This is a genomic window from Streptomyces sp. DSM 120436 (assembly GCF_055778765.1).
The window spans coordinates 57,672-280,458 of the sequence record NZ_JBSKBS010000002.1; the positions used below are offsets into that span (position 1 = coordinate 57,672).

Here is a 222,787-nt window from a genome sequence, read left to right on the forward strand (position 1 = left end):
GTTGCGGGCGAACACCAAGTTGGACAGAACCCCGCCGCTGGGGTCCGCCTGGTCGCCGCCGCTGCCCTTACCGGTGTCCTCACTCACGCAGGTACGGTCCTTGAAAAGTGCCACCTTGCCCGTCCCGCAGAGATTGGCGTGGCCGGAGGAATTCCTGCCGGACAGGTTGGACAGCACTCCACCCGGTCCCGCGTCGCTGTCACCGGCATGCGCCGTAGCCATCCCTGCAGGCACCGCCCACATCATCCCCACCACCGAAGCGACCACCGCAATACGCCGCGCGCCGTTCATCCGCACCTGATTCCTTTCCATGGGCTATCCCGGCCGCGCCGACCGGTTCATCGGACGTAACGATGTTGCGGTTGATCGGTATGGGCGGAGTCACGGTGAATCATCAGCAGGGCAGTTGATCGGCTGCTCCGATTGAGTTTCACCGCCCCGGTTGCTGACAGCGGAGGTCCGCGACGCTACCAACGGGGCCGGGCGTCGTTGGCACCAAAGCGAGGACCTGGAACGACCGGTCAGAGGGTGTCGCCAGTCCGGTCGAGGCCCTGCTCTCCCGAGCTGCGACGACGTGGCGAGCAGCTCTCTGTGGCGGATCGGGGGTGTGCTTGTCAGCGGTTTCGGTCTTCTCGTCTTCCCCAGGGTGACGCTCCGCCGGGTCGGTCGTGTCGTGACGACCGGAGGGAGCGCGGAAGGCGGCAGGAGTGGGAGGGCCTGATCGAGGTCTGGACGCTGCCGGAGGAGGGCCAGGCGCGGCTGCGCAACGAGTCGAGGGCGACCCGGTGGGGGCTTACCCTGCTGCGGAAGTCCTTCGAGGTCGGGTGTGAGCGGTTGAGGTACAGGAGGTCCGGTGGGATCGATCTTGCTGGGTTTCCCCTGCTCCGCAGAGCGCCCGGACGGGCTGTGCCCAGGGCCGACGTTGTCCTCTTCGGGCTCGGCGGGGTCGGGCAGGCTGCGGTCGGCCATCACCCAGTGGTGATGGGTGGGCGGGTCGGGGTCTAGGACGAAGTCGGCGGGCGGTTTGGCCCCGGCCCAGTCATGAGCGCGCGGGCCCTTCGCCCCGTCACCGCAGGAGAGCCGCTGCCAGGCATCAGCTTCCTGAGTCCCTGGTGCACCTCGGAAGACCTCGCGTCACCCGTCGTCCCGGCAGCGGCCGGACGGTGATCGGGCGGCCGCTGCGCGCCGTGCGGCGCGCGGTGGTGAGGGGCGTCCGGGCCTGGGCTCCGGGCGTCCCTCACCACGGTCCAGGCGGGCCACGACGATCAGGTGGGGGAAGGTGAGGGCGGCCAGCAGGACCACTCCGCCGGCCGCTGTCCGGCCGTCCGTCAGGAAGGCACGGGGTAGGGCGGTGAGGGAGGCGAGGGCGGTCAGCGCGACGGCCGTGGGGGCGGCCGCTTGACGGCCGAACCTGCGCAGCACCGCTGCGGTGTGCCCGGCCCGCAGTGCCGGTGCGTTGGCGGGGTCGGCCAGGAGCAGCCGGGCGATGTGCCGTACCGAGTGCCAGGCGCCGAAGTAGGCGCCGAACGCCACCAGGGGTGGTACCAGGCCGAACAGCGCGGTGAGCAGCAACAGTTCGGCGGCCTGCCGGTGCCGTCCGTCGCGCAGTGCCGTTCCGCAGCAGACCGTCACGGCTGCTCCGGCCAGTACCGCAGTGGCCGTCCGCACCGGCGCGGCCAGCAGCCAGTCGGCGCCGGGGGCGAGCTGCCGCACCACTGGGCGCACTTGCTCGGGCCATAGCGCCAGGGGCAGTACGGCGGTGACCGTTCCGTGGGCGAGGGCGTGCACCGCCCGCGGAGCCGGATCCGTCGGACCGTCGCGCAGGGCGCAGAACCGGGCGTCGCCGTAGCCGAAGTGCAGTGCGGAGACTGCCAGGAAGACACAGAACACGCAGGCCGGCACGGTCAGGGCGACGGTGGGGACGGCCGCTGCCGCTGCGGCGTAGCCGAGCGGGACGACCGTCCGGTGCCTGGCCGCGGGCCGGGAGCCGCGCTGGAACCAGCCGGGCACCAGGTGGTCGACGGCGCCGTGCGGCAGGCCGACCACCAGACCGATCAGGAACACCGCGACCCCCCAGCGCCACCACACCTGCGGTGCCACCAGGCCAACGGCGAGCACGGCCGCCACCGCACCGGTGGAGATCCGGTCGGCCGGCACCAGGACGCGGGCCGCCGGGCCGGGAGCGGCCACCGGGTGTCACCGGGCCGTGCCGGTGCCATCGGGGCCGTGGTCCCCGCCGGTGCTGTCCCCGCCACCCTCGCGCACCGGCAGCGGGGCGGGGCGGGCGCTGTGCCCGGTCAGGGCTGCCGCCACCGGGGGCCAGGCATCGGCCCGTTTGACGTGCGAGATCCACACCTCCTCCGGGTGGGTCCCGGTGCCGCTGCGGATGTCGTCGGCGGTGCGCAGCTTGGCCACCTTGTGGATCAGCATGCCGAACCAGACCTTGGCGGCGACATCGGCCGCGCAAAAGCCGAGTTGGGTGACGAGAGCCCAGGCCACCAGGTGGGATTCGGGGCCGACGGACTGCTGGATCAGGTAGATCAGCGGGTAGGCGCCGAAGACGCTCAGCAGCAGGACGGTCGCCCGTTTCAGAACGGTGTACGCCTCCGGCGGCAGCTCGTCGCGGCCTGCCAGCACCGCGTAGCCCAGCACCGCGTACAGCACGAGGAAGAACACGGTGCTGATCGCGCCCCACACCACCAGCCACAGCACCCGGTTGCCGTTGTCGAGTACCTGGGCGCCGAGGAAACCGGCGAGGACCATCAGGAAGGATGCCATTACGGCCGTGCTGCGCAGCACGGACATCCGCCGTCCGGCGACGGCGCACACGGCGAGCAGTTCCACGGCGAGCAGCGGCACCGTGACCGACCAGTCCGCGTACCGCATCCCACCGTCGAACTCGGTGTCGGCCACCGGTACATACCGTTCCTCCCGGAGGGTGAAGGAGGTCTTCCAGCTGATGAAGAGTTCCACATAGGCGAGAAAGGCCAGCAGCTGGAGCAGGGCACTGGCGTCGCTCGCCGCCCGGTAGCGCGGGGCCGTTTCGCTCCGGGTGACGAAGGCGTGCAGGGAACCCGCCAGCAGTGCCAGAGCGGTTGCCATCAGGGCGTACTGCACCATGCGGTACTCGCCCGCCGTGTAGGTCAACGCGCCGGAGAACTCGCCCCGCACCGGGGGCGCCGCCGGCACGAAGGTGCCGCTTTTCCCCGCGGCGCCGAAAGCGGCACCCATCGTCCGTGCGAGCAGCATGACCGTCCCCTGGGCCGGAGCGGCCGGGTGGACGACGGAACCCGTCGTCCACCCGGTGCGTGTGCGCCGGCCCGGCCGGCGCACACGCTCGAGTACGCGATCACGTTAGGGAGACACTGAGCGGACGGCGACCGGAGCGGGTCCGCCGGAGCGACGTCCCGGCCGTCCGGGCCGGACGGAACCGCTGACCGCGGGGCCGCCCGAGACGGGGATCGGCCCCGACACGGCCGGGCTCCGTGCCCTGATCGACGGTGCCCCGGTAGTCGGCGCGGCGGGGTGCGCCGCCTTCAGCGCTCCAGGCGTGCTGAGCTACCAGGGCGAGTACACCGACCCGGCCACCGGCCAGGTCAACATGCACGCCCGCTGGTACGACCCGGCGACCGGCGGCTTCTCCTCCCGGGACTCCTGGACTCTCAACCCGGTGCCGTCCGTCAACGCCAACCGGTATGGATACGGCAACGGCGATCCGCTGGTGAACACGGATCCCAGCGGGCACGCGCCCTGCCTTTGGGGGGTGCATCCCCACGCGGTACATCGAGCAGGGCATCCGCCAGGCGGAGCACTACGCCAACACGGCGGGCAAGAAGGCCAAGTCCGGTGTCCGATGGCTTAAGAACCCCGGCAAGGCGACGCGCTTCCTCGGCAAGAGGGCCCTCGGGCCGATCGGCTGGGCCTGGGAGGCATACGACCTGTACCGGAGCCAATCGAGGAGTGCTTCCAGGCCGTGGCTGCGTAGGTCAGAACGAAGAGCACTTGTCGGTGGGAGCTGGGAACAGTCGGCTGCTGCTGGGCTGCCGACTGTTGATGAGAAGTAGTAGCGGTCCCGGCCACGGAAACGTGATGTCGTCAACGTGTTGACGTCCGTATCCTTCGGCGGGTGAGTCTGATCGAGGTGGGTCCCGGGCAGGTCGAGCTCGTCGTGCGGGGGCCGGGGGCGCTGGCGACCTCTGTCCGGTTGTTCGACTGGTCGCGTGCGGATGAGTACGAGACCGTCTTCGCGGTGGAGGCCGTTGCTGATGGTGTGCGTGCACGGCTCGATAACGTGACCGTCACCGTCTGGGATGACATGAGCGAGTTTTTCGACGGACTCGCGCGAGACTTCCGTGGTTGGGAGGGGGAGCGGGTCTGGACCAACAACCACCTGGTCGTGACGGCGACCTTCGGCTCGGGTGGGCATGTGTATTTGGACTGGACTCTTCGGTCCGGCTTCTTTCCCGGTGACTGGAAGTGCACGGTGACGACCGTGATCGAAGCCGGTGAAGGGATGACGGCTGTAGCTGCGGACCTGCGGGAATTCCTGGGCCAGGGGTAGGTCGCCCACGATCGCTCCGCGCAGTCACCGCGCGCCAGGTTCAGCCGACGGCTTGCTGCTCAGCGCGGGCGCGGGGGTGGCGAGACGGTAGGAGTCGGTGCCGGTCTCGATGATGTTGCCGCCGAAGGTGAGGCGGTCAACGATGGCCGCGCAGAGGCGGGGGTCGGTGAAGGTCTTGGTCCAGCCTCCGAAGGACTCGTTGGAGGCGATGGCGACGCTGTTCTTCTCCTCGCGTTCGGTCAGGACCTGGAAGAGGAGTTCGGCGCCGCGGCGGTCGAGTTCCATGTAGCCGAGTTCGTCGATGCAGAGGAGGCCGACGCGGCCGTAGCGGGCGATGGTCTTGGTCAGCTGCTTCTCGCCCGCGGCTTCGACCAGCTCGTTGACCAGCTTGGTCGCCAGGACGTACTTGACTCGGTAGCCGGCCATCGCGGCCTCGATGCCCAGTGCGATCAGCAGCTGCGACTTGCCCGTGCCGGAGTCGCCGATGAGACAGAGGGGCAGGCCCTTCTTGATCCATTCGCACTTGGCGAGGGTGTGGATCATGGCCGCGTCGATGTTGGGGTTGGCCTCGAAGCCGAACTTGCGCAGCGACTTGTCGCGGGGGAAGCCTGCCGCCTTGATGCGTCGCTCGGAGCGGCGGCGGGCCCGGTCGTCGCACTCCGCCAGGAGGAGCTCGGCGAGGAAGCCGAGGTAGGACATCTGCTCGCGGCTCGCGGTCTCGGCGAGGTCGGGGAACTGCGAACAGATGGTAGGCAGCCGGAGCATGCGGCATGCCTGGTCGACGGCGGTGGTGGCGGCCTGCTCGGTGAGTCCTCGCTGGCGGGGAAGGGACACGGCGTTCTCCTCTTTTCACGGGGTGGGGTGGTCGGGTCGGCGGAGCCGCAGGAGCTGGTCGCAGGGGCGACGGAGGGCAGAGGCCGCTTGTCGGGTGGCAGGTTGGCCCTGACGGTCGCGGGCAGCGGGGCGATGGCGGTCTGGCTGGTGGTGGAGGCCGGCTGCGGGGGTTCTTCGGGGCCGGTGTCGGCGTCGGCTGCCTTGCGGGCTTCGAGAGCCACGGCATCGGCGGTGAGCGCACCGGTCTTCAGGGCTGCGACGAGGCCGGTGACGAGGTGTTCGTGGGGCAGGTGGCGGCTGAGGAGGAGGACCTCGATCAGGGCCCGGGTGCCGTCGCGTTCACCGTGCGCTTTGACAGCGGCTTCCCACCAGGCGTCGTGCATGGGAGTGAACCGGCCGGCGGCCCGGGCCTGGTCGAGTGCGGTGGCGCCAGGCAGGGCACCAGGCTTGCGGATCAGCGCCTCCAGGTAGTGGTCGAGTTCGAGGCGGGATCCATTGCGGGCGATGAGCCGCTCGTGTCGGGCGACTTCCTCGCGGCCGTCGTAAACCACGAGCTCGGAGGCGTGGAGCATGACGCGGACGGTGCGGCCGATCAGCCGCACCGGCACCGAGTAGCGGTTCATCCGGACGCAGATCTGGCTGTAGCGGTCGACCCGCGGTGTGGACAGTCGGCCGGTCTCGAACTGCTCCTCCGGCAGTGGCGCGAGCAGCGGCTGCTCGGCCGCGAAGTACTCGCCGATCGTGCACGGGCGGGAGCGGATGCGGCGGGCGTCGTCCTCCTGGTCCCACCGGTCGATCATCGCGTTGAGCTCGGCGAGTGTGTCCACTTCAGGGACGGGGACGAGGTGGTTGCGGCGAAACCAGCCGATCTGGCCCTCGACGCCGCCCTTCTCGTGGGCGCCGCGGATGCCGGGCTGGCAGTAGAGGGCGTCGATGCCGTAGTGGGAGCGGAAGGCGGCCCAACGTTCGGCTTCCACCCGGCGACGGGAGAGGCCAAGCACCTGGGCGACTGCGGCTCTAAGTAGGTGTTGTCGTACCGAACCTGAGACCGGTGTTTTCGCTGGTCAGGCATAGGTTTGGTGCTCCCGTGGGAGGGGTGGCCTGTCGTGTCATCGTTCCTGGGAGGTCGTGGATGCCGTCGGTCGTGGGGTTGCTCGAGCAGCGCGAGCTGGGTGCTCGCCGTCGTGTGGACGAGCTGCGGGAGGAGGCCGACCGCGTCCAGGCCGAGCTGGCCGTGGCCGAGCGGGAATGGAAGGAGTGGGTCATCGCCCGCTCGCGGGTCGGCGAGGTGCTGGGTCCGGTGGACGAAACCGCAGATCACGCACGGACCGAACGGGTGATGCCGGCGCAAGGGCAGGCAGAGGAGGCATCGCCAGCGTCGACGGCAGCAAAGCCGAAGGCGCAGGTGCCGGTGTGGCGCGAGGGGCTGGACGCGACCGTGCTGTCGATGGACTACCAGCGCATCCTGCAGGCCCTCGCGGACCGGCATCGCCTCCGTCAAGGGCCGCTTACCTGCCAGGAAATGGCCGTCTTGTTCGGCCTGGACGCGGTGCCGTCGAAGGTGGAGGCGCTCAGGTCGAAGGCGAAACGCCTGGTCGCGCGGGGCTGGCTGGCCGAGCGTCAGCCGGGCCGGTTCACGCTTGCGCGGAACGTGAGCGGGTCAGACGGCGGGTCATGATCATGGTCATCGACCAGTAGACCATCGCCTCGGCGCTGGTCGTGCGGCGTTCGTAGTCGCGGACCAGGCGACGGCTTCGCATCAGATGGGCGAAGAGCCGCTCGACGATCCACCGCTTGGGCAGCACCACGAAACCGCGTATGTCGTCGCTGCGTTTGACGATCGCCAAGACCAGGGCGAACACGGCCAGGCAGTGCTCGACGAGGCTGCCGGTGTAGCCGCCGTCGGCCCAGACCAGCTCCAGCCGGTGGCGGGCGTCGGCCACCTGGGCGAGCAGCGCCTTCCCGGCGGCACGGTCTCCGATGTCCGCGCTCGTGACCATGACGCCCAGCAGCAGGCCGAGGGTGTCGACCATGACGTGCCGCTTGCGTCCGTTGATCAGCTTGCCGCCGTCGAAGCCACGGCTGTCGGCGCCGACGACGGCGTCCGCCTTGATGGACTGCGAGTCGATCACACCGGCCGTCGGCTCCACATCCCTGCCCGCCTTCTGGCGGACCCGGTCGCGCAGCCGGTCGTGGAACTCCCTGACCAGCACGTGGTCGCGCCAGCGGCGGAAGAACGCGTAGACCCGGTCCCACGGCGGGAAGTCGGCCGGCATCGCCCGCCACTTGACGCCGTTGTCCACGAGATAGCGGATCGCGTCCAGTATCGCCCGGTGGCAGTACGCCTCCGGCTGTCCGCCCCGGCCCCGCATCCAGCCCGGCACCGGCAGCAGCGGCCGGACCACAGCCCACTCCGCGTCCGCCATGTCCGAGGGATACCGCCGAACACGTTCCGGGTGATCGGCCGCATTCCCGAACCGGTGAGCGACACAATCACAGGACGGAGCAGCCGACTTGAACTCCACCGGCGTGAGCACGTACAACTGCGGCAACAGGGTCTCCTGGATCTCGGTTGGCTTCGCAACCCCGAGCTACCAAGAGGCCCTGCCTTCATGCCCACGGCCAGTCGCGATCACCCGATCGAGACTCCCGTTCGACGCCCACCCCTCAAGATCGGAACGACAACAGCTTCTAAGGTTGTCGTAGCGGACCTTCCCGGTCGGCACTCCGCCCAGCACGTTGAGAGCGTGGACGTGGCCCTCGAAGAACGCTTCCTGCCCGGCCGAGGCGAAGATGCGGTGCACGGCCTTTCCCGAGTACGACAGCCGGAACGCAAACAGGTAGCAGGTCGCCAGCTCGCCGGCCAGCCTCACTGTGACGTCGCCGAAGTCGACCTCGGCCTCCGCCCCGGGCCGGTGGGTCTGCGGGACGAACGCCTCCACCACCCCCTTGCCGGCCTGGAGACGGATCTCCTCACGGCGGGCGGCGACGTAGGCGCGGACCATCTGGTAGGAAACGTCGACAGCTTCGTGCTCGTCCAGCAGCCGGTCGTAGATCCGCTTGACCGTGTGGCGCTGCTTCCGCGGCGCGGTCAGGTCCGCCCTCAGGATGGCGTCGATCACCGGCTTGTAGGTGTCCAGGCGCGTTGCCCGTGGCCTCATCTTCTTGCGCGGCTCCGGCAGGGCCGAGGTCAGAGCCCTCTGCACGGTGTTGAAGCCGACGCCGTACTTCCACATGAGCGCGCGCGTCGACATGCCGGTCCTGGCATCACGGCGGATCGCCGCGTACAGATCGACCTTGGAGTTCGGCACCCGGGCCCCCTCGGCGTACAGAGCACAACCATGGTCCCGAGGCAAGCACCTGGGCGTTCTCGAAACTCAGCGACATCACTCTCCCGTGGAACCAGGCGTTCGCACCGCTGAGCAACAGACGTTCTCGAAACTCACTTACAAAGCCAAGGCCGCGAAGAACGAATGCGGCCTGGACCAGTACGAAGTTCGCCGCTATGTGGGCTGGTATCGGCACATCACTTTGGCCATGCTCGCGCACGCCTTCCTGGCCGCCACGGCACGCGAGTCCTGGGAAGAAGGGGCGCAACCGGTGGGGCGGCCGGGGGCCATCGAGCTCACAGTGGCGGAGGTTCGGCGACTCCTGGCAGCTTGTCGTGTCCGACCCCCGTACCTGAGCGGACACCGCGGACGACATCACGCGCTGAGCTGGTCGAACTGGCGCCGCCGACGCCAAGCAGTCGCCCGCCGCTGTCACTACCTGCGGCGTTGTCGCACGATCGAGGGGCGGTCTCCGTGAGACCTCCCCCGCACGACCGGAGTCCAGCTACACTCCAGCCGCCCGACGAAAGACCAGGTCAGACAGCAAAGTCCTGCTGGAGTACTAGTACTCCAGCAGCGGTTCGCTATCTGGCCTGGTCAGAGGCATTGTCGGGAGTGTAGTTGGCTGCTGGCACGTCAGGGGCTGTCTTGCCGGACCGCCCCTCCAACGAATGACATCGTCGTCGGTAGTGACAGTGCCGGGCCACGGCCTGACGCCTTCGCCGCCATCGCGACCAACTCAGCGCATGGATGCGAAGGGGCGGGCGGGGCCGGTGGGCGGGGTCAGTTGCCAGTAGCCGACGGACTTCTGCCACGGTGAGCGGGACCATGGTGGAACCGTTTCTGCGCCCCCCTTTGCCGCCGCCTGGGCCGCCGTGACCGCGAGAAAGGCATGCGCGAGCATGGCCAGGGTGATGTGCCTCATCCATCCGACGTAGCGGCGGACTTCGTACTGGTCCAGGCCGCACTCGTTCTTCGCAGCCTGGAAGCATTCCTCGATCGCCCACCGACGTCCGGCAACGCGCACGAGCTGGTCGACACCGGCTCCCACCGGCGCGTATGCGAGGTAGTAGGCGACCTGATCGGGTCTGCTGATGCTGCGCCGGGCCAGCGCCCAGCGGTGATGGGCGGGCCGCTCACTGTCGAAGTCCTCGATCACCGGGAGCTGGACGGCTGCCCAGTCATAGACGCGCGGGCCCTTGGCACCGTCGCCGCACGAACGTTGCTCCCATGCCTCACCCGGTGCCTGGCTGAAGAGATAGTCGATCCGGCCGAAGCGGGGCACCGGCTGGGACTTCGGGACGGCGAGCACATAGCCGACGGCGGTTTCTTCCAGTACCCGCCGAAAGCGCCACTCCTGGCCGTAGGCGGCATCCGCGGTCACCCAGGCGATCGGCAGCGGCGAGGCGAGTGCGCGCAGCACCATGGCCCTGGCCAGTTCTGGTTTGGTGGCGAAGACCCTCTCATCAGGAATCTTGGCGGCGCGGCAGCGTTCGCGGTCGTCCGTCCAGGACTTGGGCAGATACAGTTCGCGGTCCACCAGGGCGCGTCCGTGGGTGGTGGCGTAGGCGGCGAAGACACCGATCTGGCAGTTCTCGGTGCGGCCGGCGGTGCCGGAGTACTGGCGCTGGACACCTGCGGAGGTGGTGCCTTTCTTGACGAAGCCAGTGTCGTCGAGGATGAGGACTCCGTCGGCTTCGCCGAGTCGTTCAGCGACGTATGCCTGCAGGTCGTCGCGGATGTCGTCGGCGTTCCAGGTAGCTCCGTTCAGCAGCCGTTGCAGGCCGTCGGGGGTGCGGTGGCCTGCGTGTTCGGCCAGCTGCCAGCCGTTCTTGCGGCCGACCGGGCCGAGCAGGGCACGGACGTAGTCACGCATACGGCGTCGCAGGTCGGCACGGCCGAAACGGTGGCCGATGCGCAGGAAGAGGTCGTCGAGTTCACGGTCCCAGGTCGCGTCGGCAAGGTCATCGATCACGCGGGAAGACTGCCCTCGTCACAGCGCAGACAGTTTTCGATGTCATTCGTTGGAGGGGCGGTCCGGCAAGACAGCCCCTGACGTGCCAGCAGCCAACTACACTCCCGACAATGCCTCTGACCAGGCCAGATAGCGAACCGCTGCTGGAGTACTAGGAGCAGCGCGGGGCACGCCTCCGGACACGGATCGCCCCCAAGACGAGCCCACGCACACCGCTGTTTCCCGAGCAGGGCGGGTCGGCCCCGAGCCGATCGTCACATCCCTGTGGTCGGGCACCCCACAAGATCACCGCGTCTTTGATTCAGCCCTGCTGGTCCCGATGTCATGCATTTCCGGGCTACGGAGGGCGCTCCAGTCCGCAGGGAGTCCGCAGGACGCTCGTAGAAGCCCGTCGGAGGCCAACGCAACCAAACCCGGGCCGCATCGCGATCAGCCCGGCCACCGACAGGCGTCCCGAGCGTCGCCCGCTGACCGTCACGACCGGGGTGCGGCCGCGTCGGCCCCAAGTGCGCCCCCGGGGCGGCCGGCGGGTGAAGCCTGCCTCGTCCTCGAAACAGATGTATCCCCCGCAGGCCGCCCGGGCTCTTTTACCTCCGCCCAAGTTGCCTCCTTCCAAACGGTGACGGCCTGCTCGTCGCGCTCGGCGACCCGCCGTGCGGGGACCTGCGGACTGAAGCCGAGCCGGTGCATCAGCCTCGTGGCACCCGAGAGGCTGTACGAGACGTGGAACTTCCGGCCGGTCAGCGTGGCCACCCGCGCCGCCGTCCACACCTGGTCCTCCACTCAGCCGTGCGCGGCCGGACCCTGCTCGAGATGCCCGGCGAGCTTCTCCAAGCAGCACGGCGACAGACGGCAACGCGACCCGCTCGGGCCACGGGAGGCCAGAGCCTGAACACCGTCGTCCCGCCACAACTGATGCCACTGGTAGGCCGATCTCAGGCTCACTCGCAAGCGCCGTGCCACCTCCGGCGGCTTGATCTTCTGCTCGAACAGCTCGGCCGCCTGCATCCGCACCGACTCCCGGCGCCGACGCCCCTCAGCGGTCAGCCCGCTCCCATCCGCATACCTCACACACCACGGGACACAGCCACCGCTCCAGTCCCACCGGGGCCTTCGTCAAGATTCACCCTGACGAGCTGAAGTCAGTAAGGCGCCCTGCGCCCTCCTCCACCGCCGGGCAGGGCCAGACCAGACCAACCGTGGTCCTTCCCGTCGACTGCGCCTCCGCCGTGAAGCGGACCTCGTCGACTCCGCCGCCCGCCGGGGCCCGCTGGATCGGCTCCACCGCCCGCTCCCGGTCCTCCTCTGCGAAACGGGCCGTCGGCGTCCGTTCAGCGCGCTCGTACAGGCTCCATCCGTTCCGCGCTATGCAGCCGGCGGTGCGGGCGGCACGGCTGTGCGAAACACCGGCCAGGAGGCGCACCACTGCCTCCCATGCCGCGAAGTGACTGATCGGCGGCAACGGCAACAGATCATCACTCATGGGTGGACCGTAGGCGACGCCACTGACATCGGGGCGTGGGGTCGGGACCGGTCGTGGGCCGCTCCCGCCGGAGGCCCCGCTTCGTCCGGCGCGGGCTGGGCGGACACCGTACGGCGCCGGCCGCGGTGGTCGCCGGGCTCGCCCGGCGCCCCGGCCGCACAGGCCGCTCACACGACGCAGACGACGACAATGGCCTCCGCCGCTCCCTCGCTCCCGCCCCGTCCGCGGTGAGCAGTGCGCTGTGCCCGTGGTGCGGCTGCTCGGTTCGGCGTGCGGAGTGCGTCCGGCAGGGGACGTCGCGGGTGTTCACCCGAGACCAGAGGGGGCCCGGTGTCTGGAGAGGCCGGGCGCCGAACGGCGTCGTGAAAGCACTTTCGACCGACGGTGTCGAACCGGCCACCGGCCCTGGGCGCCGCAAGGGGCAATCCGCCCATACGGGGTCGGCCTCAGGGAAGCCGCCGCGAGCATTCCCGCCGTAACGCGCGCGGGACGGCGCGGCCTTCTCCCCGTCCCGGCGTCGACGACGGACGGGGACGCCGCGTGGACCCGGCCTCCCCCGTCACATCACACGACATACCGGAATGCTCTACTTGATCTTCGTGAACCGGCCATGTTTCCCGGCGACCCGACGCGGCCGCACCGCCTGCCCGGGGCCGGCGGCGACCTGAGCAGCCGCGCCGCCGTGCGGAGCCGGCGGCACCGGAGAGTTCGGTGCGCCGCGATGAATGGCGCGTTGTCCACCGGCCGCCGCACCGCCGGGACCTTGCTGGAATCCGGGACGACCGGCGGGCCGCCATCCAATGGACCGTCATATTTCCGTTGTCACCCTGCGGACGGGATCCCGCAAGAGCCCCTTCCTTGCCAACCGGCTTGCGTACCCGGGGGCTCTCGCCGGAGCGTCCGAAAGCGGCGCTTGTTGACAGGGGCATATCACGGCGAAGGTTCAACCACCGATGCGGCACCTCCAGGACGCCCGCACTGTCCGCGGGACTGCCGCAGACATGAACCAAGGACCCGGACATCCACCAGGCCCACACCCCCTCACCGGAGGACAAGTGAAGGTCAAGACGTTCCTGTCATCGGGCGCCTCTCGAAGAGCCCGTGCCGCCACCGTCGTCGCCGCCCTGGCGACCGTGTCCGCACTCGTGACCCCCACCGCCATGGCATCAGCGTCCGCGGACGCGAAGCCCACCGCGGCCCAGCTCGCCCGGGTCGGCGACGCGGTGCTCACCGCCGATGTCGGCGGCACGGCCTGGTACACCGACAAGGCGTCGGGCAAGGTCGTCGTCACCGCCGACAGCACGGTCTCGGCGGCGGAGATCAACAAGATCAGGAAGGCGGCCGGCGTGCAGTCCGGGGCGCTGCAGATCAATCGCACCCCGGGCAAGTTCAGCCGTCTGATCGCTGGCGGGGAGGCCATCACCTCCTCCGGCGCCCGCTGCTCCCTCGGCTTCAACGTCCGCAACTCCGCGGGCACGAACTTCGCGCTCACCGCCGGACACTGCACCAGCGGCCGGTCCAGCTGGAGCATCGGCACCGCGGTGCCGGGCCAGACCGTCTTCCCGACCTACGACCACGGGGTCATCCAACACTCCAACCCCGCCGCATCCGACGGCCGCGTGTACCTGTACAACGGCACGTACCGCGACATCGTCAACGCCGGCAGCCCGACCATCGGGATGCGCATCGAGCGCTCCGGCAGCACCACGGGTTACCGCACCGGCAGCGTCACCGGCCTGAACGCCACTGTCAACTACGGCAACGGCCAGCTGGTCTACAACACGATCCAGACCAACGCCTGTGCCCAGCCCGGTGACAGCGGCGGCCCGCTCTTCGCCGGCAACACCGCCTACGGCCTGCTCTCCGGCGGCAGCGGCAACTGCACCACCGGCGGCACCACGTTCTACGAGCCGGTCACCCGGCCGCTGAGCCTGTACGGCCTCAGCGTCTTCTAGCCCCGCAGCAGTACCGCGTCACAGGCAGGCCCCGGAGGCCGCCGGCCGTCGCCGGCGGCCTCCGGTCCGTGCGGGAGGCATTGTCACGTAGTTGGGTGTGTGACTGCCTGACGGCGCGTCGGGGCAGGCAAACGGTACGGTCCCCGGCACCGTCCACGAGCGTCATCGCCGCTGGTGGGCGGACGGCGCCCGGAGGGCCGTCCTTGAGGAGTTGCAGATCGAGGCGGACACCGGCAATCCGGACGGCGCGCTCGCCCGCCAGGTGTCCCGGCAGGGATGGGCCGTGAACATCTGCTCGACATCCTGCCGGGCTCATCAGCACGCGGCCGGGGCCACCCGCTGCACTGGCCGGCCTCGCCCGGTCAGCGGGGTGACAGCCCGATGTTCGCTCCGGTGCTGGACGGCTTACGGATCCGGTGCCGCAGCGCGGGCCGCCCGCGTAGTCGGCCGGACCGGGTGCGCGGCGACAAGGCGTACCCCAGCAGCGGAAACCGCGCCTGCCTGGGACAGCGCGGCATCAAGCCCCCCCATCGCCCAGCCCGAGGACCAGCGGGCCCGTCGCAAGCGCCGGGGACGGGCTGGTGGCCGGTCCCCCGCCTTCGACAAGGCGCAGTACCGTCGCCGTGACGCGGAAGACCGCGCCGACGAGCCCCAGGCGCTGCGCGAGCTGGACACGCTGGAGCAGGCCGAACCCCGCGAGGGCGACGAAGCCGTCCGGGACGAGCTCACCCGCCGCGCCGGCTCGTACGTCCAGGCCGACGTCGACGCCTGGCTCGCCCGCGCCCTGGCCGCGCACCGCGGGCACTACGCCCACCCGGCAGCCCGTGAGGCCGCCGCCGGCCTCCTGCCGCAGTCCGTCCTCGCACACGCCGTACTGCTGTCCGCGCTCGCCCGCCTGGTCCCGGCCGCCGCGCCCGGCGAACTGGCAGTCGTGGCCCGGCTCGCCGCCGCCGAATCCGAGGCCACCGCCGGCCTCGCCGCGCTCCTCACCCGCGCCACCGAGCCGGCCGACCCCGCAGGGAGCCCGGCGTGCCCCACGACCAGGAGCCGGAGGTCGTCGCCCTCTGGCACACCGTCAGCGCCGTCGGGGCACTTCGAGGAGCTGCTCGCCGACGGCACCGTCCATGCGTGGACCGAGCCGCCGCTCGGCGAGGCCTACCACCCCGGCGAGGACGACCCCGACCACAACCCCATCTGCGACTGCCCCGCCGTCCCACGCGCGTTCTGCGTGAGCTGCGCGGCCTGCGCCGCCTGTCGGCCGTGCACGTGTCCGCCCTGGGAGCACCTCACCTTCGGCAACCCGCCGGACCCGCTGTCACGCTGGCGGAGCGTGAGCGTGACACCGGTGTCACGCCCCTCGAAAAGGGTCACGCCGCCCTGCATATGGGCGCGCTTGTCCGTTCTCATGCCAGGCGGAAGGATGCCACCACCGGTGGCATCGTCATCGACACCCGCACCCGCCTCGGCCACACCGCGCCGAGTGGGTCGACGGACCAGGACCGCATCCGGCGTCTGACCGTCGCCCTGCCCCTGCAGTACGCGGCCCGCCTCTTCGACGCTCAGGAGGCCGGCGCCAGCGACGCCCGGCTCCAGGAGATCGCGGCAGAAGCGCTCAAGGAGGTGTACTTCCAGGACGGCGGCCGCCGCGTCGGCTCCCTGGAGGAGGTCCGGTTCACGGACATCGAGCACCTCGAGTTCGGCCTATGGCAGGCGTGCCCCTGAAGCAGCCCACGAGCCCCTGTGACCGAGCCCTTCGGTTGGCGGGTGAGTACTTCAGCTGGCTGGCTGGACCTTCGGCATCGATGGCGACTGCGAGTCGGTCGGCGTACTCGGTCAAGGCTGCACCGAGAAGGATGAAGCACCGCGAGGCGCCAGAGTTCGCCACGAGCCGGATCGCGACCGGCGATCGGCTTTCACGGGGATCGGAACCCTCCGTGCGTGACATTGTGACGCACATCACATAAGAAGCAGAACCTGTGCGCATCGTCGGGCGTCTGGCTGGTGTGAGATCACGCGTGAGAACACTGGACGAGCTGGACGAGGAGCACCTCGTCCGGCTGGTGGCCAGAGGTGACCGCGGGGCGTTCGACGAATTGTACCGGCGCACGTCTCCGTGGCTGGCTGTGCGTTTGCGCCGCCGCTGCGCGGATGAGCAGATCGTCGCCGAGGTCATGCAGGAGACCTATCTGGCGGTGTGGCGCGCGGCCGGTGCGTTCGCCGGGAGTGCGGTCGGCGGGACGGCCGTCGGATGGTTGTGGACGATCGCGGCGCGCCGCCTCGTCGACGCGTTCCGGCGCCGTGCCCACCATGCCGAGCCGCCCGTTGCCGCCGCCGAGCGGGCGGTGGCGCCCGCGGCGGAGGACGAGGCACTGGCCGGAACCGTCGGCGGGGACGTCGGTGACGCCCTTCGGCAGCTGGCGCCGGAACTTCGAGAGGTCCTGCAGGCCATGGTGCTGGACGGGTTCTCCGTGCGGGAGACCGCCGTCCTGCTCAGACTGCCCGAAGGCACGGTCAAGACCCGCGCCCGCCGGGCCCGGATAGCAATGCGGGAGGCGCTGAGATGAGCGGGGAACACGTGTCGATGCGGCTGCTCGACGACTACGCACGTGGTGATACGGCGGAGATGGCCGTGGACGTGGTATGGGCGGTGGAGGCCCATCTGGAGACGTGCGCGATGTGCCGGAGTCGTCTGGCGGTCTCCGTGGCCGCCGAGGTGCCCGGCATCGCCACGCTCCTCGAGACCGTCCGGGCCGGTCTGGAACCGCAGTTGGACGCAGCCGTCAGAACACCCTCGCGGCGACGCCGCCCGAGGTGGCTGTCGGCCTGGCTGACGCCGGCCATGGCCCCGTGGCTGGCCATGACCAGCGCCGTTGCCCTGATGGCGCTGCTGCTGGACTCGCTCGCCCCGCCTGCGTTCTTCGGCGACATCTCTCCCGTGGCGGCGATCGCGCCCGTGCTGCCGCTGTGTGGTGTCGCCGCATCGTGGTCGCGCGGCCTGGACCCGGCGCACGAAATGACGGCCTCGACCGCCCGAGCCGGCCTGCCCCTGCTCCTCAGGCGCACCACGGCGGTTCTCGTGGTGGTCCTGCCCGGGCTCCTGGTGGGGGGCTGGCTGACCGGAACCATGACGGCCGCGCAGTGGCTGCTGCCCTCCCTGGCCTTCACCTCCACCGCCCTGGCGCTGGGCAGCGTGGTCGGTGTGACTCGCGCCGCCACCGGGCTGACGGTCGCGTGGGGCGTCGTCGTCGTTGCACCCACGTGGATCACCGGCCACGTCCCCCTTGCCCTGCGAGGTGTTTTCCAGCCCGACCAACTGCCCGTGTGGGGGCTGCTCCTCGTGCTCGGCACCGGCGCCGTGATCACCCGCAGAAACGCGTACTCAACGCTGTGAAACCCCCGTCGACCTTCGAAAGGGACCCCCGCACGATGCCCACCACAAACGCGGCCGACACCGCGCCGAAAACCTATGCCTGGGAGATCCGGGCCAGCGGCCTGAGGGTACGCGTCGGACGCAAGAAGATGGCCGTTGACGGGCTCGACCTCTGCCTGGGCATCGGCACCCACGGCCTCCTGGGACCCAACGGAGCAGGAAAGACCACCCTGATCCGGACGCTGGCCACCGTGCTGCGCCCCACTGACGGCGAACTGGAGATGCTCGGCACCCGCGTGGGCCCGATGGCCGACCACCGGGCCCTGCGCCGCCGGATCGGCTACCTGCCACAGGCTTTCGGCTACTACAAGCGCTTCACGGTGCGTGAGTTCGTCGAGTACATGGCCTGGTTGAAGGAGGTTCCGAAGGCGGCCGTCCCCGCAGCCGTCCAGCGGGCCGTGGAACGGGTGGGCCTGGCGGACCGCGCCGACCAGCGGATGAAGACCCTGTCCGGCGGCATGGTGAGGCGGGCCGGCATCGCTCAGGCCATCGTCAACGATCCCGCGGTGCTGCTGCTGGACGAGCCGACAGTCGGCCTGGACCCGGCGCAGCGGTTGCGCTTCCGCGAGCTGTTGCAGGAACTGGGCCGCGACACGTGTGTGGTCGTCTCCACCCATCTGGTCGAGGACGTCGCGGCCGCCTGCTCCGACGTGGTGCTCTTCGCCGACGGCCGCCTCGTCTTCCAGGGCACGCCGGACGACCTGGCCGCGGCGGGCGGCCCCGAACACCCGGGCGGCAGCCCCCTGGAGCGCGGCTACTCAGCACTGCTTCAGGACTTCGAGCAGCCGGCAGGCGCCTGGTGAACGCACGAGTCCTGCGTACCGAGCTGAAGCGCTCCATCGCCCCGTGGCCCGGCATCGCCGTCCTGGCGGGCAGCCTGGCGGTCCTCCTGCTGATCGACGGGCTCTGGTGGCAGGGCGACGCGGGATGGACGGCTCAGTGGACCTCCATGGCCCTGTGGACCCGGTACCTGCTGACCTTCTGGTGGCCGCTCGTGGTGGGCCTGGGCGCGGTGTACGGGCTACGCGACTCCCGCTCGCAGATGGCCGAACTGCTGACGACCACGCCGTTGCCGGCCTGGCGCCGTGCGGCGCTGCCGGCCGGCGCAACGGCACTCGTGCTGACGTCCGGCTTCGGCCTCCTGGTCCTCGTAGGCGGAGTCCAGGTGGCCCTCGGTGCCACCGCCTACACGAGTCTCGGCTGGCTACCGATCTCGCTGGTGGCGGCGCTGTCCCTCGTCGCGGGGGCCGTGTTCGGCATGGGTGTCGCGCGGGCCGTGCCCTCTGCGCTCACCCCGCCGGCCCTGACGGTGTTCCTCTTGCTGACGGCCCTCTCCCTGCAGCAGAACAATGAGGGGGCACTGCCGTCGAGCGCCGCGCCGAACCGGCTCGCCCTGCTGTTCCCGGCGACTGCGGAGCCGCGGGAGATGCTGCTGACCCTGTCCGGCTCCGTCCACCTCGGCCAGACACTCTGGCTGCTGGGCCTGCTTGCCACCGGTTTCGCACTGCTGTCGGCCGCGAGCCTCCGGGCCCGACTGCTCGCGGTGGCCCCCGTCCTGGCCGGCGCAGCCCTGGCCCTGCTGATCCTCCCGGCCACTCCGCGCGACACCTACGTCATCGACGAGGCCGCCGCCACCCTGGTCTGCGACGGACCGGTGTGCGTGACGCAGGCGAACCGCTCACGCCTGCCTGAACTCGCACCGCGCGGCAAGGACGCGCTGCGCGTGCTGCACGACGCCCTGGGCGACAAGGCGCCGAACTCGGTGCGGGAGGACACCGGGCTGCGCGCGCTCGGCGACGAACGCCGACTCTCCGGCGACGCGGTGCTGGTCGACTTCGACGACCCGCTGATCGCCCGTGCCACAGGGACGGAACTGACCCGTCTCCTGGTCGCCCAGGGCCTGGCACCGAACTGCGCACCGCGCACCCCTTGGGAGGGCGGGGGGCAGGTCGACATTCCCGTACAGAGCATCGCCGCGAGCTGGGCACTAGGCGATCACCAGCTCAAACCGCTGCAGAAGCCGGACCCCTACGCGTACTCGCAGCGTGAATGGGCGGACGCCGACGTCGCCTGGCAACGGCTGATGGCGCTGTCACCGGCCGAGCAGCGCTCGCGGATCGCCGAGGTGCACGCCGCCGCTCTCTCCTGCACGGGCCACGACGAGCTTTCGGTGTTGGCGGGGAAGGGGTCGCAATGAGGTGGCTGATCCTGTACGCCCGTTCACGACAGGTGCCCACCTCGGCTGCAGCGGTCGCGCTCGTCGCGCTGGCGGCGTGGGCCTTCAACCAGGACGGCGCGGGCCCGATGAGCCTGGGGACCGCGGTCCTGATCCTCACCGCGAACGTGGCGGCCGCTTCCGTCGGGCTCGGTGGGCAGGACGCCGCGCTGGATCGGACGGCCGCGATCCGGTGGATGCCCCGGCGGGCGGCGCACGTGCTGCTGGCCGGCGCGGTCGCCGGGGCGGCCCTGCTGGCGGTCCAGGCAGCTGGAGCCAAGCTCGCCCCGGCCGCGCTCGTCGTCCGCGACAGCGCTGGCCTGGTCGGCCTGGCCGCGCTCGGGGCGGTGCTCTGCGGGGCCCAGTTCGCATGGACCCTACCGGTCGGCTGGCTCGCATTCACCCTCCTCGCCCCGGCTCTGCCCGGCATCGCGGGAGAGGTGAGCAACTGGATGATCATTTCCCCCGCCACGACGGCCTCCGCCGCGACCGCGTGGGCCCTGCTGGCGACCGGCACCGTGCTGTACGCCGCAGCAGGACCGAAACGGTAACGGACACGCTCCGCGCTGAGCGCTTCAATCGGCAAAACTCGCTGACTGAAGCGCTCAGCCACAGCCCCGGACCGCAGCAGGTCCGGGGCTCGTTCGTGTATCCGCGGAGGTCCGGATGTTCATGCACGCGACGCCGTGCCCAACGGACACCGTCGCGTACGGGTTACGACGCGCGCGGTGGCCTGGCGAGCCGGTGCGGAGTGCGGCACGGCATGTCCTCCTCCACGCCGATGCCCGGGCACACGAAAGGTTCGGTGTCCTTCTTCTGCACCGCGACCGCGGCCCGCGCCGCGTCTTCCTTGTCCGGATAGATCCAGAGGCTGACCCTTCCCGTGTCGCCAAAGACGGCCATGCCCAAGAAGCCCTGCCCCTCCCGGTCGGTCTTCACCTCGAAGCGGACCGCCAGCTCGAACGAGTGAGGCGCCCGCCCGTACCAGGCCCTGTACTCCCGAAGCTGCGACGAAGTGGCAAGTAGCTGAAAGCGAGACTTCAAACACCGCTTTTTTGGTGGGGCCTCCCTCTCCGAGCGCTACATCGCCGTGCCCACCGCTTACGCCCTCACCCGGGCCGGACCGCTCCCGGCTACGGTAGATGCCCATGAACGCCTACGAGCGGGCCGTACAACGCGCCCTCGCCACCACCGGCCACACCCACCTCACCGCCCGTCAGCTCGCCGCGCTTCTCGACCGCACCGAGGAAGCCACTCCGCACGCACAACACCTCCAACGCCTCCACCCCGGACACGCCACCACCCGCGACCGCCTGCACGCCGCCGGCATGACCTGCGCACAGATTGGCCTCCACGACGACGGCGACCCGGAGTTCCTCGACGCGCTGCTGCAAGAACTCGCCCACGCATATTGATCCGAAACGGTTCGGGTTTTGGGTCGTTGGGTGGGTGTGAGCGATCCGGCGGGGGACGCGCGGCATCTGTCGCCGTCGGCGCAGAAGGCCCTGCGGCTGCGGGCGGTGGCCGCGTTGGTGGCGGGGCGGGAGCGTGAGGATGCGGCGGCGGTCTTCGGGGTGTCGCTGAAGGCGGTCGACAAGTGGTGGGCGAAGTGGCAGGCGGGCGGCCGTGGTGCGCTGGTCATGCGGCTGCGGGGCAAGCCGGTCGGCGTGCACCAGGTGCCCGGGGAGGCCGAGCAGTCCGCTGTGCGGCAGGCGGTCCTCGACCACCGGCCCTGTGACGTGGGGCTGAGTGGACAATGGTGGACGCGTCGGCTGGCCGGCGAGCTGATCGCGAAGCTGTACCCGGTGCGGCGGACCGAGCCCGGAGTGGGCAAAGTACCTGAGGCGATGGGGCTGTCCTTCCAGCGTCCGGACAAGCGGGCCGTGGAACAGGACCCGGAGGCCGTGCACCGCTGGCACGAGGAGACAGGCCCGCGGTCCGGGCGAAGGCGAAGAGGGGCGGCGGCGAGATTCTGTCCGCCGACCAGGTCGGCATCCGCTCCGACCAGGTCACCGGCCGCACATGGGGCGAGAAAGGCAGGACACCTGTGGTGCGGCGGAGCGGGAACCGGTTCCCGGTGAACGCGATGTCTGCGATCAGCACCAAGGGCCGGATGCACTTCATGGTCTTCACCGAGCACTTCACCGCCGAGGTGATGTGCCGCTTCCTGGACCGGCTCGCCGGCCACTTCGACCACAAGATCCATCTCGTGGTCGACGGGCACTCCGCGCACCGCTCGAAGAAGGTCCGCGACTGGCTCGCCACCCACCCCGACGACGTCGAGCTGCACTTCCTGCCCCCGTACTCGCCCGAGCTGAACCCCGACGAGCTGGTCAATGCCGGTCTCAAGCACAGCCTGCCCAAGCAGCACCGGGCCCGGGACCAGGCCGAACTCGCCACCGAGACCCGCCGCTTCTTCCGCAGGCGTCAGCGACAACCGCACATCGTCCGCGGCTACTTCGGCGGCCCGCATGTCCGCTACATCCTGGACGAGAACCCCATGAGTTTCTGATCAATAGGTTCTGTCGTCAAATGTCACGCCCACGGAGCCTGACTCCGGATCTTGGACACCAGAGACACTTGGATCTTGAGGATCTGAGGACTGGAGTCCTGTACTGATGGCGATGAAGCACTGCCCGGCCGAGTTCAAGGCGGACGCGGTCGCGTTGTACCGGTCCCGGCCCGGAGCGACGATCAAGTCGGTCGCCGCGGATCTGGGCGTGAACACCGAGACACTGCGGAACTGGATACGCGCGGCCGACGGCCGGCGCACGGGCGGCCACACCGCGCCGCGCCCGGCCGCGCCGGTGGCGGCCGAGGAAATGGAGGCCGAGCTCGTCGCCCTGCGCAGGCGGGTGCGTGAGCTGGAAGAAGAGCGCGACATCCTGCAGAAGGCAGCGAAGTATTTCGCCGGGGCGACGCGCTGGTGAACCGCTTCCAGTGTGTCGCCGACCTGCGCGCCGAGCACGGCGTGAAGCGGTTGTGCCAGGTCCTCGGGATCGCCCGGTCGAGTTTCTACTACTGGCAGGCCACCGCGCTGGCCGGGGCCGCCCGGCAGGCGGCCGGCGAGAAGCTGACCGCCGAGATCGCCGCCGTCCACGCCGCCTCGGACGGCACCTACGGCGTCCCCGGGGTCACCGCCGAGCTCCGCGAGACGGGCGGCGAGCCGGTGAACCACAAGAAGGCCGCCCGGCTGATGAAGACCGCCAGCATCGCCGGGTTTCGGCTGCGCAGGAAGCACCGGACCACCGTCGCGGACCCGGCCGCGGCGAAGGCCCCTGACCTGATCGGCCGGTACTTCACCGCCACCGAGGTGAACACCAAGTACGTCGGGGACATCACCTATCTGCCGGTCGGCGGCGGGAAGTTCTGCTACCTCGCGACCGTGATCGACCTCGCGTCCCGGCGGCTGGCGGGCCGGGCGATCACCGACCATATGCGCGCGGAGCTGGTCGTCGACGCCCAGGCCACCGCCGAGCGGACCCGCGGCAGCCTCACGGGAGCGATCATGACACCGACCACGGGGCCCAATACACCAGCCGGGCCTTCGCCGGTGCCTGCCGACGCGCCGGCGTCCGGCAGTCCATGAGCGCCGTCGGCTCCAGCGCGGACAACGCCGCGGCGGAGAGCTGGAATGCGACCATGAAACGCGAGACCCTCCAGAACCGAAAGAGCTGGCCCAGCGAGCGCGAGGCCCACCTCGATGCGTTTGGCTGGCTCCACCGCTACAACACCCGACGCCGCCACTCCCGCCTCGGACACCGCAGCCCGATCGCTTACGAGACGGCCTCCCGAACAACATCAACTACGCTGGCACCAGCCGCATAACTCGTTTCCAGGATTCGGGGTCAAGGGCCGACACCCACACACCCAACAACGCGACAACGCCCTCACGCGGGACGCCACGCCCGGCTGCATCCCGCCACCCTCCCTCGGAGCGCGGGCAGATAGCGGGATTCGGTCAACCAGCCGGCTCAGCCCCCGCAGCCACCGAACTCGAGGGCGGTCACCGCGTTGTCGTAGGCGAACAGAAGTTCCTGCTTTGCGCCCGGCGGGATGGTGAACCAGTAGCCGTAGTAGTTGGCATCGGTCCAGATGCAGGCGTACCTGTTGCTGCGGTTCCACACCGAGCTGGCCCGATCGTTCCACGCCCAACCGACGTTGGGGACGTTCACCGGATCGAGCTGCAGGACGTCCCCAGTGAGGTTGTGGCCGTCGAAGAGGCAGACTTTGCCTTCTGGACAGCGGACCACGCCCCCGTCTTTGGGGTCGTCAGCCGATGCGGTTCCCGGAGCCCCCAGTACTGCGGTGGAGGCGAGGACTGCTCCTGCTACGGCGGTTCTGACTGTCAGTTTCATGGGTGCTCTTTCCGTCGTTGCCTGTGGAAACGCGGTCATGGTCGCCACGTCCAGCTGTCGCTTCTTGAGGGCATCCGGTGGTAAGACGGTTGCCGCGCGCATGCGGTTTACAGAGGTGATGCTGATCACAGTTTTGGGAAAGGGCGGGGCCGTGGCGTTCTCGCCGCTCACCGACCGTTTCAGCATGACGTTCGAAGCCGTAACAGGCAGGTGGTGCCGCAAGCGAGTCGGAGCAGGCCGAGGTGAAGGTCGGCACGTATCCCGTAGCGGGTCCGTAGCCGTTCGAACTGGTGGAGCCAGGCGGGGGTGTGCCCGACGACCCAGGGTCCTGCCCAGGCCAGACCCGTGAGCGGTGCCTCTGCGGGCGATCTTCGGCGCGATGCCCCGGGCCCGGATCAGGCGGCGTACGTGTCGTAGTCGTAGCCCCGGTCGGCGAACGGGCGTCCGGGCCGGTGACGGGGCGGCCACGGGTCCCGCAGAGGTGCGGAATTGCGTCCAGCAGGGGCGTCGGCTGTGTGACGTCATGACGGTTTCCGCCGGTCAGGGACACCGCGAGGGGGTTCCGTGCCGGTTGGTGATCAGGTGGTGCTTGCTTCCCGGACGGCCGTGGTCGACCGGCGAAGGTCCGGTGTGAGCCCCCTTGAGGGCCCGGACATGTGAGCCGTCGACGGTCGCGTCGTCCATCTCCAGCAGCCCTGTCTTGCGCAACTCGGCCGGCAACACCTCGTACGGACGCGGCCGGACTCCCGCCTCGGTCCAGTCCTGCAGCCGCCGCCAGGGCGTCACCCCACTACAGCCGACACGCTCGGCCGGCACATCAGCCAAGCTCACGCCCTTGCGCAACACGTAGACGATCCCGCGCAGGGCGGCCCGGTCGTCCACCGGCAGCCGCCCCGGATGCCAGCGACGACGCGGCGGACGAGGAGGGAGCAGTCAGGCGGGGCGGGCCTTGAGGTGGGCCCGCTCGCCCTGCTTGCCGAAGATGACCAACAGCTCCACCGGCTGATCGTCGTCGGCGCCCAGCCAGTGCGGCACATGGGTGTCGAATTCCGCCACTTCACCTGGTGTGAGGAGCAGGGAGCGTTCGCCGAGGAACAGGCGCAGCCGGCCGTCCAGCACGTAGATCCATTCGTAGCCCTCGTGGACCTGGAGCTCAGGCTCGCCGCTGCTGGGGCTGATGACGAGTTTGTGGGCGTGCAGCCCGCCGGGGCGGCGGCTCAGTGGCACATAGGTCATGCCGTCGCGGGTGACGGGCCGCAGATGCACGCGCGGATCGCCCGTCTCGGGCGCCCCGACCAGCTCGTCCAGGGGGACCCGGTAGACGTGGGCCAGGGGGAGCAGGAGCTCCAGGTTCGCTTTGCGGCCGCCGCTCTCCAGCCGGGAGAGCGTGCTTTCGGAAATCCCTGTGGTCTGGGAGAGGGCGGCCAGCGTGATACCGCGCTGCAGGCGCAGCGCCCGCAGTCGCGGTCCGATCGCCGTCAGGACCCGATCGATGTTCGTCATGACACCCATCTTGCCGAAAGAGCATGAAGGTTTGCTCTTCCGGCACGACCTGTTCCAACCTCCGGGCCATGCAACGGCGCACGCCGCCTTGTCGCCCTCGTTTTCGGTTCCGGAGAGATTTCCATGACCAGCCCCGCCCGCGCCCGAAAGGCGCCCGGCCCCACCACGCCGGATCCTCATCGGTGGATGACGCTCATCGTGGCGTCCATTGCAACCCTGATGGTCGTCCTCGACGTGTCCATTGTGAACATCGCCATGCCCCAGGCCCAGAGCGATCTCGGCATGAGTGACGCCAGCCGCCAGTGGATGATCACTTCCTACGCACTCACCTTCGGCGGCCTGCTCCTGCTCGGTGGCCGCATCGCCGACTTCGCCGGCCGCAAAAAGATCCTCCTGATCGGCCTGCTGGGCTTCGCCGCCGCCTCCATGCTCGGCGGCCTCGCTTCCACCCCGGGCATCCTGTTCGCAGCCCGCGCCCTGCAAGGAGCCTTCGCCGCTCTCCTCGCCCCGGCCGCCCTCGCCCTGACCACCGTCGCCTTCACCGACCCCAAGGAACGCGCAAAGGCCTTCGGTGTCTTCGGCGCGTTCCAGGGCGGGGGCGGTGCCGTAGGACTGCTGCTGGGCGGAGTGCTGACGGAATACGCGGGCTGGCGCTGGTGCATGTACATCAACGTCCCCATCGCCCTGGTCGCGGCCCTCGCCGCCCGCCCCTACATCCGTGAAAGCCGCGCCACGGGTGACCGTCACTACGACATCCCCGGAGCCGTGCTGGTGACCGGTGGACTCGTCGCCCTCGTCTACGGCTTCGCCCAGGCCGCCGACGGCGGTGGCTGGACCGCCCCGGCCACACTGCTGCTCCTGGTCGCGGCCGTACTTCTTCTGACCGCGTTCGTCGTGGTCGAGCACCGCAACGCCCACCCGCTCCTCCCGCTGCGCGTCATCCTCGACCGCTCCCGTGCCGGCGTCTTCCTGGCCAACCTCCTCATCGGTGCCGGCATGTTCGGCATGAACCTCTTCATGACCTACTTCCTGCAGGTCAACCTGGACTACACACCCCTGCAGGCCGGAATCGCCTTCCTGCCCTTCAGCATCGGCATCATCGCCACCACCACCCTCGGTTCCCCGCTGGTCACCCGCCTCGGCCCCAAGACTCTGATGGCGGCAGGAAGCACGCTGGCCACGGTGGGACTGTTCTGGCTCACCCGACTCGACACCGCGTCCGGCTATGCGGGCGAGGTCCTCCCGACCCAGGTTCTCGTCAGTGTCGGCGTCGGCCTGTTCTTCCTGGTCGGACCCAACGTGGCCCTGTCCGGCGTCGGTCCGCACGACGCCGGTGTCGCCAGCGCCGTCCTGAGTACCAGCCAGCAGATCGGCGGGGCCCTGGGCCCCGCCCTGCTCAACACCCTCTACGTCTCCGCCGTCACCGGCTACCTCACCTCCCTCAGCGAAACCCCCGGCCAGGCCCCCCGGGCCGTGCAGATGGAGGCCTACCTCCACGGCTACCGCCTTGCGTTCATCGTGGCGGGCGCCCTCCTGGCCGCTGCCGTCGTCGCACTGCTCGCCCTGGTGAAGACGCCCAAGAGCACGGTCGGCGACGCGGCCGCACCCTACACGGGCCACTGAACTCACCCGAGCCCTGGCCCCGATCCGCCCCGAAGTCACCCGGAGGAAAGGCACACACGCAATGGACGAAAGTATCCGCGAAATCCATGCCGCCAACGGAGCCGCCGGCTTCTGGGAGCAGCTCTACCGTGGCAAGGACAGCATCTGGAAGGACACCGCGAACCCTGTGCTCGCCGAAACGGCCCAGCACCTCGTACCCGGCCACGCCCTCGACCTGGGCTGCGGCGAAGGCGGAGACACCCTCTGGCTCGCCACCCACGAATGGCGCGTCACCGCAGTCGATATCGCCCCCACCGCCCTGCAGCGCACCCGCCGGCTCGCCGCCCGGAACGGCCTCGCGAACAGCGTGCGCACCGAACAGCACGACTTGGCAGAGACCTTCCCCGACGGCACTTTCGACCTCATCTCCGCCCAGTACCTGCAGACCCCCTACGCCTTCCCGCGTGCCCGCGTCCTGCGCCGCGCCGCACACGCGCTCACTCCCGGCGGAATTCTCCTGATCGTCGACCACGGCTCAGTACGCCCCTGGGCCTGGAACACCGATCCCGACACCCACTTCCCCAGCCCGGAAGACATCTACGACGAACTCGCCCTCGACACGGCGCGGTGGACACCTCAGCGCCTGGCCACCCCACAACGGGTGGCCACCGGCCCCGGCGGACAGACCGCGACCGTCACTGACACGGTCATTGCCATACGTCGCCTCGCCTGACCTTTCGCACCCTGCGCACACCGCACAACCCCGCAACCGCACTTCAGGAGTTATCTTCATGACCGACCTCTTCGCACCCGCCACGGTGGGCAAGTGGAAGCTGAACAACCGCATCGTCATGGCCCCCATGACCCGCAACCGGGCCACCTCCGACGGCGTCCCCACCAGCCTCATGGCGACCTATTACGCCCAGCGGGCCACCGCCGGACTGATCGTGACCGAAGGGGTACAGCCCAGCGCGGTCGGACAGGGCTACATGAACTCGCCCGGCCTGCACACCCCCGAACAGGTCGAAGCCTGGCGGACCGTCGCCGTCGGCGTGCACCAGGCAGGCGGCCGCATCGTGGCCCAGCTCATGCACGCCGGTCGCATCTCCCACCCGGACAACAAGCACCAGGCCGAAACCGTCGCGCCCAGCGCCATCGCCGCACCCGGCACGATGTTCACCGCCGCCGGCTCCCGGCCCCACCCCGTCCCGCGCGCCCTGACCACCGGCGAGATCCCTGAGGTCATCGACGAATTCGCCCGCGCCGCCCGCGCCGCCACCGACGCCGGCCTGGACGGCATCGAACTGCACAGCGCCAACGGCTACCTCCTGCACCAATTCCTCGCCCCCTCCACCAACCAGCGCACCGACCACTACGGCGGTTCCCCCCAGGGCCGTGCCCGCTTCGTCATCGAGGTGGCACAGGCCGTCAGCGACGCCATCGGCAGCGAACGCGTCGGCATCCGCATCTCCCCCGCCATCAACCTCCACGGCGCGCTGGAGACCGACCCCCACCTCACCGCGGCCACGTACCGCACCCTCGTCGACGCGCTGTCCGGGATGGGCCTGGCCTACCTGCACACCATCGGCGACCCCGCCTCCCCGCTGCTCACCGACCTCGCGGAACGCTTCAGCGGTTCCCACATCGTCAGCAACGGCTGGGACCCCGTCACCGACCTCACCGCCGCACAGGAACTGGTCACCACCGGACAGGCCGACCTTGTCGCGGTCGGGCGTGCCTTCATCGCCAACCCCGACCTGGTACAGCGCTGGCAGACCGGAGCCCCGCTCAACCAGCCCGACAGCACCACCTTCTACGGCGGCGACCACCGTGGCTACACCGATTACCCACATTTGGCGTAGGGTGCCGACCTCTGATCCACCTGGGATGCACGCAGTTGCTCACGCATCCTGCACCGCCGAACATCCGGCGGTGCCGGAAAACGCGCCGCAACTGTTCCTCTGCGGCGCCTATCAGGCACTGTTCGACCGCTTCCCGAGCCTCATCCTCGGGATGAACGAACGCGACATCCCGTGGGAGTACGACGAGGCCTTCATCCGACCGGCCAGCCTGCCGGTGGCATGGGACGGCGAGCCCAGTACCACTGTGGGCTGACACCCCTGCGCTCGCCGGGCCGTCCAGGGATCCGCAGCCCTGGACGGCCCGGAGGGACCAAGAGCATGCCGCGGTCCACCGCCGACGGGCGATACCTCCCAGCCGACTCCGTGAGAGCCGCCGGTACCCGTTGGTGCTCTTCCCGGAACGGGCATGGCCAGAGTTGTACGCACAGGAACTCTCACAAACGGTCCTTTGCGCGAGTAAGATCAATCACGGGCCGCCAACCCCCCGCCGATCCCGGATTCGTTCGCAGAACCCGTTCTCACTCAGAGGCGGGACTGAACTTCCCCGTGATACTGGACACTCCGTACTCACGCCGCGAGGGCATGTCCTTGCTCGTGTCGCTGCCTGATCTCCAGCGGGGTCAGGTGGCCCCAGTGCGAGTGTTTCCGCAGCCGCCTGCGGGTGTAGAAGGTCTCGATGAAGGCGAAAATCCCGGCGCGGGCGGTGGTCCGGTCGGGTCAGCGGCGGGCCCCGGTCTCCTCCTTCAGGACCGCGAAGAAGGACTCGGCGGCGGCGTCGAAACAGGACCCTGTTCCTCCCATGCTCTGCCGCAGCCCCGATCTGCGTATTTCTCTCCGTAGTTCTGCGGGTGTGTACTCACTGGATTCAACCGGTCGTTGCAACACCGGTTTGGTGGAGCAACCGTAGCTGCTCGTGGAACGCCTCGGCCGGCGTCTTCCAGCCGAGCGTCTTACGGGGTCTGGTGTTCAGAGCGTGGGCGACAGCCTCAAGCTCCTCGGCCGACCACCTCGAGAGATCCGTTCCCTTCGGGAAGTACTGGCGCAGGAACCCGTTGGTGTTTTCGTTCGTCCCGCGCTGCCACGGGCTGTGAGGATCGGCGAAGAACACGGGGATGCCGGTCTCGACTCTGAACTGCGTGGGCGCCGACAGCTCATTTCCCCGGTCCCAGGTCAGCGACCGTGCCAGTTGCCCGGGCAACGACGACATCGCACCGGCGAGGGCGTTCTTCATGGTGATCGCCCCGTAGCCGGCGAGCGCGGGGCCGTTCTTGACCGTGTGCTTGTGCCGGTAGCCCTCCTCGCGCGGGAGGTGGATCAGCATCGTGAACCGGGTGGACCGCTCGACGACGGTGCCGATCGCGGAACGCTCCAGCCCGATGATCAGGTCGCCCTCCCAGTGGCCGGGAACGGCGCGGTCCTCGACCTCGGCGGGCCGTTCGCTGATAAGCGTCTCGGGTGTGATGTGTGCCCAGGTCTTGCGGCGCGAGCGAACCCGCGGTGCGCGCAGTGCACGGCCCGTGCGAAGGCACAGGATCAGCTCGCGCTTGAGCGCTCCGCGGCCCTGGATGTAGAGCGCCTGACAGATCGCCTCGTGGCTGATGCGCATGGACTCATCATCCGGGAAGTCGGATTTGATCCGGTTCGCTGTCTGCTCCGGGCTCCATGCCTGAACCCATGCACGGTCCTTGCGGTGCGGCTTGTTCCGTCCCGTCCACTCACCGGTCGCAGGACCTGCGACCGCCCGGCCGCCGGGTGGTCTGATCTGTCCGGACAGCCGTTCCTGGACATACGCGTGCAACCGCGGATCGGCGACCAGCTTCGCCGCCTTCGGGCGGCGTACAGCCATGTCGGCCTTCCACTGCGCGACCGACGCCCGGTAGTCGAGCTTCCCGCCCCTGGTGGCCGCGTTGCGCCGCAACTCACGGGAGATCGTCCCCGGATCACGGTCGATGTCCCGGGCGATCTCACGCACGCCCTTGCCCCGGGCCTTGAGAAGCGCGATCTCCCCCCGCTCACGAAACGACAGGTACCTGCCAGAAGACGGCTTCGGATCGAACGGTCGCATGCCGCCACACTGCCGGAACCAGCGTGTGGCCACCGCCGGCGCCACACCGACGACAACCGTGGCTTCCTCGGCCAGCAGCCCTTTGGCGATCTCCACCCAGAACGCCGCTTCGACGTGCCGCTGGTACTTCGGATGCCCCGGGGACCTCAGCTTCGGACGCACCGCCCGATCCGCTGCCTGCTGACGACGAGCCATTCAACACCTCCGCAGTCACAGGGTGTTGCGACGACCAGTTGAATCCGCCGTCCCGGTGCTCGTCGATGAACGCTACGAGCGCAGGTGTGGCCGGTCGAACTCGGCCGCGAAGAAACTCGCCGCGGCCTTCAGGATCTCGTTGGCCCGCCTGACTTCGGCGATCTCCTTCTTCATCGCCTTGATCTGCTCGGACTCCTCCGTCATCGTCCCCGGACGCTGTCCGGAGTCGATCTGGTCCTGACGTACCCACTTGCGCAGCGTCTCGCGCGAGCCGATGCCCAGCTTGACCATGACCGCGTTAATTGCGGCGGACTCCGTCGGGTAGTCACCGCGGACCTCGGCGACCATGCGCACCGCGCGCTTGCGCAGCTCAGGCGGGCAGGAGGAGGGACGTGCCATGACTCTGGTCCTTACACGGAATCAAGTCCCCATTCGAACCAGAGCGGTTCACATCGGTGCATCTTCCTTGATCAGGAGTTACACCGAACGCTTCACAGTCCCTCCGTGAGTCGTTTTACGCACTGAATGCGGCAGCGGCCCGCCGGCATGGCAGGCCGCTGCCTCAACGAGTCATTGCGTTCCTCATCGTGAGGCACTCGTGATGGGAGCCACGGGCCGGCCATGATGTCGACAGCGATGCTGAACCAAATCGGCCGGTCGAACTTGCCGGATCAACTGGTCGGTCCTCGTCGGTCGGCTGTAAGTCGATGCCACAGTGCCGCGACGGGGTAGGCAAGCAGCCCGGCGACTCCTCCCCATATGACGAGCCAGACCATGCCAGCCGTGCCCCAGTCGATCTGCGGTAGTACGAAGGGGCCCGTGAGGATCAGGAGAATGATGCCAGTTACGAGCCTGGTCTGGGCCTTGCTGTCCAGCATTACGTCACTCCTCAACGCTGCGAATCATTGCAGTTCCTCATAGGTCCCTTGCACGGCACCTCCTACAGCGCCGGCGAAACCGCCGACTGTTGCGCCCGTGACGCAACCGGTGGTCAGGGACGCGATACAGCCGGTTGCTCCTCCACCGACGACGGTCGCCATGGACTTTTTTCCAACCCTCTTGACGGCGCTGTCGCGTTGGCTGAGCTGGTGGGATGATCTTCTGGTTGATCATGCGGAGGGGGTGTCCGTGGACAGTGCGTCGCCGTCGTACAAGGGCCATCGGTACCCGGTCGAGATCATCTCCCACTGCGTGTGGCTGTACTTCCGGTTTCCGCTGTCCTTCCGTGAGGCCGAGGAACTGATGCCTGGACGCGGTGTGGCCGTCTCGTACGAGACGGTCCGGCGGTGGTGCGCCAAGTCCGGGCAGGCCTATGCGAACGGACTGCGCCGCCGCCGGCCGAGGCCCGGGGACAAATGACATCTGGACGAGGTGTTCGTAAAGATCGACGGAGAGCGGAAGCACCTGTGGCGGGCCGTCGACCAGGACGGCACCGTGCTGGACCTCCTCGTGCAGAACCGGCGGAACACGGCCGCCGCCAGGCGCTTCTTCCGCAGGCTGCTGAAGAGGACCGGTGCGGTACCGCGGGGGGTCGTCACCGACAAACTGCACTCCTGCGGCGCCGCCCACCGCGAGGTCATGCCCTCGGTCGAGCACCGTTCCCACAAGGGCCTGAACAACCGGGCCGAGAACGGCCACCAGCCCACCCGGCAACGCGAACGCGCCATGAAAGACCTTCCGCACCACCGGTAGGGCGCAGCGGTCCCTGGCCGCGTTCAGCGGCATCTCACCCCACTTCAGACCCCGCCGCCACCTGCTGACAGCCTCTGCCTACCGCACCGAAATGACCGTCCGCTTCACCATCTGGGACCAGGTCACCGGCGTCGCCGGCAGGCCCGCCGCGGCCTGAGCCCGGAACCGGAACCCGGCTCCACCCCACACAACACCCCGACAGGCACTCGCACACCCAACAACATGACAGCGCCGGCGGTTCTCCACCGAGGTCAGGATGTGACGGGGTCAGCGAAGGCGTCCAGGGATTCGGGGAGGGTTTGGCCGCCGTCGACGATGAGGGACTGACCGGTGACGAAAGAGGCTTCGTCGGAGGCGAGGAAGAGCACGGCGTGTGCGACGTCGGCGGTCTCACCCAGCCGCCCCAGCGGGATGGAGCCGGCCATCCGGCGCAGGTAGTCCGGCCCGAGGTTGGTCAGCCCTTCGGTGCGAACGTTCCCGGGCAGGACGGCATTGACCGTGATGCCGTACGGGGCCAGCTCCACAGCCGCCCCGCGCAGGAAACCCAGTTGTCCTGCTTTGCTGGCCCCGTAATGGGACCACCCCGCGTAGCCCGTGGCCGGGCCGGTGATCGAGGAGGTCAGAACGATCCGGCCGCGGCCAGCCCGTTCCATCGCGGGCAGACACGCCCGCACGGACAGGATGGAACCCCGGAGGTTGACGTCCAAGACCTCGTCCACGTCCTCGGCGGTCAGCTCGCGCAGCGGACGCTCCGGGAAGATCCCGGCGTTGGCGCACAGCACATCGATCCCGCCGTACCGCCGTTCGGCCTCGGCCGCCATCCTCTCGATCTCTCCGGGCCGCCGCACGTCCACGCCCAGACCTGCGACCCGCCCGCCCGTGACCCGGGCGAGACCGTCCGCCGCTTCGCGGGCCGTCTCCTCGTGCCGGCCCGTGAGCAACACGGCGGCTCCCTGCCGGGCGAAGAGTTCGGCGATGCCGAACCCGATTCCCCGCGTTCCGCCGGTTACGATCACGGACCGGTCCTCCCAGCGTGTGAACGTCATACCGCTCGCTCCTTCACTGCCATCCCTCCACCGCCGGGAAAGCCCGGCCGCTGTCCCGGTCACGCTAGCGGCAGACCCGGACGTGGCGGCGAAGGACCGGCCGGTACGTGTATGGGGCGGGCTCAGGAGCCGACGAACTCGTCGAGCAAAGCAATGGGATTGGGGGCGCGCTGTGCGGCCCACTCGTGTGCCGGCCAGGTGGTGTGCTGCTGGGTGTCAGGGTGCGGGCGGTTGGGTGTGCTGGGTGGGGCGCCGTCGGATCAGGGTGTTGGTGAGGAGCAGGTGCAGGACATGGCGGGCGTCGGCGCGGCGGGCGGGGTCATGGGACAGGACTGCGACGGCGGTGGTCAGCAGGGGGCCGATCACGCTCAGCACGAGGGCGGCCAGGGGCAGAATGAGGAACGCGTCACGACGAGCGCCTTCCGGCAGCTGGTTGGGTGGTCGTGGTCCATTGAGGCACCTGAGGAGCGTTCGGTGGGATGTTGCGAAAGACGCCGAACGACAGCGTGCGATCTCTCGGTTGTGGACCGTGTCCTACGTGGTGAGGCGTCGTTGGTCCGTTCATGGGGCGGGGTACGTGGAGTCGGACGGTTCCGGACGGGTTGTGGGAGATCGCGAAGCCGCTGATCTCGCCGTCGAAGGTGCGGCCGCAGGGCGGAGGAACGCAAGACACGCCTGATGAGACGCTGTTCGCCGCGATCATCTACGTCCTGGTGTCCGGCTGCGCCTGGCGTGCGTTGCCGCCCTGCTTCGGGATATCGAAGTCGACCGCCCATCGGCGGTTCCTCATCTGGTCGAGAGCCGGTGTCTGGGGGCGGCTGCACGAGGCCGTGCTGCATCGGCTCGACGACGCCGGCCTCCTCGACGTCACCCGCGTCGTCCTCGACACCGCCCACGTGAGGGCGAGAAAAGGGGCGAACACACAGGTCCGAGCCCCGTGGGCCGGGGCAGGCCGGGTTCCAGGATGCACATCCTGTCGGACACGAACGGCCTGCCCCTCCTCGTCGGCGTCTCGGCCGGCAACACCCGCGACAGCGAAGGGCTGAAGCCGATGGTGGAGGGTCACCAAACGAGACACGACCCCCACCGCGGCCGGTGCTTCAAGCCCCAGCGCCTGCACGCCGACAACGCCTATGCCCGGGCTGACCTGCGCAGATGGCTGCGAGGGAAGCGGATCGGCGTGCGCATCGCCCGCAAGGGAATCGAGTCCAGCGAGCGATGGGGGCGGCGCCGCTGGGTGATCGAGCGCACCATGTCGTGGCTGTCCGGCCACCGTCGCTTGAGCCCTCGCTACGAACCCGATCCCCGCAACTACCTGGCCTTTTCCGGCCTCGCCGCCGCCCTGTGCTGCTACAAGCGACTCATCCGTCTCACCACGTAGGACACGGTCTTATGGGCACGGTCCGGCTTCGATCCGGTCATGCGCCGCCACTTACCGATCTTGCTCATCAATCGGTCGATGGATGAGCACGGGGCCTCGCGCATGAAGCAGACCGCAAAGAGTTCTTCGCGAAGAATCCTTTGCGAAGAACTCTTTGCGGTTTAGCCTGTGTGGTGTGACCGACGCGATGAAGAGGCCAGAGGGCCCGAACCTTGAAGAGGACTCCGTTGTCCTGGATGCCAAGGGGCTGCGTGCCATGGCGCATCCGGTGCGTGTGCATCTGGTGGGGCTGCTGCGGAAGTACGGCCCATCGACAGCCACCCGTCTCGCGGCGCGGCTGGGAGTGAATTCCGGGACAGCCAGCTATCACCTGCGCCAGCTCGGCGCGGCTGGCTTCGTCGAGGAGGACACTGAGCGCGGCAACGCGCGAGAGCGCTGGTGGCGCGCGGTACATCAGATGACGGAGCTCAACGACCGCGAACTGGCCGATCGAGAGCCCGAGGCCATCTTGGCCTTCTTGCAATCCGTCGCCACCACCTACACTTTGCGCACTCAGCAGACGCTGAACGAGTTGCAGACGATGCCCCGTGCGTGGCGGGACACCTTCGACATGAGCGACTGGGCCTTGCGGCTCACGCCTGAAGAGGCTGTCGCCCTGCGGCAGGAGTTGAGGGCCGTCATCTCTCGGTACCGCAGAGACACGCCCGAGGCGGCGGCAAGTGCCCCGGAGGGTGCCGAGCGGGTCGGAGTTATCACGCAGATGCTGCCCGAACTGGATGCGCCTGCCGCGCCGTCGCTCCCTTCCGGGCCTCAGGAAGAGGAAGGAAGCCCGGCGTCATGACCGACGACGCCTCGGAGGCCGGCGGCATACCCGGCAAGAGATCCTTACGGCCGCTGAGCGGGGTGCTGGCGGCCATGGCTGTGTCGCTGACCGGCACGCGGATCTCCGTTGTGGCACTGCCCTGGTTCGTCCTCGTCACGACCGGCAGCGCCACCCAGACCGGACTGGTCGCCTTCTGCGAGATGGCGCCCTACGTGGTGGTCAAGGCGTTCACCGGGCCGCTGGTGGACCGGATCGGCCCGCGTGCCGTTTCCTGGACCACCGATCTGGCCAGCGCGACCGCCGCCGCCGCGGTCCCTCTGCTCCACGCCCTGGACCTGCTGTCCTTTCCCCTTCTGCTGGTTCTGGTCGCGCTGATCGGCGCGGCCCGGGGACCCGGCGACCTGGCCAAGGAGGTGATGGTCCCGGAGGCGGCCGAGCACGGCCGAGTGCCGCTGGAGCGGGCCACCGGTCTGGCCGGTGTGATCGAGCGGCTCGCCTCCACCGTCGGCCTGGCGGTCGGCGGATCCCTGGTCGCGCTGCTCGGTCCCCTGACCGGACTCGCCGTCAACGCCGGCTGCTTCGCCCTCGGATCGATGATCATCAAACTCGCGCTGCCTCGCGGCATGGGGCACGCGGTCGAGGAGGCCCCCTCGCCGGCCGGGGGAACGGGACCGGGCTACTGGCGGCGGTTCGGCGAGGGCTTCACCTTTCTGCGCGGCGAGCCGCTGCTGCTCACCGTCATCGTCATGTGTGGCATCACCAACCTGCTGGACGCGGCGATCACCTCGGTGCTCGTACCTGTCTGGGCCAGGGAGTCCGGCAACGGGCCGACCGTGATCGGCCTGATGGGCAGCGTGATGGGGGCCGCGGCGGTCGGCGGGAGCCTGATCGCCGCGGCGGTCGCGCACCGGCTGCGGCGGCGGGTGGTGGTTCTCGCCGGGTTCCTGCTGGTCGGGGCACCGAGGTTCCTGATCCTCGCCTTCGATGCTCCGTTGTGGGCGGTGCTGGCCGTCTTCGCGGTCAGTGGCTTCGGTGGCGGCTTCGTCAACCCAGTGCTGGGGGCCGTCCTCGTCGAGCGGGTGCCACGCCGGATGCTGGGCCGGGTCAACGCGCTCGGTGACTCGCTGGCCTGGGCCGGTATCCCCCTCGGCGGGCTGCTCGCAGGGGCGGCGGTGACCGCTGTCGGACTCGTGCCGGTGCTGCTCGCCTGCGGTGCCACGTACTTCCTCACCACGAATCTGGCTGGACTGCGGCCGGAATGGCGCGAGATGGACCGTACGCGTGGGCGGGGCGTCGTGAAGCCGCATTCCAAGGAAGACGCCTCACAAGGCAGTGCGACTGTAGCGACATGACGTCCACGGGAGGGATGTGGACCATCCGGGCTTCTTCTCCCTCCCGCCGCTCCTTTTGGCCTCGCCAGCTTCACGCACGCTCAGATGACTGCTGGTCGGTGGCGTCCGTCGCAACTCGGGGGCCCGGAATTTTGACCGCAGCAAGGTCGAGGCGGTTGCCCATGTCGAGGTTGACCTCCCCGTACGGTCGCACATGGGACCAGAACAGCGGGGTCAGGCCGCGCCGATCGGCAGGCGTGAGAAGCTCGGCCCACTCCGGTTCGCCGAGGATGTCCTGGAGCATGAGGGTGTTCACGTAGACCAGGGCGGACTGGAGGATGCGCAGGCACAGCACGAACATCTCCTGCTCGTCGCGCCGGTTCGAGGTGATCTCCCCGCCCTTGCCATAAACGATCACGGAGTTGGCGCCGTTGGAGGACTCCATGACGTTCAGGCCCCCTCGATCTCCCGCTGGAGGTCCCGCGCCGCAGGTAGCGGGCCACGAAGATGGTCTTCTGAGCACGGCCGACCTCCAGCATGGCCGCGTAGGTGGGGTGGGAGGCGTTACGGGTGGAGCGCCGCAAGATCGCCTCGGTGGACGCGGTCCGGGTCCGGATCGCGGTGGCGTAGTCGTCCCCGCACCTGCGGGGGTAGCTCCCCGGACGTGGTGGACGCCCTGGAGAGCGGCACGTCGTCCCCGCACCCGCGGGGGTAGCTCGCCATGCACGACCGTACCAACCCGAGCTCAGCCGTCGTCCTCGCACTCACGGGGGTGGCCCTGTCCGCCTGGACGGTGTGGTGGGTGGGGTGGGCTGTTTTGAGGTGCACGACGGGTGTCAGGTAGCGGGCCGACTGGAAGTGCTGGTTGCGGCCTGACGGTGGCCTTGGACCTGGTTCTGGCCGCCTATGCCGGAGCGGGTCTGTGGGTGCGTGGTCGTCGGGGTTGCAGACGGGGAGGCGTTGCGGAGGTCGGCCGTTAGCCTGTCGGTATGTCGGAGCGTGTCATCCCGGGACGTGTGGGCGGTCTGATCACTCTGGGCACCGCGGACGTTTTGTGGGCCAGTTTGACGGCCGACAGCGTGGTGCCGACGGCTTCAGTGGCGCTCACCCGTCCTCCTTCCCATGCTCAGGCGGGTTACGTCCTGCTCGGTGGCTGTGTGGTGGTGACGGTGGAGGCCGGCGGCGGCCGGTGGAGTGTCCCGGAGGCTGAGGTGCGCCGGGCGGCAGCGGAACTGAACGCGGTGAAGACGGACCGCCGGGACCTGGTTCGCATCGGTCCGTTCCGTGACGGGGCGAAGCAGGGGCACCATGAGGAGACGCTGCTGCGATGGCGTCGGCGCATCGCCCGGGAACTGCAGGAACAGGACGAACCAGAGGGGGCGGGCGGTCGTCTGTGCCATCTGGCGGGGATCGACTGGCGGCGGATACTCGTGGAGCAGACCCGAGACGGAGCGCAGCGTACATGGTGGCTGCCGCGTGCTGTGGTCAGGCTCCTGGACGCGGCCGAGCACACCGAAACGCGGTGGCTGCGAGCCGCGCGGACCCGCCAGACAGGCGCAACCGTCGCCGAGCCGCCCTCCCGCCACCGGCCGGCCCGAACTGTCGACGCCCCGCAGACGACGAGTCCCGACCGTCCGGCCGCCCCGCTGCGCCCGTACAACGGGGAGCTGAAAGGCCATCTGTACTCAGTACTCAGCAGGAAACCCGGCATCTCCCGCAAGGTGGCCGGGTGGGCGTGCGCCGTCTGCCGCACCGCGCCGGCCGCCGTACTCGACCACTGCCACGAACACGGCTACGTCCGCGCCCCCCTCTGCCACTCCTGCAACACCCAGGAACGACCCGACCACCTCTACAGCAACGACATCCGCGTGGCCGACCGCTATACACGTCTCTTCCACACTGACGCCGCCGACTGGCTCCGCCACTGGCACCGCTGCCCCGGCTGCCGCGCCCGCACCACCCTGCCCCTGCCCCACCTTGCTGCATGGACCGCCCACACAGCCTGCCGGCCACTGCGTCCAACCCACCGCGACCCCGGCAGTCTCCCGCGGGCGTAAACCCTGCGGCGCGCTGCGCGTGTCCTGGACCGGCAGCCACCACGCGCCCGCCTCCTGCCGGTTCACCGTCGTCGTCGACCTGTGCCCCTCCGGCGAGCACCGCGTCCTGGCGCACGTCCCCTACCGTGAAGCCGTCGAGCGGTTTGGCATCTGGCTGGCCGAGACCGTGCCTGCCGTGGCGGCCGAGGCCGGCCCCGACCGCCTGGACGACCTCCCCACCCAGATCCGGCCCGTCATCGCGGACACCAGCAGCGAGGGCCAGGCACTTTTCTGAGCCAACAACGCCAGACCCGATACCAACGCCGGCCGGGCAATGACGAGACCACCCGGTGGCCGCCGGTACACCATTCCAGCGGATGTGACCTCAGACTGCTCATGGCCGAGGTGAGGTTCCCCCGCATCTCGGGGGAACCTCAAGGCGACAGCGTGGACGCAGTAGTAGCGATCAGCCTGATCCGCATGGCCGGTGCAGACTTGACCATGGAACCCTGGCAGCGCCCCTCGGACGCTTACCTGGTCCAGTTGGGCCTGGACGCCTGATGGCCGACATCGAGGCTCCCTCGCTTCCCCTGCTGGACGGCCTCGCGCGCGGTGAGTATCCCCGGGCCCGAGAGCTGTTCGACCTTGTGCTGGAAGAGTTGGGTCTGCTGCCGCTGACCTCGGAAAACCTTGCCAAGGCGCGATGGACCGCGGCCCAGTGGTGGGCCGGCCAGATCGTGGGATGCCAACTCGATCCCGTGCACGGAGCGAAGCTGATCTATGAGGAAGCTGCAGCCGAACTCGACTACCCCAACGCGCTGCAACCCATCGTTGATCTGGCGAGAGCGCTTGACCTGCCGAACGATCAACCTCCGGACCAGCAGCACATTCGCGACCGGATCACCTCCGCGGCGCGAGACTTTCTCGCCACAGATGAACCGCCCCGGGTTCGGTAGAGATCTCGGAGTGTCCTGAGTTTGGTGGAGTCGTGTCGCTTGGTTTTACGCTACAGGTGCTGCACGTAGTTCGTACTCGACCGGAGTGAGCATCTCCAGGGCCGGGTGCCTGCGCTGGCGGTTGTGGAAGATCTCCAGATACTCGAAGAGTGCCGTGGACAGCTCAGCCTGATCACTGCTGGTAGTGCCGGGGATCTGCCCGGTGTCGATCAGGTGCTGGCGGCGCCAGTTGTAGATCGTCTGGTCGCTGACGCCCAGGAGCTGGGCGACCTCGGCGACCTTGCGGCCGGATGCGACAAGGTCAAGAACCCGGCGGCGGAACTCGGGCGGATAGCTGCGGGGCATGGTGGCCTTCGAATACTGCTGGATCAGTCAATTCTCCAGCAACCCGACTCCATCAGACCCGGGGCAGACCAGTCCCAAGGGGGAGACGCTCCGGCTGCCCATGGGGCGCAAGGCCGTCGCCGTGACCGACAATGGCAAGGGCTGGGTCTACGAGATCAAGGAGAGCGAGGCCCTTGCCGACGGGCTCGACAAGAAGGTCAGGTACGTCCGTGTGGTGGCCCCGGCCACGAAGGGCAAGTACCAGTACCCGAACGGATACGTGATCTACATGAACGGGAGCGGCCACACGATGAACCCGATTACGGGCCAGGTCGGTATCCCCAAGAGCGACCCCTACAACCACATCCGGATCCCATGACCTCCATCGAAGACCTCTTCCGAGGCGAGCAGAACGGCACGTCGGCGGATCCCGTCGGCTGGGACCCGCTGCGGGAGGCCGACGCGTTGCAGGAGGTTGGCCTCCTCGACTGCAGGGTGTGTCCTCTCACCGGGCGGGCGGGGCTGCTCCTCGACATGCGTACGGCCCTGCAGTACCGCACGGGCGACGCCGCCCTGCTCGTGGTCCGCGGTCTGGCGTCGTTCCGGTGGAGCGAGGACCCGCTGGAGCGCGACCTGACATCCTTCGCGATCATGTCGAGCACGCCATCGGCGTCCCGGAGGGGATGGCGGATGGACCTCGGTCTCTTCCCGGACGGCCAGTTGTCCGTCGTCGGCGTGGCGGCCGAGTTCCACCTGCTCGAGGCCGCGGGGGTCCCTCCCGCTCCTCCGGACTACACGGACCGCACGCTGAGCGAGATCCGTGAGGACCTCCCGTGGTGGGACTCCGAGTGCACGGTGCTGCAGTCGGCCACCACGGGCGGTACGTGACGCACACGAGTGGTAGGTGACACCACAGTGTGACCGAAGCGGCCCGTCGGAGTTCTTCCCCGGCGGGCCGCTTCGCTGAGCCGGAAGCCGCGGCGCGCGGCAGGGGGTCTTCCACGGGACTTCGGTGAACGCGGGAGGGACGGAGCAGTCACTCCCGCCCTCTTGCACACGGTGTGCCGAAACGGCCTGCCCCTGGAACCGAGCCGTCCCCTAACGGTCCGTCACCAACGGTCGGCGGCCGGCGCGGACCAGGAGCCGACTGTGTGCACGCCCCCCACCCACTGAGCTTGGCGTTTAACTTCGCGGGTCACTCGTCCTGCTGACCTGCGGTTCTTCACGGGACAGCGGAGACGGCCGTTCTCCACGCTTCGAGATGTCGAGTCACAAAGCACGAGAGAACGGCCGCTGCCCATGAGCCTGCCTGTCGGTGTGTCTGGAATCGAGGCGTTGGATCTGTTGTCCCGCTTTCGGGTCGAGTTCTACGAGTGAAGCTTCCCCTTGATCGTGGACACCTGGAGACTGGGATCTTGAGGTTCCACAGGAAGTAGCACCAGGTGGGAAGCAAGGACACGAAGCGGTGCACCGAGGAGTTCAAGCGGGACGCGATCGCGCTCGTGGATTCCTCGGGCAAGACGGTCACCGCCGTCGCCCGGGAACTCGGCATCAGCTCCGAGTCCCTGCGCGGCTGGTACCGCCGGGCGAAGGCGGACCGGGGCGAGGGCGAGTCCGGTGAGCTGACCAGCGCCGAGCGCGAGGAGCTCAAGCGGCTGCGCAGGGAGGTCCGCGAACAGCAGCAGACGATCGAGATCCTGAAAAAAGCGACGGCCTTCTTCGTGAAGGAGAACGACCGGTGAGCGAGCTGTACCGGTTGATCCATGCGGAGAAGGCGACGTACCCGATCGTCCTGCTGTGCCGGATGCTGAAAGTCGCCCGCCCCTCCTACGACGCCTGGTGCGAGGGCGAGGGGGCCCGTCGTGCCCGGCAGGCCGCCGACGACGCGCTCGCCCATGAGATCACCGTGCTGCACATCGCTTCCCGGCACACCCACGGTGTCCCGCGCATCCACGCCGAACTGCGCCACCCGGGCCGGCGGGTGAACCACAAGCGCGTCGCCCGCGTGATGCGTGAGCGCGACATCCGCGGCGTCACCCGGCGCAGGCGACGTTCGCTGACCCGGCCTGATGCGAAGGCGAAGCCCGCCCCGGACCTGATCGGCCGCGACTTTCATGCCGAGCGCCCCGGGACCAGGCTGGTCGGCGACATCACTCACCTGCCCACTGCCGAGGGCTGGCTCTACCTCGCCTGCTGGCTGGACCTGGCCACCCACGAGGTCGTCGGCTACGCCATGGCCGGCCACCACCGCGCCGAGCTCGTCGTCGACGCTCTCGACATGGCCCACGGCCGGGGCGGACTCGAGCCCGGCTGCGTGATCCACAGAGACCGCGGCAGTGAATGCACATCGGCCCCGTTCCGGCATCGAACAGGAAAGTTGGGGCTGCGGCAGAGCTGCGGACGCACCGGATCATGCTTCGACAACGCCGCCGCGGAAAGCTCCTGGGCCCTGCTCAAGGAGGAGATCGGCACCCGTACCCGGCCCGACCGGGCCACCGCCCGCGCCGAGGTCTTCTCCTTCATCGAGAGACCCTGTTGCCCAATTGATCTCATGCTGCGAGGTCGAGGGCGGCCAGTCGCGAAGTACGGGTGCAAGCGAGTGGGATTTCGTTCCACCAGGCATCGAGGCGGATCAGGTTGACAGCGGTAGCTGTGAGTACGTGCGCGAGGTGGGTCTTGGCCAAGCCCACGTAGCGGGTCCGGTGGACTCCGGCAGTCGCGGCGGCCTGGTGGATGGTGCCTTCCACCCCTGCTCGGGCTGCGTAGCGTTGCTTCCACTCGTCCGTGGACTGCTCGGCGCGAACGCGTTCGAGCACCGCGTCCTGGTCCTGTGGGCGGACGGTCAACTGCCGTCCGTACTGGGTGGAGCGGGTGCACTGATCACGTACGGGACAGGGTGCGCAGGTGGCGGTCGCAAAGCGGATGCGGATCGCGTCCCGGCCGTTGTTGTCCACGCCTTCTGTCCAGTACCTGCTCGTGGCACCGGCCGGGCAGACGGCTTGCTTGGCCTGCCAGTTGATGGCGAAGGCGGTCTTGCCGAAGCCGCCACCCCGGACCGCCTGTCGGGTGTTGTTCGACCGCACCGGCCCAGTGACGGTGACACCATGGGAGACCGGTGCGGTCAGCAGCAGCTCGGCGGAGGTGTACCCGGCATCCAGCAGGTGCTCCGCCGGCAGGAGACCCCTACTGGCGAGACGGTCGTGGACTTCATCGACGACCATCGCGTCGTTGACCGTGGCATCGGTCGTGACGACGTGGGTGATCAGGTGCGGGCGCTGTGACTGTTTGGGGTCGTCACAGCTCTCGCTGACGTGGATCTTGTAGCCGACCCAGGCGGATCCGCGTTTCTTCGCGTACCGGGCATCGGGGTCATGGGGCGAGGCGATCAGCACTCTGCTCGGCGGGAGATCGTCCTTCCCCCGCCAGGCCACCTCCTCTTCACCGTCGGCGACCGTGCGGGTGAACTGCTGTACCCACACGGTGCGTAGGACTGTCACGGCGGGCACCTGACGCAGCCATGTCGGCGCCTTCGGCGTGAAGACGGCTTCGAGCAGGCGGTAACCGTCGGCAGCGATCTGCCGGGCGAGTTCGCGCCGCCCCCGCTCCTCCGTCGGCAACCGGTAGGCATCGACCCTGGTCCCGTACCGTTCCTGCCAGGCGGGGTCCATCGACGTGCGCATCCAGTCCGGCGCCGCGGCGGCGAGTGCTTCCAGCGCGGATCGCAGCGTCTCCCCGACGAACTCCAGGCGGTTGAGGGACCGAACTGCGGCCAGGACGTGTGTCGAGTCGGTGCGCTGCCGTCCGCCGGAGGCGACCAGTCCCATCCCGGTGAGCCGCTCCAGCAGCAGGTCCAGGATCTTCTTCTCAAGACCGTGTGCGAGGAGCCGGTCCCGGAATCCGGTCAGCACGGTGTGGTCGAAGCCGGGATCGGTCAACTCCAGGCCTAGCAGGTACTTCACGTCGATCCTGGCCCGTACCGCGTGTGCTGCCTGGCAATCGGTCAGGTTCTCGGCGAACTGCAGGATGCTGATCAGCGCCAGCTGGCCAGGCGAGACGCCAGGGCGCCCTCGGACCCCGAATGCCTTCTTGAACTCCTCGTCCGCGAACAGCGGGCCGAGGCGTTCACGGATCCTCATCGCCAGACAGCCCTTGGGGAAGGCAGCACGCGCCACGTCCCGCGTCACTGCGGGCACCTCCGCCCTTGAGTCCGGCCGCATAGACACCGCACCACCCCCAGTCCTCGCGGCCGGGCGCCCCGGTTTCACACCCTCGAACCGCTCTGCACCACACACTTCAGGAGGGGCATGTCACGCGACTGATGATTACGTCAGAGTCACCCAATTGGGCAACAGGGTCATCGACGGCTTCTACAACCGCCGCCGCCTGCGCAAGCACAAGACATTCGGCTACCTCACCCCGGCCGAGACCAGGCAACGGCATCAGCACGCCCTCGCGGCATAACGATCACGTGTCCGAGATCACGGGGAAACTTCAAGATCAGCCGACCCAGCTTGTCGTACTGCTTGGTGATGACGCCTCCGGTCGGGGAGGTCACCGTGACCGGCTGGCCGCTGGCGGGGTCGTAGGCGATGACCTTGGATGCCGCGTCCTGTCCCGTGCCACCGGGCGGCTGGGTGCCGGTGACCCTGCCTTCGGCGTCGTACGTGGTGCTGGTCACCAGATTGAGGCCGCCGGGATCCTGGATCCGCAGGGCGGGAAGGCCCTTCACCCGGTCGTACTGGTTCTTGACCAGCTGCTTCTCACCCATGACCGAGTCGTGGTCACGGACACGGACGCCGCTGATCGTGAGGGAGACCTGGTTGCTCACGACGGCGCCGCCGTCGGTGGGCCGGCCCTCGTCGTACTCCCTGACCGTCCACGCGCGTGCGGCGACGGAGGTGTTCGCCGGCACCAGGACGGTGGTGCCGTCCTTGAGGTCCTGCGTCAGATCAGCACGGTGCAGGGGGCCGAACGTCTCCGTCTCCCGCATGCCGGTCGGGTCGTACAGGGAGAGAGAGGACAGCAGGCGCGCCCGCTCCGCGGCAGAGCGTCCGTCGATGCCCAGGTCGCGCAGGGTCGCCCGCTCGGCGGCGGTGGTCCCCAGGGCGAGGGTGCGATTCGCCGGCGTCAGCTCGCGGACGGTGTTGCCGAAGCGGTCGTACTCAGTCGTGGAGATGTGACCGCCGGGGTCGGCCGAGTTCACCGCACGTCCCGACGCGTTCAGGTAGTGCGCCGTGGCGCGCTGGTACGCGGACGCGGTGAGCTGCGGCCCGGAGTGGGAGGCGGGGACGGCGTCGGACGGGAAGACGGCGGTGGCGTCGGTGGGAAGGTCGCTCTGCCCCCACGCCTTCACCTCCGCGGCACCCATCGCGTACGGGGCGGTGCCGCCGGTGAGCGGTACGCCGTAGACGACGGAGGTGACCGCCGTGCCCTGCTGCTGGTCGACGCTGCCGGGTACGAGCGCGGCCCGCGAGACCTTGAGCAGCATGCCGTCGCCGGGAACGGGGCCGGCGCCGGCATTGCCGTAGGTGAAGGTGAAGGGGAGCTGCCCGGCGGGCTGGAGCCAGGCCACCCGGCCGGCCCGGTACGCGTACTGGTGCTCACCGGCCTTGGGGAGGCGGGGGTCCCAGACCTGCCGCAGGCTGCCGTTGCTGTCGTAGCGGTAGGCCGCCACGGCGATCGCTGTGCCGGAGGCGGCACCGGGCGCGGACGCCCACAGGCGCAGCTCGCGGACCTGGCCCGCGAAGTCGCCGAACTGGTCGTCGCTCTGCGTACCGGTTGCCGTGGTGGCGGTGGCGTACACGAACTCCAGGACGCGGCAGCCCCGGGTCGCGGGGTTCGCCTCACAGGTGGCCACGGTCACGGCCGAGGTGGGCGCGATGATCCGCTTGGGCCTGGCGAGCCGCTTGCCGTCGACGGTGACGGCCTCGGACACCACGGTGGTGGTGGTCGTCAGTCCCTTGAGGAGGGTGCTGGACACCTGCCAGGTCGGCGCCGCCGGGTCAGCCTTGGTGAAGGTGGTCACAAGCGGGCTCGGTGATCATGATCCTGCGGGACTCCTCCGCAACCGCCAACGGCCGGCTCTCGGCCGGGCCCCTCCGGTATCGGCAGCTGCGCGCCAGCCCTTCACAGGTCGCAGGCATGGTGCGCGGTGGCCTCGACCGGGCCGGCCTGTTCGCGCTGGTGGCCATGCTGGTCTGACTCGGCGACCGACCCTCGAGGGCGGCGGCTGAGGAAGGACTCGCCCGGCTGTGTGCCGTTCAGGTCACCGGGCCCCCTGTGAGCGGTGCGGGATCGTAGGCGGCCTCCACGGTGAGGTCGCGCAGCCGCGAGACGGCGGTGAACAGGTCCCCGTGGCTGGTGAAGAGGGCGTTGACGCCGAAGCGGAGCAGGTCGGGCGCGCGCATGTCGGCCACGACACCGCGCCCGGCCAGGGCGACGGCCAGTCCGTGGGCGTGGGGGTGGCGCAGGGTGACCTGACTGCCGCGGCGGCCGGGGGCGGACGGGGTGACGGAGGTGAAGCCCAGGGGTGCCAGGAGTGCGTCCGCGCAGCGCAGGAGGAAGCCCGTCAGGGACAGGCTCTTGGCACGCACCTGGTGCAGGTCGACGCCGTCGAAGGCGGTGAGGGCCGCTTCGAGGGCGAGCAGGGACAGCATCGGCGGGGTGCCGATGCGGGCGCGGGCGATGCCGGGCGCGGGCGTGTAGTCCCGCGCCAGGGCGAACGGGTCGGCGTGGCCGGTCCAGCCGGGCAGTGGCGTCTCCAGCGCGGCGTGGTGACTCTGTGCCACGTAGAGGAAGGCGGGGGCGCCCGGGCCGCCGGAGAGGAACTTGTAGCCGCAGCCGACCGCCAGGTCCACGCCGAGGGCGTCGACCTCCAGGGGCAGGGCTCCGGCGGCGTGGCACAGGTCCCACAGCGCGAGGGCGCCGGCGTCGTGGGCGGCCCGGGTCAGCGCCCGCATGTCGTACAGCTCCCCGGTGCGGAAGTCGACGGGCGAGTAGCTGACGACGGCGACCCGGGGGCCCTCGGCGGCGAGGAAGCGCGGGAGGTCCGACGGCGGCACGTGCCGTACCTGAAGGCCGCGGCGGCGGGCGACCGCGTCGGCGAGGTAGCGGTCGGTGGGGAAGTGCCCGGGGTCGGTCACCAGCAGCGGGCGGTCCGGGCGGAGCGCGGCGGCGGCGTCGAGCGCGGTGAACAACTGCACACTGGTGGAGTCGCCCGCGACCGTCTGCCCCGGCGCGGCCCCGATGAGTGTGCCGATGGCGTCGCCGACGCGCAGCGGCGCCTGCCACCAGCCGGCCGCGTTCCAGGAGCCGATGAGTCCGGTGCCCCACTGACGTCGTACGACGTCGTCCAGGGCCGCCGGCACGGCGGCGGGCAGCGGGCCCAGGGAGTTGCCGTCGAGGTAGACGACGTCCGGCGGGAGCAGGAAGCGTCCGCGGACGGGGGCCAGGGGGTCGTCGGCGTCGAGCCGTGCTGCCTGCTCGCGCAGGGCGGTGGCTGCGGAGAGTGCGGTGGTCATCGGTGTGCGGCCCCCTCGCCCGCGCGGCCGGCGCCCGCCGGGGTGAAGGCGGCCGCCATGTCCCGGAGGGTGTCGGCGACCGCGTGGGCGCCGGGTGCTCCGGGTTCGATGAGGGTGTAGTGGCCGGTGCCGGGCAGGACGACCGTCCTGAGGTCCCGGTGCACGGTCGCGTAGTCGTTGAACTGGGTGAGCGGGACCTCCTCGTCGGCGGCGCCGTGCAGCAGCACGGTGGGGACACCGGTGGTGCCGGCGTCGCGCAGCAGGGTGAGGGGATCGACCTCGCCCAGCCGTGCGGTGAAGTGTTCCTCGCCGCCGAGGAGTTGCAGGGCGGCGTCGTTGCTGAGGCGGTCGCGGCGGGTGGCGGTGAGATCGGTGATCGGTGCGAGGGCGAGCACGCTCGTCGGCAGGGTGCGGGTGTGCCAGCGGGAGCCGGGCGGCAGCAGGCCGCGGGCGGCGCACCACAGGGCCAGGTGCCCGCCGGAGCAGTGGCCCGCCAGGACGTAGGGCCGGCCCTCGGGCAGCGTGTCGACGATGCGGGCGACGTCGTCGAAGGTCTCGGGATAGCCGCCCGCGCCGCCGGACCGGCGGAAGCCCGGGAGCAGCACGCTGAAGCCCTGCGAGGAGAGCCAGGCCGCGAACGGGGTCAGGTGCATCCGGTCGTAGCGCCAGTAGCCGCCGTGCAGCAGGATCACCAGCGGGGCGTCGGGGTCCTCGGACGGCCAGGCGTCGTAGGAGTGGTGGGGGTGGTCCCCGTAGCGGCCGTGCACCGGTGCCAGGACCGGCTTCAGGCTCAGGACCCGCTGCTCCTCCTCGGCCGCGAAGGCGGAGATCGTCCTAGACGTCACCGCGCACCTCCCACAGTTCGGGGAAGACCGGCCGGGCCGCCCGCCGCTCCAGCCAGGCCAGCCCGGCGGACCCGGCGCTGCCGGGTTTGGCTCCCATGGCCCGGCGGACCACCAGGACGTGGTCGGACCGCCAGCGGGTGACGAGTTCGGCGATGTCGGTGAGCAGTTCGCCGAGTGCGAGGTGGGGGTGGTGCTGCGGCCCGGCGTAGACGTGCCGCCAGGTCTCCGCCACGCCGGGGTCGGTGTCGTAGGGGCTGGTCACGTCCCGTTCGCGGACGTGGCGCGGGACGGGCAGGCCCTGGCGGTGGAGGTAGGCCAGCACCTCGTCGTACAGGGACGGTTCGCGGTAGGTCTCGGCGAGCGCCTCGTGGACGGCAGGGTCGCCGCGGTGGGCGCGCAGCAGTCCGGCGGACTTGTCACCGAGCAGGAACTCCATGTGCCGGTACATCGCCGACTGGAAGCCCGACGCCCGGCCGAACGCGGCCCGGAAGCCGTTGAACTGAGCCGGCGTCAGGGCGGCGATGGGCGCCCAGGCGCCGCCCAGGGCGGTCAGCGCGCGGCGGCTGCGCACCAGCGCGTCCATGGCGGCGGGCAGGTCGTCCTTGGCGAAGGCGACCTTGGCCGTGCGCCATTCGTGCACGATGAGGGTGAACCACAGTTCCATCACCTGGGTGGTGACGAGGAAGCCCATCTCGTCCGGGGCCTCGGTGAGCGGGTGCTGCAGTGTGTTGAGGACGGACGCGTGCACGTACGTGTCGTAGGGGCTGGCGCCCTGGAAGGGCCGGGTCAGGGGGTCGTCCGTGGCCGGCCCGTCGAGGGTGGTCGTGCGGTCGTTCATCACATCTCCTAGGGGCGCGGACGGGTCACACACCGAGGTGGGCGCCGCCGGAGGCGTCGATCCACTGGCCGGTCACCCAGCGGGCGTCGTCGCTCGCCACGAAGGAGACGACGTCCGCGATGTCCACCGGGTCGCCGAGCCGGCCGAACGTGGAGGCCTCGGAGTAGCGGCGGCGGATCTCCGGGACGGCGAGGGTGGGGTTGATCTCCGTCTCGGTGTAGCCGGGCGCGACGGCGTTGACGGTGATGCCCCGGGGGCCGAGCTCCTGGGCCACGGAGAGGGTGAGGTAGTCCAGGGCCGCCTTGGTCATGGTGTAGGAGACGATCGGCGGGAAGGCGATACGGGTCGCGACGGACGAGATGTTGATGATCCTGCCGCCGTCCCGGAGGCGGTCCAGTCCGCGCTGGATGATGAAGAACGGCGCCTTGGTGTTGAGGGCGAAGACGCGGTCGTAGTCGGCTTCGGTCACCTGGGCGATGGGGCGGGGGACGGTGATGCCCGCGTTGTTGACGAGGATGTCCAGGCCGGCCGGGGCGTCCTGTTCCGCCAGGGCCTCGTCGAAGGCGGCCCACAGGGTGTCGGCGTCGCCGGGGACGCCGAGTTCGGCGTGTACGGGGAAGGCGCGGCCGCCGTCGGCCTGGATCTCCTTGACGGTCCGCTCGGCGGCCGTCAGGTCGTGGCCGTAGTGGACCGCCACGAGGGCGCCCTCGCGGGCGAGGCGGTGGCTGATGGCTCGGCCGATGCCGCGGCTGCCTCCGGTGACCAGGGCGGTCTTTCCCGCGTGGCGGTCGGTGGCGGTCATCGTGGGTCTCCTTCGCTGGGGGTGCGTGGCGGGCGGGATCAGGCGTCGAAGTCGAGGATGAGCTCGGGGGTGCGGGGCCTCGCGCGGCAGACGAGCGTGTAGCCGGCGGCGCGGTCCCGTTCGTCCAGGGCGTGCTCGCGGTCCGCCCTCACCTGCCCGGACAGGACCTTCGCGCGGCAACTGCCGCAGACGCCCTCACGGCAGGCGTACGGCACGTCGGGGTGGCTGCGCAGCAGTGCGTCGAGCAGGGCCGGGTCGTCCGGCAGCACGGTGGCGGCCCGACGGCGCCCGTCGAGCAGGGCGGTGACCCGGTGCTCCCCCGCCCCGGGTGCCCGTCCGGCCGGCTCCGGCGGTGTCGGCTGCGTGCCGCCGGCCGTGAACAGCTCCCAGCGGACGAGTGACGGGTCGGCTCCCGAGTCGGCCAGGACGCGCCGTGCGGTGGCGACGAGGCCGGGCGGGCCGCACAGGGCGAACGTGGTGTCCGGGCCCGGGCGGGCGTCCAGGGCCGCCAGCAGCCGGTGCACCCCGGACGTGTCCAGCCGCCGGGCGAGCGGCCCGCTCCCACTCCCCCGGTCCTCCCGGGTCAGCACGTACAGGACGGTGAAGCGGTCCACGAACTCGTCCTTGACCTCGGCCAGTTCGTCGGCCAGCACGGCGTCGGCGGACGTGCGGACCGAGTGCACGAGGCTGACCCGGCAGGCCGGGTCCCGGCGCAGGGCATGGGCGGCCATCGGGGCCAGGGGGGTGATGCCGGTGCCGCCCGCGAGGAGGACGTGGTGGCCGCCCGGCACCTCCGGCAGGGCGAAGGCGCCGGTGGGCGGCGAGAGTTCCAGCCGCGCGCCCGGTGCGAGCCGGGTGGTGGCGTGGTCGCCGAAACCGCCGGGACCGGACCTCTTGATCACCAGGCGGAGTGACCCGGGTGCGTGCGGTGGCGGGCAGATCGAGTAGCTGCGGCGCAGCTCGGTACCGTCCCGGCGGTGACGGACGACGACGTGCTGGCCCGGGTGATGGGCGAAGACGTCGCGCAGTTCTGTGGGCACGTGGAGGGTGACGGCGACCGTGTCGGCGGTCAGGTGCCGGACCTCCGTGACGTCGAGTGTGTGCCGGCCGGTGCGGCGGCGCGGACCGGACGGCGCCTGGTCGCGCAGGGCGGGCGGGGTGGTGTTCACGGTGTGCCTCACAGCGCGGTCAGGTGGGGGAAGGGCTCGCGGCACGCCGTGCACCACAGCACCGACTGGCAGCGGGACGGCCCGAAGACGCTGTGCGGCCGGGTGGCCGTCGAGCCGCAGTGCGGGCAGGGCACCGCACCCAGTGCGACGGGGACCGGGCCGTCGGGCGCCGGGGACACGGGTGGGGCGATGCCGTGCGCGGCGAGGGCGCGGCGCCCTTCGGCGGTGATGCGGTCCGTCGTCCAGGCGGGCGTGAGGACGTGCCGGACCCGGCCGTCGGGGTGACCGCAGGCGGTCAGGACCTCCCGCACCGCCGCGGTGATCTCGGGCAGCGCGGGGCAGCCCAGGTAGGTGGGAGTGATCTCCACCTCCAGCACGCCGTCGGCGCCGGGAGCGACGGAGTGCATCACGCCGAGGTCGCCGAGGCCGATCACCGGCAGTTCCGGGTCCGGCAACGCGGCCACCCGCTCGCGCACCTCCTCGGCGGAGAGGCGGGCCGTGACCGGTGCGGGCCCGCTCACCAGGTGCCTCCGGGGAACTGCCGCCGTACGGATTGCAGTTCCGCGATCAGCGGGCCGAACTCCTCGGTGTGCAGGCCCGAGCGGCCGCCGGTGGCCGACCAACTGGGAGCGGGCACGGCGAGTCCCGCCCCGGTGACGACCTCGGTGACCCGGGCGAGCCAGGTGTCGTGCAGCGCTGCCGGTGAGGGCACGGTGGCGGACGCGGCCAGCCGGCGCAGGACGTCGTCCTCCTCGAAGAGTTCGCCGGTGTAGGGCCACACCCGCTCCAGGGCCCGCTGCATGCGGCGGGTGCTCTCCGGCGTGCCGCGTCCCAGCGTCGCCATCCAGCGGTCGGCGTGCAGCCGGTGGAAGGCGACCTCCTTGGCGGCCCGGACGCCGAACGCGGCGAGGCCGGGGTCGGCGCAGTGCGCCAGGGCCTCGTAGTGGAGGACGGCGTAGTGGGTGTAGGCGAGTTGCCGGGCCACGGTCACGGCGAAGTCCCCGTTGGGGAGTTCGGTCAGCAGGGCGTTGGTGAACTCGCGCTCCGAGCGGGTGTAGGCGAGGTCGTCCTCGCTGCGGCCGGTCCCGTCGAGGCGGCCGGCGCGGGAGAGGAGTGTGCGGGCGTGGCCGATGAGGTCGAGGGCGATGTTGGACAGGGCCAGGTCCTCGTCGATGGTCGGCGCGCGGGTGATCCACTGGCACAGCCGCTGTGCGAGGACGAGGGCGTCGTCGCCGAGGCGCGTCAGGTGCCGGGCCAGGTCGGGATCGGCGGCGGACGGCGGCTCGTCCGGCGGGGAGCCGGGACGCACCGTCGCGACGTCACTCGTGGTGCTCACCTGCGGGGCCTTTCTCGGTCAGCGGCGCGTAGTGCTCGGGGTAGCGGTACGGCTTGTGGCGGGCGCCGGCGAAGTACGGGTCGCGTTCGTCCGGGGAGGTCGTGTGCAGGGCGTCGGAGCGGACCACCCACAGCGACAGGGGCTCGCCCCGCCGTGTGTACAGATCGCGGGCGGCGGCCAGGGCCGCGTCCGGGCCGGCGGCGCGCACCGACCCCACGTGCTGGTGGGCCAGGCCCCTGCGGGCCCGCAGGAACACCTCCCAGGAGGCCGGCGCGCCTTCCCGTGCCGCGCTCATGCGGCCGCTCCCGCCGACTCGTCCGTCCTCGCGGCGTACGCGACGGCGGCCTCCCGGACCCAGGCGCCGTCCTCGTGCGCGGCCAGGCGGTGGGCGATGCGCTGCCGCGCCCAGTGCGTGTCGTCGCCCAGGGCGCGGCGGTAGGTGTCCCAGTCGACGGGCGTGAAGTCGTAGTGGCCGCGCTCCTCGTTCCAGCGGATCGCCGGGTCGGGCAGCGTCAGGCCGAGGCGCTCGGCCTGCGGGACGCAGGTGTCGACGAAACGCTGGCGCAGCTCGTCGTTGGTGTGACGCTTGATGCCCCAGGCCCTCGCGCGACGGGAGACGGCCGCTCCCAGCGCGGCGGTCCGCGCGTCGGCGCCGCCCGCCTCGGTGTCGGGCGGTCCGAACATCAGCGCCACGGCCGGAAGCCACCAGCGGTTCACCGCGTCCTGCGCCATCTCCTGCTGCTCCGGCGTCCCCTCGCACAGGGCGCGCATCAGGTCGTAGCCCTGCCGCACGTGGAAGGCCTCCTCCTGGCAGACGCGGCGCATCGCCCGGGCGTAGGGCCCGTAGGAGGTGCGGCACAGGGGTGCCTGGTTGATGACGGCGGCGCCGTCCGTCAGCCAGGCGATGGCGCCGGTGTCCGCCCAGGTCAGCGCGGGGTGGTTGAAGGTGGCCGAGGCGCGCTGGCGGCCGTGGTGCAGGGCGTCCAGCAGGTCGGCGCGGTCCACGCCGAGCGTCTCGGCGGCGGAGTACAGGTACAGGCCGTGGCCCGCCTCGTCCTGCACCTTGGCGAGCAGGACCGACTTGCGGTGCAGGGACGGGGCGCGGGTGAGCCAGGCGCCTTCCGGCTGCATGCCGATGATCTCGGAGTGGGCGTGCTGGGCGATCTGGCGCACCAGCATGCGGCGGTAGCCGTCGGGCATCCAGTCGCGCGGTTCGACCGTCTCGCCGTCGGCGATGAGCGCGTCGAAGTGGGCGAGCAGCGCGTCCTCGTCCGGGGCGGCCGCCGCGGCCGCGGTGGCGGGGGTGGTGGCCGGCGCGGTCACCGGACACCGCCCGGGCGTCCGGCGACCGTCGCGGCGGTGCCGGGCTGCGGGCACCGCCGCGGAGCCCGGACCCGTACCGGCTGCCTGGGCACGCGCATCACTCCTTCGGCTGGGGAACCGCCCGCCGCGGGTCGGCGGAGCGGGTTGCTTCGTTGCGGTAAGAGGCCGGGACCGGGGCCCGGCTATCCCCGCCGCGTCAGGTTCGGGCGCGTGACAAAGCTCACGGGAGAGCCCGGGGAGTGGGGGCCGGCCGCCGTCGCCTCTTAGGGGGTGACAGTCGTGGACCGCGGCGGCCGGCACGCCGGGGCGAAAGGGGAAACCATGAGCACCATCAGGGAGTTGCTGGTCGAACTCACCGGCACCGTCGAGTACGCCGACCGGATCGGCGACGACGCCGACCTGGCCGCCAGCGGCATCGACTCCGGGGACCTGGTGCGTCTCGTCCTGCTGGTCGAGCAGCGGCTCGGCGTCGAGATCACCGCCGAGGACATGGAGGAACTGCGCACGATCGGCGACTACGAGCGTTTCGTGGCCGAGCGCACGGTCGCCGGCGCGAGCGGCGGTGTGTGATGTGGCTGACGCAACTGCTGGAGCGCAACCGCCAGTGCCGGCCCGGCCGGACCGCGCTGGTGGACGAGGAACGCAGCGTCACCTGGGCCGAACTGCATGACCGTACGTTGCGGCTCGCGCGCGGGCTGGCCGACTTGGGGATCCGGCGGGGCGACCGGGTGGCCGTGCTGTCCAAGGACCGGATCGAGGTCCTGGAGAGCTACTTCGCGCTGGCCCGGCTCGGCGCGCTGTTCGTGCCGTTGAACCACAGTCTGGCCGAGCCCGAGGTCGCCGGGATCGTCGAGCGCGTCGGCGCGGTGGCCGTCCTCGGTGAGTCCGAGCTGCTGGACCGGCACACCGGGCTGCCGTCCTCGGTGCGGATCCGGGTGGCCTTCGACAAGCCCGCCTTCGCGGCGCTGGGCACGCTCGCCGCCGAGCGGGAGCTGCCGGACGTCGCCGACACGGATCCGATCGCCGTGCTGCACACCTCGGCGACCACCGGGCAGGCCAAGGGGGTGACGGTCGACAGCGCGTCGTTCCGCGCCATCGCGCTGGGCTGGCTGGTGATGGCCCGCCCCACGGACGACATCGTCATGGTCAACTGCTGCCCGCTGTACCACGGCAGCATGGTCGTCTCCCTGACCTACCTGGCGGCCGGCGCGACGGTCGTGCTGATGCCCGGGTTCACCCCGCAGCGGGCGCTGTCCGCGGTGGAGGCGCACCGCGCCACCCACATGTGGCTGGTGCCGCAGATGCTGCGCTTCATGCTCCAGGCGAAGGCGTCCCTGCGCGCCGACCTGTCCTCCCTGCGGGAGGTGCTGTACGGGGCTGCCCCGATGCCGCTCGACGTCTACGCCGACGCGGTGGAACGGCTCGGGTGCGGCTTCCGGCAGGTGTACGGCATGACCGAGGTGGGCGGCCCGTTCGTCACGCTCGGTCCCGACGAGCACCCCGCGCCCGGGGACGTCACCGCCCGCATCCCGTGCGGGCGGGTCGTGCCGGGCATGTCCGCCCGCGCCGTGGACGAGACCGGCCGGGAGCTGCCGCCCGGCGAGATCGGCGAGATCGTGGTGCGCGGGCCGGGCGTCATGCAGGGCTACTGGAACGACCCGGAGGCCACCCGGGAGATCACCCGGGACGGCTGGATCAGGACGGGCGACCTCGGATTCATGGACGAGGGGGGCCGCATCAGTTTGGTGGACCGCACCAAGGACGTGATCATCCGGGCGGGCCAGAACGTCTACCCCTCGGAGATCGAGCGCGCCCTGATGACCCACCCGGCGGTCCGGGACGCGGCGGTCGTCGGAATGCCCGACGAGGACTACGGCGAGGTGCCGCTGGCGTACGTCGCCCTGGAGGCGGGCGCGGAGCCGGGCACGGCGGAGCTGCTCGCGCATGTCGCGGGGCTGCTGGCGCCGTACAAGCGGCCGCGGCGGGTCGAGTTCATCGAGCAGGTGCCGCGCAATCCCGCCGGGAAGATCATCAAGAAGCTGCTGCGGGCATGAGCGCGTGCGGCGGCGAACGGCGATGACCGGGAGCCCGATGCGACCCGGGTCGGCCACGACGTCTCCGTCGTGGCCGACCCGGGTCGCTGCCGTACGCGAATCCGCGCGGCCGGCCCGGACCGGTGCAGAACCCACGTGGACGGCCCCGGCCGGTCCGGGACCCGAGCCGACAGCCTCGGCCGCTGCAGAGCCCCCGGGGGCGAGCCAGGCCGATGTGAAGCCCTCGAGGGCGGCCCGGGCAGGTGCGGAAGCCGTGCGGCCGGCGCAGGCCGATGAGGAAGTCGTGTGGACGGCCGCTTCGTGGGTGCGGGGCGGTGTGGAGTCCGTGGGGACAGCACCGGGTGGTGGAGAGGCGCTGTCTGCGGCCGGTGGGGGCCTGGTGGCGCTCGGGCCGCTCCTGGCCGCTGCGGGGCTCGGGCTGGGTGTGGCTGCCGTGTCGGAGCCGGGTGCGGAACCGGCCGGGCCCGCCGAGGCGGCCGCCGCTGCGGCGATGCCGCAGCGGCGCCGTCTGGAGTTCCTGGCCGGCCGGCGGGCCGCCCGGCGGGCTCTGCGTGCGGTGGGGCTGGACTGCGGGGAGATTCCCCGGTCGGGGCGCCTGCCGGTGTTCCCGCCGGGCCGGACCGCGTCGATCTCGCACAGTACGGGCATCGCCGTCGCCGTGGCCGGTGCCCCCGGCCGGGACCTGCCGGTCGGCTGCGACCTGGAGCTGCGGCCCCTCCCCCGCGAAGCGGCCCGCCTGGTGCTGCGCGAGGACGAGGAGTCCCTGCTCGCCGACGCGGGGCTGCCGCTCGGTGCGAACGCGGCCTGGTCGGTGACGGAGGTGTTCTCCGCCAAGGAGGCGGCGTGGAAGGCCCTCACCGTGATGACGGGTGAGGGCCGGGAGGGTCCGGAGGGGAGTCTTCGGGAGTTGCGGGTCTCGCCCTGCGGGAACGGTCTGCGTGTGTGCCTGCGCGCCGATCCCGCCCACGCCGTGCGGGTGCGGGTCGTGCGCGTCGGTGCGGGAGCGTTCAGCTACGTCGCCGGCCGGGCCGGCACTCGCGGCTGAGCGGACGCCGCCCGTCCCCGGCGGGGGACGGACGGCGGGTCGGTTCAGCGCTCGGGCGTGCCGCCGTCCCGGTAGGAACGTCGTGCCGCGTCGGCCGCCTTGTCGGTCTTGGCGTCGTACTTGTTGCCGGTCCGCTCGTCGACCATGCGCTCGGCGCCCGAGACGCCCTTGTCGGCCTGGTCGGGGTGACCCTTGGCCATCTGCTTGGCCTTGTTCATCATGTCGCCCAGCTTGCCCACGGGGTACCTCCGGGAACGTGCGTGTCCGTCGTACCTCACCGCAGGTACCCCTCTGGCCGGGGGTGAATCACCCGCGGTCGCCGACCCTGGCGGCCATGTTGCCCGCCGGGTGGCGGTTGTCGTGGATCAGCTGGTGAGCGAGGCCGATCTCGTCGAAATCGAAGGTGTGGGACAGGCAGGGGTCGATGATTCCCTGGTCGATCAGCCGCGTCACCTCGCGCGCCTCGCGGGCCGTGGCGACGTGCGAGCCCTGCAGACGCTTCTGCCGCATCCACAGGAACCGCAGGTCGACGTCGCCGTTGTAGCCGGTGGTGCCGCCGCACAGGACGACCATGCCGCCGTTGTCACACAGGTACAGGGAGGTGGGGATGGTGTCGGTGCCGGAGTGCTCCAGCACGATGCGCGGGCTGCGGCGCTCTCCCAGTACCTCCCAGAAGGCCCGCCCGAAGGCCCGGGCCCCGGACAGCCAGCGGCCCATGGCCTCGTCGTCGGAGGTGTCCGGCAGCCGCCCCCAGTGGTCGAACTTCCGCCGGTCGACATAGCCCTCGGCGCCCAGCTTGAGGCAGAACTCGCCGCGTTCCTCGCTGGAGACGACCGCGACGGGGATGCCGCCGACGTGCCGGACCAGCTGGATGGCGATGCAGCCCAGCCCGCCGGCGCCGCCCCAGATCAGCACCGGGTCCCCCGGGCGCACCGTGTGCGGCGGCCAGCCGAACAACTGGCGGTAGGCGGTGGCGGCGGTCGCCATGTAGCAGGCGGCCTCCGCCCACGACAGCCGGGCGGGCTTGGGGTGGCACATGTAGTCGTCGACCACCGCGAACTGGGCGAAGGAGCCGTAGTTCTCCTCGTAGCCCCACACCCGCTGGCTGGTGGACCAGGTGGGGTCGCCGCCGAGGCGGATGTCCTCGGCCTTCTCGTCCCAGCGGTTGGCGAGGACGACCACCTCGTCCCCGAGCTTCACCCCGCGCACGTCCTCGCCGACCGCCCACACGATCCCGGACAGGTCGGAGCCGCCGATGTGGAAGTCCTCGGTCGCGCCCGCCTTCTGCCGCGCGGCGATCACGTCGAGCGGCGAGCCCAGCGCCGCCCAGACGTTGTTGTAGTTGATGCCGGCCGCCATCACCTTCACCAGGACCTGGCCGCGCCCCACGGGCGGGACGTCGACCACCTCGGTGCGGAAGGCGTCGACGGGCTGTCCGTAGCGCTCACGGCGGATGAGCGAGGCGTACATCTTCTTCGGGGCGGTGCCGATCTCGGGTGCGTCACCGAGTTCGTAGAGGTGCTGGGTCGCACGCACGCTGGTTCTCCTCAACGCGGGTTCAGGGGGAAGGGGAGGTGGAGGCCCGGTCGCCGAGGCCGCGCAGGGCCTTGGCGACCGCTTCGCCGATACGGGCGATCGGTTCGGGTTCGGTCATCTCGTAGTGGCCGCAGGGCACGTGGTGGTCGTGGAGGGTTCCGTCGACGTAGGGCCGCCAGCTGTCGGCCTTGCCCGGCAGCACCGCCAGGTCCGCCGGGAAGGCGGTGGGCTGCTCCTCGGCGGCGCTGAAGAACAGCACGTCGCCGCGGTAGACGCCCGGGGCGAACTGGGGCGCGATGCGCAGGTTGTTGCGCATGACGGCGGCGATGGCGGCGGCCTCGGCGCGGGTCACGGGGACGCTCGCCGGGTCGGCCGTGACCCGGGCGTCGATCCGGTCCAGGACGGTCTCCACGGGCGCCCCGTCGACCACGAGCCCGGCCACCCTGGACAGCAGGGCCGCGACCTGGCGTTCGGCCGCCTCGGGGTCGTGGGCGGTGCCGTGCGGCTGGGGGGCGTCGAGCATGGCGAGGAGTTCGACCTGCTCCCCGTCGCGCTGGAGGGCGCAGGCCATGGCGTGGGCGACGAATCCGCCGTAGGACCAGCCCAGCAGCCGGTAGGGGCCGTGGGGTTGCACCTGGCGTACCAGGTCGAGGTAGTGGGCGACCATGGAGGCGGCGTCCGGGGCGGGCGGCCGGGTGCCGTCGAGGCCGGCCGCCTGGATGCCGTGGACGGGCTGGTCGCCGCCGAGGTGGGGCAGCAGGCCGGTGTAGCGCCAGGCGATGCCCGCGCCGGGGTGGACGCAGAACAGGGGCGCGGCGGCGCCCTCGGCGCGCAGCGGCAGCAGGGGACCGAGCGCGGTGGTGGTGCTGTCCGGCGTCTCCTCGGCCGGCTGGTCGGCCGTGGCGAGGACCCCGGCCACGGTGGGTGCGGCCAGCAGGGTCGCCGCCGGGACGTCGAGGACACCGGCCTGACGCAGCCGGCCCGCCAGCAGCACGGCGCGCATCGAGTCGCCGCCGAGGTCGAAGAAGTTGTCGTGCAGCCCGATGCCGCCGATGCCGAGAATCTCCTCCCAGAGCCGGGCGACCTCGCGTTCGCGGTCCGTGCGGGGCGGTACGTGCTCGGTCGTCAGCCGGGGCCGTGGGGCGAGGCCGGGGTCCGCGGCGGCCGGGGCGTCGTCGGACGTGGCGGGGTCCGTCCGGGCGCCCGGTGCGTCGATCCAGTGGCGCCGGCGTTCGAAGGCGTACGGGGGCAGCGGCACCCGCCGGGGCGCGCCCGGCACGCGGGGCAGTGCGCTGTCCACGCCCGCGCTCCACAGCCGTCCCAGTGCCTCGGCGAGGACGAACCCGTCGGACGCCTCGGCCTTGGCGTGCCGCATGGTGGTCACCGTGACCGGTGCCTCGTCGGTGAGCCGTCCGGCGGCGAGCTTGGTCAGGGTGTCGCCGGGCCCGATCTCCACGAGGACGGGGCGCAGCCGGTCCCACAGGGCGGTGATGCCGTCGGCGAACTGGACGGTGTCGCGGGTGTGGTCGATCCAGTGCCGCACGGAGGCGGCCTGGGCGTCGGTGACCCAGGTGCCGGTGACGTTGGTGACGTACGGGATGCGCGGCGGGCGCAGGGTGACCTGGCGCAGGTGGGTCTCGTAGGCCGGCAGGACGGGGTCCAGGACGTGGGAGTGGGCCGCGACGGGGATGCGCAGGCGGCGGAACGGGACGCCGCGGCGGGTGAGTTCGGCCTCGAAGCGGGTGACGGCGTCGAGGTGGCCGGCGACGGTGCAGGCGCTGGGGCCGTTGACGGCGGCCAGGGACAGGTCGGCGTCGAGCAGGGGCCGGATCTCCTCGGCCGGGGCGGCGACGCCGACCGTGGCTCCGCCGGCGGAGCTGATGAGCCGGATGCGCTCGGTGACCAGGGGCAGCATGTCCGCCAGGTCGATGACACCGGCCAGGCAGGCGGCCGTGTACTCGCCGAGCGAGTGGCCGATCAGCGCGTCGGGACGCACGCCCGATTCCATGAGGGTGCGGGCCAGGGCGTACTCGGTGACGACGAGTCCGAGGAACGCGGAGAGGTCGTCGGGCCGTCGCTCCTCGAAGAGGGCGGTGCGCAGGTCGGTGCCGAGGACCGGCCGCAGGATGCGGGCGCACTCGTCGACGGTGTCGCGGTAGGCGGCGTGGTCGCGGTACAGGTCCTTGCCCATGCCGGGGTACTGGGTGCCGCCGCCGGGCAGCAGGAACGCCACCCGGACCGGGTCGCCGGACAGCGGCGCGGTGGCCGGGGCGGCGGAGCGCAGCGCGTCGAGGGCCTCGGCGCGGGAGGCGGCCGAGACGGTGAGCCGGTGGCGCAGCGCGGGCCGGTCGGTGCGCAGGGAGTGGGCCACGTCCTCCAGGCGCAGCTCCGGCCGGCGCTCCAGGTGCCGGGCGAGTGCCTCGGCCTGGCCGCGCAGGGCGCCGGCGGTGCGCGCCGACAGCGGCAGCACCACGCGGTGCTCCTCCTCGGGCGGGCGCGGCGCGGCGGGTGCGATGCGGGGTGCCTCCTCCAGGACGACGTGGGCGTTGGTGCCGCCGATGCCGAAGGCACTGACGGCGGCCCGGCGGGGGTGCTCCCCCTCGGGCCAGTCCTCCAGGACGGTGGGCACGCGGAAGGGGCTCGCGTCGAAGTCGATGAGCGGGTTGGGCCGGTCGAAGTGCAGGCTCGGCGGGATCTGCCGGTGTTCCAGGGCCAGGACGGCCTTGATGAGTCCGGCGATGCCGGCGGCGGCTCCGAGGTGGCCGATGTTGGTCTTGACCGAGCCGAGCGCGCAGAATCCGGTCCGGTCCGTGCTGTGCCGGAAGGCCTCCGTCAGGGCGGACACCTCGATCGGGTCGCCGAGTCTGGTGGCGGTGCCGTGCGCCTCGACCAGACCGATGGTGCCGGCGTCGACCTCCGCCTGGGCCTGTGCGGCGAGGACGACCTCGGTCTGTCCGGCGGCGCTGGGGGCGCTGAAGCCGACCTTGCGGCGGCCGTCGTTGTTGACGGCGCTGCCGCGGATGACGGCGCGGATGCGGTCGCCGTCGGCGAGGGCGTCCTCCAGCCGCTTGAGGACGACGGCTCCCACACCGTCGCCGGAGGAGGTGCCGGCGGCGTCCGCGGCGAAGGCCCGGCAGTGCCCGTCGGGTGAGAAGGGTCCGTCGGGCACGTGGCGGTAGCCCAGGACGGCGGAGGGGTTGAGGGAGACGGCGGCGGCGAGCGCGGTGTCGCAGCGGTGGTCGAGCAGGTCCTGGCAGGCGGTGTGCACGGCGACCAGCGCGGTGGAGCAGGCCGTCTGCAGGGACACGCTGGGCCCGGTGAGGCCGAGCTCGTAGGAGACGCGGGTGGCGAGGGTGCCGAGGGAGTTGGCCGTGGCCGCGTGGACGAGGGCCACCGAGCCGGGCTGCCCGGCGAAGCGGGGGTGGACGTGGGCCGGGTAGTACCGGCTGTCGCCCGCCCCCGCGTACACGCCGAACGCCTCTCCCGCCCGGTCGGTGCCGAGGCAGCCGGCGTCCTCCAGGGCGTGGTAGGCCGTCTCCAGCAGCAGTCGCTGCTGCGGGTCGACGACGGCGGCTTCGGCGGGGCTGTAGCCGAAGAAGCCGGAGTCGAAGCGGTCGATGCCCTCGACGACCGACGCCTTGCGGATCAGTGACGGGTCGTCGAGGTCGCGCGGGTCGCCGCCCGCGGCGAGGAACTCCTCGTCGGTGACGGACCGTACGGACTCCCGGCCGGCCGCGAGGTTGTCCCAGAAGGCGTCGAGGTCGTCGGCGCCGGGGAAGCGGCCCGCCATGCCGATGACGGCTACGGCGGGGAAGTCCTCGTCGTGGGGTGCGGTGGTGTCGTGCACGGCCTGTGCCTCGTCCTCTCCCGGTTCGTTCGTGTGCGGTGTGCCGTCGGCCCGGTCACGCATGGCCGCGGTCCTTGCCCTGACGGGCGGTGCGGCGGGCGCGGGCGGCGCGTTGCCGGCGGGCTTGTTCCCGGGCGCGGTCCAGGCCGTCGCCGGTGGCCGGCCGGGACGGCGCCTCGGTGTCCGGCACCGGGCCCGCGCCGGTGGCCGACAGGTGGCGGGCCAGGTCCCGGACGGTGGGGTGCGCGAACAGGTCGACCACCGACAGTTCGCTGTCGAAGGCCCGGTTCACGGCGGTCTGGGCGGTGACCAGGAGCAGGGAGTTGCCGCCCAGGTCGAAGAAGTTGTCGTCCGGGCCCACCCGGTCGCGGCCCAGGACGTCGCACCACACCTCGGCGAGCCGGCTCTCCAGCCGCCGCAGGCCGTCTTCCGTCCCCGGCTCGTCGGGGCGAGCGCTCGTGCCCGCCGAGCGCAGCGCCCACCCGTCGTCGGACAGGCCGGCCGCACGGGCGCTGCCGGTGACGGCGCGGTACAGGGCGCCGAGGTCGGTGCCGTCCTGCAGGCCGACCCGCGCGGCCAGGCGGCGGGTCTGGCGCGCCGGGGCCACGACGTGGCTGCGCACCCAGGGGGCGGTGCGGTCGGCGCCGACCAGCAGGTGCGGTTCGTCGAGGGTGCGGGCGAGGTCGAAGGAGCGCAGCGCGGCGGGAACGTCGAGCAGCCGGTAGCCCCGGGCCTCGGTGAGCGCGGTGAGACCGTAGCCGCGGCTCATGCCGCGTTCGCGCCACATGCTCCAGGCGAGCGACTGCGCGGGCAGGCCGAGGCCGCGGCGGTACCCGGCGAGGGCGTCCAGGTAGGCGTTGGCGGCGGCGTAGGCGGCGTTCATGGCGCCGCCGAAGAAGCCGTTGACCGAGGAGAAGGTGACGAAGGAGTGGACCGGGTGGTCGGCGGTGAGCCGGTGCAGGATCCACGCGCCGCGCACCTTCGCCTCCAGCGCCCGGCGCCAGGTGGGGGCGTCCAGTTCGCGGACGGGGCGCTCCACGAGCGTCCCGGCCAGGTGCAGCACCGACGTCAGGGGCACGCCCCACGCCTCGGTGGCGGCCTCGACCGCGGCGCGGACCCGGGCTTCGTCGGTGACGTCGGCGCGGGCGTAGCGGACCTCCCCGCGTTCGCGCAGCCGCGGCAGGGCGTGGGCCTCGTCCTCCGGGGTGCGCCCGAGGACGAGCAGCCGGGTGCCCGGGGTGCGCAGCAGGTGGGCGGCGATCTCGGTGCCGACGCCGCCGAGGCCTCCGGTGAGCAGGGTGAAGCCGTCGTGCGCGGGCGGCTCGGTGCGGGGCGGGCTGTCGGGCAGGGGGGCGAGGCGGCGTTCGTAGCGCAGTCCGTCCCGGTACGCCACGTCCGCGCCGTCCGCGGTGGCGGCCGCCTCGGCCGTCAGGAGGGCCAGCGGGTCGGTGCCGTCGCCCGGTGGCAGGTCGAGGTGCCGGGTCCGCAGCCAGCCGCATTCCTCGGCCAGCGACTTGAGCAGTGCTCCGGCCAGGGCGTGGGCCGGGGAGGGGTGGTCGCCGGCGCGGACGGCCTGGGCGCCTGCGGACACGTGGACCAGGTCCACGGGGCGCTGCCGGCCGGGCCGGGCGGTCAGGGCCCGGGCGAAGGCGAGCAGCCGCTCCGCACCCGTCGTGTCGTCCGGCGCCGCCGGGGGGCCTGCCCGAAGTCCGTCGAGGTGGAGGACGGCGTCGACGGGCCGCTGGTCCTGCTCCAGCCGGTCCAGCAGCGCGGCGTAGTCGGGCTCCTCGGCGGGCCGGACGCGGTAGTGCGCGGCGTCGATCCGGGTGTACGACGGTCCTTCGGAGACCACCGTGCACAGGCCCCCGGCGGAGCGCAGCGCGTCGGCGAGCCGTTGCGCGAGTGCGCCGGCCCGCGGGTCGGCGCCCGCGAGGACGAGGGTGTGCCGCCCGGACGTCGTGGGACGGGCAGCGGGGCGTTCCGCGCGCTGCCACACCGGGCGCAGGAACCAGTCGGGGACGGTGGCCGCGGTGCCCAGCAGCAGCTGGGTCCGGCGCACCTCGTCGTCGAAGTCGCCCGCCTCGAAGCTCTTGCGGAGCCTGGTGCGCTGGATCTTGCCGATCTCCGTCTTGGGGACGGCGTCCCGCGCCACGGGGATGAGGAAGGACGGGCTCACGCCGATCTCCCGGGTGACCTTGCCGGCGATCTCGCGCAGGGCGCGGGCCGGGTCGGCGGTGGCCTCCGGGGTGAGGTGCAGGAACAGGGCGAGTTCGTCGGTGGGTGAGGACGGGTCGGTGCGCACCGCGACCGCGGCGGTGAAACTCCGCTCCGCGTAGGGCAGTTCCTCGACGCACGCCTCGATCTCGTGGCTGTAGTGGTTCACCCCGTTGACGATGATGACGTCCTTGGCCCGGCCGGTGATGTAGAGCTCGCCGTCGCGCAGGAACGCCAGGTCGCCGGTGTCGAACCAGCCGTCGTCGGTGAACGCCTCGGCGTTGGCCGCGGGGTTGTCGTGGTAGCCGCCGGTCACCGAGGTGCCGCGGACCTGGAAGCGGCCCGCCTCGCCCTCGGTGAGGACCGTGCCCTGTTCGTCGACGATCCGCATGGCGAACCCCGGGTAGGGCCGGCCGCAGCTGACGAACGTCCCTTCGCCCGGCACGGGTTCGGCGGGCAGGACGGCGTCGGTGACCACGGAGCAGGTCTCGGACATGCCCCAGCCGGGGTGCATCACGTCCTGCGGCAGGCCGAAGGGCTCGAGCGTGTGCAGGAACGCGCGGGCGGCGGAGGCGACGACGACCTCACCGGCGTTCATGACCAGCCGCATCGGCGACAGGTCCCAGGCACGGCCGGTGAAGCGGTGGGCCTGTTCGGCGAGGAGCCCGAAGGCGAAGTTGGGCGCCCAGGTGACGGTGACCCGGTGCCGGTCGGCGAGGTCCATCCAGCGCAGCGGGTCCTGCAGGATCCAGGAGGTGGGGGCGTGGACCTGGCGACAGCCGAGGTACACGTCGCGCAGGTGGAACATCACCACGCCGGTGACGTGGTCGAGCGGGATCCAGTTGAGGGAGACGTCGTCGGCGCCGAGGTCGTTCATCTGCTCGGTGGCGGCCGAGCGGGTCAGCACGTTGCGGTGGGTGAGGCGCACCGCCTTGGGCAGGCCGGTGCTGCCGGACGTCATGAGCATCAGCAGGAGGTCGTCCGGTTCGGCGGGGTGCCAGTCGTGGTCCTCGGGCGCCTCGCGCAGGGCGTCGGCGGTGGTGATGCGCGGCCCGGGCCAGTCCTGCCGGGCAGCGACCGCGCGCAGACCGGCCTCGCGGCCGGCGGAGCACACGATCCAGGGTCGGCCGAGCATCCGCCAGATGCCCTCCAGTTTGGTGAGTGCCGCGGAGGGGGTGTCGTAGGAGGCGGGGACGGTCAGCGGGACGGCGACGAAACCGCCGAGGACGCAGCCCCACAGCGCGGCGAGGAAGTCCTCGGTGACGTCGCACTGGAGGATGACCTGGTCGCCGGGGCGCAGTCCGGCCCGGCGCAGTCCGGCCAGGACGCGGGAGGCCTCGGGGATGAGGGACGCGTAGGTGCGCCGGTGCTCGCTGCCGTCGGCGTGGACGTGGACGATGTCGCCCCGGTCCCGCGCGGCGGCGCGGCGCAGGGCCTCGGCCCAGCTCGGCACGGACGGCTCGGCGAGGGCGGGGCCTTCGCTGACGGCCGGAACGCCGGAGGCTTCCGCGGTGCGGGTGGCGGGGGCGGCTTCGGCGGAGCGGTCGGGCAGTCCGGTGTGGCGGCGGTCGAGTTCCTCCGGGGCGTTCTCGACCGACACGTCGACCGTGGTGACGCCGGGCAGCCGGGCGAGCCGCTCCCGCCAGGTCCGGGCCGCGGTCGCGTCGACGGCCGGCAGGGCGCGCAGTGCCGCGCCGTCCACGGTGCCGTCCTCGGCCCGGGGCAGGGCGTTGACCGCCGTGACGCGCACGGAGCCGTGGCCCGCGCGGTCCAGGAGCTCCTCGACGCGTTCCGCGGCGTCGGACCGCCCGGGCACCACGTACAGGCGCGACGGGGCGTCGCCACCGCCGGGCAGGGCGTGGGCGCCGCGGATGCCGGGCACGGACAGGGCCGCGTCCTTCAGGACGGCGGGATCGGCCTCGGCCGGGGCGGGGGTGCGCTCGGGAAGCGCGGGCAGGTCCCCGAGGCGGGTCCCGGGGTCGGCGCTCACCGTGCTCAGGACGTCGTGCAGCGCGCGGGCGAACGCCTCGGCGGTGCCGGCGTCGTAGAGATCGGTGGCGTACTCGACGTGCAGCGTCAGGCCGTCGGGGGCGCCCTCGGGGCCGTGGCGCTCCAGGACGTCCACGAAGAGGTCGAACTTGGCGGTGCCGGTGGCGGTGGGCCGCAACTCGGTGCGGGTGCCGTCGAGTTCGAGGACGGCCGGCCTGTTGTTCTGCAGGGCGAGCATCACCTGGAACAGGGGGTGGCGGCCGGGCGTGCGGGGCGGGTTGAGGTCCTCCACCAGCCGGTCGAAGGGCAGGTCCTGGTGGTCCAGGGCGGCCAGGTCGGCGGTACGCAGCCGGGCGAGGAGGTCCCGGAAGGCGGGGTCGCCGGAGGTGTCGGCGCGCAGCACCAGGGTGTTGGCGATCAGGCCGATCAGGGGGTCGAGGCCGGATTCGGTGCGGCCCGCCACGGGGGTGCCGAGGACGATGTCCTCGCCGGCGCCGCAGCGGGTGAGCAGGGCGCTGACGGCGGCGTGCAGCACCATGAACAGGCTGGCGCCCTCACGGTCGGCGAGGCGCAGCAGAGCACGGTGCAGGGCGGGGTCGACGGCGAGTTCGACGTGCGCGCCGCCGCCGCGCGGCGTGGTGGGCCGCGGCCGGTCGCCGGGCAGGGTGCACTCCTCGGGCAGGCCGTCCAGCACGGTACGCCAGTGGGCGGTGAGCCGTTCCAGCCGGCCGGGGCCGTCCGGTCCGGGGGCCAGCAGGGCGCGCTGCCACAGTGCGTAGTCGGCGTACTGCACCGTCGGCGGGGTCCAGTCGGGTGCCCGCCCCTGACGGCGGGACGCGTAGGCGGCGGACAGGTCGGCGGCGAAGGGGCCGAGCGACCAGCCGTCGGCGGCGGCGTGGTGCAGCACGAACAGCAGGACCCGCTCGGTGCCGGTGCCCAGCAGCCAGACCGCGAGGGGGCTTTCGGCGGTCAGGTCGAAGCGGCGCCGCAGCGCGGCGGTGACATGGGCGGCGGCCTCCGCGGCCGGGCAGTCGATCCGCCGCAGCACCGGGCGCAGCTCTCCCGGCGCCAGGATGCGCTGGTAGGGCACTCCGTCGTGCTCGGCGATCACCGTGCGCAGACTCTCGTGCCGGTCGGCCAGGTCGCCGAGGGCCGCGTCGAGCGCCTCGGCATCCAGCTCCGGCCCGACGGGGACGAGGAGCGGGATGTGGTAGGTGGCCGCGCCCTCGTCGAGCCGGTGCAGGAACCACATGCGTTCCTGCGCGAAGGACAGCGGCACCCGCTGGGGGTGCGCGGCGTCGCCGAGGACCGGCCGGGGTGGGGCATCGTGCGCCCGTACGGCGACCCGACGTGCGAGCGCCGCCGGGGTCGGCGTCTCGAACAGGGCGGTGATGGGGATCTCCGCGCCGGTCTCGTGCCGCAGACGGGCCAGCAGTCTGGTGGCGAGCAGGGAGTCGCCGCCCAGGTCGAAGAAGCCGGCGTCCACCCCCACGGAGTCCCGCGGCAGCTGCAGCACGTCCTCGAACAGGGCGCACACCAGGGTTTGTTCGGGTGTGGCGGGGCGGGTGCCGGACGCGGCGGCGGTGAAGTCGGGGTCGGGCAGGGCCTGGACGTCGAGCTTGCCGTTCGCGGTCAGCGGCAGGGTCTCCACCGGGACGCAGGCGGCGGGGACCATGTGCTCGGGCAGGTGGGCGGCGGCGTGGGCGCGCAGGTCGGCGGGGCTCACGGGTGCGTCGTCGCCGGAGGGGACGGTGTAGGCGACGAGGTGCAGGGCGCCGTTGCCGGCGTGGCGGGGCACGACGGCGGCACGGGTGACGCCGGGGTGGGCGGCGAGGACGGCCTCGATCTCGCCGGGTTCGACGCGGAAGCCGCGCAGCTGAATCTGGGCGTCGGCGCGGCCGACGTAGTCGAGAGCGCCGTCGGGGCGGCGCCGGGCCAGGTCGCCCGAGCGGTACATGCGGGTGCCGGGCGGGCCGTAGGGGTCGTCGAGGAAGCGTTCGGCGGTCAGCTCGGGGCGGTTCAGGTAGCCGGTGGCGACACCGGCGCCGGAGACGTACATCTCACCGGTCGCGCCGGGCGGCACCGGGCGTCCCGCGGCGTCCAGCAGGTGGACCCGGAGGTCGGCGAGCGGAGTGCCGATGACGCCGGCGCGGCGCGGATCGTCCAGGTCGGCCGCGGTGAGCCGGTGGTGGGTGACGTGCACGGTGGTCTCGGTGATGCCGTACATGTTCACCAGCGCCGGGCGGTCCAGGCCGTGCCGTTCGGTCCAGGGGCGCAGCCGCGCCGGGCGCAGGGCCTCCCCGCCGAAGATGACGTAGCGCAACGCCCCTGCGTCACCCCCGTGTTCCGCGTCGGCGTCGACGAGCTGCTCGAACGCGGACGGCGTCTGGTTGAGGACGGTGACGCCCTCCCGGTGCAGCAGGGCCAGGAACTCACGCGGTGAGCGGCTGACGGCGTAGGGCACGACGACGAGCCGGCCGCCGTGCAGCAGGGCGCCCCAGATCTCCCACACGGAGAAGTCGAAGGCGTAGGAGTGGAACAGCGTCCACACGTCGTCGGCACGGAAGTCGAAGTGCTCGGCCGCGGCGGCGAAGAGCCGTACGACGTTGGCGTGCGGCACGGGTACGCCCTTGGGGCGGCCGGTGGAGCCGGAGGTGTGGATGATGTAGGCAGTGTCGGACGGGCCGGCCGGGCCGTGCCGTTCGGCGTCGGTCAGGTCGGCACCGGAGCGGCGGGCGAGGTCCGCGGTCACCTGCGGGTCGTCCAGCAGCACGGCGGGGACGGCGTCGTGGGCGAGGTGGGCGTGGGCCTGCTCGGTGACCAGCACCACGGGGGCCGCGTCCTCGACGACCAGCCGCAGCCGCTCGGTCGGCTGGCCGGGGTCCAGGGGCAGGTAGGCGGCGCCGGTCTTGAGGACGGCCAGCAGGGCGGGCAGCAGCCGCAGGCCGCGTTCCAGGGCGAGCGCCACGACCCGGCCGGGCCCCGCGCCGTGCGCGGTCAGCAGCCGGGCGAGCCGGTTTGCCTCGGTGTTGAGCGCGGCGTACGTGAGCCGTTCGTGCCCGTGGCTGACGGCCGTGCGCTCGGGCCCGGCCGCCACCTGTGCCTCGAAAAGTTCCGTGAGGGTCCGCTCGGCCGGGAAGGTGCGGACGGGCGTGTCGCGCGGGTGTTCACCCGGCAGCAGGACGTCCAGGTCGCCCAGCGGCGTCACCGGTTCGGCCGCGGCCAGCCGGTGCAGCACCGCGAGGAACCTCTCGCGGTGCAGGGCGAGTTCGTCCTCCTCGTACAGGGCGGGATTGGCGTCGAAGGCCAGCCACAGGCCGCCGCCACGGGGTCCGGGACGCACCGAGATCTGGAAGTCGTCGACGGCTCCGCCGGACAGGTGGTGCCAGGTGGTGGGGTGTCCGCCGAAGACCGGGGACTCGTCGAACGGGACGATGTTGAGCACCGGTCCGTACAGCCGGCGCCCGGTGCCCAGCAGGCCCAGGTCGCGGCGGAGGAACTCGCCCCGGTAGCGCTGGTGGCGACGCAGGGCCTCGAGTTCACCGGCGACGGCTCGGACCAGCTCCGCGACGGGCGTGCCGGGGGTGGCTGCCACGCGCAGCGGGAGGACGTCGGAGGCGGTGCCCGGGGTGCGCAGGGCGGCGCTGCCGAGGCGGCTCATCGTGGCCAGCCCCAGCACCAGGTCTTCGGCGCCGGTCATCCGGTGCAGGTAGACGGCGGTCGCGGCGGTGAGCAGGTCGGTGCGCCGGACTCCGAGGCGGGCCGCCGCGGCGTCGAGCGCTTCGGTCTCGGCGGGCGTCAGTTCGGCGGTGCGGCGCAGGAAGGGCGCCGTGGGGGCCGCCGTGCGGGAGGTGAACCGGGCGGGCTCGGGCAGGTCGGCCAGGCGCCGCGCCCAGTGGTCGCGGTCCTGGGCGTGCCGCTCGGAGGCGAGGTAGGCCGCCTCCTCCTCCTGGAGCCGGCTCACCGGCGCGAAGGCGCTGGGCTCCGGTTCCCGCCCCTCGGCCAGGGCGTTGTGGGTGTCGGCCAGGCGGCGCCCGAGAAGCTTGTAGCTGTAGCCGTCCAGGAGCAGGTGATGTGCCCTCAGCAGCCAGAGGTGGCGGTCGGGCGCCAGGGTCAGCAGGGTGTGCGCGAAGAGGGGGTCCTTCTCCAGGTCGACGGGGGTCGCGAGGTCGGTGCGGACGTGTTCCCACGCGGCGGCCTCGGGGTCCCCGGCGCCGCTGACGTCGACCCGGTGGAGGGGCCAGTGGTCCGCGTCCGGTGCGGGGTGGCAGCGGGGGCCGTCGTCGGTGTCGGCGAAACGCAGGGCGAAGGTGTCGGCCTCGGCGACGACGCGCCGCAGCGCGGTCTCGAACAGGGCGGTGTCGAGGGGTCCGTGGATCTCCACGGCCTCCGCGGTGTTGTACGCGGCACTGTCCGGTGCGAGCCGCCCGGCGTACCAGAGGCCCTCCTGGGCTCCGGACAGCGGTCGACGTGCGTCCTCCTGGAGTGACATAGCGCAACCCTCACGTGGCAAGCCGTAGATGTCCCGGACGGCGAAGGCCCGGCCGGATCGGACGGGTGCGGCCACCCCCGTGCCGCCCGCGCGTGTGGCTGCGCGCCGGGCCGCCGGCCCACGGGGCGGGGAAGGGACCGCACACCGAGGCCAGGGGGATCACGTCACCTGACCCGGTTTCACGGCACAGCACGGTGCTGCACCGGCACCGGCGGGGTCAAGGTGAACCGGCTCCCGGGGCGCCGGTTCAGGGGTTTCCCTGAAGTTCGGGGTGCCGGGGAGTGTGCGCCGGGACGCAACTTCTAGGGAAATCACGCGACTTCACCGCGCGCCGGGTCCTCGGCTGGATTCGGCCGCGGTCGGCCGTGCACTCTCGAAAGGCCCCCGACCTCCCCGCGGACCGCCGCGGTGGCAGCTGTGTCCCGGGGCCGTGGATTTCCGGAACGAACGACGGAAAGAAGGCTGACGGCATGCACCGTGCGCTGTGTCCGGTCGAGACGCTCTACGTGGGCCAGAGAAGCAGGGCCGTGCTGTCCTGCACCCTGCGTGGACCGGTGGACCTCGCGGCGCTGTCCGCCGCGTTCGACGCCCTGACGGAGGCGAACCCGCCGCTGCGCTCCCGCATCGAACAGGACGGCGGCGGGCACGTGTTGCGCCTTCTCGGCGCGGACGAGCGGCCCCGGCTGATCACCCGGACCGGCGACGAGGAGGAGGCCTACGCGGCAGAGCTGAACAGGCCGCTGCCGGTCGGCGGCCCGCTGAGCCGTGCCGTGCTGGTCAGCGCGCCGGACGGCCGGAGCCACCTGTTCATGCTGGTGATCGACCACACCATCACCGACGGCCACAGCAGCATCGCGGCGCACAACGCGCTGTGGGACCGCTACCGGGCGCTGGTCGAAGGCACCACCGACGGCACTGCCGCTCCGGGACTCCCGCGCTGGCCCGAGCCCGTGAGCCGGCTGCTGCCTCCGGCCGACGAGGCCGACACGGCGAAGTACCTCGACGGCCGGCTGGAGGAGATGCGGCGCCACCCGGTCGAGCTGGTCCCGTACGATGCCGCGGGCGATGGGGGTGACGACCCGGACGGACACATCGAGGTCCGCCGGCTGACCCTGGACGCGGACCTCACCTCCCGGCTGCGCGGTACGGCACGCGCCTCGGGTGTCTCCGTGCACGCCCTGATCGCCGCGACGCTGCTGGCGGCGGCCCGGCGGCGCCTGGCCGGGGACGACGGGGCACGCACGCTCGGCTGCCTCTCCCCCGTCGACCTGCGTGCGCGGCTCACCCCGCCGGTGCCCGCCTCCGACCTGGTCCCCGCGGTCACCACCCATCTGCAGACCCTGGACGTGGCCGCGCGTTCCGAGCCGCTGGAGCTGGCCCGTGCCGTGCACACCCGGCTGGGCGACTTCCTGGCCCGCGGCGACCACTTCCACGAGATGCGCATCACGCCGGAGATCCCCCGCAATCCCGCGCTGCAACTGGCCACGGTGATCGCCACGAACATGGGGGTGGTCCCCGGCCCGCGGCTGCCGGACGGGCTGCGGGCGGCCGACGTGCGCCTCGTTCCGGCCCGCGAGCACTACTTCCCGCAGGCGGGACGCAGCCCCGTCATGGCGTGCGTGGTCTCCTTCGAGGGCCGGCTCTCCATCGAGTTCCCGCACTCCACCGCCTGTTACAGCCCGTCCTTCATGCGGGCGTTCCGCGACGACGTGCGCGCCGGGCTGCTGCGTTTCACGGACGCGGTGGAACCTGGTCTCGCCCACGCCGCCGGCTGAACACCGCCCGTTCGCCCTCCGACCCCCGCCCGCCCGGCTGTGTAAGGAACTTCCGTCCGCCATGACGACCGTCAGCGAACTGCCCTCCCCCCTGACACTGCTCCCCCGGGCCCAGGCCGGCGACGAGCACGCGATGAACCACCTGCTGACCGCCATCACGCCCTACGTTGCTCGCATCTGCAGGTCCATCACCCACGACGACGGTGCCGACGCCACGCAGGAGGCACTGCTCGCCGTCTACCGCGGCCTGGGTTCCCTGCGCGAACCGGCGGCGTTCTACGGCTGGGTGCGCTCGGTGACGGTCCGCGAGGCCATCCGCACCGCCAGGCGCTACGGCGCGGAGAGCTGCTGCTCCGAGGTGGACTCGCAGGAGGAGACCAACCCCCTGGACGCGGTGTACATCAGTGACGTGCTGGAGCGGCTGTCCCAGGCGCACCGGCAGGTCCTCACCCTGCGCGCCTACGGGCTGAACGAGGAGGAGATGGCCGAGGTGCTCGCGCTGCCCGTGGGCACCGTCCGCTCGCGTCTGTTCCGGGCCCGCCGCCGGTTCCAGGAGGCGTGGCAGCCCTCGGCGGCGTGACGCCGGCGCCCCACCCCCGGGGCGGGCCGGTACTCCGGCGGCCGTGGCGGTGTGTCTCCGCCACGGCCGCCGGCGCGGGGCTCGGCAGGCCCGGCCTCCGCACTACCGCACGCGCTCCGGGAGGACCCGCGGGGGCCACTGTCCGGTGGCGAACATCCCGAGCGCGTGCGCCCGCGCCACCAGAGCGGGCCGGTTGGGGGCGTCGAAACGCCGCAGCATCTGGCCGACGCGGTATTCGATTCCCTGACGGCTCAGATAGAGACGGGAGGCCAACTGCACCGTGGATTCACCACTCGCGACACCTTCCAGCACCTGCGCGTCGAGGGCGCTGAGTACGGGTCCGCCGCCGGCCGCTTCTTCGGTCCGGCGCAGGAACACGACCAGACCAACGATCTCACCCGTGGGCTGTCCGACGGCGATCGCGGTGACCTCGGCCGGGAAATTCCGGCCCTCTTCGTCGCGACCCGTCACCCTTTCCCTGAATCTGTGGCAACGTCCCGAGGAAAGCGCGGTGAACTTTTCCCGCAATTGTCCGGGGACCGGGGAACAGAGCAGTTCGAGCAGGCCGCGCCCGCATATCTCGTCGGCGCTCAGGCTGAATTGCCGGGCGAATTCCGGTTCCGCGGCCGTGACGGCCAGCGTCCGCGGGGACACGTGGGCCGTGCAGGCGGCTTCCGGGGCGGCACCGTCCGGTGCGCCGATCGGGTCACGGCGGACCGGGACAGCCGCAACGGCGGCCTTCTTACGGGGCGAGGCGTCGGGGAAACTCGTGGTCGCCACGGACGTACCGTCCTTCTTCCTGCGCGTGGGGGCTGGGAAGGGTGTGCCGACGCGGAGCGGGCCGTGCGCTGTGCCTGGGTGTCGGCGAGCGCCCGGTGACGGCGCGCCACCTCGTCGGCGGCCCGGGCCGGGTGTCCGCGTCGTTCCGGGGCGGCGGCGGGCGCCGGGTCCCCGGAGCGGGTCGGGTGAGCGGAAGAAGCGGTGCCAAAGCGACCGTCGTCCGGGTCACCTGGATAACGTTGTCATGACCATTCAATCCCGCGGCGCGGTCCCGTCGGCGGACGACGGGGCGGTCGGGCGGGCCAACCATGAGTGCTGCCGTGAACAGAAGCCCGTTCGGGCAGTGCGCGGCACTGGAACCTCCACAGTACGGAGAGGGGGTTCGTTTGAGGGGTCGCCTTCGAGACTAAGGGGAGGCAACCCCTGAGGCAAGAGTCTGTCAGGTGAACTCGGCAACTCGTCAACTGCTCCACACCCGGGCCCATTTCGGGCACGGAGAACCCTCGGTGCAAACAATCCCGGCGGAGTGACGGCACCGCCTCCGGAATGCGCCGACGGCCACGCACCACAGCTTGTCGCCCCTTGCCGCGCTTCCTAAAGTGTTGACAACTCACGCACCCGTTCGGGCAAACGGAACCGCGGATACCGTGCCGATCGGGCCACCGAACCCGAGGAGGGAGATGTTGGATCAGCCGCAGTTCGGCCGCCGGCTAAAAAGGCTGCGTGCCGCGCGGGGCTTGAGCCAGGCCGATGTCGTCGGTGACGGGATGTCGACGGGGCATCTGTCGCGCCTGGAGTCCGGTGAGCGGCGCCCCACGGAGCGGACCGTGGCCTATCTCGCCCGGCGGCTCGGTGTCGACGCCTCCGCCCTGACCGGACCCTCGGACGGCAGGTCCCTGACCGAGGTGCTGGCCTCCGCGGCCTCGGCGCCCGCGGGGACGGACGGCACGGAGGCGCTCGGCCGCGCGGTCGAGGAGGACCCGGGTGAGGATCCCGCCGCTCGCTGGCAGGCCCTGTGGCTGCTGAGCCGAGCCGCGGGCCACGACGGCGACTACGAGCTCGAGCGCGCCCGGCTGCTGGAACTGCTGGAGCTGAGCCGCGTGCTGGAGGCACCCGACCTGCGGGCCAGGTCGCTGGTGCGGTACGCCCGCTGCACCCGTGCCCTGGGCGATGCCCGCGGCGCGGAACCGGCGGCCGCCGAGGCGCTGTCCGTCGCCCGCGCCGCGGAGCTGGGCGTGTCCGACACCCTGGCCGCCCTGACGGTGCTGATCGGCATCGAGACGGAACTCGGCAGGTGGGAGGCGGCCTCCCGGCACGTCGACGAGATGGAACGCGATCTGCTGCCCCGGGCCCCCTCCGCGCCGGCGGCCGAGGCGTTGTGGGCGGCCGCCGAGGTCAGCGACCGCCAGGGCGACGAAGCGACCGCCCTGGCCCGGCTGGACACCGCCCTGGGCCTCCTCAGGAGCGGGGACGACCTGGCCCTGTGGGCGCGGCTGCGGGCCGCCGCCACCGCGACAGCGCTGCACATGTCACCACCCCGGGTGGCAGCGGCCGAGCGCTGGCTGGCCGAGGCCGCCCCCGTCCTCGGCCTGATCGGCACGCCCGCGCAACTGCAGGAGCTGCGCATGCTCCAGGCGCACCTCGCGTTCGCGCAGGGCCGGCTGGACGACGCACGCGCGCTGAGCCGGGCCGTGCTGTCCGAGGAGAACCTGCGGCTGTCCTACCGCGACCGGGTGCGGCTGTCGGTCCTCGACGGCCGGCTCACGATCCTGGCGGGCCGCGTCGGGGAGGGTGTCACCGCCCTGGAACGGCTGGCGCGTCAGACGAGCGAGTCCGGCAACCGTGACCTCGCGGCCCACGTCTGGCAGGCCCTGGCCACCGCTCTGGCGGCCCACGTCCACTCCCCGCAGGACGGCCCGATGCCAGACGAGGCCCGGCCGGACGGGCAGGCCACGGGCCGCCGACCAGCTTGAAAGCCGCGCCGGTGGGGCAAGCGGAGCCGTCTGGGATGGGGAGGCAGCCGTGACGATGACGAAGCAGCCCGCCGGGCCGGAAGGCGAGGACCGCGTGGGCCGCGCAGCAGGACGGCCAGGCGAAGAGAACCGGCGCCGAGGAGGGCGAGCCTGCGCAGGAACGCGTCAACCGGCGCTGGAACGATGTGCTCCAGGCGGAAGGGCGCGGTGGCGAACGCTGTCGCCGTCACGGGCCCGTGACGGCGACACCTCCCGTCGCAGCCCCCCGCACGACGGCAGTCGGCTGCCCGCCGGGCAGCCTGGCTCAGGGAGTGAGTGGTCCGGCTAGCGAACTCGTGCACGGTGGACAGGGGAACGTCGAGCTCCTGATCGTCGCTCATGGTCGCGTGGTGGGGAACGCGTCTCGTGCAGCGGTCATCAGCGACCGGAGGATCACGGGCCTGTCGGCCGAGGTGATCGCTGAACTCGTGGCTGAGCTGGGCCCGTTGTGGCATGAGCGGCACCAGGCCAGGCTCGCTTCCCGGCCGCGGAAGCGTGCTGCGGGGACGGGTGCGAAGCACCGGCTGGTGTGCGTCGACCGGCTTCTGGCCACCCTTGTCCATCTCCGCCGTGGGGCCACTCATGACGTCCTGGCCTGCCGGTTCGGGGTGGACCGCTCCACCATCACCCGCGCCATCGGCGAGGTGCGGCCCCTGCTCGCCGAGCGAGGCTGCACCGTCCGCCCCGGAGTGCGGTTGCGGACCCTGGCCGAGGTCGTCGACCACCTCGGCGCCGGCGGAAAGACCGGCATCATCGACGGCGCCGAGATCCGCGTCCTGCGCCCGGCCGTCGGGCGCAAGGACCGGGACACGTTCATCTCCGGCAAGAACAAGCAGAACGCCGTCAAGGCCATGGTCGTCACCGACGAGGACGGCCGCGCGCTGTTCCGCAGCCCGACCAAGCCCGGGAGCTGCGCGGACTTCACGCATGCTCGTCAATCGGGGCTGGTCGAACTCCTGGCCGACGGGCCCGCGGTGGAGATCCTCGCCGATGCCGGCCACCAGGGCCTGGGCGCCCAGACCGGCGGACGGGTGATCACCCCACCGCACTGCAAGTTCAAGAAGAACGCTCCCGACTGGTACGAGGAAATGTACGAGCGACAGCGCAAAGCGCACTCCTCACGCCGTATCCGGGCCGGACACGGCATCGCCCATCTGAAAAACTGGCGGATTCCGGCTCGCCACCTCGGCCGCCGCGAGCACATGAGCCACACCGTCCAGGCCGTGGCCGGTCTGCTCTCGCCTCAGCAGACCGCGGACCCGACGTCAGCACGACAGATGTGAACACCAAACCCCTGCCACCCTCCTCGACCTTCCCCTGCCTGCCGCGCACGAGCTCGTCAGGGAACGGACGCCGCGAAGAAGATCGCGGGCCGGAGGAGGGGGCATTCTGACCGACACGTCGGCCTCGTCCTCGCCGTGACGGCAGCCGGCGCCGGCCTCTCCGAGAACGCCATGGGAACACGCCTCCTCGACCAGGCGAAAGAGACCTACCCGACCCTCGCGAAAAGCCGGGTCGACACCGGCTCAAAAACGCCGTCGCCGAGCACGGGGCCCGCCTCGGAATCGACGTCGAAGTCGTCAACCGCACCCCAGGAAAGCGCGGCTTCCACATCGCGAAAAGGCGCTGGGTGGTGGAGCGGAGTATCGGCTGGATCATGGTGCACCGCCGCCTCGCCCGCGACTACGAGACGCTCACGGCCAGCTCCGAGGCGATGATCCATATCGTCTCGATCGGCAACCTCGCCAAGTGCATTACGGACGAGAGCGCACCAACCTGACGAAGGGCCCATCAGGGCATACAGGGCAATACGCCTGGATCACATGCCCTTTCGGAGCGGCAGCCGCGCTTTCCGCAGGGTGAACGTGCTCAACGTACAGGATTCGTCACCATCGAATGCGGGTCAGAGCCACCAGCGGCGCTCTTGTGTCTGCTGTGGCCGGTTCAAACGTCAATGGCAAGGCTGCGTTGCAGGTCCAGGCGCAAGGTGTCGTAGGTCGGTGCCAGAGTTTTCAAGGTGTGCTGAGCGGCGCGGGTGTCGCCTGTGGCGAGGGGATGCTGCAGTGCGCCGACCAGGCGGGCTTGGCGGTCCATGGTGGCTGCCGCGGCGTTGCGTCCCATGCGGTGCAGGCAGGTGGCGGCGACCTCGGGTGTGCGTGGGCCCGGTCCGGACGGGAGAAGCCGGGCCGGGCCCGCGCGTCACCTGTCGGTCAGCTCGACATGCCGGCGAACGCGCCGGGCTCGTACGGGTGGACGCCGAAATCGGCGGCGATCTGTTCCAGCGTGACGCCGGGCTCGCGGTTGCGCGCGACCCGCACGACGTCTTGGCGGAACTCCTTCGGATATGGCTTGGGCACTGCAACATCCTTCCAGGCCGCTTCTCGGCAAGCCAGGTCAGGTGTCACCTGTTCGTACAGCAGTCCCATGATCCAAACGAGAGTTCCCAGCCCTCACCTCATTCCGACCCGCACATACGCACCAAGGGTGAATTCATAAGATGTGCGGACCATGCGGCGTCGAACGCTGTCAGCCTTCCGTTGGTGACCGTAAGACGGTGGCGGTGCCGCTGGACGATGCCTCCTCCCCTGCGGGACGGCGTCCGTCTCGACCGCTGAGAGGAGGCGGACGTGACAGTGAAGCAGTCCACAGCTGAGCCCGCTGCCCGTGCTGCCGCTGCCAAGGGCACGGCTCCGCCGAGGCCGCGTGAGGTGCCGCGTCACGTCGCGTGTGTGATGGACGGAAACGGCCGGTGGGCAGCGCAACGATCGCTTCCACGAACCTCCGGCCACCGCGCTGCGGAGACTACAGTGATCGACGTCATCGAGGCAGCGCGGGCAGCCGGAGTGGGCTGGCTGAGTCTGTTCGCGTTCTCCACCGAGAACTGGCGCCGCCCGGACACAGAGATCGAATTCCTCATGCACCTGGTGCGCCGAGTGGTACGCAAGCACGCCCCGTTGCTGCACGCGCGGGGCATCCGCTGCCGTTTCCTCGGCATGACCGATCCCCGCATCCCTCCCGGGCTGGCCCGAGACATCGCCGACTTGATGACGCTGACCGACCAGAACCGGCAGATGACGCTGACCGTCGCCTTCGATCACGGCGGCCGCAGGGACATCGTGGAGGCCGCACGGTCGCTGATCCGCAGCGGCGTGCCGTCCGAGGCCGTGACCGAGGAGAGCTTCGCCGCTCATCTGCCCTTTCCCGACACCCCTGATGTCGACCTGGTCATCCGCACCTCCGGCGAACAGCGCATCTCCAACTTCATGCTCTGGCAGGTCGCCTACGCCGAATGGGTCTTCCCGCCGGCGCTGTGGCCCGACTTCCGCGCGTCCGACTTCCTCGAGTGCCTGCACGCCTACCGGCAGCGCGAGCGCCGTTTCGGCGGCGTACTGCCGAACCAGAACGGAGAAACCCGATCGTGACGACTGCAGACCGTCCTCAGTCCCCCACCGCTGGTGCCGGCGCAGGGGGCCACGGAACGGGGGATCGCGACTTCGGAGGAGAGCCCCTGTTCGGTCCCGGCTCACAGTTCCACACGCTCTTCAACGACCCGCGTTGGGCGTTGGCCATGATTCGGGCAACCGTGCTCGAAGCCGCGCACCCGCAGATCGGTGCCGCCCTGATCGAGAACTCCACCTTCGTCGTCCATCCCTGGCGGAGACTGAGTAACACCTTCATGAGCCTGCGGCGGATGTTCGGTGCCGACGACCACGTACGGCAGAGGGAGGCGACCCGGCTCAACCGCATGCACGCACGGCTGCACGGCACCGACGCACGGGACCGGCCTTACGACGCGATGGACCCGGGTGTGCGTGCCTGGGTGGTGGCGACCATGTTCGAAAGCGCCGTCACCATGTGCCGGCTCAGCGGACAGCCCCTTGAGCAGAAGACCATGGAGCAGCTGTACGCCGAGTTCCAGGCCTTCCTGGCCGCGATGGGCGACGAAGCCGGCCATCTGCCGCCCACCCTGGACGAGTTCTGGCCCTACTACGACCGGGTGGTCGCTGAGGAGCTGGAGAACACCGAGGCGATGCGGATCATCCTCTACAAGCTCTTCGACCACCTTCCCGCACCACCCGTACTGAACGGCTTTCCTGCCCTGTGGGCGACCGGCCGGGCCGTCGCCGGCCCGGTCATCGGAGCGATCACCGTGGCGTCCCTGCCGGAGCCGTTCCGGCGGCGAGCCGGTCTGCCCGAGATCGCGGGGGTGCAGACCCTGATGCAGGGTGTGTACCTGGCGGCCGGTCTGGCCCGGTTCCTGCCCGAAGGGTGGATCCAGGCCGAAAGCATCGCCGAACTGCTGTCACTCTCCCCCGACAGCGACGATCCCCGCGCGAGGACGATCGCCGCCCTGCGTGATCGGATGAAGCGGGCCGGCGCCCTTATTCGCCTCATCGCCCCGCTGCCCCCGGAACCGGAACCCGCCGCGACCACCACGACGCAGCGCAGCGCGGAGGAGTTCTTCACGGACGTCCTCGACCAGACCGGGGACGGATACCTGGACTGGCCCGACCTCGCCGCCATGGCCCGCGAGCTTTCCAGTCGGCTCGACCTGGACGAGCCCGAGGAGACCCGGCTCTACAACGCCTACGCGGACTGGTGGCGGGAACTGCAGGCCGCCCTCGACGCCGACGGCGACGGCCGCGTCAGCGCCCACGAGTACGCCTCCGCCGTCCCGTCGCTCGCCGGTCCCGCACTGATCAGGGTCGCCGAAGTCCTCTTCGACGTGACCGACAAGAACGGTGACCAGAGCATCGACGCGGACGAGTACCGGTCCCTGTTCCGGACCGCGTTCCACCGCGACCCTACTGGGACCGGTGAGACATACAGCCGCAGCGCGTTCATCAACGACTTCCTGTCCTTCATGTCCGCACGCCGGCGCACCACCCCCTACGATCCCCTCCTCGCCGAAGCATGACCGCCCGGACGGGTAACCAGCCTAAGACGGCACCTCCTGGCACGAGCACGGCCGCTGGCACAGCGGTCGTGCCCTACGACCGGCCCTCTGTGAAGGCGGTTGCGCAAGGTGCCGCTTTCCGCGGTCAGGTGAGCTTCTGAAGTCCTGCGACGGCGTACCAGGAGGAGGGAACAGGAACCCTTCGAAGGTGTCCAGCACGAGCATTACGCCCAGGAGCACCCGGGGACGAACAGCGTCAGGACCGCCGTGCCATCTCCTGGTGGCGCCGCCGGGACGGGTCAAAGAGACAGGCCCTGGCCGACTGCCCCTTCGACCGGCCCTCCGGCGGCGAGCGCCGACGCGTCCTCATCGCGCACGCCCTCGCCTATCGAGTTTTTCGTTAGTTCTGTGGTGTTTGGAGCTTCGGCAGTGTGAGCAGGGTGGTGTGTCTTCCAAGCCGCGGGATGCTGTTGCTGATGTCTCCGTTCCGCCGTTGACGCGGCCGCAGTTGGCCGAGGCCCGTCGCATGCGCGCGGCCGAGTTGTTCGAGCGGATACGTCCTTCGTCCGAGGTTGCCCGGGCAGGGGGTGCATCCCGAGAGTGTGCGCCGGTGGAAACGGCTGTGGGAGCAGGGCGGGGTTCAAGCGCTGCGGCGGCGTCCGGCCATCGGTCAGCCGCCCAAGCTGGATGACGCCCAGGTCGAAGCGGTGCGAACTGCGCTGGAGCAGGGCGCTCAGGCGCACGGGTTCGGGGCGGATCTGTGGACGCTGGAACGGGTCGGCGTGGTGGTTGAGCGGGTGACCGGGGTGACGTTGGCCCGGGCCTCGGTACGGCGCCTGCTGACCGGGCGGCGGGGGTGGAGTCTGCGGCGGCCCACGTCAGGCCCTCGGCGGGACGAGTGTGAGATCGCCCGATGGGTCGCCCGCGAGTGGCCGCGCGTCAAAAAGGGGCGGTGAAGACACGTGCCCGGATCGTGTTCCTCGACGAATCAGGCGTATCGCTGCCGCCCCAGCTGCGTCGCACCTACGCGCCCCGCGGCTGTGCTTCCGCCTCGAGCCGGGCAGCTACGACACCACTTCCCTGATCGAGGTGCTGGAACAGATCAAGACCTTCTACGCCGGTGAGCCGGTGGTGCGGGTATGGGACGGACTGTCCGCCCACTGGAGCCGGGGCATGCGGGCCTGGGCGGCCGAGCGGGACTGGCTCACCCTCGAGCGGCCGCCGCCCTGCGACCCGACCTCAACCCGGTGGAACTGCTGTGGTCGGCCATCAGGACCCGCGAGCTGGCCAACCTCGCCGGTGACCACCTCGCCGATGTCGCCGACGCAGCCGCACGCGGCATCCACCACGCCTGCTCCAGCGAGCAACTCCCGTGACCCTTCCTCACCCACACCGGCCTGACCATTCACCCCCGAACACCACAGGACCAACGAAGAACTCAGCAACCTCGGCCTTTCAGGATTCACCATCACGCGTTGCTGCCTCCCACCGGCACAATCAGCAGGGGGATGCGGCGGGAGGGCGGTGGCCGCCGGGTGGCAGGGGGGCCGGCACCACCCCCGTCCGGGCAGCCAGCTGGATGGTCCGCGGCTCCGGCCCCCCGTAGCGTTCCGTTCATGGAGATCACGAAGAGTGCACGGTGGGGCCGGTCCGGACGGTGGCGTGCGGGGCTGGCCGTGGCCGGGGCCGCCGCAATCGGGACCGCATCGCTTCTCGGGCCGGGCACCGCGGCCGAGGCCATGGGCGCCGGCGGCGGGGACGCGCGGTCGCGGTTGCAGCGGGACGCGGACGCGGTACGGGACACGGGAGCCACCGGACTGACGGTGCTCGCCCGGGACGCGACCGGGCGCGAGACGCAGGCCCGGTCCGGCACCGCAAGCCTGAAGGACGGGGGCCGGGTGCCCTTCGACGCCTACTACCGCATCGGCAGCGACACCAAGACCTTCACGGCCGTGGCCGCGCTCCAGCTCGTCGGCGAGGGCACGCTGAGCCTGGACGACACCGTCGAGCAGTGGCTGCCCGGGGTGGTCGCCGGCAACGGCAACGACGGCAGCCGCATCACCCTGCGCAACCTGCTCCAGCACACCAGCGGCCTGGCCAATTACACGGACATCGCCTTCGAGGACCCGGCGGAGCTGACGCCCGAGCGCTTCCACGCACAGCGGTTCCGCTCGCGGACCCCCGAGGAGCAGGTCGCCGTGGCGATGGAGCGCGCCCCCGGCTGGCTCCCGGACGCGGACGATCCGGGCGCCGAGACGCAGTGGGCGTACTCCAACACCAACTACGTGCTGCTCGGGATGGTCATCGAGAAGGCCACCGGCAACCCCTGGGCGCAGGAGGTGCACGACCGGATCATCGAGCCGCTGGGGCTGCGCCGCACGCTGATACCGGACACCTCGCCGTACGTGCCGATGCCGACGGCCGCCGGGTACACGCAGTTCCCCGGCCGGGACGACCTCACCGACACCACGCTGGCCGTGGGCGGCGGCGCGGACGGCGGCATCATCAGCACCACCCGCGACATGAACACCTTCCTGCGCGCCCTGATGGGCGGCCGGCTGCTGCCGCCGGAGCAGCTGGAGCAGATGCGCACCACCGTCCCGGCACCCGGCTACGCCACCGACGGCAGGGCCCGCTACGGGCTCGGCCTCGCCTGGCGCCCGGCCGGGGGCTGCGGGGGCGGGATCTGGTACCACGGCGGCACGTCCTTCGGCACCGCCTCCGAGACCGCCGTCACGCCCGACGGCCGGGTGTCGGCCGCGGCCGCTGTCTTCACCACGCGCTTCGGTGACGAAAAGCGCTTCCTGAAGCAGGCGGAGGCCGCGGTCCGCCTGCTGGACCGGGCGGTGTGCGGCGACCGGAAGCGCGGGTGACCAGGGGCGCACACCCGCAGAAGACACCGCTTGATTTCTTCGACAGGAGTCGCGTGGTCGGGAGCGTGGGCCCGCAACAGGTCCACTCGATCGGTTTTCAGACGTCGCAGGCTCGCCTCCAGCGATTCGCGTACTGCGGCGCGGAGGGCGGTCACGGTCCGTGTCCCGCCGGCTCCGAGGGGAAGTCACTGGCGGCAATCCGTTCGGCTCGGACCGAAGCACGTGAGCGGGTCTGGCGGTTGGCCCGGTTCCACAAGAGCTACCCCGTGCAAGGCGTCGCCGCGCTGCTCAAGCGGCACGGCCGGACCTGCCAGGTCCCCGCCCGCCGCGCGATCGAGCGTGACGAGGCGACGGTGGCCGGCTGGGTGAAGGAGACCTGGCCGAGCGTGGAAGAACCGTGGCGGCGCTCGACGCCTGGCTCGTCTTCGAGGACGAGGCCGGCTTCTCGATGACGCCTCCGACCACCCGCACCTGGTCCCACCGCGGCCGCACCCCCGTGATCCGCATGCGGGGCCGCTCCCGCCGCCGCTTGCCCGTCCCCCTGGTCTGCTACAAGGCCGGCGAACCCTCCCGGCTGGTCTACCGGCCCTGCCCGGACGCCCGCCCCGACGGACGCAAAAGCTTCTCCTGGCAGGACCACCGCGATCTGATCCAGACCGCGCACCAGCAACTCGGCGGCCCGATCGTGCTGGTCCGGGACAATCCCAACGCCCACCTGGCCGTCGGCATGCGCCGCTACATCGCCGACCGCGACCGGCTCACCGTTTTCCAGCTGCCGCCCCATGCACCCGACCTCAACCCGGTCGAGGGCATCTGGTCCGTGCTGCGACGCACCACCACGGCCAATCGCGCCTTCGCCGACCCCGACGACCTGATCACCACGGTCCGACGCGGTCTACGCCGACCCCAGTACCGCCCCGACGCCCTCGACGGCTGCCTCACCGGCACGGGCCTCCAACGCAAGCCGCCATGACGACACCACGCTTTGAAGGCCAGCGACGGCACAAGCTCTCACCCCACCCCGCAGCGTAACCACCCGCTGTCCACGCTCAGGGGGGAACTTCACCATGACGACGTCCCTGCCCTGGGAACAGGTGCCGTGGCGGGCAGGGACGTTCGCGACGTGCAGGCCAGTCAGATCGTGTAGAGGTTGAACTCTTCCCACGACCCGGAGACGTCGGTCGAGCGGGCGCGCAGGGCGTACTGGAGCGTGCCGGCGTAGCTGTTCTCCATGGCGACGAACAGGCCGTTCAGCTCGGACTGGATGGCGAAGCGGTCCAGCGTCTCGTTGTAGTAGAGGACGAACCGCTCCCAGCCGGCCGCGCTCGTGGAACGGGCACGCAGCAGGTTCTGCGAGGCACCCGTGTAGTTCTTCTCGACGGCCACGTAGAGGCCGTTGGCCTGGGACTTCATGGCGAAGGTGCTCTCCTCCCCGATCCATTCGAAGGTGAAGCCCTCCCAGGAGCCGCCGTAGGCGTCGGAACGGGCCCGCAGGGCACCGGTGTTCGGGGCGGCGTACGTCTTCTCGGTGGAGACGAACTTGTTGTTCCTGGCCGATTCCACGGCCAGCGCGGTGGGCTCCGGGGCGGCGGCTGCGCGCGCGGTCTGCGCGTCACCCGACTTCTCGGCTATCCGCGCCAGTTCGGCGGCGTCGTCGATCTTCTCCCAGCCGGCCGGCACCGCGGCCGGGGCGACCTGCGGGACGGCCCCCACGGCGGGCGCGCCCAGCACCGAGGTCGCCGCCAGGGCGCTGAGGGACAGAAGGACAGTGGTCATGCGTCGCATAGTTGGTTCCCCACCATTCGTGAAAACGGACGTGGCGCGGCGGCCCTCGCTCCCGCCTGCCGCTCCCGCCCATGACAATCGCCGCCAAGCCCCTCCCCGGGGCGGCGGCTACGTCAGAGTAACGGGCGTGACACAAATGACGACAGGGGTTAATGGGGTTACGACCAGGGCCTTTTACGGAAAACATGCGGCATTCCCTATTCCTCAACCCTGCGTTAACGCGCATAAAATTCGATGTTCTCGGTCGTATCCGGAACCGAGCCGTGCGGTGTCCGGAACCGGCCTCACCGACGCCGAAGCCTGGCTCGCCGCACGGCCGTGGACGACGAATTGATCCGGCGCAACCCGTGCCGCATCAAGGGCGCGGACCGCTACGACGTGCCCGAGCGGCCGGTCCTCACGGTCGCGGGCGCCGAGGAGTGTCATGAGCCTCAGGGCTTGTCGGCTGACGAGGCTCTGTGAGACGCAGGCCAATTGTCCGATCTCACAGAAAGACAACCCCTGCGCCACCAGGCGAAGAATGTCGACGTCCAGCCGGGACAGCGGGGGATGCGACGAGTTCCCCACGGTTCCGGATTGCTCAGTCACGACGTTGCTTCCTTCTGTCAGGGGCCGAGACCATCGTCCGCCAGCACGGCCGACGCCGCGTTGAGAAACGACACGATGTGATGGTGAACGGCCAACAACGCATCCTCTGCCGCACGCTCGTGCTCCTCCGTGGCGGTTCCTTGCCGCAGAACCCGAACCCAGCGGTACACCTCGGCCCGTGAAACCAGCAGTGCGCCTTCCGCCTCGAAAGCGGCCGCCGTAAGGGCAGGTGGCCCTTCCACCGTCACTGCCGACTGCCGTAGCTGAAGTTCTCCGTGCAGCCGTTCACCGGCCCGCGCGTAAGCCTCGTCGGCGGCATCCAGCAGTCTGCTTCGGTCCGGTTCCTCGGCCTCCGTCACCTCGGACGCGTACTTCACTGCCTCCGAATGGAGGGCGTGCACTTCCTGGAAGCATTGGGCGAACGCGACATATGCAGACCGCCGCGGCTCCCGCAGCAACCGCACGTGCTCGGCGCGGAGCTGTGTCCGAGCCTGTCCACGGCCCAACAACCCGGTCGCCAGAGCGGCACCACCGGTGCCCAGCGCCCCTACGGCCGCGCCGAGCAGCGCAGCAAGTCCCGCATCCATGACCCGGCAGCTTAGGGCCTGCTACGACGACGGCGCGGCGCGATCGTCCTCCCCGCAGAACCAGGGCCACACCGGCCAGGACAAGCAGAACGAACGAAATGAACACGGACCGACGATCCTCAGGATCGTCCGCCGCCACGGCTGCACGCACCGGACCTAGGGCAGCGACGCAGGTCCCTGTGCCCGCAGAGCACGCGGCCCGCCCTCCTCCCACGCCTGCCGCCACCGCTGTACCGAGCGGACACTGACCCGCGGGTCCTTGGCGATCGCCGAGCTCGCCTCACCCTGGGCAAACCTTTCCCGGTGGTACCGCACCTGCGACAAGCCGTCAGCCCCTATGACTCCACGAGTTCAACGTCAGTAGTACTGCAGCCGCAGTTGCGGGAGTCGGTGGCCACGGTCACCGGGTATGCGCCCAGCAAGTGGCCGGCGGGGCCCCCGGGTCACTGGTTCTCCTTCGCCAGCTCTGGTGCTTTGCCAGGCCAGATGGTGGTCACTATGGGCCAAATCAAGCTGTACATAAGGACCTTGGTGAGGGGGTTGAGCCACACGAGTAGCGGAGCGCCCTTGTCGAGGGTGCCGACCAGCACTACCAAGCCGAAGATCAGGCCGACGCTGATCGCATAGGCCAGCAGGAACCTGAACCAGGACTTCCAGGCAGCAGCGACAGCCGCGCGGCCGTAGGGCGCCGGGCGCCGTGGGAGGGCGGCTCCGTCGAAGCGGCGGGCAAACTTCGCATCGGCCCAGCGGACGGTGCTGTGGCCGTAGACCACGGTGATTCCGAGGTAGGCCGCCGACAGGCCGTGCCAGACCGTCGGCTCGGCGCCGTCCCGGATACTGAGCACGGTGGCCCCCAGCAGTACGACGTCGATCAGCGGGACGCACAGCAACAGCGCGCCGCCGAGGGCCCGCCAGCCAGCGGCATAGCGCGCGGTCAAGCCGCCGACGAGGAAGACCCAGAAGAGCACATCGCAAGCGAGAATCAAGTAAAGGATGACGCAGCCCTCCAGCGCACAGCGTGACCACTATTGTCCCGGGCGGGGGACTGAAACGTTCGGTGTAACTCCTGATCAAGGAAGATGCACCGGTGACCAGCGAGGACGTGACCGAGCCCGAGACCGAGGCGGCCGTGCTGCAGCCGTCGAAGTCCGCGGACGACCAACTGATCGACGAGCTGGTGGGCCGGGCCCAGGCCGAGGGCCTGCGGCTGACCGGCGAGGGCGGGCTGTCGCAGCAACGGACGAAGCGGCTGCTGGGGTCCGCCCTGGAGGGCGAGATCACCGGCCACCTCGGCTATGGCAAGCACGACCCGGCTGGCAAGAACGGGGGCGACCCCCGCAACGGCACCCGCGGCAGGACCGTGCTCACCGAGGTCGGGCCGGCCGGGGCATCGGTGCCCCGCGACCGGGACGGCACCTTCGAGCCGAAGATCGTGCGCAAGCGGCCAAAGCGCCTGTCCGGTGTCGAGGAAATGGTGATCTCGCTGTCCGCGGAGGGTCTGACGACCGGCGAGGTCCAGGCCCATCTGGCCGAGGTCCACGGCGCCGGCGTCTCCCGCCGGACCATCTCCACGATCACCGACAAGGTCATGGACAGCATGGCCGAGTGGCAGAACCGGCCCCTCGACGCCGCCTGTCCGGTGATCTCCACCGACGCCATCCACGTGAAGATCCGCGACGGAGCCGTCGCGAACCGGCCGGTCCACGTGGCACTCGCCGTTACCGTCGAGGGCCGGCGGGACCTCCCGGGCCTGTGGGCAGGCGACGGCGGAGAGGGCGTCAAGCACTGGAGGCACATCCTCACCGGGATCAAGAACCGCGGTGTGAACGGCGTCCTCAAGCCCGTCTGCACCGCGCCGACCGAAGAGGCCGCGCTCGAGCGGTTCGCCGAGTTCGCCGGTGCCTGGGGCGAGAAGTACCCGGCGTTCGTCCGGCTCTGGGAGAACACACGGGTGGGGGCGCCCCCGGACGGGGTCTGGGGGCGAGTTCACCCCGTTCCTCCGCTTCGACACCGAGATCCGCCGCATCGTCCGCACCACGAACGCGACCGAGTCCGTGAACGCCAGGATCCGGCGGGCGGTCAAGGCCCGGGGCCGCTTCCCGAACGAGACCGCCGCCCTGAAGTGCGTCCACGTGGCCATCATGAGCCTGGACCCCACCGGCGAGGGCCAGGCCCGCTGGACCATGCGCTGGAAGACCGCTCCGAACACCTTCGACATCGCCTTCGACGGCCGACTTTCCGCAGCCCGTCAGTCATCCCAACCACCCTGGCCACACCGTTCGTTTGACGGACCCGCGGCTCACGGGACGAGCGCACGCGCAACGGCTGGTATTACTGGTGCATGCAGGAAGAGATTGCACGCTCCGCGATCGACACGTTCATCTCCGCGTTCAACGCCTCGGACGACAGCTATGTGACTGCCCTGCTCTCCCAGGCTCTGACCTCAGACGTGGTCTTCTGGGGGCCGTTGGGTCGCAGCGAAGGAATCGCGGCGGTCGAGCGGTTCGTGCTGGACATCCGGCGCCACCCGGCGGGGACCGGCACGATGGTGCGCTGCTCGGCGGTGGACATGCCGGACGAGTGGGCCCGGTACCAGTGGGTCTTCACCACGCCGGACGGAGGTCCCCGCCTGGCGGGAACGGACGTCGTCCATCTGCGACGGAGCCTCATCGACCAGGTCATCGTCTTTGCGGGGGAGATCGAACCGTCCGCCTCCTGAGCCATCCTTCCGTCGCTGTCCTTCTCCTGAACTTGCCCTTTCGGCGCTCGGGGGCTGCGGTTCGCGGTTGGCCGGACTGCGGTGCTGAAGGGGCGTCCGCCCCGGCGGATGCCCTTCTCGCTGCGGACGCGGGCGCGTTCCTTGCGTGGGGCGGCGAGTACGTCGGGGTGGCGGGCGTTGGTATTGCGCCGGCGCAGGCAGCGGTGCAGTGCCTGGGTTTGCGCGGGGTGGCTGCGGCGGTGGGAGTTGGCCAGGGTGAACTGCCGCAGCGGGCCGAAGTGGGCCTCGATCGGATTGGCCCAGGAAGCGCGGGCCGGGGTGAAGCACAGCTCGCCCTTGTTCTTCGCCCAGCGGCGGATGTCCGCGCCGATGTGGGCGGAGAGGCTGTCCGGGATGATGGAGATCGGGGCGCCGTCGGATCGGGCGGCGCGGACCGACTTGAGCGCGGCCAGGGTGCTGGCGGTGCCCTTGCGCCGTCGGTTGACGCCCCGCAGCCGGTCGTCGCCCACGGAGCAGCAGCCGTGGAAGCAGGTGATGCCGTGAGTGCGGCGGTAGGTCGCCGGCAGCCGGTTTGGCTTGCCCTGCTTCGCCCCCCCAGGAGCCCGCGGTGGGTCGGATCCCCAGGGGTCCGAACCCGTCGAAGGCGAAGACCCGGTCCGGGAAGCAGTCCGGCACCTGCTCAATCCGGTCGAGCTTGGCGTCGCGATCAGGATCGGGCGACTCCTTCCAGGTCTTGGTGCGCTGGAAGGCGATGCCGCGGCGCCGGAGCAGGCGCCGTAAGGCTTCACGGCCGATGCGGATGACGCGGCCGTGTACTTTCCGCAGGTAGGCGGCGAGTGTGCGGATCGACCAGCGGGTGAAGGGCTGGCCGAGCCTGGTGGGGCGAGTGCGCTCCCACCTGCCACGGCTACCGAGGCACCAGCCCCGTCCGACCACGGCCACACCCGTCAGAACACCCGCTCCTCATACCGCTGGGTGCTGTCTCTTCGGTCGGCGTCGGCTCCGGATGAGGATGGCCCTCCGAGGAGTTCCGGAACCTCCCTCTTGCCGCTCAGGACCCCGCACACGTTCACTGCTCGTACGGGGGGAGGCGGCTGCGGGAGGAGCGAGGGGACGCACGTGTACGCGGCGGCACGGAAGTACGGGTTCCATTTCGACGGGCCCCACGCGACCGAAGAAATGTGAGGAGCTACCGGAATACCGCCTCGTGTTCCCGGGCGGCGGAGCGCACCTGTCACCGTCCGGATCGAGAGGAGCGAGGGGTTGCGGTGTCGAGTCGTGCCTGGGCCGTCTCCAGGAGTTCCCGGTACGTGTCCTGAGGGCTCGGGTCCAAGAGGGCACGCACAGCACGAACGGTTTCCTTCATGTCCCGCAGCAGCGGCTGCTCTTCCATGGCCAGGACCGCGCGGGCTCCCACTTCAAGCGCTCCGCACCACAGGACGGCCAGGCCCGGCGGCCGGCGCGCGGACCCCTCCGCGTGGCGCACCACCGCTTGGCACATCAGGTGTGTCTCGGCCGCGACGCGCCACGACTGCGCAATTTCGCCCTCGCGCACCAAGAGGTCGGCGAGGGTCGTCAGGTGGGCCGCTCGGGCGGGAAACGCGGACGGGTGAACGGTGAGGCGGGACGACGCCGAGTACGACTCATGGGCCGTCAGCGCCTCGCGCAGCAGTCCGACGCCCTGAAGGGGGACGACCGGCTGCGGTTGCTGGCGCACGAGGGATTCGGCCGTGGTGAGGGCTTCTGCGAGGGTGGGCGGAAGTGCGAGGGCGGCGGTCTCCTCCTCGCGGGCGACGGACCCCGGGGACTCCTGTTCCGCCCGGGCGAGAAGCGGTTCGGCTTCGCGTGGGCGGCCGGCCAGGCGCAGGTGCAGGCCTTGGCGGGCGAGGGCCGCGCCGAGGGAGCCCCAGCCCCGCTCCGCCGCCTGCAGGACGAGTGCGTCCACGCTCAAGGCCGCGTTCCAGTTGCCGCGGAACGCCTCCAGGCGGGTGGCTGTGTCGCCGGCCATGCCGATGGCGTAGCCGATGTGGTCGGCGGGGAGGTGGCCTTGCGCGGCCATGAGATCGCGGTAGCGGGCGAGGGACTGCTGGGCACAGGCCAGAGCTTGGTCCCTGTCGCCGCTGTTGAGGTGGACGGTGGAGGCGAGGGCCAGGACACGTGCGAAGTCGGCGAGCCGAGGGTGGGGGGAGGCGAACGCGCCCTCCCGCACGTAGGCGGTGACGGCGGTATCGACATCGGCGAGTGCCGACAACGCGTTTCCGTCCTCGCTGTGGGCACGGGCGCGGCGTACAGCGGCGTCGGCGGCGAGGACGCTGCTGTCGGGGTGCCCGCTGCGCCGGTACGCTTCCTCGCACCGGTTCAACGATGCGATCGCCTCACCGCGTCGGCCCGCGGCCAGTTGTGAGGATGCCTCGGAGTACAGCAGCGCGCCGCGCATGTGCCACAGTTCGCGGTCCTCGGGACGCCGCTCGAAGAGTTGCTCGAGACTCCGGTGGGCCTCGCCGAACGCTTCGAGCGCGCGGAGCGCGGACTCCTCGCCGGGCTTCCGCTGGTGCGCGATCCCTCTCTCGTACGCCTCGGCCGTCTGCCGCCTGAGCAACTCCGTGCGCATGCGTCCGAACGGTGCCACCAGCGCCTCCCCCTGAGCGTCTTCGCTGCCGGAATCATCATGGCGCAGACGCATCGCGCTGCCCAGAGGCTCGTTGGGTGCCCGGCGCACTTCCTCCTCCGCAGCGGCACCTGCGGACGGTGAGCCTCCGCTGCTTCCGCATGGGCCCCGGGCCCGGCCGGTGCTGCCGGGGCCGGGCCGGATGTGCGGCCGGGGCAGTGAGTCCCGGGCCGCGATGCCCTCCCCGCCGATCTCCGGCGGCACGGCAGCCGACCGGACCGCCGACGCGCTCGGCACCCCGAACCGGACCCTTCACGGTGAGAAGGCGAGCGCGACGGCGCTCGTGGTGCGCCGGTCCGTCGACCGCGGCCTCCCGGCCGGCCCGAGCGCGAACCCGGGCGCAACGCTGCACCACCGGCCAGATCGCGGAGGTCTGCCGGCTCGAGGACCTGGCGGACCTGGTCGCCGCCGACACCCCGCTGGGGCCCGGGTAGGCCGCCGCCCGCCTTGGGGTTTGCCGCGTGGGCTTCGACCACACGGTCCGGCTCGGACGGGTCCGCTCCCCGCAGCCGGTCGGGGTCCGCTTCGGCACCAGCCGGGCCGGGGCCGCCGACGCCGCGCTCTGCACCACGGCCTTTGCCGACGCGGCCGTCCCCGCCCACCCGGCGGCCGACTGGGAGCAGCTGCGCACGGAGGAGAAGGGCCGGGGCCCCGCTCGCCGCGCCGGCGAAGCAGGCCACCCCGGCCTGACCCGAGCCCCTGCTCGTCGACGCCGCCCCTCCCCCGCACCCGGCAGGAAGGGGCGGCGACTGCTACGGCATCCCCCCCCCCCCCCCACACACACGGAGCGCACGTGCGTTTTTCCATGTTCCACCTGTTCACGTTCAAGGACGGGAAGATCATCGAGAAGCGGGCCCACTACAACCGGGCCGACATCATGGACCAGCTCACGGCCGGCTCCGCCGCCTGACGACACGGGCCTCGACAGCGACGCGATCTGATCGTGCACGGAGTGTCACCCGCCAATCATCAGTGGCCAACCGCCAACCATCGCTGGCCGCCGCGGATCTGAAGGGGGGAGACTTCTCCCCCGTCGGCGCCGGACTCCGTCCACAGGACCGCGATCCGAGCATCGGGTTCGAGGCCGCCGCGATCAGCGGAGCGGCCCGTACGCTGAGGAGCCGACATGCCCGGCACCACGCCGCTCGCCCGATGACCCCGCACGCGGCCATCAGCGCCTTCGGCCACCTCCGGGCCGTCCAGGCCGACGACACCGGTGCCGCCCGCGAATTCGGCGGCGCCGAACCTCGGATGCCCGAGCTGCTCGTCGACGTCGCCGAACGCATCGTCGTCCCGGTCACCGCGCTGCCCGGCCCGGCCGCAGGCGAGCCGTGCGCGGCCGCCTCCGCCCTGGAGGCCCTCGGGCGCATCTTCGTAACCTCGCTGCGGATCTGGGCACAGACCGGACCGGACACGGCGGAGGACACCGCCCGCGCCGTCATCGGCGGCCGCAAGGCGCTGTGGCAAGGAGGAACGGGCCGGATAGCAGAGCCGGACAAGGGGGCGCGCGAACCCGGCGCACCTGGAGGAGGGGCGCCGGTGCGCGCACCAGGACTTCACGGGCTGAGAGCAGCGGTGTCCCACACGAGGAGCAGGTGTGCGTTGTCCTGGGTCATCAAGTGCTTGCCGTCCGGTGTGAGGCGGCAGTCGAGGATGGTGTGGGTGTGGACGTCGAGGCTGCTCAGCAGCGCCCCGTCGAGGGTGGACCGCATCTGTATCCGCTGTCCGTCGGGTACGGCGAGCCAGTCGGTGTGGGTGGCGAAGCGGGTGCTGCCGGTGTTGCCGCCCGGCCTCAGAGTGAAGCGTTCTCGGCAACCGGGGAGTTCCAGCACACGGATTTCGTCCAGGTCGCCGATGACGATCCAGGATCCGTCGCGGGCCAGACCGAGCCGGTGGATCTCACGCGGCTGCTTGGGCAGTCGGGCGCGGAGTACGCCGGTGCCCGGGTCCCACAGGGAGACCTCGCCTCTGGGAGAGGCCATGGCGAGGAGATTTCCGTCGGCGCTCAGTGCCATCTGCGTCAGCAGCGTCGTCGGGGGCTGCGTCGGGGTGTGCCGGCCGGTGAGCACGTGTCCGAGAGTGCCGGTCCGCAAGTCATAAGAGATCCACGTGCCGTCCGGGCTCTGGACGGTTTTCCACACCTCGCCTATCCGCAGATCGTCTTTCTCCTCCCCGCTGGCCGCGTCCCACGCCCGGGCTTGCTCGCCGACTGCTCCGGCTATGAGGAAGCTGCCGTCGGGAGCGACGGCGCAGTGGCTCAGCTGGTCGTACGGGCTGTGGATCACCCGCCGCACGGTCCGGGTCGCCAGGTCGTAAAGGCGGATGAGTCCGTCCCTGCCGGCAGCCGCCAGCCAGGTGCCGTCCGGTGACAGCGCAAAGTCACGGGTGAAAGGCGGCACGTGCAGCACGGCGCGGACCGCCGACCTCGGCCAAGGTGTGGATGGCTCGGGCAGGCCGAGATTCCGCAGCAATCCTCGGGCCTGTTCGTGCACATCGGATGCGCGGCGGGACGCCTGACGGCCCATTACGGCGTTGATGCGCGATGCGATGGCTCCGGATTCCGCGGAGCCGACCAGGTCCAGGTCCTTGAGTAGCCCTGGTACCTCGAGCCGCTGGATGCGGGCGGCCTGCCACGGGGGCTGAGCCACCAGTTCGGCGGCGGCAGCTGGGTCACTGTGCCGAAGGTGCCACACCAGGTGCTGCCACCAGTACCCGGCCTCGACGGGCAGGTCCCACCACTGGCCACCAGGACGCACCAGGGCGCGAGCGTGGTCGAGGAGCCGGTCATGCCACCTGCTGGCCTCTTCCGGCGTCCAGCGCGACATCAGGCGTTCATGCAGTTCTTCCGGGACGGTGAGCAGCGACCAGCCGTCATCACCCGTGGTGATGCTCACCAGTCCCGCGCGCTCCAGACGCTGCAGCTCGCTCAGAACGAGGGCGTTCAGCCTGGCGTCACCGGCTCCCTGCCACACCTGCTTGACGTCGCGCACGTACAGGGCAGCACCGGGAGGGATGGCCGCAAGGCGGCGGGCGTCCACCGTGCTTCCGATACTGAGGTCAAGCCCCGCCAGCGCCGCGCCGAGACCGTCGTCACCCCAGTGGGGATGACCTGTCCGCTCCCCGAACTCCCGGGCTTTGCGCTCGTCGGCCCGTTGCCTGTACCGGCGCAGCCGCCAGTCGCCGTAGATCGCCCAAGGTGTCTTCATCCTCCGGCCCTCCCCCTACCGCTCGGTCCGCTGTTCAGTTAAGCAGTCCGAGCCATGCGGTGACGAGCGCCGCGGCCGCCGTCTGAGGCCCTCAGACAGGGGGCGTGGGAGACGACGAGGCGGCGTACGGCGGCCGGGCCCGACGGGCAGGTGCGCGTCCGCGCGGACCTCCGGGATCATGGCCAGGATCGCTGCGGCGTCCGTCGTAGTCAGGAGGAGGACGGGAGAGGCCGCTGACCATGGTGTGACCGACGATGGCAGGGAGCGCGCCGGCCGGGGCGTGGAACCGCCGCGCGGGTGCGCTGCCGGTGCGCGCGCCTTCTGCCGCCATGCGGCCGCCGCTGCCGTCTTCGCCGCAGCCGCGACAGTGACCGTGGCGCCAGGTCGGGGCGCGGATACGCGCGGGAGCTCCGCGGCCATGATCATCTGGTCCGGGCCGGCGGCGGGGACCGGTCCTGGGTTCCGTGCCGGGGCGCTGCAGCAAGTGGTCAGGAGCCCGGTATCGATGGAGTGGGCAGTGCGCGCGGCGTCGTCATCTCCCTGGCCGGGCGCGGTTCTCGGGCACAGCGAGCGGTGCCCCGGACCGGCTGGGAGCGGCGCCGGACGGGCGGCGGCTTCGGCGACAAGTACAGCGCCGCGCCCAGCCGGTCCGCGTCGGCGAGCTGCCCCAGGCACTCGCGCTGCTCCGGTGAGAGGTGCGACGATGGCACATGGCCGCCCGTCAGCGCGGCCGACGGAGGAAGTCCAGGAGAGCGGCGGTGAGTTCGGCGGGGGCGTCCTCCTGGACCAGGTGACCGGCCCCGGCGGTCAACTCCAGTCGCGCGCCGGGGATCCGGGTGGCCAGTTCCCGTCCCCGCGCCACGGGGATCCAGGTGTCCTCCTCGCCCCAGCAGACCAGCACCGGGATGCCGAGCTCGCCGTACCGGTCCTGTATCTCGTCGGTGGGGCGCTGGTCGGCCTGGTCCATCTGACGGTAGAAGGCTGCCTGACCGGGCTCATCCAGCCAGGGCTGGACAAGCCGTTCCAGGACGGCGGGACGAAGGCCGACGCTGCTGGCCGAGCCCACATACGCGCGCAGCAGAGCACGGTGCGGCTCGGACGGCAGCCGCTGGAAAACCTCGCTGTGCCGGCCCGCGAGCCAGAAGAACGGAGAACCCCATGGGCCCAGCGCAACCGTGTCGACCAGGGCCAGTGCGGAGGTGGACACCCCGATCAGGTCCTTGCCGGCAATCGTTCCGCGGGGAAGGCTCAGCCCGTGGTGCTCGCCCATCAGACGGTACACATCCCGGACGTCCGGGACATACAACCCCACTCGTCCGGCTCGTCGGGGAAGTCGGGGACCGGGAGGCGCCTCGGCCGGGGTCGAACCGGCCGCGGACGAGGGCCCCTCGTGAAGGGGATCCCGCTCGCACGCACACGCCGTGCACGCGCGCGTCATCCGGTCGGCGCCGGGGCGGGGAGGTACTCGAGCCAGTCGAAGGCGACCGTGCCCTCGGTGGCGTACATGCCGATGACGCGGCCGGTGAAGCCGCAGGCGACCTCGGTGGACAGGTAGCGCCCGTCCAGTTCGGCGAGCGGGCGGGCGCCCGGGGCGGTGGGATCACCCAGCCAGAAGGCGAGGGTGTCGGGGCCCGTGGTCCCGCCGTCGGTGAGTTCGGGTGACGCGGGCACGAGGCCGGCCGTCCGGACCGTGACGGTGAGGGACAGCGGTCCCGCCGGGACCGGCCGTCGGGCCACGGTCCGGCGCAGCGGCCCGATCCGGGCGACGACGCGGACCTCCCCGTCCCCGGCCTCGATCTCGTAGTGATGGGCCTCGTCCAGGCGCACGCACAGTCCGCCGCGTCCCGTGCCCGGGTCGATCAGGGTGGTGACGCGGCAGTCGTGGTGCTGCTGGCGGCGGCCGACGAAGGTGTGGCCGGGGCGGTCGAGGGTGGGGCCGGTGGCGTGCAGGACCAGGTGGCCGGGGCGCTCGGTGAGCGACCAGGCGCCCTCCGGGCGGGCGAACGGCGAGATCCAGTGCGGTGCGAGAGCCGGCCCGTCGAAGTCGTCGCGGGCGGGCGGGGCCGGGACGGGATGCCAGGCACCGCCCGGCGCGGGGTGCCGTTCGGGAACGGGCGCGACGACGGGCCAGCCGTCCTCGTCCCACTCCACGGGGGTCAGGAACGTCTCGCGGCCGAGGACGTGCACGTCGGGTGTGAAGCCGCGGGGGCGGACGCCGAGCAGCACCATCCACCAGCCGCCGTCGGGAGCCTCCACCAGGTCGGCGTGGCCGGTGTTCTGGATGGAGCGGGCGCTGCCGCTGTGGGACAGCAGGGGGTTGCCGGGTGCGCCCTCCCAGGGACCGCGCGGCGAGCGGCTGCGGGCCACGGACACGCTGTGGCCGCGTTCCGTGCCGCCCTCCGCGATGAGCAGGTACCACCAGTCGCCGATGCGGTACAGGTGGGGTGCCTCGGGATACTTGAGGCCGCTGCCGGACCAGGTGGGGAAGGGCTCCTCCAGCACCTTTCCCTCGGCAGGGTCGATCCTGGCCATGTTGATGCCCCCCGCGGGGCCGGAGAAGGCACACCAGCAGGTGCCGTCCTCCTCCCACGCCAGGTCGGGGTCGATCCCGGTCAGGCCGATCCACACCGGGTCGCTCCACGGTCCCTCGGGCCGCTCGGCCGTGACGACGAAGTTTCCGCCGCCGTCGATGTTGGTGCTGATCACCCAGTAACGGCCGTCGTGGTGGCGGAGCGTGGGGGCGTAGAGGCCCCCGGACGCCTTGGCGCCGGGGAGGGGCAGCGGCAGTTGTGCGGGGCGGTCCAGCACGTTGCCGATCTGCTCCCAGTGCACGAGGTCCTTGCTGTGGAAGAGCGGCAGTCCGGGAACGTACTCGAAGCTGGAGCACACCAGGTAGTAGTCGTCGCCGACCCGGCACACACTCGGATCGGGGTGGAACCCGCTGATCACCGGGTTGTCGTACATGTGCACGGAAAACGTGTTCCCTTCGGGCTGCCGGGCACCGCTCGCTCCGGCACGGCGGTCCGGTCGGTGAGGGCCGCCGCCTCGACGGTGGCGGCCCTCACGCGCCTCAGTGGTGCCCTCGCGCAGGGCGTGTCAGGCGCGGGTCCAGCGCTGGTTGCTGCCGTTCGAGCAGGAGTAGAGCTGGATCTGGGTGCCGTTGGCGGTGCCGGCGCCGACGGCGTCGAGGCAGCGGCCTGACTGGACGCCGACGATGGTGCCGTCGGAGTTCAGGCGCCACTTCTGGTTGTCGCCGCCCCAGCAGCTGTAGATCTGGACCTTGGCGCCGTTGCCGGTGCCGGCGGCGTCCAGGCACTTGTTGCCGTAGACCCTGAGCTCACCGGAGCTGGTCAGCGTCCACTGCTGGTTGGTGCGGTTGTTGCAGTCGTAGAGCTGGACCTGCGTGCCGTCGGTGGTGCTGGCGTTGGGCACGTCCAGGCAGCGGCCCGAGCCGACGCCCCTGATGGAGGTGCCGTCACCGGGCTCCGGGTCCGGGTCCGGGTCCGGGTTGCCGCCGCCCGCGTTGAGGGCGTTCAGCACGGCGTTGTACGCCTGCTTCTTGCTGCCGTCGTTGTTGAACAGCAGCGGCGTGTGCTCCGGACGCCAGGAGTCGCTGTCGCGGACGCCCCAGACGGTGACGCCGAGGCAGCGGGAGACTGCCAGGCAGTCGTTGACCACGGCGGCGTAGGTCGTCGGCGAGGCCCCCTGGATGTCGAGCTCGGTGACGGCCACGTCGACGCCGAGCGCGGCGAACTGCTGCAGGGTGGTGCGGAAGTTGCTGTCGTAGGGGCTGCCGCTGTTGAAGTGCGACTGGAAGCCGACGCAGTCGATCGGCACGCCGCGCTGCTTGAAGTCCCGGACCATGCGGTACATGGCCTGGGTCTTGGCCCAGTTCCAGTTCTCGACGTTGTAGTCGTTGTAGCAGAGCTTGGCGGACGGGTCGGCGGCCCGCGCGGTGCGGAAGGCGACCTCGATCCAGTCGCTGCCGGTGCGCTCCAGGTTGGAGTCGCGCCGGGCGCCCGAACTGCCGTCCGCGAAGGCCTCGTTCACCACGTCCCACTGCGTGATCTTGCCCTTGTAGTGGTTCATCACGCCGTTGATGTGGTCGATCATCGCCTGGCGCAGCGCGCCGCCGCTGAGGCTCTGCATCCAGCCGGGCTGCTGGGAGTGCCAGGCCAGCGTGTGGCCGCGCACCTCCTTGCCGTTCTGCACCGCCCAGTTGTAGACGCGGTCGGCGTTGGTGAAGTTGAACTGGCCCCGCTGCGGCTGGGTGGCGTCGATCTTCATCTCGTTCTCGGCCGTCACCGAGTTGAACTCGCGGGCCGCGATGGACGCGTAGGTCGAGTCGTTCAGCCGGTTCGCGGCGATGGCCACGCCGAAGTAGCGGCCGCTCTGCGCGGCGGCGGCGCCGAGGGTCGATTCCGCGGCCTGGGCGGCCGGCGGCGGTGCGGCCAGTACGCCGACCGCACCGAGGGCGCCGACGAGCAGCGTGGGGAGCAGAACGCGGAACTTCCGCCGGAGGGCGGCTCTGGGGAGGGCATAAGAGCCCATTGCTGTGCCTCCAAGGTAGGTATGACGGAGCGCCCGGCCGGCAGCGCGGGTCCAGGGGATCCGCAGGGGCTGCCTGCGGTACGTGGATCATCCGTCGTGCAGCGGTGCGCGGCTCTGTGGTGCGGCATGTCCACACGGGACAGTTGGTTCGACATTTCGAACTGCGGTCGCGTTGCCAGACAGATGATTGAGGGTTGCTGAGTACGCGTCAACCCTCACAACGGAAAAACTTTCTGTTCCGATTTCGAAATTTTCGCATCCACGTCCAGGTACTCGCCGAGCCCGGAACTAGCGGTTGTTTACGACCAGATCGGTGACAGGCCTTGACCGGAGGCCCTCCGCTTTCTACCTTGTGGCGTCACAGAGCCAGGATCACTTCGAAACATTCGAACCTTTTTCATCCTGCTCGGTCGCCGCTCCGCCGGTCGCCGGCGTCATCTCCCCCCACTTCGAGGAGGCCCTCCGATGTGGCTTCGCCCCGCACTTCCGGTCCGTCCCAGACGTCTGCTCGGTGTCCTCGCCCCCCTGCTGCTGTTGGCCACCTTCCTCGGGGCCCGGCCCGCCGAGGCCGCGACCGTCGATCCCAACGCCTCGTACGTGCTGGTCAACCGCAACAGCGGCAAGGCACTGGACGTCCACAACCTGGCCACGAACGACGGCGCCCGGATCACCCAGTGGACGAGGAACGACCAGGCCCAGCAGCAGTGGCAGTTCGTCGACTCCGGCAACGGCTGGTACCGCCTCAAGTCCCGTCATTCGGGCAAGGTGCTGGACGTCCACAACTGGTCCACCGCGAACGGCGGTTCGATCGTCCAGTGGTCCGACCTGAACGCCGCCAACCAGCAGTGGCGGCTGGCCGACAGCTCGGACGGCCACGTACGCCTCATCTCACGCCACAGCGGCAAGGCCCTCGAGGTGCAGGGTGGGTCCACCGCCGACAACGCGAACGTCGTCCAGTACGACGACTGGGGCGGGACCAATCAGCAGTGGCGGCTCGTCAAGGTCGGTTCGGACACCGGCAACCCCGGCGACCCCGGCTCCTGTGACCTGCCGTCGAGCTACCGCTGGAGCTCGACCGGCGCCCTGGCGCAGCCCCGGCAGGGATGGGTGTCCCTCAAGGACTTCACCGTCGCCCCCTACAACGGCAAGCAGCTCGTCTACGCGACCACGCACGACACCGGGACGCGTTGGGGTTCGATGAACTTCGGCCTGTTCGGGGCCTGGTCGGAGATGGGCTCGGCGAGCCAGAACGCGATGAACAGCTCCACGGTCGCGCCCAGTCTCTTCTACTTCGCGCCGAAGAACATCTGGGTGCTGGCCTACCAGTGGGGCGGCACCGCCTTCTCCTACCGGACGTCGACCGATCCGACCAACCCCAACGGCTGGTCGTCCGAGCAGGTGCTGTTCTCCGGGAGCATCTCCGGCTCCGGGACGGGACCCATCGACCAGGCGCTCATCGGTGACGGCACGAACATGTACCTGTTCTTCGCCGGCGACAACGGCAAGATCTACCGGGCGAGCATGCCGATCGGGAACTTCCCCGGCAGCTTCGGCTCGACCTCGACCGTGGTCATGAGCGACACGACGAACAACCTGTTCGAAGCCCCGCAGGTCTACAAGCTGCAGGGCCAGAACCGCTACCTCATGATCGTCGAGGCGATCGGCTCGCAGGGCCGGTACTTCCGCTCGTTCACGGCGACCAGCCTCAACGGCAACTGGACGCCCCAGGCCGCGACCGAGAGCAACCCCTTCGCCGGCAAGGCCAACAGCGGTGCCACCTGGACCAACGACATCAGTCACGGCGAGCTGCTCCGTACCAGCGCCGACCAGACGATGACCGTCGACCCCTGCAACCTGCAGCTGCTGTACCAGGGGCGCAGCCCCAACTCGGGAGGTGACTACGGCCTGCTGCCCTACCGTCCGGGTCTGCTGACCCTGCGGCGCTGAGAAGCCCTGCTCCGAGGGGGAGTCGGTGCGGCGGGTCCGGTGTCATGCCGGACCCGCCGCACCGCCGGCTCAGCCCTGCTGTGCGGGAGCCCCGGCGGACGCGTCCTCCCGGGACCGTCCGGTGCCGTCGGCCCGGCCGCGGCGGGCACTCCGGACCGCGAGGGGGCGAGCAGCAGGGCCAGGACGAGCAGACCGATCGGGCCGCCGGTGCTCAGCAGCCACAGCAGGCGCGCGGTGGTGGCGGCGTCGTCGGCCTGCTGCTCCACGGACGTCTTCGCTCCCCGGACCTCGACGTCGGTCACGGGGAACAGTGTCACCGGCCCGCCCTCGTCCGCCGTCTGAGCGACCACCGTCTGGTGCAGGTCGCCGTTGAGGGACAGGCCGGTGTCCGCGTCGCTCCAGGCCCCCCGCTCGTCTGCGCATGGCCTCTCCTCGGTGCGGTGTCCGTGCCTGAGGGCTCGCCCTTGCCCAGCGAGCGTCAGGTCAACGCAGGAGGGATGAAGAAGGGCGTCAACGCCGCCGATGCAAGTGGATTGGCGATCCATCAGACGAGTGATCAAAGATCGGAGGAGTCCGGAGAGCGTCGCCCGAACGACCTCCCGGGCTGTCTCGCAGCTCGCGAACAGCTTGCTCCGGCGATCGCTGGAACAACGGGGAACGGACGCTCGACGCAGCCCGACCGCGTCGAGTGAGGTCTCACCGGCACCGAACACGCTCTGGCAGGCGGAACCGGACGCGGTTCGCGCCGTCGAGCGGGCCGACGGCGCCGATGACGACCTCGGACCGTTCTTCGCCGGCACCGCCCTGGCCCGGCCGTTCACGGGAAGCGGTGGCGGGAGCCGGTCAGGGACGCAGTTCCAGGGTGATGTGCGGGGACAGGGCGCGGAGGAAGTCGGGCGCGTCGAAGATCTCCCCCGCGGAGACGACGCCGAACGCCTCGGTCCGTCCGGTGAGGACGCGGTCGACCGCTTCCGTCACGAGGGGTGCGGTGACGGCGTAGATGTCACGGCCGCGGGCCACGGCGCGCCGTTCGACGCCGCCCGAGCGCACGACGACGTCGACGAGGAAGGTCTGGTCGGAGCGGCCGCGTTCGTCGGCCGCGGCCGGCGTCGGGGTGTCCGGGTCCGCGATGTCCCGGGCCGCCTCGACCGTCATGTAGGTGCGCACCTCGGGGACCGGAAGGTGGCTGGGGACGGTCACGACGTCGGCCATCGTGAATTCCCCGATGACGGGCCGGGGGCCCATCGGGTCGGGGAAGGACCACTCCAGGGTCGGCGGGGCGTCGTGCCGGTACTCCAGCCGCCCGCCGGTGTAGCGGACGCGCCGGCCGTTCCGCCGCTGCCGGGAGACCGCGCCCGCGGCACGCGTCCCGGCGGTGGGGTGCCAGCTGTTCAGCCCGTACGCGACGTGCGCCTCGTCGGCCGCCGTCCAGTCGCCCATCGCCGCGGTGACCAGCAGGTCGCCGAAGCCGCCGAAGAAGGCCATCGCCGGGACGATCACCGCTCCGGCCTCCCGCGCCCGGTCGGCGAAGTGCGCGAAGGTGTCGAGGTTGGCCTCGATCTCGGCCGCCACGTCCAGGTACGGGATCCCGGCGCGCAGGGCGGCCTCGATCACGGGGGCGGCCGTCGTGGCGAAGGGCCCGGCGCAGTTGACCACGGCCGCCGCGCCGGCCAGCGCGTGGTCGAGCGAGACCGGATCGTCGGCCGACGCCGGGCGGGCGTCCAGCCCGGTCTCGTACGCGAGCGCCTCCAGCTTGTCGGCGTCGCGGCCGGAGAGCACCGGGAGGAAGCCTCGCTCCCTCAGCTCCGCCACCACGAACCGCCCGGTGTGCCCGTACGCACCGAACACCGCCACCGTCTGACCCGGTCCCATGGGTCCTCCCCCGCACTCGAACGATCCGCTGCGATCTGTCAGGTACATCCTGGCGAGGACCGTCACCCGAGCACGACTGTCCGGAACGACACACCCCGTACAGTTCCGGACATGGCTACTGTCGCGCTGGCCGTCACCGACGGCATGCTGCACTTCGAACTGGCCCTGGCGTGCGAGGTCTTCGGAGCCGGACCGGCCGGCGTGCCGAAGCCCTGGTACCGCCTCTCGCTCTGCGGTCCGGGCGCCGTGCGGGCCGGCCGCTTCCGGCTGGAGCCCGACCACGGACTCGACCGCCTCCCGGGCGCCGACACCGTGATCGTTCCGGGCTGGGCCGACATCGACCAGGATCCGCCGGACGAGCTGATCGACGCGGTGCGCGCGGCCCACGAGGCGGGCGCACGCGTGGCCTCCCTCTGCACGGGCGCCTTCGTGCTGGCCGCCGCCGGTCTGCTGGACGGCAGGCGTGCGACCACGCACTGGGCGCACACCCGCGAGCTGGCCGAGCGCCACCCCCGGGTGACGGTGGACCCGGACGTGCTCTACGTGGACGACGGCAGCGTGCTCACCTCCGCCGGCAAGGCCGCCGCCATGGACCTGTGCCTGCACCTGGTCCGTCTCGACCACGGCTCGTCGGTCGCCAACACGCTCGCCCGCCGTCTGGTGGTGCCGCCGCACCGGGACGGCGGCCAGGCCCAGTTCGTCACCACCCCGGTCCCCGCCCCGGGCAACCATCCGCTCGCCGAGCTCCTCCCCTGGGCGGTCCAGCGGCTGGACCGCCCGCTCACCGTGGAGGACCTGGCCCGCCGGGCGCGGATGAGCTCGCGCAATCTGAGCCGCCACTTCAAGGCGGTGACCGGCACCACTCCGCTGCAGTGGCTGCTCACCCAACGGATCCGCCACGCCCAGGAGTTGCTGGAGACCACCGACGACACCGTCGACACCATCGCGGCGGCCACCGGCATGGGCACCGCCACGACGCTGCGCCGGCACTTCAACCGGACGGTCGGTGTGCCGCCGGACGCCTACCGCCGTACCTTCCGCTCCCGGACCCGCACCGGCCCCGACGACGGCGGGCGGCACCACAGGCATCCCGGGCTCTGAGGAACGGGAAGCGGACGGCCGCCGCCGACAGGTCCCGGAGTCCGCCCGGGACCCGCGCGGCGGGGCGCCGGCGGTGCGCCGCCCGGGTCCGGGCCCCTTTCGCAGCATTCCTGGACCACCGTCCGGACAGTCGGCTCGGCGGCCACCGCCCGGCTGGTCAATTCCTGGGCGCTGACCTGCGACGGACCAGTATGATCTCCTCGCTGCTCGCACATCTGTGCCTATCGGGGCGCCGTTGCGGGCGTTCAGAGGGAGGGATCACTTGACCATGTCCTTCGGCACGGGACCACGTACGGTTCTCGCCTCTTTAGGGGCCCTTGGCCTGACACTGGCCGGCGCAGCAACCCCGGCGAACGCGGTCGACGGGACGCTCACCCCACCGACTCACCTGTTCAACGGGTACAGGCACTGCTCGACCGACGCGGACCGGCCATCGTACCGGTGGGCCCGCGAAGGTCTGGTCGTCGAAGGCATCCCCGGGGTCCCGGAGGACACGGGAGGCTCCCGCGTCAGCGTGCGGTACCAGGTCTGGCCGGTGGACGATCCCTCGGAGATCACCACGGTCACCCGCGACCACGCCATCCCCGGATTCGAGGCTCCCGCCACTCTGCCGGCCGGCGCGCTCGCCGACGGGCAGAGCTACGCGTGGCAGGCGCAGACGGTGGCCGGCAACGCGGTCTCGGACTGGTCGGCACCCTGCTATGTCACCATCGACAACAGCAGGCCGGCGAATGCCCCCACCATCACCTCGTCGAACTACGCTCCCGAGACGTGGAACGAAGGCGGCGAGCCGGTCGAGTTCACGCTGAGCGCGAACGGCGTCACCGACGTCGAGGGCTTCGTGTTCTCCTGGCAGCAGGACTTTCCGGCGATCGGTACGGAGATCGGTGAGTACGGCATTCCGCAGCCCGTCGACCCGTACGCCGACACGACATACTTCAAACGCGCTGACACGCTCGGTGGTTCGACCACACTCAGTCTGGTGCCGCCGACCGGTTCTGGTCCGATGACGCTGTGGGTGCGCAGCCTGGACCGCGCCTACAACGGGTCACAGACCGCCCGGTACGACTTCAACGTCAGCTCCACGGCGCCCAGCATCTCACCGGCGGTCCCGGAACCCGAGTTCGGTCAGCCGACCGAGTTCACGCTCCGTCCCGGTCCCGAGCTGCAGGCGAAGAGTCCTGTCGTGAGCTACTCCGTCGAGACCGTCGGCGGTCAGAACGACAGGACCTTCGACGTCACGGCGCGATCGGACGGCACAGCGACCGTGGAACTCACGCTGGACGGTCCCTACGGCGAGAGCCTCCGGGTGGCCAGCAAGAGTGCCAACGGCTGGGTCAGCGACAAGGCGTGGTGGGGGGTCAGTTACGACACCGCACCCGCCGTTTCCTCGGACATCTATCCGGAGAACGGCTCAGGCGGCGGCGTCGGCGTGCCGGGCACCTTCACCTTCACGCCCAAGGTGAAGGATGTCGTGAGCTACACGTACACCTTCAACAACGGTGACCCGGAGGTGACGGTCCCGGCGGACACCGATGGCACCGCGAGCATCGACTGGACCCCGACCACGGATGGCTGGCACGACCTCACGGTCTACGCGACGACCAAGCTCGGGCCTTCAGGTGGCGCCCTATGACTACTTCTTCGCCGTGAACTGAACCGGTTCACCGGAAGGCGCCGGTCCCGGCTCCCCGCAGCGGAACCGGGACCGGACGCGTCTTTTCGTGCCGGTCGGACATCGGTGTCCCTTCTGCGACGCCGAGTGGTGATCACCGCGCCCGCGCCGGGAATTCGCTGCCGAGCCGGGAGACGGCGGTGGCGAAGCGTTCCATGTGCAGGCGGGTGGCATCCCGCAGGGTCCCCTCCTCGTCGACGCGTTGGCGCCGGTGGGCCACGATCGGAGTCATCAGCGACCTGAGTCGGGGATTCGTCGGCAGCAGGTGGCTGCTTCGCCGATGATGTCGCCGGTGCTCCTCGCCCGGACGAACGGTCTCGGGTCGTCGTTCCAGCCGACGATCCAGGAACGGATGTCGTGTTCGAGGGCCTGGACGCAGCGGTGGACGCCGCGCTTGAGCTTCTTCTGTGAGTCCGGCGAACCACCGCTGGGCGAGGAACTCTCGGAGCAACAGCAGGAGGCCGGTACGGCTGTCAGCCGGTGACCGGTTGGCCGGCCGAGCGACACCGGCAGCGCCGGCGTGGCCCGGGGCCCCCGCACGGGCGACCTCGCAGGACGTGGATGCTGCTTGGCTGGCACGACGCCGCAGGTGCCGGACCACCGCCCTCGTCCGTACTCAGGCCCTGCGACAGCCGGCCCGGGGCTGCTCGCTGCGGGGCGGGGCTGGCATCCACGGACGCGTCGGCCGTTCGCAGCGTGAGGCGGGCGGGGCGCTGCGCCCCGTACGCGCCCTGTGTTCCCGGCTCACTCCATCAGGTCTGACCTGGCGTTTTCCCTGTCCCTGGGCTCTCCGCTCTTCCAGGACCGGTCTGCGGCAGACACGGCAGGCGGCACCTTCCTTCCGCTTGTGGTGCCTGCCGCGTGGATGGAGCGACGAACAGGAGCGGGGGGCGGCGTACATCTGACCCCGCATGAGCAGGAGCGTCTGAACGGTCCACGTGGCGGCCGACATCGCCCGGCGGCGTGAGCGCGGTCTGCTGGTGAACTATCCCGAAGTCATGGCGCTGTTGACGGCGCATGTCCACGAGGGGGCGCGGGCCGCACGACGTCGTCGACCTGCTCGCCGAGTGCCTGACCGTGACGGAGTGATCTGGTCGACAACCGCGGTTCCGGGCCGCGGACCGGGGCGACGCATCCTGACCGGACGTTGCCGTGTCCTCACAGGTCGGGCCACGGGTATCCCTCCGAGTAGACGTGCCAGCCCCGGAAGAACCAGCCGGCCAGATCGCTGATCCGCTCCAGGCAGTCCTTGTAGTAAGCCTCGGGAGTCGGCCTGGGGAAGTTCGCATGTGAGGTCCACATCGGCACCCACGTCGCGACCTCATGGAACCCCTCAGCGAGCCACCGATCGAGTTTCTCGTCGTCCTGGCAGTGCTCGCACACCGTCCGCATGGCCCTCTCAAGACGGGTGAAGGCAGCCCGGTCCCACACCAGATCCCCGCGCAGGCGCAGCAGGAAGCTTCCTTCCTCTGCGTCGAACTCCCGTCTAAGAACCTCGATGGCCTCGTCCACGAACGAGATCATGGCAGGCCCTGAGGGAAACCTCGGCACGGCCCCGACCGGCACCGAGTGGTACACCACATCCGCACTCGGCGGAGCGCTCAGCGGAGTGCGCCGACAGCTGGGCTCCCCCGGGCCCGGCATCCAGCTCGCCGCCCGGATTCCGGTCGGAATCGGGGACGACCGCACCCGCTTCCCGACGGAGGGCCTGACTGACCTCGCTCATGCGCGCCAGATCAGACACTGGAACCTGCAGCGGCGGGCTCCAGGGCCGGCCCCTGTGCCCCGGGTCCGCACCCTCACGCCGCAGAGCGGTGATCAGCTTGCCGGACCGGCAGGGGCTCAGTCCGGTGGACAAGGGCTGTCCAGGACGGCCCCGACGCCGTGATCACACCGGACACGACAAGATCATCTCAACCGTGACCAGCAGTTACGGGACAGCCCTCAGGCACCGCTCAAGGTGGATCGGCCATCCATGTTCGTCGTTCCGCGGCGCCGGAACGCCCGGGCGGTCAGCGGCCGGCTTCCGCCTGCTCGACGATGCGGCGGAGTTCGGCGATGTGTCCGGCGAGGGCCTGCCGGCCTTGGGGAGTGAGCGCGAGCCAGGTGCGCCGGTGAACCTTCGCGACCGAGACGTAGTGCGCCAGCTGGAGAACCTTGACGTGTTTGCTCAGCACCGAGTCGCTGACGTCCAGCGCCTCGCGGACGACGGAGAACTCCATGCTGTCGACGGCGGCGAGCATGCTGCAGATCTGCAGCCGGTTCGGCGCGTGGATCACCTCGTCGAAGACGGCACGCGTCATCGCCCGGCCCGGATGTCACGTCGGGCGATCGCGTCGAGGCGGAACTCCACGGCCACGGTGAGCACGCCGATGACGCCGCCGGCCACGGCGATGGCCCAGTGCACGCCCGCGCCCCACTCCAGGTACATGCCGACGGCGGCCAACAGGACGAGGGCCAGGACGTATCCGCCGTACACCCTGATCGCGCCGGGCGTGGAGGTGTAGCGCTCGTAGGAGACGCCCGTCGCGCGCCGGAGCGCGTATCCGAGGCCGAACACCACGAGGACGAGTACCGCGCCCGCCCAGGAGGCCACCCGAAGGCTCATGGCGAGGAAGACGAGCGCGAGCGTGGCGCCCAGGCTCACGTGGTACCACCACGGGGCGGCGACGTGGGTGGCCGCACGGGCCCGGGAATCGGCGAGGGAGTCCAGGGCCGAACGGGCCGAATCCGGAGTCACGCGCCCGGAGTTGTCCGAGTTGGTTTCCATGACGGAAAGTAATACAGATCACTTGCCACCGTGGCAAGTGACGTTCTCGCGTCCCTGCGCAGCTCCGGATCCCCGCGGACGGCAGCGCTCGTGCCGCATGAACCTCACCCTCGGAGTCCGTCAACACCGGCTTGCCCAGCCGGCCGCCCGATCTCCCGGAGGGAGCCGCAGAACACGTCAAGTCGTTCCTGGCCCCGCAACTCCCGCAGGTTGACGTCGAAATCGACGCCGTCCGCGAACGCGAGGGGCTGCGCTCCTCCGATCGCGAGCAGACCGCAGTCGTCGAGCCGGTTCGGCCGAAGGCGTCGTGCGTGGCGCGACACAGCGCGGGCAGCGCCCACGAAGGTGCTCGGATGCCCGACAGCGTCCGTGCACCGAAGCCGTCCGTCAGTCCCTGCCGATGACGACCACTTCGTCCTCGGCCGTCCAGCGGCGCCGCTCGTGTTTGGGGGGATTGATGCGCACGCCGTAACCGGGACCCGTCGACGACTCGTCGTGGCTCCGGTAGCCGATGGCACAGTCGCCGCGATGACGCGCCGCGGCCACTACCGTGGCGAATGACGTCTCGTGTCCGGGCAGTACGTAGTCGGTGGCCGGCCGCATGCGGACCCCGGCGCCGTCTGCGGAGAACAGTTCCTCGAACACCGCTGCCAGGTGCCGGTTCTGGGAGATCTGGGCCATGAGCAGACCGATCAGCTTGCCACTGATGATCACGTCGGCTCCGGGACCGACGGGAGCCAGCGTCCGGTTGCGGTCGTCGATCAGTTCGGTGACGACCGGCAGCTCGCGCCCGGTGGTTTCCTCCAGTTGGCGCAGCAGCAGGAGGGTGACGAGCGTGCGGTTGTCGGGGTCGTCCGGCGACTGCCCGGGGACGGGGTCCCGGCCGAGCACGATCACGCTGTCGTAGGAGTGGACGTCCAGACGTCGCAGAGTCTCAGGACGGGTGACGTCCCCGTGGTGCAGTGTCAGGCTCAGACCGGTACCGCTGTTCACGTCCGCCTCGTTCACCTGCCGTGCCGTCGCCTCACCCTGGTCCGCCACCACGTCGACGGCTGATCCGGACCGCGCGCGGCGTCGCAGCTGGTCGATTATGAGCGGTGCGCGGCGATTCCATCCCAGCAGAAGGACCCGCTCCGCTCGTGTGGGCGCCGGAGGACCGGAAGCCATCACCGTCTCCTCGACCCATTCCGCACAGTCACCCGGCCAGGCCGTGTCGTCGTCACGGGCGATGACGACGAGCAGGTCGTCCGGAGCGATGGGCGTCTTCGGTGGCGGATTGAGCAGGGGGGTGCCTCCTCGTACCATCCCGACGACACTCGACGTCGGGTAGGACAGCAGAGCGTCGCCGAACGGGCGGCCGACCAGGGCCGGCTCGGTGATCAGGTAGAACTCGTCACCGGCGAAGTCGAGGAGTTCCTGGTGCACCAGGGAGAGCCCGGGGCGGCGGGCGGCCTGGACGATCAGCCGGGCGGTGACGGTGTCACTCTCCAGGACGACGCCGCCCGGTCCTGCGGCGAGACAGGCGGCCAGGCGGTACCGGTCGTCCCGGACGGCGGCGACGACGGGCGGGCGGTTCCTCCGCCCGGCCAGGGCCGCCCTGAGCGCCAGCAGTGTCTTGACCACCTCGGCATCGGCGTCGGGCCCGTCGTGCGGCAGGATCAGCACGACACCGGCCGTGGCCGGGCTCACCAGGGGGAGCACGGCCGGGTCGGTGGTGGGACCGCTGCGGCAGATCAGCCGCGTACGTCCGGCAGAGCCCACCTTCGTGCTCAGCGCCTCCTCCATGAGGGTCTTGTCCCGGTCGGCCAGCACCGCCACCGCGGCCCGTCGCTGGTTGGCGTTGGCGGCCACCAGCTCGCTCACCACCGTGAAGACCTGCTCCGACCATCCCAGGACCACGGCGTGCCCCTGTTCGAGCACGGTGGAACGGCCCCGCCGCAACGCGGTGAGCCGCTCCGTGAGCGCCGTCGTGATCAGACCGACGAGCGTCGAGACGTACAGCAGAGTGACCAGGGCGAGCAGCACCGACGTCACCACCCGCAGCGGCGTGCCCGTCGCGCCGCCCAGCCGTAGCGCCTCCCCGGTGAGGCGCCACACCTCCGCCAGCCGGTCCGTCAGGGACGCCGGCGCGTCGGGGTCGGTCCACACCAGCACCGCACTGGCCGGGACGACGACGGCCAGGCACAGCAGTGCCATCCAGCCGACGAGAGCGGCGGCACCGCGGGCCAGCGTGCTGTCGAACCAGTAACGGGCCCTGTCACCGAACGGAGTGCGCCGCTGCCCCACCCTTCCCCCCTCCCTCTCCTGACGCTCTCGCAAGGCCACGTGGATGCCGCGTGCGCGATGCGCCGCGCGGGTCTGCCGGAGAGCACGGATGTGGATCCGCACGTCGCAGTGTGGGGGAGCGATCACCGCGGCGGACGGACTTCGCGCAGCGTTCATCCCATCGGGTTTCCCGGGCCGTCCACGGCGGCGGACCCGTGGTGACGTCAAGGTTCGCCACCGCTTAGCTCCTTCGGGTCACCACCGGGGCGAAGGACGGGCGCCCGGTCACGGCCGCCGGTACAAAGGCCGCCATGACTGAAGATCACACGGTGGTGCGCCCGGACGGCGGTTTCTCCCGGAGAGGTTTCGCGGCGGTGGCCGGTACCGCCACGGTGGCCACCGCCCTGACCGGCGGTGCCGCCGCGGCTCTGCCCGCACCGGCCGCACCGGCCGCACCGGGCGACAACCGTGACACCGACTTCGACCGGTGCCTGGCCGTCGCTCGCGCACTGCTCGTCCTGGACTCCGACGACCGCCCCCTCGTCCCGCGTTACCAGAGCGTCCTCCGGAAGGGGCTACCGGCTCAGCGACGGACACGGCCCAAGAACGTCCTGGTCATCGGTGCCGGCCCGGCCGGTCTGGTGGCCGCCTGGCTGTTGAAGCGGGCAGGCCACCGGGTGACGGTACTGGAGGCCAACGGCAACCGGGCGGGCGGACGCATCAAGACCTTCCGGAGCGGCGGCCACGAACGCGCCGAGCAGCCCTTCGCCGATCCCCGCCAGTACGCCGAGGCGGGCGCGATGCGCATCCCGGGCAGTCATCCCCTGGTGATGGAGCTGATCGACCAGTTCGACCTGAAGAAGCGGCGTTTCCACTACGTCGACGTCGACGGCGAGGGGCGTCCTGCCAACCGCACCTGGATCCATGTCAACGGTATCCGCGTGCGGCGCGCCGACTACGCCCGCGCGCCCCGGCGCGTGAACCGGTCGTTCGGTGTCCCCCGGGCCCACTGGGACACCCCCGCCGCCGCCATCCTGCGCTCCGCGCTGGACCCGGTGCGCGACGAGTTCAGCCGCGTCGGCCGCGACGGCAAGCGGGTCGACAAGCCGCTCCCGGAGCGGCTGCGGGGCTGGGCCCGGGTGGTGCAGCGTTTCGGTGACTGGTCGATGTTCCGCTTCCTCACCGAGCACGCCGGACTCGACGAACGGACCATCGACCTGATCGGCACGCTGGAGAACCTCACCTCCCGCCTCCCGCTGTCCTTCATCCACAGTTTCATCGGCTCCTCCCTCATCAGTCCCGACACACCCTTCTACGAGCTGGAGGGCGGCACGGCCGTACTGCCGGACGCCCTGCTGGAACGCGTGCGCAAGGACGTGCGGTTCGACCGCCGGGTCACGCGCATCCAGTACCACCATCCCGACCGCCCTTCGCCGGACGCCGGGCACGTCCGGAGCAAGGGTCCGCACGTGTGGGTCGACACCGTGTCGGAGGGCCGCGGCGGCCCCGTCGTACGCGAGCAGTTCACCGCGGACGTCGCCGTGGTCACGGTGCCGTTCTCCGGACTGCGCCACGTGCAGATCGCCCCGCCCCTGTCGTACGGCAAGCGCCGGGCGGTCTGCGAACTGCACTACGACAGCGCGACCAAGGTGCTGCTCGAGTTCAGCCGCCGCTGGTGGGAGTTCGACGAGGCGGATTGGAAACGGGAGCTCCGCACCGTCGACCCGGGTCTGTACGACGCCTACCGCACCGGTCGCGCCGCCACGGACGGCAGCCTGCTCGGCGCCCACCCCTCCGTGCCCGCCGGGTACATCACGGCGGCTCAGCGCACTCACTACGCCGCCAACCGCTCGATCGCGCGCGACCAGCCGGAGGCGGTCGACGTCGTGGGCGGCGGCTCGGTGTCGGACAACGCCAACCGCTTCATGTTCCACCCCTCCCATCCGGTTCCGGACAGCGCGGGGGGTGTGGTCCTGGCCTCCTACAGCTGGGCGGACGACGCTCTGCGCTGGGACTCCCTGGACGACGACGCACGGTACCCGCACGCTCTGTGCGGTCTCCAGCAGGTCTACGGCCAGCGCATCGAGGTCTTCTACACCGGCGCGGGCCGCACGCAGAGCTGGCTGCGCGACCCCTACGCCTACGGGGAGGCGTCCGTGCTCCTGCCCGGGCAGCACACGGAGCTGCTGCCCGCCATCCCCGTACGCGAAGGGCCGTTGCACTTCGCCGGGGACCACACGTCCGTCAAACCGGCGTGGATCGAGGGAGCCGTGGAGTCCGCCGTGCGTACCGCATGGGAGATCCACACCGCATGAACCGCGCGGTCCGCTCGGCCGGGGTCCCCCCCTCGGGACGCCGGCTGCGCGGCCGCCTTCCCGGCTGCCGTGGCCAGGCCTTTCCACGCATGAAGCGCCAGGACTCGCGCCGGGCGAAGGCCCGCGCCGGCGCCGCCCGGGTGACCCGGTCGATCGTCTTCACCGCCGTCGCGGGACGGGCCGGCGGCCTCCACGTGGTCTCCCCGTGGATCTCGGTGCCGAGGTCCGCCGGATCGGCTTCCGCGACGCGGTCCCGCTCGGACCCGGCGATCACTGTGCACACCTCGAACCCGGCGACGACCTGGTCAGCGGCGGCCCCGGGAGGGACACCGTCGAGGGCGGCCCGGGCTGCGACGTCGCCCTCCGGCAGGTGTCCAACCGGAGCCGGAGGTGCTGCCACAAGCCGCACAGCAGGAACGAAGAACACGATCCACAGCCATGAAGTGACGAACCAGCCATTTTCGGCCCTCTCCCAAGGGAGCAGGGGGCGAGGGACGGAGAGGGGGCAGACGGGTAGACATGAATGGCACACGACTCCGACAGAACGAGCAGAGCACACAGGAAGCCCGTGCTCGGGGGACCATGCGGATCTGGCGGTGGGCCAGATGGCCGGCACTTCTCCTCGCGATCGGCTGGGCGGTCAGCTGGGTCGGCAGTCTCGTCCGAGGTGAACAGGGATGGGATCTGTGGTGGCCTCTGGTGAGCGCCGTCATCTGGACGGGGGTGACCGTGAACGGTTTTGTGACCTATCGCCGCATAAGGTCGACGACGCTGCCCGCCCTCACCGGCCGGCCGTCTTCCTGACCGTCCAGGCCCCGCCCCCGGGTCGGCCCGCTTCCTGTCCTCGCGCACCCTTCGGCACCCGGACTGGACCCCCTTCGCGAGCGGGAGCCCGCACAGGCGGACGGGTCCTGAGAAGGGGCCCGTGGCGCGGGTGCCGCACCTTCCTGTTGATCCTGGCCGAGACGGCCGACGGCCGACAACCACCGGTTCTGGTCCGTACCAACCTCTTGCCCTCGCTCCCGTCACGCCGCAAGCTCCCCTCATGGAGCTGGAGTTGCGGCATCTGAAGACGATCAGGGCGATCGCGGACGCGGGCAGTCTCACCAGGGCTGCGACCGATCTGGGTCTGGCGCAGCCCGCGTTGAGCGCACAGCTCAAGCGGATCGAACGGGCCCTGGGCGGAACGCTGTTCGAGCGCGGGCGGCATGGGGTACGGGTCACGGCGCTCGGTGAACTCGTCCTGGAACGCACCCGTATCGTGCTGCCCGCGGTGACCGAACTGCAGCAGGAGGCGGCACGGTTCGCCCGCACCCCGCGTGCGACCGCCTGCTTCCGGCTGGGCGGTACCCACGGTCCGCTGCTGGGCGCGTTGGTGGACCGGCTGGCCGATGCGGTACCCGATGCCCGGGTCACCACCTGCACCTCCTGGTCCGAGCGTGAACTGGCCGGGTTGCTGGCCGAGGGGCGGCTGGACTTCGCGCTCGCCGGGACCTGCGGTTCGGCTCCTCCGCCCGGCGCCGAGGACCTGGTGTGGCGGGAGGTCGCGGTCGACCCGGTGTTCGTGATGCTCGCGGCCGGTCACCCGCTCGCCCGCCGCGCGGAGTTGGACCTGGCGGAGCTGGCCGGCGAGGAGTGGGCCTGCGTGCCCGGCGACGGCTGCTTCGGCGACTGCTTCACCGCTGCCTGCGTCCGCTCCGGGTTCACGCCCCGGCGGATGTACGAGACGGACACCGCGGCCCTGGTGCACCTCGTCCAGGTGGGCCGGGCGGTCGGGGTGTGCCGGGCCACCTTCCCCGACACACCGGGAGTGGTCACCCGGCCGCTCGTGGGGACTCCTCTGACCTGGCGACACCTGCTGGGCTGGCACGCGGGGACTCAGCGGGACAGTACCGCCGCGACCGTGCTGGCCCGGGCCCGGATGGCGCACGCCGGGGTGGCGGTGGGCAACAACAGCTACACCACCTGGTCGTCGGCCCACCGCAGCCCGGCGCCCCCGGCCCTTCCATAACACCGGGCAGAGGGTCGACCGACGTCTTACGGGGACCTGCCGGCCCTTCCTACGGTTTCGGCACCTTCCCCTCCGGAACCGAGGAGATGCCCCATGTCCTCCCTGCTCCAACGACACACCCGAGCCCGGGCCAGAACCCGGGCCGGTGCCGTGGGCGCCGCGCTGGCGGCGACGGCCGCGCTGCTCGTGGCCGGGCTCAGCGGCTCCGCGAGCGCGGGCACGACCCCCGATGACGCATCCGGCGGCGCCCCGTCGGCCGCCGACACCCTCCGCACCGACGCCGCCCCGCCCGCCCTGCTGAAGTCCATGGAACGTGACCTCGGCCTCGACCGGAAGCAGGCGGAGCGGCGGCTGGCGAACGAGGCCGAGGCCGGAGCCACCGCGGGCCGTCTGCGCGCCGCGCTCGGCTCCGACTTCGCGGGCGCCTGGGTGGCCGGCGCCGAGTCCGGCACCCTGAGGGTGGCGACGACGGACGCCCGGGACGTACCGGTCATCGAGGCGCAGGGCGCCGAGGCCACCGTCGTACGCCACTCCCTCACCGAACTGGACGCCGCCAAGGCCCGTCTGGACCGGGCGGCTGCCAGCCGCGACATCACCGACGCGCCCGTCTGGTACGTCGACATCCGCACCAACCAGATCGTCGTGCAGGCCGCACGTCCGTCCGCGGCCCGCGCCCTGCTGTCGGCGGCCGGGGTCGGCACGTCCCTCGCCCGCGTCGAGAAGTCGGCCGAGCAGCCCCGCCCGTTCTACGACCTGCGCGGCGGCGAGGCGTACTACATCAACAACAGCGGCCGCTGCTCGATCGGCTTCCCCGTCACCAAGGGCACCCAGACCGGCTACGCCACCGCCGGGCACTGCGGCCGGACCGGGAACAGCACCAGCGGCCACAACCGGGTCGCCCAGGGCACCTTCCAGGGCTCGACCTTCCCGGGCCGCGACATGGCCTGGGTCGCCACCAACTCCAACTGGACGGCCACACCGTACGTGAAGGGCGCGGGCGGCCAGAACGTCCAGGTCACCGGCTCCACCCAGGCCCCGGTCGGCTCCTCCGTCTGCCGCTCCGGCTCCACCACGGGCTGGCACTGCGGAGTCGTCCAGCAGCTGAACACCAGCGTGACCTATCCCGAGGGCACCATCAGCGGCGTCACCCGCACCTCGGTCTGTGCCGAGCCCGGCGACTCCGGCGGCTCGTACATCTCCGGCAGCCAGGCGCAGGGCGTCACCTCGGGCGGCTCGGGCAACTGCAGCAGTGGTGGCACGACGTACTTCCAGCCGATCAACCCGCTCCTCCAGACCTACGGCCTCACCTTGAGGACGACCGGCGGCGACGAGGAACCGCCCGGGGAGGAACCGGGCGGCACCTGGACGGTCGGCAGCGTCTACCAGGCGGGCGACACGGTCACTTACGGCGGCGCCGCCTACCGCTGCCTCCAGGCCCACCAGGCCCAGACGGGCTGGGAGCCCCCGAACGTGCCGGCGCTGTGGCAGCGCATGTGAGCCACGGCTGACCTGCCCGACGGGGGACGGACCGGCCCCGGGCGCGCCCCGGCGGCGGCCCGGGGCCCGGGCCGCCGTTCGTCCTGTGCCCGTGACCAGCAGGGCCACCCCGCCCTCCGTGCGGACAGCTCCCGGGCACCGCCCTCGCAGTTCATCCGGTACGCCCCACGAGGGCCGCTCCGTTCCCAGGGCCGGCCCGGGATCCCCCGAGCGAGCTACCTGGTCTGTCCTCCCCGGGGTGACGCGCGCCACCGGTGGTCCCTTGTTGACTCGCATCGTCAACACGACGGCCGGACAAGGCCGACCAGCCCAGTAGCTGAGGACAACACCATGACCACGACACGCAGTTCCACGCAGCACGGTTTCCCCAGAGGCCGCCGAATCGCCGCAGCTCTGCTGGTTTCCACGCTGGCTGGAACCGCACTGACCGCGTGTGACGCCGACGCCGAGGGCTCGCAACCGGCCAGGAGCTCCGGCAGGAACGTCGGCGAAGCCGCGGGCGACGCCACGATCACTTGGGGCAAGTGCCCGGCCCAGGCCGGGGGACAGACCCGTGACCCCCACCTGGCCTGCGGAACGTTGGAGGTGCCGCTCGACTACCGGAACCCGAGCGGCATGAAGATCGACGTGGCGGTCTCCCGGCTGTCCACCGCACAGCCCGGAAAGCGGCGCGGCGTCCTGCTGCTGAACCCCGGCGGGCCGGCCCTGGGCGGTCTCGGCATGCCCGAGACGATGGCGTCCACACTGCCGAAGTCCGTGCTGGACCGCTACGACCTGATCGGTTTCGACCCGCGCGGCGTCGCGCACAGCACCCCACGGAGTTGCGGTCTGCAGGACCCCGGCGTACCCGGCCTCTTCCCCTACCCTGCCGCGGACGGCTCGATCAGCGAGAACGTGGCCCTGGCCAAAGCCGTCGCCAAGCAGTGCGCCGACGCGGCAGGCAAGAGCCTGCGGCACTACAACACCGCCAACACCGCCCGCGACATGGACCGCATCCGCCAGGCGCTCGGTGAGAAGAGGATCTCCTACTGGGGCCGGTCCTACGGCACCTACCTCGGCGCGGTCTACCGCTCCCTCTTCCAGGACCGCACCGACCGGATGATCCTGGAAGGCAACGTCGACCCCACCAAGGTGTGGGCCGACCAGGTGGCGGGCACCTGGGGCAGGGGCATGGCCGACCGGTTCCCCGATGCCGCCCGCGTCGCCGCGGCGCAGGCCGGAACCCTCGAGCTGGGCACGGACGTCGCGCAGGTGACCCGCGCCTACCTCACCCTCGCCGACCGGCTCGACCGCACGCCCGCAGCGCTTCCCGGCGCGTCGGTGCCGCTGGACGGGGCGCTGCTGCGGAACATGACCTACGCCCTGCTTCTGCAGAACAACACCCTTCCCGTGCTCGCCAAGTTCTGGAAGGCCGCCGACAACCTGGCCCACGGCAACACCACGGCCGCCGACACCGCGGTCCTCAAGGAGGTGTTCGCCGAGACACCGACGTCCCCGGGCGTCCCCGCGGACAACCAGGCCACCATGTTCCTGGCTCTCACCTGCGGCGACGCCGAGTGGCCGCACGACGTCGACGGTTATGCCGCCCGTACCGCCGCCGACCGCGAGAAGTGGCCGCTCACCGCGGGCATGCCCGCCAACATCTGGGCATGCGCCTACTGGGACAAGCCGGCTGAGGCGACTGCCAAGATCGTGAAGGGCGGCCCGCGCAACACCCTGATCCTGCAGAACCGGCGGGACAACGCCACCCCGTGGGAAAGCGGCGTCGGGCTGCGCAGGTCCCTCGGCGACGGCTCCGTCTTCGTCGGCGTCGACAACGGCGGGCACTACGTCCACGGCGAAGGCTTCGCCTGCGCCGACAAGGCCACCGTCGGCTTCCTGGTGACCGGCCACCTGCCGGACAAGGACGTCTACTGCACCGACGTCACCCGGAAGTGACCCGCCGGAACGCAGTGCTTCCCTGTCCGGCCGGGACGGTGAGGCGTGCGGGTCTGTTCCGTAGTCGGTGGTGACGGTGAGTGCTCGCCCGTGACCATTGAGCGTGCATGACGCGAACGAGCTTGAAGGAACGGCGTTCTCGGGATCCCCGGCGTCGGTCGTCGAGGATGTGGCGGACGGTGGCGAGACAGTCCGGGCCACGGCTCGGACCCGGGATGTTCCCGTTCCCCCGGCCGAGGGGAGAGAGGCCGCCACCACACGCGAGCGCCGACAACGGGTCCACGCCCTGCGCGAGCGCGGAGCCGGCCTGCTGGAATGCGCACGGCGCCTGAACCCCGCCTTGAACACCGTCAAGCGCTACGACCGTGTCACCGAGCCCGAGCACCTCGTCCGTGCTCCCGAGCACCGGCCCGCCCTCGTGGGTCCCTACCGCGCTCGCCTGCGCAAGCGCCGACTGGAGAACCCGGCCGTCCCCGTCACCCATCTCCTCCAGGAAACCGGGGAGCCGGGCTGCACCGGCAACTCGAACCTGCTGGTCCGCTGCATCAGCCAGGGGCGTGCCGAGGCCGACCGGCCCGCCCTCTCGCCCCGTCCGCCGTCGGCGTGGCCTCCTCCGCGTCCGTGGTCGGCGTGCGGAGTGCGCCGGCGGCCGGAACGGTGGGGTCGAAGACGATCTTGATGGCACCGTCCTGCTTCTTCTGGAAGGTCTCGTACGCCTCCGGCCCGTCCTCCAGGGAAAGCCGGTGGGTGCGCAGGTCCAGCACGCCGAGCGGGTCGGCCGGGTCGCTCACCAGGGGCATGAGGTCGTCGGTCCAGCGGCGTACGTTGGCCTGTCCCATGCGGAGGGTGATCTGCTTGTCGAACAGCTCCAGCATCGGCATGGGGTCGACGACGCCGCCGTAGATGCCGGACAGGGAAATGGTTCCGCCGCGACGGACGGTGGAGACGGCCAGGTGCAGGGCGCCGAGGCGGTCCACGCCGAGGTTCTTGATCAACGGGCGGGCCAGCGCGTCGGGCAGCAGGTTGGCGCCCTTCTGGATCACCTCGGCGGCCTTCGAACCGAGCGAGCCGTGGGCCTCCATCCCGACCGCGTCGATGACGCTGTCCGGGCCCCGGCCGCCGGTGAGGTCGCGGACCGCCGCGGGCAGGTCGTCGACGTCGCGCAGGTCGAGGGCGGTGACGCCGTGGCGGCGGGCCATCGCCAGCCGCTCGGGCACGAGGTCGACCGCGATGACCTGGTCCGCGCCGCGGTGGCGGGCGATGCGGGCGGACATCTGCCCGATCGGCCCCAGCCCCAGGACGACGACGGAACCGCCCTCGGGGATGTCGGCGTACTGCACCGCCTGCCACGCGGTGGGCACGACGTCGGAGAGGTAGAGGTACCGCTCGTCCGGCTCACCGTCGTCAGGGACGGGGATGGCTCCGTAGTGCGCCTGGGGGACGCGGAGGTACTCCGCCTGGCCGCCGGGGACGTCGCCGTAGAGCTTGCCGAAGCCGAGCAGCGAGGCCCCCGTGTTCTGCTCGCGCACCTGAGTGGTCTCGCACTGGCTCTGCAGCCCGCGCGCGCACATCCAGCAGCTGCCGCAGGAGATGTTGAACGGGATGACGACCCGGTCGCCGGGCTTGACGCGGGTGACGTCGGAGCCGACTTCCTGGACGATGCCCATCGGCTCGTGGCCGAGTACGTAACCGGGGTCGACGAACGCCCCCAGCGGGCTGTAAAGGTGCAGGTCGGAGCCGCAGAGGGCGGTGGAGGTGACCTTGATGACGACGTCGGTCGGCTCGATGATCGCCGGGTCCGGGACGTCCTCGACGCGGACCTTCTCCCTGCCCTGCCAGGTCAGTGCACGCACTGCGTCCTCCCTTCGTCATGGCGCCGCCGACCGTGCGGGGACCCGCGGGCACAGCGCTGTGTTCAGGCACGACGGAGCTGGCCCTCGTCGGGCCTTCCCGCCCCCGCCTCCACACTGCGAGGGCCGGTGGACGACGGGCCTCGTGGAAGGTCACGGCCCCGGGGGTCGCAGTCCGGGCCGAAGGGGGAAGGGGTCCCACGCCGGTTCCCGCTCATGCCTCCACCATGTCAACGGTCCCGGGCCGCCGCACCCGGTGGCACCGGCCGCACTCACAGCCGCGATCACCTGGGACGGGTGCTCCGCAGCGGCCCGGTCGCCGGTCCCGAGGGCGTGGCGGAGCCGGCCGCCGACCGGCACACCTCCGGGCGCTCACGGCCGCCATGTCCGCGGCGCCCCTCACCGCCGTCACGCGGCATGACCGGACACCCCGGCCTTCCGGGCGGAGACTCCCCCGCCGTCGCGCCGCGGAAAGCGACCCCGCCGTACGAGATCCGGAGCGAAGAGACCGATCACATCGCCCTGCACGGGGGAAGCACACTGGAGGAGAGCTGACGCCGCCGGCTTTCGCGCCTGCCCACCTGGGCAGTTCCTCGCAGGCCGGGGAGCGACGTGACCCCCGACAGCGTGACACGGAGATGTGATGGCGAACCGCGTGTACACCATCGGGCATTCGACCCGCACCTTCGATGACGTGCTGTCCATGCTGCAGAAGAACGAGATCACCCACCTGGTGGACGTCCGTTCCTACCCGGCATCGCGCAGGTTTCCGCAGTGGAATCAGGACGCGATCGTCGATGCTCTCCCTCCAGCCGTCCAGTACCGGTGGATCCGAGAGCTGGGCGGCAGGCGGCACACCCCCAAGGGCGTCGAGAGCGTCAACACCGCGTGGCGGGTGAAGGCATTCCGGGACTATGCCGATCACATGATGAGCAGCGAGTTCGTGAGAGGGCTGGATGAACTGCTCGACCTCGCCGCGCACGGCCGGCCGGTGATCATGTGCAGTGAGGCCGTGCCGTGGCGCTGCCACCGCAGGCTCATCACTGACGCACTGCTCGTCGCCGGTGCGGAGGTCACGCACATCATGTCCGCCACCGTGACGAAACCGGCGTTCCTGAACGAGTGCGCGCACGTGCACAACGGTCGCATCACCTACCCTGCGCCCTGTGGTGAGTGAGATGAGCACGGACATCGTCGCAGAGGTCCGCGAGGCAGTGGCAGCCATCCCAGCGGGCAGCGTCGCTTCCTACGGAGACATCGCTGAGTGGATCGGAACGGGGCCTCGGCAGGTGGGGCGCGCGATGGGCCTCCTCGACGGAGGCGTGCCCTGGTGGCGCGTGGTCCACGCGGACGGCGCACCCGCGACGTGCCACCAGGGTCAGGCCCCTCGGCTGCTGGCCGAAGAAGGGACACCGATGCGCGGCGCACGGGTGGACATGCGACGGGCGCGGCACCGCGGACGGACGCCTGTCCCGCCATCGCCGTGATCGCGAGGCGGCCTCGTTGCTGAGCCAGGGGCGCCGTGGTGCGGTCGGGGGCCGTTCCGGCCGCCTGCGCCTGCTCGGTCCGTCGCCGGCCTATTCGTGCTCCGCCTGCGGCTCCGTGGTGCTGTCCGGGGGCGTTTCGGGTTTCGTGCGGAGGATCTCGCGGGCCTGTTCCGCGGCGCGCGCGGTGCTCTCGGAGACGAAGTCGAGGAAGCGGGCGATGTTCTCCAGGCGGGTGGCGGCCGGGGTGCCCGGGACGAGGACGTGGACGCCCTGCCGTGCGGTCTCGACGATCCGGGCGATGGAGCGGGCGCTGGCCATCATCGACTGGTACCAGACGTCGTCGTCCACGACATAGCGCTCGCGGCGGCCCTCGCCCTGCTCCCGGCGGACGAGGTCCTGGCTCTCGAGGAACGCGATCGCCTTGGAGACGGACGCCGGGCTGACCTGGAGGCGCTGGACGAGTTCGGCAGCGGTGAGGCTGCCCGCGTCGGAGAGGGTGAGGCAGGCCATCACCCGAGCCGTCATCGTGGACATGCCCGAAGCCATCATGACGGTGGTGAGCGTCTCCTCGTACTCGCGCACCGCCTCGGCGTCGCGCCCGTAGGCCTGCTCGGGCGCTCCGCTCCGCCGGGACGCGGCCTGCCGGCGGCGGTGGGCACGACGTTCGGTGGCGCGTTGGGCCAGGTCGGCGCGGTAGGCGGCGGGGCCGCCGTTGCGCATCACCTCGCGCGTGATCGTCGAGGTCGGGCGCCCCAGACGCCTGGCGATCTCCGCATAGGCGAGGCCTTCGGCCAGTCCCAAAGCGATCTGCTGACGTTCCTGCTGGGTGAGTCTGCCTCCCGGCATCACGGTCTCCTTCGTGCTCTGCGACGGTCCTCAGCTTCTCGATCGTAGCGTCCGACCTCATACCATTGCAACGGACTCGATGACTCGCATTGCCTTACCTTTCAAATCGTTGCAACGATTTCATGCACGCTAGCTGGGTATACGGCATCCTCAAGCAACAAGTATGTTGCTTATTCAGTGAACGCAACGTAGCTTTTCCTGTGCCGGAAAAACGAGTCACAGGAGATCACGATGCAGAAGTTCGACACCCCCACCCCCGTCTCCGCCGTCCTGGACGTCCAGGCCGGGCGGGTTCAGGTCATCGCCGCCGACCGGACCGACACCCTGGTCGAGATCCAGCCCGCCGACCCCTCCAGGAGCCGGGACGTGAAGCTCGCCGGGCAGACCACGGTCGAGTACGCCGACGGCATCCTGCGGATCACGGCCGCGGCGGCGACGAAGAGCCGGCTCCTGGGCCCGTCCGGCTCCGTCGAGGTGACCGTGCGCCTGCCCGCCGGCTCCCGCGTCGAGGCCAGGGTGGCCGACGCCGAGTTCCGGGGCGTCGGACGGCTCGGCGAGGTCGCCGTCGACGGATCCCGCGGCCGGGTCAAGCTCGACGAGGCCGCCGACGCCCGCCTGACCGTCCTGGCCGGGGACGTCACCGTCGGCCGGCTCACCGGCCCCGCGCAGATCAGCACCCAGCAGGGCGACATCCGCATCGACGAGGCCGTCCGCGGCACGGTCACGCTGCGCGCCCAGCAGGGCCGGATCTCGGTGGGAGCCGCCCGTGGCACCTCCGCCACCCTCGACGCCGGCACCTCCTACGGCCGCATCCGCAACACCCTCCACAACGCCGAGGGCGCCACGGCCGGCCTGACCATCCACGCCACCACCGCCCACGGCGACATCACCGCCCACAGCCTGTGACCCGCGCCCGGACCACGCGGCACTCCCCTGGCCGGCTCGTCCGTCGCGGCGAACGGGCTGCGCACGGCGTACCTGGAGAAGGCCGTCCGCGACGGCGTCGGCCTGTCCGTGCCGGAGGGCACGAACCGCATTCGCTTTCGAGCCGGACCGCTTTGCGGCGCCGCGCGACGAAGATGCGGGGCGCCGGGACACGGGCGATCATCTGAGAGAGGCGGTTCCGAGTCGTCCGCCGACCGCCGCCCATGCCGCCTTCGTGCGCCTCCCTGACCGCGATCCGGGACGGAGTTCTCCATGCCCAGGAACGGCGGGGCACAGCCTGCCCGCACGAACTGCCGGCCGTCCTTACGACCGCTCCTGCGAGGTCCCGCGGCGGGAGGACGGCCGGCGTCTCCCGCCCCGGAATCGTCCCGCCGAGCGGCGGAGCCGACCGGGTGGCCTCCCGGCAAGGGGCGCACGGGAGTCCGGTGCTCCCGTGCGGACCGCCTCGGGAGCGTCGGCGAGGTCGAAACCCGCGAAGGCGATGACGTCGGTGGCGACCGTACGGAGGCTGCAGGCCGGGGAAGTACGCTCGGAGTCGGCTGCCCCAGCCGCCTCTGTGGTGATCCCCGTCGCGAGTTCCAGCGAGTGGTCGGCGGCGCGTCGGCGTGTACCGCGGTCGTCGAGCCCGTCGACCAGCGAGGCGATGACGTCCCTCAGGCCGTGCGACGGCTGCTGGAGCCATCCCCGGGTCTCCGCGTCGGCCGAGGCGAGGAGACGCGCCAGCATGAGACAGCCGGCGCCCAGCAGGTCGAGGTGCTCCGCGTCCTCCTACCGCACGACGGCCTTCGCCCGCCCCGTCAGCACCCGCCGGGTGACGCGTGTGTCGGTCCGCTCGGCGCGGCGCAGTTCCATGCCGAAGGGCCGACCCGGTCCGATGCGTGGGGCGGCCTGCGGCGGCTGGACGTGCTGGCGGGCGACGTGCTGTCGCTGGCCGCGGACGCGACGGCCGCACGACGGCACGTCGACACCGTCGTCGCCGCGGTCCGGCCCCGGCGAGGAGGGCGCGCCGTGATCGGCGCCGCCCGCGGCTTCGCCCTCGAGGAAGTGGACGGAACGGTGACTTTCCTGGATCCCCTGTGGAGTGACGAGCGCGTACGCATGAACAACGAGGGGGGCTGCGCCCCGGACGGCCGCTTCTCCTGCGGTTCGACGTTCCACTGCGGTTCGACGTCCTACGACGGCAGGGAGGGGGCCGTCTCCCTGTACCGCCTGGACCCGGACGGCGCGACGACGGCCGTCCTCGACGCTGTGACGGTCTCCCACGGTCTCGAGCGGAGCCCTGACGGGGACCGCGCGTACCACGCCGACACGGCGGCGGGCCGCGTCGGCGTCTTCGACCACGACCGCGGGCACGAGCTGGGCGGACGGCGCCCGTTCGTCACCGTGCCGGAGGGCGACCGCGGCCCGGACGGGCTGACGGTCGACGCGGAGGGCGGCGTGTGGGTCGCCCTGTACGGCGGCGGCGCGGTGCACCGGTACACCCCGGACGGCGCACTCGACGAAGTCGTGGAGCTTCCGGTCGCCGAGGTCACCGCGTGCGCCTTCGGCGGACCCCGGCTCGGCCGGCTGTTCATCACCACCTCGCGCGAGCACCTGGGCCCCGGCGCCGAGCCGGCGGCGGGCGCGCTGTTCGCCTGCGCGCCCGGGTCGCCGGGGACGCCGGTGAGGGAGTCCGCCGGATGAGCGCCGCCGGCGCCCCGGCGGGGCCGCACGGCGAGCGGTCCCGGACGCTGCTCGTTCTCGGCGCCCGCGGCGACCTCACGGAAAGGCTGCTCCTGCCCGGTCTGGGCAGCCTCGTCGCGGCGTCCGGGCTGACCGGTCTCCATCTGGTCGGCAGCGACCGGGGCGAGGGCAGCGACGAGGAATGGCGGGCACTCGTCGCGCGGGCGTTCTCCGAGGGCGGCGCGAGCGGTGCGGCCGTCGACGCAGTCGTCCGCGACACGCGCTACGTGGCCGCGGACGCCACTGGCGCGGACGACCTGCGCGGTCTGCTGGCGTCCTGCGGCGGCCGCCTCACGCTGTACTTCGCGCTGCCGCCGGCGGTCACCGTCGAAGCGTGCCGGGCGCTGGCCCGGATCGGTGTGCCCGAGGGGACGCGCCTGGTGCTGGAGAAGCCCTTCGGCACCGACGCGGCCAGTGCCACGGTGCTGAACGAACTGCTGCACGGCTTCGTGCCCGAGGACCATGTGCATCGCGTCGACCACTTCCTCGGCATGTCGACGGTGTTGAACATCCTGGGCGTCCGGTTCGCCAACCGGGTCATCGAACCTCTGCTGACCTCGGAACACGTCGAAGCGGTCGACATCGTGTTCGACGAGACGCTCGGTCTGGAGGGCCGGGCCGGCTTCTACGACACGACGGGCGCCCTGCGGGACATGATCCAGAGCCATCTGCTTCAGGTGCTGGCGCTGGTGGCGATGCCCGCGCCGAGCGCGTTGGAGCCGGTCGACGTACGGGACGCCAAGGCGCACGTCCTGCGCGCCACCCACGTCTGGGGCGACCGTCCCGAGCGGTTCAGCCGGCGCGCCCGCTACACCGCCGGCACGGTCGGCGGGCGCTCGCTCCCCTCGTACGCCGACGAGCCGGGTATCGATCCGGCCCGGGAGACCGAGACCCTCGCCGAGGTCATGTTCGCGGTCGACACCTGGCAGTGGGCCGGCGTGCCCTTCCGGGTCCGCTCGGGCAAGGCGATCGGCACGCCCCGGCAGGAGGTCGCCTTCTGGTTCAAGGCTCCCCGGCACGTGCCGGACGGACTCACCGGCGCGGTGCCCAACAACCGGCTGCGCCTCGGCATCGGCCCCCACCGCCTGCAACTGGACCTCAATGTCAACGGGGCGGGCGATCCGTCCACCATCTCCCCGGTCACCCTGGACACCTCTTTCGCCCCGGGCGAGCTGCTCGAGTACGGGGAGGTGCTCCGGGGCGTGCTGGAGGACGAGAAGCCCTTGTCGGTGCGCGACGACATGTCGGTCGAGTCGTGGCGCATCGTCGAACCGGTGCTGGACGCCTGGCGCGACGGGCGCGTCCCCCTCGACGCGTACCCGGCCGGCAGCGCCGGCCCCGGGAGCTGGGAGGACCAGAGGCCGTGAACGGACCCACGGACACCCGGCCGACGGACCGGAATCGGTTCGTCCAGCTGACGCCGAAAGGGATCGGGATCGTCCGCCGCTGGGCAATGGGCCCTCACCACCGGCAGCTTCCTGTTCGGCTTCGACACCGGAACCATCTCCGGCGCGCTGCTGTTCATCCGCGACGACTTCGGACTGAACTCCTTCGAGCAGAGCTCGGTGGTCGGCGTCCTCCTGCTCGGCGCGGTCGCCGGTGCGCCGGCCGGCGGGAAGATCCCGGACCGCTACGGGCGGCGGCCGTTCCTGGCCGGCCTGGGGGTGCTGTCCTTCCTCGGTGTCGTCGTCGCCGCCGTGGCCACCGGTTACCGAACGCTGCTGCTCGGCTCCCTCGCCGGAACGGCCGTCTCCATCGCGCTGCTGGGCGTCGCGTCCGCCGCGGAGCTGAGTCCGCTGCTCATGCCCGTCTTCGTGATGCTGTACATCGTGGCGTTCGGGATCGGCCTGGGCCCGGTGTTCTGGGTTCTGCTCGGCGAGGTCTTTCCTCCGGTTCAGCGCGCCGAGGGGCCGGGCGCGGGCGCGACCGTGAACTGGCTCTCGAACTTCGTGGTGAGCCTGCTGTTCCTGCCCGTGATCTCGGGCGTCGGGGAGGGACCGACGTTCTGGATCTTCGCCGTGATCTGTGTGCTCGGCGCGGTGTTCGCCGCCGAGCGGGTCCCCGAGACGCGCGGAAGGCACATCGACGAGGTGGGGGAAGACCTCCGCCGGCGGTGGACGTCCGGGCACGGTGACCCCCTCCCCCGGACCGGGGGACGGCGCGGAGGGCGGCGCCGTTCTTGGGCCTTGTCCTGGGACTGCCGAAGGACATCGGGCAGATGCGCGGATCCGACGCCCGTGAACCGCCGCGGGAGCGAGGGCTCCTACTGTCCGGCGGAGGAACGCCCCAGCTCGCGCAGCGCTTCCACGACGCGGTCGGTGATCTCCTCGGGAGCACCGGACACGTCGACCGTCACTCCCGCCTCGTCCGGCTCCAGCGGCTGGAGTACGGCGAGCTGGGAGGCGAGCAGTTCCGTGGGCATGAAGTGCCCCTGTCGGCGGGCCAGCCGCTCCTCGACGAGGGCGCGGTCGCCGGTGAGGTGCACGAACACGACGCCAGGAGCCGTGGCCCGCACACGGTCGCGATAGACCCTCCGGAGCGCCGAGCCGCTGATCACCCCGCCGCTCCCCGCCCGATCGCGCGCCCATGCACCGAGGGCGTCCAGCCAGGGCCCGCGGTCCTCGTCGGTGAGCGGGGTGCCGGCCGACATCTTGGCGATGTTGCCCTGCGGGTGAAAGTCGTCTCCCTCGGCGAACGGAACGCCGAACCGGGCCGCGAGCAGGACACCGATGGTGGTCTTGCCCGTACCGGTGACCCCCATGACCACCACGACCTGGGGAGTGCTCATGACGTCCTCCTCGCTCCGGTGGGGGCGGGAGCCGGGATCTGACAAGGGGGCGAAGGCGCCATGACCCGATCGTCTCAGGGAACTGGAATTCCGGCAGGCCCGGCGCCGCGCGTCGGGTTTCCCCGGGGGCCGGTGCTCCTCGTTCGCCGTGCCCGATGACGCAAGGCCGCTCGGACCCGACTCGGGCCGACCGTCGCCGGCTTCGCCCCTCCTCCGGCACCCTGCGGGACGTACGGCTCTGTGTCGTGCGTCGCGGCGACCGAGCAGGGTACGGCGGGGCTCGCCCGTCCCCTGCTCGTGAACGTCTCCCCAGGGCGCGGAAGGCGGGAAAGGTCGGACGGGTGGCATGGAGAAACCCTCGGCGGCGTTTCGTGCAGGGGTGGTCGCCGGGAACATGGCATTGACGACCGCCCCGGCTCCGGCATGAGGAGCGGGGCCGCGGTGGCCGTGGTCAGCCTCCGTGGACGGTGAGCCGGTAGCCCTCGGGAGACCATCGGCGGCTGGGCGGCCGGCAGCAGAGCACCTGCGGCCGGTCCGAGGCGTCGGCCCCGGACCGCGAGGCTGTGGATGCGGCCCGGTACGCCCGGCCACCCCGGCGCTCCCCGACCGCATTGTCAGTTCGGCGCACTAGGGTCTCCGATCACAGTCGTCGTGTGGACGGCTGCTCTGTCGACCGGGCATCAGAAGCTGGTGGAACCATGGGGTTCGGGGCAACGTACGCGGACTTCTCCGTCGACCCGGCCCGAGTGGCCAACGCCGACGTCAGGCTGCACAGGGCCCGATCCGCCGGGTCGCACCTGGCGCTGAGTGCGGGTGGGAGCGTGGCGCTGGAGTTCGAGGTGGCCGACCCGGAGGACGTTCCGCAGGTGACCCTCACCGTCACCGCGCTCGTCTCCAAGGCCGGGAGATCGCTGGGGTACGCCCCGATGGACGTGCTTCTGCAGGGTGAGCCGGTGGCCGTGGATCTGACCGTGCCCGGAGGCGGGGACCTTCCGCAGGACAACGTCTTCGCCGTCCCCGGGCCTCTGCTGAAGCCGGGCGCCAACACCCTGGAGATACGTTCCTCGGCCGAGGCGAGCACCATGCTCTGGCTCTACCGGGTCACCCTGGACCCCGTCTGGGAGCGCGGCCGTTCGGAGCGTGCCCGGACGGCGGCGGCCGCCCGTGACTCGGTGTTCGCCTACCGTACGGAACTCCGGCCCGCCCACTCCTCCTCCGCCCACTGGCGGCCGGCGCCGCGGCTGCTGTTCCACCTCGACCGGGGCGAGCACTCGCTGCCCGCACAGCTCGGCTGGCGCGGCACCGACGGCGCCGAGACCGCCATCAGCTTCCAGTCGAACATGTCCGACTTCCACGGCTGCCGCCGTGACGCGAACGGCACGGTCCACGAGTACCGCGGCCGTCTCACCGGCCGCTGGGCACACCCGGAGGGCGTCGGGCAGATACCGGCGGAGTCCCTGCACCGTTTCCACACCGAGGAGGGGTGGGGCGGCGGCTGGCACCGCGCCCACGAGTTGCGGCTGCTGGTGGACGACGGCGGGTCCGCACTGGAGCGGGTGACCTGGCGGGACCAACGGGGCGGCTCCGGCGTGGTCGTCCTGCACGCGCTCGAGACCGAGGCCGAGGTGACCGCGGTCGAGGCGAGCGGCGAGCACTACGTGGCGGGCGAGGTCGCCCGCCACCTCCTCGACGACTCCCGCGGCAAGTGGCTGGTGGGCCACGACACCGCGCTGCTCGACTTCACACTGGCCCGCCCCGCCGCCGTCACCTCGTACGTCCTCGTGTCGGCGAACGACTACCCCGACCGCGACCCCCAGGACTGGACCCTCCACGGATCCCATGACGGCCGCGCCTGGACACCGCTGGACTCACGCACGGGTGAGATGTTCGACCGGCGTCACCTGACACGGGAGTTCCTCCTGCACGGCACGCCCAAGGCCCACCGCCACCACCGCCTGGAGATCACCCGCAACGCCGGCGCGCGCGAGACCCGGCTCGCCCGGGTCCGCTTCCTCGAGGGCCCTGCCGGTCAGGGCTTCACCGGCTACTACCAGCGCCCCAACGAAGGCCCCATCGGCTATCGCGGCACCTCCGTCGCCGTCGCGTCCCCCACCCGCCCTCCCGCCGCCGCTTCCCGCGTCGCCTCGGAGCTGGAGACCGCCGTGGCGAGCCTCACCGAGACGGCGCACGCCTTGGCCGGCCTGGCGGCGCGCCTCCGCGAGCGCTGACACCGGGCCCGCCGGGGGGGGACGGATCGTCCGGGGCGGGGCGCCGGCTCCACCGGGGACACGCGGACACCGTGCCGCGGGCCGGCGCGACGGCGCCCGACAGCCGCTCCCCCGCCTCGTACACCATGTACGGCACGCCGCCGTCGGGGCAGCTCCCCGGACCAGGCGGAAGTCCCTGGCCGGCGACGCCCCGGCAGCGGCGGTGCCGATGGCGGTCGGTCGCTGGTTCCGGAGGGCCCGTCTATGTCCCACGGCCTAGCCGGCACTCCTCATGGCGGACGACGCCGCAGGGCGTGCCGGGCGACATGATCGTTCACATGACTTTGTTCGAGCACGATTTCGTCGCAGCGGGTTCCGCCGAACGTCCCGTGGGGGTCACGGGCCGGATGCTTCAGATGATCACCGGTTACTGGGTCACCCAAGTGGTGCGCACCGCGGCCGAGTTGCGTATCGCCGACCATGTGGGGGAAACCGGTGCCACCGCGGCCGAGGTGGCCGCGGCGGAGTCCCTCGATCCCGACGCGGCCTTCCGCTTCCTGCGGGCCTGTGCCTCCCTCGGTCTGGTCGTCCCGGCCGACGGCGAGCGCTTCACCGGTACGCCCCTGCTCGACACCCTGCGCTCCGACGCGCCCGACTCCCTGCGGGACCTGGCCCTGTGGGGCGGCGCCCGGTCCCACTGGCTGCCCTGGGGGCGGCTGGCGGACGCCGTGCGCACCGGCGTCCCGCCGACCGAGGCGACCCTCGGTGCGCCCGTCTTCGACTGGCTCGCCGGCGAACCGGCGGAGGCCGAGGTCTTCACCAACGCGATGACCGCCATGACCCGCGGCCTGGCCCACAAGCTGGCCGACGTGATCGACCTGGCGGATGCCCGGGTCGCCGTGGACGTCGGCGGCGCCGGCGGGAACCTCGTCCAGACCCTCATGCGGCGGCACCCCGGCCTGACCGGTGTGGTCCTCGACCTTCCGCACGTGGCCGCCGAGGCCCGCGCCTCCGCGGACGCCATGGGTGTCGCGGACCGGTTCGACTTCGTCGGCGGCGACTTCTTCGAGGAGGTGCCGTCCGGGGACGTGCACCTGCTGAAGTTCGTCCTGCACGACTGGGACGACGACTCCTGTGTCCGCATCCTGCGCAACTGCCGGGAAGCCCTGCGCCCCGGTGGGCGGGTGCTGGTGATGGAGCTCCTCGTCGACCAGGCCGGCGCGCCCGGCCTGGAGCCGCTGATGGACCTCAACATGATGGCGCTGTCGACCGGACGGGAGCGCAGCCTCGACGAGTTCGGGCGGCTCTTCGAGCGGGCCGGGCTGGTACCGGTCCGGACGACTCCGTCCGCGTCCCGGGTCGTCGTGCTGGAACTCGTCCCGGCCTGAACCGGTCCGGCGTTCCGCACCCACCGGGCTCACCCGGCTCCCGAGCCGTCCTGGAGTCCAGTTCGCGCCCTGACCGGAGCTGGAGCGGCCGGGGAGGTTCCCGGCAGGGACGCAGGCCGCCTCCGGGGCGTCCGTCAGGAGGAGGCGAGGGTTCCCGAGGGGCGGATCAGGCCGCTCTCGTAGGCGAAGATCGTGGCCTGCACGCGGTCCCTGAGGCTCAACTTGCCGAGCACGGCGCTCACATGCACCTTCACCGTGCCCACCGCCAGCCCCAGCCGCTCCCCGATCTCCGCGTTGGTCAGGCCCGTGGCGACCAGTGTCAGCGTCTCCCGTTCGCGGGGGGTGAGGCTGTCCACGGCGGCCGTGGTCCGCGCGGGGACCGGGGCACCCTGGGCGAAGGCGGCTATCAGACGTCCCGTGACCGCCGGCGCGAGGACGCCGTCGCCGGCGGCGACGACCCGGATGGCGTTCAGCAGCTCGTCCGGGTCGGAGTCCTTGAGCAGATAACCGGAGGACCCGGCCCGCAGGGCGTCGTAGACGTAGGCGTCGAGGTCGAAGGTGGTGAGCACGAGGACCCGGACGGGGCTGCCGTTCTGGGTGATCAGACGGGTGGCCGCCAGCCCGTCCATGCCCGGCATGCGGATGTCCATCAGCACCAGATCGGGCTGGAGTTCGGCGGCCAGGGCGACGGCCGTGCCTCCGTCGGCCGCCTCACCGACCACGGTGATGTCGGGTTCGGCCGCGAGGATCGCCGTGAACCCCGCACGTATCATCGCCTGATCGTCCGCGACCAGCACACGGATGCTGATGGCCTCTCTCCTTCCCTCGCCCACGAGGGGCCGTTCACACGGGCCATTCTCCTACACGCGCGGGGAGCCGGCTGCCGTGCCCGCGGGGTGCGGCGCCTGCGGTGCCTTGCCGGCGTCGAGGCTGCCCAGGAGACCGCGCATCGCGGCCAGGGTCGCCCGGGTGGCGGCGGCGACGTCGTCCAGACTGCCCGCCTCCGCGGCGGAGACGACCCGGTCGGTCTCCCGGAGCACCGTCTCCCGCAGGCCGTCCGCCACCCGCCGGCGCTCGTCGTGGACCAGGCCCTCCGTGCTCGACAGCAGGGCCGAGAGCTCCGCGTGCCGGCGGTCCAGCTCCCGTCGTCGGCGCCTGTGCGTCAGCCATCCCGCCAGCCACACGACGGCGCATCCCGCGGCGAGGACGCACAGCAGCGGGACGAGGAGGAACACGACGCCGAACGGGTCGACGGGATCCCCGAGGAGCCGGCCGTCGGCGGCGAAGGAGGCCATGACGGCACTCGCGAGGGACAGGACGGCGGCGGGGACCGCGAGGAACGTCAGCCGGGGGCGGGGCGGGTACGCCGTCCCCGTCGGCGAGGGCCCGGCGTGCGGCGGGGTGCGCAGGACGCGGCCGTACGCGGCGACGGCGTAGACGGCGGCCAGTTCTGCGCAGCCGCCCCAGAGGAGACAGCTCGCGGCGGCCGGTGGCAGCATCCCGCCGTGGAGCGCCGCCGGCCACAGCAGGGCGGTGGCGCAGGTCGCCGCGAGCACCGCCCAGGGAGCGCTGCGACGGCCGAGCAGGGGCAGGGCGTGCACGGTCAGCAGCAGCGCGAGCAGCAGGCGGACCGACGCGTCGAGGTGGGAGTTGTCCGCCGCCTCCAGGGCGGCGCCCACCGAGGCCGCGGTGACGAAGCCGAACACCGCCGCGTCCGCGATCCGCTGCTCGCGGGTGAAGTTGCGCCGTCTGCCGGTGGGCACACCGCGGGCGGAGGACGGTTCGGGAAGCACGGCGTGCACGCGCCAGCCCCCGTCGGGCCGGGGTCCCGCGGTCAGTCGCCCGCCCAGGTCGGTGGCGCGCCGCCGCATTCCTGCCACACCGCGGCCGGAGCCGATGCCCAGCCGGTCGCCCGCGGCGCCGGGGGGCCTGCCGTTGTCGACCGTCAGCAGCAGGGCGCCGTCGGCCCGTTCCGCCCGGACGGCGGCCGGGGCGCCCGGTGCGTAGCGCAGGGCGTTGGTCAGGGCCTCGCGGACGATGCCGTGGGCCGCCTCGGCCGCGGGGCCTGCGAGATCGGCGGGCAGGGACACCGCGATGGGACGGCCCACCTTGCCGAACCCCGCGACGAGTTCCTCGATCGCCGCGGTCATCGGCCGGTCGGCCGGCGCGTCGTCCGCCCGCATGACGGTCACCAGCCGGTCGAGGGCGGACCGGGTCTCCTCAGCGGTGCGGCGCGCGAAGGCGAGGGCGTCCGTGACCAGTTCGGGCCTGCTGCCACCGAGCCGGCGGGCCGCCTCCACGGACACCACGACGGAGGTGAGGTGGTGGGCGCTGATGTCGTGCAACTCCTGGGCAAGCCGGTCTCGTTCGGCGCCCGCCGCCCGCTTCTTTCCCCGCTCGGCGCGGACCAGCCGCAGCATCGACACCCGTCGTTCGCCGCGCCAGTGCCGACGGCCCGCACCGAGGGCGGCCGCCACCGAGCAGAAGCCGACGGTGACGAACCAGTCGGGCAGGAGAGCGCCGCCGAACCCGTGCTCCGCGGCGCTCGACAGGAAGTGGACGGCGCAGGTGACGGCGGTCGCGCTCAGTCCCCTGGCCCAGTCGCTCAGAGCGGTGACGGAGAAGAGCGCCATGAGGACCGCCACCACGGTGACCAGGTTCAACGTGTCGGGGGGCAGGGCGAGCCGGGCCAGGACGGACACCGTGAGGGTTCCGGCGAGGGCGGCGAGCGGCGCCCGCCTGCGCTGTCCGAGCGCGAGCACGCAGGCTGCCGTGGCGGCGAAGGCGGTGATCCACGCGGCGGCTCCCGGAGCCGGTTCCGTCGTGCGGGCCGCGGCGCACCACAAGGCCAGTTGGGCGGCCGCCAGGAGAAGGGGCAGGAGCCAGCACCGGGTTCGGACCATTGACGCAAGTGTAGTGCCGGGGACAGGAGCGCCCGGTTCCGGGGCGTGGGCTTCTCGCCGGAGCCGGAGCCGGAGCCGGAGCCGGAGCCCAGGCCGGCGCGGGCGAGGCGCTGGGTACGTCGCGCGATCCAGGCGGCGTTCCTCCTGGTGATCGATGCCGCGGCCGGTCTGCCGACGGCACCATTGACGCATGCACCGAATCGATGTCATCGCCGCGCCGGTCGCGTTCCTGGCCCTGGCGGCCGTGGCGTGGCTCGATCCGCTGAAGCACCTGCCGTTCTGGGGCCTCATCCTCCTGAGCTGTGTCACCTGTCTCCCGGCCACGGCGGTGTTCTCGGCCCTCGAACGGAGTGCGAGCCCCGCCGGGACACGGGCCGACCGGGTCTTCACGCCCAGTGTGGTCCTGCTCCTCGACGTGCTCCTCGCCCGGGCCTGCAGCGGGCTGAAGGCCCGCGGGGAGACACGCGCCGCCGGCCGCCCCGCACCGGCGTCGGCGCCGCCGGCCGGACCGTGAACCGCGTCGGCCGCACGGCCTCTTCGCCGTCTCGCCCACGTGCCCGACGGGACGGTTCCCGAGACGGCGCGACGCGCCCGGGGCCGCCGCCTTGCTCCTCGTCCCGCCTTGCTCCCCGTCCCGGGCGGGAGCAGGCCCCGTTACGCTCACGGGGTGACGCAGCAACCCATGTCCGACGCACGGAGGCCCGCGAGCGGGGGCCCCAAGGCCGCTGCCCGCAACCGGGCGGCTCTCATCGCCGCCGCCCGGGAGATCTACGCGGAACACGGGCTGGACGCCCCGCTGTCGGCGATCGCTCGGCGGGCCGGGGTCGGGCAGGGGGTGCTGTACCGGCATTTCCCCGGCCGGTCCGCTCTGGCGGCCGCGGTCCTGGAGGAGAACGTCCGGCAGATCGAGAGGGCGGCTCAGGAGACGGATCTGGCCGGACTCCTCGGTGTCATCACCTGGCAGCTGACGGAGTCGGCGGCCTTCATCAGCATCCTGCACACCGACAGCACGGACGTCGTCCCCGCGTACGCCGTGGCGCTGTCCCGGCGGGTCGAGCGGGCTCTGCGCACGCTGCTGCCCCAGGACCATCCGCTCGCTTCGGAGCCCGACGACCTGATGATCGCCGTCGCCATGGTCTCCGGGGCCGTCGCCGGGCCCACCCGCGAGGACCGGGAGCGCCGGGCGCGGGCGGCCTGGAGACTGCTCGGTGTCGAGGTGGGACCGGCACGGTCCGTCGAGGGGTGAGAGCGGACGGCGGCCGTCAGCCGCCGTTGGACTGCCGTACCCCCTCGGCCGGCGCGTCGAAGGCGTACAGGTAGCCGCCGGCGGGTCCGCTGACGGTCATGTAGGCCCGGGTCCCGCCGGGGGTGATGGCCACGTTGGTCGCCGACTCCAGTCCGTCGGCGGCTCTGGCCGGGACTTCGACGGTCGCCAGCCGTTCGCCGTGCTTGCTGTAGACCGCCATCGCCGGCCGCCCGTGCAGGCCCTGGTAGAGGTTGCCGGCCGCGTCCACCGCGATCGAGTCGGTCTGCGCGATCCCGCCGTCGACCCGGATGGCGGTGTGCCGTGAGGACACCGAGCCCTCCGCGTCGAGGAGGAGGTAGGAGACGCGGTTCTGTGTCAGTTCGCTGAACCACAGCCCGCGGTGGTCCGCGTCGAAGGAGATGCCGTTCGGCGCGGCGAGGCCGTCGGCCAGGACGGTGGCGTCACGGCCGGTGCGGTCGATCCGCACCACGCGTCCCTTCGCCTCGCCCTCGGACATGCCCCGCGAGTCGCTGACGTACAGGTTGCCCTCCCGGTCGAAGGCCAGGTCGTCGGGGTTCATCGGCGCGCCGTCGACGTCGCCGGAGAAGAAGGTCCGCGGGTCACCGCCGTCCGGGTCGAGGCTCACGATCTCGCCGTGCGCGAAGTCGGTCAGGTAGATCCGCCCGTCGTAGGGGCTGAACTGGGCCGAGGTGTAGACGCCGCGGTCGTCGGTGTGGACCTGCCGGGACGTCTTCTTCCGGACATCGACGCGCAGCACCTTCGGCTCGCCGGGCGGGGCGGTGACGTCGACGACGAGCAGTGTGCCGTCCTCGTCGAAGACCGGCCCCTCCAGCAGGGTCATCCCGGTCTGCTCGTGCACCTCCGTCAGGCGCATCACCTGCTGTGCGCGGATGGTCCGGCCCTCTCCGGCGCCACCCGGCTCCCTCGGGGCGCCGGCCGTCTGCGTGCCGCACCCCGTCAGGGCCAGTCCGAGCGCGGCCAGTCCGGCGAGCGGCCGGAGCGGGAGTCGTCGCATGGGGGTCCCTCTTCCTGTCCGAAAGTATGCGGAAGCAACCTTCCATCAACCGGACAGCACTGTCCGGTTCTTGTACCGTACGGCATGGCCGCTCAAGTCCTCAGGCGACGCGTTGAGTTGCGGACACAGTGGCTTCCTGGCAGATGACCGGAAGGAACAGGGCCCTCAGATGGATCATTCACAGACGCTGACGCCCGAGGCACTCGCGGAACTGAGGGAGCGCTACCGGATCGAACGGGAACGCCGGGTGCGCCCCGACGGGCTCCGGCAGTACGTGAGCGCCGACGCCGAGTTCGGCTACTACGCCGCCGACCCCTACACGGAGCCGGTCGAGCGCGAAGCGGTGCGGGACCGGGTGGACGTCGCGATCGTCGGCGGCGGATTCGGCGGCATCCTCGCGGGGGCGCGCCTGCGCCAACAGGGCATCGGACGCATCCGTGTGATCGACAGGGGCGGCGACTTCGGGGGCACGTGGTACTGGAACCGCTACCCGGGCGTCCACTGCGACATCGAGTCGCACGTGTATCTGCCGATGCTCGACGAGACCGGTTACGTGCCCGAGTGGAAGTACGCGCCGGGTGAGGAGATCCGCCGGCACGCGATGCGGATGGCGGAGAAGTCCGACCTCTACGCCGACGCCCTGTTCTCGACGTCGGTCACCTCGCTGGTCTGGGACGAGGCGTCGGAGGCGTGGACCGTCTCGACCGACCGGGGCGACGAGTTCCGGGCGACGTACGTCGTCACCGCCACCGGCACGCTGACCGAGCTGAAGCTTCCCGGCATCCCCGGCATCGAGACGTTCCGGGGGCACACCTTCCACACCTCACGGTGGGACTACGGCTACACCGGCGGCACCCCGGACGGCGGTCTGACCGGTCTCGCGGACAAACGCGTGGGCGTCGTCGGCACCGGCGCCACCGGCGTCCAGGTCGTCCCGATGCTGGCCGAGGACGCGGGACACCTCTACGTCTTCCAGCGCACTCCCTCCACCGTGGACGTGCGCGCCAACCGCCGCACCACCGCCGGTGACGTCGGCGCCGACCGTCCCGGCTGGGCCCGCGAGCGACGCGACAACTTCCTGCGCGTCGTCTCCGGCGAGAGCGTCGGGGAGGACCTCGTCGCGGACCGGTGGACGTCGTCCGCAGAGCTCCTGGAGAAACTGCTGCCGAGCTTCCGCCGCCAGGGCGACCGGGCCGCGTTCGAGGCCGCCTACGAGGTCGCGGACGCCGCCAGGATGAACGAGATCCGCGACCGCGTCGACGCGGTCGTCACCGACCCGGACACGGCGGAGAAGCTCAAGCCCTGGTACCGCTACGCCTGCAAGCGCCCCACCTTCTCCGACCTCTACCTCGAGGCCTTCAACCGCGACAACGTCACCCTCGTCGACACCGCCGACACCCACGGCATCGAGTGCATGACCGAACGCGGCGTCGTGGTCGGCGACACCGCGTACGAACTCGACTGCCTGATCTTCGCCACGGGTTTCTCCGCCGGGGTCTCCGGCATCCTCTCCGGCCGGCTGCCCGTGCACGGCCGGGGCGGCGCCCGGCTGCAGGACGCGTGGGCCGCGCGGGGGCCACGCACCCTGCACGGCTTCACCAGCAACGGGTTCCCCAACCTGATCCAGCTGGGCGGGGTGCAGAGCGCCCCCAGCGTCAACTTCACCCACGTCCTGGACGAACACGCCGTCCACGCCGCCGCGCTCGTCGCGGCCGCGGAGGCGAAGGGCGCCCTGATCGAACCGTCCCGCGAGGCCGAGGACGCCTGGATCGCCCTCCTGGCGGAGGACGCCCCCGACCACGCGTGGTTCCACGCCGAGTGCACCCCCGGCTACTACAACGCCGAGGGACGCGGCCGGCCGAACGGGCCCGGCGCCTATCCGCACGGCGCGTTCGCCTTCCACGGACTGCTCGCGCGGTGGCGCGAGGAGTCCATGGACACGGTCCTCCAGTCGGCACGTCCGGCCCGGTAGGGGCTGCACCGGGCTCCGGTCCGCCGGCGGCGGGGCCGGCCGCGGCACCGGGGAACCGGACGCCGGACCGCGGCGACGTGGCGTCAGACGGCGGACCACCCGTCGTCGACGGGCAGGATCGCGCCGTTGATGTTGCTCGCGGCGTCGGAGGCGAGGAACAGGATCGCCGCCGCCTGTTCCTCCGGCTGCGACACCCGGCCGAGGTTGGCGAAGTGGGGGCCGAGCGCGGCGGGACCGTGGGCGGCCGGGTCGGCGTTCACGCTGATGGCGGTCGCGGTCCCGCCGGGGCACACGGCGTTCGTCCGGATGCCGTTCTTCCGGTACATCACCGCGAGGGACTTCGTCAGCCCGACCACGCCGTGCTTGGAGGCCGTGTACGCGGCCCCCGCCGCGCTGCCGCGCAGGGCGGCCTCGGAGGCGGTGTTGACGACGACACCGCGGCCCGCGGCCAGCATGTGCGGCAGCACGGCACGGGTGAGGAGGAAGGGCGCCGTCAGGTTGACGCGAAGGACCCGGTCCCACTCGGCGTCGCTCACGTCGGCGAGGGCCGACATGCTGTCCATGATCCCGGCGTTGTTCACCAGGACGTCCACACCGCCGAACCGCTCCACGGCCGTCGCCGCCACCCGGTCCACGACGGCCCGCTCGCTCAGGTCGCCCGTGACGGCCACGGCGGTGCCGCCCGCCGCCTCGATCTCCGCGACGACCGCGCCGGCCCCCTCCGCGTTGAGGTCGGCGACCACGACGCGGTCGCCCTGCGCGGCGAAGGCGAGCGCGGCCGCACGGCCTATGCCCGATCCCGCCCCGGTGACGATCACGCTGCGTCCGTTCACACCGTCGGTCATCCAGTACTCCGTCCATGAAGGGCCGGCGCGACGGACTCCGCTCGCGCCGTGCCGATGGCTCCATCACTTTATGTCTCTCAGTGACATAAAGTGGTGCGCCAGAATACCGGGGACAGCACCGACCGTCGCCGGAGGGGAGGCACGGATGACCGCGACCCGCGGACGGACGGGACGGCCACCGCTGACCGAGGAGCGCAAGGCCGCCGTCCGGCTGGAGATCGCCCGTGCCGCGGTCGGCCTGTTCCTCGCCCAGGGCGTCGACGCCACGACGGGCGAACAGATCGGGCAGGCCGTGGGCGTCTCGGCACGCACGGTCTGGCGCTACTTCCCGTCCAAGGAGAGCTGCGTACGGCCGCTGCTCGCGACCGGGATCGACGCGATCGCCGACGCGCTACGGCACTGGCCCGCCGGCCGGCCCCTCGAGGAGGCGCTCGACCGGCTGTGGGCCGGCGCCGATGTCCTGCCCGGCCCTGACATCGGCGCCCTGCTGCGGCTGACCCGGACCGAGCCCGGCCTGCGCGCGGTCTGGCTCCAGACCCACGACGAGGCGGAGCCCGTCTTCGCCCGCGCCCTCGCCGAACGGGCCGGCCTCCCCGCCGACGACCTGCGGCCGAGCGTCCAGGCCGCCATGCTCAACGCCGCCCTGCGCGCGGCCGTGGAGCACCACGCCTGGCACACGGCCGACCCCGCGACCGCCCGGACGGATCTGGAGGCCGCCCTGCGCGCCGCCCTGGCGGTCGCGGCGACGGGGCTCACCTGAAGGCTCCCGCCCAGGGAGGCGCCGGGACACGTCACGCGTCTGACGCGCCCCGACGCGTGTGCCTCACTTCCGCGCGTAGGTGAGGCAGTCGACCTGCTCGTGCTCATGGCCGACGGTGATGGCCGGGGCGTGGCACTCCAGCCCGGAGTTGTGCCGGCAGTCGGCCATCTTGCACGCGCCGACCCTGCCGGTGGTCGACGGATCACCACCGTCCAGGTCGGCGCCCGTGAACGTGTCGCAGACGGGACCGTCGAGGTCCCCCACGGTGATCGCCGCGGCGCGGCACGTGTGATCGTGGTTGTAGGCGCAGCCCTCGGCCGCGCACTCGCTGATGACGGGCAGGTGCATGACGGGCGTGGCTGCCATGGCGGTTCGCCCCTCTCGTGGGCTCGTGCGGAGCGGTCACCGCGGTGGCAACCGGCTCGGGGCCGCGCCTGTCACCCGTCGGCAGCGGATGGGGCGGACGGCCCCGCAGGGCCCGCCCGGGCCGGCCGCTCGCGGAACGCTCCTCTCCTGTCCTCCACTGTCCGCGACGGCGGGGGACTGCGCACTTCCGCGGGCGGAATCGGCTGTGCGGGGCGTCGGCGGTGTCGACTGCCCGGTGGTCTCGTACGGGCAGGCCGCGAGTCGCGGCCACCGGTGGCCGTGGCCGCCGGGTTGCCCGCGGGGACGGTGGGTTGCACGGAAACCCGTGGTGAAGGGTGCCCCATAGGGCAGTCGCCCCTGTCCTTACGACCGGTGCCGCGGCGATCACGGGTCACATACCGTTGCGTGTGAACCGGCGTCTCCCGCCGTAGCTGAGGACAGGGAAGGCACGGCGTACCCCGCAGGCCGGGGCGCCGAGAGTGAGACCATGCAGAACGTGCCCGAGGGTGACGACGCGCAGCAGCCCCCGTCGCAGGCTTCCACCACCGCGCCGCGTCGGCGCCGCGGCCCGGGCGCCTGCCTGCTGATCGTGCTGCCGGGCGTGGTGACGCTCGGCGGCGTCTTCGCGTTCGTCTCGTTGATCGGCGGTGAGACGGCCGTACCGCAGGACGGGACGCCGGGCCGGCCGGAGTCCGCCGTCAGCAATGTGGACGGTTCCTACGTCCCTTGGCTGCGCAGGGCGACGGCCGACTGCGTGGGCGTCACCCCCGCGCTGCTCGCCGCGCACATCGACCAGCTCTCCGGATGGCAGAGCGACAGCGCCGGCCTGTCCGCGCTGGGCATCGCCCGTTTCACGGACGCCGACTGGAAGAAGTGGGGCCGGGACGACGACGGCAACGGCAGGTCCTCGCCACACGACACGGTGGACGCGATCATGGCGCTGGGGCGGCAGGACTGCTCCCTGTCGAAGCGGATGACCGGGCTGCGCACCCAGGGCACCGTGAACGGAGATCTCGCCGAGCTGACGCTCGCCGCGTACGCGGTCGGGGCGGACGAGGTCGCCAGGGACGGCACCGTCCCGTCGTCGGCCCGCTTGTTCGTCGCCGAGGTGAAGAAGCGGCTGCCGCAGTACAGCGCGCTGGTCGAGCGTAACCCCGAGCAGGGAAGCGGCCAGGCCGCCGACGCGCGGATGCAAGCGCCCGTCGCCACGCTGTACGTCACCTCACCGTTCGGCTCGCGCGCGCACCCGCTGACGGGAGTGACGAAGCTGCACACGGGCGTCGACTTCGACGCGCCGCAGGGGGCTCAGGTGTCCGCGGCCTGGGGTGGTGTGGTGGAGTTCGCCGGCATGACCCCGGCGTACGGATACCGGGTGGTGATCGACCACGGCACGGTGGACGGGAAGCGGCTGCAGACCACCTACAGTCATCTGTCGGCGCTCCAGGTGAGCCCCGGTCAGGTCCTGTCGGTGGGGCAGGCGGTGGGACTGGCCGGTTCAACGGGGTTGTCCACCGGCCCGCATCTCCACTTCGAGGTGCTTCTCGACGGCCAGTACACGGACCCGACGGCCTGGCTCGCGAACGGCGGCTGAGCGGGACCCGGTGAGGGCCCGCGCGTTGACGGGCCGCGCTCAGTTGTCCGCGGCGGCCGGTTCGGGGTGCGATGACGTGCCGGGACGTCCGCTCGGCAGGAGCGTCAGCCCGCACAGGCCGCCGGCCGACCAGCCGGCCGTGTGCCACGGCCCCCAGCCGAAACCCAAGGTCACGAAGAACGCGACAAGCGATCCGGTGGGACCGGCGGCCGCGCCGCACCACAGGTCCAGGAGACCGGTGAAGAACAGCGCGTTCCTCCTTCGCCGCGGGCCTGCCCGTGCCCGGCGCACGATGTGCCAGCTCCGCCCGCTTCCGGCGTGCCGGTTCCCGGCGAGGTGAGGGCCCGCACGATGCCGTACGGACCACCAGGCACAACGGGCGCTTTCACACTGCCTCGATGACCTCGAAGCGGCCGCTCCTCGGTGCATGATTCTGCTCATTTAGCGCCGCATTCGAGCTGAAAAATACAAAACTGCTGAACCAATCTGCATTTCACTCCTAGCATAAGACGTCATATGTCTGATCGGTCGACCGAACCCTGACTGAGGTGGTCATGCGCATGAGGCAACCCGTCCGTCGTCTTCTGACGGTCGTACTCCTGACCGCGGGATTCCTGCCCCTGGGGGCCGCGGGGACCGCCTCCGCCGACGCCGACAACCCCGCCCCCGCCGTGCATCCCGCCCTGCGCGCATGGCAGGGCGGCGAGGGCGCGTTCCGCTTGAAGCCCGGCTCGCGAATCGTCGTCGATCCCGCCGGGAGCTCTGCCCTCGGTGACACCGCCCGTACGTTCGCATCCGACCTCGGGATCATCACCGGCCGTGTCCTCCCCGTCGTCACGGGAGGCTCAGCCCGTCCCGGCGACATCACTCTGCGCATCGGCCAGGACGATCCCGGGCTCGGGTCCCAGGGCTACACCCTGGACGTCGGAGAGGCGCTGAGCGTGACCGCCGCCGGTGACAGGGGGGTGTTCCACGCCACCCAGACCATCGAGCAGGCCTTCACACTCGACGCACACCGCAGCTCGATCCCCCGGGGCACTGCCCGTGACTGGCCGGACGTCGAGCAGCGCGCGCAGATGCTCGACGTCGGCCGCAAGTTCTTCCCCCTGGACGAACTCAAGGCCCAGATCCGTGAGATGGCCTGGCAGAAGCTCACCACGTTCCATCTGCACCTCACCGACTGGAACGGCTTCCGCATCCGCCTCGACGAGTTCCCCGGTCTCGCTTCCGAGGACGCCTACACCCCCGCCCAGCTCCGGGAACTGCAGGACTACGCCGCCAAGTACCACATCGACATCGTCCCCGAGATCGACCTGCCGGCCCACGCCACCGCCATCACCTCCTACGACCCGTCGCTGCGCTTCACCTGCGCCTCGATGGACTACGGCACCTGGCCCGGCGGTGAGAACGGCGGTTGGACCCTGGACATCACCAAGGAACACACCCGTGCCTTCGTGCACGATCTCTTGGAGGCCGTGATCCCGTTGTTCGACGGTGAGTACGTCCATGTGGGCGGTGACGAGATCGGTCTGGACGACCGCAAGGCCGCCTGCCCGGAGCTGGTCGCCCACCAGCGGGAGCGCGGCTTCGCGCACCCGGGTGACGTCTTCGTGGACTTCCTCAACACGCTGAACGACCAGGTTCGTTCGCACGGCAAGACCACGCAGGCCTGGGAGTGGTGGGACCAGTACGGCCAGAGGTCGTCGATCGAGCCGGACCGGACGATCGTCTTCGACGACTACATCGACCGCGACCCGACGCCGCTGGTCTCCAAGGGCTACACCGTGGTCGCCGCCCCGGAGGACGTGCTGTACGTGAGCCCCGGACTCGGCAAGAAGCTCGGTCAGTACGGCTACGTCGACGTCCGCGACGTGTACGAGAACTACGGCTTCCCCACCCCCGAGCAGGGCGGAGGGCGCGTCCTCGGCTACAAGGTGGCCCGCTGGGCCGACAGCGCGGAGACGCAGAGCACCGCCTTCTTCGACCACTTCGCGCGCCGCCCCCTGCAGGTGCTGGCCGAACGCGCCTGGGGCTCGCCGCGGTCCTCCTCCGTGTGGGACTTCCTGGCCCGGGTGGACGCCGTCGGCGGCCCTCCGGGTTCCCCCGCCGGTCACCTCACGGCACTGCCCAAGGCGGACATCACCGTCACCGCCGACAGCCAGGAGACCTCCGGGGAGAACGGACGCGCGGCCCACCTCGTCGACGACAACCCGTACACGGTCTGGCACACCGCCTACACTCCCGCCACGACCCCGCTGCCGCACCACGTCACCCTCGACCTGGACGTCCAGCGCCGGCTCGCCGGACTCCGCTACCTGCCGCGGCAGGACGGCGGGACCAACGGCCGCATCGGGGCGTACACCTTCGACGTCAGTTCCGACGGCGTCTCCTGGCGGACGGTCGCCCGGGGCGCCTTCGCCGACGACCGGACCGAGAAGGAGATCACCTTCGCGCAGACGGAGGCCCGGCACGTGAGACTCACCGCGCTCTCCGCCGCGAACGGCCTCCCCCACGCGGGCGCCGCCGAACTCACCCTGCTGCAGCCCGCTTCGGTCCCGGCGCCCGGCAGTGACTTCCTCCTGCTGAACGCGCGGTCCGGCAAGGCCGTCGACGTCCCGGCCTCGAGTACGGAGCCCGGCACCCGGCTGGTCACCTGGGCGCCGCACGGCGGCGGCAACCAGACCTTCACGGCGGCCGCCGAAGCCGACGGAAGCTACACGATCAGGAACACGGCGAACGGTTTGTGCCTCGACCTGCGCGGAGGCGCGTCGGCGGCCGGCACCGAGATCCTCCAATGGACCTGCACCGGCGGGGAGAACCAGCGCTGGTCCGTCACCGCCGCTGCGGAGGGCGGCTTCACCGTGAAGTCGAGGAAGAGCGGACTCGTGCTGACCGCGGGCGGCACCGGTGACGGTGCTCCGCTGGTCCAGCACGCCGACACCGGGGCGGCCGACCGGCGCTGGTCGTTCGGCTGACCCCACGGGAACCCGGCGGCCGCGGCGTTCCCCGCCCGGGGAGGAACGCCGCGGCCGCAGTACCCTCGATCCGGTTCGCGCCCGTCCGGTCACCGGGCCGCGCCGGGACCTCAGCATCGCCCTGTTCGCCTGTTCCTGATCAGAGATCGACCTCCTCGAACACCTGACGACACGTCGAGGGTCCCACCGGCCAGGACTTCACCGGCTGCCGCCGGCGCCACAGCGGAGGTTCCATCGGCTGTCGCGGCGCCTCCGCCGCACCGCCCCCTCCCCCGCCGGTCTTCCCGCCGCCGCTTGCCGCGTCGCCTCGGAGCCGGAGAGCACCGTGACCGCCTCGCCGGGACAGCGCGGACCTCGGCCGTCCTGGCGGCGCGCCTCCGCAAGCACCGACACCGGGCCCTGCGAGGACCTGAGGGCTTCGGTGGGCCCGGCCGTCCAGGCGGCGGCCATGTGCGGGCCGGTCGCGGCGAGTCCCCCGGGGGGAGGAGTGTGCCGCAGGCAGGCCGTCCCGCCGGCTTCACGTTGCGCGGCACCCCGCCCAACCCCGGTCGTCGTCCGCACCGCCGGATCGCGGGTCCCGTTGGAGAGCCGGCAGGATCAGCTTCCACCAGTCGGAGAGGCGGCCGGTGAGCGCGGTGGGGCCTTCCAGCGCCTCCGTGAGCGTGCAGAACCCGTAGAAGGCCCGGACCAGGGTGCGGGCAGCGGCGGCCGGGCGGACACCGGCGGCCAGGCACCCCCCGGCCCGGGCCTCGGCGAGCAGACGTGTGACCGCGGCCGTCCAGAGAACGAAGGGGTCGGGGAGATCCGCGTTGATGGTGTGGCGCTCGGCCCACAGCCGGGCACCGGCGCGCGTCAGGGAGTCCTCCGCGAGCGCGCGGGCGATCTCGTGGCTCAGCGCGACGAGGCGCTCCAGGGGCGGCACGCTCGGATCGTCGTACCGGGGGACGAGGCTGGGCCAGGTCGCAAATCCGTCCCGGACGACCGCCTGGGCGATGCCCTCCTTGCTGGCGTAGTGGAAGTAGACGGATCCGCTGGTCCGTCCCGACCGGGCGCTTATGTCGTTGACGCTCGTACCGGCGTAGCCGTGCTGGGCGAAGAGGCAGGCGGCTGCCTCCAGAAGTGATCTGCGGGTTGCTCTGGCCCGTTCCTGCAAGATCTCGCGCACCTCGTTCGGCTCCGTAGTGAACGGCCCAAAATGTAGTGCGCCCGCGTACGCCTGGAGCAAATAACCGTCAGCCTCGCGCAGCAATTGCGGCATTTCTTTCGAATCTGAACACCCAGGAGTGGAAATTGGCTTCCGAGGTGCCGCTCCTGGTTCACCGTCCTCCTTTCCCGTCGCACGCCGACGCGTGATCGCTCGCCGAGCACACGCGTCGCGACTCACGCCGTCAACTGCGGGTATGACGCTGCGTCAGCGGACCGGAGGCGGCGGACCGCGGCAAACGCTTACACCCTGATCACCCGCGGGGGGAGCCCTCGAAATGGTGATTGCCCCGTTTTTCCGGGACTAAATATCGTAGCTGTTGCAATGTTTTCCTTTTGCGGCTGACCCCGACATACGAGTCGTCTCCGTCGGCGGGCCGCCGAAGAACGCCGGCCCTCCCCGCGCTCCGTCGTCGCGGGCCCCGCCGCCTTCAGCCCCGCAGTCCCGCGACTCGTGTGACCACTTCCGCCCTCTCCCCAGGAGGTCACCATGACGTCGTCACTCCGAGCCCTGTCGAACTGGTCGCCCGAGGCCGTCGTCTTCGACTGCGACGGCACGCTGATGGACACCGAACGTCATTGGCAGGACGCGCGGACCCGGGCCTTCCGTGAGTTCGGTCTGCTGCCTCCGCCGGGCTTCGCCGATCGCGCCAAGGGCGTGCACTACGTCGACTGCGGCCGTCTGATGGCCGAGGAGACGAACAAGCCCGAGCTGGCCGCGGAGCTGACCGCGGCGCTCCTGGCGCACTTCCTGTCCCTCGTGGCGGAGGACCCGCTGACGATGCCGGGAGCTTGCGAGACGGTACGTCTCCTCTCCGGGCGGCTGCCGCTGGCCGTGGCCAGCAACTGCCCGCTGGAAGTGGTGGAGGAGAGTCTCGGCCGCGCGGGGCTGCGCCGCCACTTCCGCCACATCGTCGTCCCCACGATGTCTCCGGGGGACACCGCCGGGCCGAGGCCCGGGAGGGACGACGAACGGCCACAGGCGGTACGGCCGAAGCCGTGGCCGGACGTGTACACCACGGCGGCACGGCTGTGCGGAGTCCGCCCGGGAAGCGCGCTGGCCGTCGAGGACTCCCTCACCGGCGTCGAGTCGGCGTGGCGTGCCGGTCTGCGGGTCCTCGGCGTGGGCCCGCTGCCCGCCGACGGGAACACCGGGCGTGCCGATGCCTGGGTGACGGCTCTGGACCGTCCGGAGGTGCTGGAATGGGTGCGGGGCCGGGCGCGAGCCTCGTCACCGGGCGCCGGGCAGGGGCACGAGCCCCACGGTTCGCCCTGACCGGTCGAGCCGGACAGCGTCACGCCGGAGAGCGCCCCCGCCCGAACGCCGGCCGCCCCTCCGCACTTCTGGCGGTCGGCCGAGTCGCGCGTCGCACACGGGTATGAGGCTGTCGGGACCTGCCGCCGGCCCGGAGCGGCTAGGGTGGGCTGCGACGCGATGAGGGGGGAGCACCGTGGCCAAGGTCAGCATCAGTCTCGACGCCGAGCTCGTGGTCGAAGTGATGGTCCTGGCGGGGATCGGCTCGCCGCAGGACGCCGTCGAGGCGGTCGTGCGGGACTACGTCGCCCGCGGGCACCGCACCGAGGCCCGTACGGGACTCAAGGAGCAGGGCCTGCGCGAGGTCGACGTGAAGCCGCAGGAACCGCAGGGCTGAGACGCCCCCCGAGGCGTGACGACAGTGCGCCTCACCGCGCATCCCCGCCCCCGCAGCGGGCACCCGGCCGGAACCACACCGGTCAGGGCCTGGAAGGGGCGTACGCGATGGATGAGCAGGAGCGGGACGCCGAGTTGCGTCGCGTCGCCCGTGAGCGGTTCGGCTGGAGCGATCTGGGGGCGGAGCAGGCCGAGGCGATGCGGGCGCTGCTGGACGGCCGTGACGTCCTGGTCGTCATGCCCACCGGCTCCGGCAAGTCGGCGATCTACCAGGTGCCGACCGTGCTGCTGGACGGCCCCACCGTCGTCGTGTCGCCGCTGATCGCCCTGCAGCGCGACCAGGTGACCGGCCTGCGGGACAGCGAGGCTCCGGACGCCGTGGCCGTGAACTCCGCGCAGTCGCGGTCGACGACCGACGAGGGGTGGCAGGCGGTCGAGGACGGCGACGCCGAGTACCTGTTCCTCTCGCCCGAGCAGCTGGCCAGGAAGGACGTCCTGGAACGGCTGCGTGACCTGCGGCCCTCGCTGTTCGTCGTCGACGAGGCCCACTGCGTGTCCGCCTGGGGACACGACTTCCGCCCCGACTACCTCACCCTGGGTGAGGCCGCCGACCGGCTGGGCCGTCCGCCGGTTCTGGCGCTGACGGCGACCGCGGCGGCCCCCGTCCGGGAGGACATCGTCGAGCACCTGCACATGCGCGATCCCCGGCTCGTGACGGCCGGCACGGACCGGCCCGCCATCCGGCTGACCGTGCACACGTACACCGACGACCCTTCCAAGCGCGAAGCCGTCTCCCGCTGGACGGCCGCGGCGCGCACTCCGGGCATCCTCTACACCGCCACCCGCAAGGACGCCGAGGCGTACGCGGAGCGTCTCCGGCAGGACGGGGTGGACGCCGAGGCGTACCACGCGGGTCTGAAGGCGGCCGACCGCCGGCGGATCCAGGACGGCTTCATGGGGGGTGCCCCCGCCGTGGTCGTCGCCACCTCGGCGTTCGGGATGGGCATCGACAAGCCCGACGTACGGTTCGTCGCGCACGCGTCCGTGCCCGAGTCGCTGGACTCCTACTACCAGGAGGTGGGGCGGGCCGGCCGGGACGGCGAACCCGCCGACGCCGTGCTGTTCTACCGGCCCGAGGACCTGGGGCTGCAGAAGTTCCTCACCGCCCGGTCCCTGGACGCCGGGGCGCTCCACCGGATCATGACCACGCTGCTCGACCAGGACGCGCCGCGGAGCCGCAGTCGCACGGCGGAGCTGTGCGGGCTGTCCCGCCGGAAGGCCGGCGATCTGCTGAACCTGCTGGAGGAGGCGGGAGCCGTGGCCGTCGAGGGGCGGCGCCGTGCGGTTCGGGCCGTGCCCGGCCGGTCGGCGGCGGAGGCCGCAAAGGCGGCGGAGGAGGTGTTCGAGCGGCGGCGCCGCATCGACCGCTCGCGCATCGAGATGATGCGCGGCTACGCGGAGACGCCGAGCTGTCGCCGTCAGTACCTGCTCGGCTACTTCGGTGAGCAGCTCGACGCTCCGTGCGGGCACTGCGACATGTGCGACCGCCTGGACGAGGAGCCCGGCGCCCCGGACGCAGGGCGTTCGAACGCCGCTCCCCCGCCCGGAAAGACCGGAGACGCCGGGCCTTATGAGCCGAACGAGCGCGTGCGGCACGCGGATTGGGGCGCGGGCACGGTGATGCGCACGGAGGAGGACCGGGTCGTCGTGCTCTTCGAGCAGGTCGGCTACAAGACGCTGTCGCTGTCGGCCGTGGAGGAGGGTGACCTGCTGACCGGCGCCTGAGGGGCCGGGGGGGGGGAGCGGGCCCGGCCGCCGTACGGTTGCGCGGTCGGGCCCGCGGTCGCCTCACGGGCGCGGGCGGACCCGGACCCAGCGGGGGCGTGCGTCGCTGCCGCGGCGTCCGGCCACCGACGCGCAGCGCGGGCACACCCGCTGCACCCTGTCGGCCGCGCCGCCCGACTCCGGGAACGTGTCGGGCCAGCTGACGTGCGAGAAGCGTGCGAGGCGCGAGCGGCTGAGGGACAGGCCGCAGACGGTCTCGTTGCGGCCCGGCTCCCAGGCGTGGACCTCCCCGGCGGGCAGCCTGCGACGACCCTCCTCCTCGTCGGTCCACTGCCCGGAGGCGGCGACGGCGTACCGCTTGCCGCGCTTCATGACGCGCGCCCGGTCGCGGTGGGGCTGTTCCCGGTCATGTCTGCACCGTCCTTACCCTCGGCGGCTGTCCCTGCGCGGTCGCGGCGCCTCAGCGGAGGCCGGCCCTGCCCGCATCCGACGAGTGCCACGCGGGCCGCCGTCCCATTCCCGGCGCCTCACTCGCAGCCGGTGCCGTCACCGTCGCGGTCGAGGTGTCTGCCGTAGCCGGGGTCGCCGGCGTGAACCGGGGCCGCGCCCGCGGCGCGCGCGGCGGCGCAGTTGTCGTAGTGGACGCTGCCCCCGCCTCCCCCTCCACCGCTGTGGTCCTCCTCGACGGGTTCCGCGGTCACGGTCTTGGTGACCTTCACCTTGACCTCGGCCGTCCCCGTCTCCGTGACCGTCACGGTCGGGGCGGGTTCCGGCTCCGCGGTGGGCGCGGCGGTCGTCGTGGCGGTGACGGTCGCCGTCGGCCGGGCTTCGGCCGCCAGGGGCTTGGCGTCGCCCTTCGTGCTGCCGTCCTCGGGGGCGCCCGCCCCGATGCCGATGAGGAAGGCGAAGCCGAGCGCGGGCAGGACGTACCGCTTGCGCGCCCACTTCGGCGCGGTGCGGCCTCCCGACGTGTACGGATCGGTCATGACGCCCCCCGGGGTGCTAGTTGAAGCACGAACTGTAGCGGTTGTGTGAAGAAGACGTGAAGCTTTGAGGTGAGCCCGCGTCAGTGACCTGCTGTGGGCAGGCAGTCCAGGCCGGCGTCGCGCATGAGGCGCTCCACGGTTTCGGGCAGGGCGCTGTCCGCGGGGACGACGGTTTCGACGCCGGGCAGGAGGCCCCGCGGGCGGTACCACTCGCGCAGGCGGCTCTCGTCCACGCCGTGAGCCGAGGCGGCCGAGACCGCGGCGGTCGGCGCGGGCGGAAAATGGGATGCGCCGGGGCGGTCAGGTCGCCAGAATCACGCGCATGACGGCCGAGATCACGCGCATCAATCCGCCTCAGCTCCATGCGACTCCGGGGTACCACCACATCACCGTCGTGGAGGCGGGCCGGACGGCTCATCTGGCGGGTCAATGTCCGCTCGACCCCACGGGGGAGCTCGTGGGCCCGGGTGATCTGGACGCCCAGATCGACCAAGTTGCGGCCAATGCCGCCACGGCTCTGAACGCGGTGGGCGCCGGACCGGAACACGTCGTCCGCTCGCTGATCTACGTGGTCAGCGACGACGTCGCGGTCCTGGGTGACGCCTGGCGACGCCTGACCGCATCGGTCATCGGACCGGCGTTCACCACTGCGAGCACGCTCCTGGGCGTCGCCCGGCTCGGCTTCCCCGGCCAACTGGTCGAGGTCGACCTGACAGCGGCGCTGCCGGACTGAGAGGCAGCACCCGAGCCGAGATCGCCTACGCCCGGCCGCTGCGCGAACCCGTGCGGTTCACGCACCCCGAGGTCGGCCCCGACGCCTGCCGCCCGCCCCTGCCTGCCGGCCGGGGGCATCGGGTTCTCCGAGACGTTCTTCCGACTGTCGCAGTTGCCGTACGACTTCGGCGTGAACAGCCGGCTGCTGGTCGAGACGGACAAGGGCTTCAGCACCGGCAGCATGCGGAACGCCCGCTCCCCCGACGTGACGTGCGCGCGGGAGCTGATCGTGGACCGGCTCGCCGCGAGGACGGGCAAGGACCCGTATGCGTTCCGCCGTCGTCTCCTGCGTGACGAGCGCGCCCGGGCCGTGCTGGACAGGACGGCCGAGGCGGGTGGCCGGGGCCGGACGCTGCCGGAGGGCGTGGCGCGGGGCACGGCCCTCCGCACCGAGCACCACTCGGTCAACGCGGTACTGGTGGAGATCGACTGCCGGCCCGAGACGGTCGGCCGCAGGGTCCGCGACGGCGTGACCGGTCCGCGCGTCACCAAGGCGGTCGTCGTGGTGGGCGTCGGCCTGACGGTCGACCCGCGAGGACTCAGGGCGCAGATGACGGGCTGCCTCATGGACGGCATCGCCCAGACCCTGACGTCCGGACTCCACCTGCGCGACGGGTACTTCCTCGAGGCGAACTGGGACCACTACTTCCCCACCCGGCAGCGGAGCACCCCGCTGGAGCTGGGACCACCGTCGTGCCGGACGCCACCGGCGGGGCGGGCGGGGCGGGTGAGCTGGGCGTCGCCGCGTCGGTGGCGGCGGTGGCCTGTGCGTACGGCCGCGCGACCGGCACCGTGCCCACCACCTTCCCCGTCAACCACGGCGCCCTCTCCCTCACGCCGAACCGACCGTCCCGCCCGTCCCCGCCTCCCCCACCGACGGCCCGGACCACGTCCGCTGAACCCCCTGGACCTCACGTGCCGAAGCACACTTTCCGCCTCAACGGCGAAGAGGTCACCGTCGACGTGCGGGACGACGAGCGGCTGTTGCGGGCGCTGCGCGGCGTCCTGGGCCTGACGGGACCGAAGTACGGGTACGGCGTCAACGTCTGCAAGGCGGGCACGAGCCGTCTCGACGGCCGTGCGGTGGCCCCCTGCGCGGTCCCCGTCGGCGCGCTGAAGCCGACTGACGGGATGATCACCACCGTCGAAGGGCTCGCCGGCACGGTGGACGCCGGACTGCATCCGATGCAGCAGGCGTGGCCGGACCAGGACGCGGCGCAGTGCGGTTGCTGCCGGCCGGGGCGGATCATGGCCGCGGTCGCCCTGGTCCGCCGTGTCGCGGAGGAGGGCGGCGAGGTCACGGACGACGACCTGGACGGCATCCGCAACATCTGCCGCTGCGGCGCCGTACCCGCCCATCCGCGAGGCGATCAGGGCGGCGGCCGGGAAGACGTGAGGGGCGGTGCGCGGACGGCCCCCGGCGGGATCAGGAGGTCCGGGGAGTCAGCACCTCCTGGAGGAGGGCGCCGTACCGGGACACCAGCTCCGTGCGGTCCATGCGGAGCAGGCCCTGGTCCCCGGCCACCCACAGGGCGTAGAGAAGCCCTCCCGCGACGGCGGCCGCCATCCGCGCGCGGACGTCGGCGTCGGGTCCGGTCAGGCGGCGGCGCACGGGCTCGACGAAGAGATGCTCGTGCGTGTCCCTCAGCCGGTCGTGGATGTGCGGTTCGTTGCTGCCGTGAACCAGGGCGAGGAAGACGCCCCGTGCGGAACCGCCGAGGTCGAGGAGGAGTTCGGCGAGCCGTTCCCCCAGATGCTCCAGTGGCACGTCGAGCAGGGGTTCGTCGTCGAGCGTCAGGTGCATCGTCTCCAGGAACAGAAGCTCCTTGCTCTTGAAGTGACGGATCACCAGTGCGGGATCCGTGCCGGCCTCGGCCGCGATCTGGCGGACGGTGGTCCTCGAGAAGCCCCTGCTCCGGAAGAGCCGGGCGGCGGCCGAGTGGATGGACTCGCGGGTCGACGCGCTGGAGCCGGTCTGCAGCATGCCGGTCAGGATAGGCGGCCGGGCGCTTCGCACCTGCGCGTTCACCGCTTCACAGCGGCCGCTCCCAGATCGCGTGCGTGTTTCAAGAAGTTCGGTCAACAATGTTGACTCCGACTCGGGACGGCTGCACATTACTTGACGGTAGAACCACCCGGTAACCGCTCGGCCAGGCACCCTCCCCCGCCCTCGACCGCCCTGCCCTCTCTGCCGGCAGACCCTGCCGCCCGCCGCACCCGCAGCCCCACCCCCCTCCGGAAAGGGATCACATGCAGAAGCACGTCTCGCGCCGTAATGTCATGGTCACATCATTTGCGCTCGCCGGCGCGCTCGCCCTGAGCGTCACGGCCGGCGGCACAGCCCAGGCCTCCGACCCGCTGAAGTACGTCGCCCTCGGCGACAGTTACAGCGCCGGCTCGGGTGTGCTGCCCGTGGACACGAGCAACCTGCTGTGCCTGCGCTCCACGGCGAACTACCCGAAGGTGATCGCGGACCGGACGGGCGCCGAGCTGAAGGACGTGACCTGCGGCGCCGCCCAGACGAAGGACTTCACCTCGTCGCAGTACCCCGGCGTCCCGCCCCAGGTGAACGCCCTCGGCGCGGACACCGACCTGGTGACGCTGACGATCGGCGGCAACGACAACGGCACCTTCATCAACGCCATCACCTCCTGCGGCAGCGCGGGCCTCCTCACCGTGGGCAGGGGCAGCCCCTGCAAGGACAAGTACGGCACGACCTTCACCGACCAGATCGAGAAGAACACCTACCCCGCGCTGAAGAGCGCCCTGCAGGCCGTACGCGCCAAGGCACCCAACGCCCGTGTGGCGGTGCTGGGTTACCCCTGGATCACGCCGGAGAAGGCCGACCCGTCGTGCTACCTGAAGCTGCCGATCGCCTCCGGCGACGTGCCCTACCTGCGTGACGTGCAGACCCGTCTGAACGCGGCGGTCGAGCGCGCCAGCAACGAGACCGGCGCGACCTTCGTGGACTTCTCCCGGGTCTCGGACGGCCACGACGCGTGCAAGCCCGGCGGAACCCGCTGGATCGAGCCGCTGCTCTTCGGCACCAGCGTCGTGCCGGTCCATCCCAACGCACTCGGCGAGCGGCGGATGGCGGAGCACACCATGGAGGTTCTCGGGTTGCGGTGAGGCCGGCGCGTGGTGCCCGGTCCGCGGCGGCCGGGCGCCACGTATGTCACGGCGACCACGTCTATCTGCCGGTCGAGCGGGGGACGGAGGACCGCACCTACCGGTTGTCCCGGGTGCCGGCGGCCGAGGAACTCGACGAACCGGCACAGCGGATCGGACACCGTCGACCTGGACCACGCCTGGCGCGAGCGCGAGGTGTGGTTCCGCACGGGCGGTGACACCACGGAGGTGCTGGTGCGCGTGGATCCGGCGCGCCGGGAGCGGTTGGTCTCCACGGCCCTGGCGGTGCGCGGCGAGGGGACCGATGCGGACGGCCGGCTGCGGCCGGCCGTCGTGTTCCAGGACCCACGGCACGCGGAGTGGACGCTGTGGGAGCCACGCGCCCGGAGCGGAGGTGCTGGCTCCGGAGTGGCTGCACGCAGGGCTGGGTGAGCGTGCGAGGGCGGTGGCGGCTCTGTACGACCGCCTGGCCGGGGAGCCGGAGTCGAACGCGCCCCGTACCGGCCGCATGAGCGGTTCGGGTGACGGCGGCACGTCACCCGGGTTGAAAACGGCTGTCGGCCCGGTACGGCGCCGTGCCATGATTCACGCATGGCGATGCGGTACCCCTCTCCCCTGCGTCCCGGTGACCGTGTCGGTGTGACCGCTCCGTCGAGCGGAGTCCCGGAGGCACTGCGCGCACGGCTGGAGGTGGCCCTCGGCGACGTGCGGGCACGTGGGTACGAGGTCGTCGTCGGGGAGTGCATGGACGGTTCGGGGCACGTCAGCGCCCCGGCCGCCGAGCGTGCGGGCGAACTGATGTCGATGCTCACCGATCCCACCATCAAGGCGATCGTGCCGCCGTGGGGCGGAGAGACCGCGATCGACCTGATCCCGCTGCTCGACTGGGACCGGCTGCGCGAGGCGGATCCGACCTGGGTCGTCGGGTACTCCGACATGTCGACCCTCATGACACCGCTCACCCTGCTCACCGGTACGGCGACTCTCCACGGCAACAACCTCATGGACACGCCGTACCGGGTGGCGGAGGGTCTGCTGTCGTGGTTCGACATCGTGACCGCGCCGTCGGGCCACCGCTTCACGCAGACGCCTCCCGGACGCCACCGGACCGCGGGCTTCGACGACTTCGCCGCCTTCCCTGACGTGCGCGAGTACACACTGGACGCGCGGGGCGGCTGGACCCGGCTGGACGGCGGAGGCGACGTGGAGGCCGAGGGCAGACTGATCGGCGGCTGCGTCGAGGTGCTGTGCAATCTCGCGGGGACGCCCTGGCTCGACGTCTCGGCGTTCGCCCGCGCCGTGTCGCCCGAAGGGCTGCTCGTGTACGTGGAGGCGGGGGAAAGTGACGCGTTCACCATCTGCCGCCACCTGCACGGCATGAAGCTCGCCGGGTTCTTCGACGGCGCGAACGCGGTCCTGGTCGGCCGGACCCTGGCTCCGGACAGCCCGTCCCTCACCCAGCACGAGGCCGTCCTCGACGCGCTCGGCTCCCTCGGCGTCCCGGTCATCGCCGACGTCGAGTGCGGCCACGTCCCGCCGCACATGCCGATCGTCAACGGCGCGTACGGGCGTGTGGTGCACTCGGCGGCACGGAGTGAGCTGACGCAGACGCTGCGGTGACGAGCGGCAGGCGGCGGGCCGGGCGCCTCCGGCGCTCGGGAGGGTACGGTGGTGCACCGTTTCGCTCCGTGAACGGGAGGCATGTGTGGAGCACCGTGACATGTCCCGCGGTGCTCGCCTGGCGGCCCACGGTGCCGTGTCCGCGTCGCTGGCGCTGTGCAGTGACCGCGAGCTGCGCGAACTCGTGGATGGCGGGAGGCCGTTCGGTTCCGGCATCGGTGGGCAGACCGTGCTGTTGGACGTCGCCGGTACGCCGGTGTTCGTGAAACGGATACGCCTGACCGGTCTGGAGCGGCGACCGGAGAACCTGCACTCCACGGCGAACCTGTTCGAACTGCCGCTCTTCTGTCACTACGGAGTCGGCACGATCGGCGGCCCGGGCTTCGGCGCCTGGCGGGAGCTGGCCGTGCACCACATGACGACGAACTGGGTGATCGAGGGGGAGTACGAAGGCTTTCCGTTGATGCACCACTGGCGCGTGCTGCCGGACCACGGCCACCCGCTCCCCGAGGAACTGGCCGATGTCGAGCGCGCCGTCGCCTACTGGGGAGGCGGGGCCGAGGTGCGCCGGCGCATCGAGTCTCTGCAGCGGTCCTCGGCCGGTCTCCTCCTGTTCATGGAGTACATACCGCGGAACCTGCACGACTGGCTGAGTGAGCGGATGGGCGCCGGCGTGGAGGCCGCCGAGCGAGCGTGCGCCATGGTGGACGACGGGTTGAGAGCCGGCATCTCGTTCATGAAGGCCAACGGGCTGCTGCATTTCGACGCGCACTTCGAGAACATCCTCACCGACGGCCGGAGGCTCTTCTTCACCGACTTCGGCCTCGCGTTCTCCTCCCGTTTCGAACTCGCGCAGGCCGAGGCCGACTTCCACGAACGGCACCGCGCGTACGACCGGTACTACGCCGTCACCCATCTCGTGAACTGGCTGGCCGGGGCTCTGCTGGGGTGCCACGCGGAAGAGCGAAGGGCGTTCGTGCGGGCCTGCGCGGAAGGGGCCCGCCCCCGGCAGATGCCGGCCGCGGTCGCCGACCTGGTGGCCCGGTACGCTCCGGTGGCCGACGTGATGGGGGATTTCTTTCGCCGGTTCCAGGTGGAGAGCCGGACGACTCCTTTCCCGGTCGAGATGCTCCGGCGGGTCGGGGATCCGCCGTTCCCGGCAGGGACTTGAGCTGCGTGGTCAGGGAAGGCCAGAGGGCTCCATGGATTCGTTCGGGTACGCGCCCGCCGAGGATGCGCTCTTCGGTGCGGTGGAGACCGATCAGGCTCGGCCATGAGAGGGCCCACGCCTTCGTGCTGGACACGGTGGTGGCCCGGCGGAGCAGGTCCGAAGGCGTGGGGTCCGCGCTGGTGCGCGTCGCTGCCGAGGGAAGCCGTGCGGCCGGGTGTCAATGGCTGCATGTCGACTTCGAGGAGCATCTGCGGGCGTTCTGCTTCGACGCCTGCGGGTTCAGGGACACGGCCGCCGGGCTCATCGCGCTCTGGTCACCTGCCGCTCCCCGGCCCCTGGGCAAGGAGCCCAGGGGCCGGGGAGCGCGCGGAGCTACGGGCGGCCGGTCTGCGGCGGCATGCCGTCCGGGTGCTGGTCGGTGCCCCGGGAGGCGTCCGTGGACGAGGGCTCCACGCGGCCCGGGATCGTCTCGCCCTGGACGACCCGCGGCGGCGTGTCCGTCGCCCGCTCCTCCTCCTGCTTCATGGCGCGCGCCTCGGCCTTGAGGATGCGGGCCGACTTGCCCGCGTTGCGGGCCAGTTCGGGGCCCTTCTTGGCCAGGACGAGCGCGATGACGACGATGAGGATGATGGCCAGTTCGCTCAGTCCGAACATGGTTTCCCGCTCCCTCCGTCTTCCCGGGTCAGACGTTCACGCCGAAATCGGCGGCGATCCCGGCCAGGCCGGAAGCGTAACCCTGCCCGACGGCGCGGAACTTCCAATCGGCCCCGTGACGGTAGAGCTCGCCGAAGACCATCGCGGTCTCGGTGGAGGCGTCCTCGGACAGGTCGTAGCGGGCGATCTCGGCGCCGCCGCTCTGGTTGACGACGCGGATGAAGGCGTTGCGGACCTGGCCGAAGCTCTGGCCGCGGTTCTCGGCGTCGTGGATGGAGACGGGGAACACGATCCGGTCGACCTCGGCGGGCACGGCCGCGAGGTTCACCTTGACGCTCTCGTCGTCGCCCTCGCCCTCACCGGTGAGGTTGTCACCGGTGTGCTCCACCGAGCCGTCGGGGCTCGTGAGGTTGTTGTAGAAGACGAAGTGCCGGTCCGACGGCACCTTGCCGGAGGCGTCGAGGAGGAGGGCGGAGGCGTCGAGGTCGTAGTCGGTGCCGGTGGTCGTACGGACGTCCCAGCCGAGACCGACCAGGACGGCGGTCAGGCCCGGCGCCTCCTTGCTGAGCGAGACGTTGCCGCCCTTGGACAGGGAAACTCCCACGGTGTGCTCCTTCTCGGCGGGTGGGTCGGGCCCGCGGCTCGGGTCCGGAGCTATGAATCTACATCACTGTAGAGATCACAGGGCAGGGCGTGCGACCGTACGTCGCGTGCGCCACTCGGCATGCGACCGCACTCGGCGCGGGGCCGGGCGAGGTGCGGGCGTCTATACGATGGCCGCGCGGGAAACGCACGGCGGCAGAGGGGAGACAGGACGTGGGCGGGCAGCGGCAGCGTCCCCGGCGGGGACAGGGCGAGCTGGAGGCTCTGGTCCTGTCGGCGCTCAAGGAGGCGGACGGACCGGCCACCGCCGGCTGGGTGCAGGAGCGGCTGGGCGGCGACCTCGCGTACACGACCGTGATCACCATCCTGACCCGGCTGCTGGCCAAGGGCGCCGTCACGCGGGAGCGGGCGGGCCGGTCGTTCGCCTGGACGTGCGCGCTGGACCAGGCGGGGCTGGCCGCCCGGCGGATGCGCAAGGTGCTGGACTCGGAGAGCGACCGCGAGGCCGTGCTGGCCAGCTTCGTGACCGGCCTGGGGCCTGACGACGAGCGGCTGCTGCGGGAGCTGCTGCGTCCGGCGGGGCGCGACGGGGAAGACTGAGGCCTCATGGGGGTCTTCGTCTTTCTGCCGCTGGTGCTGCCGCTGACGGCGTGGCCGATCGCGCGCCTGGCCGAGCAGCATCTGCATCCGCGGACCGCGACGCGGCTGCTGACCGGGGTGGCCGCGGTGATGGCGGCGTGCAGCACGCTCTGTCTGGCGCTGGTGATGGTGGTCGGCACCGCCCAGCTTCCCGGCAACCCACTGCCCGACGGCTGGTCGGACCCCGAGGTGCGGGCGGCGGTGCCGTACGACGAGGTGGTGGGCAAGGCGGCGATCCCCGCGCTGTTCGCCGTGCTGGTCGCGTGCGGCCGGACCTGGTGGCGGCACGTCCGGGTGCGCCGTCGCACCCATCGGGCGCTGGCGGGACTGCGGGACACGGAGGTGGCCGTCCTGCCGGACAGCGCGCCGTACGCGTACGCCCTGCCGGGCGGCGGCCGACGGGGCCGTGTGGTGGTCACCACGGCCCTGCTGGACTGCCTGGAACCGGCCGAGCGGCGGGCGTTGTTCGCCCACGAGCGAGCCCATCTGGCGGCCCGTCACCACCGTTTCCTCCTCACGGTGCGACTGGCCGCCCAGGCCAATCCGTTCCTGCGGCCGCTGCGCACGGCGGTGGCGTACTCGACGGAGCGGTGGGCGGACGAGGAGGCGGCGCAGACGGTCGGCAGCCGCCGCACCGTGGCACGCGCCATCGGCAGGGCGGCACTGGTGTCCCGGGGCACTCCGGCGGCCACGCTGGCCGGTCTGGCCGCGGCGGGACCGGTACCGCGCCGGGTGGCGGCCCTGCTCGGGCCCGCGCCGGCGGTGCGCACCTGGCCCTCCCTGTTCACGGCGGTGGGCGTCGCGGCGTGGGGCGCGGCCACGGGAGCCGTCGTGTCGGCGATGTCGTCCGCGAACTCCGCGGTGACGATGGTGCTCATCCTGTACGCGGCCACGCCGCTGTGACCGCGACCGCGCGGGCTGCGCGAAGGGCCGGAACCGTGACGGTTCCGGCCTTTCGCGCGTCAAGGTCGCGGTCAGAGGTCGAACTCGTGCGGCGGCAGGTCCAGCGCGAAGCACGCCTCGCGGACCACGGCCTGCTCGTCCTTGTCGAAGTCGCCGTCGGCGCCGCCGATGACGATGCCGATCTGGATCACGGCCCGTGCCTCGGCGGGCTTCTTCTTCGCCTTGGCGATCTCCTGGATGACGCTCACCTTGCCGAACGCGAAGTCGGTGGTGAGCTTGTCGAGGTTGTCCTCGAAGCGGCGGCGCAGGTCGTCGGCGGGGAAGTTCCGCAGCACCTCGTTGGTGGCGATGAGCTGGGCGACGCGCTGCCGCTCGGCGGGGTCGACGGTGCCGTCGGCGGCGGCGACGAGCGCGCACATCGCCATGCTGGCGTCACGGAAGGCGCCGCTTGTCAGATCGTTCTTCTTCGCCATGAGCTGGGTCTGCATCGATGACGCGGACTCCTTGAGGCGGTCCCACAGGGCCATGAGAGCTCCGTACGTGTCGGGCGGGAGCCCGGACGGAAGGGGGGTGTCCGGGCTCCCTTTATTTCTACAGTGATGTAGAAGATATCAGCAGGGGCGGGGTGAGATCAGCGATCAGCCGTCTCGCTGCCGGTGACCCCGAGGCGGGTCGCCGTCAGCCCTCGTCCCCCTCGTCGCCTTCGTCGCCCTCGAAGAAGTCGCCGATCTCGTCGACGACTTCGGCCGCGACCATGCCGCCCACGACACCGACGGCGAGACCCGCGGCGCCCGCCGCGACGGCGGTGCCCATGCCGGGGCCGCTCCGGCGGTGGCCGTCGTGGCCGTGATGGCCGTGGTCGTCGTGAACGCCGTAGGGGGCGCCGTGGCCGTAGGCGCCGTGGTGGCCGGGTGCCGCACGGTGCTCGACCAACTGGCGGACCCAGGCGTCCACTTCGGCGTTCCAGTCGCGGGAGTCGTGGTGGCCGACGGTGAAGCGGGTCAGCGCGTCGTGGCCGCCGGAGAAAAGACCGCCGCGCTTGTCGGCCTCGAGGACCACCTCGAGGCCGCCCGGATCGGCCAGGAAGGTCACCTCGATCTCGTTGACCCGGTGCGCGTACTGGGGCGCCGGGGTGAGTTCGATCTCCTGGTAGAAGGGCAGTCGCTGGCCGGTGCCGGCGATGCGCCCGTACTCGAGGTCGGCGGACCTGAAGCCGAAGCCGAGCTGCCCGAACGCCTCCAGGATCGCTTCCTGGGCGGGCAGCGGGGCGATGCTCAGCGGGTCCAGGTCGCCCTTGTCCCGGGCGCCGGCCACCGCGAGTTCGGTGCGCACGCCGAGGACGATGCCGAGGTGCTGGCCGTGCAGTTCGGTGACCGGCGTCTCCCACGGCAGCGTCAGCGTGAAGGGGACGCTGTGCCGCTGACCCGCGGCGAGCCGGAAACCGCCGCCGACGGTGAACCGTTCGAAGGCGACGACGCCCTCGCTCTCACCCTCGTCGTGCTCGGCCTCGACCCGGGCCACCAGCTCCAGGGTGATGTGCTCGATGTCGAAGTCGCCCTGACCGCCTTCGAGGTGGACCCGGCCGGTCAGCGCTCCACCGGGCCGGGCCGCTCCCGGGTCGAGGACCGTGTCGACCGTGGGGCCGCCCACGCCGAGGGATCCGAGCAGTCTTTTGAACACCATGATGGCGTCCACTCCTTTTGCGTGCGTGTGTTTCCTGGGGTGCGGTGCCGTACGGCCGGGCAGGCGCGGACGCACCGCGGAGGCGACGGTGGCGGGTCACCCGGCCGGGGCGGCCGGCACCCCTCGCGAAGGTCCGCCCCGCGCGTGCGGGCGCGCCCTTCCCGATGTCGTGCTCAACGCCCCGACCGGGTCGCTCGCAGCCATCCGTGCCCTCCTGAGCATGTGTCAGGCCCACCGCCCGACGGGCCTTTCTACAGACGCGTAGAAGCATAAGGCGCGGTCGGCCCGTGAGCCGCACGTCGGGAAGCGCTCGCCGGAAACGGCCGAAAACGGGTCGCCCGCAGGGGGGAGGCAGCGGCGGGTCGGCCACGTCGCGGCGCGGGGGCGAGCCGGAAGGAATCGGCGCGGCAGTTCGCGCTCCGGGCGGATCGGCGAGTCCGACGACACCGGCAGGGCCGTCGCCGTGCCCGTGTCCGAGGAAGGCCGCTGGATCACCGCCCGGACCGGCGAGGTCCCGGGCGGCCACCACCCCCGACGCCGGCCCTTCCGGCACGGTCCGCGCCCCGACCGCGAGCAAGACGCGGGGCGGCGTGCTCGTACGCCCACGCACGCGAAGGAGCCCACCGCGGTGACGAGCGACAGCCGGGCCGGACCGCCCCTGTCCGGCGGCGAGCGCGAGATGCCGCGCGCCTCCCCCCGACCACCACCGGGCGACGCTCGCCATGAAGTGCCAGGGCCTCGCCGACGAGGAGCCGCGGAAGCGGTGGATGCCGCCGTCCACGCTGTCGCCGCTCGGGCTGGTGCGGCACATGGCCCGGCTGGAGCGGGCCTGGTTCCGCCGGTGTTCCAGGACGACGACGCCCCCGCGGTCCGGTCGGACACGGCCGGCTTCCAGGCCCCGTGCGACGCCGATGCGTCGACCCGGCGGGAGGCGTTCACGGCGTGGGAGGCGGAGGACGCGCGCCGGGCGGAGCGGGAGGCGTCCTCCCTCGACGAGGCGGGGCACCAGCCGAGACGGGGCACCCGCCGAGACGGGCAAGGACGTGTCGCTGCGGATGGTGATGCTGCACGTCCTGCTCGAGGACGCCCGCCACCACGGGCACGTCGGCTTCCCGCGCGAGGGCGTCGACGGGGCCGTGGGCGTCCGAAGGGCGCGTCCGGTCCCGCGGCGACGGTCAGCCGCGCTGCGGCGCGTCCTCGTCCGCGCCCCTGCGTGCGTCCTTCTCCGGATTCTCCCCCGCACCCTCCTCGGCGTGATCGTCCGCGCGCCTGGAGCGCCGGGCGGCGCTGATCGCGGCCAGCACCATGCCGACCGCCACGATCGCCAGGCCGCGCAGCCACACCGCGGCCTCGATCTGCGTGGCGAGCACGACGCACGACGCGATGCCCAGCACCGGCAGGACGACCGGCGCACGGAAGTGGTCGGCCGTCCCCGGGTCGCGGCGCAGCACCAGGACCGCGGTGTTGACCATGAGGAAGACGATGAGGAGCAGCAGGACCAGGGTGGACGCGAGGGTGGCGACGCTGCCGGTGAGGGCGAGGAGCATCGCCAGGCCGGTGGTGACCGCGATGGCGGCCCACGGGGTGCGGCGGCCCGGCAGCACCTTGGTCAGCGCGCCCGGCAGCAGCCCGTCCTTCGCCATGCCGTAGGCCAGGCGGGAGGACATGATGCCGGTGAGCAGGGCGCCGTTGGCCACGGCGACGAGGGCGATGGCGCTGAACAGCCTGGGCGGCACACCGCCCGCCTCCTTCACGACCTCGAGCAGCGGCCCGCTGGAGGCGGCCAGCTCGGCGGTCGGCACGGCGGCGGACGCGGCGAGGCCGACCAGCACGTACACGGCGCCCGCGGTGGCCAGCGCGCCGAACAGAGCGCGGGGGTAGGAGCGGCGCGGGTCGCGGGTCTCCTCGGCCACGTTCACCGAGGTCTCGAACCCGACGAACGAGTAGTACGCCAGCACGGAGCCGCTCAGCACGGCGGCCGCCGCGCCCTTCTCCGGCGTGCCGAGCTCGGTGAGCCGGCCGGGGTCGCCGTCGCCGCGCAGCAGCAGCCACGCGCCGAGGACGACGATGACGGCCAGGCCGCCCACCTCGACGACGGTGGCGACGACGTTGGCGCGGGTGGACTCCTTGATGCCGCGCGCGTTGACGAGCGCGAGCAGGCCCAGGAAGACCACGGCGACGAGTCCCACGGGCAGGGTCACGAAGGCCGACAGGTAGTCGCCCCCGAAGCCGCGGGCGAGGGCCGCCACGGACACGATGCCGGCGGCGAGCATGCAGAAGCCCGCGACGAAGCCGGCGAACGGTCCGAAGGCGCGGGTCGCGTAGTGGGAGGCGCCGCCGGCCCGGGGATACTTCGTCGCCAGTTCGGCGTACGAGGCGGCGGTGAGCATCGCCAGCAGCAGCGCGACGACGAGCGGTACCCACACCGCTCCCCCGGAGTCGGCGGCGACCTGTCCGACCAGGACGTACACACCGGCGCCGAGCACGTCGCCCAGGATGAAGAAGTACAGCAGCGGGGTCGTCAGCGCGCGCTTGAGGGCCGTCGGCCCCTGTGCCGTGCCCTGCGTCCGCGTCACTGCCCTATGACCGACTCGTCTTGCCATACCGCACCGTGTCCCCCGTGCCGGCGAAAACACGCTCGCGCGTGTGCCGGTGCGGAAACGGGCCGCGTCACACCGGTCTCGGGAGGCGGGAGGCGGTTGCGAGGGCGGGACCGCTCCGCCCGGCCGGACACGGGCGCGGGCGGCCGCGACGATCGCGTTCGTCGCAAGGGACGAGTTCCGGGACGTTCCCGCTCGGTTCGCTGTTCGGCCGCCTCCTCACGGAGGTCCGGAGGACGGGCGCGGCTCTGGCGGTGGCGACCGCGGGGACGCCGGTGTCGCCGGCGGCGAGCGCGGTGTCGGAGAGGCCGGCGCTGTTCATCGGCTCGCCCGGGGTCGCCGTGGCCGGTCCGGCTTCCGTCGTGGTGGGTCTCGGTCCCCGCCCCCTTCGTCAGTACGGGGCCGGGTGCGGGGGCACCGCGTGACAGGCGCCGCCGGGTCCCACGGCTGAGTAGGGTCCTTCCAGGCCGAGCGAGGAGGACGCCGTGCAGCTGCGGAATGTCGTGCCGGACGACGTGGACGCGTACATCCGTATGCGGTGCGACCCGGTGATGATGGCCCACCTGGGCGGCCCGCTGCCTCGGGAGGGCATGCCCGGCAAGGTGCGCCGGGACGCGCGCGACGCGGCCGCCGACGTCTCGTGGATCAAGATGATCGTGCCCGATCCGGCCGTGCCGGACGTGGTGGCCGGAACGGTGACCCTGTGGTCGCACGGCACGGACGACGGGCCGGTCTCGGAGATCGGATGGATGATCCTGCCGGAGTTCCAGGGCCGCGGCCTGGGCAGGCGCGCCGCCCGCACCCTGCTCGAACGGGCCCGCGACGAGAACCGCTGGGGCGTCGTGCACGCGTTCCCCGCCGCGGACAATCCCGCCTCGAACGGCATCTGCCGCTCCCTCGGCTTCCGCTTCGTCGCGGAGCGGGAGGTCACGTTCGCGGACCGGGTCCTGCGGAGCAATCACTGGACGATCGACCCACGCACCGGTCTCACGCCGTCCTGACCCTCCGTCGGCCCGGCTGTCAGGCGGCCGGGATGCCGGTGGCCGCGGCGGACTCCTTCTGCCTCCCGACGTGGGCGAGGCGTTCGGCCGGGGCGTCGCGGACGAAGGCGAACGCGCCACTGCACAGCACCAGCCGCGGCGGCACGGGCTGCTGTGCGGCCGACGCGATGACCGCGGCGGCCGTCTTCGCCGGTCGCCGGGCGACGTTCCGTGGGCCGACGGCAGGCTTCTGCGAGGTCACCGGTCCGCACACCGGTGACCGGCCGGTGCGCCCCGGAGGGTTCTCCCGGGAATCGGGAGTACTCAGACCGGCGGGACGGGGCATTCGGTAGTCGCCAAGTCCGCTCACACGTAAGGAGTGCAGTCCCATGCCCGAGACATCGGACGTCGTCGAGCTCATCCTCCAGGACCACCGGCGCATGGAGGACCTGTTCCGCCGGATGCGCAGCGTCGAGGACGACCGGGGCGCCGCGCTGCGCGAGTTCTCGGACCTCCTGATCGCCCACGCGCTGGCCGAGGAGTCCAAGGTGTACCCCGCGCTGAAGCGCTACAAGAAGATCGACGACGACGAGGTCGAGCACGGCGAGGAGGAGCACGACGAGGGCAACCAGGCCCTGCTGGCCCTGCTCGAGGTCGAGGAGATCGGCGGCGACGAGTGGGACGAGAAGCTGGAGGAGCTCGTCGAGGCCGTCACGCACCACGCCGACGAGGAGGAGCGCACGATCCTCAACGGCGCCCGGGAGAACGTGGCGATGGAGCGGCGTGAGGAACTGGGCAAGGCGTTCTGGGAGGAGCGGGAGCGCCAGCTGAAGTCCGGCTGCGGCTCCGTGGACAACGTGCGCAAGATCGTCGAGTCCTGACGCACGGCCGGTGGTACGGCCCGGGGAAGGCCGGCCCTCCCTCATCCGGGAAGGGCCGGCCTCCGTGTGTCTCCGGTGGCCGGGTGTCAGTGGCCGGCGGCCGGGTCCTCAGGGCGGATACGGCCGTGCCAGCCGCCGCCGCTGCCGCCCTTCTCGACGTACTCCTTGAAGCGGTGCAGGTCGCCCTTGACCCGGCGGTCGATGATGCCCAGGGCGTCCGCGCCCTTCTCGGCCATGCCGGTGGGCTCGACGTCCATGGTGAGTTCCACGCGGGTGTGCGTGTCGTCCAGCGGTTCGAACCGCACCGACCCGCGCTGCTTCGTGTCACCGTCGATGGTCCGCCAGGTGACCCGGTCGTCGACGAGCTGGTCCACGATCTCCGTGTCGAACTCGCGCTTCACCCCACCGATCTTGGTGGTCCAGTGGTTGTGGCGGTCGTCGAGCTGTGTCACTTCCTCGACGCCCTCCATGAAGCGCGGGAAGTCCTCGAACTGCGTCCACTGGTCGTAGGCCCGGCGGACGGGGACGTTCACATCGACCGTTTCCTTGACCGTGCTCATGGATCCTCCTGGGTTCTCTGCACGAAGGGCCGGCGGCGTGCCGGGCGCTCCGGCCCTTCGCCCTGTACGGGTCGTCCGGAGCGGCGAGTACCCGGCAGGCGGCGTCTGAAATATCCGGGTGCCGTCCGCGCTCAGCCGGGGAGCGCGTCCAGTACGTCGGCGGCCAGCCGGCCGGCGTCGTCGATCGCGGCCGTGAGGCGCTCCGGGGACGCGTCGAGCGTGCCGAAGAGGGCGTGGGCGCGGGCGGTGAAGTCGGCGGGGGCGGACGGGAGCGCGCCCGCCGAGCGGACCGCGTCCTTCTCGTTGAGCACCCAGGCGCCGGCGTCGGCGTGCAGGGCGTGGACGAGGAGGCCGACCGCGCGGTGGAGACAGCCGGCCACATGGAAGGCGTCGCCGCGCGGGACGCCCTTGCGAGCGGCGGCCAGGATGAACGGCGCCTCCCAGCGCGCCTGTCCCACCAGCGCGTTCCGCAGGGGCCGGGGATATCCGGAGCGGATCTCCGTCTGCAGCGCGGTGAGCTCGCCGGTGGGGTCGGTGAGGACGCGGGCCAGGGCCACCTCCCCGGAGTACGTGTGGGAGGAGAAGCCGTACGGGTGGCCGGCCTGGACGCCGGTCTCGACGTGTCCGTCGCGGCACCGCTGCCAGACCCGGTGGACACGGTCCAGGTCGCGGTAGATCCAGTCGACGGGGGTGCCGTCGACGGTCAGCCAGGCACCGCCGTCGACCCACGGGCCCCAGCCGCCGGGCTCGGAGACCTCCGCCGTGTCTCCGGACAGTGCGGCGGCCAGCCGGCGCAACGCCGCCGTGTCGAGGGGAGCCCGGTAGTACAGCCCCAGGTCGACGTCCGAGTCGGGGCGGTGCGTGCCGCGGGCACGGCTGCCGCCGAGGGTGACCGCGACGACGCCGTCGACCTCGTGCAGCCGGTCCGCGACGCGGGAGATCTCGTCCATCGGACCGAGTGTGCCGAACGGGGCCCGGCGCCGCGACCGCGTTTTCCGTTCCGTCGCGGGGGTCAGCGCCCCCAGACGCCGGCCACCCCGGCGGCGCCCCTACGGACCCGTGCGTGCCCGGCCCGCGCCGCCGGACCGCTCGGGGAGGTCGTCGGGGGCGGGCGCGGTTCCGGCCGCGTCCGGCACGCCCGTCTCCAGGCGGTAGTGGACCGTGACGTCGTGGTAGTCCACGCCCGGTTCGACCCGGTCCGGGAGGTGGGTGCGGTCGCTGTGGCTGACCGACGGGCGGTCGCCCGTGCCCGGGAAGCGGACCGCGGTGCGGGGAGCGTCGGCGAAGCGGAGGCGGTCGGCGCGGACCGTCGCGTGGAAGACGATGTCCCTCGGGTCGTCGTCCTGGGTCCCGGGCGTTCAGGGCGGCTCTCCCGGCTCCCCCACGGTGGGGCGGCGGGCGCGCCTCGGGAGCGGTTTGCCGTCCTCGCCGCGTACCCGGCGCTTGGCGGTGCCGCCCTCGGCCGCCGTCCGTTTCTTCGCGGCCGACCGGGTCGCCTTGCGAGCGGGGGCCGGGGCGCCGCCCGCCGCGTCCGCGGCCTCCGGCCCGGCCGAGGCCGCCCCGGCGGCGGTCTCCCCCGCCCCCTCGGCGACCTGCCCCGCCCCCGAGCCGACGTCCTCGACGGTGCGCCCCGCTCCCCCGCCCAGTTCCTCCACCGCCGCTCCCGCGCCGCGTCCCACGTCCTCCGCGACCTCGCCGACCCCGCCCCCGACGTCCTGGACGGCCTCCCCGGCCCCCGCGCCGACGTCCCGCACCGCGCCCCCGGCGCCCCGGCCGACCTCTTCGACGGCTCCTCCCGCGCCGCGTCCGACGTCCCGGACCGCTCCTCCCGCGCCGCGTCCGACGTCCCGGACCGCTCCTCCCGCGCCGCGTCCGACGTCCTGGACGGCCTGTCCCGCGCCCGTGCCCACCGCGCCGACCGCTTCCCGGGCCCCGCCGCCGACGTCCCGCACGGCGGCGCTCACGCCCCGGGCCAGTTCGGTGAGGATCTCCGGGTTGCGGTCCACGGTGGTGAGCACGCGGTTGACGATCACGGCCACGTTGTCGAGGCGCACCTTGAGCTGGGCCCGGGCCTCCACACCCGAGATGCCCAGGTGCACCCGGCCGAGGGAGACGTCCGCGCCGACGCTCAGTTTCAGCAGGTCGAGCACCTCGGCCTGGAGCGAGACATGGGCGCGCAGATCCTCGACGTCCAGGTCGATCTCGTCGACCTTGAGCAGCGGGACGTCGAGGAAGACGTCCGTGTCCGCGGGGGTGGCCGGAGGCCGGGCGACGGCTTCCTCGTCCCCGCCCTCGTCGGCGTCGTAGGCGTCGTAGGCCTCCGTCTCCTCGATCTCCGCCGCGTCGTTCTCGGTGTCGTCGGCGTTGTCACCCATCACCGCACCTCTCGGTCGTCGGCCCCCTCGTTCCATCTTGCGGCGGGCGGCGGACCGGTGCTCGGTCGGCCGGTCAGCGGCGGACGCGGTGGACCAGGTGCATGGCCCGGCGCCCGGGATCACGACGTGCGGGTCCTCCAGCAGGTGCTTGCCGCTGCCCGTCCACCGGCCCGAAGCATCGCTCGCCGCGTCCGGGGACCACCGGCACGACGTCCATGGCGGCCTCGCCGACGCGTCCCTCCGCGAGGCACTGCCGACGCCCCGCTCCCCGGGAGGTCCTGCGCCGTGTCGATCGCCTCGCGCGCCCGCCGGCGAAGGGGGCGGGCGCCCCGGGATGCCGGCCCTCGGGGCGCGACCGGCGGGAGACCACGACGACGTGGTCGCCCCGTACCGGGCACCACACGGTGACCGCGCGCACGTGCCGGAGGGGTGGACGCCCCGGCCGCCGTCCTCCTCAGCCGGGGACCGGTGCCGCAGCCGGCCGGGGCGCGGGCTCCAGCCGGACGACGACGCTCTTGGAGGCGGGCTGGTTGCTGCCGTCGGCGACGCTGTCCAGGGGGACCAGGACGTTGGTCTCCGGGTAGTAGGCGGCCGCCGTCCCGGCCTTCGTGGGGTACGCGACGACCGTGAAGCCGTCGGCGCGCCGCTCCGTGCCGTCCGTCCACACGCCGACCAGGTCGACGCGGTCCCCGTCGGCGAGACCCAGTTCGGTGAGGTCGCGCGGGTTGACGAGGACGACGCGCCGGCTGCCGTGGATGCCCCGGTAGCGGTCGCTGTCCGTGTAGGGCACGGTGTTCCACTGGTCGTGGGAGCGCAGCGTCTGCAGCAGCAGGTGGCCGTCGGGGACGCTGGGCGCCTCGTGGTCGTTGCGGGTGAACCGGGCCTTGCCGCCCTCGGTGTGGAACACGCCCTCGTTGACCGCGTTGGGCAGCCGGATGCCGCCGGGGCGCACCACGCGCCGGTCGAAGTCGTGCAGTCCCGGCACGATGCGGGAGATGCGGTCCCGGATCTCGCCGTAGTCGGACTCGAACGCCGTCCAGGGGATGTCGGGGCCGCGTCCGGCGAGGGTGCGGCGGGCGAGGCGGCAGAGGATGGCGACCTCGCTGAGCAGCAGCGGGGAGGCCGGCTGGAGGCGCCCGCGGGAGGTGTGCACCTCGCTCATCGAGTTCTCCACGGTGACGAACTGCTCGCCGCCGGACTGCACGTCCCGTTCGGTGCGGCCGAGGGTCGGCAGGATCAGCGCGGTACGGCCGCAGACGGTGTGCGTCCGGTTGAGCTTGGTGGAGATGTGGGCGGTCAGCCGGCAGGCGCGCATGGCCTCCTCGGTGACCATGCTGTCGGGTGCGGCGCGGACGAAGTTGCCGGCGAGGGAGAGGAAGAACGTGACGCGCCCCTCGAGCATCGCGCGGATCGCGTTCACCGAGTCGAGTCCGTGGTGGCGCGGCGGGTCGAAGCCGAACTCCTGCTGCAGGGAGTCGAGGAAGGAGTCCGGCATCTTCTCCCAGATGCCCATCGTCCGGTCGCCCTGCACGTTGCTGTGGCCGCGCACGGGGCAGGCTCCGGCGCCCGCACGGCCCAGGTTGCCGCGCAGCATGAGGAAGTTGACGAACTCACGGATGGTGGGCACCGCGTGCTTGTGCTGGGTGATGCCCATCGCCCAGCAGACGATGACCCGTTCGGAGCGCAGTACGTCGTCGCGGACCTGCTCGATCTCCTCGCGGGTGAGGCCGGTCGCGGTGAGGACGTCGTCCCAGTCGACGGCGCGGACGTGCCGGGCGAACTCCTCGAACCCCTCGGTGTTGGTGCGGATGAAGTCGTGGTCGAGCACCGTGCCGGGGCGGGCGTCCTCGGCCTCCAGGAGGAGCCGGTTGAGGCCCTGGAACAGCGCGAGGTCGCCGCCGACGCGGATCTGCAGGAACCGGTCGGCGATCGGGGTGCCGTGGCCGATCAGTCCGCGCGCCTTCTGCGGGTTCTTGAAGCGCAGCAGTCCGGCCTCGGGGAGCGGGTTGACCGCGATGATGCGGGCGCCGTTGCGTTTGGCCGTCTCCAGCGCGGAGAGCTGGCGGGGGTGGTTGGAACCGGGGTTCTGCCCCACGACGAAGATCAGGTCGGCGTGGTGCATGTCCTCCAGGCTGACCGTGCCCTTGCCGGTGCCGAGGGTCTCGTGCAGGGCGTAGCCGCTGGACTCGTGGCACAGGTTGCTGCAGTCGGGCAGGTTGTTGGTGCCGAAGGCGCGGGCGAACAGCTGGAGCACGAAGGCGGCCTCGTTGCTGGCGCGGCCGGAGGTGTAGAAGACGGCCTCGTCGGGCGAGTCGAGGGAGGTGAGTTCACCGGCGAGCAGTCCGAAGGCGTCGTGCCAGCTGATCGGCTCGTAGTGGTCGGAGTCGGGCCGCTTGACCATCGGTTCGGTGAGCCGGCCCTGGTCGTTGAGCCACTTGTCCGAGCGTCGGGCGAGGTCGGACACCGTGTGCTCGCGGAAGAAGTCGCGGCTGATGCGCCGGGTGGTCGCCTCGTCGTTGATGTGCTTGGCGCCGTTCTCGCAGTACTCGTTGCGGTGCCGCTGCCCCGGGGCCGGGTCGGCCCAGGCGCAGCCGGGACAGTCGATGCCGTCGACCTGGTTCATGGTCAGCAGCGTCTGCCCCGCGCGCAGGGGGGAGGTCTGCTCGAGGGAGTACTCCAGCGCGTGCTTCACCGCGGGTGCTCCCGTGGCCCATTTCTTGGGCGGTGTCACGGTGAGCCGCTCCTGGGAACCGTCGTCGGGCCGCTCGGGCATGGACTCTCCTTCACCGGACACGCGGTCGTCTCCCAGTCTCACGCTCCCGCGGGGGGACGGCCACATGATCTTCCGCCGATGGGGTTGCCCCGGCCGTGCTGCGGCCGGGGGGAAGCGCGGCCCCCGGGTTCCCCCTCGGCGCCCGGGGGAACATCACGGTCTCCGCTCGTGTTGTCGCGCGTATGACAAACATCGCGTCGCGGCCCGAGGTGCTGCGTTACACCGCCTTCTCCAGCGACCCCGCGGGCGGGAACCCCGCCGGGGTGGTGCTGGACGCCGGTGCGCTGGACGACGGGGACATGCTGGCCGTCGCCGCCGGACTCGGGTACTCGGAGTCCGCGTTCCTGACCGCCCCGCCGGAGGGTCTGGACGGGCCGGAGGGACGGACGTACCGCATCCGGTACTTCAGTCCGAAGGCCGAGGTGCCGTTCTGCGGGCACGCGACCGTCGCGGCCGCCGTCGCGCTCGCCGAGCGTCGGGGCCCGGGGCCGCTGCTGTTCGCGACGCAGGCCGGCCCGGTGCCGGTGGACGTGACGGAGGAGGACGGCGCGGTCCGGGCCACGCTCACCAGCGTCGAGCCGTACGTCGAGGACGTGACGGACGCCGATCTGGCGGAGGCGCTGGCCGCGCTGGACTGGCCCGCCGCCGACCTGGCCCCGGCCTTCCCTCCGCGCGTGGCGTACGCCGGCGCCCGCCACCTGGTGCTGGCGGCGGCCACCCGCGCCCGTCTGGCCGATCTGGCCTACGACTTCGCGCGCCTCGAAGCGCTGATGCACCGCCTGGACCTCACCACCGTGCAGCTGGTGTGGCGGGAGTCGGCGACGCTGTTCCACGTCCGTGACCCGTTCCCCGTCGGCGGTGTCGTCGAGGACCCGGCGACCGGGGCGGCGGCCGCCGCGTTCGGCGGGTACGCCCGTGAGCTGGGCCTGGTCGCCGAGGACGCCGTCCTCACGTTGCGGCAGGGCGAGGACCTGGGCCGTCCCGGCGAGCTCACGGTGACCCTGCGCGCGGGCGATCCCCGTGTCCGCGTCACCGGGGCGGGCGTGCGCATCGGCTGACGGCGTGGGCGGGGGCGACCGGGCGGGGACGCGTGGTAGCGGTGCGGCATGCGGGGCACACTGGGGAAGAGAACCCGAACGACAGGTGGGGCCATGCCTGCAGCAGCCGCGCAGTCCGTCGAAGAGGCGATCGAGGTCGCCGTTCCCGTGCACACCGCCTACAACCAGTGGACCCAGTTCAAGACCTTCCCCCGCTTCATGCGCTGGGTGAAGGGGGTCGAGCAGCTCCGTCCGAACCTCACCCGGTGGGAGATCGGCACCGGCTGGGCGACCCGGACGTACACGGCGGAGATCGTCGAACAGCACCCCGACGAGCTGATCGCGTGGCAGGGCCTCGGCCGCTGGGCCGGGCACCGGGGCGAGGTGCGGTTCCGCGCCCTGGCCCCGAACCGCACCGAGATCGTGGTGAGCCTGCGGTCCGCGACCCGGCCGAAGAAGCGGCACCTGGCGCACCGGACGCCGGTGACACCGCGGCTGGTGCGGGCCGAGCTGGACCGCTTCAAGCAGTTCATCGAAGGGGTGGGCCAGGAGTGCGGCGCCTGGCGCGGCGTCATCCGCAAGGGGCAGGTGCGGCCCCTGGAGGCGGAGCCCCCGCGAAGCCGCGTGGCGGGCTGGCCGGTCGGCTGACCCACGGGAGCGACAGCCGGTCCGCGGACGCGCAAGCCGGTCCACGGGCGCGGGACGGGACGGAAGCGCGCGAGAAAAACCCGGTTCGGCTGCGAGGTCCGGTCCTTCCGGGGAACCCGGCGCTCGGAACCGACCCGAGGAGCGACCATGAGCACCCCCGACGACAAGGACCTCACCCATCCGCTGGAGCAGGAGACGGGCGAGAAGGACGTCCACCCCGAGGAGGACGAGTCCCGGGACCAGGAGGCGCCCGGCGGCGCGGACGCCCAGGACTCCGGTGACACGTCCGGAGGGCGGCCGTGACCGCACCCGCCGTGTCGGTCTCCGGACAGGACGCCGACGCGCTCGGCGGGGACGACAGCATCCTGATGCGGCAGCGCCGGGACCACGCACGGCTCGACGCGATGATGAACCGCTACCGGTCCGCGGACCTCCCGCCCGGTGAACGCGACAGGCTGTGGCTGGACATCGTCCAGCTGGTGTTCAGCCACGCCTTCGCCGAGGAGACCGTGCTGTGGCCGCTGCTGCGGCGCGTCGCCCCGGACGGGGAGGCGCTGACCCGCCGGGTCGAGGAGGAGCACCAGGCGATCAACGAACTGACCGCCCGGATCGAACGCTCCCCCGGCGATCCCCGGCGCGCGGAGTGGATCCAGGAGGCGTTCGCGCTCATCCGGGAGGACATCCGCGACGAGGAGGACGAGCTGCTGCCGCACCTGCGGACCGCGTTCGACGACCGCAAGCTGCGGCGCATCGGCGCCGCCTGGGAGGCCGTACGGGTGACCGCCCCGACCCGGCCGCATCCGGGCGTGCCCCGTCGTCCGCCCGGGAACGCGCTGCGGGGTGTCCCGCTCAGCGCCTTCGACCGGCTGCGGGACCTGGCGCCGGGCAGTGGTCCGGCCGCCCGCCGTGCCTCCCTCGCGGCGGCGGGAGCGGTCGTGGCCGCGGGCGCGGTCGCCCTGGCGGTGCGTGCCGCCCGCCGGCACGGCTGAGAGGACACAACGAGGCACAGCGAGGAGGTCATGCGGCGCCGCGTCCGTGGCGGGAGCCCGCGTACGCGGCGTCGCGCAGCCGGTTGAGGCGTCCGGCCGGCCGCAGGCCGGGCAGGCTGTGCCCGACGGGGTCGTACGACACCGTGGTGCGCGCGGGAGCGGGGTGCACCGCTTCGAGGGTGAGGGACGCGAACGGGCTCCAGGGCTCACCGGCCGCGGCGGCGCACAGCCGGAACCGCACCGGACGGCAGGCGAGTTCCTGCCACAGCGTCGGCCGCGGTGTGTGCGGCGGATCGAGCAGCGGGAACGCGGCGAGCACCCGCTCGCACTCCCCCGTCCGGTACGCCAGCAGGGTGGAGTACGCCCCGGTGAGGGCGTCGGGGCGCGGCAGCGGCAGGTGACGGCCGAGGCGGCCCGTGCCGCTGGACGTGAACAGCAGGTCGAGCGGCCGGTCCGGGCCGCCGGCGTCCTCGACGCGGACGGCCAGGCCGAGCGCGTCCGGCAGCCGCCGGGGCGTGCCCAGGGCGTGGGACCAGCGCACGGTCGCCGGGTACGAGGCGTGCCGGTCCAGCCAGGGCTCGCCCCACGGGCGGTCGCCGCGCCCGGTGACGTGCAGCGTGCCGGAGCACAGCACCCCGGTGGGGTGCACGGCGGGCGCGCCCCGCCACCGGGCCACCCGTGCGGCGGCCCGGTGGGCGGTCTCCAGCACGCCTGCCACGGACGGCCCCTCAGAGCCCGGGACGGATGACCGCGCGGACGCAGCCGTCGGTCTTGTGCTTGAACATGTCGTACGCCGTGGGGGCGTCGTCGAGGGAGACCGAGTGGGTGGCCAGGTGGGCGGTGGAGATCTCCCCGGCGGCGATCCGGTCGAGGAGCATCGGGACGTAGCGCTGCCCGTGCATCTGCGCGCCGCGCACGGTGAGCCCCTTGTTGACCACGGCGCCGAGCGGGAACTTGTCGACGGCGCCCGCGAACACGCCCAGGACGAACACGGTGCCCCCCTTGCGGCAGGCGTGGATGGCCTGGCGTACGGCGGTGGGGCGGTCCGTCTGGAGCCGGAGCTGCTGCTTGGCCTGGTCGTACAGGTGCATGGGCCCGTCGCTGTGGGCCTCCATGCCGACCGCCTCGATGCACACGTCGGGGCCGCGGCCGCCGGTGCGTTCGCGCAGTTCCGCCGCCACGTCGGTGGTGGTGTAGTCGATGGTCTCGGCGCCGATGTACCGCTCGGTCATCTCCAGCCGCTCGGGGATGCGGTCGATGCAGATGACGCGTTCCGCGCCGAGCAGCATCGCCGCCCGCGCCGTCATCTGCCCGATGGCGCCGCACCCCCAGACGGCCACCACGTCGCCGGGCTTCACCCCGCCGAGGTCCGCCCCCATCCATCCGGTGGGCACGGAGTCGGACACGAACAGGGCGCTGGTGTCGTCGATGCCCTCGGGCACGGTGAAGGCGCCGTAGTCGGCGAAGGGGACCCGCACGTACTCGGCGTGGCTGCCGCGCAGGCCGCCCATGGCGTGCGAGTAGCCGAAGATGCCGGCGGTCTCGTAGCCGAACAGGGCCTGTCCGACACCGGGGTTGGTGTTGGTGTTGTCGCACAGCGACCACAGGTCGTTGGCGCAGTACCAGCAGCGGCCGCAGCCGACGAACGAGCAGACGACGACCCGGTCGCCCACCTTGTGGCGGCGCACCGCGGACCCGGTCTCGACGACCTCGCCGACGAACTCGTGGCCGATGACGTCCCCGGCGCGCATCGCGGGGATGTAGCCGCCGATGAGGTGCAGGTCGGAGCCGCAGGTGGTGCCCGCGACGAGCCGCACGATGATGTCCTGGTCGTTGCGCAGCTCCGGGTCGGGGACCTGCTCGACCGACAGCTTGTTGACGCCTTCCCAGCACAGGGCCTTCACAGCACTCCCTCCCCGCCGGAGCGGCGGCTGAACAGTCCGACGAGCCGGCCGCCCGGTGTGGGCCGGGTCGTCGGCGGCGAGTCGGGGAGCATGACCTCCCCCGCCTCCAGTACGGCCTTGGCCTCGCGCAGCGCGTGCCGTACCTCCTGGCGCGGGTCCTGCCCGGCCAGACGCGAGGGCACGGAGGTCGCGGCGGGCGGCACCGGTTCCTTGAGCCGGGCGGCCAGCTCCGTGCCGCGGTCGCCCGGTGCGGGCTGTGTCCGCACCTCGACGCGGTCGGCGAGCCGCTCGAGGGGCTCGGGCAGCCTGCCGTCCCGCCGGACGTCCTCCACGGGGCGGTTCACCGTCACCGTGAGCCACCGGTCGCCCGCCCGGTCGTCGCCGCCGCGCGCCGCCGTCCCGGCCTTGCGTGCCGCCGCGACCCCGGCCGCGGCGACCGGAACCATCCACAACGCCTTCTTCATCCACTGCCTCCCATTCGTCACCGGCCGTCACCGTGGGGCGCCGGGTTTCCGCGCCGGGCGCGGCGAAACGGCCGGCTTCCGGCGCACCGCGCGTGCGTCACCGCGGGGGCCGGTGCCCGTCGGCGGAGGTCGCCGCGAACGTCCCGCTGCCGTACGGCGTCTCGGGCACGTCGTGCTGGGGCAGCCGCACCTCCACGTGGCCGTCGGTCACGCGCGTGTCGAAGGCGGGCTGGGGCGCGGTGGCGGGGCCCTCGACGTTCCAGCCGTCGGAGAGCCGGAAGACGCTGCCGTGCCAGGGGCAGCGGACGCATCCGTCGGCGACCGTGCCCTCGGACAGCGGTCCCGCCAGATGGCTGCAGCGTTCGGCGAGCGCGTGGACCTCCCCGCCGGTCTCCCGCACCACCAGGACCGGCACGTCGTCCACGACGCACCGTACGGGCTCGCCCACCGGGAAGTCGTCGACGCCGCCGACGCGGTGCCAGCCGTCGCGCACGACGTGCGGCACCTCCTCGGCGTGGTTGACGCCGGCCGCCTGCCGGTACGCCAGGTGGCCGCCGAGCAGTCCGCCGGCGCCGACCGCGGTCAGCCCGAGGTACCCGAGGGCACGTCCGGCCGTGCCCCGGCCGGTGAGGCGCAGCACGAGGGAGGCGCCGTAGAGGCCGACGGCGGCCGTGTTGGCCATGGCGTGCACCAGGCCCACCCGCTGTTGTTCGCGGCGGAGTTCCGCCCAGTCGGTCAGGCCCGTCGCGGCGGTGGGGACGGCCCCGGCCAGCCCGAGGGCGACCAGGAGGTCGGCCTGCCGGGACCGGCCGGGTTTGAGGTCCAGCACGGCGGCCGACATCCAGCTGCCGATGGGCAGGTGGATCGTCATCGGGTGCAGGGGGTGGCCGAGCCACTTGCCGTGGAGTACGTTCCGGACGCGCCCGAGCGGCAGCGCGCGTACGCGTGCGCCGAGCGCGTCGATCAGCTGGTCACGGCCGGGATCGCGCTCCAGCGCGTCCAGCAGCCGCAGCATCCGGTTCTGTCCGAGAGGGCGGCGTCCAGGCTTCTTGCTCATGGGCGCTGAGTTTCCCCGCCGGCGGCGGGCAAACAACGGGAGGCGGTCCGCGCGGCCGGGGGAGGCGGTCAGCGGACGCGCAGGCGTACGCGGGGCCAGGCGTTGTTGACATAGCCCTTGGGGTTCCACAGCGAGGCCGGGGACTCCGGCATGCCCGCGCCGGAGGAGTCCCAGGCCCGGGCCAGGACGTGCGCGTCGCCGGCCGGCAGGTCGAGGGTGGTGCGCCACCGCTGCCACGCCTCCGGCCCGTCCGGCTCGTCCAGCGCGGCGCGGGACCAGGCGCGGCCGCCGTCCGTGGACACCTCGACCCGGGCGACGGCGCGCCCTTCGCCTGCGAGCGCGTATCCGGTGACCTCGACCGGGCCGCGCGGCAGGACGGCGCCGTCGTCCGGGGTGAGGACGGCGCAGTTGAGCGGGACGGGACCGAGGGTGACGCCCTCGGTGTCACGCCCGGTCGGGGGGAGGCGGTAGGCGGTGGCCTGGAAGTAGCCGTCGGAGGGGGTGGTGCGCGCGGTGACGCGGGTGAGCCACTTGACGCTGCGGGCGCCGATCCAGCCCGGCACGACCACCCGCAGGGGCGCGCCGTGGACGGCGGGCAGCGGGGCGCCGTTCATCGTCCAGGCCAGCAGCACGTCCGGGGCCAGCGCCCGGTCGCGCGGGACGGACACCTCGTACGGCTGGGGCGGGTCGGCGGACGGGGAGACGTCGGGGGCGTGGAAGGCGATGTGGGCGGCCTCCGGTGCGACTCCGGCGTGGGCGAGGACGTCGGCGAGGCGCACCCCGCCGAACCGGGCGGTCGACAGGGCGCCCGGACCCCAGGGCGTCTCCCCGGGGACGGCGCGGACGGCGGTCAGGTCGGCGCGCCGGTTGCCCGCGCACTGGAGGGTGACGGTCGCCCCGGTCGCGTCGAAGCGGGACCGCAGGTCGTCCAGGGAGAGCAGCAGCGGGCGCGTCACCAGGCCGTCCACCACGAGCCGCCAGTCCGCCGGGTCGAGGCGGGGCACCGGGCCGTGGTTGCGGCTGTAGAAGGCGTCGACGGGCGTGACCGCCGCGCCGGCCAGCACGGCCCCGGGCGGCTCCGCGTTGAACGGCTCCCGTCCGTGGACCACCATGTCGTCCCGCTTGCCCCACATGCCCATGACCGTGATTGTCCGCCTGTCCCCGGGTACGTGCTCGGTCGAGCGGGGCCGGGCGGGGAGGTGGCCGGTCGGACACGACCGGGGGGAGGGGGCCGGCGAGCGGCCTTCTCACGGCGTGCCGGGTGTGCGCCGGGCCCGGTCGGGGAACATGTCCGGCCTGTTCGGGCCGTGCGAGAGGACTGCATGTGACAGCGTCGGCGTCAGGGGCGGGTGACCGGCAGCCCGGTGCCCAGGGGGACGCGTACGAGCCGGATCCGCGCCGGTGGCGAGCCCTGTGGGTGACGCTGGTGGCCGGTTTCATGAGCCTGCTGGACGTCACGATCGTGGCGGTCGCGCTGCCCACCGTGCAGAAGGACCTGGGGGCCTCCCCCGCCGAGGTGCAGTGGGTGGTGTCCGGCTACGCGCTGACCTTCGCCCTGGCCCTCGTCACCGCGGGCCGGCTCGGGGACGCGCTCGACCGGCGGAAGATCTTCCTGATCGCCCTGTGCGGCTTCGTGCTGTGCAGCGCGGCCTGCGGCGCCGCCCCCGACATCACCCTGCTGGTCGTGGCGCGTCTCGCGCAGGGTCTTGCGGCCGGTTTCATGGCGCCGCAGAACTCGGCGCTGATCCAGCAGATGTTCCGCGGCGCCGAACGCGGCCGGGCGTTCGGCTACTTCGGCGCGACCGTCGGCATCTCCTCCGCCTCCGGGCCCGTCGTCGGCGGCGCGATCCTCGCCCTGGCCGACGGTGCGCAGGGCTGGCGCTGGATCTTCTACGTCAACGTGCCCATCGGCGTCCTCGCCGTGCTGCTGGGCCGCCGCCTGCTGCCGCGGACCCGGAAGTCGGGACGGGGCCACGTGGACGTGCCCGGCGTGCTGCTGCTCGGTCTGGGCGTGCTGGCGTTCATGTTCCCGCTGGTGCGGGCGGAGGCGGGCGGGCTGAGTCGGCTGTGGTGGCTGTTCCCGGCCGGCACGGCGGTCCTCGCCGTGTTCGTCCGGCGGCAGCGGCGGCTGCTCGCCCGGGGGACGACGCCGCTGCTCGACCCGCGCCTGTTCTCCACCGTGCGCGGCTACGCCGTCGGCGCGGGCGTCGGCACCCTGTACTTCGTCGGCTTCAGCGGCGTCTGGCTGGTCTTCGCGCTGTTCTACCAGGAGGGACTGGACTACTCGCCGCTGGAGTCGGGCCTCGCCGTGACCCCGTTCGCCATCGGCTCGGCGGGGGCGGCGGTGGTGTCCGGGCGGCTGGTCGACCGGTTCGGGCGGCTGCTCACCGTGTGGGGCCTCACGGGTGTGGTCGTGGGCCTCGGCACGACCGCCCTGCTGCTGCGTTTCGCGCCGCTGGACCACGCGCCCTGGCTCGCCGCGCCGGCGCTGTTCATCGGCGGCATCGGCGGCGGGTTCGTCGTCTCGCCCAACATCACCCTGACCCTGCGGGACGTGCCGGTGCGGATGGCGGGCGCGGCGGGCGGCGCCCTGCAGACGGGGCAGCGGCTCGGCGCGGCGGTCGGCACCGCCGCCCTGCCGGGCCTGTTCTACCTGCTGCTCGGCCGGAGCGACGACTTCCGGACGGCCCTCTTCCTCGCGCTGGGCGCGGCCCTCACGGCGATGCTGGCGTCGCTCGCCCTGGCGGCGTACGACTGGACGCGCGACCGGCGCAGGCGCGCGGCGCACGGGGAGTGCCCGGAGGAGGCCGCCAACAGTCCGGTGCACTCCCGGCAGACCTGACGCCGGCCGGTCAGCGCGCCGGCGGCGCCCCGGGACGCAGGGCGATCCTCCCCACGCGCCTCCCGCGGGCCAGTTCCTCCCGCGCCCGCGCCGCCTGGTCCAGCGGGTGCGCCGCGGCGACGACCGGCTCGACGGCGGCCCGCCGGGCCAGGTCCGTGAGCAGGCCGAAGTGCGCCGGCTGTGCGGCGCCGAGCCGATCACCTGGGCGTTGTGCAGGTAGGGACGGCGTACGTCCGGGGTCACCCCGTAGCCGCCGGGCGTCCCGGCGGTCCCCCACCGTCCGCCCTCGCGCAGCAGCGGCGCCCCCGCTCACCAGGTCCCCGGCGACGACGTCCAGCGCGACGTCGACGCCCTCGGGCGCGGCGGCGCCGATCCCCGCGACGACGTCCCCCGACCGGTCGACGACGGCATGCGCGCCCGCCTCGCGCACGGCGTCGGTCCTCGGGCCGCTGCTGACGGCGACCGCCCGGGCGCCCGGGCGCGGGCGATCTGCACCAGTGCGAGACCGACTCCCCCGGACGCGCCCGTCACCAGCACCGTCTCGCCCTCGCGCACCCGGCTGCGCGTCCCGCACGAGGGCGCGGCGGCCGCCCGCCCCCTGTCCCTCGGGACGGTCGCGGCGGCCGCGGCCCTGGCCCGGGAACTGGTGCGCACCGCGGCGCGGGGGTGAGCCGGTCCGCTCACTCCCCCTCGCCGATACCGGTGACCGTGTCCTCCCGGACCACGACGACCGGGCAGGCCGCGTGCTGCACGCAGTGCTGGGCGACGGAGCCGAGCAGCAGGCCGGCGAAGCCGCCCAGGCCCCGGCTGCCGACCACGAGCAGGGACGCGTCCCGGGCCGCGCGCAGCAGCACACTGGCCGGTGTGCCGTACCGGACCTCCGTGCGGACGTCCACCGACGGCCGCGCGCCCAGCGTCTCCTCGACGCACCGGGTCAGGTCCTCGCGCGCCCTGGCCTCCAGGGCCTCCTCGTCGCCGCTCGACGGGGGCAGCCAGCCCAGCGCGCCGTGGTACTGGGGGTAGTCCCAGGAGGTCAGCGCCCACACGGTCCCTCCGGTGAGCGCGGCCTGGCGGGCCGCCCAGCGCAGCGCCTGCCGCGACGACGGCGAGCCGTCCACCCCGGCCACGATGCGGTCCTGCTCGTCCACGCTCTCTCCTCACGCTCGGCCCGGGGCGGCCGGCGTGCGCCCCGTCCGGTGCCCAGCCTCCGGCGGACGGCGCCGGATGCCGAGCCCAGCGGGTCCGTACGGGGCAGCGGGGCCCCGCGGCGGACTGATCCGCCGCGAGGCCGCTCACCCGAGAGGCGCCTCGTCGGTTCCCGCGCGAAGTGCGGCCCCGGAGTCGTCCGGCCGTTGCCGCGCGCCCCGTGCCGGGTGTCGCTGCCGGTGCGGTGAGGGTGTGCCGGAAGCGCGTACGCCGGGCCGTCCGTCCACCAGGCGTCCGGGATCACGCCCGGACCGCGTTCACCGGCGGACGGCCGGGTCGCCGAACCGCAGCCGCAGCGCGGGCCGGCGTCGGTGGTCGAGGCCCTGGGCGGCGGTGACGGCCGCCGTCCGCCGGGCCGGGCAGCAGGGCCGGGGACGGTCCCCGGTGACGGCCGGCCTCCCCGGGGTCACCCGTACGGCTCCCCGCCGTCCGCCCTCCTGCCTGCCGACTTCGTCCCCGCGCCGCCGGACGGCGCGCGGTACCGGGCGCGTGAGGTGAGGATCGGGGACAGGAGCCGGTGTCACATCGACCGTGCGGAGGGATGACCGTGGACGGGCAGGGCCAAGGGAGCGGCGCGGGACCGCACTGCCTGGTCACCGGGGCGTCGGGCTACATCGGCGGACGCCTGGTCCCCGAGCTCCTCGAGGCCGGCCACCGGATCCGGTGCCTGGCCCGCTCCCCCGACAAGCTGCGCGACCACCCGTGGGCGCCGGACGTGGAGACGGTGCGCGGTGACGTCACCGACGCCTCGTCCGTCGCCGCGGCGATGGAGGGCGTCGACGTGGCGTACTACCTGGTCCACGCGCTCGGCACCGGTGCGGACTTCGAGGACACCGACCGCCGGGCGGCCCGCACCTTCGCCGAGCAGGCGCACGCCGCGGGGGTGCGCCGGATCGTCTACCTCGGCGGACTCACCCCGTACGGGGTGCCCGAGCACACCCTCTCGCCGCATCTGCGGTCCCGCGCCGAGGTGGGGCGGATCTTCCTCGACTCACCGGTGCCCGCGGCCGTGCTGCGGGCCGCCGTCGTCATCGGCTCGGGGTCGGCGTCGTTCGAGATGCTGCGCTATCTGACCGAGCGGCTGCCCGTGATGGTCACCCCCAGTTGGGTGCACACCCGCACCCAGCCCGTGGCGGTGCGCGACGTGTTGCGCTACCTGGTCGCCTCGGCGACGATGCCGCCCGACGTCGACCGGGCCTTCGACATCGGCGGCCCGGACGTGCTGACCTACCGGGACATGATGCGCCGCTACGCCGCGGTCGCCGGGCTGCGACGGCGGGTCATCCTGCCCGTGCCGGTGCTCACACCCGGTCTGTCCAGCCACTGGGTCGGGCTGGTCACCCCGGTGCCCGCCGCGATCGCCCGGCCGCTCACCGAGTCGCTGCGCCACGAGGTGGTGTGCCGCGAGCACGACATCGCGCGGTACGTGCCCGACGCCCCCGGCCGGCCCCTGCCCTTCGACGAGGCGCTGCGGCTGGCGCTGGCGCGGGTGCGGGAGGCGCGGGTCGCCACCCGCTGGTCGTCCGCCTCCGTGCCGGGCGCGCCGAGCGATCCGCTGCCCACCGACCCCGACTGGGCCGGCGGCAGCCTCTACCGCGACGAACGGGACCAGGTGGTGCCCGCGTCGCCGGAGGCGCTGTGGAAGGTGATCGAGGGCATCGGCGGCGAGCACGGCTGGTACTCCTTCCCGCTGGCGTGGGCGGTGCGCGGGCGGCTGGACCGGATCGTCGGCGGGGTGGGGCTGCGCCGTGGACGGCGCGACCCGCACCGGCTGCGGGCGGGCGACTCCCTGGACTTCTGGCGGGTGGAGGAGATCGAACCGGGGCGGCTGCTGCGACTGCGCGCCGAGATGCGGCTGCCGGGCCTGGCGTGGCTGGAGTTGCGCGTGGAGACGGACGGTGCGGGCCGCACCCGGTACCGGCAGCGCGCCCTGTTCCATCCGCGGGGCCTGCTGGGCCACGCGTACTGGTGGTCGGTGTCGCCCTTCCACGCCCTCGTGTTCGGCGGCATGGCCCGCAACATCGCCCTCGCGGCGGCCGAGGGCGCGGACGGACCGGCCAGCCGGCGGACCCGCCGGCGACGGACAGGCGTCCGCCGCTGATGTCCGGTCCGGTACCTCGGGGACCACGCGGGCGCTCCGGCGCGGCGGTCCGGGCCGCCGCGCGCACCGGAGAAGGTCGACGGGCCCTTTCCCGGGTACTCGGTGGCGAGCGCGAGCGGGCGGGCGACGGACGACGAAAAGGGGCTGTGCATGCGTGAACTGCGGTCGGCGACGGAGGAACCGGCGGACCTGGCCGGTGGCCCGTTCACCGCCGACGCCGCCACCGGGGCCGTGGGGCGGGCCCTGGGCGAGGTGCTGGACGAGCGGATGTCCGAGGCCTATGACCTCGACGCGGTGTTCGCCCGTGACGTGGCGGGCCGGGTCTCCGCGTTCGCCCGGCGCGGCGGGAAGCGGCTGCGCACGGCGTTCGCCTGGTGCGGCTGGCGGGCCGCGGGCGGCGCGGGCGACCCCGGCCCGCTGCTGCGGACGGGCGTGGCGCTCGAACTGGTGCAGACGTGCGCGCTCGTGCACGACGACGTGATGGACGGGTCCCACCTGCGGCGCGGGGCGCCCTCGATGCACGTGGACCTGGCGCGGATGCACCGCGCGGAGGGCATGACGGGCGGCGCCGAGTCGTTCGGGCACTCGGTGGCGGTCCTGGCCGGCGACCTGGCGCTGGCCTGGGCGGACGACCTGATGACGGACATCGCGCTCGCCTCCCCGAACGGGCCCCGGGTGTACCGGGAGTGGCGGGCGATGCGCGAGGAGATGGTGGCCGGGCAGTACCGCGACCTCCAGGCGCAGGCGGCCGGTGCGTCCGGCGTCGAGGAGGCGCTGACCATCGCGACGCTGAAGAGCGCCCTCTACACGGTCGAGCGGCCGCTGGCCCTGGGCGCGTCGCTGGCGGGGGCGGACGAGGCGGTGACGGCGGCGCTGCGCGCGGCCGGCCGGTGCGCGGGGCTCGCCTTCCAGTTGCGGGACGACCTGCTGGGCGCCTTCGGCGATCCGGCGCTGACCGGGAAGCCGGTGGGTGACGACCTGCGGAGCCGCAAGCTCACCTATCTGCTGGCCGTCGCCCTGGAACTCGGCAGGGCGACCGGGGACGAGGAGGCCGTGGCGCTCCTCTCCCCCGGCGCACCCGCGCTGCCGGAACGCGCCGTGGAGGGCGTACGGGCGGCGCTGGAGCGGACGGGCGCCCGGGCCGTGGTGGAGGAGAAGATCGCGGAGCTGGCGGACTCCGCTCTGCGGCACTTCGGCGGGACGGACGCGGACGACGCGGTACGGCGGGAGTTCGCCGCGCTGGTCGCCCGCGCGTCGGGCGTCACGGCCCCGCAGGTGCGGGAAGCGGTGTGAGGCCCGGGCCCGCCGCGGTCCGGGCCGGATCGTGGCGGGCCGTCGGCGTGAGGCCGCCGGTCAGGGCTGGCGGCGGGCCTGCTCCGCGGCCTGGCCGGCGGCGCCGGTCTCGGTGGTGGCGCCGCGCGTGCTGAGCTTGCCGCCGCTGGACTCGAGGTGGGCGCGGACGAACCACTGGAACAGCTCCAGGCCGCGCAGCTGCTCGATGAGGATGTCCTGGGTGACCGGGTCCGCCTCCTCGGTCTCCCGCATCGCCTCCCGGTGGTCCTCGATGATGTTCGTGTACACCAGGTCCAGCGCGCCCAGGTGCTCGATCGCCTCGGCCCGGCCGATGGAGTAGTCGTTCCAGGTGCGTGCGCCGACCAGCGCGCCGGGCGTGCCGTTCGGCTCGCCGCCGAGCGTGGAGATCCGCTCGGCGAGGTCGTCGGTCATGTCCCGCACCTTGTCGACCTGGGGGTCGATCATCTCGTGCACGGCGATGAAGTGCGGGCCGACCACGTTCCAGTGGATGTGTTTCAGGGTCAGGTGCAGGTCGTTGAGGGAGTGGAGTCGCATCTGCAACAGCTCGATGATCCGTCCGCTGTCCTGGGTGCGCAGGCCCGGCACGGTGTACGAGGGTTCGGCAGGCGGTGACGACACGATGGGCTCCTTGCGATCGTCCGATGCTCGAACATCCAGATAAGCGGTTCGTCGGCCGTTTGCGGCGTTCACCGCTGCGCACCCCCGCGCATCTCACCGGTCTGGAGCAGCGGACCACGGTCTTGACGGCCCCCTCGCATATTCCCTTTGCCGGGCGGGGCGGCGCGTGGTTGGCTCCGGCTCATGACCTGGCTTCCGCGTGACTTCGTCCACCCCCTGCACGTCGACATCCCCGGCGGCGCGGGCCACCGGCTGCGCCCGATCAGCGGTGCCGACGCGCCGCTGGACTACCCGGCGGTGATGGGGTCGCGCGAGCGGCTGTGGTCGGTCTTCGGTCCCGCCTGGGGCTGGCCCCCGGCCACCATGACGTACGAGGCGAACCTCGCCGACCTGGAGCGGCACGCCGCCGAGATCGAGGCGCACGAGTCGTTCAACTACACGATCGAGAACCCGGACCGCACGGCGCTGCGCGGCTGCGTCTACATCGACCCGCCGGAGAAGGAGGGCGCGGACGCGGAGATCTCCTGGTGGGTGGTGGACGACGAGGCGGGCGGCCCCCTGGAGCGGGCGCTGGACGCGTTCGTCCCGCGGTGGATCGCCGAGGACTGGCCGTTCGAACGGCCCCGCTTCATCGGCCGGGACCTCACCTGGGAGGAGTGGCTGAAGCTGCCGGACCTCGGTTAGGGATCAGGACGTCGCCGCCGTGGAGGTGTGCGCGGTCTCGCGGCGGCGGGCCGCGAGCGAGCGCTGCGCCGTCCGCCTCCTCCTGCGGTCCCCTCCGCCCCGGATGCCGTCCGCGTCGTCGGGGCCGGACCAGCGAGGAGGAGCACGAGCGGTTGCCGGCGACGGGGCCATCCGGCCCTCGTGCCCCGCATCGCCGGACTGCCGGCCGGCGGTGCCCCTTCGCACCGGCTGCGTCCTGGTGCGCGGCGGGGCCCCCTCGGGCCCGGCGCCGTGCGGAAGCCCGCTTCCCCGGAAGGCACCTCACTGTGGGCGGGCGGACGCCACGGGTTCGACGCGTGGTGCCCGCGGGCGGGGTCGCCGGTCACGGCCCGCGGACGCGCCCCGGCCGGCTCGGCCGGGTGTTGCGGCGGGCCGCGTCTAGCGGGTGAACAGCCAGAGCGCCGCGTTGATCCCGGTGCCGCAGGCCAGCAGACCGGACGCCCAGGCCACGTGACGTCTCAGGAGCGCCCCGCGCAGTTCGGCGTACCGGGCCTCGTACTCGCGGCGCAGTTCCTCGGCGCGGCGGACCGTCGTGCGGAGCATCTGCCGGGTGAGGTCGATGCGCCGGCCGACGTAGTGCCGGGTGAGGTCCTCGGCCTGAGCGGTGGTCAGCCACGGCAGGTCGGCGCAGAGTGCCTCCGCCTCGCGGCGGGCCTCGGCGATGTGGGACCGCGCCATCACGATGCCCTCCGCCTCGGCCATGACGGCCGAGGCGTCGTGCGCGAGGGCGCGACGGGACCGGGCCCGCGCCATCAGCGGTCGCCCTTGTGGCCGCCGGGGTCGATCACGTCGCGCTGGCCGGTGTTCTCCGCCTGGTCGACGCCGGCCAGGGCCGGGTGGCGCAGGTCGAAGGCGGGCGACTCGGAGCGGATGCGGGGCAGGGTGACGAAGTTGTGCCGGGGCGGCGGGCAGGAGGTGGCCCATTCCAGCGAACGCCCGTACCCCCAGGGGTCGTCGACCTCGACCTTCTCGCCCTTCTGCGCGGTCTTCCAGACGTTGTACAGGAACGGCAGCGTCGACAGGCCGAGCAGGAAGGCGCCGATGGAGGAGACCGTGTTGAGGCCGGTGAACCCGTCGGCGGCGAGGTAGTCGGCGTAGCGGCGGGGCATGCCCTGGGCGCCCAGCCAGTGCTGGAGCAGGAAGGTGGCGTGGAAGCCGACGAACAGCGTCCAGAAGTGCACCTTCTCCAGCCTCGGGTCGAGCATGGTGCCGGTCATCTTCGGCCACCAGAAGCTGAACCCGGCGAACATGGCGAACACGATCGTGCCGAACAGCACGTAGTGGAAGTGGGCGACGACGAAGTAGCTGTCGTGGACGTGGAAGTCAATCGGCGGGGACGCCAGGAGAACACCCGTCAGACCGCCGAACAGGAAGGTGACGAGGAAGCCGGCCGCCCACAGCATCGGTGGTTCGAAGGACAGGCTGCCCTTCCACATGGTGCCGATCCAGTTGAAGAACTTCACTCCCGTCGGCACGGCGATGAGGAAGCTCATGAAGGAGAAGAACGGCAGCAGCACCGCGCCGGTGGCGAACATGTGGTGGGCCCACACCGTGGCGGAGAGGCCGGTGATGGCGATGGTCGCTCCGACGAGCCCCATGTAGCCGAAGATCGGCTTGCGGGAGAACACCGGGATGATCTCACTCACGACGCCGAAGAACGGCAGGGCCAGGATGTAGACCTCGGGGTGGCCGAAGAACCAGAAGAGGTGCTGCCACAGCAGCGCGCCGCCGTTCTCCGGGTCGAAGATCCGCGCGCCGAACCGGCGGTCCGCCTCCAGCGCGAACAGCGCCGCCGCCAGCACCGGGAACGCCAGCAGGACCAGCACGGACGTGAGCAGCACGTTCCAGGTGAAGATCGGCATCCGGAACATGGTCATGCCGGGGGCGCGCATGCAGATGATCGTGGTGATGAAGTTGACGGCGCCGAGGATCGTCCCGAAGCCGGACAGCCCCAGGCCCATGATCCACAGGTCGCCGCCCACGTGCGGGGTGCGCTCCCCGCCGCTGAGCGGCGGGTACGCCGTCCATCCGAAGTCCGCCGCGCCCTGGGGCGTGAGGAAGCTGCTCAGCACGATGAGGCCGCCGAGGGCGAACAGCCAGTACGACAGCATGTTCAGCCGGGGGAACGCCACGTCCGGGGCGCCGATCTGCAGCGGCATGATGGCGTTGGCGAACCCGGCGAACGTGGGCGTCGCGAACAGCAGCAGCATGATCGTGCCGTGCATCGTGAACGACTGGTTGTACTGCTCCTCCGACACGATCTGCATCCCGGGGCGGGCCAGTTCCGCGCGGATCACCATGGCGAGCAGACCGCCCACCAGGAAGAAGGCGAACGAGGTGATCAGGTAGAGGTGCCCGATCTTCTTGTGGTCCGTCGTCGTCAGCCAGGAGACGACCACTCGCCCCTTCCCTCGTCGTCCCTCCGCCGCCGGCACCGGGGAAAGGGGTTCAGTCGTGTGTGTCGCCATCGAGGTCCTTCGGGTCACAACGCGGAGATCGGCCGGGAGGGCACGCACGCCGTCACGGGCGCGATCGGCACGGGTGTGCCGGATCGACGCTATGTCAGGTAACCCGGCGTCGGGTTCTCACACCCGCCGAGCGGACGGCGACTTCACCCGTGCGAGTGGCGTCGTTCCATGAACGTCTCGTGGACGGTCCCGGGTCCTCCCCGGCCCCGGGTCGTCCCCGTCCTCCTTGCCCGGTCCCGGCAACATCGGCCCGGGGTCCGTGTCCGGGGGCGTGCAGTGTGGAGCGGCCGGAGGCCCGGTAAGGATGCGGGGCATGACCGGACGGACGAACGCGCGGCGGGAGGGACGCTCCCTGCCGTCCCGCGACCCCTCGCACAAGGACTCACCGCCTCCCGATGCCGTGGCCGACGTGGTCACCCGTTTCGAGGCGTACGCGCGGGCCCGTGCGGCCCGGGACAGCCTGCTGCCGACGGCGCGCACCAGCCCGCGGCGCGAGCAGCAGGCCTTCGACGACCTCCAGGCGGCCGTCGCCCGGCTCCGCGACGGCATGCGCTGACCGGCGGACGGGCCCTTCGCTCGCCCGGGCGGGTCAGCCGTGTCCGGGGCGGGTGCCGACGCGCACGGCGAGGAGGGCGACGTCGTCGTCGTTGTCGGCGGGACGCGCCCTGCGCAGCAGTTCGTCGGTGAACGCCTCGACCGTGCGGTGGGCGAGCACGGCGGCGTGCCGGCGCAGCCGCTCCAGCCCCTCGTCGATGGAGTGGGTGGGGGACTCGACGAGCCCGTCCGTGTAGAGGACGAGGGTGGACCCCGGCGGCAGGACCGTCGATCCGTCGCCGCGCGGGCGGTCGGCGCCGGTGCCCAGCAGCATGCCGCCGCCGTCCGTGAGGTAGCCGGCCACGCCCTCGCGGGTGACCAGGAGCGGGGGCGGGTGGCCGGCGTTGGTCCAGCGCAGGGTCCACCGCCCCTCCTCGTCCGTCCCCAGAACGGCGAGCACCAGGGTGGCCATGGAGACGTCGGTGATGCGCAGCACGGCGCGGTCCACCCGCTCGACGACGCGGCCGGGCGGCTCGTTCTGGGACCAGGCGTAGGAGCGCAGCACGTTGCGGAGCTGGGCCATGCCCGCGGCGGCTTCCAGGTCGTGCCCGGAGACGTCGCCGATGACCAGCGCGGTGTCGCCGTCCCCGAGGGTGAAGGCGTCGTACCAGTCGCCGCCGACGTAGGAGGCGTCGGGGGCGGGCAGGTAGCGGGAGGTCATCTCCAGGCCGGTGACGCGGGGCAGCTGGGGCAGCAGGTAGCGCTGCATGGTCTCGGCGACCTTGCGCTGCCGCTGGTAGAGGCGGGCGTTGTCCAGGGCCAGTCCGGCGCGGCGGGTGATGTCCTCGAGCAGGGTGAGGTCGGCGGGGGTGAACGCCTCGGCCTGCTCGGACCGGCCGAGGGTCAGGGCGCCGAGCACCTCGCGCAGACCGCGGATGGGGGCGATGGCCGCCGAGTGCATGCCCGTGGCCTCGAACAGCCGGCGCTGCTCGACGGCGATGCCCGAGTCGGGGGACCGCTCGTAGGTCTCGGGGCCGGCGATGGTCGAGGAGACGCCCCGCAGGGCCCGGGACAGCGGCATGGGGGACTCGGCGGGGACGGGCGCCATCGGTCCTTCCAGGTCATGGCGGGAGACCGGGACGCCGTCCTCGAGGTGCACCACCTTGGTGCGCCACACTTCGTCGTGTTCGCTGATCAGGTCGACGACCGCCCAGTCCGCGAGGCGCGGCAGCACCAGTGACACGAGACGGCGCAGCGCCTCGTCGACGGAGAGGGTGGACGTCAGCTGGGTGGTCGTCTCCGCCAGCAGGGCGAGCCGCTCCAGTTCGTCGAGCGTCCCTTCGCGGGCCGTGGCGAGGCCGTGCGCCCCGGTGGCGGCCTCGCGGGGGTGGAACAGGACGAGGACCAGGGTGTCGTAGGCCCCGGCGGCACAGGGGACGATGCTCCAGGCGACGGGGAGCAGCGTGCCGTCGCCCTTCTCGTACCACTCGTCGTCGTCCTGGGCCGGGCGGCCGGCGAGGAAGGCGGGCCGCATGCGGCACTGCGAGGTCGGCATGGACTCGCCGCGGGCGTTGCGGTGCAGCAGGTCGTGCGCGTCGGCGCCGACGAGTTCGGCGGCGGGCCGGTCCAGCAGCCGCTCGGCGACGGCGTTGACGGCGACGATCGTCCCTCGTCCGTCCACGGCGTAGGCGCCGGTGCCGATCAGGGCGAGCGTCTCGCCGATCGCCTCGCCGGGGACCGTTCCGGTGTCCTCACCGCCGGGCCCTGCCCCTTCGGCCGCCGTGTCCATGTCCCCTCCTCGCCGACTGTCGCCCAGGGAACCGGTCGCGGTTCCCGCGTTCCGAGTGCTCGGCCGGACCGTGGCGGGGAACCGGGAAGCACGACGTGACCCTCCAGATCATCACACGTCCCTCACGCGTGCGGGCCGTCCGCCCCTGATCCGCGGACCGCCGCAGGGTCCGGTACCGGGCCGGTACGGGCCCGGGCGGGTACGGGAAGCGTCGAGTGCCGGGGCGTGCGCGAGTCACCGGTCGGCACTTCGTAGGATGAACCGGCCGGCCGGGCACCACGGGATGGGCGGAGGTCGGGATCACCCCGTATGCGCCGAAAACCCCGCCGAGGAGACTCCGTGTCCGTACCGGACGAGACGTTCACCGTGACCCCCCGCCCCAGCGTCACGGGCCCGTACGTCCTGGAGGTGGCCGGTGAGCTCGACCATCACACGGCCCCGCTGCTGACGGAAGCCGTCAACGAGGCGCCGTTCGGTCCGTACGGCGTGGTGCTGGACCTGTCCGGGCTGACCTTCTGCGACTCGTCGGGGATCACCGTGTTCGTGACGGCCTACCGGCGGTCCCAGGGCAAGGGGTCGCGGCTCAGCCTGGCCGGGGTCGCTCCCGCCCAGATGCGGGTGCTGCGCATGGTGGGGCTGGACGAGGTGTTCACCTTCCACTCCGGTGTCGCCGAGGCGTTCCGCGCCGCCCGGCCGCCCTCGCCCTGACCGGGCCCGCCCCACGGGCGGAGCCGCGGGACGGTTCTCGTCGGGCGGTCCGGGGCGGCTCCCGTGCACCCGTCGGCTCCGCGAGGCCCGCCGAGGTCAGCCGGATGGTCCTGGACCACCTCGCGGGGGGGCGAGGTCGAGACGATGATGCCGGTGCTGCGCGCCGGGGCCTGTGGGCCGTCCGCTCCAGGCGGCAGCGCCTGACCCGTGCCGCCCCGGCGCTGGATGCCTCCGATCCGGTTTCGGCGTAGTGTCCCGGTATGGGAGAAGTTCGGGTGACGCCGGTCGACGGACCCGTCTCGTCCCCGCCGGGCGGCCGGGCGGGTGGCTGATGGACACCGCGCTCACCGAACTCGTGCGGGCGGCCGGAGCCTCCAGCGCCCTGCTCTACGTCCTCACCCCCGACCGCCGTGCCCTCTGGCTGACCCTGGTGTCCGGCGCCTCGCGCGAGATGGTCGCGCCGTGGAGCAGAGTGGCGGTGAGCGACCCGGTACCGGTGGCCGACGCGGTGCGCGAGGAGCGCCTGGTGTGGGTGAACAGCCAGGTGGAGATGGCGCGCCGTTACCCGCGGCCGGCGGTGGTGCTCCCCTACGACTTCGCCCTGGCGGCCGTACCGGTCGCGTCGGACAAGGGAATCCGGGGAGGGCTGGTGCTGCTCTGGCCGAGCGGGCACCCGCCGCAGCTCAGCCGCGCCGAGCACGACGCCGTCCGCGCGGGCTCCCGTCGCCTCGGCCACCTCTTCGAGCAGGCCGCCCGGCGCGGCGAGCCGCTCCTCTCCACCGGCCGGCCGCGCATCCTGCCGCCGGAGCCGGGGCGCACTCCGACGGCTGCCGAGGCGTGGGCCGGCACGGCGCTCCTCGACCGGCTGCCGGGCGGGTACGTCGCCCTCGACCTGCACGGCCGGATCACCCTCGTCACCCCGGCCGCCGCCGAACTCGTCGGCGCCGCCCCGGACCGCCTGCTGGGCGCCCTGCCGTGGGAGGTCCTGCCGTGGATGGACGTCCCCCACGTCGAGGACCGCTACCGCGCGGCGGTGATCAGCCGGGCCCCGCAGGAGTTCCGGGTGCTGCGGCCTCCCGGCACCTGGCTGTCGTTCGAGCTGTACCCGGACCCCTCCGGCATCAGCGTGCGCGTCGACCGCGCCACCGATCAGCAGGACGCGGATCCGGTCGCGGAGACGGCGCGGGGTCCCGGCCGGGCCACGGTGCTGTACCACCTGATGCACCTGGCGACCACGCTGACCGAGGCCGTCGGGGTGCAGGACGTCGTGGACCAGACCGCCGACCAGCTGCTGCCCGCCCTCGGCGCCCAGGCCATGGTGCTCATGACGGCCGAGGACGGCCGGCTGAGGATACTGGGCCACCGCGGCTACAGCACCGAGCTGCTCGCCCGGTTCGACGGCGTGCCGCTGAGCCGGGAGATTCCGGGGGCGGCGGTCCTGGCCACCGGGGAGCCCGCCTTCTTCCCGGCCTTCGAGCAGATGGCGGCCGCGTACCCGAAGGTGGCGCACGAGGACGGGATGGCCGCGTGGGCGGTCCTGCCGCTGATCTCCTCCGGCCGCCCGATCGGCTCCCTGCTGCTCTCCTACGACCGGCCGCAGGGCTTCCCGCCCAGCGAACGCGCCGTCCTCACCTCCCTGGCCGGTCTGGTCGGCCAGGCCCTCGACCGGGCCCGCCTCTACGACAGCAAGGACCGCCTCGCCCACCGGCTCCAGTCGGCGCTGCTCCCCCACAGCCTGCCCCGCGTCCCCGGACTGCGGGTCGCCGCCCGCTACCTGCCGGCCGCCCGCGGCCTGGGCATCGGCGGCGACTTCTACGACCTGATCCACCTCGACGAGAACACCGCGGCGGCCGCCATCGGGGACGTGCAGGGGCACAACGTGGACGCGGCGGCGCTCATGGGGCAGGTCCGCACCGCCGTGCACGCCCACGCCACCGTCGGCGCGCCCCCGGACCACGTCCTGCGCGGCGCCAACCGGCTCCTCACCGACCTGGACCCCGGGCTGTTCACCAGCTGTCTGTACGCGCACCTGGATCTCGGCCGCGGACGGGCCTGCCTGGCCACCGCGGGGCATCCGCCGCCCCTGGTGCGGCACGGCGACGGGCGCACCGAGCTGCTGGACATCCCGCCCGGTCTGCTTCTCGGCATCGACCCGACGGCCCGCTACCCGTCGCTGGAGTTCGCCCTGCCGCCCGGCTGTGTGCTGGTGCTCTACACCGACGGGCTGGTCGAGGCGCCGGGGGTGGACCCCGACGACGCGATCGCCGCCCTCGCCGGTCTGGTGGAGCAGTCCGACCCCTGCGACCTGGACGCCATGGCCGACACGCTCGTCCGGCACGCCCCCACGCCCGGCGACGACATCGCCCTGCTGCTCCTCAGTCCCGATCCGGACCGCGGGTGACCGCCCGCCGGCTCACCCGAGGGCCTGGACCGCCGCGGCGAACAGCCGGGGCAGGCGCGCGGCCACGGGGACGATGTGCGGGGCGAGCGCGGGCTGCCGGCGCGTCCTGACCAGCGCTTCCGTCAGGACGCGGTGGCGGCGGGTGGCGCGGGCCCAGTCGGCGTCGTAGCGGCCGGGCGTGCCGTCGCGGAGGTTGGCGACGAGGGCGCGGGCGCCGGTGAGAGCGAGGCAGACGCCCTCACCGGTCAGCGCGTCGACGTATCCGGCGGCGTCGCCGACGAACAGGACCCTGCCGTGCACGCGGGTGCGGGAGCGGCGGCGCAGGGGGCCGGCGCCGCGGACCGGGGTGACGGCCGTGTGCGGCGGGAGGCGGGCGGCCAGCTCGGGGAAGCCGGCCAGCTGGACGTCGTAGGGGGCCCGGCGCGTGGTCAGCAGGGCCACGCCGACCAGTTCCGGGCCGAGGGGGGTGACGTAGGCCTCGGCGTCCGGTCCCCAGTGCACCTCGACGTGGGACGACCAGGGCGGTACGGCGTAGTGCCGGCGCAGTCCGTAGCGGGGTGCGGTTCGGGCCGGGCGGTCCAGGCCGAGGAAGCGGCGCACGGGTGAGTGCAGGCCGTCGGCGGCGACGAGCCACCGGGCGCGCAGCCCCGCCCCGGGGACGGTCACGCCGTCCGCGTCCTGCCGTACGCCGTCCACGCGCAGCGGGAGGACGGGCACGCCCGCGTCGAGGACCGCCCGGTGCAGGACGGTGTGCAGGTCGGTGCGGCGGACGCCGAGGCCCCGCTCCTGGCGGAACGCGGCCTCGACGCGGCAGGGCCCCTGCACGTAGCGGATGCCGGTGAGGGGGTGGCCGGGGGCGTGCAGGCCGAGGGCGGTGAGGGCGCGGACGGCGCCGGGCATCAAGCCCTCGCCGCACGCCTTGTCGACCGGGGCCGGGCGGGGTTCCGCGACGACGGTGTCCAGGCCGGCGCGGGCGGCGTGCAGGGCGGTGGCCAGGCCCGCCGGTCCGCCGCCGACGACGAGGAGGTCGGGGCGTCTCACGCGGGCACCGCGCGGGTGAGGGCGGCGTTCTCGCAGCGGACGCGCACGGTCAGCAGCACCGCGTTGGCCAGGGTGAACACGGTCGCCGTGATCCACGCCGAGTGCACCAGGGGCAGGGCGGCGCCCTCGACGACGACGGCGGCGTAGTTGGGGTGGCGGAGGAAGCGGTAGGGGCCGCCGCCGACGAGGCGGGCGCCGGGGACGACGATGACCCGGGTGTTCCAGTACGGGCCCAGCGTGACGACGCACCACCAGCGCAGCGCCTGGGCGAGCAGGGCGAGCACCAGCGCGGGCCAGCCGAGGGCGGGCAGGAACGGGCGGCCGGCGAGGAGGGGTTCGAGCAGGCAGCCCACGAGCAGGCCGGTGTGCAGGACGACCATGACGGGGTAGTGGCCGCGGCCGTGCTCCACCCCGGCCCGTGCGCGGGTCCACGCCGCGTTGCGGCGGGCCGTGCCGAGTTCGGCGAGGCGTTCGACGGCCACGGCGAGGACGAGCAGCGTGTACCAGGTCATGACGGGCACCTCACCAGCGCAGCAGGACGAGTTCGGAACAGAAGCCCGGGCCCATCGCCATCAGCAGTCCCCAGGTGCCCGGCGCGGGCCGGTGGACCTCCGTGAAGCCCTGGAGGATGTGCAGGACCGAGGCGGAGGACAGGTTGCCGACGGCGGCGAGCGAGCGCCGCGACGGGGCGAGGGCGTCGTCGGGCAGGGCGAGCGCGTCGGCCACGGCCTCCAGCACCCTGGGGCCGCCCGGATGGCACACCCAGGCGCCGATGTCCGCGATGCCCAGGCCGTGTCCGGCGAGGAAGCCGCGGACCTGCGCGCCCAGGTCGCGGCGGACCAGTGCGGGGACGGCGGGGTCGATGACGACGCGGAAGCCGCCGGCGCCGACGTCCCAGCCGAGGAGGTGCTCGGTGCCCGGGTAGAGGTGGCTGCGGGTGGCGACGACCACGGGTCCGGCGGCCGGTTCCGGTCCCGCCCGGCCGGTCGCGGCGGCGCGGGCGACGAGGGCCGCCGCTCCGTCGCCGAACAGGGCTCCGGCGACCAGGTTGGCGCGGGAGCCGTCGCCCTTCTGCAGGGTCAGCGAGCACAGTTCGACGGTGAGCAGCACGGCGGTCCCGCCGGGGTGCCCGCGCAGGTAGTCGTGGACGCGGGCCAGGCCGGCGGCGCCCGCGACGCAGCCCAGGCCGAACACCGGGAGCCGCTTGACGTCGGGCCGCAGGCCGATCCGTCCGGCCAGCCGGGCGTCGAGGGACGGGGCGGCGACGCCGGTGATGGAGGCGCACACCAGCAGGTCGACGTCGGCCGGGGCGAGCCCGGCCCGGGCCAGCGCGGTGGTGAGCGCCCGTTCGGCCAGGTCGAGGCCCGCCGTCAGCCACGCCGCGTTGCTCTCGCGGAAGTCGCGGAGCGCCGCGTACCGCTCGATGGGCAGGGCGAGATGACGGGTGCGCACACCGGCGGACGCGTGCAGGCGGCGCAGCACGGCGCGGTCGGCGCCCGGGGCCAGGCACAGGTCGCCGATGGGCTCGGTGAGCCGGTCCTGGGGGTAGCGGTGGGGCGGCAGCACGGTGTGCACGGCGGCGACGGTGGTGGTCGCCGCGGCGGCGTCCGGAGGCGGAGGGGCGGCGGGCGCCGGGTCGGCGATGAGAGGGACACGCATGTCGGTCATGCCTTCCTCGCCGTCGCCGCCCGGCTACCGTGCACCCGTGTCCCACCACCCGACCGGGGTTCTTCCGCGTACGCCGCCGCGCCGTCTCCCGGCGTTGCTGCGCTGTTGTCATCCGGAGCCGGCGCTGGCCGTCACGGTGTTCGTGACCTCGCTGGCGGTGGCGGCGGGGCACGGCCTCGTGGGGGCTGCGGCGGTGGGGGCGGCGGTGCTGGCCGGTCAGCTGTCGGTGGGCTGGTGCAACGACGCGGCCGACGCGCGCCGCGACACGGCCTGCGGGCGGACGGACAAGCCGGTGGCGCAGGGGCGGCTGTCCGCGCGGGCGGTGGCGGGGGCGGCGTGGACGGCCCTGGTGCTGTGCGTGCCGCTGTCGCTGCTCGGCGGGCCGGGCGCGGCGGCGGCGCATCTGACGGGGGTGGCGGCGGGCTGGTGCTACAACCTGCGGCTGAAGCACACGGTGCTGTCGCCGCTGCCGTACGCCGTGGGGTTCGGCGCGCTCCCGGTGTTCGTCACGCTGGGGCTGTCGCGGCCCGCCTGGCCCGCGTGGTGGGCCGTGGCGGCGGGGGCGCTGCTGGGAGTGGGGGCGCATCTGGTGAACGTGCTGCCGGACATCGAGGACGACCTGGCGACGGGCGTGCGGGGGCTGCCGCAGCGGCTGGGCCGCACGGTCTGCCGGTGGCTGGCCCCGCTGGTGATGCTGGCGGCCGTGGGCGTGGTCGTCGCGGGTCCGCCCGGCGCGGCGGGTCCGGGCGGGCTGTGCCTGGCCGTCGCGGCGGGCGCGGTGGCCGTGGCGGGCACGGCCCTGGCGGCGGGGCCGCGCAGCCGGTGGCCGTTCCGGGCGGCGATGGCGGTGGCGGGGCTGGCGGTGACGCGGCTGCTGTGGTCCGGGGCGGAACTGGCCGGGGGCGGGGGCGCGTAGGGGGTGGGGCGCGCAGGGGGCGTTCCGCGCCTCACTCCCCCGTCGGGGCGGGCGGGGCCCCTGTGCGCAGCATGCTCAGCACGGCCCGCTCGGCGACGCCCTGGGTGGCGGGGATGCCGAACGCGGCCTCGTTCCCCAGGTGCGGCAGGGCGGGCGCCACGGTGACGCCCTCCTCGTACAGCTCGATCACGCGCGGGTTGATGTAGGAGGCGCGGCAGACGGCGGGGGTGTTGCCGAGGTATCCGGCGACTTCGCGCGCGGCGCGGGCGATGGCGCGGCGGCGGGCGGTCTCGCTGCGGGCGACCGGCTCCGAGACGGCCAGGGCGACGGCGGCCATGACGGTGGCGTGCCAGGTGCGGAAGTCCTTGGCGGTGACCTCGAGACCGGCCAGTTCCTTGAGGTACGCGTTGACGTCGGCGTTGCTCACGTCGTGCCAGGCGCGTCCCTCCCAGTACGCCAGGAGCCGGTCGCCGCCGCCGCGGCGGCGCAGCAGCGCGGTGAGGCTGCGGCAGACGGCGGGGTCGGCCACGGTCTGGACGATCTCCTTGCCGTGCTTGCCGGTGTAGCTGAACCGCACCGCGCCCGCCCGGCAGCTCGAGTGCTCCCGCAGCAGGGTGGTGAGGCCGTAGCTGTTGTTGAGCTCGGCGTACCGGTCGCTGCCGATGCGGAAGAAGCCGAGGTCGAGCAGGCGGACGGCAGTGGCGAGGACGCGGGAGCGGGTCAGGCCCCGGTCGCCGAGGTGTCCCTCGACGGTCTCCCGCAGCGCGGGCAGCGCCTCGGCGACGTCGAGGACGTGCTCGTGCTTGGCGGCCTCCTGCTCGGCGCGGAACCGCGGGTGGTAGAGGTACTGCCGGCGTCCGGCGGTGTCGGTGCCCACGGCCTGGAGGTGGCCGTTGGCGCGGGCGCAGATCCACACGTCCGTCCAGGCCGGCGGGATGACCAGCGCGCGGACGCGGGCCAGCTCCTCGGGGTCGCGCAGGGGCTCGCCCCGGGTGTCGAGGTAGCGGAAGCCGCGCCCGTGCCGCAGCCTGCGGTACCCGGCGTCGGTGGGACGACTGTGGCGGAGACGCAACCGGACCTCCCGGCGTGCAACCCGTCCGTCGCGCGCGGCGGGGCGCGCGGCCGGGGGGTGGAGAACTGGGACCACCGGCGCGGGTACCCGCGATCCCGCGTCCGGCACCCGGGCGGCTTCCGCCGGGTGTAGGACGGCCGCGCGGGAGCACCCGGGTCGTGCTCGGGACGCCGGAGATGGCGGAGGGAGTTCGCCGTGCAGCACACACCGCCCACGGGCACCGTCGAGGTGCAGTTCATCGGCAACGCCACCCTGCTGATCCGCTACGGGGACCTGACCCTGCTGACCGATCCGAACTTCCTGCACCGGGGACAGCTGGCGCACCTCGGCTACGGCCTCGTCTCGCGCCGGCTGACCGAGCCCGCCGTCGACGTCACCGATCTCCCGCACGCCGACCTGGACGCGGTGGTGCTGTCCCATCTGCACGGCGACCACTTCGACCGGGTGGCCCGGCGCCATCTGGACCGGGGTCTGCCGTTCCTGACGACCCCGCACGCCTCCCGTGTCCTGCAAGGGGTGTTCGGGTTCCACCGCGCCGTGGGCCTGCGCACCTGGCAGAGCCACACCCTGCTGCGCGGCAAGTCGCTGGTCCGCGTGACCGCGCTGCCCGGGCGGCACGCGCCGGCTCCGGTCCGCCGTCTGCTGCCGCCGGTGATGGGGAGCCTGCTGGAGTTCGGCGACCGCTCCGGCCGTATCCGCCTGGTCCTCTACGTCTCCGGCGACACGCTGATGTTCGACGGGCTGCGCGAGATCGCCCGACGGCACCCCGACATCCACCTGGCGGTGCTGCACCTGGGCGGGACCACGCTGCCCGGCGGGCTGGTCGTCACCATGGACGCCGGACAGGGCGTCGACCTGCTCGACGTGATCCGTCCGCACCGGGCGCTGCCCGTCCACCACGACGACTACGGCGTCTTTCGCTCGCCGCTGTCGGACTTCCTCGCCGAGGCCGCCCGGCGCGGCCACGGCGGCCGCATCCTGCGCTGCCGGCCGGGCGAACGGGTCACGGTCGGCGGGGACACCCGCCACTGAGCCCCGCCGCGCCCCGCCGGACGGCCGTCACGGGCGGTTGTCCAGCGGGACCGGACGGGCCGGGCGAAGTGGCGGGCCCCGTCGCGGTCGCCGGATGATGGGCGCGGGGAGCGGAGCGGGTGCCGCGCGGCGCCCCGGCCCGCCCTCGGCGTGGCACGAGACGCTCCGGTCCCGCCGCGGGTCACTTCGCGGCGCGTGCCCGGGCAGGCGAAGGAGGGGCACCGTGAGGCGGTACCTCGGCGTGCTCCAGAACAGCTGGAGGTGGCTGGGCGCCCACGCCCTGATGGCGCGGGGCCGTGAGCTGGAGCTGATGCACCGGGCCATGGGCTTCGCCACCCTCGCGCTGGTGACCCTGGCGCCGCTGCTGATCGTCGTGGCCGCCGCGGACCCGCTGGGCCGGGGCGGCTTCGCGACCTGGCTGGCGGACGGCATGGGACTCACCGGCCGGTCCGCGCGGGTGCTCACGGAGATCATCAGCCCGCCGCGCAAGGTGGTGGGCACCACCAGCGTCTGGGGCGGTCTGGTCCTCGCCCTGTTCGGCATCGCCCTGGGCGGCAGCGTCCAGAACGGCTACGAACGGGTGTGGCGGCTGCCGCACGGCCCCTGGCACCGGGTGTGGCGGCAGGCGCTGTGGCTCGTCGTGCTGACCGCGTACCTGTACCAGGAGGTGCGCACGCGCACGCTGCTGCACGGGCCCGAGCGGATCACCCTGACGGCGGCGACCGGGGTGCTGTTCTTCTGGTGGGGCCAGCGTTTCCTGCTGGGCAGCCAGATCCGCTGGCGGGACCTGCTCCCCGGCGCGGTCGCCACCATGGCGGGCCTGATCGGCCTGCGCGTCTTCTCCTCCTACGTCTTCACCCCGCTGATCGTGGACAACGCCGTCAGCTACGGCACGGTCGGCGTGGTCCTGGTCGTGGAGTCCTGGCTGATCGGGGTGGGCTTCGTCGTGTACGGCGGCGCCCTGTTCGGGCACTGGCTGCTCACCCACCACGGCCTCTTCCACCTCGGTCACCGGCACCGGCACCGGCACGAGGAGCGGCAGCGGGTCGGCGCCGAGTGACGGGGGCCGCCGTCACCGCGGGCCGCGGGCCGCCGCGGCGGACCGGTCGGCCAGGGCGGTGGCGCGCTCCAGGACGTCGGCGCGGAAGACCGCACGCCCGCGTGCCGCCCGCCGCCGGCGTGCGTCGGGGCCCTCCGTGGTCAGCCGCCGCAGGACGTCCAGCAGGGCGGGGCCGTCGGCGGCCGTCTCGGAGAGACCGAGTTCCGCCATCCGGCGGACCCCGTCGGCGCCGTGTCCGGGCAACGGGCGGTGGCCGACCACCGGGAGTCCGGCGGCCAGGGCCTGCACGGCGGTCTGGCCGGCGGCGTTGTCGACCAGCACGCGCACCGCGTGCAGCAGGCCCGGCATGTCGGTCACCCAGTCCTGGGCGAGCGCGCCCGGCACACGGGCGGTGCGGGACCGCAGCGCCTGGTTGCGGCCGCACAGCACCACGGGGAGGTAACCGGCGCCGGCCAGCAGCCGGGCGGTCCCGTCGAGGCCCGCGGCGGCTCCCCAGGCGCCCGCGGACAGCAGCACGGGCGGCCGTCCCGGGGCGTACCGCTCGAACCGCTTCCGCCACGCGTCGGCGCCGTGGGCGGGGGCGGAGAAGCCGGGCGCCACGACCGGGCCCGTGGTCTCGACGTGCGTGCCGGGCAGGGCCGCGCGTACGTCGGCGGCGGCCTGGCCGGTGAGGCAGAGGCAGGCGTCGTTGCCCGGGTGCAGCCACTGCCGGTGCACGGCGAAGTCGAGGACGAACACGGCGCTGGGGACGCGCAGTCGGCCCAGTGCCCTGAGGTGGCCGGTGAGCTGCGCGGCGAGGTGGAAGACGGGCACGACCACGTCCGCGCCGGTCCGTTCCACGAGCCGGACCAGCCCGTCGGAGGCGAGCCGGGCGAGCGGGACGCCGCTGGGGCGGGTGTGGTCGCCGGGGCGCAGGAATGCCCGGTAGAGGCCGTCGTACACCCAGGGCGCGTGGCGCACCGACGTCCGGTAGAAGGCGCGCAGCCCGGAGCCCGTGCCGTACGGCAGCAGCCGCATCAGGTCGACCGTGTCCGCCTCGCAGCCCCGCGCGCGGGCGCGGCGGACGAGTTCACGGGCCACCGTGTCGTGGCCGGCGCCCATGCTCGCGCTGATCACCAGCACCCGGCGGGCGCCGGCCCGCCGGGCGGCGCCCCGGTGTGCGGCCGGGGAGGACGGAAGCACGTCCGCCGAGTCACCTCCGGCGCTCCGGTGAAACGCCCGCCGGGCGTTTCGGGCGTCCCTGACCTGGATACTCCGGGCTCACCCCCTCCCGGACGACGGGAGTGGTCACAGCCGGCCGCTTCCGGTGTCCGCCCAGCAGCCGAGGTCAGCCCATGCCCCACGCACCCTCCCGCGCCGGTACGGCCGGCGCCTCCGACACCCGGACACCGGCGGTGTTCGCCGACGACGTACGGGAGCGTCCCGGAGCGGCGGCGCGGCGCCCGGGCACGGCGCTGGTGACCGGCGCGTCCTCCGGCATCGGCGCCGCCGTGGCGCGCAGGCTGTCCGCGGAGGGGTGGCGTCTGGTGCTCAACGGCCGGGACGCGCGGCGTCTGGCCGAGACCGCCGCGCGGGCCTCCGCCGCGGTGTTCCCCGAGGACCTCACCCGGCCGGCCGCCGAGCGGCGGCTGACCCGGTTCGCGCTGGACGCGGTGGGGCGGCTGGACCTGCTGGTGGCGTGTGCCGGGGTCGGCTGGGCCGGTGACTTCACCACGATGACCCGCCGCGCCTTCGACGAGGTGATGGAGGTCAATCTGCTGACCACGCTGCGGCTGGTGCGGCAGGTGGTCCCCCCCATGGTGGAGGCGGGCTCCGGCCGCGTGGTGCTCGTCGGGTCGCTGGCGGGGGCCGTCGGGGTGCGGGGCGAGGCGGTCTACTCGGCGTCGAAGGCGGCGGTGGCGGTCTTCGCCGACGCCCTGCGGTACGAGCTGCGCGGCACCGGCGTGGGCGTGAGCCTCGTCGTGCCGGGGGTGGTGGACACGCCGTTCTTCGACCGGCGCGGCACACCCTACGCGCGGACCCGGCCCCGGCCGGTGCCGCCCGAGCGGGTGGCCGACGCCGTGTGGCGTGCCGTCGTCCGGGGGCGGAACGAGGTCTACGTCCCCGGATGGCTGCGCCTGCCGGCCAGGGTGCGCGGCGCGGCGCCGGGGCTGTACCGGCGGCTGGCCGCCACGTTCGGATGAGCGGCGCCGCGGCGTGCTGACCGTGGTCCTGGCGCTCCTCGCGGCGTTGGCGAACGCCGCGGCCTCCGTGCTGCAGCGGCGGGCCGCCGCCGACGAGCCGGAGAGCGGCCAGGGGCCGCGGCAGGCGCTGCGCTGGCTCGGGCGCGTGCTGCGGCGGCCGCACTGGCTGGCGGGCGCGGGGATGCTCGCCCTGTCGACGGTGTTCCAGGCGGCCGCGCTCGGGGTGGGAAGTCTCGCGCTGGTGCAGCCGCTGATGGCGGCCGAGCTGCTGTTCACCCTGGCGGTGGGGAGCCTGGTCTTCCACCGCCGCCCGGATCTGAGAACCTGGCTGGCCTTCGTCGCCCTCGCGGCGGGCCTGTCCCTCTTCCTGACCGCGGCCGCGCCGACGCCCGGGCGGTCCACGGCCGTCCCCGGACACTGGTGGCCGGCGGGATCGGCCCTGCTGGCGGTGGTGGTGTCGCTGGTGGCGGTGTCCCGCACGGTGCGGGGCGCGCCGCGCGCCGCGCTGCTGGGGCTGGCGTCCGCCGTGTCGTTCTCGGCGACCGCCGCACTGCTCAAGGAGGTCACCGGTCTGATCCAGGACGGCCCGGCCGCCGTCCTGTCGACCTGGCCGCTGTACGCCACCGTCCTGGTGGGGGTGGTCGCGTTCCTGCTGCTGCAGGCCGCGTTCCGGGCGGGCACGCTGGCCGCGTCCCAGCCCGCCCTGACCCTCGGCGACGCGCTCACCAGCGTGGCTCTCGGCTGGGCGCTGTTCGGGGAGCAGATCAGCCTCGGCGCGCGGGTGGCGCCGGAGGTGATCGGCATCGCGCTGATGGGCGCGGGCAGCGTCGGCCTGGCACGCGCCCCGTCGGTCGGGGGCGGCTGGGACCGGGCCAGGGCGCGGGACGACCCGGGCCCGGAGGCGCAGCAACGGGTGTCCCACCCGCCGTGAGCCGCCCCGTGATCAGGAGGCCCCGCCATGACCGATCCGCTCCCCCGGACCGCCGCGCGGCGCGCCGCGGCCGCGGGGCTGCCGCTCGCCGCGGCCGCACTGGCGCACATCGGCCCCGCGGCCACCTGGCTGCCCGTGGTCCGCGAACGCCTGTCCCCCCGACTCGCCGGCGTCGGACACCCCCGTCACGTCGCCCTGACCTTCGACGACGGACCCGACCCCGCGTCCACGCCCCGCTTCCTCGACACGCTGGACGGCCTCGGCGTGCGGGCGACCTTCTTCGTCCTCGGCGACGGGGTCGTACGGCATCCGGCGGTGGTGCGGGAGGCGGTGCGGCGGGGGCACGAGGTGGCCGTGCACGGCTGGAGCCACGACCGGCCGTGGCTGCCGGCGCGCGACGCCCGCGCCCTGCGCCGCGCCGTCGAGGCCGTGCGGGACGTCACGGGGCTGACCCCGCTGTGGTACCGGCCGCCGTACGGCGTCCTCACCTCCGGACGCTGGGCCGCCGCCCGCGCGGCGGGGCTGCGTCCGGTGCTGTGGACGGCCTGGGGACGGGACTGGACGGCCTCGGCCACCCCCGCTTCGGTGTGCGCCACGGTCGAGGCGGACCTGCGCGGCGGCGGCACGGTCCTGCTGCACGACACGGACCGCACGGCGGCGCCGGGATGCTGGCGGGCCACGCTGGGCGCGCTGCCCGGCCTGGTGGCCGGGTGCCGCGCCGCGGGTCTGACCGTCGGCCCGCTCGCCGAGCACGGCACGGCGCAGGCGCACGCCACCGCTCCCCCGGCGCCGGGCGGGCGGGACGCCGTCCCGCGCCCGTCGGCGCCCGGCCGGTCGTGGCGCGCGTGAGAGGGCCGTCAGTCCTCCGCGACCACGGTGGTGACGGGCGTGCCGAGCTCCACGGTGCGGCTGACGGTGCACAGGCGGTCGTGGGACGTCCGCACCGCGCGCGGCAGGATCGCGCGGGCCCGCTCGGCGCCGTCCTCGTCCGGGAACGCGACGTGGAAGGTCACCCGCAGGCCGGTCAGGCGGTTGCCCCGCTCGTCACTGATCTTGTCGCCGCTCACCTCCACGGTGAACGCGGCCGGCTCGGCGTGCCGGCTGGTGGCGACGTCGACGTCGGCCGCCGAGCAGCCCCCGATGGCGGCGAGCAGCAGTTCGACGGGGGTGAAGGCGTCACCCCCGTCGGTGCTGAACCGGATGGTCCCGCCCCGCGGGTTGGTGGCGGTGAACCGGCTGCCGCTCGTCCGCTCGACGACGACGGAACGCTTGGACGCTTCGCTCATGCGCCGACAGTAGTCCGCCGCCCGGCGGTCCCGGTGCGCACCGGCCGGTGACGCGTCACCGGAGGGGGGAACGGCATGCGGGAGGGGGTCCCGTCCGGGTCGACGGTCGCGGTGAGCGGCCGGACGAAGGCGAGGGGCGGGTGGCACGGGCGGGGCGGCGCCCTGCCGCCGGGGGCGGTCGCCGTCCCGGGCGGTGAGGCCGGCGTCCGGCATGTCGGCGACCCGCCCGGGCACACGGACGGGGCAAGCGCGACTGACAACCCCTCAGACCGAAGGACTCACCGATGACTTCGACGCACGGGCACCACGGGACGGGCTATCCGCGGCAGGCGGGCACGGGTGAACGGCGCAACGGCTTCGGCATCGCAGCACTGGTCCTGGGCATCGTGGGCGCCCTGCTGTTCTGGACCGCGATCGGCGGCATCGTGCTGGGCCTGCTGGCCGTGGTCTTCGGCGTGCTCGGCTTCCGGCGCGGCAAACGGGGCGTGGCGACGAACGGGACGATGGCCGTCATCGGCGCGGTGCTGGGCGCGCTGGCCCTCGTGGTGTCGTCGGTGCTGCTGGCGCTGGGCGTGGCCGTGATCAACAGCGACGAGTTCAAGGACTACCAGGACTGCGTCGAGCACGCGAACAGCCGGAGCGACCGGCAGGAGTGCGCGCGGGACTTCGACCGGCAGGTCGACGACCGGTAAGGGATCGCGCGATCGGGGTGGGACGCGGCGTGGGTGCCGCGTCCCTGTCGTGGACCGCCCGATCAGGGGTAAAGGAGGTCCACCGAACTGGGACCGCACGCTCTCGCAGGAGGAAACCGACGATGACCGACGACGCCTATGTCGTGCTGTTCGACGACCCCGCCGTGTCGCTGGGGGTGCCGCTCGCCGCCGTGGAGGACGCGGCCTTCCTGGACACTCCTGCCGTGCGGGCGTGGCTGGAGGCTCAGGGGGTCACCGTGACGTCGCCCGGGCTGCGGCTGTTGCCGCCGGAGGAGACCTCGGCCGTTCCGGAGGGCGCCGAGCGGCTGCCCGTCCCCCTCGGCGACGAGGAGCTGAGCCGCGTGCGGCAGCTCAACGCCCCTCACGACGTCGCGCGGGTGGAGGAGGAACTGCTCGCCTACCGCTCGTGCACGGAGGGCCGTGAGGCGCTGCTCGCCCGTGCCGTGGCGGCCGGGGTGCCCGCCCACCGGATCGCGGAGCTGACCGGCGAGGACCTGACGACCGTCAAGGCGCTCGCCCGCTGAGTCCCCGGCACACGCCCGGTCAGGGCCGCGCGGCCGTGCTCCCGGGCATGGCGAGGTGGGCCAGGTCCCCGGGCGGGGGGCTGCTCACCGGCCACAGGGGCGCGGGCGCGCCGTCGGCGACCGCCGCGGGCGCGTCGGTCAGGTTCATCCGCTCGCGCAGCCGCCCGTAGAAGTCCATCGGGCCGAGGCGTACGGCGCGCAGCCTGCGGGGGGCCGCGTACACGCCGATCCAGTCGCCCGGGCCGATGACGCCCCGGACCTGGCCGTCGACGCTGACGGCCGCCCGCCCGGACCGCTCCAGGATCCGCAGTCCGACGGGTTCGTCCGGCGCGGCCATGACCGAGCGGTCGAACGTCATGTGCGGCGCGACCGGCGTGAACACCAGCACCTCCGCGCGCGGCGAGACGACCGGACCGCCGGCGGCGAAGCTGTACGCCGTCGAGCCGGTCGGGGTCGCCACCAGCAGCGCGTCCGCGGAGTACGAGGCGAGCAGGCGGCCGGAGAGGTAGACGCCGGCGGAGACCTGCCGGTCCCGGGCGAGCTTCTCCAGGACCACGTCGTTGAGGGCGGTCACGTCCAGCGGGACGCCCCACTCGCCGCCCGTCTCGCAGTCGGGGCGCACGCTGGTCGGCGGCAGCAGCGGGCCGCGTCCGTACCGCATGAGCGCCTCGATGTCCGCGGGGATCTCCAGGCGCCGGGAGGCGCGCATGGTCAGCAGCATCCGCTCCTCGACCGCCAGGCGGCCCTCGTGGACGGCGTCCAGCGCGGTGCGCACCCCGGTCATCGGCACCTCCGTCAGGAAGCCCACCCTGCCGAGGTCGACGCCGAGGACCAGGGCGTCCGCGGCGGCGGCCAGCCGGGCGCCGCGCAGGAACGTGCCGTCGCCGCCGAGGGTGACGACCAGGTCGGGGTCGCCCGCGGCGGCCACCTCCTGGCGGGCGCTGCGCCGGCCGCCGTCGGCCCACACGTCGACGTCCTCGCAAGCGACGCCGTGCTCCTCGCACCAGTCACGGACCGTGCCGGCGGCCTCGACCGCCTCGGGGCGTCCGCCGTGCACGACCAGGCCGACCCGGTTCACCGTCATCTCCGCCTCCCGGCTGCCGTCCGCCCCGTCGCGCCAGGCGTCACCCGCCCGGTCCCGCGACGTCCTTCCATCCTGGCCGCGCGGCGGGTGCGCCGCACCGGGAGGCGGCCGCCGGGCGGCGCGGGGAACACGCCGACGGCCCGGCACCGCGGAGTGCGGTGCCGGGCCGTGCGGACGTCGTGGGGGGCCTGCGGCTCGTCAGCCCTGGCGGGCCTTGGAGCGCGGGTCCTTCTTGTTGATCACGAAGGTCACGCCCCGGCGGCGCACCACCTGGGCGCCGGGCCCGGCCTTCAGCGAGCGCAGGGACTTGCGTACCTTCATCACGTACTCCTGTGGGGGCCCGGGGTGCCCGGGAAAGGGCCGGGTCCCGGTCAGCGGCGGGCCGGAGCGGTGCCGTGGCGCCGCTCGAAGCGCTCCACGCGTCCCGCGGTGTCGAGGACGCGCGCGGTGCCGGTGCGGAACGGGTGGCTCGCCGACGAGATCTCGGCGTCGACGACCGGACGGGTCGTGCCGTCCTCCCCCTCGGCCGTCCCGTCGGAGTCGGGGGTGGAGCGGGTCAGGAACGGGAACCCTGCCGCGCGGTCGCGGAAGACGACCGGGCGGGAGGCGGGGCGGATGCCGTGCCCCACGGGTGTCCTTTCCCGCGGCCTCCGCCGCCGGAAGCGGCGGAGACGGGGTGGGTCAGCGTTCCTCGCGGAAGAGGACGTGCTGTCCGGCGACCGCGTCGTACTTCCGCAGGACCAGGCGGTCCGGGTCGTTCAGACGGTTCTTGCGCGTCACGTAGGTGACGCCCGTGCCGGCCGTGGACTTCAGTTTGACGAGGGGGCGTGCCGTGCTGCGTGCCATGAGGTGCTCCTTCCGCCGTCACCGCCCGAGTCGAATGACTCGCGCATGTCAGGCAGCAGGTGTAACAGCGGCCTCCGGTCACCTATTCCGCCACCCGCGCCGGTGTCGTCCGGCTCGGTCCGGTGACCTTCGGGACGGGCGGGCGGCCTGCCCTCGACGTGCCCCTCCGCGGAGGGCCCCGACGGCGCCGCACCGGGCTTCGAGAACCGGGGTCCCCGGCCCGGGCGGCGCGTGGTGCTCCTCGCCGGCGTCCGCGTCAGAACTTCGGGGACGGCGCCTGCGCCTGCACGATCTCCGCGGCCTCCTCCTCGGTCTGCACCGAGGGCGGAGACCCCTCCAGGGGCTGCTGCGCCGTCTCCTTCATGCAGGCCACCGCGATCACACCGACCAGGGCGGCCGCCATCGCGTAGTACGCGGGCATCATGTCCGAGCCGGTCACGCCGATCAGCGCGGTGATCACCAGCGGGGTGGTGCCGCCGAACAGCGAGGCCGACAGGTTGTAGCCGACCGACAGGGAGCCGTAGCGCACGGGCGTCGGGAACATGGCGGGCAGCGCGGCCGACATGGTGCCGAGCAGGCAGACCAGGGACAGGCCGAGCATCAGCATGCCGGCCGACACCGCGAGCAGGCTGCCCTCCTGCACGAGCAGGAACGCCGGCGCGGACAGGAACAGGAAGCCCAGCATGCCGGCCATCAGCAGCGGCTTGCGCCCGAAGCGGTCGTTGAGCCGGCCGACCTGGTTGATGATCAGCATCAGCAGCACCATGGTGGCGACCAGGATCAGCAGTCCGTGCGACTCGGAGTAGCCCAGCTCGTCGGACAGGTACGTCGGCATGTACGACAGCAGCATGTAGTCGGTGATGTTGTACGCGCCGACCAGGGTGATGCACAGCACCAGGACCCGCCAGTGCTGCCGGAAGATCTTGGCGAGGTCGCCGCGGGCGGTGGTCTCCACCTGGTTCGCGGCGTCGGAGACGTGGACGTTGCCCTCCCCCAGCTTGAGGTAGGCGGGGGTGTCGTCCAGCTTCAGCCGCAGGTAGATGCCGACGATGCCGAGCGGACCGGCGATCAGGAAGGGGATGCGCCAGCCCCAGGCGTCCATGGTGTCGGAGCCGAGCCAGGCGGTGAGCCCCACGACCAGAGTCGCCGCGCCGGTGTAGCCGGCCAGCGTGCCCAGTTCCAGGAAGCTGCCGAAGTAACCGCGCCGCCGGTCGGGGGCGTACTCGGCGATGAAGGTGGAGGCGCCGCCGTACTCGCCGCCGGTGGAGAAGCCCTGGAGCAGCCGGAAGAGGATCAGCAGCAGCGGGGCCCAGAAGCCGACCGCCGCGTACGTCGGCAGCATGCCGATCGCGGCCGTGCCGATCGCCATCAGGATCATCGTCAGGGCGAGGACCTTCTTGCGGCCGATCTTGTCGCCCATCGGTCCGAAGACCATGCCGCCCAGCGGGCGCACCAGGAAGGCCACCGCGAAGGTGGCGAAGGAGGACAGCAGCTGCGCCGTCTCGTTCCCCGAGGGGAAGAAGACCCTGCCGATGGTGCCGGCCAGGTACGCGTAGATCCCGAAGTCGAACCATTCCATGGCGTTGCCGAGCGAGGCGGCCTTCACCGCGCGCTTGACCGCCCGCTCGTCCGTCACCGTGATGTCCGACCGCCGCAGCGGCGGATTCCGCCGACGACGGATGGCACGGAACAGCGTCGGATGGCGCCTGGCCGCCTCGGGGGACGGAGTCGGGCCGTTGTCGGTGGGGGACGTGGCTTCTTTCCTTTCCGGGACATAGCGGTGCAACGGGAACGTATCAGCGTTCCCGCGCAGGCGCCGTGGGGGGGCGCCCGTCGGAGTCGTCGCGGCCGCCGGGCCGGTACGCGTCCGGCCGGAGCCACGGGCCCGTGTTCCCGGCGCCCTCACCTGTATGCCTCCGCTGCGCTGGTCGCACGGGCGGAGCGGTGGTGCGGTGGGAGGTCAGGGGGGCAAGCGTGTCCGGTGCGGGGAGGCGCCGGGCGACCGTCCGTCCCACAGGAGGCACACGTGACCACCCCTCGTCCGCTCACCCGGCCGGTCCGCGCCCTGGCCACCGCCCTGGCCGTCGGCACGCTGTTCGCCGCGGCGGCCTGTTCCGGTTCGGACGGCAGCGTGTCGCCCGGGGCGGACACCTCGTCCACGGCCGCCGAGCGGGGCCTCGCCGCGCAGACCACGTCGCCCGCGGCCTCCACGCCCGCCGGCGAATCGCCCTCCGGTTCGGCGTCACCGTCGGACCTCGGCGAGGAGGGCGCCCGGAACGCGCTGATCACCCCGGCGGACCTGGAGGACGACTGGACGCAGGTGCGGGACCCGCGCGAGTGGCGGGACTCGCTGCTGGTGGGCAGCGTCGACGTGGCCGCGTTCGTCGACGGCACGAGCGGCACGGCGGACTGCCGGCGGCTGGTCGACGCGCTGTTCGACGAGACGCTGCTGGGCACACCCACCGGCGCCTCCGCGCTCACCGGCTTCCAGGAGGGCGACTCGCGGCTGCTGTACCAGGTCGCCGCGTACGACAAGGCGGAGCTGGACGACTCCCTGCAGTGGCTGAGCCGGCTGCCCGACACCTGTGACCAGTTCACGCTGACCGGCGGCGACGCCGGGGAGCGCACGGTCCAGGTCATCGAGACGTCGCTGCCGCAGGTCGGCGACGCCCGGCAGGGGCTGACCGTGACGGTGAAGGGCGAGAGCAACGGCGTCCCCGCCACCCTGAGCCTGGACGTCGCCGCCGTGCGGATCGGCGCGGACGCGATCACGGTCACCAACGGCGGGCTGGAGGGCGCCGACCACGACACCACGTCGGCCGCGGTGGAGCAGGGCACGCAGCGGCTGCAGGAAGTGCTCGCGGGGCGCACGCCGTCGCCGACGCCGAGCGGGATCGACTGACCGGGGTGGCCGGGTGACGGGTCCGGCGGCTCCCTCGGGCGGCGGGCCCGACGGTGGGGGCACGCCCGGCGGTGGCGGTGGGTCCGGGGCCGGCGACGGTGTGGGACCGGCGACGGTGTGGGACTGCCGGGATCAGCGGCCGGTGGATGATGCCGTGCCCCCTGCCGCTGCCGCGAGGAGCCGGTCCGCGGGGAGGGCGGGGACGGTGCGTCCGGCGTAGCCCGTGGTCGTGGTGGCGGCGAGGAGGGAGTTGAGGACCGCCTCCTCCACCGCGTCGAGGACCGCCTCGAAGAGGGGGCTCAGGTCGGCGTCGGCGAGCGGGGGCGCGGCGCCGGACCGGGTGGTGGTGAAGGCCACGGCGTAGTCACCGCTGCCGTGACTGTAGGCCGCGCCCGTGCGGGCGAGGGCGAAGACGGCGCGGCGTGCGACGCGGGTGAGCTGCCGGGCGTCGAGCGGGGCGTCCGTGACGACCACGATCATGCAGGACCCGGTCTCCGCGGGCGGCCCGGCGTCCTCCAGCCCCGGCGAGCGGGGCGTGACGGTCCGTCCGAGGACGCGCAGGGCGCCGCCGAAGTTGGCCTGCACGAGGGCGCCCACGGTGACACGGCGGCCCCTCACCTCCGGTGTGCGGGAGGACGTCCCGACACCGGCCTTGAACCCGAGAGCGACGGTGCCGGTCCCCGCGCCGACACACCCTTCGGCGACCGTCCCCGCCGACGCCCCGTCCAACGCGGCGCGGACGTGCTCCTCGCGCACGGGCCGGCGGCGGATGTCGGACAGGAAACCGTCGTTGCACTCCCCCACGACGGGGTTGAGGCTCACCACGTCCTCGCATCCGGGCTGTTCGAGCATCCACCCGACGAGGGCATCGGCGGCCCGGAACGCGGACAACGTGGAGGTGAGCAGCACGGGAGTCTCCAGCTCGCCGAGTTCGGCGAGCTGGGTGGTGCCCATGAGCTTGCCGTACCCGTTGCCGGTGAACACGCCGGCGGGGAGCGGGGCTCCGGGACGTACGCCGTCGGGGACGACGGCGGTGACGCCGCTGTGCACGTCGGGGCGGGGCCGGAGGGTGGTGTGTCCGACGCGGACTCCCGGCACGTCGGTGAGGGCGTCGAGCGGTCCGGTGGGGGTGGGTCCGATGACGATGCCCAGGTCACGGGCGCGGGGGCGGGGGCCGGGGGCGGGGGCGGGGGCGGGGGACGGTGGGGTCATGGGGCGGGACCTTACACAGCGTCCTCCGTAGGGCCGCCGGCGAGCCGCGTGGTCACAGCCAGGGCGCCCCTCCTGGCCGCCCGTGACCTCGCGTGAGATCCGGCGTCAGCAGTCATGCGCCGGCGGCGGCTCCCGCTGCGCGCCGTGGCGGCAGGGCCGTCGCGGCGGCCGGCGCGGCCTGCTCGGACCGGGGCACGGAGGGTCTCGGCCCGCCGGCGGAACGGTTCACGAAAGGGCTCCTCATAAGCGTGTGGGGGGATGGCGGGGCGTCAGTCGTCGAGCAACGCGCGCAGGTGCGGGGCACCCGGAACGACGTTCCCCTCAGGGCGTCCCCTCCCCCTCGCTCGCCAGCGCCCGCGCCAACGGCAGGCGGGACAGCGCCAGCACGCCGGCCACGATCAGGGCGGCGCCCAGGAGCTGTGGGACCAGCCACCATCCCGTGCGGACGTACTCCGCGTAGACCGTGATGCCGAGGGCCAGGCTCACGCACGCGTCCCCCAGCGTGAGGGCCGGCTGGGAGGCGACCAGGGGGCCGGACTGCATCGCGTTCTCGAGGAGGAACAGCGCGCAGACCCCGAACAGGGCGAAGCCGTACGTCTGCCAGGTGGTGAGGAAGGCGGTGACGCCTCCGTCGTCGAGGGTGTGCATCGACGTCTTCATCAGCGCGGCCGTCATGGCGTACGAGACCGCCGCGGCCAGTCCGAAGCAGGCGGCGCGTGCGCGGCCCTCAGGGCGGCCGAGAGCGACGACGACGAGGGCGGCGACGACGGCGACGCACACGGCGAGGGCCGGGATCCAGTGGGTCATCGGCACCTGGGTGCGGTTCCCGGCGGGCGACGCGGCGAACAGCAGGACGGCGAGCCCCGCCACCACCGTGCAGACGGCCAGCCAGCCGGTGCGGGACAGCCGCCCCTGGAGCAGTGCCGTGGCGATGACGAGGGCGAGCGGGAGTTCCAGGACGAACAGGGGCTGCACGACGGTGATCGGTCCGGTCGCGAGCGCCACGGCCTGGCAGACGCCGGCGGTGATCACGGCCGCGAAGCCGGCCAGCCAGACGGGGCGGTGCAGCAGGTCGAGGACGAGTCCGACGCGCAGGCCGTCGGACTTGGGCACGGTCAGGGCGGCCTTGCGCTGGAGCACGGTCGCGAGGGCGTTGCTGAGCGCGGCGCCCAGCGCGAACAGGACCGGCACCCACATGTCCAGCCTCCGCGACGACGAGTCGGCCCGCCCCCGGTCCCTGCCATGGTGACCGCCCGGCGGGCGGCGCGCGAACGCGGGCGCCGGGGCGGCCCGCCCGTTTCACCCGGCGGGGCCCGCCGGGCTCGGCTCCCCGCGGCGCGGGGCGACCCAGCGGTCGTACGCCTCCCGGGCGTCCGGAACGAACGCCGTGTTCCGTACCAGCTCCGCGAGCTGCGGCTCCGTCAGCCAGTCGTGCCACGCGATCTCGTGCGGGTCGGGGGCGACGGGCCCGGTCACCACCGTCTCGTGCAGCCCGAGCCAGTACGGGCTGATCACGCCCGCGCACCGGAACGTGAGGACGAGGCGGGGGCGGGCCCGCACGCCCAGTTCCTCCGTCAGTTCCCGTGCGGCGGCCTCCTCGTAGGTCTCGCCCGGCTCCACCGCTCCCCCGAGCATCCAGTTGACGCCGCCCGGGAAGCGGGACACTCCGGGCGGTCGGCGGTGCACCAGGATCCTCCCCCGCGTGTCCCGGCAGACGACCGTCGCGACGCGGTGCAGCCACCGCCTGCGTATCGCCTCGTCTCTCCTGACGAGGCCGATCACCCGATCGTCGTCGTCCACCCGTTCGACCAGTTCCGCCATGACCACATCATGCCCGCAGCGGCACGGCCCCGTCAGTCGCGGGCGGCGGTCCAGGCGTCCGGGCCGCCGCCGCGCCACTCGACGAGCGGGGACCGCCGCATCCAGTCGTCGTCGACGTCCTCCATCCCGGCCAGCCGCAGGAACTCCACGACGTCCAGCAGGGTGTAGGCCATGCCCAGGAAGCGCGGGCCGGCCCGGACCCGGCGGCCGCCGTCGCCGGCGGGCGGATAGATCACGATGGGACGGTCGCTCGCCATGGATCCAGCGTGCACGGGGCGGCAGGGGCGCGCATGCGGCGCGGACCCTCCGCGACACCGGGGTCAGCCGCTCGCCAGGCGCGGCCGGGGGGCGGGCTGATCGGGGAAGGAGCGGTCGCCGAAGAGGATCCGGGCCGCCGCCGCCCGGCCGGGCGGGGTGCGCAACAGGGTGAACGCCGCGGCGGTCGCGGCGGGCGTCCGGATGTGCGCGAGTCCGGTGCGCAGTGCCAGCCGGCCGCGGAAACGGGACCGCAGGGTGGCGCCGCTGTAGTGGGTCAGTGCGTGCGGGGCGCCGGTCCGCAGGGCGTCGTCGAGGACCTGGGCGGCCAGGTCGGACAGGCGCAGGCAGGGGTCGAGGCCGCCGGCGGTGAGCGGGGACACCGCGCCGGCCGCGTCCCCGACGAGCAGTCCGTCCGCGCAGCCGATCCGGCGCAGCACCCCGCCGACGGGTATCGGCCCGCCGCGCCGCTCCACCGCCTCGGGGCGCCGTACGCCCCCGAGCCCGGGTGCGCGGGCGCTGAAGCGTTCCATGGCCCGGCGCAGTCCGCCGGGGAAGCGGTCGGCGTACCCGGCGACGCCGACGTGGGCGTGCTCGCCGTCGTCGACCGCCCACGCCAGGTATCCGGGGGCGATCCGGGGGTCGAGGACGCAGTGGAAGGTGGGCGGTCCGCCGTCCGGGGTCACCGGGAAGACCTCCTCGGCCCCGACCAGGAGGCGGCGGTTGCGGTCGAGGCCGAGGTCGCGGGCGACGCTCGACCGGGCGCCGTCCGCGCCGACGACGTACCGGGCGCGGACCCGGAAGGGCCCCTCGCGGCCGGTCAGGTGGTACGCGCCGTCGTGCCGGCCGGCGTAGCGGGTGCCCAGTGCGAGGCGTACGCCCGCGTCGACGGCGACGGCGGCCGACGTCTCGTACAGCCCGGCCATGTCGCCGACGCGGAACTCGTCCCGGTCGCTGACCAGGGCGACGGGGCGGCTCAGACTCGGTGGGTAGAGCAGCATGCGCCGGATCGGCGGGCCCAGGTGCCGCTCGGGCAGCGGGAAGTCGTCGAGCGTCTTGCGCACGAAGATCCCGGTGGTGCGGATCGCGCCGGCCAGGGTGGTGCGCCGGTCCACCAGGAGTACGTCGTGTCCCTGCCGGGCGAGCCGCGTGGCGACGTGCAGCCCGGCCAGTCCGGCCCCCACGACCAGGACGTCGGCACGGGTCGTGCCCCCGGACGGCGGACGGGCGGCGGGCGCGGGCGCGAGGGCACGGGCGGGTGAGGGCATCGGGCACTCCAGGGCACGGGACAGGGGGCACGGGACAGAGGGCGCGGGACGAAGGCAGAGGACACGGGGCGCGTGGGTCACGGGACACCCACCGCGTACCGATCGAATGACGATGGGAAACTATCGAAATTCGATAGGTGCGGCAAGTGCGTGTCCCGTCCGCGCTGGGCCGACAGGGTGGCTCCGGCCCGTATCGGGCACCCGTCCCGCGAGGGCGCCGGCCCTCCTGGGCCGAGCGGCGCCTTCCCGAGCGAGCAAGGAGTACGGCATGTCCACGGACTCGGTCGAGCGTTTCCTCACGGCCCTGGACCCGGAGCACCGGGAGGCCGTCAGCGCGAAACCCCACGAGGAGCAGCAGCGGCTCGCCGACGCCTGGGAGCGGGAGCTGGCGGGCGACACGGAGCTGGGCACGCTGGACGAACTCTCCCCGCCGGCCGCGGAGGCCGAGGCGGCCCGCCGTGTCCTCCGCCTCGAGACGGGTTAGCGGTCCGCCCCCACGATCCGGGGTCGCTCGGTCCCGGGGTCCGCTCGGTCCCGGGGTCCGCTCGAGCGCCGACGCGGAGCACCCGCAGGGTCCGGCCGGCCCGGCCGAGCGGCTGACCGCGTCCGGCACGGCTGTCCGCGGCACCTGGCCGCGGGGCGACCGGGACGCCGTGCGGTCCTCCGGGCCGGTGGGCAGCTCACACCTCCTCCGAGGCGGTCACGCGGACGGCGCACCGCGCCCCGGGCCGTGCCGGAGGCACGACAGGACGACGACGAAAGGCCACAGCGACTGCACGGCCGTCACCACGCGTTCGGCGACGCCCGCCATGCCGTGCCGGTCCGTCTCGACCAGGAACCACACCGCCCCGGCGACCATCACCGCGGTCGCCGCGGAGGACGGCAGCGGCCGCAGCGCCCACGGTGTGCCGCGGCCGCCGCTCGCGGCGAGGACCGGCCACAGGGCGAGCAGCGTGAACCCGGCGGCCGCCACCGACCCGTGCCCCAGCGATCCTCCGCTGCTCGGTACGGGGACCATCGCCACGGCCAGCGCGGCCACTCCCCCGCCGGCCAGCGCCACCCGCCCGGCCGCCGCGGCCGCCCGCAGTCCCCACGCGGTGAGCAGGTGGCAGACGCCCAGCGCGAGGAACGCCCCGGTCATCACCCAGGAGCCCGGGGCGCCGTAGGCCGCCAGGACGCTGATCGTCTGCGTCACCGGGTCGTAGGCGGACCCCTCCAGCGCCGCCGCGGTCGCCCACCCCGCGATCAGCAGCACCGGCGCGCACCCCGACGAGAGCAGCACCCATCTGGGAACGAGCAGCATCGGATCACCATAAGCGGGCCGACGGCCCGATTCCGGCCTCGACGGGGCTGAGGCGAACCCTCCCGGGAGGGGCCGTTCGTCGCTTCGGCGTAAAGCGGTGGCCGTGCATCCGGCCACGGACGCGCTGGACGCCCCGCCTTCGACACGCACCGGCAGCACACGGCGCCGCCGGCCTCCGCCGCTCGGCAGCCCGGGTGGAACGCGAGGGGTTGTCTGCCCCCCATGAGAGGGCGCGGGCGCCGGCGGGGGCGCAGGGTGGAGGTGTTCCGCACGGTCCGACCCGTTGGAGGCAGTCATGAGCGAGAAGATCGCCGGTGTCGCGATTCCCGACAGCGCGCTGGCGCGGGACGCCACCGAACTGATCCGCGACACGACCCCGCCGCTGATCTACCACCATTCCCGCCGGGTGTTCCTGTTCGGCAGCCTTCAGGCCGCCGCGCGCGGGCTGCTCCCCGACCCCGAACTGCTGTACGTGGCCGCCCTGTTCCACGACACCGGGCTGGTGGAGCCGTATCGCTCCGACGACCAGCGGTTCGAGATGGACGGGGCCGACCAGGCCCGGGCGTTCCTGCTGCGCCACGGGGTGTCCGAGGGGGACGCCGGCACGGTGTGGACGGCCGTCGCCCTGCACACCACCCCGGAGGTGCCGTACAGGATGGCTCCCGAGATCGCGGCGACGACGGCGGGTGTGGAGACCGACGTGCTGGGCCTGCGCCTGGACGATCTCACCCGCGCGCACATCGACGAGGTCACCGCCGCGCACCCGCGGCCGGACTTCAAGCGCCAGATCCTCCAGGCGTTCGCCGACGGCTTCAGGCACCGGCCCGACACCACCTTCGGCACCGTCAACGCCGACGTCCTGGAGCACTTCGTGCCGGGCTTCCGCCGTGTCGACTTCGTCGACGTCATCCAGAACTCGGCCTGGCCCGAGTAGCCGGCCGCCGGCCGGCGGCGCCGCCCGCGGGGTTCCCTCCGGTCACCTGCCGTACGCCTCGCCGCGGGGCAGCGGCCCGACGCCGGAACGGCGGCCGGGGCGCAGGGCGGCATGGCGCTGACCGGGCCCGGGACCGGTGCTCCGCCGGGCGAGGGCGTCGGCGACCGCCCCGGTGACGAAGGCGTAGACGGTCTTGTGCAGGACGTCGACGACGAGTTCCTTGCGCGGCCAGGTGGGCGGCGGGGCGCCGACACCGGTGGCGTTCTCGAGGATCTGGTCGTTGGTGAGGCGCACGACGGTGAACTTCGCCGAGGCGACCGGTCCGCGCAGTCCCGCCTGGGCCATGGCCGAGCGCACCACGCCGAGCAGGGCGGCCTGCCCGAAGTGCATGGCCCAGTTCACCGGCAGCGGCTGCTTGCCCGGGTGTTCGGGCAGGCCGGTCAGGCGTTGCAGGACCCGGGCGGGTACGTGGGAGTCGGGCCGCTCGGTGACGGCCTGCTCGAGTTTCTCGCCGAGGGTCATCACGACGCCTCCGGCGGTGCCGGCGATCAGTCCCTGCCACAGTGCGCGCTTGAACATGCCGTGCGGGTACCCACCGGACGGCGCCTCGACCCGGCCGGCTCGGCGTCTTCCCCCGGGTTCCGGTCCGAGCGGCCGGCGGGCGGTGAGAAGGCCGGGTCCCGCCACGTCGAGCGGCCACCGCACGCGTCGTACGCGCGTCGACGGCGCCCCGCGAGGACGCCCCGGCGGGCGGATGACCGCTGCCGGGCGCGTCAGCCCGCATCCACGTCCGGGTCCGGGGCGGGGGCTTGCGGCAGGCGCAGCTCGAAGCACGCTCCCAGGGTGCGCGGGGCGAGGGTGCCTCCGTGCCGCTGGGCCAGGTCACGGGCGATGGCGAGGCCCAGACCGGCTGGTGCCGCTGGTGCTCCGCAGTGCGGCGCAGTCGGAGCAGGTGGCGTGGATCGAGGGGCCGGTGCGGCTTCCCGGTTTCGTGACGGTGGCGGTCCTGGGGCTGGTGTGCGCGCCGGCGCCCACGGGGATGCGCGGCCGGCCGGTGCGGCTGCCCGTGCTGGCCGTGCCGCTGGTGGTCCTCCCCTGCCTGCTGCGGCTCGCCGCCCCGCTGTCCAAGCCGCTGTTCGTCGACCGGTACGTGCTCTACGGCCACGTCGGGATCGCGCTGTTGACGGGCTCGGGCGCGGATCACGTCCGCCGGCTGCGGAGGTCGTCCGGCGGACCGTGGATCACGGTGGGCGTGGGAGTGGCCGCGGTCGCCGCGCCGGCGGCGCTCGTGCCGGCGAGCCTCGCGCTCAGGACCCCCGACAGCCGGAGCAACGACGCCACCGCCGTGGGCGCCGCCTTGCGCGAGTCGGGCCGCCCGGGGGACGGACTGCTCTGCCTTCCGGCCCAGCACCGGCACTGGACCGAGCCGTACCCCGAGGACACGCGCGCGTTGACGGACCTGGCGCTGGCGGAGAGCCCGGCGGCGTCGCACACGCTGGCCGGTGTCGAGCTGCCCGCGGCGGACATGGCGGCGCGCATGCTGCGGTTCGACCGGATCGTCGTGGTTCACGGCCGGGCGGGCGGCCATGTGACGGGCGACCCGCGGGAGCGGGCCAAGACCCGCACCCTGCGGCAGCACTTCCGGAAGCGGGCGACGA

Annotated in this window: 200 protein-coding genes and 26 pseudogenes (2 of these 226 only partly in view); 110 read left to right on the plus strand and 116 right to left on the minus strand. The window is 72.4% G+C overall.

Translation table 11 applies throughout. The features are described from left to right. The 4 genes and pseudogenes from ACWH4W_RS21985 to ACWH4W_RS22000 form a co-directional block, all read right to left on the minus strand. On the minus strand, window positions 1-312 hold the 5' portion of the coding sequence (locus ACWH4W_RS21985; RefSeq protein WP_473077596.1) for a hypothetical protein. The gene continues 90 nt to the left of window position 1, outside the view; 312 of the gene's 402 nt are visible here — the first part of the coding sequence; its start codon is at window positions 310-312; its stop codon lies beyond the left edge, outside the window. A gap of 624 nt (window positions 313-936) precedes the next feature. Continuing rightward, window positions 937-1,095 (minus strand): annotated as a pseudogene (locus ACWH4W_RS21990) (IS701 family transposase); the annotation flags it as partial. A gap of 39 nt (window positions 1,096-1,134) precedes the next feature. Then, the gene (locus ACWH4W_RS21995; protein ID WP_473077597.1) at window positions 1,135-2,190 is read right to left on the minus strand and encodes a Brp/Blh family beta-carotene 15,15'-dioxygenase; all 1,056 of its coding nucleotides are present in this window, start codon (window positions 2,188-2,190) and stop codon (window positions 1,135-1,137) included. Between the two features lie 6 nt (window positions 2,191-2,196). Then, window positions 2,197-3,249 carry a bacteriorhodopsin gene (locus ACWH4W_RS22000; protein WP_473077598.1) on the minus strand — a complete coding sequence of 351 codons (1,053 nt, stop codon included), beginning with the start codon at window positions 3,247-3,249 and terminating at the stop codon, window positions 2,197-2,199. Window positions 3,250-3,550: 301 nt separating this feature from the next. Between ACWH4W_RS22000 and ACWH4W_RS22005 the strand changes: the two genes are divergently transcribed. Then, window positions 3,551-3,862, plus strand: coding sequence for an RHS repeat-associated core domain-containing protein (locus ACWH4W_RS22005; protein WP_473077599.1), 312 nt, complete (start codon window positions 3,551-3,553; stop codon window positions 3,860-3,862). A 264-nt stretch (window positions 3,863-4,126) separates the two neighbouring features. Further along, entirely contained in the window at window positions 4,127-4,561 is a 435-nt protein-coding gene (locus tag ACWH4W_RS22010) for a DUF6228 family protein (protein ID WP_473077600.1), read from the plus strand. Window positions 4,562-4,601: 40 nt separating this feature from the next. On the opposite strand, the pseudogene istB reads toward ACWH4W_RS22010, so the two are convergent. Beyond that, window positions 4,602-5,395 (minus strand): annotated as a pseudogene (istB, locus tag ACWH4W_RS22015) (IS21-like element helper ATPase IstB). Window positions 5,396-5,943: 548 nt separating this feature from the next. Further along, a pseudogene (locus tag ACWH4W_RS22020) lies at window positions 5,944-6,195 on the minus strand (Mu transposase domain-containing protein); the annotation flags it as partial. 332 nt (window positions 6,196-6,527) lie between these two features. Between ACWH4W_RS22020 and ACWH4W_RS22025 the strand changes: the two are divergent. Further along, window positions 6,528-7,073, plus strand: coding sequence for a hypothetical protein (locus tag ACWH4W_RS22025; protein ID WP_473074983.1), 546 nt, complete (start codon window positions 6,528-6,530; stop codon window positions 7,071-7,073). Here ACWH4W_RS22025 and ACWH4W_RS22030 read toward each other — a convergent pair. After that, the gene (locus tag ACWH4W_RS22030) at window positions 7,030-7,821 is read right to left on the minus strand and encodes an IS5 family transposase (protein WP_473074984.1); all 792 of its coding nucleotides are present in this window, start codon (window positions 7,819-7,821) and stop codon (window positions 7,030-7,032) included. The genes ACWH4W_RS22025 and ACWH4W_RS22030 overlap by 44 nt on opposite strands. Window positions 7,822-8,420: 599 nt before the next feature. Continuing rightward, window positions 8,421-8,649: pseudogene (locus tag ACWH4W_RS22035) on the minus strand (IS21 family transposase); the annotation flags it as partial. A 208-nt stretch (window positions 8,650-8,857) separates the two neighbouring features. On the opposite strand from ACWH4W_RS22035, the pseudogene ACWH4W_RS22040 reads away from it, so the two are divergent. Next, window positions 8,858-9,080, plus strand: a pseudogene (locus ACWH4W_RS22040) (IS701 family transposase); the annotation flags it as partial. Between the two features lie 383 nt (window positions 9,081-9,463). On the opposite strand, the gene ACWH4W_RS22045 reads toward ACWH4W_RS22040, so the two are convergent. The 3 genes and pseudogenes from ACWH4W_RS22045 to ACWH4W_RS22055 form a co-directional block, all read right to left on the minus strand. Further along, window positions 9,464-10,699: an IS701 family transposase gene (locus ACWH4W_RS22045; RefSeq protein WP_473077601.1), complete on the minus strand. Its 1,236-nt coding sequence runs from the start codon at window positions 10,697-10,699 to the stop codon at window positions 9,464-9,466. A 412-nt stretch (window positions 10,700-11,111) separates the two neighbouring features. Continuing rightward, window positions 11,112-11,770: pseudogene (locus tag ACWH4W_RS22050) on the minus strand (helix-turn-helix domain-containing protein); the annotation flags it as partial. 52 nt (window positions 11,771-11,822) lie between these two features. Further along, entirely contained in the window at window positions 11,823-12,182 is a 360-nt protein-coding gene (locus ACWH4W_RS22055; protein ID WP_473077602.1) for a hypothetical protein, read from the minus strand. Between the two features lie 1,055 nt (window positions 12,183-13,237). On the opposite strand from ACWH4W_RS22055, the gene ACWH4W_RS22060 reads away from it, so the two are divergent. Then, window positions 13,238-14,137, plus strand: a complete 900-nt coding sequence (locus ACWH4W_RS22060) for a S1 family peptidase (RefSeq protein ID WP_473077603.1) — start codon at window positions 13,238-13,240, stop codon at window positions 14,135-14,137. Between the two features lie 517 nt (window positions 14,138-14,654). Here the strand turns inward: ACWH4W_RS22060 and ACWH4W_RS22065 are convergent. Next, the gene (locus tag ACWH4W_RS22065; protein ID WP_473077604.1) at window positions 14,655-15,005 is read right to left on the minus strand and encodes a hypothetical protein; all 351 of its coding nucleotides are present in this window, start codon (window positions 15,003-15,005) and stop codon (window positions 14,655-14,657) included. Between the two features lie 530 nt (window positions 15,006-15,535). Here ACWH4W_RS22065 and tpg point away from each other — a divergent pair. From tpg to ACWH4W_RS22095, 6 genes and pseudogenes are all read left to right on the plus strand, one after another. Beyond that, window positions 15,536-15,859: pseudogene (tpg, locus tag ACWH4W_RS22070) on the plus strand (telomere-protecting terminal protein Tpg); the annotation flags it as partial. Window positions 15,860-16,152: 293 nt separating this feature from the next. Continuing rightward, complete coding sequence (locus ACWH4W_RS22075) at window positions 16,153-16,701, plus strand: RNA polymerase sigma factor (RefSeq protein ID WP_473077605.1); 549 nt, start codon at window positions 16,153-16,155, stop codon at window positions 16,699-16,701. Next, complete coding sequence (locus ACWH4W_RS22080; protein ID WP_473077606.1) at window positions 16,698-17,528, plus strand: zf-HC2 domain-containing protein; 831 nt, start codon at window positions 16,698-16,700, stop codon at window positions 17,526-17,528. Before ACWH4W_RS22075 ends, ACWH4W_RS22080 begins: the two co-directional genes overlap by 4 nt. A gap of 35 nt (window positions 17,529-17,563) precedes the next feature. Continuing rightward, window positions 17,564-18,370, plus strand: a complete 807-nt coding sequence (locus ACWH4W_RS22085) for an ABC transporter ATP-binding protein (RefSeq protein ID WP_473077607.1) — start codon at window positions 17,564-17,566, stop codon at window positions 18,368-18,370. Beyond that, entirely contained in the window at window positions 18,367-19,764 is a 1,398-nt protein-coding gene (locus ACWH4W_RS22090) for a hypothetical protein (RefSeq protein ID WP_473077608.1), read from the plus strand. The genes ACWH4W_RS22085 and ACWH4W_RS22090 overlap by 4 nt, the downstream gene beginning before the upstream one ends. Then, window positions 19,761-20,333 carry a hypothetical protein gene (locus ACWH4W_RS22095; RefSeq protein ID WP_473077609.1) on the plus strand — a complete coding sequence of 191 codons (573 nt, stop codon included), beginning with the start codon at window positions 19,761-19,763 and terminating at the stop codon, window positions 20,331-20,333. Before ACWH4W_RS22090 ends, ACWH4W_RS22095 begins: the two co-directional genes overlap by 4 nt. A 163-nt stretch (window positions 20,334-20,496) precedes the next feature. Here ACWH4W_RS22095 and ACWH4W_RS22100 read toward each other — a convergent pair whose 3' ends face one another. Continuing rightward, the gene (locus ACWH4W_RS22100; RefSeq protein ID WP_473077610.1) at window positions 20,497-20,721 is read right to left on the minus strand and encodes a hypothetical protein; all 225 of its coding nucleotides are present in this window, start codon (window positions 20,719-20,721) and stop codon (window positions 20,497-20,499) included. A 209-nt stretch (window positions 20,722-20,930) separates the two neighbouring features. On the opposite strand from ACWH4W_RS22100, the gene ACWH4W_RS22105 reads away from it, so the two are divergent. The 4 genes and pseudogenes from ACWH4W_RS22105 to ACWH4W_RS22120 all read left to right on the plus strand — a co-directional run bounded on the left by ACWH4W_RS22105 (window position 20,931) and on the right by ACWH4W_RS22120 (window position 23,610). Further along, on the plus strand, window positions 20,931-21,197 hold the full coding sequence (locus tag ACWH4W_RS22105) for a hypothetical protein (RefSeq protein WP_473077611.1): 267 nt from the start codon (window positions 20,931-20,933) through the stop codon (window positions 21,195-21,197). Between the two features lie 36 nt (window positions 21,198-21,233). Next, complete coding sequence (locus tag ACWH4W_RS22110; RefSeq protein WP_473077612.1) at window positions 21,234-21,863, plus strand: winged helix-turn-helix domain-containing protein; 630 nt, start codon at window positions 21,234-21,236, stop codon at window positions 21,861-21,863. Further along, window positions 21,776-22,294, plus strand: coding sequence for an IS630 family transposase (locus tag ACWH4W_RS22115; protein WP_473079228.1), 519 nt, complete (start codon window positions 21,776-21,778; stop codon window positions 22,292-22,294). Before ACWH4W_RS22110 ends, ACWH4W_RS22115 begins: the two co-directional genes overlap by 88 nt. 106 nt (window positions 22,295-22,400) lie before the next feature. Next, window positions 22,401-23,610: pseudogene (locus ACWH4W_RS22120) on the plus strand (IS3 family transposase). Window positions 23,611-23,756: 146 nt separating this feature from the next. On the opposite strand, the gene ACWH4W_RS22125 reads toward ACWH4W_RS22120, so the two are convergent. The 3 genes and pseudogenes from ACWH4W_RS22125 to ACWH4W_RS22135 form a co-directional block, all read right to left on the minus strand. After that, the gene (locus ACWH4W_RS22125; protein ID WP_473077613.1) at window positions 23,757-24,311 is read right to left on the minus strand and encodes a peptidase inhibitor family I36 protein; all 555 of its coding nucleotides are present in this window, start codon (window positions 24,309-24,311) and stop codon (window positions 23,757-23,759) included. A gap of 8 nt (window positions 24,312-24,319) precedes the next feature. Then, window positions 24,320-25,073, minus strand: a pseudogene (locus ACWH4W_RS22130) (IS5 family transposase). Then, window positions 25,074-25,643 carry a helix-turn-helix domain-containing protein gene (locus ACWH4W_RS22135; protein ID WP_471590185.1) on the minus strand — a complete coding sequence of 190 codons (570 nt, stop codon included), beginning with the start codon at window positions 25,641-25,643 and terminating at the stop codon, window positions 25,074-25,076. It abuts the pseudogene before it with no gap. A gap of 186 nt (window positions 25,644-25,829) precedes the next feature. Here ACWH4W_RS22135 and ACWH4W_RS22140 point away from each other — a divergent pair, with 186 nt between their 5' ends. The 4 genes from ACWH4W_RS22140 (at window position 25,830) to ACWH4W_RS22155 (ending at window position 29,360) form a co-directional block, all read left to right on the plus strand. Then, window positions 25,830-27,266 (plus strand): MFS transporter, encoded by a 1,437-nt coding sequence (locus tag ACWH4W_RS22140; protein WP_473077614.1) that lies wholly within the window; start codon window positions 25,830-25,832, stop codon window positions 27,264-27,266. 61 nt (window positions 27,267-27,327) lie between these two features. Continuing rightward, on the plus strand, window positions 27,328-27,978 hold the full coding sequence (locus ACWH4W_RS22145) for an SAM-dependent methyltransferase (RefSeq protein ID WP_473077615.1): 651 nt from the start codon (window positions 27,328-27,330) through the stop codon (window positions 27,976-27,978). Window positions 27,979-28,036: 58 nt separating this feature from the next. Continuing rightward, window positions 28,037-29,107, plus strand: a complete 1,071-nt coding sequence (locus tag ACWH4W_RS22150; protein ID WP_473077616.1) for an alkene reductase — start codon at window positions 28,037-28,039, stop codon at window positions 29,105-29,107. A 70-nt stretch (window positions 29,108-29,177) separates the two neighbouring features. Next, complete coding sequence (locus ACWH4W_RS22155; protein WP_473077617.1) at window positions 29,178-29,360, plus strand: hypothetical protein; 183 nt, start codon at window positions 29,178-29,180, stop codon at window positions 29,358-29,360. Window positions 29,361-29,972: 612 nt separating this feature from the next. Here ACWH4W_RS22155 and ACWH4W_RS22160 read toward each other — a convergent pair. Then, complete coding sequence (locus ACWH4W_RS22160; protein WP_473077618.1) at window positions 29,973-31,367, minus strand: IS30 family transposase; 1,395 nt, start codon at window positions 31,365-31,367, stop codon at window positions 29,973-29,975. Window positions 31,368-31,454: 87 nt separating this feature from the next. After that, window positions 31,455-31,766 (minus strand): annotated as a pseudogene (locus ACWH4W_RS22165) (transposase); the annotation flags it as partial. Window positions 31,767-32,495: 729 nt separating this feature from the next. On the opposite strand from ACWH4W_RS22165, the pseudogene ACWH4W_RS22170 reads away from it, so the two are divergent. Beyond that, window positions 32,496-33,216 (plus strand): annotated as a pseudogene (locus tag ACWH4W_RS22170) (IS6 family transposase). A gap of 94 nt (window positions 33,217-33,310) precedes the next feature. Here ACWH4W_RS22170 and fabG read toward each other — a convergent pair. Further along, the gene (gene fabG, locus ACWH4W_RS22175) at window positions 33,311-34,105 is read right to left on the minus strand and encodes a 3-oxoacyl-ACP reductase FabG (protein WP_471591307.1); all 795 of its coding nucleotides are present in this window, start codon (window positions 34,103-34,105) and stop codon (window positions 33,311-33,313) included. A 216-nt stretch (window positions 34,106-34,321) separates the two neighbouring features. Further along, entirely contained in the window at window positions 34,322-34,480 is a 159-nt protein-coding gene (locus tag ACWH4W_RS22180; protein WP_473077619.1) for a hypothetical protein, read from the minus strand. 188 nt (window positions 34,481-34,668) lie between these two features. Here ACWH4W_RS22180 and ACWH4W_RS22185 point away from each other — a divergent pair. The 3 genes from ACWH4W_RS22185 (at window position 34,669) to ACWH4W_RS22195 (ending at window position 37,661) form a co-directional block, all read left to right on the plus strand. After that, a protein-coding gene (locus ACWH4W_RS22185; RefSeq protein WP_473077620.1) for an IS5 family transposase occupies window positions 34,669-35,486 on the plus strand; the annotation gives its coding sequence in 2 pieces (ribosomal slippage) (window positions 34,669-35,017 and window positions 35,017-35,486; 819 coding nt in all). Between the two features lie 187 nt (window positions 35,487-35,673). Then, window positions 35,674-36,327, plus strand: a complete 654-nt coding sequence (locus ACWH4W_RS22190) for a helix-turn-helix domain-containing protein (protein WP_473079229.1) — start codon at window positions 35,674-35,676, stop codon at window positions 36,325-36,327. Continuing rightward, the gene (locus tag ACWH4W_RS22195) at window positions 36,324-37,661 is read left to right on the plus strand and encodes an MFS transporter (RefSeq protein WP_473077621.1); all 1,338 of its coding nucleotides are present in this window, start codon (window positions 36,324-36,326) and stop codon (window positions 37,659-37,661) included. Before ACWH4W_RS22190 ends, ACWH4W_RS22195 begins: the two co-directional genes overlap by 4 nt. A gap of 70 nt (window positions 37,662-37,731) precedes the next feature. Here ACWH4W_RS22195 and ACWH4W_RS22200 read toward each other — a convergent pair whose 3' ends face one another. Next, complete coding sequence (locus tag ACWH4W_RS22200; protein ID WP_473077622.1) at window positions 37,732-38,085, minus strand: Tn3 family transposase; 354 nt, start codon at window positions 38,083-38,085, stop codon at window positions 37,732-37,734. A gap of 49 nt (window positions 38,086-38,134) precedes the next feature. Then, window positions 38,135-38,404, minus strand: a pseudogene (locus ACWH4W_RS22205) (Tn3 family transposase); the annotation flags it as partial. Window positions 38,405-38,881: 477 nt separating this feature from the next. On the opposite strand from ACWH4W_RS22205, the gene ACWH4W_RS22210 reads away from it, so the two are divergent. The 3 genes from ACWH4W_RS22210 (at window position 38,882) to ACWH4W_RS22220 (ending at window position 40,632) form a co-directional block, all read left to right on the plus strand. Further along, the gene (locus tag ACWH4W_RS22210; RefSeq protein ID WP_473077623.1) at window positions 38,882-39,697 is read left to right on the plus strand and encodes an endonuclease domain-containing protein; all 816 of its coding nucleotides are present in this window, start codon (window positions 38,882-38,884) and stop codon (window positions 39,695-39,697) included. 19 nt (window positions 39,698-39,716) lie between these two features. Then, window positions 39,717-39,971 (plus strand): hypothetical protein, encoded by a 255-nt coding sequence (locus ACWH4W_RS22215; RefSeq protein ID WP_473077624.1) that lies wholly within the window; start codon window positions 39,717-39,719, stop codon window positions 39,969-39,971. 265 nt (window positions 39,972-40,236) lie between these two features. Then, window positions 40,237-40,632, plus strand: coding sequence for a hypothetical protein (locus tag ACWH4W_RS22220; protein ID WP_473077625.1), 396 nt, complete (start codon window positions 40,237-40,239; stop codon window positions 40,630-40,632). A gap of 45 nt (window positions 40,633-40,677) precedes the next feature. On the opposite strand, the gene ACWH4W_RS22225 is transcribed toward ACWH4W_RS22220, so the two are convergent. Next, window positions 40,678-40,977 carry a transposase gene (locus ACWH4W_RS22225; RefSeq protein WP_473077626.1) on the minus strand — a complete coding sequence of 100 codons (300 nt, stop codon included), beginning with the start codon at window positions 40,975-40,977 and terminating at the stop codon, window positions 40,678-40,680. On the opposite strand from ACWH4W_RS22225, the gene ACWH4W_RS22230 reads away from it, so the two are divergent. The 4 genes from ACWH4W_RS22230 to ACWH4W_RS22245 all read left to right on the plus strand — a co-directional run bounded on the left by ACWH4W_RS22230 (window position 40,976) and on the right by ACWH4W_RS22245 (window position 43,597). Beyond that, window positions 40,976-41,335, plus strand: coding sequence for a hypothetical protein (locus ACWH4W_RS22230; RefSeq protein WP_473077627.1), 360 nt, complete (start codon window positions 40,976-40,978; stop codon window positions 41,333-41,335). The genes ACWH4W_RS22225 and ACWH4W_RS22230 overlap by 2 nt on opposite strands. Continuing rightward, on the plus strand, window positions 41,332-41,844 hold the full coding sequence (locus tag ACWH4W_RS22235; RefSeq protein WP_473077628.1) for a hypothetical protein: 513 nt from the start codon (window positions 41,332-41,334) through the stop codon (window positions 41,842-41,844). Before ACWH4W_RS22230 ends, ACWH4W_RS22235 begins: the two co-directional genes overlap by 4 nt. 554 nt (window positions 41,845-42,398) lie before the next feature. Next, on the plus strand, window positions 42,399-42,698 hold the full coding sequence (locus tag ACWH4W_RS22240) for a transposase (RefSeq protein ID WP_473077629.1): 300 nt from the start codon (window positions 42,399-42,401) through the stop codon (window positions 42,696-42,698). Beyond that, window positions 42,695-43,597, plus strand: coding sequence for an IS3 family transposase (locus ACWH4W_RS22245; protein WP_473077630.1), 903 nt, complete (start codon window positions 42,695-42,697; stop codon window positions 43,595-43,597). Before ACWH4W_RS22240 ends, ACWH4W_RS22245 begins: the two co-directional genes overlap by 4 nt. On the opposite strand, the gene ACWH4W_RS22250 is transcribed toward ACWH4W_RS22245, so the two are convergent. Both ACWH4W_RS22250 and ACWH4W_RS22255 read right to left on the minus strand, forming a co-directional pair. Next, window positions 43,506-45,173 (minus strand): IS1182 family transposase, encoded by a 1,668-nt coding sequence (locus tag ACWH4W_RS22250; RefSeq protein WP_473079230.1) that lies wholly within the window; start codon window positions 45,171-45,173, stop codon window positions 43,506-43,508. The two genes, ACWH4W_RS22245 and ACWH4W_RS22250, sit on opposite strands and share 92 nt — an antisense overlap. 350 nt (window positions 45,174-45,523) lie before the next feature. Next, a pseudogene (locus ACWH4W_RS22255) lies at window positions 45,524-46,981 on the minus strand (sugar-binding protein); the annotation flags it as partial. Window positions 46,982-46,992: 11 nt separating this feature from the next. Here ACWH4W_RS22255 and ACWH4W_RS22260 point away from each other — a divergent pair. Further along, entirely contained in the window at window positions 46,993-47,157 is a 165-nt protein-coding gene (locus tag ACWH4W_RS22260; protein WP_473077631.1) for a hypothetical protein, read from the plus strand. A gap of 59 nt (window positions 47,158-47,216) precedes the next feature. Here ACWH4W_RS22260 and ACWH4W_RS22265 read toward each other — a convergent pair whose 3' ends face one another. Genes ACWH4W_RS22265 through paaA form a run of 9 tightly spaced genes read right to left on the minus strand, consistent with a single transcriptional unit; the run spans window position 47,217 to window position 54,789 of the window. Further along, entirely contained in the window at window positions 47,217-48,476 is a 1,260-nt protein-coding gene (locus ACWH4W_RS22265) for a kynureninase (RefSeq protein ID WP_473077632.1), read from the minus strand. After that, window positions 48,473-49,321: an alpha/beta hydrolase family protein gene (locus ACWH4W_RS22270; protein ID WP_473077633.1), complete on the minus strand. Its 849-nt coding sequence runs from the start codon at window positions 49,319-49,321 to the stop codon at window positions 48,473-48,475. The genes ACWH4W_RS22265 and ACWH4W_RS22270 overlap by 4 nt, the downstream gene beginning before the upstream one ends. Further along, a complete protein-coding gene (locus tag ACWH4W_RS22275; protein WP_473077634.1) occupies window positions 49,311-50,159 on the minus strand; it encodes a tryptophan 2,3-dioxygenase in 849 nt (282 codons plus the stop codon). The genes ACWH4W_RS22270 and ACWH4W_RS22275 overlap by 11 nt, the downstream gene beginning before the upstream one ends. A 25-nt stretch (window positions 50,160-50,184) precedes the next feature. Next, window positions 50,185-50,961 (minus strand): SDR family oxidoreductase, encoded by a 777-nt coding sequence (locus tag ACWH4W_RS22280; protein ID WP_473077635.1) that lies wholly within the window; start codon window positions 50,959-50,961, stop codon window positions 50,185-50,187. 38 nt (window positions 50,962-50,999) lie between these two features. Then, window positions 51,000-52,130 carry a 2Fe-2S iron-sulfur cluster-binding protein gene (locus ACWH4W_RS22285; protein WP_473077636.1) on the minus strand — a complete coding sequence of 377 codons (1,131 nt, stop codon included), beginning with the start codon at window positions 52,128-52,130 and terminating at the stop codon, window positions 51,000-51,002. Between the two features lie 8 nt (window positions 52,131-52,138). Continuing rightward, a complete protein-coding gene (gene paaD / locus ACWH4W_RS22290; protein WP_473077637.1) occupies window positions 52,139-52,651 on the minus strand; it encodes a 1,2-phenylacetyl-CoA epoxidase subunit PaaD in 513 nt (170 codons plus the stop codon). Beyond that, window positions 52,648-53,439: a 1,2-phenylacetyl-CoA epoxidase subunit PaaC gene (gene paaC / locus ACWH4W_RS22295; protein WP_473079231.1), complete on the minus strand. Its 792-nt coding sequence runs from the start codon at window positions 53,437-53,439 to the stop codon at window positions 52,648-52,650. Before paaC ends, paaD begins: the two co-directional genes overlap by 4 nt. A 10-nt stretch (window positions 53,440-53,449) precedes the next feature. Continuing rightward, window positions 53,450-53,761: a 1,2-phenylacetyl-CoA epoxidase subunit PaaB gene (gene paaB / locus ACWH4W_RS22300; RefSeq protein WP_473077638.1), complete on the minus strand. Its 312-nt coding sequence runs from the start codon at window positions 53,759-53,761 to the stop codon at window positions 53,450-53,452. Next, complete coding sequence (paaA, locus tag ACWH4W_RS22305) at window positions 53,758-54,789, minus strand: 1,2-phenylacetyl-CoA epoxidase subunit PaaA (RefSeq protein ID WP_473077639.1); 1,032 nt, start codon at window positions 54,787-54,789, stop codon at window positions 53,758-53,760. Before paaA ends, paaB begins: the two co-directional genes overlap by 4 nt. Window positions 54,790-55,110: 321 nt before the next feature. Here paaA and ACWH4W_RS22310 point away from each other — a divergent pair, with 321 nt between their 5' ends. The 3 genes from ACWH4W_RS22310 to ACWH4W_RS22320 all read left to right on the plus strand — a co-directional run bounded on the left by ACWH4W_RS22310 (window position 55,111) and on the right by ACWH4W_RS22320 (window position 57,888). Next, the gene (locus ACWH4W_RS22310; RefSeq protein ID WP_290003626.1) at window positions 55,111-55,359 is read left to right on the plus strand and encodes an acyl carrier protein; all 249 of its coding nucleotides are present in this window, start codon (window positions 55,111-55,113) and stop codon (window positions 55,357-55,359) included. Continuing rightward, complete coding sequence (locus ACWH4W_RS22315) at window positions 55,359-56,843, plus strand: class I adenylate-forming enzyme family protein (protein WP_473077640.1); 1,485 nt, start codon at window positions 55,359-55,361, stop codon at window positions 56,841-56,843. The genes ACWH4W_RS22310 and ACWH4W_RS22315 overlap by 1 nt, the downstream gene beginning before the upstream one ends. Before the next feature lie 325 nt (window positions 56,844-57,168). Continuing rightward, on the plus strand, window positions 57,169-57,888 hold the full coding sequence (locus ACWH4W_RS22320; RefSeq protein WP_473077641.1) for a 4'-phosphopantetheinyl transferase: 720 nt from the start codon (window positions 57,169-57,171) through the stop codon (window positions 57,886-57,888). A gap of 44 nt (window positions 57,889-57,932) precedes the next feature. On the opposite strand, the gene ACWH4W_RS22325 is transcribed toward ACWH4W_RS22320, so the two are convergent. From ACWH4W_RS22325 to ACWH4W_RS22340, 4 genes are all read right to left on the minus strand, one after another. Then, window positions 57,933-58,127, minus strand: a complete 195-nt coding sequence (locus ACWH4W_RS22325; protein WP_309063817.1) for an antitoxin — start codon at window positions 58,125-58,127, stop codon at window positions 57,933-57,935. Between the two features lie 67 nt (window positions 58,128-58,194). After that, the gene (gene ccrA, locus ACWH4W_RS22330) at window positions 58,195-59,424 is read right to left on the minus strand and encodes a crotonyl-CoA carboxylase/reductase (protein ID WP_473077642.1); all 1,230 of its coding nucleotides are present in this window, start codon (window positions 59,422-59,424) and stop codon (window positions 58,195-58,197) included. 22 nt (window positions 59,425-59,446) lie between these two features. Continuing rightward, a complete protein-coding gene (locus ACWH4W_RS22335) occupies window positions 59,447-63,334 on the minus strand; it encodes a type I polyketide synthase (RefSeq protein ID WP_473077643.1) in 3,888 nt (1,295 codons plus the stop codon). After that, window positions 63,327-71,966 (minus strand): amino acid adenylation domain-containing protein, encoded by an 8,640-nt coding sequence (locus ACWH4W_RS22340; RefSeq protein ID WP_473077644.1) that lies wholly within the window; start codon window positions 71,964-71,966, stop codon window positions 63,327-63,329. Before ACWH4W_RS22340 ends, ACWH4W_RS22335 begins: the two co-directional genes overlap by 8 nt. A gap of 470 nt (window positions 71,967-72,436) precedes the next feature. Here ACWH4W_RS22340 and ACWH4W_RS22345 point away from each other — a divergent pair, with 470 nt between their 5' ends. Next, window positions 72,437-73,741 carry a phthiocerol/phthiodiolone dimycocerosyl transferase family protein gene (locus tag ACWH4W_RS22345; protein WP_473077645.1) on the plus strand — a complete coding sequence of 435 codons (1,305 nt, stop codon included), beginning with the start codon at window positions 72,437-72,439 and terminating at the stop codon, window positions 73,739-73,741. Window positions 73,742-73,802: 61 nt separating this feature from the next. After that, on the plus strand, window positions 73,803-74,321 hold the full coding sequence (locus ACWH4W_RS22350) for an RNA polymerase sigma factor (protein ID WP_190003486.1): 519 nt from the start codon (window positions 73,803-73,805) through the stop codon (window positions 74,319-74,321). A gap of 102 nt (window positions 74,322-74,423) precedes the next feature. Here ACWH4W_RS22350 and ACWH4W_RS22355 read toward each other — a convergent pair whose 3' ends face one another. Then, window positions 74,424-75,101 carry a PAS domain-containing protein gene (locus ACWH4W_RS22355; RefSeq protein ID WP_473077646.1) on the minus strand — a complete coding sequence of 226 codons (678 nt, stop codon included), beginning with the start codon at window positions 75,099-75,101 and terminating at the stop codon, window positions 74,424-74,426. A 680-nt stretch (window positions 75,102-75,781) separates the two neighbouring features. Between ACWH4W_RS22355 and ACWH4W_RS22360 the strand changes: the two genes are divergently transcribed. From ACWH4W_RS22360 to ACWH4W_RS22370, 3 genes and pseudogenes are all read left to right on the plus strand, one after another. Next, entirely contained in the window at window positions 75,782-77,074 is a 1,293-nt protein-coding gene (locus ACWH4W_RS22360) for a helix-turn-helix domain-containing protein (RefSeq protein WP_473077647.1), read from the plus strand. A gap of 467 nt (window positions 77,075-77,541) precedes the next feature. Next, on the plus strand, window positions 77,542-78,396 hold the full coding sequence (locus ACWH4W_RS22365) for a transposase family protein (RefSeq protein WP_473077648.1): 855 nt from the start codon (window positions 77,542-77,544) through the stop codon (window positions 78,394-78,396). 57 nt (window positions 78,397-78,453) lie between these two features. Next, window positions 78,454-78,893 (plus strand): annotated as a pseudogene (locus tag ACWH4W_RS22370) (transposase); the annotation flags it as partial. 164 nt (window positions 78,894-79,057) lie between these two features. Here ACWH4W_RS22370 and ACWH4W_RS22375 read toward each other — a convergent pair. Next, window positions 79,058-79,234 (minus strand): hypothetical protein, encoded by a 177-nt coding sequence (locus ACWH4W_RS22375; protein WP_473077649.1) that lies wholly within the window; start codon window positions 79,232-79,234, stop codon window positions 79,058-79,060. Between the two features lie 89 nt (window positions 79,235-79,323). After that, window positions 79,324-79,539 carry a transposase gene (locus ACWH4W_RS22380; RefSeq protein ID WP_473077650.1) on the minus strand — a complete coding sequence of 72 codons (216 nt, stop codon included), beginning with the start codon at window positions 79,537-79,539 and terminating at the stop codon, window positions 79,324-79,326. A gap of 282 nt (window positions 79,540-79,821) precedes the next feature. On the opposite strand from ACWH4W_RS22380, the gene uppS reads away from it, so the two are divergent. The 5 genes from uppS to ACWH4W_RS22405 all read left to right on the plus strand — a co-directional run bounded on the left by uppS (window position 79,822) and on the right by ACWH4W_RS22405 (window position 84,883). Then, window positions 79,822-80,535 carry a polyprenyl diphosphate synthase gene (uppS, locus tag ACWH4W_RS22385; protein WP_473079232.1) on the plus strand — a complete coding sequence of 238 codons (714 nt, stop codon included), beginning with the start codon at window positions 79,822-79,824 and terminating at the stop codon, window positions 80,533-80,535. A gap of 146 nt (window positions 80,536-80,681) precedes the next feature. Further along, window positions 80,682-82,031 carry an oxygenase MpaB family protein gene (locus ACWH4W_RS22390; protein WP_473077651.1) on the plus strand — a complete coding sequence of 450 codons (1,350 nt, stop codon included), beginning with the start codon at window positions 80,682-80,684 and terminating at the stop codon, window positions 82,029-82,031. Between the two features lie 566 nt (window positions 82,032-82,597). Further along, window positions 82,598-82,966 carry a helix-turn-helix domain-containing protein gene (locus tag ACWH4W_RS22395; RefSeq protein ID WP_473077652.1) on the plus strand — a complete coding sequence of 123 codons (369 nt, stop codon included), beginning with the start codon at window positions 82,598-82,600 and terminating at the stop codon, window positions 82,964-82,966. Between the two features lie 183 nt (window positions 82,967-83,149). Then, on the plus strand, window positions 83,150-83,386 hold the full coding sequence (locus tag ACWH4W_RS22400) for a hypothetical protein (RefSeq protein WP_473077653.1): 237 nt from the start codon (window positions 83,150-83,152) through the stop codon (window positions 83,384-83,386). A 240-nt stretch (window positions 83,387-83,626) separates the two neighbouring features. Further along, window positions 83,627-84,883: a serine hydrolase domain-containing protein gene (locus ACWH4W_RS22405; protein ID WP_473077654.1), complete on the plus strand. Its 1,257-nt coding sequence runs from the start codon at window positions 83,627-83,629 to the stop codon at window positions 84,881-84,883. 32 nt (window positions 84,884-84,915) lie between these two features. On the opposite strand, the pseudogene ACWH4W_RS22410 reads toward ACWH4W_RS22405, so the two are convergent. Further along, window positions 84,916-85,038 (minus strand): annotated as a pseudogene (locus ACWH4W_RS22410) (aldo/keto reductase); the annotation flags it as partial. Window positions 85,039-85,149: 111 nt separating this feature from the next. On the opposite strand from ACWH4W_RS22410, the gene ACWH4W_RS22415 reads away from it, so the two are divergent. Beyond that, on the plus strand, window positions 85,150-85,335 hold the full coding sequence (locus tag ACWH4W_RS22415) for a winged helix-turn-helix domain-containing protein (protein WP_473077655.1): 186 nt from the start codon (window positions 85,150-85,152) through the stop codon (window positions 85,333-85,335). Next, complete coding sequence (locus ACWH4W_RS22420; RefSeq protein ID WP_473077656.1) at window positions 85,281-85,856, plus strand: transposase; 576 nt, start codon at window positions 85,281-85,283, stop codon at window positions 85,854-85,856. The genes ACWH4W_RS22415 and ACWH4W_RS22420 overlap by 55 nt, the downstream gene beginning before the upstream one ends. A 161-nt stretch (window positions 85,857-86,017) precedes the next feature. Here ACWH4W_RS22420 and ACWH4W_RS22425 read toward each other — a convergent pair whose 3' ends face one another. The 3 genes from ACWH4W_RS22425 to ACWH4W_RS22435 all read right to left on the minus strand — a co-directional run bounded on the left by ACWH4W_RS22425 (window position 86,018) and on the right by ACWH4W_RS22435 (window position 87,843). Further along, window positions 86,018-86,659 carry a fascin domain-containing protein gene (locus tag ACWH4W_RS22425; RefSeq protein ID WP_473077657.1) on the minus strand — a complete coding sequence of 214 codons (642 nt, stop codon included), beginning with the start codon at window positions 86,657-86,659 and terminating at the stop codon, window positions 86,018-86,020. A 213-nt stretch (window positions 86,660-86,872) separates the two neighbouring features. Next, entirely contained in the window at window positions 86,873-87,256 is a 384-nt protein-coding gene (locus tag ACWH4W_RS22430; RefSeq protein ID WP_473079302.1) for a hypothetical protein, read from the minus strand. A gap of 17 nt (window positions 87,257-87,273) precedes the next feature. Next, a complete protein-coding gene (locus tag ACWH4W_RS22435) occupies window positions 87,274-87,843 on the minus strand; it encodes a hypothetical protein (RefSeq protein ID WP_473077658.1) in 570 nt (189 codons plus the stop codon). Here ACWH4W_RS22435 and ACWH4W_RS22440 point away from each other — a divergent pair. Next, entirely contained in the window at window positions 87,842-88,003 is a 162-nt protein-coding gene (locus ACWH4W_RS22440; protein WP_473077659.1) for a hypothetical protein, read from the plus strand. The genes ACWH4W_RS22435 and ACWH4W_RS22440 overlap by 2 nt on opposite strands. Here ACWH4W_RS22440 and ACWH4W_RS22445 read toward each other — a convergent pair. Then, window positions 88,003-88,143: pseudogene (locus ACWH4W_RS22445) on the minus strand (helix-turn-helix domain-containing protein); the annotation flags it as partial. The gene ACWH4W_RS22440 and the pseudogene ACWH4W_RS22445 overlap by 1 nt on opposite strands. 143 nt (window positions 88,144-88,286) lie before the next feature. Further along, on the minus strand, window positions 88,287-88,811 hold the full coding sequence (locus tag ACWH4W_RS22450) for a hypothetical protein (protein ID WP_473077660.1): 525 nt from the start codon (window positions 88,809-88,811) through the stop codon (window positions 88,287-88,289). A gap of 119 nt (window positions 88,812-88,930) precedes the next feature. Between ACWH4W_RS22450 and ACWH4W_RS22455 the strand changes: the two are divergent. Beyond that, a pseudogene (locus ACWH4W_RS22455) lies at window positions 88,931-90,083 on the plus strand (IS256 family transposase); the annotation flags it as partial. 101 nt (window positions 90,084-90,184) lie between these two features. Next, the gene (locus ACWH4W_RS22460) at window positions 90,185-90,562 is read left to right on the plus strand and encodes a hypothetical protein (RefSeq protein ID WP_030825962.1); all 378 of its coding nucleotides are present in this window, start codon (window positions 90,185-90,187) and stop codon (window positions 90,560-90,562) included. A 77-nt stretch (window positions 90,563-90,639) separates the two neighbouring features. Here the strand turns inward: ACWH4W_RS22460 and ACWH4W_RS22465 are convergent. The 7 genes and pseudogenes from ACWH4W_RS22465 to ACWH4W_RS22495 form a co-directional block, all read right to left on the minus strand. Beyond that, window positions 90,640-91,450, minus strand: a pseudogene (locus ACWH4W_RS22465) (transposase); the annotation flags it as partial. 346 nt (window positions 91,451-91,796) lie between these two features. Continuing rightward, window positions 91,797-93,191 carry a hypothetical protein gene (locus tag ACWH4W_RS22470; RefSeq protein WP_473077661.1) on the minus strand — a complete coding sequence of 465 codons (1,395 nt, stop codon included), beginning with the start codon at window positions 93,189-93,191 and terminating at the stop codon, window positions 91,797-91,799. Between the two features lie 1,008 nt (window positions 93,192-94,199). Then, window positions 94,200-94,697 carry a hypothetical protein gene (locus ACWH4W_RS22475; protein WP_473077662.1) on the minus strand — a complete coding sequence of 166 codons (498 nt, stop codon included), beginning with the start codon at window positions 94,695-94,697 and terminating at the stop codon, window positions 94,200-94,202. 89 nt (window positions 94,698-94,786) lie between these two features. Further along, window positions 94,787-96,436, minus strand: coding sequence for a WD40 repeat domain-containing protein (locus ACWH4W_RS22480; RefSeq protein WP_473077663.1), 1,650 nt, complete (start codon window positions 96,434-96,436; stop codon window positions 94,787-94,789). Window positions 96,437-97,157: 721 nt separating this feature from the next. Further along, a pseudogene (locus ACWH4W_RS22485) lies at window positions 97,158-97,637 on the minus strand (alpha/beta fold hydrolase); the annotation flags it as partial. Window positions 97,638-97,870: 233 nt separating this feature from the next. Further along, entirely contained in the window at window positions 97,871-99,400 is a 1,530-nt protein-coding gene (locus ACWH4W_RS22490) for a glycoside hydrolase family 43 protein (protein ID WP_473079233.1), read from the minus strand. 132 nt (window positions 99,401-99,532) lie between these two features. Further along, window positions 99,533-100,987: an endo-1,4-beta-xylanase gene (locus tag ACWH4W_RS22495; protein WP_473077664.1), complete on the minus strand. Its 1,455-nt coding sequence runs from the start codon at window positions 100,985-100,987 to the stop codon at window positions 99,533-99,535. A 465-nt stretch (window positions 100,988-101,452) separates the two neighbouring features. Here ACWH4W_RS22495 and ACWH4W_RS22500 point away from each other — a divergent pair, with 465 nt between their 5' ends. Next, complete coding sequence (locus ACWH4W_RS22500; RefSeq protein ID WP_473077665.1) at window positions 101,453-102,934, plus strand: non-reducing end alpha-L-arabinofuranosidase family hydrolase; 1,482 nt, start codon at window positions 101,453-101,455, stop codon at window positions 102,932-102,934. Here the strand turns inward: ACWH4W_RS22500 and ACWH4W_RS22505 are convergent. After that, the gene (locus ACWH4W_RS22505; RefSeq protein ID WP_473077666.1) at window positions 102,901-103,479 is read right to left on the minus strand and encodes a porin PorA family protein; all 579 of its coding nucleotides are present in this window, start codon (window positions 103,477-103,479) and stop codon (window positions 102,901-102,903) included. The genes ACWH4W_RS22500 and ACWH4W_RS22505 overlap by 34 nt on opposite strands. A 298-nt stretch (window positions 103,480-103,777) precedes the next feature. Then, window positions 103,778-104,806, minus strand: coding sequence for a saccharopine dehydrogenase family protein (locus ACWH4W_RS22510; protein WP_473077667.1), 1,029 nt, complete (start codon window positions 104,804-104,806; stop codon window positions 103,778-103,780). A gap of 111 nt (window positions 104,807-104,917) precedes the next feature. Between ACWH4W_RS22510 and ACWH4W_RS22515 the strand changes: the two genes are divergently transcribed. Next, window positions 104,918-105,907, plus strand: coding sequence for a helix-turn-helix domain-containing protein (locus ACWH4W_RS22515; protein ID WP_473077668.1), 990 nt, complete (start codon window positions 104,918-104,920; stop codon window positions 105,905-105,907). 262 nt (window positions 105,908-106,169) lie between these two features. Beyond that, window positions 106,170-107,543, plus strand: coding sequence for a hypothetical protein (locus ACWH4W_RS22520; protein WP_473077669.1), 1,374 nt, complete (start codon window positions 106,170-106,172; stop codon window positions 107,541-107,543). A 133-nt stretch (window positions 107,544-107,676) separates the two neighbouring features. Here ACWH4W_RS22520 and ACWH4W_RS22525 read toward each other — a convergent pair whose 3' ends face one another. Further along, a complete protein-coding gene (locus ACWH4W_RS22525; RefSeq protein ID WP_473077670.1) occupies window positions 107,677-107,814 on the minus strand; it encodes a hypothetical protein in 138 nt (45 codons plus the stop codon). Window positions 107,815-108,447: 633 nt separating this feature from the next. On the opposite strand from ACWH4W_RS22525, the pseudogene ACWH4W_RS22530 reads away from it, so the two are divergent. Next, a pseudogene (locus tag ACWH4W_RS22530) lies at window positions 108,448-108,628 on the plus strand (urease subunit gamma); the annotation flags it as partial. A 112-nt stretch (window positions 108,629-108,740) separates the two neighbouring features. Here the strand turns inward: ACWH4W_RS22530 and ACWH4W_RS22535 are convergent. The 5 genes and pseudogenes from ACWH4W_RS22535 to ACWH4W_RS22555 all read right to left on the minus strand — a co-directional run bounded on the left by ACWH4W_RS22535 (window position 108,741) and on the right by ACWH4W_RS22555 (window position 112,638). Next, complete coding sequence (locus tag ACWH4W_RS22535) at window positions 108,741-109,094, minus strand: hypothetical protein (protein ID WP_473077671.1); 354 nt, start codon at window positions 109,092-109,094, stop codon at window positions 108,741-108,743. A gap of 238 nt (window positions 109,095-109,332) precedes the next feature. Continuing rightward, window positions 109,333-109,483 (minus strand): annotated as a pseudogene (locus ACWH4W_RS22540) (IS5/IS1182 family transposase); the annotation flags it as partial. Window positions 109,484-109,594: 111 nt separating this feature from the next. Beyond that, a complete protein-coding gene (locus ACWH4W_RS22545) occupies window positions 109,595-109,885 on the minus strand; it encodes a transcriptional regulator (RefSeq protein WP_473077672.1) in 291 nt (96 codons plus the stop codon). Continuing rightward, window positions 109,882-110,352: a hypothetical protein gene (locus ACWH4W_RS22550; protein WP_473077673.1), complete on the minus strand. Its 471-nt coding sequence runs from the start codon at window positions 110,350-110,352 to the stop codon at window positions 109,882-109,884. The genes ACWH4W_RS22545 and ACWH4W_RS22550 overlap by 4 nt, the downstream gene beginning before the upstream one ends. A gap of 387 nt (window positions 110,353-110,739) precedes the next feature. Beyond that, window positions 110,740-112,638: a CASTOR/POLLUX-related putative ion channel gene (locus ACWH4W_RS22555; RefSeq protein WP_473077674.1), complete on the minus strand. Its 1,899-nt coding sequence runs from the start codon at window positions 112,636-112,638 to the stop codon at window positions 110,740-110,742. Window positions 112,639-112,928: 290 nt separating this feature from the next. Between ACWH4W_RS22555 and ACWH4W_RS22560 the strand changes: the two genes are divergently transcribed. The 4 genes from ACWH4W_RS22560 to ACWH4W_RS22575 all read left to right on the plus strand — a co-directional run bounded on the left by ACWH4W_RS22560 (window position 112,929) and on the right by ACWH4W_RS22575 (window position 120,378). Further along, window positions 112,929-114,932, plus strand: a complete 2,004-nt coding sequence (locus tag ACWH4W_RS22560; RefSeq protein ID WP_473077675.1) for a flavin monoamine oxidase family protein — start codon at window positions 112,929-112,931, stop codon at window positions 114,930-114,932. A 1,045-nt stretch (window positions 114,933-115,977) separates the two neighbouring features. Next, a complete protein-coding gene (locus tag ACWH4W_RS22565) occupies window positions 115,978-116,943 on the plus strand; it encodes a LysR family transcriptional regulator (protein WP_473077676.1) in 966 nt (321 codons plus the stop codon). Between the two features lie 93 nt (window positions 116,944-117,036). Then, window positions 117,037-118,440, plus strand: a complete 1,404-nt coding sequence (locus ACWH4W_RS22570; protein ID WP_473077677.1) for an alpha-lytic protease prodomain-containing protein — start codon at window positions 117,037-117,039, stop codon at window positions 118,438-118,440. A 330-nt stretch (window positions 118,441-118,770) separates the two neighbouring features. Further along, entirely contained in the window at window positions 118,771-120,378 is a 1,608-nt protein-coding gene (locus tag ACWH4W_RS22575; protein ID WP_473077678.1) for an alpha/beta fold hydrolase, read from the plus strand. A gap of 545 nt (window positions 120,379-120,923) precedes the next feature. On the opposite strand, the gene ACWH4W_RS22580 is transcribed toward ACWH4W_RS22575, so the two are convergent. Continuing rightward, the gene (locus ACWH4W_RS22580; RefSeq protein WP_473077679.1) at window positions 120,924-122,231 is read right to left on the minus strand and encodes a zinc-dependent alcohol dehydrogenase; all 1,308 of its coding nucleotides are present in this window, start codon (window positions 122,229-122,231) and stop codon (window positions 120,924-120,926) included. A 640-nt stretch (window positions 122,232-122,871) separates the two neighbouring features. On the opposite strand from ACWH4W_RS22580, the gene ACWH4W_RS22585 reads away from it, so the two are divergent. Together ACWH4W_RS22585 and ACWH4W_RS22590 are read left to right on the plus strand one after the other, a co-directional pair. Next, window positions 122,872-123,405, plus strand: a complete 534-nt coding sequence (locus ACWH4W_RS22585) for a DUF488 domain-containing protein (protein ID WP_473077680.1) — start codon at window positions 122,872-122,874, stop codon at window positions 123,403-123,405. Between the two features lies 1 nt (window position 123,406). Then, complete coding sequence (locus tag ACWH4W_RS22590) at window positions 123,407-123,715, plus strand: MGMT family protein (RefSeq protein ID WP_473077681.1); 309 nt, start codon at window positions 123,407-123,409, stop codon at window positions 123,713-123,715. A 90-nt stretch (window positions 123,716-123,805) separates the two neighbouring features. Here ACWH4W_RS22590 and ACWH4W_RS22595 read toward each other — a convergent pair whose 3' ends face one another. Next, window positions 123,806-124,561 (minus strand): GbsR/MarR family transcriptional regulator, encoded by a 756-nt coding sequence (locus ACWH4W_RS22595; RefSeq protein ID WP_473077682.1) that lies wholly within the window; start codon window positions 124,559-124,561, stop codon window positions 123,806-123,808. 231 nt (window positions 124,562-124,792) lie between these two features. On the opposite strand from ACWH4W_RS22595, the gene ACWH4W_RS22600 reads away from it, so the two are divergent. The 4 genes and pseudogenes from ACWH4W_RS22600 to ACWH4W_RS22615 all read left to right on the plus strand — a co-directional run. Beyond that, window positions 124,793-125,467, plus strand: a complete 675-nt coding sequence (locus ACWH4W_RS22600) for a DUF4097 family beta strand repeat-containing protein (protein WP_473077683.1) — start codon at window positions 124,793-124,795, stop codon at window positions 125,465-125,467. 291 nt (window positions 125,468-125,758) lie between these two features. Next, a complete protein-coding gene (locus tag ACWH4W_RS22605; RefSeq protein ID WP_473077684.1) occupies window positions 125,759-127,189 on the plus strand; it encodes an SMP-30/gluconolactonase/LRE family protein in 1,431 nt (476 codons plus the stop codon). Next, complete coding sequence (locus ACWH4W_RS22610; RefSeq protein ID WP_473077685.1) at window positions 127,186-128,595, plus strand: glucose-6-phosphate dehydrogenase; 1,410 nt, start codon at window positions 127,186-127,188, stop codon at window positions 128,593-128,595. Before ACWH4W_RS22605 ends, ACWH4W_RS22610 begins: the two co-directional genes overlap by 4 nt. Before the next feature lie 156 nt (window positions 128,596-128,751). Beyond that, window positions 128,752-129,270, plus strand: a pseudogene (locus ACWH4W_RS22615) (MFS transporter); the annotation flags it as partial. A 221-nt stretch (window positions 129,271-129,491) separates the two neighbouring features. Here ACWH4W_RS22615 and ACWH4W_RS22620 read toward each other — a convergent pair. Next, on the minus strand, window positions 129,492-130,016 hold the full coding sequence (locus ACWH4W_RS22620) for a gluconokinase (protein WP_473077686.1): 525 nt from the start codon (window positions 130,014-130,016) through the stop codon (window positions 129,492-129,494). Window positions 130,017-130,714: 698 nt separating this feature from the next. Between ACWH4W_RS22620 and ACWH4W_RS22625 the strand changes: the two genes are divergently transcribed. Continuing rightward, window positions 130,715-132,244, plus strand: a complete 1,530-nt coding sequence (locus ACWH4W_RS22625) for an alpha-1,2-mannosidase (protein ID WP_473077687.1) — start codon at window positions 130,715-130,717, stop codon at window positions 132,242-132,244. Between the two features lie 317 nt (window positions 132,245-132,561). Beyond that, window positions 132,562-133,611 (plus strand): methyltransferase, encoded by a 1,050-nt coding sequence (locus ACWH4W_RS22630; protein ID WP_473077688.1) that lies wholly within the window; start codon window positions 132,562-132,564, stop codon window positions 133,609-133,611. Between the two features lie 134 nt (window positions 133,612-133,745). On the opposite strand, the gene ACWH4W_RS22635 is transcribed toward ACWH4W_RS22630, so the two are convergent. Together ACWH4W_RS22635 and ACWH4W_RS22640 are read right to left on the minus strand one after the other, a co-directional pair. Next, window positions 133,746-134,420 (minus strand): response regulator, encoded by a 675-nt coding sequence (locus ACWH4W_RS22635; protein WP_473079234.1) that lies wholly within the window; start codon window positions 134,418-134,420, stop codon window positions 133,746-133,748. Between the two features lie 51 nt (window positions 134,421-134,471). Next, complete coding sequence (locus ACWH4W_RS22640) at window positions 134,472-136,514, minus strand: sensor histidine kinase (protein WP_473077689.1); 2,043 nt, start codon at window positions 136,512-136,514, stop codon at window positions 134,472-134,474. Between the two features lie 190 nt (window positions 136,515-136,704). On the opposite strand from ACWH4W_RS22640, the gene ACWH4W_RS22645 reads away from it, so the two are divergent. Both ACWH4W_RS22645 and ACWH4W_RS22650 read left to right on the plus strand, forming a co-directional pair. Next, window positions 136,705-137,028 carry a hypothetical protein gene (locus ACWH4W_RS22645; protein ID WP_473077690.1) on the plus strand — a complete coding sequence of 108 codons (324 nt, stop codon included), beginning with the start codon at window positions 136,705-136,707 and terminating at the stop codon, window positions 137,026-137,028. 153 nt (window positions 137,029-137,181) lie between these two features. Next, the gene (locus ACWH4W_RS22650; protein ID WP_473077691.1) at window positions 137,182-137,760 is read left to right on the plus strand and encodes a TetR family transcriptional regulator; all 579 of its coding nucleotides are present in this window, start codon (window positions 137,182-137,184) and stop codon (window positions 137,758-137,760) included. Between the two features lie 16 nt (window positions 137,761-137,776). Here the strand turns inward: ACWH4W_RS22650 and ACWH4W_RS22655 are convergent, their stop codons facing one another. After that, window positions 137,777-138,796, minus strand: coding sequence for an SMP-30/gluconolactonase/LRE family protein (locus ACWH4W_RS22655; protein WP_473077692.1), 1,020 nt, complete (start codon window positions 138,794-138,796; stop codon window positions 137,777-137,779). A 169-nt stretch (window positions 138,797-138,965) separates the two neighbouring features. Here ACWH4W_RS22655 and ACWH4W_RS22660 point away from each other — a divergent pair, with 169 nt between their 5' ends. Continuing rightward, window positions 138,966-140,768 (plus strand): flavin-containing monooxygenase, encoded by a 1,803-nt coding sequence (locus ACWH4W_RS22660; RefSeq protein ID WP_473077693.1) that lies wholly within the window; start codon window positions 138,966-138,968, stop codon window positions 140,766-140,768. Window positions 140,769-140,851: 83 nt separating this feature from the next. On the opposite strand, the gene ACWH4W_RS22665 is transcribed toward ACWH4W_RS22660, so the two are convergent. Beyond that, a complete protein-coding gene (locus ACWH4W_RS22665) occupies window positions 140,852-141,613 on the minus strand; it encodes an SDR family NAD(P)-dependent oxidoreductase (protein WP_473077694.1) in 762 nt (253 codons plus the stop codon). Between the two features lie 145 nt (window positions 141,614-141,758). Here ACWH4W_RS22665 and ACWH4W_RS22670 point away from each other — a divergent pair, with 145 nt between their 5' ends. Beyond that, on the plus strand, window positions 141,759-142,373 hold the full coding sequence (locus tag ACWH4W_RS22670; RefSeq protein WP_473077695.1) for a TetR/AcrR family transcriptional regulator: 615 nt from the start codon (window positions 141,759-141,761) through the stop codon (window positions 142,371-142,373). A 63-nt stretch (window positions 142,374-142,436) separates the two neighbouring features. Here ACWH4W_RS22670 and ACWH4W_RS22675 read toward each other — a convergent pair whose 3' ends face one another. After that, a complete protein-coding gene (locus ACWH4W_RS22675; RefSeq protein ID WP_473077696.1) occupies window positions 142,437-142,739 on the minus strand; it encodes a DUF1540 domain-containing protein in 303 nt (100 codons plus the stop codon). Window positions 142,740-143,226: 487 nt separating this feature from the next. On the opposite strand from ACWH4W_RS22675, the gene ACWH4W_RS22680 reads away from it, so the two are divergent. Continuing rightward, window positions 143,227-144,330 carry a M23 family metallopeptidase gene (locus tag ACWH4W_RS22680; RefSeq protein ID WP_473077697.1) on the plus strand — a complete coding sequence of 368 codons (1,104 nt, stop codon included), beginning with the start codon at window positions 143,227-143,229 and terminating at the stop codon, window positions 144,328-144,330. 560 nt (window positions 144,331-144,890) lie between these two features. Next, complete coding sequence (locus ACWH4W_RS22685; protein ID WP_473077698.1) at window positions 144,891-147,305, plus strand: family 20 glycosylhydrolase; 2,415 nt, start codon at window positions 144,891-144,893, stop codon at window positions 147,303-147,305. 517 nt (window positions 147,306-147,822) lie between these two features. Here the strand turns inward: ACWH4W_RS22685 and ACWH4W_RS22690 are convergent. After that, window positions 147,823-148,470, minus strand: a complete 648-nt coding sequence (locus tag ACWH4W_RS22690; RefSeq protein ID WP_473077699.1) for a ScbR family autoregulator-binding transcription factor — start codon at window positions 148,468-148,470, stop codon at window positions 147,823-147,825. A gap of 528 nt (window positions 148,471-148,998) precedes the next feature. On the opposite strand from ACWH4W_RS22690, the gene ACWH4W_RS22695 reads away from it, so the two are divergent. The 3 genes from ACWH4W_RS22695 (at window position 148,999) to ACWH4W_RS22705 (ending at window position 151,944) form a co-directional block, all read left to right on the plus strand. After that, the gene (locus ACWH4W_RS22695) at window positions 148,999-149,784 is read left to right on the plus strand and encodes an HAD family hydrolase (RefSeq protein WP_473077700.1); all 786 of its coding nucleotides are present in this window, start codon (window positions 148,999-149,001) and stop codon (window positions 149,782-149,784) included. 175 nt (window positions 149,785-149,959) lie between these two features. Further along, complete coding sequence (locus ACWH4W_RS22700) at window positions 149,960-150,160, plus strand: DUF2191 domain-containing protein (RefSeq protein WP_473077701.1); 201 nt, start codon at window positions 149,960-149,962, stop codon at window positions 150,158-150,160. A 107-nt stretch (window positions 150,161-150,267) separates the two neighbouring features. Then, entirely contained in the window at window positions 150,268-151,944 is a 1,677-nt protein-coding gene (locus ACWH4W_RS22705) for a RecQ family ATP-dependent DNA helicase (protein ID WP_473077702.1), read from the plus strand. Window positions 151,945-152,007: 63 nt separating this feature from the next. Here ACWH4W_RS22705 and ACWH4W_RS22710 read toward each other — a convergent pair whose 3' ends face one another. The 3 genes from ACWH4W_RS22710 to ACWH4W_RS22720 form a co-directional block, all read right to left on the minus strand. Beyond that, window positions 152,008-152,316 (minus strand): hypothetical protein, encoded by a 309-nt coding sequence (locus ACWH4W_RS22710; protein WP_473077703.1) that lies wholly within the window; start codon window positions 152,314-152,316, stop codon window positions 152,008-152,010. 155 nt (window positions 152,317-152,471) lie between these two features. Continuing rightward, window positions 152,472-152,930 (minus strand): excalibur calcium-binding domain-containing protein, encoded by a 459-nt coding sequence (locus tag ACWH4W_RS22715; RefSeq protein ID WP_473077704.1) that lies wholly within the window; start codon window positions 152,928-152,930, stop codon window positions 152,472-152,474. An 80-nt stretch (window positions 152,931-153,010) separates the two neighbouring features. Beyond that, the gene (locus tag ACWH4W_RS22720; RefSeq protein ID WP_473077705.1) at window positions 153,011-153,163 is read right to left on the minus strand and encodes a hypothetical protein; all 153 of its coding nucleotides are present in this window, start codon (window positions 153,161-153,163) and stop codon (window positions 153,011-153,013) included. A gap of 89 nt (window positions 153,164-153,252) precedes the next feature. On the opposite strand from ACWH4W_RS22720, the gene ACWH4W_RS22725 reads away from it, so the two are divergent. From ACWH4W_RS22725 to ACWH4W_RS22735, 3 genes and pseudogenes are all read left to right on the plus strand, one after another. Next, on the plus strand, window positions 153,253-153,663 hold the full coding sequence (locus ACWH4W_RS22725) for a RidA family protein (protein ID WP_473077706.1): 411 nt from the start codon (window positions 153,253-153,255) through the stop codon (window positions 153,661-153,663). 102 nt (window positions 153,664-153,765) lie between these two features. After that, a pseudogene (locus ACWH4W_RS22730) lies at window positions 153,766-154,603 on the plus strand (xanthine dehydrogenase family protein molybdopterin-binding subunit); the annotation flags it as partial. A 16-nt stretch (window positions 154,604-154,619) separates the two neighbouring features. Next, window positions 154,620-155,100 (plus strand): annotated as a pseudogene (locus ACWH4W_RS22735) ((2Fe-2S)-binding protein). A gap of 30 nt (window positions 155,101-155,130) precedes the next feature. Here ACWH4W_RS22735 and ACWH4W_RS22740 read toward each other — a convergent pair. After that, complete coding sequence (locus ACWH4W_RS22740) at window positions 155,131-155,688, minus strand: TetR/AcrR family transcriptional regulator (RefSeq protein WP_473077707.1); 558 nt, start codon at window positions 155,686-155,688, stop codon at window positions 155,131-155,133. A gap of 266 nt (window positions 155,689-155,954) precedes the next feature. Between ACWH4W_RS22740 and ACWH4W_RS22745 the strand changes: the two genes are divergently transcribed. The 4 genes and pseudogenes from ACWH4W_RS22745 to ACWH4W_RS22760 all read left to right on the plus strand — a co-directional run. Then, window positions 155,955-156,833, plus strand: coding sequence for an SGNH/GDSL hydrolase family protein (locus ACWH4W_RS22745; protein WP_473077708.1), 879 nt, complete (start codon window positions 155,955-155,957; stop codon window positions 156,831-156,833). Window positions 156,834-157,424: 591 nt separating this feature from the next. Next, the gene (locus ACWH4W_RS22750; RefSeq protein WP_473077709.1) at window positions 157,425-158,453 is read left to right on the plus strand and encodes a S66 family peptidase; all 1,029 of its coding nucleotides are present in this window, start codon (window positions 157,425-157,427) and stop codon (window positions 158,451-158,453) included. 100 nt (window positions 158,454-158,553) lie between these two features. Then, window positions 158,554-159,624, plus strand: coding sequence for a BUD32 family EKC/KEOPS complex subunit (locus tag ACWH4W_RS22755; RefSeq protein ID WP_473077710.1), 1,071 nt, complete (start codon window positions 158,554-158,556; stop codon window positions 159,622-159,624). Beyond that, a pseudogene (locus ACWH4W_RS22760) lies at window positions 159,621-159,935 on the plus strand (GNAT family N-acetyltransferase); the annotation flags it as partial. The gene ACWH4W_RS22755 and the pseudogene ACWH4W_RS22760, both read left to right, overlap by 4 nt. Window positions 159,936-159,996: 61 nt before the next feature. Here the strand turns inward: ACWH4W_RS22760 and ACWH4W_RS22765 are convergent. Together ACWH4W_RS22765 and ACWH4W_RS22770 are read right to left on the minus strand one after the other, a co-directional pair. Beyond that, window positions 159,997-160,278 (minus strand): twin-arginine translocase TatA/TatE family subunit, encoded by a 282-nt coding sequence (locus ACWH4W_RS22765; protein ID WP_473077711.1) that lies wholly within the window; start codon window positions 160,276-160,278, stop codon window positions 159,997-159,999. A gap of 28 nt (window positions 160,279-160,306) precedes the next feature. Next, a complete protein-coding gene (locus ACWH4W_RS22770) occupies window positions 160,307-160,882 on the minus strand; it encodes a TerD family protein (RefSeq protein ID WP_473077712.1) in 576 nt (191 codons plus the stop codon). A 212-nt stretch (window positions 160,883-161,094) separates the two neighbouring features. On the opposite strand from ACWH4W_RS22770, the gene ACWH4W_RS22775 reads away from it, so the two are divergent. Next, a complete protein-coding gene (locus ACWH4W_RS22775) occupies window positions 161,095-161,481 on the plus strand; it encodes a BlaI/MecI/CopY family transcriptional regulator (protein ID WP_473077713.1) in 387 nt (128 codons plus the stop codon). Window positions 161,482-161,487: 6 nt separating this feature from the next. After that, window positions 161,488-162,423, plus strand: coding sequence for a M56 family metallopeptidase (locus tag ACWH4W_RS22780; RefSeq protein ID WP_473077714.1), 936 nt, complete (start codon window positions 161,488-161,490; stop codon window positions 162,421-162,423). Window positions 162,424-162,494: 71 nt separating this feature from the next. Here ACWH4W_RS22780 and ACWH4W_RS22785 read toward each other — a convergent pair whose 3' ends face one another. Next, complete coding sequence (locus tag ACWH4W_RS22785) at window positions 162,495-162,950, minus strand: tellurite resistance TerB family protein (RefSeq protein ID WP_473077715.1); 456 nt, start codon at window positions 162,948-162,950, stop codon at window positions 162,495-162,497. A gap of 151 nt (window positions 162,951-163,101) precedes the next feature. Beyond that, window positions 163,102-164,106, minus strand: a complete 1,005-nt coding sequence (locus ACWH4W_RS22790; RefSeq protein ID WP_473077716.1) for a sporulation protein — start codon at window positions 164,104-164,106, stop codon at window positions 163,102-163,104. A 722-nt stretch (window positions 164,107-164,828) separates the two neighbouring features. Here ACWH4W_RS22790 and ACWH4W_RS22795 point away from each other — a divergent pair. After that, window positions 164,829-165,179 (plus strand): annotated as a pseudogene (locus ACWH4W_RS22795) (mycothiol transferase); the annotation flags it as partial. A gap of 102 nt (window positions 165,180-165,281) precedes the next feature. Here the strand turns inward: ACWH4W_RS22795 and ACWH4W_RS22800 are convergent. Next, the gene (locus tag ACWH4W_RS22800) at window positions 165,282-166,709 is read right to left on the minus strand and encodes an APC family permease (RefSeq protein WP_473077717.1); all 1,428 of its coding nucleotides are present in this window, start codon (window positions 166,707-166,709) and stop codon (window positions 165,282-165,284) included. A gap of 482 nt (window positions 166,710-167,191) precedes the next feature. Here ACWH4W_RS22800 and ACWH4W_RS22805 point away from each other — a divergent pair, with 482 nt between their 5' ends. Continuing rightward, window positions 167,192-167,707 carry a GNAT family N-acetyltransferase gene (locus ACWH4W_RS22805; protein WP_473077718.1) on the plus strand — a complete coding sequence of 172 codons (516 nt, stop codon included), beginning with the start codon at window positions 167,192-167,194 and terminating at the stop codon, window positions 167,705-167,707. A gap of 19 nt (window positions 167,708-167,726) precedes the next feature. On the opposite strand, the gene ACWH4W_RS22810 is transcribed toward ACWH4W_RS22805, so the two are convergent. Further along, window positions 167,727-167,948: a Rossmann-fold NAD(P)-binding domain-containing protein gene (locus ACWH4W_RS22810; protein ID WP_473077719.1), complete on the minus strand. Its 222-nt coding sequence runs from the start codon at window positions 167,946-167,948 to the stop codon at window positions 167,727-167,729. A 127-nt stretch (window positions 167,949-168,075) separates the two neighbouring features. Here ACWH4W_RS22810 and ACWH4W_RS22815 point away from each other — a divergent pair, with 127 nt between their 5' ends. Further along, complete coding sequence (locus ACWH4W_RS22815; protein WP_473077720.1) at window positions 168,076-168,567, plus strand: hemerythrin domain-containing protein; 492 nt, start codon at window positions 168,076-168,078, stop codon at window positions 168,565-168,567. 86 nt (window positions 168,568-168,653) lie between these two features. Here the strand turns inward: ACWH4W_RS22815 and ACWH4W_RS22820 are convergent, their stop codons facing one another. The 5 genes from ACWH4W_RS22820 to ACWH4W_RS22840 all read right to left on the minus strand — a co-directional run bounded on the left by ACWH4W_RS22820 (window position 168,654) and on the right by ACWH4W_RS22840 (window position 174,275). Then, window positions 168,654-169,127: an SRPBCC family protein gene (locus tag ACWH4W_RS22820; RefSeq protein WP_473077721.1), complete on the minus strand. Its 474-nt coding sequence runs from the start codon at window positions 169,125-169,127 to the stop codon at window positions 168,654-168,656. A gap of 131 nt (window positions 169,128-169,258) precedes the next feature. Then, window positions 169,259-170,077: a nucleotidyltransferase domain-containing protein gene (locus tag ACWH4W_RS22825; protein ID WP_473077722.1), complete on the minus strand. Its 819-nt coding sequence runs from the start codon at window positions 170,075-170,077 to the stop codon at window positions 169,259-169,261. A gap of 99 nt (window positions 170,078-170,176) precedes the next feature. Further along, the gene (locus ACWH4W_RS22830) at window positions 170,177-170,308 is read right to left on the minus strand and encodes a hypothetical protein (protein WP_473077723.1); all 132 of its coding nucleotides are present in this window, start codon (window positions 170,306-170,308) and stop codon (window positions 170,177-170,179) included. A 177-nt stretch (window positions 170,309-170,485) separates the two neighbouring features. Next, window positions 170,486-171,502, minus strand: a complete 1,017-nt coding sequence (locus ACWH4W_RS22835) for a TrbL/VirB6 family protein (protein WP_473077724.1) — start codon at window positions 171,500-171,502, stop codon at window positions 170,486-170,488. A 454-nt stretch (window positions 171,503-171,956) separates the two neighbouring features. Then, window positions 171,957-174,275, minus strand: a complete 2,319-nt coding sequence (locus tag ACWH4W_RS22840; RefSeq protein WP_473077725.1) for an FdhF/YdeP family oxidoreductase — start codon at window positions 174,273-174,275, stop codon at window positions 171,957-171,959. A 182-nt stretch (window positions 174,276-174,457) separates the two neighbouring features. Here ACWH4W_RS22840 and ACWH4W_RS22845 point away from each other — a divergent pair, with 182 nt between their 5' ends. The 4 genes from ACWH4W_RS22845 to ACWH4W_RS22860 all read left to right on the plus strand — a co-directional run bounded on the left by ACWH4W_RS22845 (window position 174,458) and on the right by ACWH4W_RS22860 (window position 176,949). After that, window positions 174,458-175,333 carry a PhzF family phenazine biosynthesis isomerase gene (locus ACWH4W_RS22845; RefSeq protein WP_473077726.1) on the plus strand — a complete coding sequence of 292 codons (876 nt, stop codon included), beginning with the start codon at window positions 174,458-174,460 and terminating at the stop codon, window positions 175,331-175,333. Window positions 175,334-175,426: 93 nt separating this feature from the next. Beyond that, window positions 175,427-175,960, plus strand: a complete 534-nt coding sequence (locus tag ACWH4W_RS22850; protein WP_473077727.1) for an SRPBCC family protein — start codon at window positions 175,427-175,429, stop codon at window positions 175,958-175,960. 147 nt (window positions 175,961-176,107) lie between these two features. Continuing rightward, window positions 176,108-176,263: a hypothetical protein gene (locus ACWH4W_RS22855; RefSeq protein ID WP_157951299.1), complete on the plus strand. Its 156-nt coding sequence runs from the start codon at window positions 176,108-176,110 to the stop codon at window positions 176,261-176,263. After that, on the plus strand, window positions 176,260-176,949 hold the full coding sequence (locus ACWH4W_RS22860) for a hemerythrin domain-containing protein (RefSeq protein ID WP_473077728.1): 690 nt from the start codon (window positions 176,260-176,262) through the stop codon (window positions 176,947-176,949). The genes ACWH4W_RS22855 and ACWH4W_RS22860 overlap by 4 nt, the downstream gene beginning before the upstream one ends. A gap of 28 nt (window positions 176,950-176,977) precedes the next feature. Here the strand turns inward: ACWH4W_RS22860 and ACWH4W_RS22865 are convergent, their stop codons facing one another. From ACWH4W_RS22865 to ACWH4W_RS22885, 5 genes are all read right to left on the minus strand, one after another. Next, entirely contained in the window at window positions 176,978-177,667 is a 690-nt protein-coding gene (locus ACWH4W_RS22865) for a phosphodiesterase (protein WP_473077729.1), read from the minus strand. Between the two features lie 10 nt (window positions 177,668-177,677). After that, the gene (locus tag ACWH4W_RS22870) at window positions 177,678-178,853 is read right to left on the minus strand and encodes a zinc-dependent alcohol dehydrogenase (protein WP_473077730.1); all 1,176 of its coding nucleotides are present in this window, start codon (window positions 178,851-178,853) and stop codon (window positions 177,678-177,680) included. Continuing rightward, the gene (locus ACWH4W_RS22875) at window positions 178,850-179,317 is read right to left on the minus strand and encodes a hypothetical protein (RefSeq protein ID WP_473077731.1); all 468 of its coding nucleotides are present in this window, start codon (window positions 179,315-179,317) and stop codon (window positions 178,850-178,852) included. Before ACWH4W_RS22875 ends, ACWH4W_RS22870 begins: the two co-directional genes overlap by 4 nt. 97 nt (window positions 179,318-179,414) lie before the next feature. Further along, the gene (locus ACWH4W_RS22880) at window positions 179,415-180,374 is read right to left on the minus strand and encodes a Rieske (2Fe-2S) protein (protein ID WP_473077732.1); all 960 of its coding nucleotides are present in this window, start codon (window positions 180,372-180,374) and stop codon (window positions 179,415-179,417) included. Window positions 180,375-180,442: 68 nt separating this feature from the next. Next, window positions 180,443-181,513: a sulfite oxidase gene (locus tag ACWH4W_RS22885; protein ID WP_473077733.1), complete on the minus strand. Its 1,071-nt coding sequence runs from the start codon at window positions 181,511-181,513 to the stop codon at window positions 180,443-180,445. Between the two features lie 185 nt (window positions 181,514-181,698). Between ACWH4W_RS22885 and ACWH4W_RS22890 the strand changes: the two genes are divergently transcribed. Further along, the gene (locus tag ACWH4W_RS22890; protein WP_473077734.1) at window positions 181,699-183,216 is read left to right on the plus strand and encodes an MFS transporter; all 1,518 of its coding nucleotides are present in this window, start codon (window positions 181,699-181,701) and stop codon (window positions 183,214-183,216) included. Window positions 183,217-183,226: 10 nt separating this feature from the next. Here the strand turns inward: ACWH4W_RS22890 and ACWH4W_RS22895 are convergent, their stop codons facing one another. Next, window positions 183,227-183,646, minus strand: coding sequence for a zinc-binding dehydrogenase (locus tag ACWH4W_RS22895; RefSeq protein WP_473077735.1), 420 nt, complete (start codon window positions 183,644-183,646; stop codon window positions 183,227-183,229). On the opposite strand from ACWH4W_RS22895, the gene ACWH4W_RS22900 reads away from it, so the two are divergent. Next, entirely contained in the window at window positions 183,626-183,886 is a 261-nt protein-coding gene (locus tag ACWH4W_RS22900; protein ID WP_473077736.1) for a hypothetical protein, read from the plus strand. The genes ACWH4W_RS22895 and ACWH4W_RS22900 overlap by 21 nt on opposite strands. 10 nt (window positions 183,887-183,896) lie before the next feature. Here ACWH4W_RS22900 and ACWH4W_RS22905 read toward each other — a convergent pair whose 3' ends face one another. Together ACWH4W_RS22905 and ACWH4W_RS22910 are read right to left on the minus strand one after the other, a co-directional pair. Then, window positions 183,897-184,364 (minus strand): universal stress protein, encoded by a 468-nt coding sequence (locus tag ACWH4W_RS22905; protein ID WP_473077737.1) that lies wholly within the window; start codon window positions 184,362-184,364, stop codon window positions 183,897-183,899. A 315-nt stretch (window positions 184,365-184,679) separates the two neighbouring features. Continuing rightward, window positions 184,680-184,832: a hypothetical protein gene (locus ACWH4W_RS22910; RefSeq protein ID WP_473077738.1), complete on the minus strand. Its 153-nt coding sequence runs from the start codon at window positions 184,830-184,832 to the stop codon at window positions 184,680-184,682. 131 nt (window positions 184,833-184,963) lie between these two features. On the opposite strand from ACWH4W_RS22910, the gene ACWH4W_RS22915 reads away from it, so the two are divergent. Beyond that, the gene (locus ACWH4W_RS22915) at window positions 184,964-186,523 is read left to right on the plus strand and encodes an SDR family oxidoreductase (RefSeq protein WP_473077739.1); all 1,560 of its coding nucleotides are present in this window, start codon (window positions 184,964-184,966) and stop codon (window positions 186,521-186,523) included. Window positions 186,524-186,673: 150 nt separating this feature from the next. After that, window positions 186,674-187,816 carry a polyprenyl synthetase family protein gene (locus ACWH4W_RS22920; RefSeq protein ID WP_473077740.1) on the plus strand — a complete coding sequence of 381 codons (1,143 nt, stop codon included), beginning with the start codon at window positions 186,674-186,676 and terminating at the stop codon, window positions 187,814-187,816. A gap of 60 nt (window positions 187,817-187,876) precedes the next feature. Here ACWH4W_RS22920 and ACWH4W_RS22925 read toward each other — a convergent pair whose 3' ends face one another. Continuing rightward, the gene (locus ACWH4W_RS22925) at window positions 187,877-188,455 is read right to left on the minus strand and encodes a Dps family protein (protein ID WP_473077741.1); all 579 of its coding nucleotides are present in this window, start codon (window positions 188,453-188,455) and stop codon (window positions 187,877-187,879) included. Window positions 188,456-188,638: 183 nt separating this feature from the next. Here ACWH4W_RS22925 and ACWH4W_RS22930 point away from each other — a divergent pair, with 183 nt between their 5' ends. Further along, a complete protein-coding gene (locus ACWH4W_RS22930) occupies window positions 188,639-189,139 on the plus strand; it encodes an N-acetyltransferase (RefSeq protein WP_473077742.1) in 501 nt (166 codons plus the stop codon). A gap of 417 nt (window positions 189,140-189,556) precedes the next feature. Here the strand turns inward: ACWH4W_RS22930 and ACWH4W_RS22935 are convergent, their stop codons facing one another. Both ACWH4W_RS22935 and ctaD read right to left on the minus strand, forming a co-directional pair. Next, window positions 189,557-189,931, minus strand: a complete 375-nt coding sequence (locus tag ACWH4W_RS22935; protein ID WP_106415824.1) for a hypothetical protein — start codon at window positions 189,929-189,931, stop codon at window positions 189,557-189,559. Further along, window positions 189,931-191,646, minus strand: coding sequence for an aa3-type cytochrome oxidase subunit I (gene ctaD, locus ACWH4W_RS22940; RefSeq protein WP_473077743.1), 1,716 nt, complete (start codon window positions 191,644-191,646; stop codon window positions 189,931-189,933). Before ctaD ends, ACWH4W_RS22935 begins: the two co-directional genes overlap by 1 nt. A 313-nt stretch (window positions 191,647-191,959) precedes the next feature. Here ctaD and ACWH4W_RS22945 point away from each other — a divergent pair, with 313 nt between their 5' ends. Further along, window positions 191,960-192,202, plus strand: coding sequence for a hypothetical protein (locus tag ACWH4W_RS22945; protein ID WP_106415822.1), 243 nt, complete (start codon window positions 191,960-191,962; stop codon window positions 192,200-192,202). A gap of 33 nt (window positions 192,203-192,235) precedes the next feature. Here ACWH4W_RS22945 and ACWH4W_RS22950 read toward each other — a convergent pair whose 3' ends face one another. Further along, a complete protein-coding gene (locus ACWH4W_RS22950) occupies window positions 192,236-193,969 on the minus strand; it encodes a PP2C family protein-serine/threonine phosphatase (protein WP_473077744.1) in 1,734 nt (577 codons plus the stop codon). Between the two features lie 339 nt (window positions 193,970-194,308). Between ACWH4W_RS22950 and ACWH4W_RS22955 the strand changes: the two genes are divergently transcribed. Next, a complete protein-coding gene (locus ACWH4W_RS22955) occupies window positions 194,309-194,677 on the plus strand; it encodes an STAS domain-containing protein (protein ID WP_473077745.1) in 369 nt (122 codons plus the stop codon). 331 nt (window positions 194,678-195,008) lie between these two features. Then, window positions 195,009-197,078, plus strand: a complete 2,070-nt coding sequence (locus ACWH4W_RS22960) for a SpoIIE family protein phosphatase (RefSeq protein ID WP_473077746.1) — start codon at window positions 195,009-195,011, stop codon at window positions 197,076-197,078. Between the two features lie 12 nt (window positions 197,079-197,090). Here ACWH4W_RS22960 and ACWH4W_RS22965 read toward each other — a convergent pair whose 3' ends face one another. The 3 genes from ACWH4W_RS22965 to ACWH4W_RS22975 are packed head-to-tail and all read right to left on the minus strand — an operon-like array spanning window position 197,091 to window position 199,778. After that, window positions 197,091-198,119 (minus strand): NAD(P)/FAD-dependent oxidoreductase, encoded by a 1,029-nt coding sequence (locus ACWH4W_RS22965; RefSeq protein ID WP_473077747.1) that lies wholly within the window; start codon window positions 198,117-198,119, stop codon window positions 197,091-197,093. Beyond that, window positions 198,116-198,631, minus strand: coding sequence for an isoprenylcysteine carboxyl methyltransferase family protein (locus ACWH4W_RS22970; protein WP_473077748.1), 516 nt, complete (start codon window positions 198,629-198,631; stop codon window positions 198,116-198,118). The genes ACWH4W_RS22965 and ACWH4W_RS22970 overlap by 4 nt, the downstream gene beginning before the upstream one ends. A gap of 10 nt (window positions 198,632-198,641) precedes the next feature. Beyond that, the gene (locus tag ACWH4W_RS22975) at window positions 198,642-199,778 is read right to left on the minus strand and encodes a type III polyketide synthase (protein ID WP_473079235.1); all 1,137 of its coding nucleotides are present in this window, start codon (window positions 199,776-199,778) and stop codon (window positions 198,642-198,644) included. Window positions 199,779-199,785: 7 nt separating this feature from the next. Here ACWH4W_RS22975 and ACWH4W_RS22980 point away from each other — a divergent pair, with 7 nt between their 5' ends. After that, complete coding sequence (locus ACWH4W_RS22980; protein ID WP_473079236.1) at window positions 199,786-200,703, plus strand: UbiA family prenyltransferase; 918 nt, start codon at window positions 199,786-199,788, stop codon at window positions 200,701-200,703. 31 nt (window positions 200,704-200,734) lie between these two features. Here the strand turns inward: ACWH4W_RS22980 and ACWH4W_RS22985 are convergent, their stop codons facing one another. Next, window positions 200,735-201,775 (minus strand): DNA topoisomerase IB, encoded by a 1,041-nt coding sequence (locus ACWH4W_RS22985; protein ID WP_473077749.1) that lies wholly within the window; start codon window positions 201,773-201,775, stop codon window positions 200,735-200,737. Window positions 201,776-201,970: 195 nt separating this feature from the next. Here ACWH4W_RS22985 and ACWH4W_RS22990 point away from each other — a divergent pair, with 195 nt between their 5' ends. Together ACWH4W_RS22990 and ACWH4W_RS22995 are read left to right on the plus strand one after the other, a co-directional pair. Then, window positions 201,971-202,807, plus strand: coding sequence for an MBL fold metallo-hydrolase (locus ACWH4W_RS22990; protein ID WP_473077750.1), 837 nt, complete (start codon window positions 201,971-201,973; stop codon window positions 202,805-202,807). Between the two features lie 283 nt (window positions 202,808-203,090). Then, window positions 203,091-203,867 carry a ribonuclease BN gene (locus ACWH4W_RS22995; RefSeq protein WP_473079237.1) on the plus strand — a complete coding sequence of 259 codons (777 nt, stop codon included), beginning with the start codon at window positions 203,091-203,093 and terminating at the stop codon, window positions 203,865-203,867. Between the two features lie 12 nt (window positions 203,868-203,879). Here the strand turns inward: ACWH4W_RS22995 and ACWH4W_RS23000 are convergent, their stop codons facing one another. Continuing rightward, window positions 203,880-205,049 (minus strand): MGDG synthase family glycosyltransferase, encoded by a 1,170-nt coding sequence (locus ACWH4W_RS23000; RefSeq protein WP_473077751.1) that lies wholly within the window; start codon window positions 205,047-205,049, stop codon window positions 203,880-203,882. A gap of 152 nt (window positions 205,050-205,201) precedes the next feature. Here ACWH4W_RS23000 and ACWH4W_RS23005 point away from each other — a divergent pair, with 152 nt between their 5' ends. Genes ACWH4W_RS23005 through ACWH4W_RS23015 form a run of 3 tightly spaced genes read left to right on the plus strand, consistent with a single transcriptional unit; the run spans window position 205,202 to window position 207,830 of the window. After that, window positions 205,202-206,050 carry an SDR family NAD(P)-dependent oxidoreductase gene (locus tag ACWH4W_RS23005; RefSeq protein ID WP_473077752.1) on the plus strand — a complete coding sequence of 283 codons (849 nt, stop codon included), beginning with the start codon at window positions 205,202-205,204 and terminating at the stop codon, window positions 206,048-206,050. Between the two features lie 13 nt (window positions 206,051-206,063). Further along, window positions 206,064-206,981, plus strand: a complete 918-nt coding sequence (locus ACWH4W_RS23010) for a DMT family transporter (protein ID WP_473077753.1) — start codon at window positions 206,064-206,066, stop codon at window positions 206,979-206,981. Between the two features lie 27 nt (window positions 206,982-207,008). Continuing rightward, window positions 207,009-207,830, plus strand: coding sequence for a polysaccharide deacetylase family protein (locus ACWH4W_RS23015; RefSeq protein ID WP_473077754.1), 822 nt, complete (start codon window positions 207,009-207,011; stop codon window positions 207,828-207,830). 8 nt (window positions 207,831-207,838) lie between these two features. Here ACWH4W_RS23015 and ACWH4W_RS23020 read toward each other — a convergent pair whose 3' ends face one another. Further along, window positions 207,839-208,267, minus strand: coding sequence for an OsmC family protein (locus ACWH4W_RS23020; protein WP_473077755.1), 429 nt, complete (start codon window positions 208,265-208,267; stop codon window positions 207,839-207,841). A gap of 284 nt (window positions 208,268-208,551) precedes the next feature. Between ACWH4W_RS23020 and ACWH4W_RS23025 the strand changes: the two genes are divergently transcribed. Both ACWH4W_RS23025 and ACWH4W_RS23030 read left to right on the plus strand, forming a co-directional pair. Beyond that, window positions 208,552-208,959 (plus strand): DUF4190 domain-containing protein, encoded by a 408-nt coding sequence (locus tag ACWH4W_RS23025; RefSeq protein ID WP_473077756.1) that lies wholly within the window; start codon window positions 208,552-208,554, stop codon window positions 208,957-208,959. Window positions 208,960-209,081: 122 nt separating this feature from the next. Next, the gene (locus ACWH4W_RS23030) at window positions 209,082-209,504 is read left to right on the plus strand and encodes a DUF6003 family protein (protein WP_473077757.1); all 423 of its coding nucleotides are present in this window, start codon (window positions 209,082-209,084) and stop codon (window positions 209,502-209,504) included. 19 nt (window positions 209,505-209,523) lie between these two features. Here ACWH4W_RS23030 and ACWH4W_RS23035 read toward each other — a convergent pair whose 3' ends face one another. The 5 genes from ACWH4W_RS23035 to ACWH4W_RS23055 form a co-directional block, all read right to left on the minus strand. Next, the gene (locus ACWH4W_RS23035) at window positions 209,524-210,588 is read right to left on the minus strand and encodes an NAD(+)/NADH kinase (RefSeq protein ID WP_473077758.1); all 1,065 of its coding nucleotides are present in this window, start codon (window positions 210,586-210,588) and stop codon (window positions 209,524-209,526) included. Between the two features lie 198 nt (window positions 210,589-210,786). Then, window positions 210,787-210,909 (minus strand): ribosomal protein bL36, encoded by a 123-nt coding sequence (locus ACWH4W_RS23040; RefSeq protein WP_473077759.1) that lies wholly within the window; start codon window positions 210,907-210,909, stop codon window positions 210,787-210,789. Between the two features lie 50 nt (window positions 210,910-210,959). Further along, window positions 210,960-211,217 (minus strand): type B 50S ribosomal protein L31, encoded by a 258-nt coding sequence (locus ACWH4W_RS23045; protein ID WP_473077760.1) that lies wholly within the window; start codon window positions 211,215-211,217, stop codon window positions 210,960-210,962. A 52-nt stretch (window positions 211,218-211,269) separates the two neighbouring features. Beyond that, window positions 211,270-211,434 (minus strand): 50S ribosomal protein L33, encoded by a 165-nt coding sequence (gene rpmG, locus ACWH4W_RS23050; protein ID WP_290009300.1) that lies wholly within the window; start codon window positions 211,432-211,434, stop codon window positions 211,270-211,272. A 256-nt stretch (window positions 211,435-211,690) separates the two neighbouring features. Next, window positions 211,691-213,220, minus strand: a complete 1,530-nt coding sequence (locus tag ACWH4W_RS23055) for an MFS transporter (RefSeq protein WP_473077761.1) — start codon at window positions 213,218-213,220, stop codon at window positions 211,691-211,693. 240 nt (window positions 213,221-213,460) lie between these two features. Between ACWH4W_RS23055 and ACWH4W_RS23060 the strand changes: the two genes are divergently transcribed. Further along, window positions 213,461-214,336 (plus strand): hypothetical protein, encoded by an 876-nt coding sequence (locus ACWH4W_RS23060; RefSeq protein ID WP_473077762.1) that lies wholly within the window; start codon window positions 213,461-213,463, stop codon window positions 214,334-214,336. Between the two features lie 132 nt (window positions 214,337-214,468). On the opposite strand, the gene ACWH4W_RS23065 is transcribed toward ACWH4W_RS23060, so the two are convergent. The 5 genes from ACWH4W_RS23065 to ACWH4W_RS23085 all read right to left on the minus strand — a co-directional run bounded on the left by ACWH4W_RS23065 (window position 214,469) and on the right by ACWH4W_RS23085 (window position 218,892). Beyond that, window positions 214,469-215,548: a P1 family peptidase gene (locus tag ACWH4W_RS23065; protein ID WP_473077763.1), complete on the minus strand. Its 1,080-nt coding sequence runs from the start codon at window positions 215,546-215,548 to the stop codon at window positions 214,469-214,471. A 321-nt stretch (window positions 215,549-215,869) separates the two neighbouring features. Beyond that, window positions 215,870-216,745, minus strand: coding sequence for a DMT family transporter (locus ACWH4W_RS23070; RefSeq protein ID WP_473077764.1), 876 nt, complete (start codon window positions 216,743-216,745; stop codon window positions 215,870-215,872). Between the two features lie 102 nt (window positions 216,746-216,847). Beyond that, on the minus strand, window positions 216,848-217,369 hold the full coding sequence (locus ACWH4W_RS23075) for an NUDIX hydrolase (protein WP_473077765.1): 522 nt from the start codon (window positions 217,367-217,369) through the stop codon (window positions 216,848-216,850). A 32-nt stretch (window positions 217,370-217,401) separates the two neighbouring features. Then, complete coding sequence (locus ACWH4W_RS23080; RefSeq protein ID WP_473077766.1) at window positions 217,402-217,626, minus strand: hypothetical protein; 225 nt, start codon at window positions 217,624-217,626, stop codon at window positions 217,402-217,404. A 63-nt stretch (window positions 217,627-217,689) separates the two neighbouring features. Beyond that, window positions 217,690-218,892 carry an FAD-dependent oxidoreductase gene (locus tag ACWH4W_RS23085; RefSeq protein ID WP_473077767.1) on the minus strand — a complete coding sequence of 401 codons (1,203 nt, stop codon included), beginning with the start codon at window positions 218,890-218,892 and terminating at the stop codon, window positions 217,690-217,692. A gap of 268 nt (window positions 218,893-219,160) precedes the next feature. On the opposite strand from ACWH4W_RS23085, the gene ACWH4W_RS23090 reads away from it, so the two are divergent. Then, complete coding sequence (locus tag ACWH4W_RS23090; protein ID WP_473077768.1) at window positions 219,161-219,376, plus strand: hypothetical protein; 216 nt, start codon at window positions 219,161-219,163, stop codon at window positions 219,374-219,376. A 216-nt stretch (window positions 219,377-219,592) separates the two neighbouring features. On the opposite strand, the gene ACWH4W_RS23095 is transcribed toward ACWH4W_RS23090, so the two are convergent. Further along, window positions 219,593-220,195 carry a DUF998 domain-containing protein gene (locus ACWH4W_RS23095; protein ID WP_473077769.1) on the minus strand — a complete coding sequence of 201 codons (603 nt, stop codon included), beginning with the start codon at window positions 220,193-220,195 and terminating at the stop codon, window positions 219,593-219,595. 295 nt (window positions 220,196-220,490) lie between these two features. On the opposite strand from ACWH4W_RS23095, the gene ACWH4W_RS23100 reads away from it, so the two are divergent. After that, window positions 220,491-221,129: an HD domain-containing protein gene (locus ACWH4W_RS23100; protein WP_473077770.1), complete on the plus strand. Its 639-nt coding sequence runs from the start codon at window positions 220,491-220,493 to the stop codon at window positions 221,127-221,129. A 42-nt stretch (window positions 221,130-221,171) separates the two neighbouring features. Here the strand turns inward: ACWH4W_RS23100 and ACWH4W_RS23105 are convergent, their stop codons facing one another. Next, entirely contained in the window at window positions 221,172-221,708 is a 537-nt protein-coding gene (locus ACWH4W_RS23105) for a hypothetical protein (protein WP_473077771.1), read from the minus strand. Window positions 221,709-222,051: 343 nt separating this feature from the next. On the opposite strand from ACWH4W_RS23105, the gene ACWH4W_RS23110 reads away from it, so the two are divergent. After that, window positions 222,052-222,787, plus strand: the 5' portion of a protein-coding gene (locus ACWH4W_RS23110; RefSeq protein ID WP_473077772.1) for a hypothetical protein. It continues 47 nt past the right edge of the window; only the first 736 of its 783 coding nucleotides appear in the window; its start codon is at window positions 222,052-222,054; its stop codon lies off the right edge, out of view.

What these genes read in the sequence shown, in the direction of transcription:
- ACWH4W_RS22645 (WP_473077690.1), top strand. Translation starts at nt 136,705, where the DNA reads ATGCACCGAATCGATGTCATCGCCGCGCCGGTCGCGTTCCTGGCCCTG.
- ACWH4W_RS22390 (WP_473077651.1), top strand. Translation starts at nt 80,682, where the DNA reads ATGATTCGGGCAACCGTGCTCGAAGCCGCGCACCCGCAGATCGGTGCC.
- ACWH4W_RS22560 (WP_473077675.1), top strand. Translation starts at nt 112,929, where the DNA reads ATGACTGAAGATCACACGGTGGTGCGCCCGGACGGCGGTTTCTCCCGG.
- ACWH4W_RS23075 (WP_473077765.1), bottom strand. Translation starts at nt 217,369, where the DNA reads ATGGCGGAACTGGTCGAACGGGTGGACGACGACGATCGGGTGATCGGC.
- ACWH4W_RS22840 (WP_473077725.1), bottom strand. Translation starts at nt 174,275, where the DNA reads ATGCCCGAGCGGCCCGACGACGGTTCCCAGGAGCGGCTCACCGTGACA.
- ACWH4W_RS22595 (WP_473077682.1), bottom strand. Translation starts at nt 124,561, where the DNA reads ATGCCGGGAGGCAGACTCACCCAGCAGGAACGTCAGCAGATCGCTTTG.
- ACWH4W_RS22570 (WP_473077677.1), top strand. Translation starts at nt 117,037, where the DNA reads ATGTCCTCCCTGCTCCAACGACACACCCGAGCCCGGGCCAGAACCCGG.
- ACWH4W_RS22755 (WP_473077710.1), top strand. Translation starts at nt 158,554, where the DNA reads ATGTCCCGCGGTGCTCGCCTGGCGGCCCACGGTGCCGTGTCCGCGTCG.
- ACWH4W_RS22825 (WP_473077722.1), bottom strand. Translation starts at nt 170,077, where the DNA reads ATGGACGAGATCTCCCGCGTCGCGGACCGGCTGCACGAGGTCGACGGC.
- ACWH4W_RS22310 (WP_290003626.1), top strand. Translation starts at nt 55,111, where the DNA reads ATGAGCACCATCAGGGAGTTGCTGGTCGAACTCACCGGCACCGTCGAG.
- ACWH4W_RS22630 (WP_473077688.1), top strand. Translation starts at nt 132,562, where the DNA reads ATGACTTTGTTCGAGCACGATTTCGTCGCAGCGGGTTCCGCCGAACGT.
- ACWH4W_RS22055 (WP_473077602.1), bottom strand. Translation starts at nt 12,182, where the DNA reads ATGAGTGATGATCTGTTGCCGTTGCCGCCGATCAGTCACTTCGCGGCA.
- ctaD (WP_473077743.1), bottom strand. Translation starts at nt 191,646, where the DNA reads ATGGCGACACACACGACTGAACCCCTTTCCCCGGTGCCGGCGGCGGAG.
- ACWH4W_RS22350 (WP_190003486.1), top strand. Translation starts at nt 73,803, where the DNA reads ATGACGACCGTCAGCGAACTGCCCTCCCCCCTGACACTGCTCCCCCGG.
- ACWH4W_RS22315 (WP_473077640.1), top strand. Translation starts at nt 55,359, where the DNA reads ATGTGGCTGACGCAACTGCTGGAGCGCAACCGCCAGTGCCGGCCCGGC.
- ACWH4W_RS22625 (WP_473077687.1), top strand. Translation starts at nt 130,715, where the DNA reads ATGGGGTTCGGGGCAACGTACGCGGACTTCTCCGTCGACCCGGCCCGA.
- ACWH4W_RS22855 (WP_157951299.1), top strand. Translation starts at nt 176,108, where the DNA reads ATGAGCACCCCCGACGACAAGGACCTCACCCATCCGCTGGAGCAGGAG.
- ACWH4W_RS22935 (WP_106415824.1), bottom strand. Translation starts at nt 189,931, where the DNA reads ATGGCGCGGGCCCGGTCCCGTCGCGCCCTCGCGCACGACGCCTCGGCC.
- ACWH4W_RS22335 (WP_473077643.1), bottom strand. Translation starts at nt 63,334, where the DNA reads ATGCGTGACCGGGCCGACGGCACACCGCACACGAACGAACCGGGAGAG.
- ACWH4W_RS23105 (WP_473077771.1), bottom strand. Translation starts at nt 221,708, where the DNA reads ATGTTCAAGCGCGCACTGTGGCAGGGACTGATCGCCGGCACCGCCGGA.
- ACWH4W_RS22435 (WP_473077658.1), bottom strand. Translation starts at nt 87,843, where the DNA reads ATGGATGCGGGACTTGCTGCGCTGCTCGGCGCGGCCGTAGGGGCGCTG.
- ACWH4W_RS22915 (WP_473077739.1), top strand. Translation starts at nt 184,964, where the DNA reads ATGACCGTGGACGGGCAGGGCCAAGGGAGCGGCGCGGGACCGCACTGC.
- ACWH4W_RS22480 (WP_473077663.1), bottom strand. Translation starts at nt 96,436, where the DNA reads ATGAAGACACCTTGGGCGATCTACGGCGACTGGCGGCTGCGCCGGTAC.
- ACWH4W_RS22000 (WP_473077598.1), bottom strand. Translation starts at nt 3,249, where the DNA reads ATGCTGCTCGCACGGACGATGGGTGCCGCTTTCGGCGCCGCGGGGAAA.
- ACWH4W_RS22425 (WP_473077657.1), bottom strand. Translation starts at nt 86,659, where the DNA reads ATGACCACTGTCCTTCTGTCCCTCAGCGCCCTGGCGGCGACCTCGGTG.
- ACWH4W_RS22850 (WP_473077727.1), top strand. Translation starts at nt 175,427, where the DNA reads ATGCCTGCAGCAGCCGCGCAGTCCGTCGAAGAGGCGATCGAGGTCGCC.
- ACWH4W_RS22525 (WP_473077670.1), bottom strand. Translation starts at nt 107,814, where the DNA reads ATGACTCCGATCGTGGCCCACCGGCGCCAACGCGTCGACGAGGAGGGG.
- ACWH4W_RS22820 (WP_473077721.1), bottom strand. Translation starts at nt 169,127, where the DNA reads ATGAGCACGGTCAAGGAAACGGTCGATGTGAACGTCCCCGTCCGCCGG.
- ACWH4W_RS22230 (WP_473077627.1), top strand. Translation starts at nt 40,976, where the DNA reads ATGGTGGCCTTCGAATACTGCTGGATCAGTCAATTCTCCAGCAACCCG.
- ACWH4W_RS22715 (WP_473077704.1), bottom strand. Translation starts at nt 152,930, where the DNA reads ATGACCGATCCGTACACGTCGGGAGGCCGCACCGCGCCGAAGTGGGCG.
- ACWH4W_RS22960 (WP_473077746.1), top strand. Translation starts at nt 195,009, where the DNA reads ATGGACACCGCGCTCACCGAACTCGTGCGGGCGGCCGGAGCCTCCAGC.
- ACWH4W_RS22665 (WP_473077694.1), bottom strand. Translation starts at nt 141,613, where the DNA reads ATGACCGACGGTGTGAACGGACGCAGCGTGATCGTCACCGGGGCGGGA.
- ACWH4W_RS22280 (WP_473077635.1), bottom strand. Translation starts at nt 50,961, where the DNA reads ATGACCGCCACCGACCGCCACGCGGGAAAGACCGCCCTGGTCACCGGA.
- ACWH4W_RS23020 (WP_473077755.1), bottom strand. Translation starts at nt 208,267, where the DNA reads ATGAGCGAAGCGTCCAAGCGTTCCGTCGTCGTCGAGCGGACGAGCGGC.
- ACWH4W_RS22995 (WP_473079237.1), top strand. Translation starts at nt 203,091, where the DNA reads ATGGCGCGGGGCCGTGAGCTGGAGCTGATGCACCGGGCCATGGGCTTC.
- ACWH4W_RS22640 (WP_473077689.1), bottom strand. Translation starts at nt 136,514, where the DNA reads ATGGTCCGAACCCGGTGCTGGCTCCTGCCCCTTCTCCTGGCGGCCGCC.
- ACWH4W_RS22945 (WP_106415822.1), top strand. Translation starts at nt 191,960, where the DNA reads ATGACCGGACGGACGAACGCGCGGCGGGAGGGACGCTCCCTGCCGTCC.
- ACWH4W_RS22845 (WP_473077726.1), top strand. Translation starts at nt 174,458, where the DNA reads ATGACAAACATCGCGTCGCGGCCCGAGGTGCTGCGTTACACCGCCTTC.
- ACWH4W_RS22750 (WP_473077709.1), top strand. Translation starts at nt 157,425, where the DNA reads ATGGCGATGCGGTACCCCTCTCCCCTGCGTCCCGGTGACCGTGTCGGT.
- ACWH4W_RS22785 (WP_473077715.1), bottom strand. Translation starts at nt 162,950, where the DNA reads ATGGCCCTGTGGGACCGCCTCAAGGAGTCCGCGTCATCGATGCAGACC.
- ACWH4W_RS22585 (WP_473077680.1), top strand. Translation starts at nt 122,872, where the DNA reads ATGGCGAACCGCGTGTACACCATCGGGCATTCGACCCGCACCTTCGAT.
- ACWH4W_RS22575 (WP_473077678.1), top strand. Translation starts at nt 118,771, where the DNA reads ATGACCACGACACGCAGTTCCACGCAGCACGGTTTCCCCAGAGGCCGC.
- ACWH4W_RS22220 (WP_473077625.1), top strand. Translation starts at nt 40,237, where the DNA reads ATGGCCGACATCGAGGCTCCCTCGCTTCCCCTGCTGGACGGCCTCGCG.
- ACWH4W_RS22140 (WP_473077614.1), top strand. Translation starts at nt 25,830, where the DNA reads ATGACGCTCATCGTGGCGTCCATTGCAACCCTGATGGTCGTCCTCGAC.
- ACWH4W_RS22600 (WP_473077683.1), top strand. Translation starts at nt 124,793, where the DNA reads ATGCAGAAGTTCGACACCCCCACCCCCGTCTCCGCCGTCCTGGACGTC.
- ACWH4W_RS22085 (WP_473077607.1), top strand. Translation starts at nt 17,564, where the DNA reads ATGCCCACCACAAACGCGGCCGACACCGCGCCGAAAACCTATGCCTGG.
- ACWH4W_RS22360 (WP_473077647.1), top strand. Translation starts at nt 75,782, where the DNA reads ATGTTGGATCAGCCGCAGTTCGGCCGCCGGCTAAAAAGGCTGCGTGCC.
- ACWH4W_RS22135 (WP_471590185.1), bottom strand. Translation starts at nt 25,643, where the DNA reads ATGACGAACATCGATCGGGTCCTGACGGCGATCGGACCGCGACTGCGG.
- ACWH4W_RS22515 (WP_473077668.1), top strand. Translation starts at nt 104,918, where the DNA reads ATGGCTACTGTCGCGCTGGCCGTCACCGACGGCATGCTGCACTTCGAA.
- ACWH4W_RS22740 (WP_473077707.1), bottom strand. Translation starts at nt 155,688, where the DNA reads ATGCTGCAGACCGGCTCCAGCGCGTCGACCCGCGAGTCCATCCACTCG.
- ACWH4W_RS22680 (WP_473077697.1), top strand. Translation starts at nt 143,227, where the DNA reads ATGCAGAACGTGCCCGAGGGTGACGACGCGCAGCAGCCCCCGTCGCAG.
- ACWH4W_RS22900 (WP_473077736.1), top strand. Translation starts at nt 183,626, where the DNA reads ATGCGCGCCCGCCTCGCGCACGGCGTCGGTCCTCGGGCCGCTGCTGAC.
- ACWH4W_RS22375 (WP_473077649.1), bottom strand. Translation starts at nt 79,234, where the DNA reads ATGGGACGCAACGCCGCGGCAGCCACCATGGACCGCCAAGCCCGCCTG.
- ACWH4W_RS22725 (WP_473077706.1), top strand. Translation starts at nt 153,253, where the DNA reads ATGACGGCCGAGATCACGCGCATCAATCCGCCTCAGCTCCATGCGACT.
- ACWH4W_RS22095 (WP_473077609.1), top strand. Translation starts at nt 19,761, where the DNA reads ATGAGGTGGCTGATCCTGTACGCCCGTTCACGACAGGTGCCCACCTCG.
- ACWH4W_RS23005 (WP_473077752.1), top strand. Translation starts at nt 205,202, where the DNA reads ATGCCCCACGCACCCTCCCGCGCCGGTACGGCCGGCGCCTCCGACACC.
- ACWH4W_RS22250 (WP_473079230.1), bottom strand. Translation starts at nt 45,173, where the DNA reads ATGCGGCCGGACTCAAGGGCGGAGGTGCCCGCAGTGACGCGGGACGTG.
- ACWH4W_RS22670 (WP_473077695.1), top strand. Translation starts at nt 141,759, where the DNA reads ATGACCGCGACCCGCGGACGGACGGGACGGCCACCGCTGACCGAGGAG.
- ACWH4W_RS22080 (WP_473077606.1), top strand. Translation starts at nt 16,698, where the DNA reads ATGAGCGGGGAACACGTGTCGATGCGGCTGCTCGACGACTACGCACGT.
- ACWH4W_RS23065 (WP_473077763.1), bottom strand. Translation starts at nt 215,548, where the DNA reads ATGACCCCACCGTCCCCCGCCCCCGCCCCCGCCCCCGGCCCCCGCCCC.
- ACWH4W_RS22745 (WP_473077708.1), top strand. Translation starts at nt 155,955, where the DNA reads ATGCAGAAGCACGTCTCGCGCCGTAATGTCATGGTCACATCATTTGCG.
- ACWH4W_RS22400 (WP_473077653.1), top strand. Translation starts at nt 83,150, where the DNA reads ATGGGACGGACTGTCCGCCCACTGGAGCCGGGGCATGCGGGCCTGGGC.
- ACWH4W_RS22705 (WP_473077702.1), top strand. Translation starts at nt 150,268, where the DNA reads ATGGATGAGCAGGAGCGGGACGCCGAGTTGCGTCGCGTCGCCCGTGAG.
- ACWH4W_RS22790 (WP_473077716.1), bottom strand. Translation starts at nt 164,106, where the DNA reads ATGGTGTTCAAAAGACTGCTCGGATCCCTCGGCGTGGGCGGCCCCACG.
- ACWH4W_RS22970 (WP_473077748.1), bottom strand. Translation starts at nt 198,631, where the DNA reads ATGACCTGGTACACGCTGCTCGTCCTCGCCGTGGCCGTCGAACGCCTC.
- ACWH4W_RS22235 (WP_473077628.1), top strand. Translation starts at nt 41,332, where the DNA reads ATGACCTCCATCGAAGACCTCTTCCGAGGCGAGCAGAACGGCACGTCG.
- ACWH4W_RS22145 (WP_473077615.1), top strand. Translation starts at nt 27,328, where the DNA reads ATGGACGAAAGTATCCGCGAAATCCATGCCGCCAACGGAGCCGCCGGC.
- ACWH4W_RS22815 (WP_473077720.1), top strand. Translation starts at nt 168,076, where the DNA reads ATGCCCGAGACATCGGACGTCGTCGAGCTCATCCTCCAGGACCACCGG.
- paaB (WP_473077638.1), bottom strand. Translation starts at nt 53,761, where the DNA reads ATGAGCGCGGCACGGGAAGGCGCGCCGGCCTCCTGGGAGGTGTTCCTG.
- ACWH4W_RS22685 (WP_473077698.1), top strand. Translation starts at nt 144,891, where the DNA reads ATGAGGCAACCCGTCCGTCGTCTTCTGACGGTCGTACTCCTGACCGCG.
- ACWH4W_RS23085 (WP_473077767.1), bottom strand. Translation starts at nt 218,892, where the DNA reads ATGCCCTCACCCGCCCGTGCCCTCGCGCCCGCGCCCGCCGCCCGTCCG.
- ACWH4W_RS22675 (WP_473077696.1), bottom strand. Translation starts at nt 142,739, where the DNA reads ATGGCAGCCACGCCCGTCATGCACCTGCCCGTCATCAGCGAGTGCGCG.
- ACWH4W_RS22980 (WP_473079236.1), top strand. Translation starts at nt 199,786, where the DNA reads ATGCCTTCCTCGCCGTCGCCGCCCGGCTACCGTGCACCCGTGTCCCAC.
- ACWH4W_RS23015 (WP_473077754.1), top strand. Translation starts at nt 207,009, where the DNA reads ATGACCGATCCGCTCCCCCGGACCGCCGCGCGGCGCGCCGCGGCCGCG.
- ACWH4W_RS22200 (WP_473077622.1), bottom strand. Translation starts at nt 38,085, where the DNA reads ATGGAGTCCTCCAACGGCGCCAACTCCGTGATCGTTTATGGCAAGGGC.
- ACWH4W_RS22275 (WP_473077634.1), bottom strand. Translation starts at nt 50,159, where the DNA reads ATGAACGACCGCACGACCACCCTCGACGGGCCGGCCACGGACGACCCC.
- ACWH4W_RS22885 (WP_473077733.1), bottom strand. Translation starts at nt 181,513, where the DNA reads ATGGGCATGTGGGGCAAGCGGGACGACATGGTGGTCCACGGACGGGAG.
- ACWH4W_RS22655 (WP_473077692.1), bottom strand. Translation starts at nt 138,796, where the DNA reads ATGCGACGACTCCCGCTCCGGCCGCTCGCCGGACTGGCCGCGCTCGGA.
- ACWH4W_RS22800 (WP_473077717.1), bottom strand. Translation starts at nt 166,709, where the DNA reads ATGGCAAGACGAGTCGGTCATAGGGCAGTGACGCGGACGCAGGGCACG.
- ACWH4W_RS22500 (WP_473077665.1), top strand. Translation starts at nt 101,453, where the DNA reads ATGTGGCTTCGCCCCGCACTTCCGGTCCGTCCCAGACGTCTGCTCGGT.
- ACWH4W_RS22605 (WP_473077684.1), top strand. Translation starts at nt 125,759, where the DNA reads ATGCCCAGGAACGGCGGGGCACAGCCTGCCCGCACGAACTGCCGGCCG.
- ACWH4W_RS22405 (WP_473077654.1), top strand. Translation starts at nt 83,627, where the DNA reads ATGGAGATCACGAAGAGTGCACGGTGGGGCCGGTCCGGACGGTGGCGT.
- ACWH4W_RS22880 (WP_473077732.1), bottom strand. Translation starts at nt 180,374, where the DNA reads ATGAGCAAGAAGCCTGGACGCCGCCCTCTCGGACAGAACCGGATGCTG.
- ACWH4W_RS22380 (WP_473077650.1), bottom strand. Translation starts at nt 79,539, where the DNA reads ATGGGACTGCTGTACGAACAGGTGACACCTGACCTGGCTTGCCGAGAA.
- ACWH4W_RS22620 (WP_473077686.1), bottom strand. Translation starts at nt 130,016, where the DNA reads ATGAGCACTCCCCAGGTCGTGGTGGTCATGGGGGTCACCGGTACGGGC.
- ACWH4W_RS22265 (WP_473077632.1), bottom strand. Translation starts at nt 48,476, where the DNA reads ATGACCACCGCACTCTCCGCAGCCACCGCCCTGCGCGAGCAGGCAGCA.
- ACWH4W_RS22930 (WP_473077742.1), top strand. Translation starts at nt 188,639, where the DNA reads ATGACCTGGCTTCCGCGTGACTTCGTCCACCCCCTGCACGTCGACATC.
- ACWH4W_RS23100 (WP_473077770.1), top strand. Translation starts at nt 220,491, where the DNA reads ATGAGCGAGAAGATCGCCGGTGTCGCGATTCCCGACAGCGCGCTGGCG.
- ACWH4W_RS22490 (WP_473079233.1), bottom strand. Translation starts at nt 99,400, where the DNA reads ATGTACGACAACCCGGTGATCAGCGGGTTCCACCCCGATCCGAGTGTG.
- ACWH4W_RS22975 (WP_473079235.1), bottom strand. Translation starts at nt 199,778, where the DNA reads ATGCGTGTCCCTCTCATCGCCGACCCGGCGCCCGCCGCCCCTCCGCCT.
- ACWH4W_RS22190 (WP_473079229.1), top strand. Translation starts at nt 35,674, where the DNA reads ATGAAGAGGCCAGAGGGCCCGAACCTTGAAGAGGACTCCGTTGTCCTG.
- ACWH4W_RS22875 (WP_473077731.1), bottom strand. Translation starts at nt 179,317, where the DNA reads ATGAAGAAGGCGTTGTGGATGGTTCCGGTCGCCGCGGCCGGGGTCGCG.
- ACWH4W_RS22340 (WP_473077644.1), bottom strand. Translation starts at nt 71,966, where the DNA reads ATGTCACTCCAGGAGGACGCACGTCGACCGCTGTCCGGAGCCCAGGAG.
- ACWH4W_RS22710 (WP_473077703.1), bottom strand. Translation starts at nt 152,316, where the DNA reads ATGAAGCGCGGCAAGCGGTACGCCGTCGCCGCCTCCGGGCAGTGGACC.
- ACWH4W_RS22160 (WP_473077618.1), bottom strand. Translation starts at nt 31,367, where the DNA reads ATGGCTCGTCGTCAGCAGGCAGCGGATCGGGCGGTGCGTCCGAAGCTG.
- ACWH4W_RS22225 (WP_473077626.1), bottom strand. Translation starts at nt 40,977, where the DNA reads ATGCCCCGCAGCTATCCGCCCGAGTTCCGCCGCCGGGTTCTTGACCTT.
- ACWH4W_RS22565 (WP_473077676.1), top strand. Translation starts at nt 115,978, where the DNA reads ATGGAGCTGGAGTTGCGGCATCTGAAGACGATCAGGGCGATCGCGGAC.
- ACWH4W_RS23070 (WP_473077764.1), bottom strand. Translation starts at nt 216,745, where the DNA reads ATGTGGGTGCCGGTCCTGTTCGCGCTGGGCGCCGCGCTCAGCAACGCC.
- ACWH4W_RS22345 (WP_473077645.1), top strand. Translation starts at nt 72,437, where the DNA reads ATGCACCGTGCGCTGTGTCCGGTCGAGACGCTCTACGTGGGCCAGAGA.
- ACWH4W_RS22610 (WP_473077685.1), top strand. Translation starts at nt 127,186, where the DNA reads ATGAGCGCCGCCGGCGCCCCGGCGGGGCCGCACGGCGAGCGGTCCCGG.
- ACWH4W_RS22590 (WP_473077681.1), top strand. Translation starts at nt 123,407, where the DNA reads ATGAGCACGGACATCGTCGCAGAGGTCCGCGAGGCAGTGGCAGCCATC.
- ACWH4W_RS22505 (WP_473077666.1), bottom strand. Translation starts at nt 103,479, where the DNA reads ATGGATCGCCAATCCACTTGCATCGGCGGCGTTGACGCCCTTCTTCAT.
- ACWH4W_RS23025 (WP_473077756.1), top strand. Translation starts at nt 208,552, where the DNA reads ATGACTTCGACGCACGGGCACCACGGGACGGGCTATCCGCGGCAGGCG.
- ACWH4W_RS23080 (WP_473077766.1), bottom strand. Translation starts at nt 217,626, where the DNA reads ATGGCGAGCGACCGTCCCATCGTGATCTATCCGCCCGCCGGCGACGGC.
- ACWH4W_RS22105 (WP_473077611.1), top strand. Translation starts at nt 20,931, where the DNA reads ATGAACGCCTACGAGCGGGCCGTACAACGCGCCCTCGCCACCACCGGC.
- ACWH4W_RS23030 (WP_473077757.1), top strand. Translation starts at nt 209,082, where the DNA reads ATGACCGACGACGCCTATGTCGTGCTGTTCGACGACCCCGCCGTGTCG.
- ACWH4W_RS22495 (WP_473077664.1), bottom strand. Translation starts at nt 100,987, where the DNA reads ATGGGCTCTTATGCCCTCCCCAGAGCCGCCCTCCGGCGGAAGTTCCGC.
- ACWH4W_RS22695 (WP_473077700.1), top strand. Translation starts at nt 148,999, where the DNA reads ATGACGTCGTCACTCCGAGCCCTGTCGAACTGGTCGCCCGAGGCCGTC.
- ACWH4W_RS22835 (WP_473077724.1), bottom strand. Translation starts at nt 171,502, where the DNA reads ATGGGTGACAACGCCGACGACACCGAGAACGACGCGGCGGAGATCGAG.
- ACWH4W_RS23040 (WP_473077759.1), bottom strand. Translation starts at nt 210,909, where the DNA reads ATGAAGGTACGCAAGTCCCTGCGCTCGCTGAAGGCCGGGCCCGGCGCC.
- rpmG (WP_290009300.1), bottom strand. Translation starts at nt 211,434, where the DNA reads ATGGCACGCAGCACGGCACGCCCCCTCGTCAAACTGAAGTCCACGGCC.
- ACWH4W_RS22765 (WP_473077711.1), bottom strand. Translation starts at nt 160,278, where the DNA reads ATGTTCGGACTGAGCGAACTGGCCATCATCCTCATCGTCGTCATCGCG.
- ACWH4W_RS22030 (WP_473074984.1), bottom strand. Translation starts at nt 7,821, where the DNA reads ATGGCGGACGCGGAGTGGGCTGTGGTCCGGCCGCTGCTGCCGGTGCCG.
- ACWH4W_RS22660 (WP_473077693.1), top strand. Translation starts at nt 138,966, where the DNA reads ATGGATCATTCACAGACGCTGACGCCCGAGGCACTCGCGGAACTGAGG.
- ACWH4W_RS23035 (WP_473077758.1), bottom strand. Translation starts at nt 210,588, where the DNA reads ATGACGGTGAACCGGGTCGGCCTGGTCGTGCACGGCGGACGCCCCGAG.
- fabG (WP_471591307.1), bottom strand. Translation starts at nt 34,105, where the DNA reads ATGACGTTCACACGCTGGGAGGACCGGTCCGTGATCGTAACCGGCGGA.
- ACWH4W_RS22150 (WP_473077616.1), top strand. Translation starts at nt 28,037, where the DNA reads ATGACCGACCTCTTCGCACCCGCCACGGTGGGCAAGTGGAAGCTGAAC.
- ACWH4W_RS23090 (WP_473077768.1), top strand. Translation starts at nt 219,161, where the DNA reads ATGTCCACGGACTCGGTCGAGCGTTTCCTCACGGCCCTGGACCCGGAG.
- ACWH4W_RS23095 (WP_473077769.1), bottom strand. Translation starts at nt 220,195, where the DNA reads ATGCTGCTCGTTCCCAGATGGGTGCTGCTCTCGTCGGGGTGCGCGCCG.
- ACWH4W_RS22780 (WP_473077714.1), top strand. Translation starts at nt 161,488, where the DNA reads ATGGGGGTCTTCGTCTTTCTGCCGCTGGTGCTGCCGCTGACGGCGTGG.
- ACWH4W_RS22920 (WP_473077740.1), top strand. Translation starts at nt 186,674, where the DNA reads ATGCGTGAACTGCGGTCGGCGACGGAGGAACCGGCGGACCTGGCCGGT.
- ACWH4W_RS22025 (WP_473074983.1), top strand. Translation starts at nt 6,528, where the DNA reads ATGCCGTCGGTCGTGGGGTTGCTCGAGCAGCGCGAGCTGGGTGCTCGC.
- ACWH4W_RS22545 (WP_473077672.1), bottom strand. Translation starts at nt 109,885, where the DNA reads ATGACGCGTGCCGTCTTCGACGAGGTGATCCACGCGCCGAACCGGCTG.
- ACWH4W_RS22550 (WP_473077673.1), bottom strand. Translation starts at nt 110,352, where the DNA reads ATGGAAACCAACTCGGACAACTCCGGGCGCGTGACTCCGGATTCGGCC.
- ACWH4W_RS22510 (WP_473077667.1), bottom strand. Translation starts at nt 104,806, where the DNA reads ATGGGACCGGGTCAGACGGTGGCGGTGTTCGGTGCGTACGGGCACACC.
- ACWH4W_RS22460 (WP_030825962.1), top strand. Translation starts at nt 90,185, where the DNA reads ATGCAGGAAGAGATTGCACGCTCCGCGATCGACACGTTCATCTCCGCG.
- ACWH4W_RS22950 (WP_473077744.1), bottom strand. Translation starts at nt 193,969, where the DNA reads ATGGACACGGCGGCCGAAGGGGCAGGGCCCGGCGGTGAGGACACCGGA.
- ACWH4W_RS22195 (WP_473077621.1), top strand. Translation starts at nt 36,324, where the DNA reads ATGACCGACGACGCCTCGGAGGCCGGCGGCATACCCGGCAAGAGATCC.
- ACWH4W_RS22440 (WP_473077659.1), top strand. Translation starts at nt 87,842, where the DNA reads ATGACCCGGCAGCTTAGGGCCTGCTACGACGACGGCGCGGCGCGATCG.